The 229,876-nt window shown below is 64.6% G+C and carries 209 protein-coding genes, 4 tRNA genes and 1 riboswitch (1 of these 214 cut by a window edge); of the genes, 90 read left to right on the top strand and 123 right to left on the bottom strand.

Annotated features, from left to right (window positions below):
• From DFR52_RS11245 to DFR52_RS11315, 15 genes are all read right to left on the bottom strand, one after another.
• A partial coding sequence (locus tag DFR52_RS11245) for a flagellin N-terminal helical domain-containing protein (protein WP_483423389.1) occupies positions 1-428 on the bottom strand: 428 nt, incomplete at its 3' end.
• A 687-nt stretch (positions 429-1,115) separates the two neighbouring features.
• The gene (gene fliP, locus DFR52_RS11250; RefSeq protein WP_110032092.1) at positions 1,116-1,853 is read right to left on the bottom strand and encodes a flagellar type III secretion system pore protein FliP; all 738 of its coding nucleotides are present in this window, start codon (positions 1,851-1,853) and stop codon (positions 1,116-1,118) included.
• Positions 1,850-2,368, bottom strand: coding sequence for a flagellar basal body-associated FliL family protein (locus DFR52_RS11255; RefSeq protein WP_110032093.1), 519 nt, complete (start codon positions 2,366-2,368; stop codon positions 1,850-1,852). The genes fliP and DFR52_RS11255 overlap by 4 nt, the downstream gene beginning before the upstream one ends.
• Positions 2,369-2,381: 13 nt before the next feature.
• On the bottom strand, positions 2,382-3,089 hold the full coding sequence (gene flgH, locus DFR52_RS11260) for a flagellar basal body L-ring protein FlgH (protein WP_110032094.1): 708 nt from the start codon (positions 3,087-3,089) through the stop codon (positions 2,382-2,384).
• On the bottom strand, positions 3,086-3,625 hold the full coding sequence (locus DFR52_RS11265) for a MotE family protein (RefSeq protein ID WP_110032095.1): 540 nt from the start codon (positions 3,623-3,625) through the stop codon (positions 3,086-3,088). Before DFR52_RS11265 ends, flgH begins: the two co-directional genes overlap by 4 nt.
• Entirely contained in the window at positions 3,622-4,743 is a 1,122-nt protein-coding gene (locus tag DFR52_RS11270; RefSeq protein WP_110032096.1) for a flagellar basal body P-ring protein FlgI, read from the bottom strand. The genes DFR52_RS11265 and DFR52_RS11270 overlap by 4 nt, the downstream gene beginning before the upstream one ends.
• On the bottom strand, positions 4,740-5,213 hold the full coding sequence (flgA, locus tag DFR52_RS11275; RefSeq protein ID WP_110032097.1) for a flagellar basal body P-ring formation chaperone FlgA: 474 nt from the start codon (positions 5,211-5,213) through the stop codon (positions 4,740-4,742). Before flgA ends, DFR52_RS11270 begins: the two co-directional genes overlap by 4 nt.
• Positions 5,214-5,230: 17 nt before the next feature.
• Positions 5,231-6,019, bottom strand: coding sequence for a flagellar basal-body rod protein FlgG (flgG, locus tag DFR52_RS11280; protein ID WP_110032098.1), 789 nt, complete (start codon positions 6,017-6,019; stop codon positions 5,231-5,233).
• A gap of 10 nt (positions 6,020-6,029) precedes the next feature.
• On the bottom strand, positions 6,030-6,347 hold the full coding sequence (gene fliE, locus DFR52_RS11285) for a flagellar hook-basal body complex protein FliE (RefSeq protein ID WP_110032099.1): 318 nt from the start codon (positions 6,345-6,347) through the stop codon (positions 6,030-6,032).
• On the bottom strand, positions 6,344-6,763 hold the full coding sequence (gene flgC, locus DFR52_RS11290; RefSeq protein ID WP_110032100.1) for a flagellar basal body rod protein FlgC: 420 nt from the start codon (positions 6,761-6,763) through the stop codon (positions 6,344-6,346). Before flgC ends, fliE begins: the two co-directional genes overlap by 4 nt.
• Entirely contained in the window at positions 6,763-7,143 is a 381-nt protein-coding gene (gene flgB, locus DFR52_RS11295; protein WP_110032101.1) for a flagellar basal body rod protein FlgB, read from the bottom strand. Before flgB ends, flgC begins: the two co-directional genes overlap by 1 nt.
• A 150-nt stretch (positions 7,144-7,293) precedes the next feature.
• Positions 7,294-7,845 (bottom strand): flagellar protein, encoded by a 552-nt coding sequence (locus DFR52_RS11300; RefSeq protein ID WP_110032817.1) that lies wholly within the window; start codon positions 7,843-7,845, stop codon positions 7,294-7,296.
• A 2-nt stretch (positions 7,846-7,847) separates the two neighbouring features.
• Entirely contained in the window at positions 7,848-9,218 is a 1,371-nt protein-coding gene (gene fliI, locus DFR52_RS11305; RefSeq protein ID WP_245415309.1) for a flagellar protein export ATPase FliI, read from the bottom strand.
• Between the two features lie 109 nt (positions 9,219-9,327).
• A complete protein-coding gene (gene flgF / locus DFR52_RS11310) occupies positions 9,328-10,053 on the bottom strand; it encodes a flagellar basal-body rod protein FlgF (RefSeq protein WP_110032103.1) in 726 nt (241 codons plus the stop codon).
• On the bottom strand, positions 10,053-10,835 hold the full coding sequence (locus DFR52_RS11315) for a DUF1217 domain-containing protein (RefSeq protein WP_110032104.1): 783 nt from the start codon (positions 10,833-10,835) through the stop codon (positions 10,053-10,055). Before DFR52_RS11315 ends, flgF begins: the two co-directional genes overlap by 1 nt.
• 213 nt (positions 10,836-11,048) lie before the next feature.
• Between DFR52_RS11315 and motA the strand changes: the two genes are divergently transcribed.
• Genes motA through DFR52_RS11345 form a run of 6 tightly spaced genes read left to right on the top strand, consistent with a single transcriptional unit; the run spans position 11,049 to position 16,186 of the window.
• Positions 11,049-11,927: a flagellar motor stator protein MotA gene (gene motA / locus DFR52_RS11320; protein ID WP_110032105.1), complete on the top strand. Its 879-nt coding sequence runs from the start codon at positions 11,049-11,051 to the stop codon at positions 11,925-11,927.
• Between the two features lie 4 nt (positions 11,928-11,931).
• On the top strand, positions 11,932-12,888 hold the full coding sequence (locus DFR52_RS11325) for a FliM/FliN family flagellar motor switch protein (RefSeq protein ID WP_158284935.1): 957 nt from the start codon (positions 11,932-11,934) through the stop codon (positions 12,886-12,888).
• 59 nt (positions 12,889-12,947) lie between these two features.
• A complete protein-coding gene (gene fliN / locus DFR52_RS11330; RefSeq protein ID WP_110032107.1) occupies positions 12,948-13,580 on the top strand; it encodes a flagellar motor switch protein FliN in 633 nt (210 codons plus the stop codon).
• A gap of 1 nt (position 13,581) precedes the next feature.
• On the top strand, positions 13,582-14,628 hold the full coding sequence (locus tag DFR52_RS11335) for a flagellar motor switch protein FliG (protein WP_110032108.1): 1,047 nt from the start codon (positions 13,582-13,584) through the stop codon (positions 14,626-14,628).
• A gap of 14 nt (positions 14,629-14,642) precedes the next feature.
• Positions 14,643-15,734, top strand: a complete 1,092-nt coding sequence (flhB, locus tag DFR52_RS11340) for a flagellar biosynthesis protein FlhB (RefSeq protein ID WP_110032109.1) — start codon at positions 14,643-14,645, stop codon at positions 15,732-15,734.
• Entirely contained in the window at positions 15,731-16,186 is a 456-nt protein-coding gene (locus DFR52_RS11345; RefSeq protein WP_110032110.1) for a hypothetical protein, read from the top strand. The genes flhB and DFR52_RS11345 overlap by 4 nt, the downstream gene beginning before the upstream one ends.
• A gap of 170 nt (positions 16,187-16,356) precedes the next feature.
• Here the strand turns inward: DFR52_RS11345 and DFR52_RS24995 are convergent, their stop codons facing one another.
• Both DFR52_RS24995 and visN read right to left on the bottom strand, forming a co-directional pair.
• Entirely contained in the window at positions 16,357-17,025 is a 669-nt protein-coding gene (locus DFR52_RS24995) for a helix-turn-helix domain-containing protein (protein ID WP_158284936.1), read from the bottom strand.
• 88 nt (positions 17,026-17,113) lie between these two features.
• Positions 17,114-17,866: a transcriptional regulator VisN gene (gene visN, locus DFR52_RS11355; protein ID WP_146215599.1), complete on the bottom strand. Its 753-nt coding sequence runs from the start codon at positions 17,864-17,866 to the stop codon at positions 17,114-17,116.
• 311 nt (positions 17,867-18,177) lie between these two features.
• Here visN and DFR52_RS11360 point away from each other — a divergent pair, with 311 nt between their 5' ends.
• A complete protein-coding gene (locus tag DFR52_RS11360) occupies positions 18,178-18,780 on the top strand; it encodes an acyl-homoserine-lactone synthase (protein ID WP_110032113.1) in 603 nt (200 codons plus the stop codon).
• Here DFR52_RS11360 and DFR52_RS11365 read toward each other — a convergent pair.
• The 14 genes from DFR52_RS11365 to DFR52_RS11435 all read right to left on the bottom strand — a co-directional run bounded on the left by DFR52_RS11365 (position 18,722) and on the right by DFR52_RS11435 (position 34,872).
• Positions 18,722-19,537 carry an autoinducer binding domain-containing protein gene (locus DFR52_RS11365; RefSeq protein ID WP_158284937.1) on the bottom strand — a complete coding sequence of 272 codons (816 nt, stop codon included), beginning with the start codon at positions 19,535-19,537 and terminating at the stop codon, positions 18,722-18,724. The genes DFR52_RS11360 and DFR52_RS11365 overlap by 59 nt on opposite strands.
• 158 nt (positions 19,538-19,695) lie before the next feature.
• Positions 19,696-21,384: a flagellar basal-body MS-ring/collar protein FliF gene (gene fliF / locus DFR52_RS11370; protein ID WP_110032115.1), complete on the bottom strand. Its 1,689-nt coding sequence runs from the start codon at positions 21,382-21,384 to the stop codon at positions 19,696-19,698.
• 166 nt (positions 21,385-21,550) lie between these two features.
• Positions 21,551-21,943: a hypothetical protein gene (locus DFR52_RS11375; RefSeq protein WP_110032116.1), complete on the bottom strand. Its 393-nt coding sequence runs from the start codon at positions 21,941-21,943 to the stop codon at positions 21,551-21,553.
• Positions 21,944-21,957: 14 nt separating this feature from the next.
• Complete coding sequence (cheD, locus tag DFR52_RS11380; RefSeq protein ID WP_110032117.1) at positions 21,958-22,512, bottom strand: chemoreceptor glutamine deamidase CheD; 555 nt, start codon at positions 22,510-22,512, stop codon at positions 21,958-21,960.
• On the bottom strand, positions 22,509-22,898 hold the full coding sequence (locus DFR52_RS11385; RefSeq protein ID WP_110032118.1) for a response regulator: 390 nt from the start codon (positions 22,896-22,898) through the stop codon (positions 22,509-22,511). Before DFR52_RS11385 ends, cheD begins: the two co-directional genes overlap by 4 nt.
• Complete coding sequence (locus DFR52_RS11390) at positions 22,898-23,953, bottom strand: protein-glutamate methylesterase/protein-glutamine glutaminase (RefSeq protein WP_110032119.1); 1,056 nt, start codon at positions 23,951-23,953, stop codon at positions 22,898-22,900. The genes DFR52_RS11385 and DFR52_RS11390 overlap by 1 nt, the downstream gene beginning before the upstream one ends.
• Positions 23,950-24,840 (bottom strand): protein-glutamate O-methyltransferase, encoded by an 891-nt coding sequence (locus tag DFR52_RS11395; protein ID WP_110032120.1) that lies wholly within the window; start codon positions 24,838-24,840, stop codon positions 23,950-23,952. The genes DFR52_RS11390 and DFR52_RS11395 overlap by 4 nt, the downstream gene beginning before the upstream one ends.
• Positions 24,841-25,018: 178 nt before the next feature.
• Complete coding sequence (locus DFR52_RS11405; RefSeq protein ID WP_110032122.1) at positions 25,019-27,295, bottom strand: chemotaxis protein CheA; 2,277 nt, start codon at positions 27,293-27,295, stop codon at positions 25,019-25,021.
• Positions 27,296-27,308: 13 nt separating this feature from the next.
• Positions 27,309-27,677, bottom strand: coding sequence for a response regulator (locus tag DFR52_RS11410; RefSeq protein WP_110032123.1), 369 nt, complete (start codon positions 27,675-27,677; stop codon positions 27,309-27,311).
• Positions 27,674-27,973, bottom strand: coding sequence for an STAS domain-containing protein (locus DFR52_RS11415; protein WP_110032124.1), 300 nt, complete (start codon positions 27,971-27,973; stop codon positions 27,674-27,676). The genes DFR52_RS11410 and DFR52_RS11415 overlap by 4 nt, the downstream gene beginning before the upstream one ends.
• A gap of 60 nt (positions 27,974-28,033) precedes the next feature.
• The gene (locus tag DFR52_RS11420; protein WP_158284938.1) at positions 28,034-29,638 is read right to left on the bottom strand and encodes a methyl-accepting chemotaxis protein; all 1,605 of its coding nucleotides are present in this window, start codon (positions 29,636-29,638) and stop codon (positions 28,034-28,036) included.
• Positions 29,639-30,478: 840 nt separating this feature from the next.
• The gene (locus tag DFR52_RS11425; protein WP_158284939.1) at positions 30,479-31,186 is read right to left on the bottom strand and encodes a DUF421 domain-containing protein; all 708 of its coding nucleotides are present in this window, start codon (positions 31,184-31,186) and stop codon (positions 30,479-30,481) included.
• 192 nt (positions 31,187-31,378) lie between these two features.
• Positions 31,379-31,759: a response regulator gene (locus DFR52_RS11430; protein ID WP_245415310.1), complete on the bottom strand. Its 381-nt coding sequence runs from the start codon at positions 31,757-31,759 to the stop codon at positions 31,379-31,381.
• Positions 31,756-34,872, bottom strand: coding sequence for a CheR family methyltransferase (locus DFR52_RS11435; protein ID WP_110032127.1), 3,117 nt, complete (start codon positions 34,870-34,872; stop codon positions 31,756-31,758). Before DFR52_RS11435 ends, DFR52_RS11430 begins: the two co-directional genes overlap by 4 nt.
• A 239-nt stretch (positions 34,873-35,111) precedes the next feature.
• Here DFR52_RS11435 and DFR52_RS11440 point away from each other — a divergent pair, with 239 nt between their 5' ends.
• Positions 35,112-35,744 carry a response regulator gene (locus tag DFR52_RS11440; protein ID WP_146215601.1) on the top strand — a complete coding sequence of 211 codons (633 nt, stop codon included), beginning with the start codon at positions 35,112-35,114 and terminating at the stop codon, positions 35,742-35,744.
• Positions 35,745-35,968: 224 nt separating this feature from the next.
• On the opposite strand, the gene DFR52_RS11445 is transcribed toward DFR52_RS11440, so the two are convergent.
• The 3 genes from DFR52_RS11445 to DFR52_RS11455 form a co-directional block, all read right to left on the bottom strand.
• Positions 35,969-39,169: an efflux RND transporter permease subunit gene (locus tag DFR52_RS11445; protein WP_110032129.1), complete on the bottom strand. Its 3,201-nt coding sequence runs from the start codon at positions 39,167-39,169 to the stop codon at positions 35,969-35,971.
• 198 nt (positions 39,170-39,367) lie between these two features.
• Positions 39,368-40,561 (bottom strand): efflux RND transporter periplasmic adaptor subunit, encoded by a 1,194-nt coding sequence (locus DFR52_RS11450; RefSeq protein ID WP_110032130.1) that lies wholly within the window; start codon positions 40,559-40,561, stop codon positions 39,368-39,370.
• 37 nt (positions 40,562-40,598) lie between these two features.
• Positions 40,599-41,414: an alpha/beta hydrolase fold domain-containing protein gene (locus DFR52_RS11455; RefSeq protein ID WP_110032131.1), complete on the bottom strand. Its 816-nt coding sequence runs from the start codon at positions 41,412-41,414 to the stop codon at positions 40,599-40,601.
• Between the two features lie 209 nt (positions 41,415-41,623).
• Here DFR52_RS11455 and DFR52_RS11460 point away from each other — a divergent pair, with 209 nt between their 5' ends.
• Positions 41,624-42,544 carry a LysR family transcriptional regulator gene (locus DFR52_RS11460; protein ID WP_110032132.1) on the top strand — a complete coding sequence of 307 codons (921 nt, stop codon included), beginning with the start codon at positions 41,624-41,626 and terminating at the stop codon, positions 42,542-42,544.
• A gap of 377 nt (positions 42,545-42,921) precedes the next feature.
• Positions 42,922-43,329, top strand: coding sequence for a host attachment family protein (locus tag DFR52_RS11465; RefSeq protein ID WP_110032133.1), 408 nt, complete (start codon positions 42,922-42,924; stop codon positions 43,327-43,329).
• Positions 43,330-43,614: 285 nt separating this feature from the next.
• Here the strand turns inward: DFR52_RS11465 and DFR52_RS24270 are convergent, their stop codons facing one another.
• From DFR52_RS24270 to DFR52_RS24280, 6 genes are all read right to left on the bottom strand, one after another.
• Positions 43,615-43,944: a hypothetical protein gene (locus DFR52_RS24270; RefSeq protein ID WP_146215602.1), complete on the bottom strand. Its 330-nt coding sequence runs from the start codon at positions 43,942-43,944 to the stop codon at positions 43,615-43,617.
• A 37-nt stretch (positions 43,945-43,981) separates the two neighbouring features.
• A complete protein-coding gene (locus DFR52_RS11470) occupies positions 43,982-44,977 on the bottom strand; it encodes a hypothetical protein (protein WP_110032134.1) in 996 nt (331 codons plus the stop codon).
• 684 nt (positions 44,978-45,661) lie between these two features.
• Entirely contained in the window at positions 45,662-46,378 is a 717-nt protein-coding gene (locus DFR52_RS24275; RefSeq protein ID WP_146215603.1) for a hypothetical protein, read from the bottom strand.
• Between the two features lie 175 nt (positions 46,379-46,553).
• Complete coding sequence (locus tag DFR52_RS11475) at positions 46,554-47,834, bottom strand: hypothetical protein (protein ID WP_110032135.1); 1,281 nt, start codon at positions 47,832-47,834, stop codon at positions 46,554-46,556.
• Positions 47,835-48,055: 221 nt separating this feature from the next.
• Positions 48,056-48,550, bottom strand: a complete 495-nt coding sequence (locus DFR52_RS11480) for a hypothetical protein (protein WP_245415311.1) — start codon at positions 48,548-48,550, stop codon at positions 48,056-48,058.
• Between the two features lie 218 nt (positions 48,551-48,768).
• Positions 48,769-49,347, bottom strand: coding sequence for a hypothetical protein (locus tag DFR52_RS24280; RefSeq protein ID WP_146215604.1), 579 nt, complete (start codon positions 49,345-49,347; stop codon positions 48,769-48,771).
• Between the two features lie 503 nt (positions 49,348-49,850).
• Between DFR52_RS24280 and DFR52_RS11485 the strand changes: the two genes are divergently transcribed.
• Complete coding sequence (locus DFR52_RS11485; protein WP_110032137.1) at positions 49,851-50,720, top strand: FRG domain-containing protein; 870 nt, start codon at positions 49,851-49,853, stop codon at positions 50,718-50,720.
• Between the two features lie 179 nt (positions 50,721-50,899).
• Here the strand turns inward: DFR52_RS11485 and DFR52_RS11490 are convergent, their stop codons facing one another.
• Entirely contained in the window at positions 50,900-51,463 is a 564-nt protein-coding gene (locus DFR52_RS11490) for a recombinase family protein (protein WP_110032138.1), read from the bottom strand.
• Between the two features lie 185 nt (positions 51,464-51,648).
• On the opposite strand from DFR52_RS11490, the gene DFR52_RS24285 reads away from it, so the two are divergent.
• Complete coding sequence (locus tag DFR52_RS24285; protein ID WP_146215605.1) at positions 51,649-52,194, top strand: hypothetical protein; 546 nt, start codon at positions 51,649-51,651, stop codon at positions 52,192-52,194.
• A gap of 449 nt (positions 52,195-52,643) precedes the next feature.
• The gene (locus DFR52_RS11500; RefSeq protein WP_110032140.1) at positions 52,644-53,723 is read left to right on the top strand and encodes a DUF4062 domain-containing protein; all 1,080 of its coding nucleotides are present in this window, start codon (positions 52,644-52,646) and stop codon (positions 53,721-53,723) included.
• Positions 53,724-53,741: 18 nt separating this feature from the next.
• On the opposite strand, the gene DFR52_RS11505 is transcribed toward DFR52_RS11500, so the two are convergent.
• Together DFR52_RS11505 and DFR52_RS11510 are read right to left on the bottom strand one after the other, a co-directional pair.
• Positions 53,742-55,517, bottom strand: coding sequence for a site-specific integrase (locus DFR52_RS11505; RefSeq protein ID WP_110032141.1), 1,776 nt, complete (start codon positions 55,515-55,517; stop codon positions 53,742-53,744).
• A gap of 76 nt (positions 55,518-55,593) precedes the next feature.
• Positions 55,594-55,668: transfer RNA gene (locus tag DFR52_RS11510), tRNA-Thr, on the bottom strand.
• Between the two features lie 266 nt (positions 55,669-55,934).
• Between DFR52_RS11510 and DFR52_RS11515 the strand changes: the two genes are divergently transcribed.
• From DFR52_RS11515 to DFR52_RS11560, 10 genes are all read left to right on the top strand, one after another.
• Positions 55,935-56,153 carry a hypothetical protein gene (locus DFR52_RS11515; protein ID WP_110032819.1) on the top strand — a complete coding sequence of 73 codons (219 nt, stop codon included), beginning with the start codon at positions 55,935-55,937 and terminating at the stop codon, positions 56,151-56,153.
• Positions 56,154-56,260: 107 nt separating this feature from the next.
• Complete coding sequence (gene murA / locus DFR52_RS11520) at positions 56,261-57,550, top strand: UDP-N-acetylglucosamine 1-carboxyvinyltransferase (RefSeq protein ID WP_110032142.1); 1,290 nt, start codon at positions 56,261-56,263, stop codon at positions 57,548-57,550.
• Between the two features lie 127 nt (positions 57,551-57,677).
• Positions 57,678-58,121 (top strand): DUF2948 family protein, encoded by a 444-nt coding sequence (locus DFR52_RS11525; RefSeq protein WP_110032143.1) that lies wholly within the window; start codon positions 57,678-57,680, stop codon positions 58,119-58,121.
• A gap of 44 nt (positions 58,122-58,165) precedes the next feature.
• Positions 58,166-59,467 (top strand): histidinol dehydrogenase, encoded by a 1,302-nt coding sequence (hisD, locus tag DFR52_RS11530; RefSeq protein ID WP_110032144.1) that lies wholly within the window; start codon positions 58,166-58,168, stop codon positions 59,465-59,467.
• Positions 59,467-59,943 (top strand): UPF0262 family protein, encoded by a 477-nt coding sequence (locus DFR52_RS11535; protein WP_110032145.1) that lies wholly within the window; start codon positions 59,467-59,469, stop codon positions 59,941-59,943. Before hisD (DFR52_RS11530) ends, DFR52_RS11535 begins: the two co-directional genes overlap by 1 nt.
• A gap of 11 nt (positions 59,944-59,954) precedes the next feature.
• Positions 59,955-60,401: an arsenate-mycothiol transferase ArsC gene (locus tag DFR52_RS11540; RefSeq protein ID WP_110032146.1), complete on the top strand. Its 447-nt coding sequence runs from the start codon at positions 59,955-59,957 to the stop codon at positions 60,399-60,401.
• Between the two features lie 218 nt (positions 60,402-60,619).
• Positions 60,620-60,838 (top strand): translation initiation factor IF-1, encoded by a 219-nt coding sequence (gene infA, locus DFR52_RS11545; RefSeq protein ID WP_110032147.1) that lies wholly within the window; start codon positions 60,620-60,622, stop codon positions 60,836-60,838.
• 22 nt (positions 60,839-60,860) lie between these two features.
• Positions 60,861-61,487, top strand: coding sequence for a Maf-like protein (locus DFR52_RS11550; RefSeq protein ID WP_110032148.1), 627 nt, complete (start codon positions 60,861-60,863; stop codon positions 61,485-61,487).
• Position 61,488: 1 nt separating this feature from the next.
• Positions 61,489-61,698 carry a DNA gyrase inhibitor YacG gene (gene yacG / locus DFR52_RS11555; RefSeq protein ID WP_110032149.1) on the top strand — a complete coding sequence of 70 codons (210 nt, stop codon included), beginning with the start codon at positions 61,489-61,491 and terminating at the stop codon, positions 61,696-61,698.
• A 178-nt stretch (positions 61,699-61,876) separates the two neighbouring features.
• A tRNA-Phe gene (locus tag DFR52_RS11560) sits at positions 61,877-61,952 on the top strand.
• A 181-nt stretch (positions 61,953-62,133) separates the two neighbouring features.
• Here the strand turns inward: DFR52_RS11560 and galE are convergent.
• The 3 genes from galE to mscL form a co-directional block, all read right to left on the bottom strand.
• Positions 62,134-63,126 carry a UDP-glucose 4-epimerase GalE gene (gene galE, locus DFR52_RS11565; RefSeq protein WP_110032150.1) on the bottom strand — a complete coding sequence of 331 codons (993 nt, stop codon included), beginning with the start codon at positions 63,124-63,126 and terminating at the stop codon, positions 62,134-62,136.
• A 66-nt stretch (positions 63,127-63,192) separates the two neighbouring features.
• Entirely contained in the window at positions 63,193-64,359 is a 1,167-nt protein-coding gene (locus tag DFR52_RS11570; RefSeq protein ID WP_110032820.1) for a pyridoxal phosphate-dependent aminotransferase, read from the bottom strand.
• Positions 64,360-64,525: 166 nt separating this feature from the next.
• Complete coding sequence (gene mscL, locus DFR52_RS11575) at positions 64,526-64,939, bottom strand: large conductance mechanosensitive channel protein MscL (protein WP_110032151.1); 414 nt, start codon at positions 64,937-64,939, stop codon at positions 64,526-64,528.
• Between the two features lie 297 nt (positions 64,940-65,236).
• On the opposite strand from mscL, the gene DFR52_RS11580 reads away from it, so the two are divergent.
• Positions 65,237-68,737: a hybrid sensor histidine kinase/response regulator gene (locus DFR52_RS11580; RefSeq protein WP_110032152.1), complete on the top strand. Its 3,501-nt coding sequence runs from the start codon at positions 65,237-65,239 to the stop codon at positions 68,735-68,737.
• A gap of 14 nt (positions 68,738-68,751) precedes the next feature.
• On the opposite strand, the gene DFR52_RS11585 is transcribed toward DFR52_RS11580, so the two are convergent.
• Together DFR52_RS11585 and DFR52_RS11590 are read right to left on the bottom strand one after the other, a co-directional pair.
• Entirely contained in the window at positions 68,752-69,408 is a 657-nt protein-coding gene (locus DFR52_RS11585; RefSeq protein WP_110032153.1) for a response regulator transcription factor, read from the bottom strand.
• Positions 69,409-69,559: 151 nt separating this feature from the next.
• Entirely contained in the window at positions 69,560-70,063 is a 504-nt protein-coding gene (locus tag DFR52_RS11590) for a hypothetical protein (protein WP_245415312.1), read from the bottom strand.
• Positions 70,064-70,132: 69 nt separating this feature from the next.
• Here DFR52_RS11590 and DFR52_RS11595 point away from each other — a divergent pair, with 69 nt between their 5' ends.
• Together DFR52_RS11595 and DFR52_RS11600 are read left to right on the top strand one after the other, a co-directional pair.
• Entirely contained in the window at positions 70,133-70,480 is a 348-nt protein-coding gene (locus DFR52_RS11595; protein WP_110032155.1) for a DUF952 domain-containing protein, read from the top strand.
• The gene (locus DFR52_RS11600) at positions 70,477-71,559 is read left to right on the top strand and encodes a quinone-dependent dihydroorotate dehydrogenase (RefSeq protein ID WP_110032156.1); all 1,083 of its coding nucleotides are present in this window, start codon (positions 70,477-70,479) and stop codon (positions 71,557-71,559) included. Before DFR52_RS11595 ends, DFR52_RS11600 begins: the two co-directional genes overlap by 4 nt.
• Here DFR52_RS11600 and DFR52_RS11605 read toward each other — a convergent pair.
• A complete protein-coding gene (locus DFR52_RS11605; RefSeq protein WP_110032821.1) occupies positions 71,532-72,848 on the bottom strand; it encodes an MATE family efflux transporter in 1,317 nt (438 codons plus the stop codon). The two genes, DFR52_RS11600 and DFR52_RS11605, sit on opposite strands and share 28 nt — an antisense overlap.
• A gap of 333 nt (positions 72,849-73,181) precedes the next feature.
• Here DFR52_RS11605 and DFR52_RS11610 point away from each other — a divergent pair, with 333 nt between their 5' ends.
• Positions 73,182-74,387 (top strand): GGDEF domain-containing protein, encoded by a 1,206-nt coding sequence (locus DFR52_RS11610; protein ID WP_110032157.1) that lies wholly within the window; start codon positions 73,182-73,184, stop codon positions 74,385-74,387.
• Between the two features lie 66 nt (positions 74,388-74,453).
• Positions 74,454-75,359, top strand: coding sequence for a histone deacetylase family protein (locus DFR52_RS11615; protein ID WP_110032822.1), 906 nt, complete (start codon positions 74,454-74,456; stop codon positions 75,357-75,359).
• Between the two features lie 129 nt (positions 75,360-75,488).
• On the opposite strand, the gene DFR52_RS11620 is transcribed toward DFR52_RS11615, so the two are convergent.
• Genes DFR52_RS11620 through DFR52_RS11630 form a run of 3 tightly spaced genes read right to left on the bottom strand, consistent with a single transcriptional unit; the run spans position 75,489 to position 78,448 of the window.
• Positions 75,489-75,755, bottom strand: a complete 267-nt coding sequence (locus tag DFR52_RS11620; protein WP_110032158.1) for a DUF6460 domain-containing protein — start codon at positions 75,753-75,755, stop codon at positions 75,489-75,491.
• Positions 75,756-75,814: 59 nt separating this feature from the next.
• Positions 75,815-77,437: a cisplatin damage response ATP-dependent DNA ligase gene (locus DFR52_RS11625; RefSeq protein WP_110032159.1), complete on the bottom strand. Its 1,623-nt coding sequence runs from the start codon at positions 77,435-77,437 to the stop codon at positions 75,815-75,817.
• A complete protein-coding gene (locus tag DFR52_RS11630) occupies positions 77,438-78,448 on the bottom strand; it encodes a ligase-associated DNA damage response exonuclease (protein ID WP_110032160.1) in 1,011 nt (336 codons plus the stop codon). It abuts the gene before it with no gap.
• 110 nt (positions 78,449-78,558) lie between these two features.
• Between DFR52_RS11630 and DFR52_RS11635 the strand changes: the two genes are divergently transcribed.
• Genes DFR52_RS11635 through pdeM form a run of 3 tightly spaced genes read left to right on the top strand, consistent with a single transcriptional unit; the run spans position 78,559 to position 82,879 of the window.
• The gene (locus DFR52_RS11635) at positions 78,559-79,566 is read left to right on the top strand and encodes a class I SAM-dependent methyltransferase (RefSeq protein WP_245415313.1); all 1,008 of its coding nucleotides are present in this window, start codon (positions 78,559-78,561) and stop codon (positions 79,564-79,566) included.
• A 59-nt stretch (positions 79,567-79,625) separates the two neighbouring features.
• Complete coding sequence (locus tag DFR52_RS11640) at positions 79,626-82,151, top strand: ligase-associated DNA damage response DEXH box helicase (RefSeq protein WP_425351170.1); 2,526 nt, start codon at positions 79,626-79,628, stop codon at positions 82,149-82,151.
• Positions 82,152-82,165: 14 nt separating this feature from the next.
• Positions 82,166-82,879, top strand: coding sequence for a ligase-associated DNA damage response endonuclease PdeM (pdeM, locus tag DFR52_RS11645; protein ID WP_110032162.1), 714 nt, complete (start codon positions 82,166-82,168; stop codon positions 82,877-82,879).
• 239 nt (positions 82,880-83,118) lie between these two features.
• Here the strand turns inward: pdeM and DFR52_RS11650 are convergent, their stop codons facing one another.
• The 3 genes from DFR52_RS11650 to DFR52_RS11660 form a co-directional block, all read right to left on the bottom strand.
• Positions 83,119-83,922 (bottom strand): TIGR02186 family protein, encoded by an 804-nt coding sequence (locus tag DFR52_RS11650; protein ID WP_110032163.1) that lies wholly within the window; start codon positions 83,920-83,922, stop codon positions 83,119-83,121.
• Positions 83,922-84,848 (bottom strand): sulfite exporter TauE/SafE family protein, encoded by a 927-nt coding sequence (locus DFR52_RS11655; protein WP_110032164.1) that lies wholly within the window; start codon positions 84,846-84,848, stop codon positions 83,922-83,924. The genes DFR52_RS11650 and DFR52_RS11655 overlap by 1 nt, the downstream gene beginning before the upstream one ends.
• Before the next feature lie 165 nt (positions 84,849-85,013).
• Entirely contained in the window at positions 85,014-88,826 is a 3,813-nt protein-coding gene (locus DFR52_RS11660; protein ID WP_110032165.1) for a peptidoglycan-binding protein, read from the bottom strand.
• A 335-nt stretch (positions 88,827-89,161) separates the two neighbouring features.
• Here DFR52_RS11660 and DFR52_RS11665 point away from each other — a divergent pair, with 335 nt between their 5' ends.
• The 9 genes from DFR52_RS11665 (at position 89,162) to DFR52_RS11705 (ending at position 99,586) form a co-directional block, all read left to right on the top strand.
• Positions 89,162-89,557 carry a MerR family transcriptional regulator gene (locus tag DFR52_RS11665; protein ID WP_110032166.1) on the top strand — a complete coding sequence of 132 codons (396 nt, stop codon included), beginning with the start codon at positions 89,162-89,164 and terminating at the stop codon, positions 89,555-89,557.
• 332 nt (positions 89,558-89,889) lie between these two features.
• Complete coding sequence (locus tag DFR52_RS11670) at positions 89,890-91,686, top strand: acyl-CoA dehydrogenase C-terminal domain-containing protein (RefSeq protein ID WP_110032167.1); 1,797 nt, start codon at positions 89,890-89,892, stop codon at positions 91,684-91,686.
• 49 nt (positions 91,687-91,735) lie between these two features.
• The gene (locus DFR52_RS11675) at positions 91,736-92,908 is read left to right on the top strand and encodes an acyl-CoA dehydrogenase family protein (RefSeq protein WP_110032168.1); all 1,173 of its coding nucleotides are present in this window, start codon (positions 91,736-91,738) and stop codon (positions 92,906-92,908) included.
• Positions 92,909-92,935: 27 nt separating this feature from the next.
• On the top strand, positions 92,936-94,144 hold the full coding sequence (locus tag DFR52_RS11680; RefSeq protein WP_110032169.1) for an acetyl-CoA C-acetyltransferase: 1,209 nt from the start codon (positions 92,936-92,938) through the stop codon (positions 94,142-94,144).
• 17 nt (positions 94,145-94,161) lie between these two features.
• Positions 94,162-96,375: an FAD-dependent oxidoreductase gene (locus DFR52_RS11685; protein ID WP_110032823.1), complete on the top strand. Its 2,214-nt coding sequence runs from the start codon at positions 94,162-94,164 to the stop codon at positions 96,373-96,375.
• Between the two features lie 176 nt (positions 96,376-96,551).
• The gene (locus tag DFR52_RS11690) at positions 96,552-97,169 is read left to right on the top strand and encodes a 2-hydroxychromene-2-carboxylate isomerase (RefSeq protein ID WP_110032170.1); all 618 of its coding nucleotides are present in this window, start codon (positions 96,552-96,554) and stop codon (positions 97,167-97,169) included.
• Between the two features lie 149 nt (positions 97,170-97,318).
• Positions 97,319-97,990, top strand: a complete 672-nt coding sequence (locus tag DFR52_RS11695; protein ID WP_110032171.1) for a S24 family peptidase — start codon at positions 97,319-97,321, stop codon at positions 97,988-97,990.
• Between the two features lie 194 nt (positions 97,991-98,184).
• Positions 98,185-98,598 carry a tellurite resistance TerB family protein gene (locus DFR52_RS11700; protein ID WP_110032172.1) on the top strand — a complete coding sequence of 138 codons (414 nt, stop codon included), beginning with the start codon at positions 98,185-98,187 and terminating at the stop codon, positions 98,596-98,598.
• Between the two features lie 154 nt (positions 98,599-98,752).
• Positions 98,753-99,586, top strand: a complete 834-nt coding sequence (locus tag DFR52_RS11705; protein WP_110032173.1) for a sterol desaturase family protein — start codon at positions 98,753-98,755, stop codon at positions 99,584-99,586.
• Between the two features lie 4 nt (positions 99,587-99,590).
• Here the strand turns inward: DFR52_RS11705 and DFR52_RS11710 are convergent, their stop codons facing one another.
• Positions 99,591-100,472: a transporter substrate-binding domain-containing protein gene (locus tag DFR52_RS11710; RefSeq protein WP_425351195.1), complete on the bottom strand. Its 882-nt coding sequence runs from the start codon at positions 100,470-100,472 to the stop codon at positions 99,591-99,593.
• 148 nt (positions 100,473-100,620) lie between these two features.
• On the opposite strand from DFR52_RS11710, the gene DFR52_RS11715 reads away from it, so the two are divergent.
• From DFR52_RS11715 to DFR52_RS11740, 6 genes are all read left to right on the top strand, one after another.
• Positions 100,621-101,346, top strand: coding sequence for a hypothetical protein (locus DFR52_RS11715; RefSeq protein ID WP_110032174.1), 726 nt, complete (start codon positions 100,621-100,623; stop codon positions 101,344-101,346).
• A gap of 7 nt (positions 101,347-101,353) precedes the next feature.
• The gene (locus DFR52_RS11720; protein ID WP_110032175.1) at positions 101,354-102,457 is read left to right on the top strand and encodes a glycosyltransferase family 2 protein; all 1,104 of its coding nucleotides are present in this window, start codon (positions 101,354-101,356) and stop codon (positions 102,455-102,457) included.
• Positions 102,458-102,592: 135 nt separating this feature from the next.
• Positions 102,593-102,898 carry a PqqD family protein gene (locus DFR52_RS11725; protein ID WP_110032176.1) on the top strand — a complete coding sequence of 102 codons (306 nt, stop codon included), beginning with the start codon at positions 102,593-102,595 and terminating at the stop codon, positions 102,896-102,898.
• On the top strand, positions 102,898-103,365 hold the full coding sequence (locus DFR52_RS11730; protein WP_110032177.1) for a lasso peptide biosynthesis B2 protein: 468 nt from the start codon (positions 102,898-102,900) through the stop codon (positions 103,363-103,365). Before DFR52_RS11725 ends, DFR52_RS11730 begins: the two co-directional genes overlap by 1 nt.
• A complete protein-coding gene (locus tag DFR52_RS11735; RefSeq protein ID WP_110032178.1) occupies positions 103,358-104,365 on the top strand; it encodes a hypothetical protein in 1,008 nt (335 codons plus the stop codon). Before DFR52_RS11730 ends, DFR52_RS11735 begins: the two co-directional genes overlap by 8 nt.
• Entirely contained in the window at positions 104,362-105,405 is a 1,044-nt protein-coding gene (locus DFR52_RS11740; RefSeq protein ID WP_110032179.1) for a nucleotidyltransferase family protein, read from the top strand. The genes DFR52_RS11735 and DFR52_RS11740 overlap by 4 nt, the downstream gene beginning before the upstream one ends.
• Before the next feature lie 484 nt (positions 105,406-105,889).
• On the opposite strand, the gene DFR52_RS11745 is transcribed toward DFR52_RS11740, so the two are convergent.
• From DFR52_RS11745 to DFR52_RS11770, 6 genes are all read right to left on the bottom strand, one after another.
• A complete protein-coding gene (locus DFR52_RS11745) occupies positions 105,890-107,779 on the bottom strand; it encodes a bifunctional sugar phosphate isomerase/epimerase/4-hydroxyphenylpyruvate dioxygenase family protein (protein WP_110032180.1) in 1,890 nt (629 codons plus the stop codon).
• The gene (locus tag DFR52_RS11750) at positions 107,776-108,825 is read right to left on the bottom strand and encodes a Gfo/Idh/MocA family protein (protein ID WP_110032181.1); all 1,050 of its coding nucleotides are present in this window, start codon (positions 108,823-108,825) and stop codon (positions 107,776-107,778) included. The genes DFR52_RS11745 and DFR52_RS11750 overlap by 4 nt, the downstream gene beginning before the upstream one ends.
• A 69-nt stretch (positions 108,826-108,894) precedes the next feature.
• Positions 108,895-110,418 (bottom strand): tripartite tricarboxylate transporter permease, encoded by a 1,524-nt coding sequence (locus DFR52_RS11755; protein ID WP_110032182.1) that lies wholly within the window; start codon positions 110,416-110,418, stop codon positions 108,895-108,897.
• A 1-nt stretch (position 110,419) separates the two neighbouring features.
• Positions 110,420-110,911 carry a tripartite tricarboxylate transporter TctB family protein gene (locus tag DFR52_RS11760; protein ID WP_110032183.1) on the bottom strand — a complete coding sequence of 164 codons (492 nt, stop codon included), beginning with the start codon at positions 110,909-110,911 and terminating at the stop codon, positions 110,420-110,422.
• Between the two features lie 72 nt (positions 110,912-110,983).
• Positions 110,984-111,979 (bottom strand): tripartite tricarboxylate transporter substrate binding protein, encoded by a 996-nt coding sequence (locus DFR52_RS11765; RefSeq protein WP_110032184.1) that lies wholly within the window; start codon positions 111,977-111,979, stop codon positions 110,984-110,986.
• Positions 111,980-112,172: 193 nt separating this feature from the next.
• Positions 112,173-113,087 (bottom strand): LysR substrate-binding domain-containing protein, encoded by a 915-nt coding sequence (locus tag DFR52_RS11770; RefSeq protein ID WP_110032185.1) that lies wholly within the window; start codon positions 113,085-113,087, stop codon positions 112,173-112,175.
• Between the two features lie 358 nt (positions 113,088-113,445).
• Between DFR52_RS11770 and DFR52_RS11775 the strand changes: the two genes are divergently transcribed.
• Entirely contained in the window at positions 113,446-114,384 is a 939-nt protein-coding gene (locus DFR52_RS11775; protein ID WP_110032186.1) for a LysR family transcriptional regulator, read from the top strand.
• Positions 114,385-114,537: 153 nt separating this feature from the next.
• Here DFR52_RS11775 and DFR52_RS11780 read toward each other — a convergent pair whose 3' ends face one another.
• The 7 genes from DFR52_RS11780 to DFR52_RS11810 all read right to left on the bottom strand — a co-directional run bounded on the left by DFR52_RS11780 (position 114,538) and on the right by DFR52_RS11810 (position 123,162).
• Positions 114,538-115,818 carry a Zn-dependent hydrolase gene (locus DFR52_RS11780; RefSeq protein ID WP_245415315.1) on the bottom strand — a complete coding sequence of 427 codons (1,281 nt, stop codon included), beginning with the start codon at positions 115,816-115,818 and terminating at the stop codon, positions 114,538-114,540.
• On the bottom strand, positions 115,818-117,098 hold the full coding sequence (locus DFR52_RS11785; RefSeq protein WP_110032187.1) for a TRAP transporter large permease: 1,281 nt from the start codon (positions 117,096-117,098) through the stop codon (positions 115,818-115,820). Before DFR52_RS11785 ends, DFR52_RS11780 begins: the two co-directional genes overlap by 1 nt.
• A complete protein-coding gene (locus DFR52_RS11790) occupies positions 117,095-117,571 on the bottom strand; it encodes a TRAP transporter small permease (protein WP_110032188.1) in 477 nt (158 codons plus the stop codon). The genes DFR52_RS11785 and DFR52_RS11790 overlap by 4 nt, the downstream gene beginning before the upstream one ends.
• A gap of 140 nt (positions 117,572-117,711) precedes the next feature.
• The gene (locus DFR52_RS11795; RefSeq protein ID WP_110032189.1) at positions 117,712-118,707 is read right to left on the bottom strand and encodes a TRAP transporter substrate-binding protein; all 996 of its coding nucleotides are present in this window, start codon (positions 118,705-118,707) and stop codon (positions 117,712-117,714) included.
• A gap of 160 nt (positions 118,708-118,867) precedes the next feature.
• The gene (locus DFR52_RS11800) at positions 118,868-119,266 is read right to left on the bottom strand and encodes a RidA family protein (protein ID WP_110032190.1); all 399 of its coding nucleotides are present in this window, start codon (positions 119,264-119,266) and stop codon (positions 118,868-118,870) included.
• Positions 119,267-119,525: 259 nt separating this feature from the next.
• Positions 119,526-122,192, bottom strand: coding sequence for a bifunctional diguanylate cyclase/phosphodiesterase (locus DFR52_RS11805; protein WP_245415316.1), 2,667 nt, complete (start codon positions 122,190-122,192; stop codon positions 119,526-119,528).
• A gap of 178 nt (positions 122,193-122,370) precedes the next feature.
• The gene (locus tag DFR52_RS11810; RefSeq protein ID WP_110032191.1) at positions 122,371-123,162 is read right to left on the bottom strand and encodes a helix-turn-helix transcriptional regulator; all 792 of its coding nucleotides are present in this window, start codon (positions 123,160-123,162) and stop codon (positions 122,371-122,373) included.
• A 129-nt stretch (positions 123,163-123,291) separates the two neighbouring features.
• Between DFR52_RS11810 and DFR52_RS11815 the strand changes: the two genes are divergently transcribed.
• From DFR52_RS11815 to DFR52_RS11840, 6 genes are all read left to right on the top strand, one after another.
• Positions 123,292-124,461, top strand: coding sequence for an ABC transporter ATP-binding protein (locus tag DFR52_RS11815; protein WP_110032827.1), 1,170 nt, complete (start codon positions 123,292-123,294; stop codon positions 124,459-124,461).
• Positions 124,445-125,605 carry an ABC transporter substrate-binding protein gene (locus tag DFR52_RS11820; RefSeq protein WP_110032192.1) on the top strand — a complete coding sequence of 387 codons (1,161 nt, stop codon included), beginning with the start codon at positions 124,445-124,447 and terminating at the stop codon, positions 125,603-125,605. The genes DFR52_RS11815 and DFR52_RS11820 overlap by 17 nt, the downstream gene beginning before the upstream one ends.
• Positions 125,606-125,621: 16 nt before the next feature.
• Positions 125,622-126,473 carry an ABC transporter permease gene (locus DFR52_RS11825; protein ID WP_110032828.1) on the top strand — a complete coding sequence of 284 codons (852 nt, stop codon included), beginning with the start codon at positions 125,622-125,624 and terminating at the stop codon, positions 126,471-126,473.
• 8 nt (positions 126,474-126,481) lie between these two features.
• A complete protein-coding gene (locus DFR52_RS11830; protein ID WP_110032193.1) occupies positions 126,482-127,300 on the top strand; it encodes an ABC transporter permease in 819 nt (272 codons plus the stop codon).
• Between the two features lie 30 nt (positions 127,301-127,330).
• A complete protein-coding gene (locus DFR52_RS11835) occupies positions 127,331-128,089 on the top strand; it encodes an SDR family NAD(P)-dependent oxidoreductase (protein ID WP_110032194.1) in 759 nt (252 codons plus the stop codon).
• 232 nt (positions 128,090-128,321) lie between these two features.
• Positions 128,322-129,392, top strand: coding sequence for an amidohydrolase (locus DFR52_RS11840; protein ID WP_158284942.1), 1,071 nt, complete (start codon positions 128,322-128,324; stop codon positions 129,390-129,392).
• 87 nt (positions 129,393-129,479) lie between these two features.
• Here the strand turns inward: DFR52_RS11840 and DFR52_RS11845 are convergent, their stop codons facing one another.
• The 5 genes from DFR52_RS11845 to DFR52_RS11865 all read right to left on the bottom strand — a co-directional run bounded on the left by DFR52_RS11845 (position 129,480) and on the right by DFR52_RS11865 (position 134,503).
• Positions 129,480-130,760, bottom strand: coding sequence for a TRAP transporter large permease (locus DFR52_RS11845; protein ID WP_110032196.1), 1,281 nt, complete (start codon positions 130,758-130,760; stop codon positions 129,480-129,482).
• A 12-nt stretch (positions 130,761-130,772) separates the two neighbouring features.
• Entirely contained in the window at positions 130,773-131,294 is a 522-nt protein-coding gene (locus tag DFR52_RS11850; protein ID WP_110032197.1) for a TRAP transporter small permease, read from the bottom strand.
• Entirely contained in the window at positions 131,291-132,265 is a 975-nt protein-coding gene (locus DFR52_RS11855; RefSeq protein ID WP_158284943.1) for a TRAP transporter substrate-binding protein, read from the bottom strand. The genes DFR52_RS11850 and DFR52_RS11855 overlap by 4 nt, the downstream gene beginning before the upstream one ends.
• 40 nt (positions 132,266-132,305) lie before the next feature.
• Positions 132,306-133,457 (bottom strand): mandelate racemase/muconate lactonizing enzyme family protein, encoded by a 1,152-nt coding sequence (locus DFR52_RS11860; RefSeq protein WP_146215607.1) that lies wholly within the window; start codon positions 133,455-133,457, stop codon positions 132,306-132,308.
• Between the two features lie 143 nt (positions 133,458-133,600).
• Positions 133,601-134,503 (bottom strand): LysR family transcriptional regulator, encoded by a 903-nt coding sequence (locus DFR52_RS11865; RefSeq protein WP_110032200.1) that lies wholly within the window; start codon positions 134,501-134,503, stop codon positions 133,601-133,603.
• A 225-nt stretch (positions 134,504-134,728) separates the two neighbouring features.
• On the opposite strand from DFR52_RS11865, the gene DFR52_RS24875 reads away from it, so the two are divergent.
• Entirely contained in the window at positions 134,729-135,274 is a 546-nt protein-coding gene (locus DFR52_RS24875) for a thermonuclease family protein (protein WP_245415318.1), read from the top strand.
• Positions 135,275-135,470: 196 nt separating this feature from the next.
• Here the strand turns inward: DFR52_RS24875 and DFR52_RS11875 are convergent.
• Positions 135,471-135,545, bottom strand: a tRNA-Gly gene (locus tag DFR52_RS11875).
• 216 nt (positions 135,546-135,761) lie between these two features.
• On the opposite strand from DFR52_RS11875, the gene DFR52_RS11880 reads away from it, so the two are divergent.
• Positions 135,762-136,769: a formyltransferase family protein gene (locus DFR52_RS11880; protein ID WP_158284944.1), complete on the top strand. Its 1,008-nt coding sequence runs from the start codon at positions 135,762-135,764 to the stop codon at positions 136,767-136,769.
• 151 nt (positions 136,770-136,920) lie between these two features.
• On the opposite strand, the gene DFR52_RS11885 is transcribed toward DFR52_RS11880, so the two are convergent.
• Positions 136,921-138,036, bottom strand: a complete 1,116-nt coding sequence (locus DFR52_RS11885) for a 2'-deoxycytidine 5'-triphosphate deaminase (RefSeq protein ID WP_110032202.1) — start codon at positions 138,034-138,036, stop codon at positions 136,921-136,923.
• A gap of 73 nt (positions 138,037-138,109) precedes the next feature.
• Positions 138,110-138,188, top strand: a riboswitch (SAM riboswitch).
• A gap of 41 nt (positions 138,189-138,229) precedes the next feature.
• On the opposite strand from DFR52_RS11885, the gene DFR52_RS11890 reads away from it, so the two are divergent.
• Entirely contained in the window at positions 138,230-139,414 is a 1,185-nt protein-coding gene (locus DFR52_RS11890; RefSeq protein ID WP_110032203.1) for an O-succinylhomoserine sulfhydrylase, read from the top strand.
• A 9-nt stretch (positions 139,415-139,423) separates the two neighbouring features.
• Here DFR52_RS11890 and DFR52_RS11895 read toward each other — a convergent pair whose 3' ends face one another.
• Positions 139,424-140,035 (bottom strand): CDP-alcohol phosphatidyltransferase family protein, encoded by a 612-nt coding sequence (locus DFR52_RS11895; RefSeq protein WP_110032204.1) that lies wholly within the window; start codon positions 140,033-140,035, stop codon positions 139,424-139,426.
• Between the two features lie 177 nt (positions 140,036-140,212).
• Here DFR52_RS11895 and apaG point away from each other — a divergent pair, with 177 nt between their 5' ends.
• Positions 140,213-140,605, top strand: coding sequence for a Co2+/Mg2+ efflux protein ApaG (apaG, locus tag DFR52_RS11900; RefSeq protein ID WP_110032205.1), 393 nt, complete (start codon positions 140,213-140,215; stop codon positions 140,603-140,605).
• A gap of 37 nt (positions 140,606-140,642) precedes the next feature.
• On the opposite strand, the gene DFR52_RS11905 is transcribed toward apaG, so the two are convergent.
• From DFR52_RS11905 to DFR52_RS11925, 5 genes are all read right to left on the bottom strand, one after another.
• A complete protein-coding gene (locus DFR52_RS11905; protein ID WP_245415319.1) occupies positions 140,643-144,083 on the bottom strand; it encodes an efflux RND transporter permease subunit in 3,441 nt (1,146 codons plus the stop codon).
• Complete coding sequence (locus tag DFR52_RS11910; RefSeq protein ID WP_110032207.1) at positions 144,080-145,507, bottom strand: efflux RND transporter periplasmic adaptor subunit; 1,428 nt, start codon at positions 145,505-145,507, stop codon at positions 144,080-144,082. The genes DFR52_RS11905 and DFR52_RS11910 overlap by 4 nt, the downstream gene beginning before the upstream one ends.
• A gap of 104 nt (positions 145,508-145,611) precedes the next feature.
• The gene (locus tag DFR52_RS11915) at positions 145,612-146,604 is read right to left on the bottom strand and encodes an Hsp33 family molecular chaperone (protein ID WP_245415320.1); all 993 of its coding nucleotides are present in this window, start codon (positions 146,602-146,604) and stop codon (positions 145,612-145,614) included.
• Positions 146,605-146,713: 109 nt separating this feature from the next.
• Complete coding sequence (gene argF, locus DFR52_RS11920) at positions 146,714-147,637, bottom strand: ornithine carbamoyltransferase (RefSeq protein ID WP_110032209.1); 924 nt, start codon at positions 147,635-147,637, stop codon at positions 146,714-146,716.
• Positions 147,638-147,653: 16 nt separating this feature from the next.
• Positions 147,654-148,847: an aspartate aminotransferase family protein gene (locus DFR52_RS11925; protein ID WP_110032830.1), complete on the bottom strand. Its 1,194-nt coding sequence runs from the start codon at positions 148,845-148,847 to the stop codon at positions 147,654-147,656.
• A gap of 429 nt (positions 148,848-149,276) precedes the next feature.
• Between DFR52_RS11925 and DFR52_RS11930 the strand changes: the two genes are divergently transcribed.
• Positions 149,277-149,822 (top strand): GcrA family cell cycle regulator, encoded by a 546-nt coding sequence (locus DFR52_RS11930; protein ID WP_110032210.1) that lies wholly within the window; start codon positions 149,277-149,279, stop codon positions 149,820-149,822.
• Between the two features lie 73 nt (positions 149,823-149,895).
• Here the strand turns inward: DFR52_RS11930 and phoB are convergent, their stop codons facing one another.
• From phoB to phoR, 7 genes are all read right to left on the bottom strand, one after another.
• The gene (phoB, locus tag DFR52_RS11935; RefSeq protein ID WP_110032831.1) at positions 149,896-150,579 is read right to left on the bottom strand and encodes a phosphate regulon transcriptional regulator PhoB; all 684 of its coding nucleotides are present in this window, start codon (positions 150,577-150,579) and stop codon (positions 149,896-149,898) included.
• 29 nt (positions 150,580-150,608) lie between these two features.
• Positions 150,609-151,328: a phosphate signaling complex protein PhoU gene (phoU, locus tag DFR52_RS11940; RefSeq protein WP_110032211.1), complete on the bottom strand. Its 720-nt coding sequence runs from the start codon at positions 151,326-151,328 to the stop codon at positions 150,609-150,611.
• Between the two features lie 48 nt (positions 151,329-151,376).
• The gene (gene pstB / locus DFR52_RS11945; RefSeq protein ID WP_245415356.1) at positions 151,377-152,165 is read right to left on the bottom strand and encodes a phosphate ABC transporter ATP-binding protein PstB; all 789 of its coding nucleotides are present in this window, start codon (positions 152,163-152,165) and stop codon (positions 151,377-151,379) included.
• A 29-nt stretch (positions 152,166-152,194) separates the two neighbouring features.
• Positions 152,195-153,529, bottom strand: coding sequence for a phosphate ABC transporter permease PstA (pstA, locus tag DFR52_RS11950; RefSeq protein WP_110032213.1), 1,335 nt, complete (start codon positions 153,527-153,529; stop codon positions 152,195-152,197).
• Positions 153,526-154,986 carry a phosphate ABC transporter permease subunit PstC gene (gene pstC / locus DFR52_RS11955; protein WP_110032214.1) on the bottom strand — a complete coding sequence of 487 codons (1,461 nt, stop codon included), beginning with the start codon at positions 154,984-154,986 and terminating at the stop codon, positions 153,526-153,528. The genes pstA and pstC overlap by 4 nt, the downstream gene beginning before the upstream one ends.
• Before the next feature lie 66 nt (positions 154,987-155,052).
• Positions 155,053-156,096, bottom strand: coding sequence for a substrate-binding domain-containing protein (locus DFR52_RS11960; protein WP_110032215.1), 1,044 nt, complete (start codon positions 156,094-156,096; stop codon positions 155,053-155,055).
• A gap of 166 nt (positions 156,097-156,262) precedes the next feature.
• On the bottom strand, positions 156,263-157,348 hold the full coding sequence (gene phoR, locus DFR52_RS11965; protein WP_245415321.1) for a phosphate regulon sensor histidine kinase PhoR: 1,086 nt from the start codon (positions 157,346-157,348) through the stop codon (positions 156,263-156,265).
• Between the two features lie 125 nt (positions 157,349-157,473).
• On the opposite strand from phoR, the gene ppk2 reads away from it, so the two are divergent.
• The 8 genes from ppk2 to pgi all read left to right on the top strand — a co-directional run bounded on the left by ppk2 (position 157,474) and on the right by pgi (position 167,413).
• Complete coding sequence (ppk2, locus tag DFR52_RS11970; RefSeq protein WP_110032217.1) at positions 157,474-158,358, top strand: polyphosphate kinase 2; 885 nt, start codon at positions 157,474-157,476, stop codon at positions 158,356-158,358.
• 199 nt (positions 158,359-158,557) lie between these two features.
• On the top strand, positions 158,558-159,868 hold the full coding sequence (locus tag DFR52_RS11975) for a tetratricopeptide repeat protein (RefSeq protein WP_146215608.1): 1,311 nt from the start codon (positions 158,558-158,560) through the stop codon (positions 159,866-159,868).
• A 10-nt stretch (positions 159,869-159,878) separates the two neighbouring features.
• Positions 159,879-160,619 carry a FecR family protein gene (locus DFR52_RS11980; protein WP_158284945.1) on the top strand — a complete coding sequence of 247 codons (741 nt, stop codon included), beginning with the start codon at positions 159,879-159,881 and terminating at the stop codon, positions 160,617-160,619.
• Positions 160,620-160,657: 38 nt separating this feature from the next.
• Positions 160,658-162,484 carry a CHASE2 domain-containing protein gene (locus DFR52_RS11985; protein ID WP_110032220.1) on the top strand — a complete coding sequence of 609 codons (1,827 nt, stop codon included), beginning with the start codon at positions 160,658-160,660 and terminating at the stop codon, positions 162,482-162,484.
• 133 nt (positions 162,485-162,617) lie between these two features.
• Positions 162,618-163,298 carry a Crp/Fnr family transcriptional regulator gene (locus tag DFR52_RS11990; protein ID WP_110032221.1) on the top strand — a complete coding sequence of 227 codons (681 nt, stop codon included), beginning with the start codon at positions 162,618-162,620 and terminating at the stop codon, positions 163,296-163,298.
• A gap of 106 nt (positions 163,299-163,404) precedes the next feature.
• Positions 163,405-163,809: a BA14K family protein gene (locus DFR52_RS11995; protein ID WP_110032222.1), complete on the top strand. Its 405-nt coding sequence runs from the start codon at positions 163,405-163,407 to the stop codon at positions 163,807-163,809.
• A 204-nt stretch (positions 163,810-164,013) separates the two neighbouring features.
• Positions 164,014-165,699, top strand: a complete 1,686-nt coding sequence (locus DFR52_RS12000) for a long-chain fatty acid--CoA ligase (protein WP_110032223.1) — start codon at positions 164,014-164,016, stop codon at positions 165,697-165,699.
• Positions 165,700-165,772: 73 nt separating this feature from the next.
• Positions 165,773-167,413: a glucose-6-phosphate isomerase gene (gene pgi, locus DFR52_RS12005; RefSeq protein ID WP_110032224.1), complete on the top strand. Its 1,641-nt coding sequence runs from the start codon at positions 165,773-165,775 to the stop codon at positions 167,411-167,413.
• A gap of 148 nt (positions 167,414-167,561) precedes the next feature.
• Here pgi and DFR52_RS12010 read toward each other — a convergent pair whose 3' ends face one another.
• The 3 genes from DFR52_RS12010 to pyrC form a co-directional block, all read right to left on the bottom strand.
• Positions 167,562-168,485, bottom strand: a complete 924-nt coding sequence (locus tag DFR52_RS12010; RefSeq protein WP_110032225.1) for a carbohydrate kinase family protein — start codon at positions 168,483-168,485, stop codon at positions 167,562-167,564.
• Positions 168,486-168,519: 34 nt separating this feature from the next.
• Entirely contained in the window at positions 168,520-169,218 is a 699-nt protein-coding gene (locus DFR52_RS12015; RefSeq protein ID WP_110032832.1) for an orotate phosphoribosyltransferase, read from the bottom strand.
• A gap of 99 nt (positions 169,219-169,317) precedes the next feature.
• Positions 169,318-170,355, bottom strand: a complete 1,038-nt coding sequence (gene pyrC, locus DFR52_RS12020) for a dihydroorotase (protein ID WP_110032226.1) — start codon at positions 170,353-170,355, stop codon at positions 169,318-169,320.
• Positions 170,356-170,466: 111 nt separating this feature from the next.
• Between pyrC and DFR52_RS12025 the strand changes: the two genes are divergently transcribed.
• Positions 170,467-171,255, top strand: a complete 789-nt coding sequence (locus tag DFR52_RS12025) for an SDR family oxidoreductase (RefSeq protein ID WP_110032227.1) — start codon at positions 170,467-170,469, stop codon at positions 171,253-171,255.
• Positions 171,256-171,328: 73 nt separating this feature from the next.
• Here the strand turns inward: DFR52_RS12025 and DFR52_RS12030 are convergent, their stop codons facing one another.
• The 5 genes from DFR52_RS12030 to rfbF form a co-directional block, all read right to left on the bottom strand.
• Entirely contained in the window at positions 171,329-172,183 is an 855-nt protein-coding gene (locus tag DFR52_RS12030; RefSeq protein ID WP_110032833.1) for a D-amino-acid transaminase, read from the bottom strand.
• A gap of 379 nt (positions 172,184-172,562) precedes the next feature.
• Complete coding sequence (locus tag DFR52_RS12035; protein WP_110032228.1) at positions 172,563-173,810, bottom strand: class I SAM-dependent methyltransferase; 1,248 nt, start codon at positions 173,808-173,810, stop codon at positions 172,563-172,565.
• Positions 173,807-174,358 carry a dTDP-4-dehydrorhamnose 3,5-epimerase family protein gene (locus tag DFR52_RS12040; protein WP_110032834.1) on the bottom strand — a complete coding sequence of 184 codons (552 nt, stop codon included), beginning with the start codon at positions 174,356-174,358 and terminating at the stop codon, positions 173,807-173,809. The genes DFR52_RS12035 and DFR52_RS12040 overlap by 4 nt, the downstream gene beginning before the upstream one ends.
• A gap of 17 nt (positions 174,359-174,375) precedes the next feature.
• Positions 174,376-175,488 carry a CDP-glucose 4,6-dehydratase gene (gene rfbG, locus DFR52_RS12045; RefSeq protein ID WP_110032229.1) on the bottom strand — a complete coding sequence of 371 codons (1,113 nt, stop codon included), beginning with the start codon at positions 175,486-175,488 and terminating at the stop codon, positions 174,376-174,378.
• Entirely contained in the window at positions 175,479-176,249 is a 771-nt protein-coding gene (gene rfbF / locus DFR52_RS12050) for a glucose-1-phosphate cytidylyltransferase (protein ID WP_110032230.1), read from the bottom strand. The genes rfbG and rfbF overlap by 10 nt, the downstream gene beginning before the upstream one ends.
• A gap of 390 nt (positions 176,250-176,639) precedes the next feature.
• Here rfbF and DFR52_RS12055 point away from each other — a divergent pair, with 390 nt between their 5' ends.
• Positions 176,640-177,011: a hypothetical protein gene (locus tag DFR52_RS12055; protein ID WP_110032231.1), complete on the top strand. Its 372-nt coding sequence runs from the start codon at positions 176,640-176,642 to the stop codon at positions 177,009-177,011.
• Between the two features lie 235 nt (positions 177,012-177,246).
• Here DFR52_RS12055 and DFR52_RS12060 read toward each other — a convergent pair whose 3' ends face one another.
• Complete coding sequence (locus DFR52_RS12060) at positions 177,247-177,744, bottom strand: BON domain-containing protein (RefSeq protein WP_110032232.1); 498 nt, start codon at positions 177,742-177,744, stop codon at positions 177,247-177,249.
• 155 nt (positions 177,745-177,899) lie between these two features.
• On the opposite strand from DFR52_RS12060, the gene DFR52_RS12065 reads away from it, so the two are divergent.
• On the top strand, positions 177,900-178,196 hold the full coding sequence (locus tag DFR52_RS12065; RefSeq protein ID WP_110032233.1) for a Dabb family protein: 297 nt from the start codon (positions 177,900-177,902) through the stop codon (positions 178,194-178,196).
• 591 nt (positions 178,197-178,787) lie between these two features.
• Here the strand turns inward: DFR52_RS12065 and DFR52_RS12070 are convergent.
• From DFR52_RS12070 to DFR52_RS12080, 3 genes are all read right to left on the bottom strand, one after another.
• Positions 178,788-179,372: a hypothetical protein gene (locus tag DFR52_RS12070; protein WP_158284946.1), complete on the bottom strand. Its 585-nt coding sequence runs from the start codon at positions 179,370-179,372 to the stop codon at positions 178,788-178,790.
• A gap of 444 nt (positions 179,373-179,816) precedes the next feature.
• Positions 179,817-180,023, bottom strand: coding sequence for a hypothetical protein (locus DFR52_RS24500; RefSeq protein WP_158284947.1), 207 nt, complete (start codon positions 180,021-180,023; stop codon positions 179,817-179,819).
• 249 nt (positions 180,024-180,272) lie between these two features.
• Complete coding sequence (locus DFR52_RS12080) at positions 180,273-180,545, bottom strand: DUF4172 domain-containing protein (RefSeq protein ID WP_158284948.1); 273 nt, start codon at positions 180,543-180,545, stop codon at positions 180,273-180,275.
• A 157-nt stretch (positions 180,546-180,702) separates the two neighbouring features.
• Between DFR52_RS12080 and DFR52_RS12085 the strand changes: the two genes are divergently transcribed.
• The gene (locus tag DFR52_RS12085; protein WP_110032236.1) at positions 180,703-180,975 is read left to right on the top strand and encodes a hypothetical protein; all 273 of its coding nucleotides are present in this window, start codon (positions 180,703-180,705) and stop codon (positions 180,973-180,975) included.
• Entirely contained in the window at positions 180,965-181,240 is a 276-nt protein-coding gene (locus DFR52_RS12090) for a type II toxin-antitoxin system RelE/ParE family toxin (protein ID WP_110032237.1), read from the top strand. Before DFR52_RS12085 ends, DFR52_RS12090 begins: the two co-directional genes overlap by 11 nt.
• A gap of 171 nt (positions 181,241-181,411) precedes the next feature.
• Here DFR52_RS12090 and DFR52_RS12095 read toward each other — a convergent pair.
• Positions 181,412-181,487 (bottom strand) — tRNA-Thr (locus DFR52_RS12095).
• A gap of 206 nt (positions 181,488-181,693) precedes the next feature.
• Positions 181,694-182,653, bottom strand: a complete 960-nt coding sequence (locus tag DFR52_RS12100; protein ID WP_110032238.1) for an NAD(P)H-dependent flavin oxidoreductase — start codon at positions 182,651-182,653, stop codon at positions 181,694-181,696.
• Positions 182,654-182,904: 251 nt separating this feature from the next.
• Here DFR52_RS12100 and DFR52_RS24505 point away from each other — a divergent pair, with 251 nt between their 5' ends.
• Both DFR52_RS24505 and DFR52_RS12115 read left to right on the top strand, forming a co-directional pair.
• Positions 182,905-184,173, top strand: coding sequence for a hypothetical protein (locus DFR52_RS24505; protein ID WP_158284949.1), 1,269 nt, complete (start codon positions 182,905-182,907; stop codon positions 184,171-184,173).
• A gap of 37 nt (positions 184,174-184,210) precedes the next feature.
• The gene (locus DFR52_RS12115; protein WP_158284950.1) at positions 184,211-185,128 is read left to right on the top strand and encodes an exonuclease domain-containing protein; all 918 of its coding nucleotides are present in this window, start codon (positions 184,211-184,213) and stop codon (positions 185,126-185,128) included.
• A gap of 132 nt (positions 185,129-185,260) precedes the next feature.
• Here DFR52_RS12115 and DFR52_RS12120 read toward each other — a convergent pair whose 3' ends face one another.
• From DFR52_RS12120 to pdxR, 10 genes are all read right to left on the bottom strand, one after another.
• The gene (locus DFR52_RS12120) at positions 185,261-185,914 is read right to left on the bottom strand and encodes a peroxiredoxin (protein WP_110032242.1); all 654 of its coding nucleotides are present in this window, start codon (positions 185,912-185,914) and stop codon (positions 185,261-185,263) included.
• A 244-nt stretch (positions 185,915-186,158) separates the two neighbouring features.
• Positions 186,159-187,043 carry an MBL fold metallo-hydrolase gene (locus DFR52_RS12125; protein WP_110032243.1) on the bottom strand — a complete coding sequence of 295 codons (885 nt, stop codon included), beginning with the start codon at positions 187,041-187,043 and terminating at the stop codon, positions 186,159-186,161.
• Between the two features lie 178 nt (positions 187,044-187,221).
• On the bottom strand, positions 187,222-188,373 hold the full coding sequence (locus tag DFR52_RS12130; RefSeq protein ID WP_110032244.1) for a benzoate/H(+) symporter BenE family transporter: 1,152 nt from the start codon (positions 188,371-188,373) through the stop codon (positions 187,222-187,224).
• A 59-nt stretch (positions 188,374-188,432) separates the two neighbouring features.
• A complete protein-coding gene (aroQ, locus tag DFR52_RS12135; protein WP_110032835.1) occupies positions 188,433-188,879 on the bottom strand; it encodes a type II 3-dehydroquinate dehydratase in 447 nt (148 codons plus the stop codon).
• 240 nt (positions 188,880-189,119) lie between these two features.
• The gene (locus DFR52_RS12140; protein WP_110032245.1) at positions 189,120-190,391 is read right to left on the bottom strand and encodes an ABC transporter permease; all 1,272 of its coding nucleotides are present in this window, start codon (positions 190,389-190,391) and stop codon (positions 189,120-189,122) included.
• Positions 190,388-191,194, bottom strand: coding sequence for a taurine ABC transporter ATP-binding protein (locus DFR52_RS12145; RefSeq protein ID WP_110032246.1), 807 nt, complete (start codon positions 191,192-191,194; stop codon positions 190,388-190,390). The genes DFR52_RS12140 and DFR52_RS12145 overlap by 4 nt, the downstream gene beginning before the upstream one ends.
• 88 nt (positions 191,195-191,282) lie before the next feature.
• The gene (locus tag DFR52_RS12150) at positions 191,283-192,287 is read right to left on the bottom strand and encodes a taurine ABC transporter substrate-binding protein (RefSeq protein ID WP_110032247.1); all 1,005 of its coding nucleotides are present in this window, start codon (positions 192,285-192,287) and stop codon (positions 191,283-191,285) included.
• 263 nt (positions 192,288-192,550) lie between these two features.
• A complete protein-coding gene (locus tag DFR52_RS12155) occupies positions 192,551-193,321 on the bottom strand; it encodes a sulfite exporter TauE/SafE family protein (RefSeq protein ID WP_110032248.1) in 771 nt (256 codons plus the stop codon).
• Positions 193,314-195,092 (bottom strand): sulfoacetaldehyde acetyltransferase, encoded by a 1,779-nt coding sequence (xsc, locus tag DFR52_RS12160; RefSeq protein ID WP_110032249.1) that lies wholly within the window; start codon positions 195,090-195,092, stop codon positions 193,314-193,316. The genes DFR52_RS12155 and xsc overlap by 8 nt, the downstream gene beginning before the upstream one ends.
• A 131-nt stretch (positions 195,093-195,223) precedes the next feature.
• Positions 195,224-196,705, bottom strand: a complete 1,482-nt coding sequence (gene pdxR, locus DFR52_RS12165) for a MocR-like pyridoxine biosynthesis transcription factor PdxR (RefSeq protein WP_110032250.1) — start codon at positions 196,703-196,705, stop codon at positions 195,224-195,226.
• A gap of 149 nt (positions 196,706-196,854) precedes the next feature.
• Between pdxR and aptA the strand changes: the two genes are divergently transcribed.
• On the top strand, positions 196,855-198,198 hold the full coding sequence (gene aptA / locus DFR52_RS12170; protein ID WP_110032251.1) for an omega-aminotransferase AptA: 1,344 nt from the start codon (positions 196,855-196,857) through the stop codon (positions 198,196-198,198).
• A 28-nt stretch (positions 198,199-198,226) separates the two neighbouring features.
• On the top strand, positions 198,227-199,360 hold the full coding sequence (locus DFR52_RS12175) for an acetate/propionate family kinase (RefSeq protein ID WP_245415322.1): 1,134 nt from the start codon (positions 198,227-198,229) through the stop codon (positions 199,358-199,360).
• A gap of 3 nt (positions 199,361-199,363) precedes the next feature.
• Here the strand turns inward: DFR52_RS12175 and DFR52_RS12180 are convergent, their stop codons facing one another.
• From DFR52_RS12180 to DFR52_RS12200, 5 genes are all read right to left on the bottom strand, one after another.
• Positions 199,364-200,263, bottom strand: a complete 900-nt coding sequence (locus DFR52_RS12180) for an NAD(P)-dependent oxidoreductase (protein ID WP_110032253.1) — start codon at positions 200,261-200,263, stop codon at positions 199,364-199,366.
• 39 nt (positions 200,264-200,302) lie between these two features.
• Positions 200,303-201,532 carry an aromatic ring-hydroxylating oxygenase subunit alpha gene (locus DFR52_RS12185; protein WP_110032254.1) on the bottom strand — a complete coding sequence of 410 codons (1,230 nt, stop codon included), beginning with the start codon at positions 201,530-201,532 and terminating at the stop codon, positions 200,303-200,305.
• A gap of 74 nt (positions 201,533-201,606) precedes the next feature.
• On the bottom strand, positions 201,607-204,060 hold the full coding sequence (locus tag DFR52_RS12190; RefSeq protein WP_110032255.1) for a GcvT family protein: 2,454 nt from the start codon (positions 204,058-204,060) through the stop codon (positions 201,607-201,609).
• Positions 204,057-205,124: an alcohol dehydrogenase family protein gene (locus tag DFR52_RS12195; RefSeq protein ID WP_110032256.1), complete on the bottom strand. Its 1,068-nt coding sequence runs from the start codon at positions 205,122-205,124 to the stop codon at positions 204,057-204,059. Before DFR52_RS12195 ends, DFR52_RS12190 begins: the two co-directional genes overlap by 4 nt.
• Positions 205,121-207,568: a GcvT family protein gene (locus DFR52_RS12200; protein WP_110032257.1), complete on the bottom strand. Its 2,448-nt coding sequence runs from the start codon at positions 207,566-207,568 to the stop codon at positions 205,121-205,123. Before DFR52_RS12200 ends, DFR52_RS12195 begins: the two co-directional genes overlap by 4 nt.
• Positions 207,569-207,698: 130 nt before the next feature.
• Between DFR52_RS12200 and DFR52_RS12205 the strand changes: the two genes are divergently transcribed.
• Positions 207,699-208,580: a LysR family transcriptional regulator gene (locus DFR52_RS12205; RefSeq protein ID WP_110032258.1), complete on the top strand. Its 882-nt coding sequence runs from the start codon at positions 207,699-207,701 to the stop codon at positions 208,578-208,580.
• On the opposite strand, the gene DFR52_RS12210 is transcribed toward DFR52_RS12205, so the two are convergent.
• Positions 208,565-209,983: a helix-turn-helix domain-containing protein gene (locus tag DFR52_RS12210; RefSeq protein ID WP_110032259.1), complete on the bottom strand. Its 1,419-nt coding sequence runs from the start codon at positions 209,981-209,983 to the stop codon at positions 208,565-208,567. The two genes, DFR52_RS12205 and DFR52_RS12210, sit on opposite strands and share 16 nt — an antisense overlap.
• A 171-nt stretch (positions 209,984-210,154) precedes the next feature.
• Between DFR52_RS12210 and DFR52_RS12215 the strand changes: the two genes are divergently transcribed.
• From DFR52_RS12215 to scpA, 6 genes are all read left to right on the top strand, one after another.
• Positions 210,155-211,687 carry an acyl-CoA carboxylase subunit beta gene (locus DFR52_RS12215; protein WP_110032260.1) on the top strand — a complete coding sequence of 511 codons (1,533 nt, stop codon included), beginning with the start codon at positions 210,155-210,157 and terminating at the stop codon, positions 211,685-211,687.
• An 18-nt stretch (positions 211,688-211,705) separates the two neighbouring features.
• Complete coding sequence (locus DFR52_RS12220; RefSeq protein WP_245415357.1) at positions 211,706-211,933, top strand: DUF4160 domain-containing protein; 228 nt, start codon at positions 211,706-211,708, stop codon at positions 211,931-211,933.
• Positions 211,914-212,192 (top strand): DUF2442 domain-containing protein, encoded by a 279-nt coding sequence (locus tag DFR52_RS12225; RefSeq protein WP_110032262.1) that lies wholly within the window; start codon positions 211,914-211,916, stop codon positions 212,190-212,192. The genes DFR52_RS12220 and DFR52_RS12225 overlap by 20 nt, the downstream gene beginning before the upstream one ends.
• Positions 212,193-212,259: 67 nt before the next feature.
• Entirely contained in the window at positions 212,260-212,637 is a 378-nt protein-coding gene (locus DFR52_RS12230; protein WP_110032263.1) for a hypothetical protein, read from the top strand.
• 63 nt (positions 212,638-212,700) lie between these two features.
• Positions 212,701-214,707: an acetyl-CoA carboxylase biotin carboxylase subunit gene (locus DFR52_RS12235; RefSeq protein ID WP_110032264.1), complete on the top strand. Its 2,007-nt coding sequence runs from the start codon at positions 212,701-212,703 to the stop codon at positions 214,705-214,707.
• 217 nt (positions 214,708-214,924) lie between these two features.
• Positions 214,925-217,063 carry a methylmalonyl-CoA mutase gene (gene scpA / locus DFR52_RS12240; protein WP_110032265.1) on the top strand — a complete coding sequence of 713 codons (2,139 nt, stop codon included), beginning with the start codon at positions 214,925-214,927 and terminating at the stop codon, positions 217,061-217,063.
• A gap of 115 nt (positions 217,064-217,178) precedes the next feature.
• On the opposite strand, the gene DFR52_RS12245 is transcribed toward scpA, so the two are convergent.
• Positions 217,179-217,952 (bottom strand): IclR family transcriptional regulator, encoded by a 774-nt coding sequence (locus DFR52_RS12245; RefSeq protein WP_110032266.1) that lies wholly within the window; start codon positions 217,950-217,952, stop codon positions 217,179-217,181.
• 136 nt (positions 217,953-218,088) lie between these two features.
• Between DFR52_RS12245 and DFR52_RS12250 the strand changes: the two genes are divergently transcribed.
• The 8 genes from DFR52_RS12250 (at position 218,089) to DFR52_RS12285 (ending at position 226,725) form a co-directional block, all read left to right on the top strand.
• On the top strand, positions 218,089-219,684 hold the full coding sequence (locus tag DFR52_RS12250; protein WP_110032267.1) for a GMC family oxidoreductase: 1,596 nt from the start codon (positions 218,089-218,091) through the stop codon (positions 219,682-219,684).
• A 30-nt stretch (positions 219,685-219,714) separates the two neighbouring features.
• Positions 219,715-220,365, top strand: a complete 651-nt coding sequence (locus DFR52_RS12255; RefSeq protein ID WP_110032268.1) for a YjbE family putative metal transport protein — start codon at positions 219,715-219,717, stop codon at positions 220,363-220,365.
• Positions 220,366-220,465: 100 nt separating this feature from the next.
• On the top strand, positions 220,466-221,584 hold the full coding sequence (locus tag DFR52_RS12260) for a TRAP transporter substrate-binding protein (protein ID WP_110032269.1): 1,119 nt from the start codon (positions 220,466-220,468) through the stop codon (positions 221,582-221,584).
• A gap of 78 nt (positions 221,585-221,662) precedes the next feature.
• On the top strand, positions 221,663-222,274 hold the full coding sequence (locus tag DFR52_RS12265; protein ID WP_210205826.1) for a TRAP transporter small permease subunit: 612 nt from the start codon (positions 221,663-221,665) through the stop codon (positions 222,272-222,274).
• Positions 222,274-223,605, top strand: a complete 1,332-nt coding sequence (locus tag DFR52_RS12270) for a TRAP transporter large permease (RefSeq protein WP_110032836.1) — start codon at positions 222,274-222,276, stop codon at positions 223,603-223,605. The genes DFR52_RS12265 and DFR52_RS12270 overlap by 1 nt, the downstream gene beginning before the upstream one ends.
• A 68-nt stretch (positions 223,606-223,673) precedes the next feature.
• Positions 223,674-224,987 carry a histidinol dehydrogenase gene (hisD, locus tag DFR52_RS12275; RefSeq protein WP_110032270.1) on the top strand — a complete coding sequence of 438 codons (1,314 nt, stop codon included), beginning with the start codon at positions 223,674-223,676 and terminating at the stop codon, positions 224,985-224,987.
• Between the two features lie 2 nt (positions 224,988-224,989).
• The gene (locus DFR52_RS12280) at positions 224,990-225,742 is read left to right on the top strand and encodes an SDR family NAD(P)-dependent oxidoreductase (protein WP_110032271.1); all 753 of its coding nucleotides are present in this window, start codon (positions 224,990-224,992) and stop codon (positions 225,740-225,742) included.
• Positions 225,739-226,725 (top strand): zinc-dependent alcohol dehydrogenase, encoded by a 987-nt coding sequence (locus DFR52_RS12285; RefSeq protein ID WP_110032272.1) that lies wholly within the window; start codon positions 225,739-225,741, stop codon positions 226,723-226,725. Before DFR52_RS12280 ends, DFR52_RS12285 begins: the two co-directional genes overlap by 4 nt.
• A gap of 159 nt (positions 226,726-226,884) precedes the next feature.
• On the opposite strand, the gene DFR52_RS12290 is transcribed toward DFR52_RS12285, so the two are convergent.
• The 3 genes from DFR52_RS12290 to DFR52_RS12305 all read right to left on the bottom strand — a co-directional run.
• Positions 226,885-227,493 carry a gluconokinase gene (locus DFR52_RS12290; RefSeq protein ID WP_110032273.1) on the bottom strand — a complete coding sequence of 203 codons (609 nt, stop codon included), beginning with the start codon at positions 227,491-227,493 and terminating at the stop codon, positions 226,885-226,887.
• A 178-nt stretch (positions 227,494-227,671) separates the two neighbouring features.
• Positions 227,672-228,676 carry an inositol 2-dehydrogenase gene (gene iolG, locus DFR52_RS12295; protein ID WP_110032274.1) on the bottom strand — a complete coding sequence of 335 codons (1,005 nt, stop codon included), beginning with the start codon at positions 228,674-228,676 and terminating at the stop codon, positions 227,672-227,674.
• 516 nt (positions 228,677-229,192) lie between these two features.
• Positions 229,193-229,876, bottom strand: partial view of a UxaA family hydrolase gene (locus tag DFR52_RS12305; RefSeq protein ID WP_110032276.1) — the end only. Its footprint extends 843 nt past the window's final position; the window shows 684 of its 1,527 coding nt (coding positions 844-1,527); its start codon lies off the right edge, out of view; its stop codon occupies positions 229,193-229,195.

Here is a 229,876-nt window from a genome sequence, read left to right on the forward strand (position 1 = left end):
CCGGCCGCGGCGGTCGAGGTGTTGTTGAGCCAGTTCTCGCCGGAGAACGACGCCGAGGTGGCGATGCTCTTGAGCTGGTTCTTGAGCTCGGTGAGCTCCTTGTCGATCTTCGTCTTGTCGACGCCAGGCTCGCGGGCGGCCACCAGCTTCGACTTGATCTCGGAGACCACTTCAAGCGAGGCGTTCATGCCGGTATAGGCGACGTCGACCTTGGCGGCGCCGAGTCCGAGGGCGTCCTGAACCGTGGAGAGTGCCTTGTTGTCGGAGCGCATGGTGGTGGCGATCGACCAGTAACCGGCGTTGTCGGCAGCGCTTCCGACCTTCAGGCCGGTAGAGATGCGGCCCTGGGTGGTCTCCATATCATTGTTGATGGAGCGCAGAGTCTGCAGGGCGGACATCGCCGAGCTGTTTGTCATGATGCTTGTCATTAAGGTAGTCCCTTGTGATTACGCAATACATTGGAGGGACATACCGGATTGTTGTTTCCGGTGATGACGGCCCGGCTTCATGCCTGTTGGAACCCGATTGCTTCACGAAGGGGTTCCGTGCCCGTCATGTCGCAAGCAAAGTCCCATGCCGCGCTTTCAATATCGTTAAATTTTTAGGATAATCCTCAGCAATGCCGACATGGTTAACGATGAATGAGTCATCGCGGCAAGCAACGAACAGCAAGACGCTGCAGCCGGCGCGGCACCCTGCAAGGGATGGCGCCATGCGGCCGCCAAGACAGGCGGCAGTCCGAGCCACCGTCAGCACGGGCGCGGCGAGACGCGCCGACGCGCCGGGCACTGCGTCGGAGACCTGGTTCCAGAAGACGAGGGATGGAATGCAGGGAGCGCCGCCAGGGTCTGCGGCAGCCGCCGCCCGCGCGCCAAGCAAAGCGGAGACCCGGCAACCGGGCACGTTGCCCGGACGCGGGAGCAGACGCACCGGGCGCTGTTGCCCGAGGACCTGCGGGCGCTGGGCCGGTCAAGTCATGTGGACACGCATGGCATCTCCCTGCCTCAAGGCGCAACCGGGGTCTTTGGCTTTCGCACACCCGCAGCGCCGGGCGAGGTTGCTGGCTTGTCGCATTGTCCCGCGACGAAGTGAACCTCACGGCCCCCGGAGATGCTCTAGTTGAAGGAGCGCACCAGGCTTCCGACCAGCAGATTCCAGCCATCGATGAGAACGAAGAAGAGAATCTTGAACGGCAGAGAGATCGCCGTCGGCGGGAGCATCATCATGCCCATCGACATGGTGATGGTGGCGACCACAAGATCGATCACCAGAAACGGCAGAACGACGAGGAAGCCGATCTCGAAACCGCGCCGGATTTCCGAGATCATGAACGCGGGCACCAGAACCCGCATGTCGATCTTGCCGTCGGTCTCGGTCGTCTGGCCGCGTTCACCGGCAATGTCGACGAACAGCGACAGGTCCTTGGGACGGGTGTTGACGAGCATGAAATTGCGGAATGGATCCGCCACCAGCACGATGGCCTGCTGTTCGGTGATCTGGTTTTCCAGAAGCGGGTTGATGCCGTCCTGCCAGGCCCGGTCGAACGTGGGCGCCATCACGTAGAAGGTCATGAACAGGGCCAGGCTGACAAGGATCATGTTGGCGGGCGTCGACTGCATGCCCATGCCGGAGCGCAGGATTGCGAACGCGATGATGAAACGGGGGAAACTGGTGACCATCACCATGATGCCGGGCGCCACGGACAGCACCGTGATCAGACCGAACGTGCGGATGATCCAGCTGGCAACGGAACCGTCGACGGGCAACTGGAGCGCGCCGGGATCAAAGCCCTGTCCATAGGCAACAGTCGAAACCGCCAGCAGCGAGCCCAGAGCTATGAGAAAACGGGTCATTCGATCACAAAGGTCCTGAAGAGCAGATCGGTCACGCGGCCTTCCGAGCGCAACACGACGCGCTCGCGCAGATCATCCCGCAAATACTGGAAGCCGCGCGGCCCCTCGATCTGCTGCAGCGAGACGGTGCGCAGATAAGACAGGATGTCCTGGTGGATCTTGTCGGCGATGGCCTCGTCAGGCGAATCCCTGAACAGCAGGGCCACTTCGATTCGGATCCAGTTCTCCGATGGGTATGACAGGTTTGTGGTGATGGGTTCAAGCTGAATGACGTTGGGCCGGCCGGCCTCCTCTTCGCCATGGGCGCCTTTCGCCGGCTCGGCGGCGGCGTGGCCGGCTGCGGCGGGCGCCGCCGCGGTGTCTTCGGGAACGACCGTCTGGGGAGCCAGGATTCCGCCCATCATCCATCCGCCCCCGCCCGCGATCAGAGTCAGCACAAGAACCACGGCAATGGTCGGGATCAGAGCCGACTTCTTCTTGCCGCCGCCTTCCTCATCCTGGCTGGTCTCCGCCATCCGCCGCCCCCGATCAGAGCGGAGAATAGATGTCGACCAATTGCTGGCCGACGGGAGGTTGCTGGACTTCGCTCAGGCGACCGCGGCCGCCATAGGACACGCGGGCTTCGGCGATCTTGTCGTAGGAAACGGTATTCTGGGCGTCGACATCGTAGGGGCGCACGATCCCGGCGATGTTGAGAATTCGCAGCTCGTAGTTGACGCGCACCTCCTGGGAACCGGAAATGACCAGGTTCCCGTTCTCCAGGATGCCGGTGACCACCGCGGCGATCCGGAGGTTGAGCTGTTCGGAACGCTTGGTCTTGCCCTGGCCCGCGGTGGAGGTGTTGGAGCCGAACGTCAGATCGCCGGCGCCGACGGCGCCGATGGCCGGAATGTTGACATCCGCATTGATGCCGCTGGTGTTGGTGCGGCTGCGGTCGGAAGCATTGTCGAAATTGGCCTTGTCGTTGATCCGGAGATCGACGGTGAGGATGTCACCGATGGCCGAGGCGCGGGAATCCTGGAACAGCTTGCTCTTGCGATCGTCCCAGAGCGAGAAGCTGCTGGCGTGCTGCGGCGCGCGCTTGGGATAGGTGGCCATCTGCGGAGTCTCGCCGTAGGACAGGCCGGAGCCGACCGGACTCATCGACGGCGCACGGCCGACTTCGCGCAGGGTCTGCGATCCGCATCCGGAGAGCAGCGCTGACAGCAGCAGCGGAATGAGGGCGGCCTTTTTCATGAGGGTTCCTTTGGCGGCTGGTGGGCCGCGGCACTGGCGATGATTCCGGTCAGGCTCGCCGCTGTCTTGGCGTCCATCTCGCTCAGTATCTGGCTCGAAAGCCGGGGGCTCAGATTCATGATGATCGCCGCAGCGATCTCCGGGCTGACGATTTCAAGCTGCTTGGCCGCCGCATCCGGCTTCATGTTCTTGTAGATGTCGGTCAACTTGCCTTCGGCGACGCGAAGGAAGTCATCGCGCTTGGCAAGCCAGGTCTGGTACTCGTCGCGGCGCTGCTCGAGCACTGCGATGCGCTCGTCGACGCCTGCCTGCAGGTCCTTGAGTTCCTTGGCCTGGATGAGATAGCGCTGGTCGCGGGCCGCATCGATGATGTTGCCGCAGAAGGCCCGCACCTCATCCGAGACGACGTCGCCCTGGGCCGGCTGGGCCTGCTCCTGCGCCATTGCCGCCGGCGCCAGCAGGGCGACGCCCAGGACAAGCGCCAACCCGCAACGGGACGGGAACCGGGAGAAAGGGGAAGCGTCGGGCGTGATCATTGCAATACCAGTTCTGCGTGAAGTGCGCCGGCGGACTTGATGCCCTGCAGGATGGCGATGATCCCGTCGGGCTTGACGCCGATGGAGTTGAGCCCCGCCACCAGCGTGCGCAGGTTCGGGCCATCGATGATGGCGATCTGACCGCCGTCGACGCCGGCGGTGATGTCGGTCAGCGGATCGACATTGGTGACGCCGAGCGAAAACGGTTCGGGCTGCGACGTGGTCGGCGTCTCGGTGACCTGCACTGTCAGCGTGCCGTGGCTGATGGCGACCTTGGAGACCCGGACATCGTTGCCGATGACGATCGTTCCGGTGCGCTCATTGACGACCACCCGCGCGGGACTGTCGGTCTCCACGACCAGGCCTTCCAGTTCCGCCATCAGCCGCGCCAGATCGGCACTGGCCGGCTTGCGCACGGCGACGGTGGTGGAATCGCGGGCCTCGGCGATGGAGGCCCCGTAGCGATTGCCCGCATAGGCGTTGATCACATCGGCTATGCCGACTGCGGTGGTGAAGTCCGGGTTGCGCAGCTGATAGACCAGCCCGTCGACATCCTTGAACTTGGCGGGAATCTCACGTTCGATAATGGCGCCTCCAGGCAACCGCCCAGAGGTGGTGATGCCTTGCTGCAGCGTCGCCGCATCACCGGCGGCGAGAATTCCCGAGACCACGACAGCGCCCTGGGCGACCGCATAGACCTGGCCGTCGGCGCCCGACATCGAGGTCATGACAAGCGTGCCGCCGCGCAGCGACGTGGCGTCGCCGAGGGAGGCCACGGATACGTCGATGCGCGAGCCCAGGCTGGCAAACGGCGGAAGATTGGCTGTCACGATCACCGCGGCGATGTTGTTGGCCCGCGTGGCGCCGCCCTCGGTGGAAATGCCCAGGTTCTGCAGCATGGCGCGCAGCGACTGTTCGGTGAAGGGGGAGTTGCGAAGGCTGTCGCCGGAACCCTGCAGGCCGACGACGAGACCGTAGCCGATGAGCTGGTTGTCCCTGGCCGACTGCAGCGATGTGATGTCCTTGATGCGCGAGGCAGCCGACACCGGGCCGGCGGACGCGACGACCAGCAGCAGTGCGGTGAGGCAGGTCAGGATACGGGTCGTGTAGCAGGTCATTTGGTCAGCACTTGAATGCTGCCGTCGGCCCTGACCACACCGGAGACGATGATGCCGGAATCCATGTTGCGAACCTTGACCAACGCCCCTGCAGTGGCGTTCTCCAGCGACATTCCAGGCGCGGTGATGACCAGGCCGTTGCCCGCGAAGACCATGTCGACGGGCTTGCCGCGCTCCACCGTCCAGGCTTCGCGCAGCGCCGCCACGGGAATGGTCCGGCCGGGCAGCAAGGTCCGCGTGCTGACGAAGCCGGCGACCTCGCCAACGTCCGAGGCATATCCGCCGGCAAGGTTCGGATTGGTCACCTCCACCACGTTCACCATGCTGCCTTCGATGGTCTCGCCGGGATAGATGGTGCGGGCGGGGACGACTGCGGTCTGGGCGAATGCCGCGGCAAACGGCAAGAGGCCCGCCACGACAACGAGCCCCGCGGAGGTGAACATCTGGTTGAGGGTGCGGCGAAACATCATGTCTGCCCGGCTCCGAATTATCTAAGGTTCTTCGACACGACCGAGGCCATCTCGTCGGCTGCCTGGATGATCTTGGAGTTCATCTCATAGGCCCGCTGGGCCGAGATCAGATCGGTGATTTCCTTGACGGGATCAACGTTGGAGGCCTCGAGATATCCCTGCTGGATATTGGCATAGCCGGGATCGTCGGGCACGCCGATGATGGCGGGACCCGAGGCGGGGGTTTCCCGGAAGAGATTGTCGCCCTGGGCTTCGAGGCCTGCCTCGTTGACAAAATTCGCCAGCGTCAGCTGGCCCAGATTTTGCAGAGCTGTGTCGTTGCCGATGCGGGCAAAGACCTGGCCGCTGCGGCCGATGACGATTTCCGAGGTATCCTGCGGAAAGGTGATGGCCGGCACCACCTTGTAGCCGTCAATCGTCACCAGTTCGCCATTGGCATTGGTGTTGAAGGCTCCCGCCCGGGTGTACATCGCCTCCCCGCCCGCGCCCTCGATCTGGAACCAGCCGCGACCGACGAGGGCCAGATCCAGCTTGTTCGAGGTGCTCACCAGGCTGCCCTGGATGTGCAGGTTGCGAACCGCCGCGGTCTTCACGCCGAGGCCGATATGGGCGCCTTCCGGAATGATCGCGTCGTTGGCCGAGTTGGGCACGCCCTGGGTGCGTTCAACCTGGTAGAGCAGGTCGGCGAACTCCGCGCGGGCGCGCTTGAAACCGGTGGTGTTGATGTTCGCCACGTTGTTGGCGATGACTTCAAGATTGAGCTGCTGGGCGTTCATGCCCGTCGCGGCGATGGCCAAGGCCTTCATGGCATGATCCTTAGATTTGCATTTTGGTGATCTCGAGGTAGGCGGATACGACCTTGTCGCGGATGGCAATTGCAGTCTGCAGCGACTGCTCGGCCGACATCAGCGCGTCGACAACCTCGCGGGTGTCGGCCTCGCCGTGCACCGATCTCAGCGACTGGGTCTCGGCATTGCGCAGATTCCCGACCACGTCGGTACTCAGCGACTGCAGAACATCCGTGAAGGAAGGCCCGCTCACCGCACCCGGAGAGATCCCGACTCCGGGCATCGTGACCGATTCGGTCTGGGTGCCGGGAAACAGCTTGCCGACGCCGCCAATCATGTCGATCATTGCGACCTCAACAGGTCTATGGTCATGGAGACCAGTTCGCGGGTCTGCTTGATCGTCTGCAGATTTGCCTCGTAGGAGCGATTGGCTTCCCGCATGTCGGCAAGCTCGATGAGCATGTTGACATTCGGCATTTTCACCATGCCCTTGGCGTCGGCCGCAGGATTGCTCGGATCATACTCGACATCGAACTCCGACGGATCCGTGGAAATGCGGGTGATGCCCACCTTGGATGCGCCGCTTGCGCGGTCGATCTCGGCTGAGAAGCCGATGGTCTTGCGGCGATAGGCATCCGCTCCCGGAGTGCTTCCCGTCGATTGCGCGTTGGCAAGGTTTTCCGAGACGATGCGAAGACGTGTCTCCTGGGCCTTCAGGCCGGAGGCGGCGATCTTGGAGGCGAGGGAAAGCGGATCGGCCATCAGCGCCTCACCGTCAGCAGCATCATCTTGTGAAAGGACTTCACCAGTGACGTGTTGAGCTCATATTGGCGCTTGATCTCGCCGGTCTTGGCCATCTCGTCGGGCAGGCCGACCGAATTGCCGGACGGCGAGATCTCGATGCCCTCCATGGAGCGCTCCGGTCCGGCGGTGCTGCCGACCGAATCCTCGCTGAAATGACCGGGCTGGGTGGCAGCCATGCGGATATTGGTCTGCTTGAGAACCGCCTCGAACGGAGTGACATCGCGGGCGATGTAGCCCGGCGTGTTGGCGTTGGCGATGTTGCCGGCGACAACGGTCTGACGCACGGTCAGCCAGTGTGCCTGCTTGGATGTGAGTTCAAAAAGCTGGATCGGCTGCATCAGGGTCTCCGTCCTTTGCTGCCGTGAAACTAGGCTTGTAAACTTGTGCGTAACTTGCGGTCGCCGATCCGCGGCGGGCCGGCGTCCGGTGGCCCGGCGCACGGCGCAGCGGCCGGCCGACCGGCAGCCGGGACCGGGCCGGTGCCCCGGCTATTGATCGACCACTTCCCCGTTCGAGTTGATGATCACCCAGCGTCCGTCCCGCATCTCAAGCGCCGACAGGCGGCTGTTGTCGGGAAGCACGGAGCCGACACGGACGATGTAGATGCCGGACTGGTCCTCGATCATCGCCCTGCCATTGGCAACATGCAGCAGGCGGTAGCGCGGCCTGCCGGGAAAGGTCTGGCTGACGGTGTCAGGTTCTTCTGCACTGTCGCCGGACCGGTCGGGGGGCGGAGCAGTGGCGGTGGCCGTGGTTATGGGGTCAAACGGCGAAGGGCCGAGCGAGCCGTCCGCCTGGTCCGGAATGGCCAGGGGCGACACATTGACAACGCTGCGGCCTGCGGTCTCCGGCATGTCACGGGTGTCGCCCCAGTCCGCCGGCCGGATGCCGAAACTGTCCTGATTGAGGAACACATACCAGGGGAAGAAGGCAGCGGTGGCCGCCAGCGCGAATCCGGCGATGGTGAGCAGTCGGTCTCCCCTGTTGCCGCGCCGGGCGGGATGCAGATCCTCTTCGAGATCATCGGGCTCGGTCGTCATGGTCATCCCCTCTTCTGCGCTTGCGGGCTGGTGATTCCCGCCGCCGCCTTCATGGCCGTCGCCAGTTCGGCAAAGGCATCCTCGCTTGCCGCGCTGTCGGGCGACTGCCGCAAGACATCGTAGATCACCGGCGACTGCTTGATGGCCATGTCCAGTTCGGCGTCGGTGCCGGGCCGGTAGCCGCCGATCAGCCGCAGGTCGCGCGTCTCCTCATAGCGGTGCACGAGAGCCTTCAGGCGCATGACCAGCTTTTCCTCGTCGCCCTTCCAGGCCTTGCGCGCCAGGCGCGAGATCGAGGTCAGCGGATTGACCGGCGGATAGCGCCCCTCGTCCGCCAGCGAGCGATCCAGCACCAGGTGGCCATCGAGAATGCCGCGCGCGGCGTCGGCCACCGGGTCATTGTGGTTGTCGCCATCGACCAGGATCGAGACGATGGCGGTGATGGCACCCGCACCCACCGGACCGGGGCCGGCGCGCTCGAGCAGGCCTGGCAGCGCGGTGAACACCGAAGCCGGATAGCCCCGCGCCACGGGGGGCTCCCCCGACGCCATGCCGATCTCGCGCAGGGCGTGGGCAAAGCGGGTCAGGCTGTCGACGATCAGCAGGACGTTTTCACCCTTGTCGCGAAAGTGCTCGGCGATCGTCATGGCCGTCAGCGGCGCCATCTTGCGCAGCATCGGGCTTTCGTCGCTGGTGGCGACCACAGCCACGGTCTTGGCCATGTTCGGACCCAGGGTGTCCTCGATGAACTCGCGCACCTCACGGCCGCGCTCGCCGACGAGCGCCACCACGGCGCGATCGAAATCGGCGGCCTTGGCAAACATCGACAAAAGGGTCGACTTGCCTACGCCGGAGCCGGCGAACACCCCCAGCCTCTGCCCTTGGCAGAGCGGCGTGAAGATGTCGACGACACGAATGCCGGTGCGGATCGGCCGCTGGACCCGGTCGCGCACCATGGAGCCGGGCGGCGGCGAATTGACGGGCCGGACGACGGGCCCGGACGCAAGCGGCCCAAGGCCATCGACCGGCAGGCCGAGCGAGCTGATCGTGCGTCCGCACCAGCTGTCGTCGGGCGAAAGGCCAAATGTGCCGCGTCGCCACACCCGTTCGCCGATGGCCGCGGCTGCTCCTCCGTCGATGGGGCAAACGATGATTTCGTCCGGACCGAGGCGTACCACCTCGGCAAGGCGGGGCGTGCGCCCCTCCCTGAGCTCGACGAAATCGCCCAGGCGCACATGCCGCGACAGGCCGACGACCGTGTAGCGCCCGGCTGCAACCTCGGTCACCGTACCAGAGACATCCAGTGCATGGTCGGGGCGGGTGAAGTGCCGGACCTGCCCGGCAAGCGCCGCGAATGCGGGGCGGCCGCTCACGGGGCCATCCTCCCTGCCGGCCGCGGCGCGACGGGCTTGCATGTCGTCATCTCAAAACCGGCGCGCGCCTGGGCGCGACCGGCACGAGGGCGATGCCAGGGATGAGGCATCAGCGACCGCTGCCAAGGGTCTTGATCGCCTCCCGCAGGGTATCCTCGGTCGAGCGCATCGACGCCGAGGCATTCTCGAACGCCCGGGACACCATGATGAGGCGGCTCATTTCGGCGACTGGATTGACGTTGGATTCCTCCAGGTATCCCTGCACCACGCCGACGCCGGCCCTGTCGACTGCGGGCTCGGCGGGAACCGTCGGAATGACACCGAGCGAGCCCTGGCGCGCGTATCCCTGGGTCAGATCCGCCGTGAAGAGACCGATGGCGCCGATGGGCGTTCCGTTCTGCGTCAGATTGCCGTCCTGGCCGGCGAAAGGAGCCCCGGCGGCCGGATCGAGCTGGATGGGAGCCCCGCCGGGATCGAGCACCGGATAGCCGTCGATGTTCACCAGTTCGCCGGTCTGGGTCATGGTGAAACGACCGTCTCGGGTCAGAACCGGACCGGTCGGGGATTCAATCTGGAACCAGGCATCACCGCGCACCGCGAAATCGAACTCGCTGCCGGTGTTGCGGAGGCCGCCGTTCTCGTTGGAGAGGAAGTCGGTGCCTTCATCGACAAACGAAACCCGGGTGTCGCCCGCATTGGCCAGCACTTCGTCGAACTTGATCTCGGTGGCGCGGAAGCCCGTGGTGTTGGCGTTGGCGACGTTGTCGGCGATCGTCGTCAGCCGGCGTTCCAGCGCCAGCTGCGAAGACAGGACGACATTGATGGCGCCCTGCATCAGCGGCCCCCGAGCTTGAGGCTGTTGATGGACATCAGCAGATCGGCCGAGATTCCCTGATCGTAAGAGGAGGTGAACAGCTGGGTGACGTCGATCGTGCCCGCGGACGGATTTTCCAGTTCCCACAGCGCGGTGAAGCGCTCGATGAACTTGCTCAACTTCTCGGGATCGGTGAAATCGGCGAGATCGAGCTTCGAATTGATGAAGTCGGCCTGGCGGTCGATGTTGGAATTGGCGAATTCCGCGGGAAGGCCAAGAGCGGTGCGGACAACATCATACAGGGCGGTGTCGGCCAGAATGCCGTAGGCCGACGTGACGGAAGGGGCATTGCGTTCGAAGTAGAGGGCGAGGCGCACGCCGGTGTTGTCCTGACCGGCTTCCTCCTCCAGCGTCTGGCGCATGTACTTGTCGACCGTTCCCTGCTGCGCCTTGGTGAACACAGTGGCGGTGCCGCCATGGCGGGCGAAGTTGAAGGTCTCGACGAAAGCGGAGTAGCGGGTGTCGGTGAGTTGCTTGGCGAAGGCGCCGTCGTCGTCGATGCCCTCGGTCAGCGCCTTCCTGATGAAGGCCTTCGCGTAGGTCATGTCCTCGAGGCCGTGCGCCTTCATCGCATAGTTGAATATGCGCGTGTCGGCCATGAAGGCGTCGATGCTCTTGATGTTGCCGATATTGGCCAGATAATATTCCGTGTCGCGCTCGACCAGCGGCTCCTTGGCGACCAGTTCGATGGAACGCGTCATGTCCTTGGCGATCTGGCGATAGCTCGTGTAGGTTGTGGTCAACGGTTCTTCCTCGCTGGCGCAGACAGCGCGGGTTTCCGCTTCGCTGCAAAGCCCATACGCCCATTCCCGGACATGCCTGTTCCGTTTAGGCGCATTCGCTTGCGCGAAGCTGGCGGGCGGGCGGGTTCCGTTAACTGACGGGAGTGATTCAGCTTCACACAAGGCTGAAGCCGTAGGCAAGAGAACGGGTCTTAAACAGGGCGAACTGTAATAATGAACATTGTGCTTGGTTTCGTCGTGGTGATCGGCTGCATGCTTGGCGGCTTCATGGCCATGGGCGGTCACGTGGAAGCGCTGGTCCAGCCCTTCGAACTGCTGATCATCGGCGGCGCCGCGCTCGGCGTCTTCGTCATGTCCAACCCGGTCAAGACCATCAAGGACACCGGCAAGGCGGTGATGGAGGCGCTGAAATATTCGGTGCCGCACGAGCGCCAGTATCTCGATACGCTCGGCATCCTCTACACGCTGATGCGCGACCTGCGCACGAAGTCGCGCAACGAAATCGAAAGCCACATCGACAATCCCGAGGAGTCCGAACTCTTCCTGGCCGCGCCGACGGTGCTCAAGAACAAGGACCTGACATCGTTCATCTGCGACTATGTCCGCCTGATCATCATCGGCAATGCCCGGCCGCACGAGATCGAGGCACTGATGGACGAGGAAATCCAGACCATCTCGCACGACAAGCTCAAGGCCTATCATGCGATGACGACGGTGTCCGACGCCTGCCCGGCCATCGGCATCATCGCCGCCGTTCTCGGCGTGGTGAAGGCCATGGGCGCCATCAACGAATCACCCGAGGTTCTGGGCGGCCTGATCGGCGCCGCCCTGGTCGGCACCATGCTCGGCATTTTCCTGTCCTATTGCCTGCTGGCGCCGATCGCCGGCAACATCAAGCTGGTGCGCACGAAGCAGAACCGCCTCTATGTCATCGTCAAGCAGACGCTGCTTGCCTACATGAACGGCTCGGTCCCGCAGGTCGCGCTCGAGCACGGCCGCAAGACCATCTCCTCCTACGAACGGCCGTCCATCGACGCCGTCGAGCAGGAAATGATGAATCCGGGCGGTGGCGCCGATGCCAAGGCGGCCTGACGCAATGGGCACCCTCGCAGACACCGCATCTCCCGCCGGGCTCTCGGCCTTCGACCCGGACCTGCTGAGCCGGATGACCGGCGAGCTCGGCGATCGCATCGCCATCGAGAGCCGGGGACTGCAACTGCAGTCGGTGATCGCGCAGCAGTTCCAGGCCGGGTTTCTCAAATCGACGGGCCTTGTCATCGACGTGCGGCCCGGCGATATCCTGCGCGGGCGGCGGCGCGCACTGATCGAGGATCTCAACCACGATATCGCCTGCTGCGACGCCACAATCCGCGGATGGTCGACAGAAGTGAGCCATTTCTGCGGCACCAAGCTGGTGATCGCACTCGTGGAATGCCTGCTTGGCGGCAGCGACCCCGACGATCTCGATGTCACCGCGCGCCCGCTTTCCAACATCGAGCTGGACATGTCGATGGTGGTGTTCGAGCAGCTCAACGACAGTCTCAAGGCTGCCGTCTCGTCGGACTCCAGCATTCGCGCGAGCATCGCCAGGCCAGGCTCGAGCATCATCGACGCAGACGACGATCCGGTGCCGGACTTCCACGCCGTCGCCCTCTGCCTGAACGTCGAGTTCGGTTCGGTGACGACGGCCCTGACCATCGTGGTGTCGCAGGCCGTGCTGCTGAAGACGAAGGTCATCGCCGCACCCAAGGCGGCGAAGGGCGACAAGGACGCCAAGAGCGACTGGGCAAGCAGGCTGAGCAAAAACGTGATCCGCTCGCAAGTCGACCTCGAGGCGCGGATCAATCTCGAGCCGATGCGGATCGGCGACATCAGCCGGCTGCAGCCGGGCGACCTGCTCGCTTTCGCCGATACCGGCGATATCGACGTGACGCTCGGGGCAAACGGCAAGGACCTGTTTTCATGCGCCATGGGGCGTTCCGGCCAGCGCTACATGCTGCGGGTGCAGAAGCCGGCGGGCCCCGACGAGGACTGGAAGAATGACTTTGCCTGATACCGGAGCGAGACCGACTGGCGCAGGCCCCGGGCAAGCTTGGCGCGGGATAAAGATCCATGGCAACTGACAATGCACTCGAAAACAGCATCGATGTGACTGAAAGCGACGAGCTTGATCAGGCAATCGACGGTCTTCGCGGCGTCCTGAAAAAAGACGCCGGCGCCTTTGAGGCTTCCGGCGATGAAAGTGTGGATACGATGGGTGGCGCACAAGCGTTCGGCTCCGACTTCGGCGCGGATTTTGCCGACGACACGGCGGGTGGCGGGCTCAATGATCCGTTCAACATCGGCGACAGCGGCACCGACGCGCTCGGCGGCGATTTCGGCATGGGAACCGACTTCGGCGCCAGCCCGTATGCCAGCCCGCAACCGGACCTCAGCGCGATGGCCAGCATGGAACCGGGAGCGCCGGTTGGCGCCACCGGCAATGTCCGCGTCGACATGGTCCTCGACATCCCGATCGATGTGCAGATCATTCTCGGCACCAGCCGCATGGCGGTGTCGTCGCTGATGGAGCTTTCGGAAGGCTCGACCATCGCCCTGGACCGCAAGATCGGCGAGCCGGTCGAGATCGTGGTCAACGGCAAGCTTATCGGCCGGGGCGAGATCACGGTGCTGGAAAGCGATGAGACCCGCTTCGGCGTGCGCATGATCGAAGTCGTCGGCGCCGCCGTCAAGAAGGCCAAGTGACATGAGCCTATACGAAGAGCACGGAGGAAGTCTCCCCGGCGGCCTGGAGCCGCTGAGCCCTTCGGACAAGGCCGCCGCGGTGCTGCTTGCCATGGGCAAGCCGGTGGCCGGCAAGCTCCTCAAGTTCTTCGAATACGAGGAACTCCAGGCCATCATCAAGAAGGCGCAGACCTTGCGGTCGATCCCCCCGCAGGAACTCGTCGCCCTCGTCAACGAGTTCGAGGACCTCTTCAGCGAAGGCGCCGGACTGATGGACAACGCCAAGGCGATGGAGGGCATTCTCGAGGAAGGCCTGACGCCGGACGAAGTCGACGGCCTGCTCGGGCGCCGGACCCAGTTCAAGGATTACGAGACGTCGATCTGGGAGCGATTGCAGGATGCCGATCCGGTGCGGATCAGCCGCTTCATCGAGAAGGAGCATCCTCAGACCTCCGCCTACATCCTGTCGATGCTGCCGTCGGCCTTCGCCGGCAAGCTTCTCATGCAGCTTCCGGACGCCAACCGCGTCGACATCGTCCACCGCGCGGTCAATCTGAAGAAGGTCAATCCGCGTGCCGCCGAGATCATCGAATCGCGTGTGCGCGACCTGGTCGCCGAAATGGACGCGGAGAAGACTAACACCGGCACCGTGCGCGTGGCCGACATGATGAACGAGCTGAGCAAAACGGATGTCGAGACCCTGCTGGAGCAGCTGCAGGCTGTCAGCGTCGCCGATGTCGAGAAGGTCAGGCCGCGCATCTTCCTGTTCGACGACATCGTGCTGATGCCGCAGCGCAGCCGCGTCACCCTGTTCAATGACATCTCGGGCGACGTCATCACCCTCGCCCTGCGCGGCGCGGACAATGCACTGTGCGAGTCAGTGCTGTCGGCCATCGGAGCGCGCCAGCGCCGCATGATCGAGTCCGATCTTTCCTCCGGGGCCGCCGGGGTCAGCATCCGCGAGATCGCCGTGGCAAGGCGGACCATCTCGCAGGAGGCCATCCGTCTTGCCGGGCTTGAGCAAATCACCCTGCGCGAGGCCGGAGCACCGGCCGCGCAGGCCGCCTGACGCTCTGACAGCTCATGGCGGACGATGCTGACAAGGACAGCAAGACCGAGGAGCCGACCGAGAAGAAGATCCGGGACGCGCTCGACAAGGGCAACATCCCGTTCTCCCGCGAAGTTCCTTCCTTCGCATCCGCGCTCGCAATCCTCGTCTATCTGGTCTTCTTTCTCCCCAATTCGGCGGGACACTTCGCCGAGTCGCTGCGCGATGTCTTCGAGAAGGCGGACGGGTGGAAGCTGGAAAACGGCGGCGACGCCATGTTCCTGTTCCAGAACCTGTTCTGGGCGGCTTCGGGGGTGCTGCTGCCGGCACTGGCGCTGCTGATGACATTCGGCCTGGCGGCATCCGTGCTGCAGAACATGCCAAGTCCTGTTCTCGACCGGATCCAACCTAAACTCGAGCGCATCTCGATCGGCAAGGGATTCGGGCGGATCTACAGTGCCAAGGGCATGGTGGAATTCGGCAAGTCGATGTTCAAGATCATCGTGGTCTCCATCGCCATCGTCGCCGTCATGAAGAACGAGTATCTGGCGTCGCTCGCTTCCATGTTCGCCGATCCGCAGACCATCGGCGTCGAACTGTCGCGGATGGCCGGCAAGATCGTCGTGGTCATCATCATCGCCACGGCGACACTGGCCATCGCCGACCTGTTGTGGACCCGCTACAGCTGGCACAACGACCTGAAGATGAGCCGCCAGGACATCAAGGACGAACACAAACAGTCCGACGGCGACCCGATCATGAAGGCGCGGCAACGGTCGCTCGCCCGAGACCGGGCGCGGCGGCGGATGATCTCGGCGGTGCCGCGGGCGACGCTGGTGATCGCCAATCCGACGCATTTCGCCGTCGCGCTGCGCTACGTTCCGTCCGAGGGCGGCGCGCCGGTGGTGGTGGCCAAGGGCACGGATCTCATTGCCCTCAAGATCCGCGAGATCGCGGAGGCCAACGGCATTCCGGTTTTCGAGGACCCGCCGCTCGCGCGATCCATGTTTGCGCAAGTCTCGGTCGATAGCTTCATTCCGCAGGTGTTTTACAAGGCTGTCGCCGAACTGGTTCACCGAATCTATGCCAAGAAGGCCAAACCTAAGCGTGAGGGCAGTCCCCAATGAAGCCATGTCCTTTTTCCGGTGACCGGGAGAAGATTGTCGCGGACGCAATGTGCCCGGTGGCAAGCGAACTGCGGCTGATCGAAGTCGCCGACCTGATCGCAATGCTGCGCTTCGAGCGGCACGCCGACCTTGATGATCTTGTGACCTCCGCTGCCGAGCTGTATTTCCTGCCCGGCACGGTCAAGCTCGGCATCGGAGGCGACTACAAGCTCGACTGGCGCGGCAATGCGCGGGTCGTGCTGGACCTCGAGATCAAGCCGATGGGCGTCACCGTCTATGCAAGGCTGACTCTCGAACATGACTGCGCAGGCGTGGAAATCGATCACATCGCCTTCGAGAGGCCGAGTGACGATCCGGTGCTGAACACGGCATTCCTGGAGGAAACCCTGCATGCGGCGGCCTACAAGCCCATCCGCGCGGCGGTGGCGGCAAGGAGCGGGGCCGCCGCCTGAGGCGCGGTTCGCCTTCGGGATTGCCCTGCGTTGTGGCCGCAGCAAAGGCGCCGAAGCGTCGACCGCAACGGACCTGCCGGGCGGCGGTCGAAGTGCGGTTCGCCCCTCCGGATCTCCAGCTTGCCGCATCGTCCCGCGACGGAGCGAGTTTCGACCGGTGTGGAAATCCTCTATCCGATCAGGCCGATGCGGATCGCCTTGGCGATGGCCTGGATCCGGTTGACGGCGTCGAGCTTGGTGGTTGCCGAGCCGAGATAGGCATTCACGGTGTGCACGGAGAGATTCAGCGCATCACCGATGGCCTCGCTCTTCATGCCGTTGCCGACGAGCTGCAGACATTCGATCTCGCGGGCGTTGAGGCTTTCGGGCGCCGCGATCGAGCCGAATTCGAGCTTCAGTGCCTCGCGCATGATGGAAAACGACTTGCGATGCAGGTCGATGAGGATGTCGGCGCTGAGTTCGAGCCGCTCGGCAAAGAAGACCGTGTAGCCGTTGCCCATGGCTCCCAGCTGCACGGGGAACGCAATGCCTGTCCGGCTGTCTGCCGGGTCGCTGGCCGACGTGTACCTGGTCGCGAACAAAGGCCTCGCTTCGCCGCCGGCCAGAATGACAGGATGGGGCGAGACCCGCAGATGCGACAGCAGCTTCGGTCCCTCGCTGGCAATCAGGTCCGACACGAGCGACCCCTCGGTTCCCGGCGGACCCTCCATGACGACCGACAACTGGCCCGGACTGATCAAGGTGGCCGCGCGGGCAGACAGGACGGCGAACGTGGTCGCCGCCATGGCCCTTTGCATCGCCACCAGGCGGGGATAGAGATCGGCCGTGGAGCCGCTCATCCTGGGGGTTGGACCGCCGAACCGGTCGGTCTCTTTTTCATTCGCCGTGCCGGCTTGCCCACCCAGTTCCATATCTATCCCCTCCGACTCAGATGATCCGGTTGCGAACAGCGAACGCAACCGCTTCAGACCGGGTCTTGGCGCCCGTCTTGTTCATGATGCTGGTGATGTAATTGTTAACCGTGTTGCGGGAGATGCCGATGATGACGGCGATCTCGTCGCTGGTCTTGCCCTCGCCGATCCAGGACAGGCATTCGATTTCGCGGTCGGTCAGATCGGCAACCAGACCGGATCGCGCCGTGATGTCGGGAAAATAGGCCGTGTGGTAGGCGCAGGCGAGGGCCGCGTCCCGCAACCGATCGTGCGAGAGAAAGACACCCTCTTCGAAAAGCAACAGCAGCACCATCCGTGCCTCCCCCGAATTGTAGGGAAGCAGGCAGATCCGACGCGACAGGCCGGCAGGAAACGGATGGGAGGGATCACCCTCTATGAAGGAAGGCTCGAAGGCCGCCAGACAGCGGCGGAACTCGCTGTTCCGGGCATGGGCGTTGACCAGGGAAGCGCCGAGGGTCTTGACCAGGTCGAACGGCCAATCCGAAGTCACGACAAAATCGAAATTCCGGTCGGAATGGAGGTCGTAGCGGGCAATCATGTAATGGCGGGCCGAAACATAGGCGCAGATCAAATCCATGCCCGAAGCGATATGGCCACATTGTCGTCGCTGTTCGAGATCTTCCAGCAATACACCGCGTGTTGTCACAAACGCCCCCGTTCCATCAGACCCGGCAGGAATTCCGTCAGTCACCCCCGCAAAATCGGGCGCACCGAAATTCCCATCCACGAAGGCGCACGATCTCTCGCATGTACAGGCATCGTCCCCGCATCACCTGCCGCGCGAACCTCCGTAAGGGCAATATGCCCGAATCAGTTATTCATGCTAGCATTATGAGTGCCGGACAGTGAGAAATCATTGCCCCAATCTTGGACTTTACATTCCGATTTTTTTATGAAGGTGTTTTTGACGACGCCCTGTGACCATCCGGCGCCAGCATCGGCATGCGAGCCCATCCCCAAAATCGGACCAGGGGCAATAACGTTTCACCGGTTATTAAGAGATTGAACAATATCTAGGATCTGAATAGAGGGTCCGCAATGATACTGATCATCACACCGGAAAACAAACACTCGCATTTGAATAAAATAGAGCAGTATTTTCGCATTCGGAAGCAGATATTCTCGGACAGGCTTAAATGGGATGTCGAGGTCGACGGCGACCTTGAATACGACAAGTACGATTTCATGCCGAACCAGTACATTCTCTCGCTGGACGACACCGGCACCGTCCTCGGCGGGCTGCGGCAGATGCGCACCACATACCCGACACTGACTTTCGAGAAGTTCTCGGACATGATCGCCGACCCAGCATCGGTGTTCGGGCCGGACACCTGGGAGACGACTCGCTTTGCCATCCGGCCCGAGGACAAGGACATCCGCTTTGCCAGCGGCGTCAACCGCGTGGCCATCGAACTGTGTGCGGCATCGCTCAAGGCCGGCCTGGAGAGCGGAGTGCGGCGCCATATTGCCGTCTGCGAGGAGCGGGTTATCAGATTGACGAAGGCATTCGCCATTCCCTGCGAGACGCTTGGACGCAAGACCTCGCCAGAGGGTGGCGACATTCTCTGCGTGGGCTGGCAGGTCAGTGAGGAGTCGTTGAGCCGGCTGGACTGGGCACACCGGCAGTACGCGGCCGGGTAGCGCCGACATCGACCTCGATCAAGCCGTAGGCGATCGATTTCGCCACTGCATGGATGACATTGTGGCAGCCGAGCTTGGCACAGGCTGACTTGGTGATGGCCGAGAAGACGACACCGGATACACCCAGCCTTTCGGCCGCGTCCGCAAAGCCCGTGCCTTCGGCCAGCAGGTTGAGACTTGCCTGCTCGAGACTGCTCAAGGCCTCCTTGCCCGGCTCGGAGACCGAAAACCCGCGAACCCGCAGGACGGAGAGATGAATGTCCCTGGCCGCCGCGCGCAGATTTTCGCGTTCGCTTTCGAAATAGGCGATGAACTGCTCGTACTCCATGTCGAAGGAGAACATCACGGAGCCTGGATGGCTTGAAAACGGCATCACCGGGAATGAGACAAAGCTGCGCCCCAACCCATACCGCCTGGCGTCGTCGACCAATCCCCTGACGGCGGAATCGCAGATCGAAATCTCGTTGAGGATGATGGGCTTTGCATCACGCATGGGTTGAGCCATCACCGGATCTATGGCGAAATAGCTCCGCAGGGCATAATTGATCAGCCATTTCCCGGGATAGGTGACGGAGACGAAGGTCTCTTCCCGGCTGCTCCCGCGCGCGTTGAACACGTGTCCGATGTGCTTGCATCCGACGGCCTTGCGCGCGTCGGTCAGTATCGTGATCACGGCGCTTTTCTGTCGGTTGGCAAAAAGCGACAAAGGGCGCACGCCGGCAAGTACCAAGTCCAAATCTGCCTCCACTGCTGCCATGGGCCGCATGATGGTCGCGGCGCCCCATGGCACCCGCAATGGACCCACTATTGCAGTTCGGTTCTGCTAATGAAAGTCCGTTTCCGCAATTGCCGGACGCGCTTCCACCGAAGGCGGGTTGGGCGATCTGCAGTTGTCCCGCGTGGATTGCTGCAGTCTCAGGCGGCGTCCTGGGTGGCCCACTTGCGCAGGATCTTGGCGGCGCGTTCCTCGTTGATCTCGACCATGCGGGCGAGCCGGCGCTCTGGACCTTCCTTGACGCGGCGATTGAACGTTCCCGATTCCTCGAGCGAAAGATCGTCGCCGCCGTCATCGTCGCCGAAGCCGAAGTCAGCGCCGAATCCTTCCATCGGCATCGCACCTGCCGCGTTCATGGCCGAGGGGCTGAAGTCCGGCAATTCCAGGCCGATATCGTCGGCCTCCGCGGTGAGCGCCTTGGTACCTGCGGTGCCGGCCGGACGGAGCAGCGGGCGGAAGCCGAACATGATCAGCAGCACGGCCACGACAATGAAGGCGAGCGCATTGATGATGGTTCCGACCTGCGCCTGCAACGCATCCATGAAGCCGGGCGGCGACGTGTCGGCGGCCAGGATCTCGCTGTCGAGGAAGTCCATTGTGGTAATCGACGCCAGGTCGCCGCGATCGGCGTTGACGCCGGCGGCCGTGTTGACGACCTGCTGCAGCTCGGCCAGGAAGGCACTGGTCTGCTCGGCCGTCGGTGCATCGCCCAGCATGGCGGCCATGCGGGCCTTGTTGACGACCACCGCGATGGACAGCTTCTCGACCTCGTAGCTGTTGCGCACGGTCGACGTGGTCTTGGAGTTGATTTCGAAATTGGTCTGCTCTTCCTTGCGCTCGACCAGTTCGCTCGACTTCGGGCCGGCCCCGCCGCCCGCAGGCGCCTGATCGGGAATGTTCTGCTCCACGGTGGCGGGCTTGTCGGTGCTCGACTGGCTCGAGGTCTGGTTGTCGCGCGTCACCCGGATCGAGCGCTCGACCTTGGATTCGGGATCAAAGACCGTTTCCTGAATCTGCTGGCTGTCGGTGTTGACCGTGGCGGCGACGCTGGCGCGGAAGTTCTCGACGCCCAGGAACGGCGCCAGGGCCTTGTAGATGTTGGATTCGATTTCGCCCTGCACCATCTGGACGATGTTCATGGACCGGTTGAGCGTGGAATTGGCGGGATCGTCACCGGACGCAAGCAGCTTGCCGGTGGCATCGAGCACCGTGACGTCGTCCATACTCAGACCCGGTACGGACGCCGCCACCAGGTGTCGAATCGAATCAGCGCCGCGGTCTATCAGGCTGTTGGTGGTGCGGACCATCACCGATGCGGAAGGCTTCTGCTCGCCCTGGCGAAAGTTGCCCCGGTCAGCCATGACGATGTGAACCCTTGCCGCGGTGATGCCGTTGATCGACTGGATCGTGCGCGCGATCTCGCCCTCGAGAGCCCGCACGCGGGTGATTTCCTGCATGAAGCTGGTCAATCCCAGCGAACCGACCTGGTCGAACAATTCATAGCCGGCCGTGTTGGACGAGGGCAGACCACGCTCGGCAAGCAGCATGCGGGCCCGGCTGGTCATGCCGGCGGGCACCATGACGCTGGTTCCGTCGGAGCCGGGGGAGAAATCGATGTTCGCCTCGGCCAGCACCTGCGATATCTGGCTGACGTCTTCGCCGCTCAGGCCGATATAGAGGGTTTCCTGGGTGGGCTTGTTGAGGAAGATGGCGGCCGCGATGATCAGGACGACAGAAAGCGCGCCGACGCCGGCCAGCGCCATCAGGCGGGTCTGTCCCAGACCGGCAAGGTTCTTCCCGATCAGGGACAGCTGGTTCAACAGATTCATTCTGTGTCCGCGCTCTTGGTTGCATTCCAGCCAGGGTGACCGGTTGGCCGAACCTAGGTGGCGAAACTTGCGCGAAGGTGGCCAGGGCAGCACGAATCGCCGGGGCGCCACGGCACTGCGGAGTCGACCCGATGCCAGCCTGATCCGGATGCCGCCGAGCGGAGGCTCAGAAGAAGTCGAAGTCTCCCGATGCCTTCTGGTAGATTTCGGCTGATGGCTCGGCATGGACGTCGCTGCGCAGGCGGCGCTTCATGTCCTCGAGCGTGATCAGGTTGAGCGCCGTCGAGATGTCGACAAGATGGGCCACGTCCAGATGGCCGCCGATGCCGTCGATGAACTCGGCCAGGCCGCGGGCCTTCTGCACGGCAAGGTCAATGCCCTGCATGACGCGCATGTGCTCGGGCGATTCGAGGAACTCCGTGGACCGGCCGTTGCTCAGCAGCGGCTCGAGGCGCTCGATGAGGATGGCAACGTCCATCAGTTCGGTGCTGACCCGTCCCAGAACTTCGTGCAGGGGTTCATCGTTGATACCGCCGGGCGGGACTGTCTTCAAACTCATCGCGACGGTACTCCTCAGAAAAATTCGATGGACGTGTCAACCGGCTTCGGCGCGACAAATCTCGGCGGCGCCTGTTCGATGGCGACGGTCTTCTTGGTTTCGGCACCGGTCAGCGGATACTGCCGCGCACGGCCGCTCACCGGCCAGTATTCAAGTTTGCGGCCCACATCCCCGCCGGTGTTCGTGCCCACCACGCGAATCCGCTCGTCGTTGAGAAACTTCTCGGCAAACAGCGCGTTCTGCTGGCCGACATTGGAAAACGACGCCATCGTGCGGGCGCCGCCGATGATCTTGGCTTCCAGGCGTTCGCGGCGGGCCCCCATCTTGAGCAGGCCGTTGATCAGCAGCTCCATCAGGTGGACGCCGTAGCGGGTCGCCTCCCCGCCGGAACCGGAGCCGTCCCCGGGCAGGAGAAAGTGGTTCATGCCGCCCACGCCGGCCACCGGGTCGCGCATGCATGCGGACACACACGACCCCAGGATGGTGCTGAGTACGACTTCGGGCTCGTTGGAGACCTTGTACTCGCCCTGGATGACGTGGATTCGCTTGGGTTGGAGTTCAACCGTCACTTCAGCGCTCCGAACACAGCCTCGATCGCCGCTTTCATCTTTTCGATCGTGAACGGCTTGGCCAGCACGTTGTTCGCGCCGAGCGCCGCGGCCTTCTGCACCAGCGCGCGATCACCCTGGGCGGTGAGCATGATGAAGGCAGCCCGCTTCGTGGCAGGGTTGCTGCGGACCGCCTGCAGCAGGCCGAGACCATCCATCTTCGGCATGTTGAAATCCGAAATGACCAGATGGTGCGGGCTCTGGTTCATGATCTGCATTCCCTGCTCGCCATCCGCCGCGACGGTGATCTGCGAGAAGCCCAGTTGCTGCAGCGCATCTCCCAGAAGCAACCGGCTGGTGACCTGATCGTCAACGATCAGGACCTTGATTTTTTGTGCGATGGACATCAGGCGACCCTATCTCTACGGGAGGTTGTTGATTTGAGAATTTCTTCCCCGATGGAATTGAGCGGCAATTGCAGGCCGACGGCTCCCACTTCGTGGGCAACGCGCGGCATGCCATAGACCACGCAGGTTTTTTCGTTCTGGCCGATGGTGGTGGCGCCCGCCTGCCGCATCCGCAGCAGACCCGCGGCACCATCGCGGCCCATGCCGGTCAGGATCACGCCGACAGCCTTGTTTCCAGCCAGTTCGGCGATCGAATTGAAGAGTACGTCGACCGACGGGCGGTGGCCGTTGACCGGCTCGCTTTCGACCAGCCGGCAGCGCGGCGCCATCGGATTGACCACCTCCAAGTGCCGGTCGCCGCCCGGCGCCAGATAGACGCGACCGATTTCCAGGCGATCGCCGTCGGCGGCTTCCGTCACCTTCGGCGCACACAGGCGGTTGAGGCGCTCGGCGAAGCTCCCGGTGAAGGCCGCGGGCATGTGCTGGGTGATCACCGTCGGCGGGCAGTTGGCGGGAAACTTCGTCAACACCGCAATCAGAGCCTCGACACCTCCGGTTGAGGCCCCGATGCCGATTACCTTGCGCGACGGCGCATAATCGCTCGGAACGGTGTAATTCTGGACGGGCGGCGCGGACGGATTGACGGCCGCGGCGGGGAGATGCCGCTGCGAACGTGCGGCCGCCTTGACGATCTCGATAAGTTCCCCGAAAGGCCGGGCGTCACCGGGCAGCGGCTTGCCGACGCAGTCGAAGGCACCGATCTCCAGAGCGGCCAGGGTGGCGTCGGCGCCACGATGGGTGAGCGTCGACACCATGATGACCGGCATGGGCCTAAGCCGCATGATCTTGTCGAGGAACTCGATCCCGTTCATGTTCGGCATTTCGACATCGAGCGTGACCACATCCGGGTTCAGCGCCTTGATGGCCGCGCGGGCTTCCATGGCATCGCCGGCTTCGCCCACAACGACAATGGCGGGATCGCTGTTCAGGACAGCCTTGATCAGTCCGCGCATGGTGGCGGAATCGTCAACAACGAGTACACGTGCCTGTGTCATGGCTTTGTTCTGCCTCCCTTGTGGCGAAACGTCGTGATGCCGATGTTGTCGAAGTGATCCTTGGCTTCCCCCGAGAGACGCTCGGAGTGGCCGATATAGAGATGCCCCCCCACCGGCAGCAGTTCTGAATAGCGCTTCCAGATCTTGGTCTGGGTCGGCTCGTCAAAGTAGATGACCACGTTGCGGCAGAATATCACGTCGAAGCCGCCGCTGAACGGCCAGGCGGCCATCAGGTTGAGCTCGCGGTAGGTGATCAGGGCCTTGACCCGGTTGTCGATCTGCCACCGATTGTTGTCGGTCGCCGTAAACCACTGCTTGCGCAGGTGGTCGTCAACGGTTTCCAGTGCCCGATCATCATAGCTTCCGGCCTTTGCCTGGGCAATGATCTTGGGGTCGATATCGGTGGCCAGGATGCGAAAGTCATAGTCGACCGCGTTCGGAAGGGCCTTGAGCACCGTCAGCGCGATCGAATAGGGCTCCTGCCCGTCCGAGCATCCCGCCGACCAGATGCGCGCCCGGCCGCCCGCCTTGACGCGGGCGATCAAGCCCGGAAGCACCTCGTCGCGCAAGTGATCGAAATGGTGGTTCTCGCGAAAGAACCGCGTGAAGTTGGTGGTCAGGTGCGAGAGCATCTCGCGCCGCTCGGCAGCACCCTGGGGCGTCTCGAGCAATGCACAGTAGTCGCCGAAACTGCGCAGGCCGATCTGCCGCAACCGCTTGGACAGCCGCGAATAGACCTGCGAAGCCTTGGTCTCGTTGAGCGAGATGCCCGCGTCGGAATAGATCATGGCCGCGATGTTGGCCAGATCCTTGCGGGTCAGCGGATATTCGCCCGACACAAGGCATTCGTCGGGACGGCCCGAACTCATAATGGTCGCGGCGTTCATGCGCCCTCGCTTTCGGTCGGATTGTGGCGGACATCGGGTCCCTCCGGGCCGCCGGAGCCGGGCTGGAGGCGGGAGGCGACAACGAAAGACGTCGTTTCACGACCGCCGCGTCCACCCGCACGGGTGGCGATGCGCTGTGGCATGGCCGAGCCAGTCATCTGAAGCGCCATAGCCACCATCATCCGACCGCCGCCATTGCGATTTCAGGCGCCAGCGAATGGCCCCGCGAGGCCGTCACGACCGCGTCGACATCGAGGATCAGCGCAACCCTGCCATCGCCGAGGATGGTCGCCGCGGCAATGCCCGGGACGTGGGTGTAGTTGGCCTCGAGGCTCTTGATGACCACCTGGCGCTGTCCCTGGATGGCATCGACCATCAGGGCGCGCTGACCGCCGCCTTCGCTTTCGACCAGCAGCGCAACGCCTGCCACCGGATCTGCCGGGCTGCCGCGGAAGTTGAGGATCTGGCCGACATCAACAAGCGGGCAGAAGGTGTCGCGGATGGCGATGAGACGCTGGGTCGGGCCGAAGGAGTGAATGTGGCTCTTCTCCGGCTGCAGGGTTTCCACGATGGCGGTGAGCGGCACCACCAGGGTCTGGTTGGCGACCGTGACCACCATGCCGTCGAGAACGGCGAGCGTCAGCGGCAGGCTCATGGTGAAGACAGAGCCCTGCCCCGGCTTGGAGACGATGGAGATCCGGCCGCCAAGCGACTGGATCGAACGCTTGACCACATCCATGCCGACGCCGCGACCGGAGATGTCGGAGACCTTGTCAGCGGTAGAGAAGCCGGGATGGAAGATCAGGTTGTCGATCTCCTCGTCGCTCGGATTGGCGTCGGCCGCGATCAGACCGTTCTCGATGGCCTTCTGGCGCACGCGGTCCCGGTTGATGCCGGCACCGTCGTCGGCGATCTCGATGACGATGCGGCCGGACCGATGCTTGGCCGTCAGACGGAGAACGCCTTCCGGGTTCTTGCCGGCGGCGATCCGCTTCTCCGGCGTTTCCAGCCCGTGATCGACCGCATTGCGGATCATGTGGGTGAGAGGTTCGGCGATCTTGTCGATGACGGTCTTGTCGACTTCCGTGTTCTCACCCTCGGTCACGAGGCGCACTTCCTTGTGCGTCATGTCGGCGATTTCACGGACAATTCGGGACATGCGCTGGAAGACCGGCTTGACCGGCTGGGCGCGAATGGCCATCACGCTGTCCTGGATCTCCCGGGTCAGTTGCTGCAGTTCGTCAAGGCCGAGATTGATCGCGGCGCCGCGGCCGGTCTCGTTCTCGACAACGCTCTGGGCCAGCATAGCCTGGTTGATCACCAGTTCGCCGACCAGGTTGATCAGACGATCGACGCGATCGAGATCGACGCGGATCGTCTGCGGGGCTGCGGGAACGGCGGCGACCGTGGCTGCCTGCTTCTCGGCCTCAACCGCGATGGCCTTGGCCGCACGCGGCAGTTCGGGAGATGTCGGGACGGCTTCCTGAGCCGGGGCGGCAATGGGAATGACATTGCTGACTTCAGCCACTGCCGCCTGGGCCGGTATGGTCTCCGCTTCGTCGTCCGCGTCGAGAAGGCTCAGATCGAAGGGAATCGGCGCCATCGGCAGATCGGAGGCTTCGCCGGTCTTGGCAAAGACCTTGTCCGTCACCCCGGCGGTGACCGAGATCTGGCAGTCCCACTCGGCAAACTCGAAGACGGACTTGATGGCCGCTTCGTCCTGATCGGTCTCTATGGCGATGAGCCAGGCGAAGAAGGCGCCTTCGGGATCGATGGCGTCGATGGATGGCAGGTCATCGCTCTCGCAATGAACGCGCATGTCGCCGAGCTTGGAAAGGTCGCGCAACAGCAGCACCGCCTCGTTGCCCTTGGCATAGAGATCGGAGCGCGGCTTGAAGCGGACGGTGAATTCGGAGCGCCCTGACTGCTCGGTCGCTGTATCGCCGGTCTCATCATCGCCGAAGTCGTCAAAGGAGAAGGGAACCGGCTCGAACGCTGACGGATCGGACACTTCCGGCTCGGCCGTCTTTGTCACCGGGGCAGCTTCCGGAGCCGCCGCAGCGGGGATCGGCTTGCCCTGAGCATAGGCATGCAGCTCAGCCACCAGGCCCGAAGAGCGGGAGGCGTCAACCTTGCCGCCATCACGGGCGGCAGCGGTGAGATCGGCCAGCACGTCGGCCGATTTCAGCATCACCTTGAGCAGATCCTGAGACGCTTCGAGCTTGTTGGAGCGAACACCATCAAGGGTGGTCTCGAACACATGTGCGAAAGAGACCAGATCATCAAGACCGAAGGCGCCCGCGCCACCCTTTATGGAGTGCACGGCGCGAAACACGGCGTTGACCGTCTCGGGATCGGTGTCTCCATCATTGAGTGCGAGCAGCCCTGTTTCCAGCTCGGCGAGTTGTTCCTCGCACTCCTGGAAAAAGATCTCCTTGATTTCGTTCATATCCATTGGGCAGATCCTATCAGGCGGTTACGCGCTCGATCGCGGCAATAAGCTTAGTCGGGTCGAAGGGCTTGACGATCCAGCCGGTCGCACCGGCCTCGCGCGCGCGGTTCTTCTTTTCCGGATCGCTTTCGGTCGTCAGCACCAGAATGGGGATTGCGCGATACTTGTCGTTGAGACGGACGCCTTCGATGAAGCCGTAGCCGTCAAGACGCGGCATGTTGATGTCGGTGACGATCACGTCGGGATTCGTTTCCTCAAGCACTTCGAGGCCTTCCATCCCATCTTCAGCCTGGACCGTCTCGTAGCCGGCATTGTTGAGCGTCACCAACAGCATGTTGCGGATGGTCCGCGAGTCGTCGACGGTCAGAACCTTTGTCTTTTTCACTTCACGATCTCCTTAGGAAGCAGCGATTCGTCAGAAATTCCCAGCAATTGCAGTGTGTTTTCGAATGCATCTGATGTCTGGCCGACCGCGAAAGCCAGGCTGTCGGCCTGCCAGCTGCGGGCAGCCGACAGGAGGATCTGGATACATTGCGCCCCGACCCGAACGACATCGGATGCGTCGACTGCAATGTCCTTGCCCCGAAGTGCCAGAACCTGCTCGTGCAGCCGGCTGGCGGCATTGAGGTCGAGCACCGGAGGCAATTTCAGGATTTGAGGTGCGGCGCTTCGCGTCGACATGTCAGTTTCCTTTTCCGTGTTTCATGCCACGGTGGTTCCGCGGGAGGTTGGTGGCGCAGGTCATCGGGCAATTCCCGCCCGGCGATGGTCGGTGCTGCTCCGCTCAAGCGGCGCTCCGGTCGGCACGGTCGCGGATGCGCGGCGCGACGACGAGATTTGGACGGTTTCGAATCCGGCGTGCCGGCCTTCCCGGTAGCGGCGGATGCGCTCGCCGAGTTCAACGATGAGGCCCTGCAGGTCGCCGCCGGTCTCCGAGACCGTCGACACCCGGAGGCCATCGCGCGAGAGCGCTTCCGACGCCTGGCCGAGATCGGCGTTTAGACGATCCATCTCCAATGCCTGGGCGCCCGCATCCGCGCTGACGCCACCGACGGCTTCACTGATGCGTGCAACCTGTTCGGTCAGTTCGCTGATGGCACTGCGGGTATCGCTGACGAGGCTGACGCCGCGCCCGACCTCAGCCCTGGTCCCCGAGACGAGATCCTTGATTTCATTGGCGGCTCCGGCCGAACGCTGGGCGAGGGCGCGGACTTCCGCCGCCACCACGGCAAAGCCACGGCCGGCGTCGCCGGCGCGCGCCGCCTCGATGCCGGCATTGAGGGCCAACAGGTTGGTCTGGAACGCGATTTCGTCAATGGCGCCGATGATCTTGCCGATCTGTCCGGCGGAGCGCTCCGCTCCTGCCATGGCGTCAATGGCGCTGGCCACGATCCGGTCGCTCTTCTCGGCGCTCTGGCGCGCGACGGCGATCACGCCCTCCGCCTTGCGGGTTTCCTCGGCGGTGACCCGGATGCGCCCGGAAATCCCGGCCAGTGCGCTGCGGCTTTCGGAAACCCTGGCTCCGGCCTCGCTCACCTGCCGGGCCAGCACCCCCGTTTCACCGGTCAGGCGGCCATTGACGGTCTCGACGCGATCAAGGTCCGTGGCCGTATCCGCCAGCATGTCCGAGAGCATGGCGATGGCGTCGTTCAACCGGCCGGCCATGGCTGCGTGAACGCCGGCTGCGTCGGGATCGACGCGTGCATCCAGATCACCCGATGCAAGTGATTCGATGGCGCGACCGAGGCTCGCATCGATACGGTCATGGTCGGCCTGCATGGCCAGCTGATGATTCACGGTCAGCGTCCGGGCCTCGTCGCGAAGCCGCTGTGACACCTGGGTGTCGATGTCAAGCAGCGTTGCCTTGACCACATCAACGATCCTGTCGGCCAGCCCGGCCCGTCCGGCCTTCCGGCCGAGGATCGAGAACAGACCGCTGCGCTCCTCGGACACAAGCCGGCGGATGACGCGCTCGAGCACCAGGGCGTGGCCGCTGATCGACCAGCCGGCCTCCAGTCCGATGCGCTGGCGGACCTCGGCCAGGATCACGGAGCGCTCGGCATAGAGTGTGTCGAAGCGGCCATCCGACAGAATGGACCAGTGAGCGGATTCCAGCTCCTGGAGCCGATCAATCTGTCGGCCGGAGGAAAAAAGGCCTGCAATTTCAGGCGTGTTCTGCAGACGCTCAAAGAAGCCTGTCAGCGCGGCGCGCGCTTCCTCTTCGATCATCGGCCGCATCTGACGCAGCCTGTCACCATTGGCCGGTCCAAGTCCAAGCACACCCAGGCGCGCCTGCAGCCCTTCGGCTGCCGCCTGATCCCTCGTCCGTGTGTGGACCTGCGTCACGCAATTATCCCTGTTTGCCGACCGGATGTCGGACTCCGCCTCCATCGCCGGAAGCGTGGTGATTCTCGAGCCTGATGCGGAGCCGTCACGGGCGTTGACCCAGGCCATCCGCCTGGAATCCGTTGCCGTGCGCGTCGGCCTGCACCGGCCAACAGACTGCTGAATATCGGGATACACCCTGCGCTGTGGAGCGGCGTCATGCCTTTGTCGAGCGGTGGCCGAACACCGTTGCTCACAATCCTAGCTGCAGCTGATTTTTATGGTTAATACCTTGCATGAAAGTTAACGCCGACCCTCAATGTTTGCCTTTGAGGTTTACCTGTCGCTAAAACTGCAACTCCAGTTTCAGGCAAGCTGCATATGCCAGATGTGTCATCATCGATGGCAATGAAGCCACCAGGAAATGTGCAATGATTGTACTTGGTATCGGCGCGACAGTTATAGCGTCACTGACTCTCGCAGCGTTCTCCGTAATTCTGCATTCCGACAACTGCCGCCACCCCAAAGACTGCGTCTTCTGACGGCTGGACAACGGCCTTGCCTGTCGCTGAAGCCGGCAAGGCGCTCACAAATCGCAACCGCCGGAAGGCGGGAGATCCAAACACAGTCCGGTCGGTGGTCCTCGTCTATCCAAGCCGAGCGCCGGGATGCCCGCTGGCCGGCGCGGGCCGGACAGTGGCTTCACGTCGTCACAGGACCATCATCAGACCCGTGATCCGAAGCGCTCCCGCGCCGGCATCTCAGCCGTGAGGCGGATCCGGCCGCAGGCCGGCCCTTAAGGGCGGTGCGGCAGGCGCAGATCCGGCGGCCGCCATCCGCGTTGCACGCATCGCGGGCCGGTTATCCATGGTCTTCGGGCAGCACTGCCTGCGTCCAGTCATCGGCGCCGCAATACCGGCAGCTCATCTCGGCGCCCGTGCGCAAGCCGCCGCAGGACATGCAGCACAGCCGTCCGCCGAGCGCGCCCTCCGCATCGGGCCTGGCGAGCACCGGCGCGCTGAGTCCATGGGGCGGCACGATCGGCAGGCCCGGCATCGGCTTGGGCGCGGGAAAAAGACTCAGCTGCCCGTTTGGCTCCAGATAGGCTTCCCTGACCTCGCCCAGATTGGCAATGCCCTTGAGCCGCAGCAGCGAGAACAGTTCGGACTTGCCGATACCGCGCTCGGTGAAGGTGCCGATCCGCAGGCGGCCATCATGGACGACCCATATCGGCACCCCGTCGATGACTCTCTGAGCCGTGTCGGACTTCAGCATGAGCAGGTCGAGAGCCTTGTTGATGAAGACAATGATGGTGATGACCAGCATGGCGTGCAGCAACGGCACATCGGGGTAGAACAGCGAATCGCCCACGGCCGAGCCGAGCGCGACCACGAGCAGAAACTCGACCAGCGACAGCTGGGCGATGCTGCGTCCGCCGATCCAGCGGATCAGAGCATAGGTGTAGATATAGATGAAGATGGTGCGGAAGACGATTTCGGCCATGAACCACAGGTCCTGATCGCCCACCAGCATCCTGACCCAGTCAAAAGGTATGACCGCTTCATCCATTCCCAGCACCCCCATCCGTTGATCGTCACGGACAACGCGATGGAGCGGCGGCGGTTCCTCCGCGCTGCGGCGGGAGCGCCCGCAGGACGTGCAAGCATCGGCGGCGCGCGCGCGCCGACACGGATGTGAAGATGTCCTTGCAATCATGGATGTCGTGAAGCGAATCCGCTGCACACCTTCGGGCGACATGCGTCAGCCGGCGGACGGATCCGCGGCGGCGATAAGTTTTCGGACTGCGGCGAGCATTTCTTCGGGCACCGCAGGTTTCGACAACAGGGGCCGATCGCGGAATCCCTCCGGAAGATCCTCGGCAAGATAGCCGCTGAGGAACACATAGGGCACGCCCAGTTCCTCCAGCCGGTCGACGACAGGATAGCTGTCCTCGCGCGACAGGCTGATGTCGAGGATCGCGGCATTGATCGGCTCGCTGTTGATCAGGTCCAGTGATGTCTCCACGGTCGACGCCGGCCCGACCACCTCATAGCCGGCATCGCGCAGGACACTGGCGTGGTCCTCGGCGACGATCCACTCATCCTCCACAATCAGCACCCGCATTCCCGACTCGACAGTCATTGTTTGTCCTCGCGACCCACCGGCATCATGATTCGAACCTCCAGGCCTTCAGCAGCGAAATTCGTCTCCACCTTGCCGCCATGGCGATACCCGATCTCGCCCTTGAGCAATGTCAGGCCGAATCCGATATCCGACGGTTCCAAGGTCAGGGGACCGCCCCGCTCCACCCAATCAAACACCAGCATTCCGTCCTGCCTCGACCAGTTGATTTCCACCTTCCCTGCGGGCACCGACAGAGCACCATATTTGACCGCGTTGGTGGAAAGTTCGTGAACCACCATGGCCAGCGAAAGGCCGCGATCAGGACGCAGCCTGAACTGAGGACCGGACAAGATCACCCTGTCAAGACCGAAGGGTTCCATTTCCTGGCTGACCAGTTCATCGATCAACGCCTCTTTCCAGTTTTCCCGGGACAAAAGCCCGTAGGCGCGGGCCATGGCGTGCAAGCGTCCAAGAAATGCGCTGTTGAAAGCCTCGGGCGTCGGCGCGGACTTCAGCGTGTGATTGGCGATGCTGATCACCACCGCCAGCATGTTCTTGACGCGGTGATTGAGTTCGGCGATCAGCGTGCGCTGATGCGACTCCGCCTCGGCCAGGCTGGTGACATCCACCAGGGTGACCACGACGCCATAGATCCGGTCTCCGGTGTCCCGGTAGGGAATGAGCCGGACCAGATAATGCACGCGGTCGATGTCGCGCGCCAGCTGATGCTCAATCATCTCCCCGGTCTTGAACACCCTGGCAATGTGCTGCTTGAGTTCGGGATAGTCCAGGCGGCTGGCAAGCTCTGTCAGCGGACGGCCGATGTCGGCGGGTCTCAGATTGAAGAACGACGAGGCCGCGGGGGTAAAATTGCGGATCACCAGATTGCGGTCAAGGAAGATGGTGGCGATCTGGGTGCTCTCAAACAGGTTCTTCAGGTCGCTGTTGGCGCGATCGAGTTCCTCGACCTTTTCCGTCAGCTCGGCATTTATGGTGTTGAGCTCCTCATTGAGAGACTGCATTTCCTCCTTGGACGCCTCAAGCTCCTCGTTGGTGGACTGGGACTCCTCGTTGACGGACACCAGTTCCTCGTTGGAGGATTTCAACTCCTCCATGGCCGTCTCGTATTCCTCGATCGTCGACTGCAGCTTCTCATGGGTCTCGCGCAGCTCGCGCTCCAGGTCGGCTGTGCCGTCGAGGTTCCGGCTGCGGCCGTCGATCTCATTGCGGTCGAGGGACGGGCCCACCGGTTCGAACAGGACGATGAAGAACTGCTCCTCTCCGCCCCTGTGGACCAGGGGTTCGAGGATCAGATGAATGACCTGTACCCGGTCGCCATCTTCCGCCACCGCGACGTTTTCGCGCCTGATCGGCTTGCGCGTCTGGATCACCTCGCGCAACGCCGAGCGGAGCTCGATGCGCAGCCCGCTGCGGGCCATGGTGAGCAATTGCCGGTTGGGCGCGCCCTGCGGCGGCTCCAGATATTTTCCCGTGCCGGCCGAATAATAGACGACATCGCCGTCGCGATTGACGACCACATGAGCCGGGGCAAATCGCTCCAGAACCTGCGATTCCACCGATTGGCGCAGCGGAAAGGCCATGGTCTCGACGGACCGGATTCCTGCCGTGACATGGCTGGAGGGATTGGGAACGCCGGCTCCCGGAAAACTCGGCAGGCGCGGAAACATGCGGTTGTGCTCGCGGGCCTGGTAGATCCGGTGCTTCTTGTCGATTGTCGCAAACAGCTCGGTGTGGCGTCCCACGCTTTCAGAGGTGCCCAGGAAGAGGAACCCGCCGGGCTTGAGCGCGTAGTGAAACGTGGGAATGACGCGGTTCTGCACCTCGGGCCCGAAATAGATCAGCAGATTGCGACAGGACACGAGATCCATGCGCGAGAACGGCGGCTCGCGGATGACGCTGTGGGGCGAGAATATGCACAGTTCGCGCACGTCCTTTCGCAGCAGATAGCTGGCGCCTTCATGGATGAAAAACCGCTTGCGCCGCTCGTCCGAAAGTCCCTCCATGGCGCCTTCGGGAAAGCGCGCCGCGCGGGCAACCCCCAGGGCCGCCTCGTCGATGTCGGTGGCGAAGATATGCACCTGCGGAATGTCCGACAGAGTGTCCATGTGTTCAAGCACAAGCATTCCGATGGAGAACACTTCCTCGCCCGTGGCGCATCCCGGCACCCAGATTCTGACCGAATCGCCCACACCGCGGTTCTCGAAGATCTTCGGGATCACCTGCTCCTCGAGCGCCTTGAACGCCTCGGCGTCGCGGAAGAAATTCGTGACATTGATGAGCAGGTCACGAAACAGGTTGGCGATCTCGCCGGGATCCTTCTTGAGCAACTGGATATAATCGTCGATGGATTCGATCTGCGTGACCTGCATCCTGCGCCGGATCCGCCGGACAAAGGTCCTGGTCTTGTAGCCGGAAAAATCGTGCCCGGAATGGCTTCGCAGCAGGACATAGATCACGTCCCGCGCTTCCTGAAGCATGTTCTCACCTTCCTCGGCGCCCGCCTCGTCGAGGATCCTCAGCGTCTCCAAGCTTCGCAAAAAGCCTAGCAGCTTGGCCCCCATTTCCTCGGCCGTGGCGGCAATGTCGATCAGCCCGCTCGAAATCGCGCTCTGCGGCATGTCAGGATTGCGCGGCCCGGAACCGTCGGTGATCTGGGCCATGGTCAGGCCGCCACGCTCCTTGATCACCTTGACGCCGAGCGTTCCGTCGCTGTCACCGCCGGAGAGAATGACCCCCGCCGCATACTCGCCGAACGACTCGCCAAGCGAGGCCAGAAAAATGTCGATCGGCTTGCGTTCCCTTGCTCCCGCCACCGGGTGGCGAAGCTTGAGCCTGTCTCCGGCAATGGTGAGGATGGCGTTTTCCGGCATGACATAGACATGCCGGCTCTCGATCTGCATGCCGTCCTCGGCCACGAGGACCGGCATCTCGGTGTAGCGCGCGATCACCTCGTGCAGCAGGCTTTCGCGCTCGGGACTGAGGTGTGTGACAATAACGAAAGCCATTCCGCAATCGGAGGGCAGGTGTTCAAAAAGCCCCGCCATGGCGGGAATGCCGCCCGCGGATGCGCCGATGCCGACGACAGGGAATTTCGAATCTTTCCAAGCCATTGAAAATCCAGTCGTGTGATGTGGACGAAGCATAGGCCATGCTTGGGCCCATTGAAATCAGATTGTTTGGATGGCATCAGATGGAAACGGTGATGGACGCTAACTCTCCGGTGAGCGAAGCATCAGGCCGAGGGTGACAGGGACCGGCACAAGAGGCATAATGAACCAACTGCCAATACCGCGCTCTTTTCTGTCATCCAAATATCGTACAGCTTGAGCATGAACAAAGGGGCATGTCGGTGACGGACTTTGAAGAGTCAAACAGTTCGGTCGAAGCAGTGCGCGGACGCCGCATTCTCATCGTCGAGGACGAGTTCCTGCTGGCCAGCGATCTGGCACGGTACTTTTCCTCGCTCGGCGCCGAGATTCTCGGGCCGGTTCCTTCGCGCGACCAGGCCTGGCAATACCTGCCGATGGCCGAGGTGGCGCTGCTCGACCTCAACCTCAACGGCCAGATGGTCTTTCCCGTCGCCGATCAACTGGCCAGCCTGCGCATTCCCTTCGTGTTCTACAGCGGCTACGACATCGCCATTCCGGAACGATTCAACTCCGCCTGGATGCTGAAGAAGCCGGTGACCTCGCAGCAACTGGCCACCATCATCGGTTCCGAGCTTTCCGGGCGGCGAGGCGCCGCCGGCAAAGCGCCGCGAGAAGCGGAGGCCGACAACATCTTCGACATCCTGGCTAAGCTGCGGGAAAATGCCCATTTCATGCTCAGCGACGGCGCGGCAGGAGACCAGCTGGTCGAAAACGCTCTCAGAATGGCAATTCTGGAAGCGCCATCGCGACCCCAGGACATGCCGCTGCTGCTGTGGCTGACCGAGATTCTCGAACGAGCCCACAATCAGAACGGGCATCATCGCATCCACTGACAGGCCGTCGTCGTCCGACGGGCCGGCGGAGCAGACCGCCGGACCGCAAGTCGATGAGACGGGCCGCCGCCGGATGCTGTTTCGCCAGGCCGTTTCGCGCCGCCCGCGCCCCGCTTACACTGCGCTCCCGATGGCACCTGCGCGCATCAGCCGGGGCGACGCCGGGCAATCTGAGCCGGCATACTACTGACCCCATCCCGCCCGACTTCCACTCGCGACTGCCGCTATTCGGCGGCAATCCTGAGCGGTGCCTCGCCGCGATCCGCCGGAGCGTCAACGCCGTGGTTGACCAGCGGACGGTTGCCGGCGACGCGCCTGAGCAGCACATAGAAGACGGGAGTCATGAATATGCCGAAGAAGGTGACGCCGATCATCCCCGAGAAGACGGCCAGCCCCATGGCCGCCCGCATCTCCGCGCCGGCGCCTGTGGACAGGACCAGCGGCACCACGCCCATGATGAACGCCATCGAGGTCATGAGGATGGGGCGGAGCCGGAGCCGGCTTGCCTCAAGCGCCGCCTGTACCGGGGTCCGGCCCTCGAACTCCAGTTCGCGGGCGAATTCCACGATCAGGATCGCATTCTTGGCCGAAAGCCCGACAAGCACCATCAGCCCGATCTGGGTGAAGATGTTGTTGTCGCCGCCGGTGTACCAGACGCCCGCCAGCGCCGCGAGCACGCCCATCGGCACGATCATGATGATGGCGATCGGCAGGGTCAGGCTCTCGTACTGGGCGGCGAGCACCAGATAGACAAGAAGCAGGGCCAGCGGAAAGACGATCAGGCTGGAATTGCCGGCCAGGATCTGCTGATAGGTGAGGTCGGTCCATTCGAAGGTGATGCCGGTCGGCAGCGTTTCGGCGGCAATGCGCTCGACGGCGGCCTGCGCCTGGCCCGAGGAAAAGCCCGGCGCCGGGCCGCCATTGATGTCGGCGGCCAGGAAGCCGTTGTAGCGGGTGGTGCGCTCCGGTCCGGTGGTGTTCTCGACCCTGAGCAGAGCCTGCAGCGGGATCATCTGCCCCGACTGCGACCTTACATGGAGCCGACCAATGTCCTCCGGCAGGGCGCGATAGGCGGCATCCGCCTGGACGCGGACACTGTAGGTTCGACCGAAGGCATTGAAGTCGTTGACATAGAGCGACCCCAGATAGATCTGCAGGGTCTCGAAGACGTCCGTCACCGACACGCCGAGCTGCTGGGCCTTGGATCGGTCGAGATCGGCATAGAGCTGCGGCACATTGATCTGGAAGCTCGAGAAAATGCCTGCCAGTTCCGGGGTCTGGTAGGCCTTGCCGAGAAAGGCCTTGGTCGCCTCGTCCAGCGCCTGATAGCCCAGGCCGGCGCGGTCCTCGATCTGCAGCTTGAAGCCGCCGGTGGAGCCCAGGCCGTTGACCGGCGGTGGCGGGAACATGGCGATGAAGGCATCCTGAATGCCGGCGAACTTCTGATTGAGCTGCATGGCGATGGCGCCACCGGACAGCTCCGGCGACCGGCGCTCGGCGAAATCGTCGAGGACCGCAAAGACGATGCCCGAGTTGGAGCCGATGGTGAAGCCGTTGATCGACAGTCCGGGAAAGGCGATGGCGTGGGCCACGCCCGGCTGCTCCAGCGCGATGTCGCTCATCCGCTTGATCACCGCCTCCGTGCGATCGAGCGTCGCACCATCCGGCAACTGGGCAAAACCGATGAGGTACTGCTTGTCCTGCGCGGGCACGAAGCCTCCGGGAACGGCGTTGAACACCTGATAGGTGGCGCCGATCAGGGCGATGTAGACGAGCATCACCAGCGACTTGCGCGACAGAAGCCCGCCGATGCCGCGGCCATAGCCGTTGGACGCTGCTCCAAAGGCGCGGTTGAAGCCGCGGAAGAACCATCCGAACATCCGGTCCATGACCCGCGTGAGCCAATCCTTGGGCGCATGATGGTCCCTGAGCAGGAGGGCCGCGAGGGCCGGCGACAGGGTCAGCGAATTGACGGCCGAAATCACCGTGGAGATCGCGATCGTCAGCGCGAACTGCCGGTAGAACTGGCCTGAAAGCCCGCTGATGAACGCCAGCGGCACGAAAACCGCCACCAGCACCAGCGCGATGGCGATGATCGGGCCGGACACTTCGCGCATGGCGAGATAAGTGGCCTCGCGCGGCGTGAGACCGTTGCCGATGTTGCGTTCGACATTCTCGACGACGACGATCGCGTCATCGACGACGATGCCGATGGCAAGCACCAGTCCGAACAGCGTGAGCGCATTGATGGAGAAGCCGAAGGCGTACATCACGCCGAACGTGCCGATGATCGAAACGGGGACGGCGATCAACGGAATGATCGAGGCGCGCCAGGTCTGCAGGAAGAGGACGACGACGAGGACCACCAGCGCCACTGCCTCCAGCAGCGTCTCGACGACCTTCTCGATGGAGGCGCGCACGAATTCGGTGGTGTCGTAGACGATCTCGTATTTCACCCCGTCAGGCATCCGCAACTGCAGCTCGTCCATGGTGGCGCGGACATTGTCGGCGATCTCGATGGCATTGGAGCCGGGCGCCTGCAGAACGGCGATGGCGACGGCCGGCTGGCCGTCAAGCAGCGAGCGCAACGTGTAGTCGGCGGCACCCAGCTCGATGCGGGCGACGTTCTTGAGCCGGGTTATGCCGCCGTCGACGCCGGACTTGACGATGATCTCGCCGAACTCCTCCGGCGTGCGAAGCCGGCCCTGGGCGTTGACGTTGAGCTGCAGCTCCACGCCGCCGGGGCTCGGCGAGGCGCCGATGATGCCGGCCGCGGCCTGGACGTTCTGCTGGCGGATGGCATCGGTGATGTCGCTGGCGGCAAGCGAATGCTCGGCCGCCTTCTGCGGGTCGATCCAGACCCGCATGGCGTAGTCGCCGGCACCGAAGACCTGAACCTGGCCGGCGCCCTCGATCCGTGCAAGGCGGTCCTTGACGTTGAGGGTCGCATAGTTGCGAAGATAGGTAACGTCGTAACGGTCGGTGGTCGAGACCAGATTCACCACCATGATGAAGTCCGGCGAACTCTTGACCGTGGTCACGCCGATGGCGCGCACTTCGGCCGGCAGCCGCGGCTCGGCCTGGGCGACGCGGTTCTGGACCAGTTGCTGGGCCTTGTCGGGATCGGTGCCGAGCTTGAAGGTGACCGTCAGAGTCAGCACCCCGTCGGAGGTCGCCTGGCTGCTCATGTAGAGCATGTCCTCGACGCCATTGATCTGCTCCTCGAGCGGTGTCGCCACCGTCTCTGAGATGACCATCGGATTGGCCCCGGGATAGACCGCGCGCACCACGATGGACGGGGGCACGACCTCGGGATATTCGGAGATCGGCAGCGAGCGCATGCCGATCAGGCCGGCGACGACGATGAGGACGGACAGCACCGCCGCGAACACCGGGCGATCGATAAAGAAGCGGGAAATGCTCATTTCCAGGACCCTTTCCAGGGTAAGAACACGACAGGTCGAGCGGCGCCGGCGAACGGTGCGCCGGCGGATCGGATGGCATCGAGGGACCGGCGGGGTCGCCGGCGCTGCCAAAGCACATCTCGATGTGCCCTGGCTCTTTTGTATTCATGCACGGCGCGATCCCGAAACCGCTGCGCACTTTCGGGCGCCATGCATCCGCTATTTCACGGCGGCGGCGGCGATCTCCGCGGTCTGCGGATCGACCAGCACGCCCGGCCGGATGCGCTGCAGGCCGTTGACGACGATGCGGTCGCCGTCGGCGAGGCCACTCTCGACGATCCGCTGTCCCTCGGCAGTGCCGCCGAGCTCGACCGGGCGATAGCCGACCTTGTTGTCGGCATCGACGACGAAGACGAACTTCTTGTCCTGGTCCGTTCCGATCGCCTTTTCGCTGATCAGGATCTGGCTTTCGGGATGCGGCTGGCCCATGCGGATACGCACGAACTGGCCAGGGATCAGGCGCCCGTCGGGGTTGTCGAGGATGGCGCGCACCGCGACGGTGCCGCTGGTGGAATCGACCTCGTTGCCGATGAGCTGCAGCCGGCCCCGGATCGGCGTGCCGTCGTCGGCCAGGGTTCCGATCTCGACCGGGATCCGGTCGATGGGCGGCATGACGCCGTCGGTCGCCGGCAGGGCGGCCAGGGAGCGGGCCACGATCTCCTCGCTGACATTGAAGCTGGCGTAGATCGGGTCGGTGGAAATAAGGATCGTCAGCGCGGGCGAGGCCGCGCCGGCGGCGACGAGGTTGCCCGGGGTGATCTCGACCTTCCCGGCCCGTCCGGCGACCGGCGCGCGCACCCTGGTGTAGTCGAGCTCGAGCTGGGCGGAGCGAAGCGCCGCCTGCGCCGTCTTCACGGCGGCTGCGGCTTCGGCGACGGCATTCTGGCGCTGATCGAGATCGCTCTCGGAAATCGTCCGGTTTTTAGCCAGCTGCCTGCCGCGATCGAATTCCGACCTCGCCAGTGCCGCCTTGGCCTCGGCGGAAGCCACCTGGCCTTCGGCCTGGGCGACCGTCGCCTCATAGATCGCGGGATCGAGCGTGAACAGCAGGTCGCCCGCCTTGACCAGCGCGCCCTCGCGGAAGCCGACCGACTGGATGACGCCGCCGACCCGGGGGCGGATCTCCACCCGGCCGACGGCCTCGAGCCGTCCTGAAAACTCCTGCCAGATGGTGACGTCGCGGCTTTCCACCGCGGCGACGGTGACCGGCGTGGCCGGCGGGGCAGCGGCCGTTTCCGTGCCGCTGGCCGCCAGCGTCTGCGGCAGTTCCACAAGCAGGGTCGCCGCCGCAATGGACGCGGCAACGCCCAGGCCGGCGCCCGCGAGGGCCCAGCTCTTCAATGTCTGTGTCATGGTTCAACTCCTTGCGGCCTTGGGATGCCGCGCAAGATCAATCTGATTTCAATTTCGTTCCGGCCATTCCAATGTGGTCAATGAAACTCGCAAACTGCCGGCCCGCACCCTCGTGCCAGCTCGGCGCTTCCCCGGTCTTTCCCCCGTAGATGGAGGGCCAGCCTGTCCCCGCGGGAAAGACATGCCGGCATACGTCCACGCCGGCGGCCTTCAACCGCTCGGCATAGGCAATGGTCTCGTCGAGCAGCGGATCGTCCTGCGACGACAGGAGCAAGGCCGGCGCTATTCCCGACAGCCGGGAACACAGCGACGGCGCCGCATAGGGGTGGCAAACGCCGCCGCTGAGATAATGGCTCCAGCCATCCGCCCAGCAATCGCGCATTCCGACGGCTTCGGCCTTCCGGAACGACGGCGTTCCCATGAAAGGGTCGAGCAGCGGCGAGACCAGCACCTGCCCGTCCAGTTCGTCAGCGAACTGGTCGCGCGCCTTGAGACTGACCGCCGCGGCGATGTTGCCGCCGGCCTCCCCGCCACCGACCAGCAGCAGGGACTTTCGGTCACCGAAGCCCGCCCGCTTCCTGGCCATCCAGGAGAAGACCGAGAACCCCACCTCCAGCGGTCGGGGGAACGCCGAGCCGAGCGCGGCACAGTCCGGCACGACCACGATCGCCCCTGTCCCGGCCAGGCATTCGGCCATTGCACACTCGCCGGGAGCCGCATCACCAAAGCCGCTCTCGCGGAAATAGATCAGCACCGGCGGCCCCCTGCCGCAATCGGCGCCCTGGTAGACGCGCAGGGCGACACGCCCGACCGCCGCGTCGTCCAGCACCATATCCTTGATATCGACCGACATCGACCGATCCACTCCTGGGTCAGGGCCACCCGCTCATGCCGGCAGGCCGCGATGCAATTCATTCCGCCGGGAAACCGGCGGAGACGCGTCCGGAGGATCCGTTCGCTCTGGAAACAATCTAGTTTATTCGCTGCGATGGACAAGCGGGATATTTTGAGCGCACTATTCGAAAATCCGAACAATATTGCAGTGCATGCAGGAGACAGGCCATGGATCAGTTGTCAGCGATGCGCGCCTTCGTCCGCGTGGTCGAGATGAGCAATTTCACCCGCGCGGCCGAGGCGCTCAGCATGCCCAAGGCCACGGTGACCAATCTCATCCAGGGGCTTGAGGCGCATCTTAAGACCAAGCTGCTCAACCGCACCACCCGCCGCGTGATGGTCACCACCGATGGAGCGCTCTACTACGAGCGCGCCACGCGGATCATCTCCGAACTCGACGAGCTCGATGGCAGTCTGTCGAGTTCGCACGCCCTGCCGAGCGGCAGGCTCCGGGTGGAAATGGCCGGCGCGTTCGCAGACTGGCTGGTGATCCCGGCGCTGGGCGACTTCCATGCGCGCTATCCGGAGATCCGGATCGATCTGGGCGTCGGCGACCGCACGGTCGACTATCTGGCGGAAAATGTCGACTGCGCCCTGCGCGGCGGCGTTCCCGCCGACCAGACGCTGATTGCGCGCCGGATCACCGAGGTCGCCGTCGTCACCTGCGCGGCACCCGGCTATCTCGAACGATACGGGATGCCGCTCCACCCCTCCGACCTCGAGCGCGACCATCACTGCGTGAGCTATTTCGCCGCCCAGAAGAACCGCACGATGACGCTCGATTTTACCCGCGAGGGCGAAGAGATCGAAATCGACGCGCGCTATGTGGTGTCCGTCAACGACGCGCGCAGCTATCTGACGGCCGCGCTCAGCGGGCTCGGGGTGGCGCCGCTGCCCTGGTTCATGGCCGCCGACCTGGTCGCGAGCGGGGACCTGGTGCGCGTTCTGAGCGACTGGACCACCGCGCCGATCCCGCTCTATGTCGTCTATCCGCCGAACCGGCACCTGAGCAACAAGGTCAGGGTGTTCGTCGACTGGATGGTCAAGCTGCTCGACACCGGCAGACTCAACGCAGAACCCGCCGGCTGAGGCGCAGATCCGGCCCGCCCCGCGGCGCCAGGCCTCGCGCAGCCGCACCGCGGGTGGCGACTGAGGAGGCATCTCGGTGACGAAGGGCGAGCCCTCTTCGCGCCCGGGACGGTTTGCCCGCATGGCAGGACGGCAGCGCTCTGGTCGGCTTGGCCGCCGTGACCTTGCTTGCGCGGCCGGTCTGGCCGCGTCCGGGCAGACAATGACCGGCGGGATCCGGCCACAGCCCGAACTGCCGATGCAACGATTCCGTCCGCCGGCCGTTGATGGACTATCGCGCATCGACGAGCCCAGAGGGGCGAAAGACCGTTGATTCCGACAGCCGAGGTAGCCGCGAGCCCGCGGTGGTCCGGCAAGATCATCCAAAGGAACATTTCATGTCCGACAGCACCTGTCCCGCAAACGCCCTTGTCGTCGTCACCTCCGGCGCCGAAGCGAAATTCTTCCGCAATGACGGCACGGCAACGGAAATCAAACTGTCGGATGCGGGTGGACTGACGCCGAAGGATCTGGCCGACGACGGCCCGTCCGGCAGCCAGCCCTCCGAAGCCTCGGCACGCGACACCGATGAAGCGACCTTCGCCAAGCAGTTGGCGCACCATCTCTATGCGCAGGCGCACAAGGGCAAGTTCGAGCATCTGGTGCTGGTCGCCGATCCGGCGACGCTGGGCGAAATCCGCCCGCTGCTTCACCTGGAGGTGACGAACAGGATCACGATGGAGCTCAACAAGACGCTGACCAACTCGCCGACGCACGACATCGAACGCAGCCTCTCGGCGGCCTGAGACTGCTGCCGGGGGTCTAATGGGCCTCCGGCAGGCCAGCCGTGCGCGAACGGCGGCCGCCGAGACCGTGAGGCTCGGGGGGAGCTATTGAGGGATCCAATTCTGTTGAAAAGTGGTGCTGCTGAACTCTGTCAGACCCACCCACGAAAGCCCCGAAAACAAGGAGAGAGCCGGCTCGAATCACAGCCCGGCATGCAAGGCCAAGGTGACACTTGCCGCCATCAGAGGTGAGCAGACTTTGATGAACCCGTCCCAGCAGTTCGACGTGCTGTCAAGATCTTGAAGTCAGGGCTCGCAGATCACTCTTGATTGATACATCGTGTCGCCGATCAACTCAAAACAGTCTCCGGTGCCTGGGTAATCCTGACACACCACATACTCACCGGTGGCCGAAAATTTCGCCCCGGGCTCACACAAACCCGTCATATTGCGATTGGTCACGATGATATCGAAATTGCAGCCATCTGGCCGAATTCCGACGCCGTCTTGTGCGGCAATTGTCGAGCCAACTATTCCAGACACTGAAGCATTCGGATTGTCTTGTCTCGGCGGGCACTCGGCATTTGCAGCCGAGATCCCTGCGACTGCGGCCAAGGCAAATGCAAGCTTCAGCATCCACTAAATCCCTTAGTTAGGCCCGCCGGCCGGGTGCTCAGCTCAATCCACATTGCGCCATCACCTTCTTGATTGCGGCCTGAGATCCGCGACCCGAAAACCGCCTTCTCAATTGGAGGGCGTTCTCCGGATTGTCCGTGACCCCCACGTCGATCCTGGATGCTGTTGACCACAAGCGGGCAAACTCCAGCGCGGTTGTCTTTCCCACACCCACGGAAAAGGCGTCGGAAAGCTTCCCGGCGGAGATCAGCGAGAACACGGCTTTCTTCCCGTTGTCGATGTAGAGGTGCAGCGACTTGTAATTCTCCATGGAGGCTGGATAGCTGCCATCCCGGATTTCAAAGCTCGCGACCTGGCTTGTGCCGTTACACATGAACTGAAGCGTTGCACCATCAATCTCGCTGCTCTTGGCCTCCGAGAACTCTCCTGTCGCCCCCAGCGTGTAAGTCCAGTCACCAACGTGATGAACGCCGTTCTCCTCCGACTGCGCTGGGGCTACTGCGGGTTCATCGGAGACCTTGACCAGAGATGTACAAACCTGAAGCACGGGTGGCTCGTCCGTACCCGGCTTCGTTCCGCTGAAAACCTGAAGATATTTGAGTGTCACGCCGGTGGCGGACCCGAAATTGAAGATGTACAAAAGCCGGTGCTGAAAATCACTTCGCGCGGTACCGTTGCGCTTCAAAGTCACACCTTTGGCCCCAACATCTGCTTCGACGGTATAGCCAGGCTTGGCACTGAGAACAAAATCAGAAAACCCGAAACCACGGTCAGTCGGCTTGCCATTGTAGGTGAATATTCGTGCGGATCGTGCACCGATGTCGCCGGACCAGTCGATTGAAACATGGCAATCAAGCAAATCGCCTTTCCACAGTCCCTCAGGCATCATATTTGCTTCGTAAATGGCCTCGATGAGTGCTTGCCCTTCGAGGATGGAGACATCCGGCAATTTGGAGGTGGCGCTTTGTGCTTCGGCTGACGGAACAATGGAGAGAGCAAGCGCGATCGCGCAAACCAATCGCTTCAAACTCATTTTGATCTCCTGCCATGCCATGTCATGCCAAGCAGTATGATGCCTCCGCCGATCAGTCATTTCAATGAGATATTTGCGACGAACACTCGTCGCTCATGGGCAAGATGACCGACTCGATTAATCCGGGAGGACGTTGAAGGCTGAGTCAATGCGTACCACCTTCGTGCACGACAAAGGCAACCCAATCCGTGATTTCTCAGAGAATTTTGAATTCCCATAAGGGAAAATGGTGCTGTGAGAGAGGATTGAATTTTGTCTCTCGTGCCCTAAGCCATTGGATTTTCTAGCTTCTCTGGAGGGCACTTGTAGCTGCTTTTTGTAGCGATCGCAACAGGGCCACCCAACGGAGACCTCTTTTTGATTGCCTTCTCCTTTTTGGACGACGAGTTCGACGTCGAGCCTTCGCACGTTCCGTTAGGCGAAGCGCAGAGCAAGTCGCACAAATAAGCTATGGCTGGTACAGCCGAAATCAATGAGTGGACCATAGAGGAACTTGTTGGGCATTCGACCGAAGGTGCATTTGCACCATTGATCCTTTCGCAAGCTCACTATCCGGGGCCGGTGCCCTTTGTGGCGAAGCAGTCTCTCATCGAGGCAGTGCGACTTCTAGGCGTGCTAACTGCATGACCGACTGATCAATACCTCTCTACGCATCAGATGGGCCTGTGCTGACCACACTCAAAACTAAAGGGCGCAGATGAGCGGAGCAATAAACTCATAACCCGTCTTAAGAATTTCAAGCCTGCATTCGTAACGCGATGTTAGATATGCATTTTCATATATATTTACTGGAACTAATTTAATTCCGAGGAATCCTTCAGCCATGAATGCTCTCTGAACACGAACTGGTCCACGCAGCTGATGGCAATACCCTTCGCACGAATCTGCAGAAATAAAATCGCTAGAGCCGTTTGGAACTAGCAGTATCACTTCCGCGTCTTCAAATCCATCTTCTTCATCACTCAGCGGCTCCACAACATCTACTTCAAGAAACGAAGAATAATCAATGGTTCCCCACAAAGATGCACCAGATTCGTCATGAATGGCGTTTTTTACACCAATAGTACATTTCCCTGATTTTAAATGGTCATCGCTTTCATCAATAAAATCTCCATCAAGGCTTAAAGATAGATATATCACACTGCCCAAGTTGTCATACAGGTTCTGCACTCCCTTTGGTGTGGGGATAATTTCATTTACATCCGAGGGGTTAGCGTATCGATCTGAGGGGATAGCCATCTGAAATTTACAACGGTCGTCATCAATGACCGCTGCCATTCGAATCTCAACATGCGCTAGCGGCTTCACCGCAAAAAACGAAAACAACGCGACCAGCGCCCCTAAAATTGTGAAAATTGGCACGGCATTCGCTGCCACGCGGGTAATCACTTTTCCAAACATCTAAATCTGCTTTCAATAATAGCTGGAACGGTCGATTACTTTATACATACATGGCGATTTTTTGGACTTCAATTGCATCCAAGCGAAACGAAACCAACCCAAATTGGATCGTATTCCAGCGGCGAGCTGGAGTGAGGTACGTTAATTCTTCGGACTCTTATTGACACAACTCGGTCTAAAGTTCCGGGGGGGTAGCCGTAGGAGGGTATCCCCACCCTTTTCTCACGACCTCAAGCTGCCTCCCCGTCACCTGTATTGAAGACGCCCGCATTGCAGCCCTCGCGATTGCCTCATCTGGCTCCGCCACCATGATTCCGTCATGCATCGGCAACGCTGGAACCCCCTTTTGCATCAGGCCACGCAGCACCGACAACAGGATTCGGCTCTCAGTGAACATCAAGTCAGATCCGGTGTCTTTGCCGAACAAGGGAACTAACGCCGGATGCTTCTCCCCGATTGCCGCCTTGAAGCGACTGGCAGGCCATCCTTCGGGCAGCGCTTCCTTCACCTCGCTCGGCAGCTTCTTCATGTCGGAGCTGACGGAAAGCAGGGCAGAGAAGCCCGCCTTAACGCCAGCCCTATGGTTCTCCAGCCCGGGGACTGCATAGAGATCGCCGTCTGGCGGCTCAACGCCAACCTTCGCGTAGGCTAGCCGGGGGAACATTGAGGCAAAGTCCAGGTCGGCTATCGGCTCCCCGTTGATGCGAAGACCGTCCCGCCTTTCCCTTTTCAGGTTCTGCCAACAGCCCCCGTAGAGGCGACCATGAAGCTTGAACTCATGGGGAGCGCTAGGGGAGCGCAATAGGAACCGGCGGGTTAGCCGAATGGTGCCTTGGGGCTCGCCATCAAGGGTAATGTCTTGGGTGTTGAGGAAGTCGTTGATCTCCTCCACCTCTTTCCTCAGCTTTAGGGTTTCCTGCGTGTCGGCATAGTTGATGTGCTCTTGCGGCAGCTTTTGGCCAAACTCATTGCGGCCCATCCTAGCGCTCAGCCACAAGACTTCTTCCCCTGTGGCCCTTCCCAAGTCCTTCGGCTTGATGGGAGCCTCATGCAACGCCTTGAGGAGCCAGCCATCAGCCTCCAATCCCATGCGGCGATCCTTGAATGCGGGGCTTACGAAAGCCAAACCGTTCTCGGCCATGATGGTGACAATAGGCCGGAGCTGATTGAAGCCTTTGAGCTCATACCGCGAGGCGGCTTTCGGGTGGCCCGCCGGGATGGCTAACCGCTCGCCTTTGTGGCTGCCAATATGGTAGCGCACAAGATTGGCGATGATGGCCGACACAACAGCCCGCACTCTGTCCACTTGATCGGCCTTCGGTTGCCGTTGGCGCTTTGCGGTGCCTTTGAGCGGGGCTTGAAGGACCATCCCAGTGATTTGCTCAACGATGGCACTGAGGTCGGCGCTTTCTGCCTTCAGCCAAGGGTCGAACATTAAGTCGAGGGGCTGCTTCATCGCATCATCGCCCCCTGCTTAATGGCGTGGCTTTAAGACTTGCGAAGGCGATGAGGATCAGTCGAGCAAAGAGGCAGAGAGGCAGCCACAAAGGCAAACCCAGAGAAGGCCACCTCAAGGCAGACCCACAAGGGTAATGTAGGAACCTAAGCACGTCCGTTCCGCAACATGTGCGTCCCTTCCCCCTCGTTCTAAATCACTCGTCAAAGAGCCTGCGATTTCTATTGGAAGGCCCGTGTGCCTCGCGCTGTCCACGCTTGCTGCCATCCCGGCAGATGGGAGCAATGGGGTCCAAAACGAGCAGTCTTCGCTTCGATGATCCTTGGGACCGCCTCACTGGTCACCGCCTCGCAGGCCTTCTTGAGCGCCTGGCCGACCTTTCTCAGCACAAGACCGGTTGACTTCGGGTAGACGTGAAGGCTCGTCTGGTACGGCGTTCCGTTGGCCCTAAACGTATCCCAGCGCCTATGGGTGCCGCTCGCCAACCGATGCGCTGCCTTTGCGGCTTGTACCATGCGGAACTCTTCGTCCCGATGCGATCCCCAGTCATCCTCGATAAGCGCTGACACCCCCAGATAGATTGCAAGCAGGCGTTCGCCATTGACTTCCGCTTCACGCAAGCGAGCGAAGGCGACCCTTGAGCGATAGGCTGCGGATTGCCTCCCAAGATTCATTGCGGGGTCGACCTGCCCTGCAAAGGCCAGCATATAGTTCAAGTCCCTGATGGCCGACCGGATCGCCGGTGAACCTCGCTGTAACCGCAGGAAATCCGAGGCTGCCGTCACGTAGGGCTTGAGGTCTGCCGCTCTATACGTAGGGTGCCAGTGGGAACCGTGACGGGATTTGAACTGGACATGGTACTTGCAGTGGAAATCAGCGAGGCCTTTACCGGTCGAGCGCATCGTAGGGCGACCGCAGCCGGGAATTGAACACCTCACCTCCATGCTTGCTTCTTCGCGAGCCCTTGCGTTTGGGAATCAGGCCATATTCCGTCCTGTGTATACGCTTTGAGCTCACATGCCTTTTGCCCAATTTGTTCGCCGCATCTGTCAATATCGCGGAACCAGCCTGAAAAATCGCGGCCTTTTCCTAATTCAAGGACAACCTGCTTTGACTTCAGCATTTCTCGAATATCAAGCCAGTGGGAGAATTCCGTAACCCTTTCACCGTGCTGGTTACAACCTCCTCGTAATTCCCACGCGGGAAGATATTTCTCAATGTGGTGTTGGGCTGATCTATTGCGAAGAAATATTCGAAGCTGAGTATTTGCCAATCCGGTAATTTCGTTGCCTGCCCGCACAGCATGAATTATAGCGTATGCGAGAATAGCGCTCGGGTCTTTCAGGCCAGCAAATCCGGAAAACTCAAATAGACCCTCCCGCAGATTAAGGTATCCAAAATAGCCGCACGCAGCCCTCCCGCCGTTCCGTTCGGAATGTTCCCCGAAATGGCGGTAATTAAGGAAAGCAAAGCGGTGTTCGTCGGTTTCGAATTTGGTGAAATCCACTGTCACGGTTATCTCCTTTGAAGTTATAGTTTAAAGTCGGTCGTGGCCGTTGCCATTTAAAGGGGATCGGGATGTATTTTGCCCACCCCCCATGTTTTCGGGGTGGCTTCGTAGGACGTTAAGGACCAGACCGACTACAAATCTGTGATCTGTGGAAGTCACCAAGATGGCCTACTAGCCAAGCTGGGCTGTAGCGCACATTGGTGGGTGGAGACCTTAGCAGCTTGGCACCACCCTACCCAACATGAATTGTCCGACCGTGGTGCTGCAGGCGGTTGCCGCAAGGGAGTTGTTAGTATGTTTGACCATGATGCGCAGGAGCGTCCTTCTCCAGCCCGAAATGATGAGGAGAAGCAGCGCCTTTTGGCCGTGCTCTACAAGATTATTGGGACGGACCAGCCGATCCACGACCTATTCGAGCTCACCGATGGGGGGGGCCGCTGTAGCCGTCGTTTCTGACCTTCCTGCTTGCTTGCAGATCGCCCAAGTTTACGACGTGGAGAGCAACGATGCCTAGAAGCGCACGTAAACGGAAATTAGAAATAGATAACGTTACATCCTTCTTGAATGCAGTGTTCAGTGGGGAACGGGCCTCCTACGTAAGATGTTACCGTGGACAGTCTAATTTTGGATGGGAGCTAAAGCCGTCGGTAATGCGACTGAATGGGCACGAGGCGGAAAACCGAATATTCAGCGAACTGATGGTCGAAGCCCCATCCGAATTTCGCAACGACCATCTCATGTTTGATAAGCTGGTCCGGGCGCAACATTATGGTCTGCCGACGCGCCTGCTTGATGTGACCCTCAACCCTCTGGTCGGCCTCTATTTTGCCTGCAATGAGGAAGAACATCATGATGAAGATGGCGTTGTCCAAACCTTCGATTTCGATGAAAATAGGGTAAAATTCCCCGACAGTGATACCGTCAGCTTGATATGCAATTTAGCGCGACTATCTGACGAAGAAAAATCTATAATAGCACAAGAGTTTAAGAGTGTCGAAAGCTGGGATTATGATCAAAAAAATCGTTTCCGCCATCTCCGACCTGTAAAGCGACTTTCACAGTTTGTTCGCGTAGAGAAACCTTACTTTCTGGACGCTGTGAATCCACGAGATCTGTTCAGATACTTTTTCGTTCATCCGGCAAAAAACAATCGTCGCGTTATTGCCCAGTCAGGTGCATTTATCGCAGCGGGCCTTCTACAATATCTGTCTCTTGCAAGGGGCAGCATTGGCTTTACTAAAACTGAAAGCGTTATTCCGGGCACCGCCAAAGCGCAAATTCTCGCGGAACTTGATGTCCTAAATATCAACTCCAGGACGATGTTTCCGGAGATTGAATTCGCAGCCAAGTACATAAAAAAGAAATGGACTGGGTGATTTTCCATCGGTTGCAGTAAATGTGTCGCGACCCATCACTTTCTTGGTAATGCAGGCTGCAACCGGAAAGTTGCGACCCTTCCAATCCCGTTATCGGCTTGTCCACAAAGCGGTCATCCGTACTTCATCAATCAGTTCGGTCCCGACCCTAGGTTCATCAATTTTTCGTCTGCTTACTATTAGTTTTCCGCCAAGATGCGGAACACGCTCGCCCGGCTGATCCCCAGCGCTTCCTTGATGTCATTCGCCGACTTGCCTTCAGCGCGAAGACGCAGCACATCGGCAGCCTTGCGGCGGGCGGTGGGCTGCCGTCCCTGATATTTCCCTTCGGCCTTCGCCTTGGTGATACCTTCACGCTGCCGCTCAAGCATCAATCCCCGTTCGAACTCAGCTATGGACCCCAAGAGGTTGAGCATCAGCTTCCCTGTCGGGGTGGCGGTGTCGAGGTTCATGGCAAGGATGCGAAGCTCAACGCCCTTCTTCCGCAGCGTCTCTGTGATTGCCACAAGGTCCGCAACCGATCGCGCCAAACGGTCCAGCTTGGTGACAACCAATATGTCGCCTTGCCGTACCCACTGAAGGGCGGCCTCTAGTTGCGGGCGGTTGGTTGAAACAGAAGAAAGCTCCTCTTGGAAAACCTTGGCGCATCCCGCCCCTTTGAGGTCGCGGAGCTGGGCTTCAAGCCCTGCCTTTTGGTCAGCCGTTGAGGTTCGGGCGTAGCCGATAAGGATGGGATTAGACATTTTCGGGGTCTCCATTGGTAAGCATGTGAGACTATTATGTGAGACACTTGGCGGAAATGTCAAGAGACTACTCTAATGAGACTTTTTTGGATCGGCTTTGAGAGACTCACTAGGGCTTGCCCATGTGAGACCTTGAAACCAGTTGCCACATAGGCAAGAAGAGTCTTTTTTGAGGAACACTCAGTATGGATTGGCTTACAAAAATTGATTGGCTTCTCCTCCTACAGGTTGTCCTCGGCGCGGGCGTGGGTTCCGGAATCTTCTCATGGTGGAAGGATAAACAAACGCGTGGCAGAGAGGCAACCTATTTGGCTTTGCGAATAGCGGTGGCCCTAGAGAGCTTTGAGGCAGCCTGTTTCGAACGTTTTTCAGATATCGGCTTGTTTGACTCATCAGGCGGCAACCTTGGGGGAACATGGACAAAAGTGCCAGAGCTTGAACGTTACCCTGAAGATCCAGATGGGTGGCGGTCACTCGATTTCAAACTCGCCGACCGGGCGCTTAGCTTTCCCGGAATGATCTCAAACTCACAAGGCATGATAAACTTCACGTTGGACGTTGCTTCGCCCATAGAGGCTAGCGAAAATTGTGAGACGGAATGCGCCGAACTCGGAATGAATGCCAAAGGCCTAGCGACGGAGATCCGCAAACGCTATCGACTAGATATTCCCGACTCTGCTGCTGCTGTCCATTTTCAAAGCCATCTGGCCAAGATCAAAAAGCGCGACTGATCTCTGGAGGGCCATGGGGGGAAGGCAGGAAGTTGGCATGTAGAGGTGCCCTCTCGCATGAGGGACCCCATTTTTATTCGGGAATACGCGAACAAACGACCAAAAACAGGATGAGCCAAATGGAAAAAATCCTATATTGTTATCAATTCAACACACGACTCGGCATAGATCAGTCTATTGCCCGAAGCACATGGCCGCTACAAAATCATGTTTGGCGAGGATAACTTGGGTTCCTACCCTTCGCCAGAAGCTGCCGCTAGCGACGTTAGCGGTGGGCACACCGATTTGCCTTCAAATGGGGCCGACCTCAGCGAACTAGATATACCTGACGACCTGGGAGAATGGAAAAAGCAGCTCTACGCGAACTTAGACTGGGAAGGCTAAGCCGCTTTAATCGCGCTGACGGGGAAATATTCGAATAATTCCAACGCTCAAGCATCGGAATCAACGTGCAACAAAAGCGCTATCAAGTATTTATTAGCTCAACATTCTCCGACCTTGGTGAGGAACGCCGCGCCGTACAGGATGTGGTAATAAGCAATGGCGACTTCCCAGTTCAGATGGAATCATTTCCGGCAGCGGACGAAGATCAATTCGATTTCATAAAGTCGCTCATTGATCAGTGCGATTATTACGTGCTCATCATTGCGGGCCGCTACGGCACCGTCGCAAAGGACGGCCTTAGCTATACCCATAAAGAGTTTCGATATGCAGCATCAAAAGGTGTGCCGGTTCTCGTGATCCTTCATGGAGACAGTGGAACCATTGCGGTGGAGAAATCTGAAAAAACAGATGCCGGAAAGAAGCTGCTCGCCGATTTCATAGATGAAGTTCAAATCGGAAGGCTGCGCAAGACCTGGACAACACTTGACGGACTCAAATTGGCTGTCCGCGAGGCGCTGGACCACGCTAAAGCAACGAAGCCCAGAGTTGGCTGGATACGTGGCGACTCAGTCACAAGCTTAGAGACGTTAGAGGAATTGAACGTGGTCCGGAAGGAAAACGAAAAGTTTCGCGACATCCTAGGGAGTTTGGAAATCGAAGTGCCGCTGCCAAGCATCCCTAAGCACGACGATCCTTTGGAAATAGACCTCCTTCCGCTGTCGGTTGGGCGGGGGAATAGCAAAACGACGGGCAGTGCGGCAAGAATCCGGTCAACTTGGATTTCCGTATTTCCTCTATTCTATAGCGGTTTGGACTGGAATTCAGACACATATGAAGGAGGGTATATGATTGACTCTGATGCAACATGCATAGCCATTGGGTCGGCGTTAGCTGGAGAAGTCGCTTCATTTGACACATCTCGGCTTTTTGAGATCAGCAGGGGAAGTTTGGAGCGACTGAAGAGTTATTATACCGAAGTCGGCTTAATGGCGGACGATGCCGATAGCCCCTTTACAGAGCATGCTCAAAAAGTGGCCAGAAGGTTTCTCATAAGTGGGGATTACTCAACGGATTTTGTTGTGATTGATGGCGCAGTTCAATTGCTATCATCCTCCCGCGAGTTGGACGACGACATTCCATTCTGAACGCCGCAGCCAGAGCCCCTAAGGCCGCCAACCCGTATCCTCCACCTCAAAGCACTGCTGTTTGTTGATCTCCGCATCAAGCACTACCGGAGGCCAATCCCCGTATCCCTCCCGTGCGTCCGTCCCCGAGCGGCTGCCAAGCATGAAGTCCCGCGCTTCCTTGTCCATTCCGCAGAGCCTGCTCCTTGTCGTGAACAGATGCCGCCACGCATGGTTAGGTCTTCCAAGGGGAGCCATGATGCCCAACTCTTTGGTGATCCAGTTGACCACCCTGTCTCCGGTTGCCGAGGCGCGAGACCTTCCGGGAATTGTCGCTAAGTCCGTCCCTTCAGGATACGGCTCGTAGAACAACGGCCCCTCACCAACCCCTTGCACCATCCGCAAAAAGCCAAGGTCTATAAGGTGCCGGTGGATGCCGACCACCCACGCCTTACCGCTCTTGGTGCCGCCGTCTTCAGGCGTGATGAAAAGGTGCGGGATACCATCCTCCTGCCGCAGACGCTTACCCTGAAGCTGCGTTATCTCGGTGACCCTGAGGCCCGTATAGGCGAGCAGCCACGGCACCCAGAACGATGCCCGCTTGTGGGGCACAGATAGCGCCTTTGAGGAGCCGTTGAATGTGGCGCTGAGTATCTGAACCGCTTGCTCCTCAGAGTAGCCTTTGGAGCCAGTCGGGACGGCAGGGGCGCGATTGTCCACTATGCCGGAAGCCGCATTGAACGGGAGGTCGAACTCCTTCACGCCATGAGACAGGACCGCACGAACCGATGATAGATACCTGTCCGTGATGGTTTTGGGTGAGAGTTTGGTCTGCATGAGGCGATCGCGCCACCGCCGCACATCCGCCTTGGTGACCCGCCTAGCGTCGTCATGCCCAAGGAACGTAGCAAACTTGCGGAGATAGGACCGGTTGTCCGTTACGGTCTTTGGGCGAATGCTCGTGGTCTTGGCCTTGTGGTGCAGCAGGAATTCAAAGGTGAGACGCTCTCCGGCGAAACCGGAGGAGTCGCGAGGGATTGCAGCCTCAAAGTTCGGCGCAGATTCAAGCGCCTGCACCGGGCTATAATCGCCGGACCGCCGGGCCTCCAAGCCGCGATGCGCCTCTCCCATTAGGAGCGCCATCTGAAGATCTAGGAGTCGCTTGCTCTCCGTATCAACATGAAGACCGTGGGACTTGAGCGCCGCGTCCGTATCTGCACCGTTCATTGTCGCGAGGGCAGCAGCAAAATCAGGCCCTACGGCTATCTTCAAGGCCGGGTAATTGGAGAGCAGGGAGAAAGCGAGTGTGGACCTCCGCTCCCCATCTGCCGACAAATACTCCTTCATATCCACTGCCAGTTGCTCCAGTCGAGCGGGCTTCATGCGCTGTGCCATTGCCGTCCAAGCAGCGCCTCCACCTTCGGAAAGCTCCGGTATGGGAGGCTCAGGCGGTGCTTCAAATGGATCTTGCTGGTGCCGCTGAAGAAATAGTCTGGCTGCCTCAGCAGCGAGGGCGACTTGTTGCTTGTGCGTTAGAGCCTGCGGCCCATCCCTGAGCAGTATCCGCCAACGGTCCCATTCCGCCTCCACGGTCATTGAAACCTCGCTGTAGCGGCGCTCCGCAGGCTTCCTGTCTCGCGTCCCTAACGACCGCTGGACTTCCCGCGTCACCTTTACGCCAAGCTCAGAGAGTCGCTGTCGATCCGCATAAATATCGGGCGGGGTTGCCTTCCGATAATAGAGGATGCCGGTTGCCGGATGTGGCCATGGACCCGTCATTACCCACCTTCGTCGTGCTCTGAGTCGTGACGTCATTTGTAGCTGCTCCGTTGAGGGAAGCCACAGAAATCACTAAGCTATTGGGGTTACAGGTGCTTTTCCTTGCGGAAAATGGTGCTGTGAGAGAGGATTGAACTCTCGACCTCCTCATTACCAATGAGGTGCTCTACCACTGAGCTACCACAGCAAACGTGCTTTCGGAGCAACGGGCCGGTGCGCCGGTTGCGCCTCCGTCGGGTTCAGGTCGTCCGCGCTTCGGCGGCGTCGTGAACATCTGAAAGCGGGTCGCTATTGCCACAGCTTTCCCAGCAGCGCAAGCACAAACGGGACGATCGGCGCAGAAGGCCTGAATAAGGCGCGATGGCGGCCGCGGGATCGGCGGTCGGGCCCGTTCCCGCACCTGCCCGCGCCGCGCCGGCTTTGCGGCGGCGCGGTTTTGCGCTATGGCAGGCCATGACCAGCGAGACCAGAAACCAGTCGCTCAAGCGCCAGGCCGAGGCACGGGCCGAGCGGCTTGCCGAGCAGCTGCGCACCAACCTGCAGCGCCGCAAGCAGCAGAGCCGCGCCCGCCGCGCCGGCGAAGCCAGCGAGGCAACCGGCCTCCCGGCCTCCGGGGAGCCCGCATCCGCCGAGCCGGCGGGCGCGGCAAGCGCCGGGGACGGGGCCGATTGAGCGCCTGGCACGCTCAATGTTGCCGCCGGCCAGGTGATGGTCTAAACAGCGCCACATATTGACCCACCATGGCGCGGCAAGACCGGCGCAACCCCCACGAGGACAGCATGGACCGAATCAGGATCATCGGCGGAAACCGCCTCAATGGCGTCATTCCGATTTCCGGAGCCAAGAACGCCGCGCTGCCGCTGATGATCGCATCGCTGCTGACCGACCAGACGCTGACGCTCGAGAACCTGCCGCATCTGGCCGATGTCGAGCAGCTGCAGCGGATTCTCGGCAATCACGGCGTCGACATCGCCGTGGCCGGCCGCCGCGAACGCCCCGGCGAAGCCTATGCCCGCACGGTGCATTTCAGCGCCCGCAGCATCGTCGACACCACCGCGCCCTACGAGCTGGTCTCGAAGATGCGGGCAAGCTTCTGGGTCATCGGCCCGTTGCTGGCGCGCATGGGCGAGGCCAAGGTGTCGCTGCCGGGCGGCTGCGCCATCGGCACCCGGCCGGTGGATCTTTTCATCGAGGGGCTGGAAAAGCTCGGCGCCGAGATCACCATCGAGGCCGGCTATGCCCATGCGCGGGCGCCCAAGGGCCTGATCGGCGCGCACTACACCTTCCCCAAGGTCTCCGTCGGCGCCACCCATGTGCTGATGATGGCGGCGACGCTGGCCAAGGGCGAGACGATCATCTCCAACGCGGCGCGCGAACCCGAGGTGGTCGACCTCGCCAAGTGCCTCAACGCCATGGGCGCCAAGGTCTCCGGCGCCGGCACATCGACGATCACAATCGAGGGCGTGGCGAAGCTCAGCGGCGCCCACCACCGGGTGCTGCCCGACCGGATCGAAACCGGCACCTACGCCATCGCGGTCGCCATGGCCGGCGGCGACGTGGTGCTGGAGGACACCTCGGCGGAGCTGCTCGAAAGCGCTCTGTCGGCGCTCAGGGCCACCGGAACCGAGGTGACCTCGGTCGGCAACGGCATCCGCGTGCGCCGCAACGGCGGCGACATCCTGCCCGTCGACGCGGTCACCGATCCGTTTCCGGGTTTTCCGACCGACCTGCAGGCGCAGTTCATGGCGCTGATGACCCGCGCCAACGGCGTCTCGCACATCACCGAGACGATCTTCGAGAACCGCTTCATGCATGTGCAGGAACTGGCCCGCCTCGGCGCCCGGATCTCGCTGTCGGGCCAGACGGCGACGGTCACCGGGGTCAACGCGCTCAAGGGCGCGCCGGTGATGGCGACCGACCTGCGCGCCTCCGTGTCGCTGGTGATCGCCGGCCTGGTGGCCGAGGGCGAGACCGTCGTCAACCGGGTCTACCATCTCGACCGCGGCTTTGAACGGCTGGAGGAAAAGCTCACCCGCTGCGGCGCCAATGTCGAGCGGATCAGCGACTGAAGGCGCGCGCGGACCGGAAACAAACACGGCCGGATCATTGCGCTTTGGCCGGGGCGTCACTACCTTGCACTGCAGCAACGGCACCCGGACGACAGGTCCGGCGCAGCAACTCTGACGTGGAGTCTTCATGGAACGCTTGAAACTGGTCGCACTGGACGAAGCCGATCTGGAGGTCATTGCCGCCTGCCTGCAGGATGCCGTGTTCAAGACCGGCGACATGGCCTTTTCCAAGTCGGCGCACGGATTCGCGATCGAGGCCAACCGGTTCGTCTGGGAAGGCGGCAAGGAGGCCGACGGCAAGACATGGGAGCGCCGGCGGGCGCTCTTGTCGCTGCGCCGGGTCCAGGCCGTGCGCTCGCGCGGCATCGATCTCGCCAACAAGGACACCGTGCATTCGCTGCTGACGATCCAGTTCGTCGCCGACGACGAGGCGCCGCGCGGCGCCATCGAACTGGTGCTGGCCGGCGGCGCATCGGTGGTGCTGGAGGTCGAGTGCATCGAGGTGCAACTGGCCGATGTGGGCGGCGCCTGGGGCACGGAATTCCGGCCACGGCATCCGCTGAGCGACTGACAGCAGGGGCTTCGGCCCGAAACCAGCAACGGGGGGGCGCGGACTTGGTTCTGAGGCTTGATCATCGACAGCCGGACTTCGAAGCCCGCTTCGCAGAATTCCTGAGCACGAAGCGGGAGGTCTCCGCCGATGTCGAGGCGGATGTCCGCGGCATCATCGGAGAGGTGCGGGCCGGCGGCGACGACGCGCTGCACGCGCTCACCCTGCGCTTCGACGGCGTCGACACCCGGTCGCTCGGCCTTGCCATCAGCGCCGCCGAGATCGAGGCCGCCTGGTCGGCCACCGACCCGAAGGTGCGCGAGGCGCTGCAGTTCGCCCATGACCGCATCGCCAGCCATCACGCGCGGCAGATGCCGAAGGACGACCACTATGTCGATGCGCTCGGCGTCGGGCTCGGCTCGCGCTGGACGGCGATCGAGGCGGTCGGGCTCTACGTGCCAGGGGGAACGGCGAGCTATCCGAGTTCGGTGCTGATGAACGCGGTGCCCGCCAGGGTGGCGGGCGTGGAGCGCATCGTCATGGTGGTGCCCTCGCGCAACGGCGAGCTCAACCCCGTGGTGCTGGCGGCCGCCCGCATCGCCGGCGTCGACGAAATCTACCGCATCGGCGGGGCGCAGGCCATTGCCGCCCTCGCCTACGGAACCCGGAGCATCAGGCCGGTGGCCAAGATCGTCGGCCCCGGCAACGCCTGGGTGGCGGCGGCCAAGCGTCATGTCTTCGGAACGGTCGGCATCGACATGATCGCCGGGCCGTCGGAGGTGCTGGTGATGGCCGACGCCGACAACGATCCCGACTGGATCGCCGCCGACCTCATGGCCCAGGCCGAACACGACGCCGGGGCGCAGTCGATCCTGATGGCAACGGATGCAGGCTTCGCCGACGCGGTGGTTGCCGCCGTCGAACGCCAGCTCGCCACCCTGAGCCGCTCGGAGACGGCGCGGATGAGCTGGCGCGACTTCGGCGCCGTCATCCTGCTGCCCGACTGGGACGCCGCGGTGCCGCTCGCCGACCGCATCGCCGCCGAGCATCTGGAAATCGCCACCGCCGACGCCGAGGCGCTGGCGGGCCGGATCCGCAATGCCGGCGCCATCTTTCTCGGCCGCCACACGCCGGAGGTCATCGGCGACTATGTCGGCGGGTCCAACCACGTGCTGCCCACGGCCCGCTCGGCGCGGTTCTCCTCGGGCCTGTCGGTGCTCGACTTCGTCAAGCGCACCTCGATCCTCAGGCTCGGGCCCGAACAGTTGCAGGCGCTCGGTCCGGCTGCCATAACACTGGCGCGCGCCGAGGGGCTGGACGCTCACGCCCGATCGGTGGGAATTCGCCTGAACCGTCAGGAGGACTGATGACGGCCGCAGCCACGCAACGACTCTGCGACGTGGTCCTCGATGACACCATCGGGCGGGCCACGCCCGATGTCGAGCATGAGCGCGCGGTGGCCATCTTCGACCTGATCGAGGAAAACAGCTTCGAGCCCGTCGGCCACGACAGCGGCCCCTACCGGCTCAACCTGTCGCTGATCGACGCCAAGCTGGTGTTTGCGATCTCCGCCCGGGACGGCGAGACCATCGCCACCCACATCCTCTCGCTGACGCCGTTCCGGCGGCTGGTGAAGGACTACTACATGATCTGCGAGAGCTACTACGCCGCCATCCGCTCCTCGACGCCGAGCCAGATCGAGGCCATCGACATGGGCCGGCGCGGCATCCACAACGAAGGCTCGCAGACCCTGATGGACCGGCTCGACGGCAAGATCCGGATGGACTTCGACACCGCCCGCCGGCTGTTCACGCTCGTCTGCGTGCTGCACTGGCGCGGCTAGGCGCGGGCCGCATGGAAACGGATCCGGATCCGGCCGCCAAATCCCCGCCCAAGGCGGTGCTCTTCGTCTGCGGCATGAACGCCATCCGCTCGCCGATGGCCGAGGCGATCGCGCGATCGCTGCTGCCGCACGGCACCTACATCGCTTCCGCCGGCGTCCGCCCGGGCGAGCGCGACCCGTTTGTCGACACGGTGCTCGACGAGGTCGGGCTCAGTCTGGGCAAGCGCCAGCCGCAGACGCTCGATGAACTGGAGGACGATTTCTTCGACTGCGTGATCACGCTCGCCCCGGAAGCGCATCACCGAGCGCTGGAGATGACCCGCAGCACCGCCGTGGAGGTGATCTACTGGCCCACCCCGGACCCGACGGTCGCCACCGGCACACGGGAGCGGATCCTCGACGCCTACCGCGAGGTGCGCGACCTGTTGACCATGCGCATCCGCAAGGGGATCCGGTGAGACCGCATCGCCGCCCCCTTGCCATATACAGGCCGATCGCTACATCGTAGAGAGAACGCCGACCAGCGAGCCTCCGGCAGCGCAGGAGACGGGCGAGGAAAGCCCTATCCGCACTGCCGAATCTATTTGGTTCACAAATGCCGCTACATTGTGTAGTTTCCGGCAAAATTCGGCGCGAGCTCCATGCCGCCGACCATCAAGAGGAAGACCTAACTTATATGGCGAAAGAAGAAGTACTCGAATTTCCGGGTGTCGTGACCGAACTGCTGCCCAACGCAACGTTCCGGGTCAAGCTCGAAAACGAACACGAAATCATTGCCCACACGGCCGGCCGGATGCGCAAGAACCGCATCCGCGTGCTTGCCGGCGACAAGGTCCAGGTGGAAATGACCCCCTACGACCTGACCAAGGGTCGCATCACCTACCGCTTCAAGTAGGCGGCAAGGCCAGACCCGACCCATGGCACAACCGCAACACCTGATCCTGGCCTCCGGTTCGCCGCGCAGGCTCGAACTGCTCCGTCAGGCGGGCATCGAGCCTGAACGGCTGATGCCGATGGATCTCGACGAGACGCCCAGACGCAGCGAGCATCCACGCTCGCTGGCGCGGCGGCTCTCGGGCGAGAAGGCAGAAGCGGCCAGGGCGGCCATCCGCGGCGACCCGGTCTGGGGCGGCCACAGCCACATCCTGGCCGCCGACACCGTGGTGGCGGTCGGCCGCCGCATCGTGCCCAAGGCGGAGCTGGTCGACGAGGCCTCCAACGCGCTCTACCTGCTCTCGGGCCGCAGCCACCGGGTCTTCACCGGCCTGTGCCTGATCACCCCGAACGGCACCGTGCGCCAGAAGGTGGTCGAGACCCGGGTCCGCTTCAAGCGGCTCTCCAAGGACGAGATCGAAAGCTACCTCGCGTCGGGACAGTGGCGCGGCAAGGCCGGCGGCTACGCCATCCAGGGCCTCGCCGGCAGCTTCGTGGTCAAGCTGGTCGGCTCCTACACCAATGTGGTCGGGCTGCCGCTCTACGAGACCGTGGGGCTGCTCACCGGAGAGGGCTACGACGTCCATTTCAAATGGCTGGAAGGCAACTGAGATGGCGGGCGACGACAAGAGCACGGTGACGCCGCTGCGCAAGACCCAGCCCTGCCCGGAATGCGGCCGCCCGTCGACGCGCGACAGCTACCCGTTCTGCTCGGAGCGCTGCCGCAATGTCGACCTCAACCGCTGGCTTTCGGGCACCTATGCCATTCCGGTCACCGAGACCGGCGACAACCAGGATTCCGACGACGACGACCGCGGCTGACGCCAGCCGGCGGCAGGACCGGGGGCTTCGCGCCGCCCCTGATCCGTCCCGACTTTTTTGCCCCGAAAACCGTCAATGGGTGCTGGACAGCGCGGCGCAAGATGGTATAACGCGCTCGCTTTCGTCGTTGGGGCCAGCCCGAGCGACAAGCCTGCAGGATCGGATCCGGCAGTTGGATGCCCAGATAGCTCAGTTGGTAGAGCAGCGGATTGAAAATCCGCGTGTCCGTGGTTCAAATCCGCGTCTGGGCACCATTTTTTTCTCAATCACCATCGATTTTTCATCGCATGCAGGCCCGGGCGCGCAGCTGACTTCGGGCTTTTCGGCATCGGCGTCTCCCCCGCCCTTCGAGGGCCGCTGCCGCGGCCGTCCCCGGGATAGGGGTGAAAGGGCTGGTCGCGTGGCCGCTTCAGGATGCAGAGCCGGCGGGCCCCGTCAGATCCGGTTGCGGCGCGTGAGACCGGCCTCCCAGGCGAGCGCGCTTTCGACGATTCCGTCGAGGTCGTCGTGCTCGGGCACCCAGCCGAGAATCTCCCGGGCGCGGGTCGCGTCGGCCACCACGCTGACGGCATCGCCCGGTCGGCGGCCGGCCATGCGGATGTCGAAATCCGCGCCGTGGGCGCGGCGGACGGCGTCGAGCACGTCGAGCACCGAATAGCCGCGGCCATAGCCGCAATTGGCCACCAGGCTATCGCCGCCGCCGCGCAGATGGGCGAGCGCCCTGAGATGGGCGGCCACCAGGTCGGTGACGTGGATATAGTCGCGGACACAGGTGCCGTCGCGCGTCGGGTAATCGGTGCCGAAGACATCGATGTGGCCGCGCTTGCCGAGCGCCGCCTCGGTGGCGGCCTTGATCAGATGAGTGGCGCCCCTGGTCGACTGGCCGGTGCGGCCGCGCGGATCGGCGCCGGCGACGTTGAAGTAACGCAGCGCGGCATAGCGGAGGTCGTGGGCGGCGGCGGCGTCGCGCAGCATCAGCTCGGTCATCAGCTTGGAGACGCCATAGGGCGATTCCGGCGCGAGCGCAGCGGTCTCGCTTACCGGCGCGTCGGTGGCAGGCGTGCCGTAGACGGCGGCGGTCGAGGAGAACACCAGATGCGGGACGCCGGTCTCCACCGCGGTGCGGATCAGCCCGAGCGAGTTGACGGTGTTGTTGTGATAGTAGCCGAGCGGATCGGAGACGGATTCGGGCACCACCACGGAGCCGGCGAAATGGATGATGGCGTCGACGCCGTGATCGCGGATCACCGCGCCCAGCGCCGCCGTGTCGGCGATGTCGGCGCGGATGAACCTCGCCTCCGGCGCCACCGCCCATTCGAAGCCTGTCGACAGCCTGTCGACCACCACCACGTCCTCGCCGGCATCGACGAGCGCCCAGACCATGTGGGAGCCGATATAGCCGGCGCCGCCGGTCACCAATACGCTCATTGCCCGATCCTCCGTCCGATCACGACCGGATCATGGCCGAAAAAGCTTCCCAATCCCTCAACGGCGCTACAGCGCGGAAATATGCCGGGCGAGCCGTGCTGCGGCCTCCTCCACCTGGTCGAGCCGCCTGAGGAAGCAGGCGCGCAGGAACAGTTCGCCGCCCTTGCCGAAGGCGGTGCCGGGCGCCAGGCCGACATCGGCGCCGTCAACGATGGCCTTGGCCGCCGCCATCGAATCGGTGATGCCGTCAACGCGGAAGAAGGCATAGAAGGCGCCGTCGGGCTTGGACATCACCACCCGGTTGGTGGCCGCCAGCGCGTCGCAGAACAGGTCGCGCGCCGCCGTCGCCTGGCGCACCTGCGCCTCGACGAACGCCTCGCCCTGCTCGAGGGCCGCAACCGCGCCCTTCTGCATGAACTGGGCCACGCCGGAGGTCTGGTACTGCACCGAGTTCTCGAGCACCTGGGCGAGTTGCGGCGGGGCGACGATCCAGCCGACGCGCCAGCCGGTCATGGCCCAGTTCTTGGAGAACGAATTGACGTAGAGGATGAGGTCGTCATCTTCGGACACGTCCAGGAAGGACGGCGCCCGGCCCCCCTTGTAGTAGAACCGCGAATAGATCTCGTCGGCGATGATCCACAGCCCGTGGCGGCGGGCGAGATCGAGAATGGCGGCAAGATCCTCGCGCGTCGCCGTCCAGCCGGTCGGGTTGGAGGGCGAATTGAGGAAGATGGCGCGGGTGCGCGGCGTGATGGCGGCCGCGATGCGATCGGGATCGATGGTCCAGCGGCCGGCGCCATGGTCCAGCGGCACCGAAACCGGCACCCCGCCCGACATCGCCAGGGCGGCGGCCAGGTTGGGCCAGGCGGGCGTGATCTCGATGATCTCGTCGCCGGGATCGGTCACCGCCTCGATGGCGATCTTGATCGCCTGCATGCCCGAAGCGGTGACGCAGAAGGCGTCGATCGGCAGCCGGCGATCGAAATGCCGGGCATAATAGTCGCTGAGCGCCTGGCGCAGTTCGGGAATGCCGCGCTGCCAGGTGTAGAAGGTCTCGCCCGCCAGCAGCGCCTCGGAAGCGGCGCGGGTGATGAAATCGGGCGTGGCCAGGTCGCCCTCCCCGGCCCAGAGCGGGATGAGTCCCGGCTTCAGCCTGCCATGATTGATGACGGCGACGATGCCGCTCTCGGGGGCCTCGATGGCGCGGCGGCTGAGATGGGTGACAGGCGACATGGCGATCTCCGTTTCGATCCCCGTCCGTAGCCCAAAATCCGGCCGCATGCACGTCAGCAGAGGTGATGATTCGATCGATTTCCGTCATGAAGATCCGGGCCGATGCCCGGATCATCCGTGCGGCATCCGGGCGCCGGGCCGGGAGGCGCGGCGCCGGGCCGGCAGCCTACTTCTTGAGCAGATCGCGGATCTCGGTCAGCAGCGCGATGTCGGCGGGCGGCGCCACCGGCGCGGAGGGCTTCTCGACTTCCTTGGTGCGAAGCGAATTGACGCCCTTGACCATGAGGAAGATGATCCAGGCAAGGATGAGGAAATTGATCAGCACCGTGAAGAAATTGCCGTAGGCGAGAACCGCGCCCTGTTCGCGGGCCGCGTCGAGCGTCGTCGCCGTCACACCGCCGGCAAGCGGAATGAAGAAATTGGAAAAGTCGATGCCGCCGAAGATGGCGCCGACGACCGGCATGATGATGTCGTTGACCAGCGATGTGACGATGAGGCCGAACGCCCCGCCGATGATCACGCCGACGGCGAGGTCCATCACATTGCCTTTGGAAATGAAAGCCTTGAACTCGTTGAGCATGCGTTGCCTCCGTCGTGCGCGCGTCGTCATCGGACAATCCCCCCGCGCCGTGCGCCCCGCGGACCGATTGTGAGGGTGGTATAGCATGGCCCCGCGGGCCGCCGGAAGCAACGGCCCTCCTTTATGCCCAGATTGATGTGCTTGCGCCCCTTGTCTTTGCATGCGTGGTCCCGAAGCCGCAGGACACTTCCGGCCGACATGCATTAGGCGGAAAGTTCAATCGCGCCCGGCTTGTGCAGGCCACCGATACGGCTATTGTCTCAGCGCGTATCCGGGGATGGTTGGATGGAGGGAACTATGCTGCCGGGCTGGCTGGTTTTCACATCGGCGCTGTTCTACCTGCTCATGCTGTTTGCGATCGCCACCTATGGCGACCGCTCGGCGCACCAGCGCCGGCGGCAGACCGCCGGACGGCCGATCATCTATGCGCTGAGCCTGGCGATCTACTGCACCTCGTGGACCTATTTCGGCGGCGTGGGCCTGGCCGCCTCGCGCGGGATGGAATTCATCGCCATCTATATCGGTCCCGTGCTGATGTTCACCTTCGGCATGCCGGTGATCCGGCGCATCGTCAATCTCGCCAAGGCCGAGAAGATCACCTCGATCGCCGACTTCATGGCCGCCCGCTACGGCAAGAATCCGCTGGTGGCCGCCCTGGTGGCGCTGATCGCCGTCATCGGCACGATCCCCTACATCGCCCTGCAGCTCAAGGCGGTGTCGATTTCGGTGGCCGCCATGATCGATGTCGAACAACTGGCGCGAATGACCCACTCGCTGTTCCTGTCCGACATCTCGTTCTTCGTCACGCTGGTGCTCGCCGCCTTCGCGATGATCTTCGGCACCCGCCACACCGACGCCACCGAGCACCAGGACGGGCTCATTCTCGCCATCGCGATGGAATCCGTGGTCAAGCTGGTGGCCATCACCATGGTCGGCATTTCGGTGGTGTTCGTCTTCTTCGACGGCCCCGGCGACCTCATGCGCGCCTCCTACGACAGCGTGCAGGTGATGCAGGCGCTGACCTACCAGACGCCGCCGGCGCGCTGGTTCCTGCTCATCGGCCTGTCGGCCATCGCCATCATCCTCCTGCCGCGGCAATTCCACGTCACCGTGGTGGAGAACCGCACGCCCAGCGAACTGCAGATGGCGCGCTGGCTGCTGCCGCTCTACCTGGTGGCCATCAATCTGTTCGTGATGCCGGTGGCCATCGCCGGCATCCTGCAGTTCGGCCCCGGCGCGGTCAGCGATCTGTTCGTGCTGTCGCTGCCGATGGTCAACGGCATGCCGCTCCTGACCCTTATCGCCTTCATCGGCGGGTTCTCGGCCGCCACCGCCATGGTCATCGTCGCCTCGGTGGCCATCTCCATCATGGTGTCCAACGACATCATCGTGCCGGTGGTGCTGAGGCGGCGCGACCGGCGCAGCACCGGCGGCGACTTCTCCCGCACGATCCTCAGGATCCGGCGCACGGCCATCGTCGGCATCCTGTTGCTGGGCTTCGCCTACTACCGGGCGGCCGACATCAATGCCGGCCTGGCCTCGATCGGACTGCTGTCATTCGCGGCCATCGCGCAGCTGGCCCCGGCCTTCTTCGGCGGCCTGTTCTGGCGCCAGGCCAATGCGCGCGGCGCCATCGCCGGCCTCTCGGGCGGCATCATCGTCTGGGGCTACATGCTTCTCGTGCCGAGCCTCGGCGGCCCCGACAATTCCGCGGTGGCGGCGACCGTGCTCGAATTCGCCGTCCCGGGCTTCCGGACGCTGACCGGACCCGAGCCGGACGCGCTGTTCAACTCGGTGCTGCTCAGCCTCATCATCAACTGCCTGCTCTATGTCGTGGGCTCGATGTCGCGGCGGCCGAAGTCGATCGAGCGGATCCAGGCCGCGGCCTTCATCCCGCAGGGCCGTCGCGCCATCGAATCGGGCCGCAGCTGGAAGACCAAGGTGACCGTCAGCGACCTCAAGCAGACCATCAGCCGCTATCTCGGACATGAACGCACCGACCGGTCGTTCCATTCCTACGAGCGCTCCGTCGGCCGCTGGATCAACGACCAGGACCAGGCCGACATGGGGCTGCTGCGGTTTGCCGAACAGCTGCTCGGCAGCGCCATCGGCTCGTCCTCGGCACGCCTGGTGCTGTCGCTGCTGTTCGAGCGCGCCGATGAAATGCCCGGCGACACCGCCCGGCTTCTCGACGAGGCGTCCGAGGCGCTGCAGTACAACCGCGACCTGCTGCAGACGGCGCTCGGCCAGATGGACCAGGGCATCACGGTGTTCGACAACACCAACCGGCTGACCGTCTGGAACAAGCGCTTCCGCGCGCTGCTCGACCTGCCCGAACAGGTGGGCCAGGTCGGCTTCTCGCTGGAAAGCATCCTGGCAATCCTGACCAGCCGCGGTGACCTGACCAAGGAGGAGGAGCGCGACGTCCTCGACCGGTTCCTGACGATGGACCGTCCCTTCTCCCTAACCGTCGGGCGCGAGCGCCGGATCATCGAAATCCGGTCCAATCCGATGCCCGACAGCGGCTTCGTCACCACCTATGCCGACATCACCGAACGGGTGACCGCCGACATGGCGCTCAAGCAGGCCAACGAGACGCTCGAACAGCGCGTGGACCAGCGCACCGCGGAGCTGACGCGGGTCAACCGCGAGCTGGAAAAGGCCCAGCTCGCGGCGGAGGACGCCAATATCGGCAAGACCCGCTTTCTTGCCGCCGCCGGGCACGACATCCTGCAGCCGCTGAATGCGGCGCGGCTGTATTCCTCGACGCTCGTCGAACGGCTTGGCGATTCGGCGGACATGGAACTGGTGCGCAACATCGATTCCTCGCTGGAATCGGTGGAGGCAATCCTTGGCGCCGTTCTCGACATCTCGCGGCTCGACACCGGCGCGATGAAGCCGCAGATGACGAGCTTCCCGCTCAACGACCTGCTCCGGCGCATCGCCACCGACTTTGCACCGATCGCGCTCGAACGGAACCTGCGGTTCACGGTGATGCCGACGAGCGTCTTCGTGCGCACCGACCCCAACCTGCTGCGGCGGCTGGTGCAGAACCTGGTGTCCAACGCGATCAAGTACACCCGCGAGGGGCGGGTGCTCATCGGCGTGCGGCGGCGCGGCAGCAAGGTTCTCATCCAGGTCCTCGACACCGGCATCGGCATACCGCCGTCGAAGTTCCGCACCGTGTTCAAGGAATTTACCCGGCTCGACGAGGGCGCGCGCACCGCGGCAGGCCTCGGCCTCGGCCTGTCGATCGTCGACCGCATCGCCCGCGTGCTCAAGCACAGCGTCGACATCTACTCGAAGGCCGGCAAAGGCACCGAATTCCGGGTCGAGGTGCCGATCGAGACCAATATCCAGCGGCTGCAGTCAGGACCCAAGAAGTCCGGGCGGGACATGGCCAGCGCCAACCTGCAGGGGCTGCGCGTGCTGTGCATCGACAACGAGCCCAAGATCCTTGAAGGCATGACGCTGCTGCTCGGCGGCTGGGGATGCACCGTGATCGTCGCGGGGTCGGTCGCCGCAAGCCTGGAGATCGTCGCCGTCCAGGATGCTCCGGACGTGATCCTGGCAGACTATCACCTGGACGACGGCTTCGGCATCGACGCCATCCTCGAACTGAGGAAGCTCTGGCACAGCGACATCGCGGCCCTGCTGGTGACCGCCGACCGGACGCCGGAGGTGCGCACGCTGGCCGAATCGGAGCGGATCGCGGTGCAGAACAAGCCGATCAAGCCGGCGGCGCTGCGCGCCTTCCTCAACCAGATCGCGGTGATCAAGCGCGCGGCGGCCGAATAGGGCGCACTGCCCCGTCAGCCGGGCTGATGCAGCACCTCGGCGCCGATCTTGGACAGCTGGATGACCGCCTGGGTGCGGCTGTCGACGCCAAGCTTCTGCAACACCGCCGAGACGTGGGCCTTGATGGTGGCTTCCGAAACGCTGAGCTCATAGGCGATCTGCTTGTTGAGCAGGCCTTCGGCCAGCATGCCGAGCACGCGGCCCTGCTGCGGCGTCAGCGTCTGGATCCGGGCGATCAGCGCCCCGATCTCGGGATCATGTTCTGAGCCGAGGTCGATGTCGCCGGGCGTCCATATGCCGCCGTCGAGCACCGCGCGGATGCCCTCGCGGATCTGTTCGATGCTCGCGGACTTGGAAATGAAGCCCGACGCGCCGAGCTCGAGAGCGCGGCGGATCGTGGTCGGGTCGTCGGTTGCCGAGACAACGACGACCGGCAGGCTGGGGAACTCCGCCCGGAAGGCGATCAGCCCCGACAGACCGGACACGCCCGGCATGGTGAGATCGAGCAGGATCAGGTCGGCGTCGGAGTTCAGCCCGGCCTGCCTGCGGGCCGTATCAAGGTCGCCCGCCTCGACGATGACCGTGTCGGTGGCAATTCCGGACAAGGCCTGCCGCATGGCACCGCGAAACAGCGGATGATCGTCTGCGATGATGAATGTGAGTTGCCCCATGCAGTATTTCCCCCTCCAGAGGCCCGGCAGCAAGACCGGCAATCTGTCGCGCCTCACTGTAGCGGGACGCGGAGCGGTGATGCAAGAGAGCTGCGCAAGCATGGGGCTGCCGGGCAACGACCCGCGCGACCGCCGCGGAGGAAGAAGCCGATCAGGTGCGGTCGGGCGCCGGCTCCGCGCCGCCGTCCCGCCTCTCGCGGTCCGTGCGCAGCTCGTCGATCATCCCGAAGAAGCCGCGCATCATCTTCTCCATCACGCCGAGGGTGCGCTCGATCTCCGCATCATCGGGAAGCGCGCGGTCGGGCGGCGCGATCATCGGCGACTGCCGGCCGTCAATATCGGCCAGCGCCTCCAGTGCGGCAACCCTGCCCGACAGGCTGGCGAACTGCTCCTCGAAGGCACGGCGCTCGTCGGCCGCCATGCGGCAGACGATCCCGCCCTCCGCCTCTGTGCAGAGCGACATCTCACCCGTCTGTGTATCCAGGCGGACAAAGCCGTTTTCGGTCTTTTGCATCGTGAAGCGGTTTGCTAATCCATCCTGCGCCAGCGTGGGCCCCGCGGCGAGGAGCAGGGCGAGCAACAGGGCAAGGGATACGGGCAATCGGACGGACGTCATGGCTGATCTCCTTTTGCATTCCCGATAGCAGACAATCATGCCAAAACTGCGAAACCCCATCCTGTCACAGGAGCGGCAGCAGTCAAACCGGAAGGCGGGCAGACTACATTGAACACGACCATCTACAAAATTGCGCCGGAACCGCTGTGGCGGGAAGCCGAATCTCGGGGGCGCTTCGAGGGCGCCCCGATCGATCTGGCAGACGGATTCATTCATTTCTCCACCCGCGACCAGGCAGAGACGACGGCGCGGCTGCATTTCGCAGGTCAGGACAAGCTGGTGCTGGTGGCCGTGGATGCCGGGCTTCTCGGCGACAAGCTGGTCTACGAGCCCTCGCGCGGCGGCGACCTGTTTCCGCACCTGTTCGCCATGCTGGAGCTGTCGGCGGTCAAGTGGGTCAGGCCGCTGCCTCTGGGCGAAGACGGGTTGCACCGGTTTCCGGACATGGAGGCATGAGCGGCCTGCTGGAGACGCTCGGCCGGCGGGCGCTGTTCACCCTCGATCCCGAAACCGCCCACGGGTTGTCGATCACGGCGCTCAGGAGCGGACTCGTGCCTGCCTGCCCCCCGCCGCATGATCGCCGACTTGCCATCAGGATCGCAGGCCTGGATTTCCCCAACCCGCTCGGCATGGCCGCGGGCTTCGACAAGAACGCCGAGGTGGCGCCGGAACTGGCGCGGCTGGGCTTCGGCTTCGTCGAGATCGGGACCGTGACGCCGAAGCCGCAGGACGGCAATCCGCGTCCGCGGATCTTCAGGCTGGTCGAGGACCGGGCGGTGATCAACCGGCTCGGCTTCAACAATCGCGGCCACCAGGCGGCCCTGGAGCGGATCGGTTCGCGCGCCCGGGCCGGAATCCTCGGCGTCAATATCGGCGCCAACAAGGACAGCAGCGACCGCGTCGGCGACTATGTGGCGGGCATAGCCACATTCGCCGGAGTGGCGGACTATTTCACCGTCAATGTCTCCTCCCCCAACACGCCGGGCCTGCGCAGCCTGCAGACCCGCGAGAGCCTGGCCGAACTTCTGGCCCGGGTGCTGGCCGAGCGCGACGGGCACGCGAAGAGAGTCCCGGTGTTCCTCAAGATCGCTCCCGATCTCGCCGAGGAGGAACTCGATGCCATCGCCGAGGAATGCCTCGGCCACCAGCTCGACGGCATCATCGTCTCCAACACGACGCTGTCACGCGCCGGCCTCGCGGACCGGCGCCAGGCGGGGGAGACGGGAGGCCTGTCCGGAGCGCCGATCTTCGAGCGCTCCACCATCGTGCTGGCCAAGATGCGCGCACGCCTGGGCAACGCCATGCCGCTGATCGGCGTCGGTGGAATCGGGGACGCGGCAACGGCCGCCGAGAAGGTCCGCGCCGGCGCCGACCTGGTGCAGCTCTACACCGGCTTCATCTTTGGCGGGCCGCAACTGCCGGGACGCATCGTCTCGGGCTTGTCCCAGATCTGCGAGCGCGAGGGGCTGTCGAAGCTGTCGGACCTGCGCGACACCCGCACTACCGACTACGCCGCCCGTTCGATTCCCGCCTGAGCGTCGGGAAATGCGCGGCGGATGCGCGAGGGCAGCAATCCCGCAAGCGCCACGCCGCGAACGATCAGGAACAGGTTGAAGGCCGCCCACAGGCCGTGATTGCCGAACGCGGCGGCGAGGCCCGCCGACAGCGGCAGGAACAGCGCGATCGACACCAGCATCATGTTGCGCATGTCGCGCGACCAGGTGGCGCCGATAAAGACCCCGTCCATCTGGAAGGCGAGCACGCCCGCCACCGCCGTGACGGCGGCCCATGGCAGGAAATCGCCGGCGAGGTCGAGCACGTCCGGCGCCGTCGTCATCCAGCCGATGACGGCGCCGCCGAAAAGCAGGAAGAAGAGCGTCGTCAGCGACGCGAGCGAAAAACCCCAGATCAGCGTCAGCCGCACCGCCTGCAGGAAGGCCGGCCTGTGGCGGGCGCCGATGGCGCGGCCGGCGATCTGTTCGGCGGCGGTGGCAAAGCCGTCAAGATAATAGCCCGCGACCATGAAGATGTTCATCAGGATGGCGTTGGCGGCAAGCGTGGTCTCGCCGAAGCCGGCCCCGGTGCGGGTGAACCAGGCAAAGGCCAGGATCAGCGCCAGCGAGCGGATCATGATGTCGCCGTTGAGCGCCATGAGCCGCACCAGCGAAGCGCGGTCGAGAATGCGCGACAGCCGGGGCGCGCGCGACCTCTCGAAGCGGGCCAGCACGATCAGCAGGCCCACGGCGCATCCGGCGATTTCGGCCATCACCGTCGCCCAGGCGACACCCGCCAGTCCATAGCCCAGGCCGATGCCGAGCCAGATCGAGAGCACGATGTTGACGCCGTTGATGATGCTCTGCAGCATCAGGCCGGTTCCGCCCATGCCGCGGCCGAGCACGTAGCCGAGCAGGGCATAGTTGGCCAGCGCCGCCGGCGCGGAGAGCACGCGGATGGCGAGGTAGGTGGTGGTGGCCGCGGCAACGGGCGCATCGGGGCGCATGAAGACGAGCCCCGCCCCGAGCAACAGCGGCGCCACCGCAATGACCGCAACACCGGCCACCACGGCAATGACCAGCGAGCGCCAGAACACCGCCTGCTCCTCGGCTTCGTCGCCGCGGCCCATCGCCTGGGCGACGAGCCCGGTCGTGGCCGAGCGCAGGAAATTGAACGTGGTGAAGACGAGGTCGAACAGGATCGCGCCGATGGCAAGGCCGCCGATGAGCGCCGCATCCCCCAGCCGACCGACCACCGCGGTGTCGACCAGGCCAAGCAGCGGCGTGGTCAGAAACGCCAGCGTCATCGGCACGGCAATGGCAAAGACCATGCGGTTGGTCACCGTGAAGGCGCGGCCCTCGGGCGGCAGGACGTCGGAAATCAATGGCAGGGGCGACAAGGATGACGTCCGGTGAATTGCGGGTAGCCCTTCCTGCGTGAGTCCCGTCTCCGAGTAAAGCCGGATCCGCGGTCCGCGGCCGGATGCTTGCGCGGCAGGCAGGGCGGTCCGGTCGAGTCTTGCCGCGGCCCAATGGGTGTTTTGCGGCTGTTGCGTGGCGGCCGATGCCGAACAGATCGCCGATCGATACAATTTTCGCTTTTCCGGACCGGAAATTTAACTTCCCCGCGCTAGAGTTGTTCGTCACGAGCGAAGGATGAGGTGGTGGATTCAACATATATTCTTTCGGCCTTCAATCCGGTTCTCGCCCTGGTCTTCGCGGTGATTTTCCTGCTGATCTGGCGGCGGCAGCGGGACGCGACGCATGTGCTGAACTGGGCGATCGGCTATGGCGCCGCCAGTGTCGGATTCGGCTTCGAGTATTTCCATTTCTTCTTCCCGGCGCTTGAACTGTGGATGGGCATCAACATCTTCATCCCGGTAAGCGCGCTGTTTGCCGCCCGGGGGCTTTGCCTGCGCCATTCCGGTCGATCGCCGGACGGGCTGCTGGTCGCCATCCTCGCGCTGACCAATGTCGTGGGTTGGTGGTTCGTCTTTGGCGCCCCCAATGTGCTGGCGCGCGGCCTCACGGTCAGCACCGGCATCTCTGCGCTCATGCTGGTGGCGACCTACGCGATCGCGAAGAACCGGCAGCGCGACCGGATCGACATCGCCGTTTCGATCGCTGCCGTTTCGATCGCGGTCATGCTGATGGCCAGGCTCGTCGGCTCGCTCATGATGGACGGCCCTCCGGTCGCCGACACACGCGAAGCCGACTCCTTCTGGATCATCTCGCTGAAGGTGGTCGGGCTCTACTCCTGGATGGCGTTCGCGATCCTGTTCGTGCTGCGCATCGCCGCCGACCTGGTGTCGGAACTCAGCCTGCAATCGATCACCGACCCGCTCAGCGGCGTGCTCAACCGGCGCGGATTCTTCGCCGCCGCGGAAACGATGATTGCCGGCGCCACGCAATCGCTCCCGGTTTCGATGCTGATCCTCGACATCGACCACTTCAAGAAGGTCAATGACGACTACGGCCACCAGACCGGCGACGAGGTGATCAGGCGGGTCGCCCATGTGATGGACACCTCGGCCCCGGACACCGCAGTGGTCGGCAGGCTGGGCGGCGAAGAGTTCGCCATCTTCCTCCCCAACACCCGGGCCGAGGCGGCGTGCGGATTTGCGGAATCGCTGCGCGCCCTGCTCCGGATGCAGGCCCATCCGGGCATTCCGGCCAGCCACCCGGTCACGGTCAGCATCGGCGTGACCGAGGGCCATGGCGAGAGTCTCGACCAGATGTTCCAGCTTGCCGACACCGCGCTCTATCGCGCCAAGCATGGCGGGCGCGACCAGGTGCAACTGGACCGCGGCACCGAAGCGGAACCGGACGCGACCGCGCGGCTCGACCTGATCCCGGGTCTTCCCGGCTGAGGGGAATCGCTGCCGGTTGTGTTCCCGCCCATGGACTGCGGATGCGCTCCGGGCCATATGTCAGCCATGCCAGCGCTGCCGATCGTCCATGCTCCCGCCTATGACGCCGCCTTCGCCCCCGGCCACCGCTTCCCCATGGGCAAATACACCCGCCTGGCGCAGTTGCTGATCGATGAGGGCTACGCCGACCTCGACGGCTTTCACCGCCCCGGTCCGGCGGCGGCAGAGTGGCTGGCTCTGGCCCATGACCGGAGCTATGTCGACCAGGTCATCGCCTCCCGCGTGCCGAAGCCGATCGAGCGCGAAATCGGCTTCGATGTCGATGACCGGGTGTCATTGCGGGCGCGGCTGGCGACGGCGGGCACCGTGATGGCGGCCCGGCTGGCGCTCGACACCGGCATTGCCTGCAACACCGCCGGCGGCAGCCATCACGCCCGCCGCGCCCAGGGCGCCGGCTTCTGCACCTTCAACGACGTCGCGGTGGCGGCCCATCTGCTGCTTGCCGGGCAGGAGGCGGAGCGAGTCCTGGTGATCGACCTCGACGTGCACCAGGGCGACGGAACCGCGGAGATCTGTGCCGGCAATCCCCGCATCAGGACGGTGTCGATGCATGCGGAGAGGAATTACCCGGCGCGCAAGACGGCGTCGAGCATCGATGTCGGCCTGCCCGACGGCACCGGCGACGAGGCCTATCTGGAGACCCTCGACCGGCTGCTGCCGCTGACCGTCGAGGGGTTTGCGCCGGATCTCGTGTTCTACAATGCCGGCGTCGATCCGCACCGCGGCGACCGGCTGGGCCGTCTCGATCTCAGCGATGACGGCCTGCTGGCGCGCGACAGGCGGGTCTTCTCCTGGTTCCGGCAGAAGGACATTCCGGTGGCATCGGTGCTGGGCGGCGGCTATTCGCACGACATCGACGCGCTGTCGCGTCGGCATCTTCTGACATTCCGGGCAGCGCTGGAGAGCCTCTGACGCACAGCACGTGAATTCGGATCGACGCGACGTGATTGAGCTCATTGCAATCATGCAGGTCGTGATCCAAAAACCGCTGCACATGTTCGGTGCGACACGCATTGGACCGCTCCGGACAAGTCCCGGAGCCTATCTGCGGAAATTGAGCAACCGGAGGATGAGGAAGACCGGAACCACGACGCAGGCACCGAGCGCCAGATAGACGCCGAAGCGGCCAAGCGCCGCAAAGCCGGTTTCCCAGATGTTCACCAGCGTGTCGCGGATCATGTAGAGGACATCGAGCGGATACCAGTGGAAGGCGCTCATGATGACGCCGACGACAAAGGAGATGACCAGGAGCTTGAGGATGGTGCGCCCGAGAGTGTCGCCCAGAAACCGTGTCAATCCGCCGCTCATGTCCGTCTCCCGAAGTTGCAGCCTCCACATAGGCATGGACAGGGCTTCGGGCAAGCCCGTCACTGCGCGCCGGCGATCATCTGCTCCAGCGTTTCCAGCCGGTCGGCTTCGGCAGGCGGCTTGTCCCAGCGCAGACGGTTGATGCGCGGGAAGCGCATGGCGACGCCGGACTTGTGCCGCGTCGAGCGCGCGATGCCTTCGAAGGCGACCTCGAAGACCAGGCCGGTCACCGCATTGGCGCGCACCGAGCGGACCGGGCCGAAGCGCTCGATGGTGTGGTCGCGGACATATTTGTCGATGAGCTTGAGCTCCTCGTCGGTGAAGCCGAAATAGGCCTTGCCGACGGGAACCAGTTCTCCCTCTTCCGGTTCGCCGCGCCAGACGCCGAAGGTGTAGTCCGAATAATAGCCCGAACGCTTGCCGTGGCCACGCTGGGCATACATCAGCACCGCGTCGACGAGATGAGGGTCGCGCTTCCACTTGAACCATTCGCCGCGCGGGCGGCCCGCGACATAGGGCGCGGTGCGGCGCTTGATCATCACGCCCTCGATCACCGGCTCGGGCAGTGCCAAGCGCAATTGCGCCAGTTCGTCCCAGCTGTCGAAGGCAAGCATCGGCGAGCAGTCGAAACGGTGCGGGTCGAGCGGCGCGATGAACGCTTCCAGGCGGGCGCGGCGCTCGGCGAAGGGCAGCCCCCTGAGATCCTCTGAGCCGTCCTGCAGCAGGTCGTAGGCGCGCAGGAAGGCGGGATGGTCGCGCACCATCCTGCCGGTCACCGTCTTGCGGTTGAGACGCTGCTGCAGATCGGAGAAGGTGCCGATGGAGACCTCCCCCTCCGCCAGCCGCGCCACAAGCAGTTCGCCGTCGACAGTGCCGTCGAAGGCGAGATGATCGACCAGATCGGGAAAGGCTGCGGATATGTCGTCGCCGGTGCGGGTGTAGAGCCTTCGCACGCCGCGTTCGGCGGTGGCCTGGACGCGGATGCCGTCCCACTTCCACTCGGCGACGAAGTCCGCCGGATCCAGCCTGGTGAAATCCGCATCCTCGATGGCGTGCGACAGCATCACCGGCCGGAACGGCGCGGCAGCCGCGTTGACCGGCTTGTCGGCCACGCCCTCGAGCCAGTCGAACAGGGTCCGGTAGGGCGGCTCCAGCCCATGCCAGAGCTCCTCGATCTCGGTCACGGCCACACCGCCGAAATCGGCCAGCGCCTGCTTGGCGAGCCGGGCCGAGAGCCCGATGCGGAAGCCGCCGGTGACGAGCTTGAGCAAGGCATAGCGGGACGAGGCGTCGAGCTGGTCGAGCCAGCCTGCGATCAGCTGCGGACCCTCGCGACGGGAGGCGCCGGCGAGCGCCTCGACGATCCCGGTCAGCGAGGGCGCATCGTTTCGACCCGCGTGCGGACCGGCGGGCACCGGCCATGCGAGCGCGATGGTCTCGGCGAGATCGCCGACATAATCGTAGGACAGTTTGAACAGCTCCGCATCCATGCGGCCGGCGATGAGTTCACGCAGCATGGCCGGTTTGACCGAGGCAATGTCGAGGCCGTTGGTCAGCGCCGCGAGTGCATAGCCGCGCTCGGGATCGGGCACGGCGCGGAAATAGCCGCTCAGCAGCTTGAGCTTGCCGTTGCGGCCCGGCGTGAGCACCAGCGTATCGATGAGGTCGGCAAAGCGGCGCATCTATTCCGCCTCGTCTTCGTAGCCGACCATGTGCAGCGGCCGGGCCCGTGTGCCGTTCATCTCGCACCAGCGCACCAATGCCTCCTCGCGGCCATGGGTGACCCAGACCTCTTCGGGCGCGATGGCGGTGATCGTGGCGGTCAGTTCGTCCCAGTCCGCATGGTCGGAAATCACCAGCGGCAGTTCCACGCCACGCTGGCGTGCGCGCTGGCGCACCATCATCCAGCCCGAGGCAAACGAGATCAGCGGATCGGGGAAGCGCCGCGCCCATTTGTCGCCGAAGGCCGAGGGCGGGCCGAGCACGACGGCGCCGGCGAAATCGCCCTTGCCGCCGGTCTCGACGGTGGCCGGACGCAGCTCGCCCAGCGCAATGCCCTGGCTTTCGTAATAGTCGCACAGGCGCTTGAGCGCGCCGTGGATGTAGATCGGCTGGTCGTAGCCGGCGTCGCGCAGCAGCCGGATGACGCGCTGCGCCTTGCCCAGCGAATAGGCGCCGACCAGGTGGGCGCGGTCGGGATTGGCGCCCACCGAACCCAGCAGCCGGGAAATCTCGTCCCCGGCATCGGGATGGCGGAAGACCGGCAGGCCGAAAGTCGCCTCGGTGATGAAGACATCGCAGTCGACCGGCTCGAAGCTGGCGCAGGTGGGATCGGGACGCGGCTTGTAGTCGCCGGAGGCGACGATGCGCAATCCGCCACGACCGACGGCGATCTGCGCGGAACCGAGCACGTGGCCGGCGGGGTGAAACCGCACCGCGACGCCGTCGATTATCAGGGTCTCGCCCAGGGCCGCCACCTGGGTCGAGCCGGCATGGTCCTCGCCGTAGCGGATGGCCATGATGTCGAGTGTTTCGGCGGTGGCCAGCACGTGACCGTGGCCGGCTCGGGCGTGATCGGCATGGCCGTGGGTGATCAGCGCGCGCTCCACCGGCCGCACGGGGTCGATGTGGAATCCGCCCGGAGGGCAATAGAGTCCCTCGGGACGCGGGCAAAGGAGCTCATCGGGGCGCATGGCGTGAAGGTAGGGCCGGCGATGGCTTTGGAAAAGGGCCTTCACAACAGGCTTGTGTTTATTTGTGGCAAGCGCCATAGCCAGCGGACAGTCCTCCCATCTGGTCATCCATGTCCCCTCCGCAACTCACATCCGGCGACGTGCTCGCCGACCGGCGCGCCGGTTATGCCCGCATGCTGCTGGATTCGGGCGACGCGGCGGCGGCAGCGGACCTGCAACGCCAGGCGCTGGATCTGGCGCCCGGCTGGGCCGCGGGCTGGCACGAGCTCGGCCTCTACCGGGAAGCCGCCAAGGATCTCGCCGGCGCCGCCGAAGCCTGGCGGCAGGTGCTGGTGATCGAACCGGCAGACATGTTCGGCGCCGGGATGAAGCTCGCCCTGGTGGGACATGCCGCGATCCCCGCGGTGCCGCCGAGCGAATATGTGGCGCAGTTGTTTGACGACTACTCAGACCGTTTCGACACCGCGCTGGTCGAAGCGCTGCACTACGTCGTGCCCGAACGGCTGACGGCGATGATCGCGGACGCGGCCGGCCCCGGCGCCCGCTTTGCCAAGGTGATCGATCTTGGTTGCGGCACCGGGCTGTTCGGCGAGCGGATCCGCGGCGTCACCTCCTGGCTCGAAGGCTACGACCTGTCCCAGGGCATGCTGGCGAAAGCCGCCGAAAAGGGCGTCTACGACGAACTCGGCCAGGCTGACATCCTCTACGGCATTGAAGCCGCGCGGCAGCCGGGCGCCAGCCAGGCCAACCTGGTGGCGGCAGCCGACGTGTTCGCCTATTTCGGCGATCTCGACCCGGTGATGGCGGTGGCAGCTGGCCTGACCGTGGACCAGGGCCTCATGGCCCTTTCGCTGGAGGCCGGACCAGACGACTGCGACTGGGTGCTGCAGACCTCGCTGCGCTACTGCCACGGCGAGACCTATCTCCGCCGCCTGCTTGACAGCCACGGATTCACCCTGGTGTCGCTGTCGCGCGAGCCTATCCGCCGCGACGGCTCCAACCAGATTACCGGGCTGCTGGTCGTGGCGCGCAAGCGCAGCCCCGCCGCGGTCAAGCCGCCGGAGACCGCTGTCGCGCTCAGCGGCGATGCCATCCCGGTTCCCTCCGCTCCCAACTGAGCGGCACGGCGACTGCAATTGGCATTGGACAGCGCAATCGCCGGCGCTAGATTTACGACGTGAAAGCCGAATCCCCTCCCACTCCGGATGCCCGGGACCCTGCCCTGCCCGAGCCCTTCGCCGGCTGGTTCGCCGCGCGAGGCTGGCAACCGCGGGCCCATCAACTCGACCTGCTGGCCAGCACCCGGGCGGGCCGGTCCATGCTGCTGATCGCGCCAACCGGCGCCGGCAAGACGCTGGCCGGCTTCCTGCCGTCGCTGACCGAGCTTGCCGCCCGCGGCAGGCCAAAGCCGGGGTCCGCAGGACAGGGCCTGCACACGCTTTACATCTCGCCGCTCAAGGCGCTGGCCGTCGACATCGAGCGCAACCTCGCCCGGCCGGTGGACGAGATGGCCCTGCCGGTGCGGATCGAGACGCGCACGGGCGACACGCCGCAATCCAAGCGGGCGCGCCAGCGGCTCGATCCCCCGGACATTCTGCTGACCACACCCGAGCAGGTCTCGCTGCTGATCGCCAATGGCCAGGCGGAAGGTTTCTTCAAAAATCTGCGCTTCGTCATCCTCGACGAACTGCACTCGCTGACCGCGTCCAAGCGCGGCCACCTGCTGGCGCTGGCGCTGGCTCGATTGAGGGCGCTGGCACCCGATCTGGTCACCATCGGCCTGTCGGCAACCGTCGCCGACCCCGAGGAACTGCAGCGCTGGCTGGTGGCGCAAAGACCGGGAACGACGGCTGAGGCGGGACGGATCACGGTGGAGGGCGGCGCCAGGCCCGAGATCAGCATTCTCGAGACCAGCGAGCGCATCCCGTGGTCCGGGCACTCGGCGCGCTACGCGGTGCCGGACATCTATGAGGTGATCAAGCGACACCGGACGACGCTGCTCTTCGTCAACACCCGCAGCCAGGCCGAGATGCTGTTCCAGGAGCTTTGGCGGATCAACGACGACAGCCTGCCGATCGCATTGCATCACGGCTCGCTCGACGCCACCCAGCGCCGCCGTGTCGAGGCGGCCATGGGGCGCAACGAACTGCGCGCGGTCGTGGCGACCTCGACGCTCGATCTGGGCATCGACTGGGGCGACATCGACCTGGTCATCCATGTCGGCGCGCCCAAGGGCGCCAGCCGCCTGGCGCAGCGGATCGGGCGCGCCAACCACCGCATGGACGAGCCCAGCCGGGCAATCCTGGTGCCCGCCAACCGCTTCGAGGTCATGGAATGCCAGGCTGCCATCGACGCCAACTATGTCGGCGCCCAGGACACGCCGTCGGGCGGCACCGGCGCGCTCGACGTGCTGGCACAGCATGTGCTCGGCATGGCGGCGGCGGGCCCCTTCTCCTCCGACGGGCTGTTCGCCGAGGTCACCAGCGCAGAGCCCTACGCGACCTTGTCGCGCGAGCGTTTCGACAAGGTGGTCGATTTCGTCGCCACGGGCGGCTATGCGCTGAAAAGCTATGACCGCTATGCCCGCATCCGCAAGCGCGACGACGGGCTGTGGCGGATCTCCAATCCGCAGGTGGCGCAGCAGTACCGGCTCAACATCGGCACCATCGTCGAGGCGCCGATGCTCAATGTCCGCATGGCCAGCCGCAGGAACGGCACCGTCGGCCGCGGCGGCCCAGTGCTGGGCAAGGTCGAGGAGTACTTTCTCGAAACCCTGGCGCAGGGCGACACCTTCCTGTTCTCCGGCAAGATCCTGCGCTTCGAGGGCATCCGCGAGAACGAATGCCTGGTCAGCCGCGCCTGGGACCAGGATCCGAAGGTGCCGGCCTATGCCGGCGGCAAATTCCCGCTGTCGACCTACCTCGCCGAAGGCGTGCGCGGCATGCTCGCCGATCCGGCACGCTGGGGCGCCCTGCCCGACCAGGTCTCCGACTGGCTCAGGCTGCAGCGCGACGCCTCGCTGCTGCCCGGCCACGGCGAGCTGCTGATCGAGACATTTCCGCGCGGCAGCCGGCACTATCTCGTCGCCTATCCCTTCGAAGGCCGGCTGGCGCACCAGACGCTCGGCATGCTGCTCACGCGTCGGCTCGAACGCGCCGGCGCCCGGCCGCTCGGCTTCGTTGCCACCGACTATTCGCTGGCTGTGTGGGGGCTCGAGGATCTCGGCGCGATGATCGGCTCCGGACGCCTCGCTCTCGCCGACCTGTTCGACGAGGACATGCTGGGCGACGACCTCGATGCGTGGCTCGCCGAATCATGGCTCCTGAAGCGCACATTCCGCAATTGCGCGGTGATCTCCGGCCTGATCGAGCGCCGGCACCCGGGCAAGGAAAAGTCCGGACGCCAGGTGACGGTGTCGGCAGACCTGATCTACGACGTGCTCAGGAGCCACGAACCCGACCACATCCTGCTGCAGGCCACCGCCGCGGATGCCGCATCCGGACTTTTGGACATTCAGCGGCTCGGCGCTATGCTCGCCCGAATCAAGGGCCATCTCGTGCACCGCCGGCTCGACCGGATCTCGCCCCTGGCGGTGCCGATCATGCTGGAGATCGGGCGAGAACCGGTCAGCGGCCAGGCCCATGACGACATTCTGGCGGAAGCCGCAGACGATCTGGTTGCCGAGGCGATGGGACAAGCGTGAACACTGGAACGAAAATGGCGGCGCTGGCCGCCCATGCGGATGCCGGCCCGGCCATGGCGGAATTCTCCGTGCACGGCACGGCAGTGACATGTGATCCGAACGGCATCCTGATGCTGCCCGATTCCGGCGTGATGGTGGTCTCCGACCTGCACCTGGAAAAAGGCGCGGCCTTCGCACGACGCGGCCTGATGCTGCCGCCCTACGACACGGCGGCAACGCTGGCGCGGCTGGCCGTGGCGATCGCCCGGCATGATCCGAAGACCGTGATCAGCCTCGGCGACAGCTTTCACGACCGCAACGGCTCGATTCACATGCCGGACATCTATCGGGCCGGCCTGCGCGAGCTGCAGCGCGGCCGCGACTGGATCTGGGTCGAGGGCAACCATGATCCGGACGCGCCGGCCGGGCTGGATGGCAGCTGGTGCAGCGAGGTCCATATCGAGACGCTCTGCCTGCGGCATGAGCCCTCCGCCCGCGCCGCAGCCGGCGAGATCGCCGGGCACCTGCATCCGGTCGCCCGTGTTGTCCGCCGCGGCAAGGCGGTGCGCCGGGCCTGCTTCGCCAGCGACGGCACCCGCCTGCTGATGCCCGCCTTCGGCTCCACCACAGGCGGCCTGGAACTGCGCCATCCGGCCATGCGTCACCTCTTCGACCGCTCCAAGCTGATTGCCCATCTGCTCGGGCGCGAGCGCATCTATTCGGTGGCTTTCGGGCGGATGATCGGCTGAGGCGGAACACTCCGCCGGGATGCCCGGGCGCCACTCAGAGCGCTTCTCCTTTTCGCAAAATCCGAGAGGCGCTTGGAGTATTGGCTTACAGCGTTGTCCGGCGACGAAGTGAACTTCACCTCCTCTGGAAACACTCTAAAGCACATCGCGGGAACCCAGCTTCACGCGATGTGCTTTAGCTCTTTGTAATTATGCATGTCGTGATCCCGAAACCGCTGCACACTTTCGGGCGACATGCATTAGTCCTTGCGGAAGACGACGCTGGCAAGCCAGCCGGTGACCAGCGCCAGCAACACGGAAACGATGCCGTAGGCGAACGAGTACTGGTGCGCGAAATTGTAGGTGAACTGCTCCAGGCCGGTCTTGACCACTCTGAGCGGCAGACTGGTCTCCATGACGTATTCACCGTTCTTGTAGAGCACGGCGCGGACCTTGTGCAGTCCGACGGGAATGTTGGCAGGCAGGAACACCGAGGCTCGGAACAGGCTTTTCGAGATGAACTCGACGCCATCGGGCACGCGCTGATAGAGACCGCTGGAGCGCTTGATGCGGCGCAATGCGTCGCGGAAATCGCCCAGCAGGCTGCCGTCTCCCAACCCGCCCGAGGGCGCGAGGCGGATATTGTTGATTCCGATGTCACGCGATGACAGGTCCATCGGGGACGCGATGTTCTCGAGCGGTCGGGTGCTCGACATCGAATAGGATGCGGGGATCGGCTCGAAGCTGATCGAATGGCGGTTGACCCAGATCCCCGCCACACGCTCCTTGCGGCGGACAGTCGTCGTGCGCATCGGCCCCTCAAGCGCCACCACGACATCGTAGGCACCGATCTGCAGCAGCAATTCGTCGACATCGTCGATGGCCCCGAACACCGTGATCCCGGCGCCGGCGAAATCCGAGCTGATCGCGATCTCGTTGGTCGAAATGCCGATGTCGAGACGCTCGCGGAACTTGTCGTTGCGGCTGCCCGCCGGCTCGATGATCTGACCGGCGGCAGCCGATTGCAGCGCGAGCAATCCTATGAGGGCGAGCAGCAGCCGCATCAGTATCCAAAGCTCCCGGTGATGACGGAGTAGATTTCCGCGGGCGGAGCAATCAGCCCGTAGGCAAGGCGGATGCCGACGGCCAGCACCAGCAATGCCAGCCCGGCGCGGAGTTGTTCGCCGCGCATCTTCTGCCCCACACGCAGTCCGTACTGGGCGCCGATGACACCGGCGATCATCAGCAGGCCGCCCAGCACGATGTCGACCGAATAGTTGGTCGTCGCCTGAACGATGGTGGTGAAGGCGGTGACGAAGATGATCTGGAACAGCGACGTGCCGATGACGACATTGGTGGGAATGCGCAGCAGATAGATCATGGCGGGAACCATGATGAAGCCGCCGCCGACGCCCATCACGGAGGTCAGCACTCCGATGCAGAAGCCGAGCACGATGACCGGGATCACGCTGAGATAGAGCTTGGAGCGCTTGAACCGCATCTTCAGCGGCAGGCGGTGAACCCAGTTGTGCTGACCGGGCTTGCGAAGTGACACCTGCTTGTTGGCAGCCGTCCGGCGCATCGAGCGGACGCTTTCCCAAAGCATCAGTCCGCCGATGGATCCGAGGAAGACCACATACAGCAGGGAGATGATCAGATCGAGTTGGCCGAGCTTGCGCAGATAGACGAAGATCTGAATGCCGGCCGAGGCACCGAGCAGACCGCCGATCAGCAGCATCGTGCCGAGCTTGAGGTCGAGCGTGCCGCGGCGGAAATGGGTGAGCGCTCCCGAAATCGAAGAGGCCACCACCTGGTTGGCGCCGGTGGCGACTGCCACGGCGGGCGGAATATTGTAGAAGATCAGCAGCGGCGTGATCAGAAATCCGCCGCCCACGCCAAACATGCCCGAAAGGAATCCGACGGCCCCGCCCATTCCCAGAATCACCAGGATATTGACCGACAGTTCAGCGATCGGAAGGTAGATGGTCACCTCGTGCTCCCGGAGACTGCGAACAAGGGAAGCGGGCCTGGCCCGATAGTGGATAGGTCGTTTCTGCGCGCTTCATCAGGCTGAGTCAATTCAAACCCGAGCTCCAGACCGGATTGGCCGGATCGGTTTCAATCAACTGGCCTCACGGACGCCGATCGGGAGGCCTCAGCCGTTGCGGGCCAGCAGCTCCCTGACCAGGACATCGGTGATTTCGCCGGTCGGTTCCATGCCCGCCGATTGCTGGAAGGCCTTGATCGCGCTCACCGTCTTGGCGCCCATCACGCCATCGGCGGTTCCGGCATCAAAGCCCAGCTTGTTCAGGATCGCCTGGATGTTGCGGATTGCCTTGGTCATGTCGACCGACGCGGTGCGGGTCTCGACACCGCCCCACTCCGCCGGGATCTCGACGGAGTTGGCAGCATCATTGAGGGGTTCGGGCTTCCAGCCGGCGACGAGGGCCTTGGCATTCTCGGCCTGTTCGGGACGGAGTGCGTTGTAGACTTCATCGCGCTTGGCGGCGGCATCCTTGTCGCCTTCACTGGCCGCCACGGCGAACCATTTGTAGGATTGTTCAAGATCGCGGGGGACGCCGTCGCCGCGGGCATAGAGGATGGCAAGGTTGACCTGGCTGTCGCGAACACCGACCTCGGCAGCCTTGATGAACCAGGTGGCAGCCGACTCGTAGTCCGGCGCCGCACCTGTGGTGGCGTAGAGAACCGCGAGGTTGTGCATGGCGCTGGCATTGCCCTGTTCGGCGGCCAGTTGATACCATTTCTTGGCCTCGTTGATATCACGATCGATACCGCTGCCCTTTTCGTAGAAATTGGCAATGCGGTATTCCGCAGGTGCGTGGCCAAGATTGGCGGCACGCAGATACCAGGCGGCGGCGCGCTCAAGATCAACCGGGGCGCCACGGCCATCGGTGAAGCGGGAACCGATTTCATAGAAGGCCAGCGGATTGCCGTCCACCGCAGCCCGGCTCAGGGCCGCGGGGATGAAGCCGTCCGGCAAGGCATCGAGATCCGCCTGGAGCACGGCACCGGCATCGGCGGCAGGGACAGGCTGGCCGGTGGACTGCGCGCTCACCGGCTCGACAACCGGTGCAGGGCTATCGGCGGCCTGCTCTGCAGACGCGCTTGTTCCCGGCGTATCGGCCGCCTCAGGCTCGACAAGCCGGATCTCAGGGGCAGGCGCAGCCCCGGCATCGGCGCCGGCCGGGGCCGCAGGCTCGACCACTGCCTCGGGGCTCGCCGCGCTGTTTTCATCGGGCGCTGCGGGAACCGCGGGCTCGACAATCACCGGATCGTTGACTGCCTGCTCCACCAGCGGATCGTCAGCCAAGAACCCCTGAATGAGGGGCAACGTCATGACGACGAGCAGCACGGCGCCGACAGCCATGAGGATGGGCTTGCGGCGCGCCTTGACGATGTCGAGAAGGCCGGAGCGGCTGCCCGTCTTGCCGTTTCGACTGAACGTCTCGACCTCGGCTGCCGCGGCCATGGCCGCACGGCGGGCGGAGGCGAGGAATTCCGCCTTGTCCATGCCCGAGCCTTGGGTCTCGCCGCGGCCACGCTCCGCGGCCTGGGCTTCACGAACCTTCTGAAGGATGCGATTGATGTCGGGAGCTCCCGAGCCGGGTTCAAGCGGCATGTTGGCCGTCGCCGGATCGAGCTCGAGGGCCGGCTCCAGCGGCGGTACATGGGCCTCGGTGAAACGGGGCTCCGCGGGGCCTTCCTGCCTAGACCCTTCCTTCGACGAACGGATGCGGGACGCGATCCCGGCCAGGAACGAGCGCTCGCCGGCGGCCTTCGCCGAGGCGGCGGCGTCGGGCTGCCCCGAGGCCGCTTCGGCGGCAGCAGCGTGTTCAGCCGCAAGCGCGGCCGCCACTGCCGGTGCACGCGCAGGTCTGGCCGGCCGGCCAATCGACTCCGCCGCATCGGCGTGCTGCGGCAGTCTTTCGTCGCCCGAGCCATCATGATCATCATCGAAGGAGGCGGCCATGGCCCGGTCGAGCGCTTCCAGTGATGCCTGAGGCATGGTGCTCACCGGCTGCGGTGCCGAAGGGCGGGCGGCCGGCGTCATGTCGAGGTTTTCCAGCCGGCCGGCGATCTTGAGCAGGGTGTCCTGAACCGCCTCGAATGCGCGGGCCGTGCGGTCGTCGCTCTTGCGGCTCAGCTGTTCGAGCGACTTGAGGTCGTCGGCCAGCGCGCTGATGATCTCGATATTGGCGATCGATTGCGGCGTCGATTGCCCCGCCGTCTGGCCGGAATAGGCCGAAAGCGCCGCTTCGGCTGCCTGGCGGGCGGCTTCGATCACATATTCGTCGCTGGTGGCGAGGTGCTCCTCGATGGAGGCGAGCCGCAGGTCGATGGCGTCTGATCCGGCGCCTGCGGCACCCGACGAGATCAGCTCCGACAGATTGGCGATCTGGGTTTCGAGACTGCGCATGGCATCGTCGCTGCCACCGGACCCGGCATAGGCGTGGTCGAGACGCTCCGCAATATCGGTCAGGCGGGCTTCGATGGTCTCAAGACCGTGCAGCGACACGCTGTCGATCATCCCCTGCGGAGCCGACGGCCGATCGAGCCGCACGACGATATCGGCCAGCCTGGCCTCCAGATTTTCAAGGCCCGGCAACGGCTCGGCCGGCCGCGACGCGGTTTCCTCGGCGCGTCCGAGCAGCGATTCGAGCCGGCCGATGACGGCGTCCGGGATGGCGGCGGCAGCCTGCGGGGCGGGCGCCGGAATGCTGTCTATCCGGCTTGCCAGGTCGTCGAGCCGCGCGGCCAGCGAGTCGCTGACGCTGCGCGCGTCCATGCGGTCGATCTTGCCTGCGAGTTCGGCGAAATGGTCGGTGAAATCCGGCAGACTGGCCTCGCCGGAACCGGACTCGAGCATCAGCTGCATGTTGGCGAGCCGGGCATCAAGCCGGCCGATGGCCTCGTCATCTGCAAGTTCAGCCACACGGGCGGCCAGCCGTTCAATGCGGTCGCCGAAATCGTCGAGCGAGCCGGTCGGCTCGAGCGTGTCGATCTTCTTGGCCATGGAGTTGAGCCGGGCCTCGAGCCGCTCGAGCGAGGCGGCATCAAACCTGTCGGCCGGCGTCGACTGGATGATGGCGACGGCGCGACTGATCTCGTCAAGACGCTCGGCGAGCGTGTCGAACTGCTGCATCATCTCCGCGGCCGAGATCGACGGCGCTGTGGCCAGGGCCTCGATGCCGCTCGCCAGTTGACTGACCCTGGCCTCAAGGGCCTGCACCGGACCGGAGCCCGGCATGGCGGCAAGCGCCTCGCGGATGTCGTCGATGCGGTAGGCGAGATTGACCAGCTCCTCGCGCAGGCCGCCGACATCGATCCCTGCCACCTGCTCTTCCACCGTCTGCCAGCGCGACTTGAGATCACGCACGCTGTCCTCGCGGGCAAGTCCGTCGATGGTCGCGCGCAGGGTTTCGAGCTCATGGCGCAGGGCATCGGCCGTGCCGCCGTGGTCGCCAAGGCGGTCGACGCTGGCGGAGATCCTGGCGAGGTCATGCCGCAGATCCTCGGGTATCGCGGTTTCACGGGCATCGACCGTGAGCCCGTGCATTTCCTCACGCAGCGCGCCGATCTCTGTGGCCAGGCTGTCCTTGATATCGGCCTTGAGTTCGCGGCGCATCTCGGCAAGCATCGCCGAAAGGCCGCGCAGGTCCCGGTCGTCGGAGCGCATGGCGGAGTCCGGCTGGCTGCCGGGACGTTGCGGCTGATGAGCGCCGCCGCGCAGGCTGCGGTTCTCGAGCTGACGCTGGCGGGCGCGGATCTCCTCCAGCGGGTCGCCGGCCGCGGGCGTCGGCTGGTGCGCCGGCCGGGGCTGCGCCTGCCGGCCGGAGCCGATCAGTCCTTCGATACGGGCTTCGAGCCCTTCGATTGTCCGGTTCAGCGCGTCCAGCGAGGAATCCTGTGGTCCAGGCCGGTTGGGGTATGATCGCGATCCGTTCATGTGCATGTCCGCTCTGACTGATGACCCGGAGCTTTCGCTCGCCTTCAAACCGTTTCCACCGTTGGCCCGCCGCCGCCCGGACCCAGGCCCTGGCGGCGACGATCCGATCGGCTTTCCGGGACAACGCGTGACAGAAAGAATCCGGGAGTAACTGCTCGTTGTCCGCACATTCCGCGAAACGTGGTAAACAACCCGTTAACCAAGGTTACTTTTCTGCTTTAATTGCGCCATTTTTTACGCGACTTGACGCTAGGTAAGAAATATTGTCTGAGATCGGAGGCTGGCCGGAGTGGCCGGACCGTGATTATCCCCGACCGGGCGGCACAGCACAGATCATGAACGACAGCGACAGCGACGAAGCGATCTACAAGATTGGCGACCTGGCGGCCGAATTCGGGGTGACGCTGCGGACTCTTCGCTTCTATGAGGATCGCGGCCTACTCACTCCGAAGCGCTCCGGCGTCACCCGGCTCTTTACCAAGCGCGACCGTGCACGGCTCAAACTCATTCTTCTCGGCAAGCGCGTCGGTTTCTCGCTGACAGAAGTCAAGCGGATGATCGATCTCTACGATCCGCGTGGCAAGAACGTCACCCAGCTGAAGGTGGCACTGGAAAAGGGCGAGATGCAGATGCGGGTGCTCGAGGAGCAGCGCGACAGTCTAAACGTCGCCATCAGCGAACTCGAGCGCACGGTGAAGACTGTCCGCGACATGCTCGCCAACGGCGCCTGACCAGCGCCCGCGCCACGCGACGCCCTCGCCGCCATACCGTTCCCGATCCCGCGCCTGTCCACCCGCACAGACCGATGCGCGCGCCGGCATATTGCTCTCCCAGGCATCTGCCGGCGCCTTTCGCAAGTGCAGCCACCTTTTCATTTTCACGGCATTTTCCGGTCAAGATGGCGCAAAACATGCATTTTCCGTTGTTTTTGGCAGGGCCGGAAGGCCTGAACGCCAGAATCTCCTTTTTTTAACGTTTACGCGCACGTCAAAATTGACTATGCATTGGATTGAGGATCGCGGCGCGGTGACGCCACGTGGAAACGAACATTGGTGAGGATCACATGCCAATCTACAAGGCGCCGGTCGAAGACACGCTTTTCATTCTCAACGACGTGCTCGGCTATGAGCGCTATTCGAACCTTCCCGGTTTCGCCGATGCCAGCCCCGACATTGTCGAGGCGATCCTGCAGGAGGGCGCGCGGATCGCGGAAGAAGTTTTCCTGCCGCTCAACAAGTCCGGCGACAGCGAAGGCTGCGTGCGCCATGATGATGCCACGGTGACCACGCCGAAGGGCTTCAAGGACGCCTACAAGCAATATTGCGAGGGCGGCTGGCTCGGTCTTGCAGCCGATCCGGAATATGGCGGCCAGGGCCTGCCCTATGCGCTGCACACGGCGGTCAGCGAATACATGATCTCCGCCAACATGTCGCTGATGATGTATCCGGGCCTGACCCAGGGTGCGGTTGCCGCCATCCACGTGCACGGCAGCGCCGAGCAGAAGGCCAAATACCTGCCGAAGATGATCGAGGGGGTCTGGACCGGCACCATGAACCTGACCGAGCCGCATTGTGGCACGGATCTCGGCCTGCTGCGCACCAAGGCCGCGCCGCAGGACGACGGCAGCTACAGGATTTCCGGCCAGAAGATCTTCATCTCGGCCGGCGAACACGACATGTCCGACAACATCGTGCATCTGGTGCTGGCACGCATCGAGGGCGCGCCGGAGGGCGTGAAGGGCATCTCGCTGTTCATTGTGCCCAAGTTCATGGTCGGTGACGACGGCTCGCTCGGTGACCGCAATCCGGTGACATGCGGTTCCATCGAAGAGAAGATGGGGATCCACGGCAACGCGACCTGCGTGATGAACTATGACGAGGCCACCGGCTATCTCCTCGGCAAGGAGAACGAAGGTCTCAAGGCCATGTTCGTGATGATGAACGAAGCCCGCCTCGGCGTCGGACTGCAAGGTCAGGCAATGGGCGAGATCGCCTACCAGAATGCAGCCGCCTACGCCCGCGAACGGCTGCAGGGCCGCTCGCTGTCCGGCGCCAAGGAGCCGGAGAAGAAGGCCGATCCGATCATCGTCCATCCCGACATCCGGCGCACGCTGATGACCATCAGGGCCTTCAACGAAGCCGGCCGCGCATTCGCCCTCTGGACAGCGCTGAAATCCGACGTCGCCCACAAGTCCGAGGTCGACAGCGACATCCAGGAGGCCGACGACCTGCTCACCCTGGTGACGCCGATCGTCAAGGGCGTGCTCACCGACAAGGGCTTCGACCATGCGGTGATGGCGCAGCAGGTGTTCGGCGGCCATGGCTACATCGAGGAATGGGGCATGAGCCAGTATGTGCGCGACGCACGCATCGCGATGATCTACGAAGGCGCCAACGGCATCCAGGCACTCGATCTCGTGGGCCGCAAGCTCGGCGCCAATGGCGGTCGCGCGGTGATGGCGTTCTTCAAGGAAGTCGGCGATTTCTGCGAGGAAAACCGCAGCAATGAGGCGTTGGCGCCCCACACCAAGGCCCTGAAGAAGGGCCTCAACGACCTGCAGGCCTCGACCATGTGGCTGATGCAGAACGCCATGGCCAAGCCCGACAACGCAGGGGCGGCCTCGACCGACTACCTGCACCTCTTCGGACTGGTGGCGCTGGGCTACATGTGGGCGATGATGGCGCGCGCGGCGCTCGCCAAGCAGGCGGAAGGCGACAGCGCAGGGGCGGAATTCTACGCCAACAAGCTGACCACCGCACGCTTCTACATGGAGCGCATCATGCCGGAGACAGCATTGCGCAAGATACGTGTCGAAGCCGGTTCGGATTCGATGATGGAGCTGGCCGCCGACGCATTCTGATTTTGGTGAGGGCGGAGGCGGAGCCTCGCGCCCGGTTGAGGAGAAAGACATGGCTACCATGCCGTCGGAAGTGCTTGGCGTACCGCGCCCGGACTGGATGGAAGACGACGTCGCGATGCTCGAGGACATGGCCTATCGCTGGCTCGAGTCGGAAGTGGCGCCGCATTACGACCGCTACGAGAAGCAGGAGATGGTCGACCGCAGCGCCTGGGAGGCGGCCGGTGCCGCAGGCCTGCTCTGCGCCTCGATGCCGGAGGAATACGGGGGCTCGGGCGGCACCTATGCGCATGAGGCGGTGATCGCCGAGGCGCTCGGCCGCGTCGGCACGGACGGCTTCGGCATCGCACTCCACAACGCCATCGTCGCCCCCTACATCCTGCATTTCGGCTCCGAGGAGCAGAAGAAGAACTGGCTGCCGCGGATGGCCAGCGGTGAACTGATCGGCGCCATCGCCATGACCGAGCCCGGCGCCGGCTCCGACCTGCAGGGCATCAAGACGACGGCGAAAAAGGATGGCAACCACTACGTCATCAACGGCTCGAAGACCTTCATCACCAATGGCCAGCACGCCAACCTGGTGATCGTGGCCACCAAGACCGACCCGACCAAGGGCGCCAAGGGCGTCTCGCTGATGGTGATCGAGACCGAAGAGGTCGAGGGCTACCGCCGAGGCCGCAATCTCGACAAGGTCGGGCTCAAGGCCAACGACACGTCCGAGCTGTTCTTCGACGATGTGCGCATCCCGACCGCCAACATGCTCGGCACCGACGAAGGCCAGGGGTTCGCCCAGTTGATGACCGAGCTGCCGCAGGAGCGGCTGCTGATCGCCAACCAGGCGATCTCGATGATCGAGCGGGCGCTCGCCATCACCATCGACTACGTCAAGGAGCGCAAGGCCTTCGGCAAGGCGGTGATCGAGTTCCAGAACACCCAGTTCAAGCTCGCCGAACTCAAGTCGGAAGCGGTGATGGCGCGGGTCTTCGTCAATCACTGCATCGGCGAACACCTCAAGGGCCGGCTCACCGCCACCACCGCATCGATGGTCAAGTACCTGACCACCGACCTGCAGTGCAAGGTGGTGGACGAATGCGTCCAGTTGCACGGCGGCTACGGCTACATGAACGAGTATCCGGTGGCCCGCATGTTCCGCGACGCCCGCGTGCAGCGGATCTACGGCGGCACCAACGAAATCATGAAACTCTTGATCGCGCGGAGCCTCTGAGCCCCGCCAAACCGAGGAGACCACCCGATGGTTGACGTATTTGTTTATGATCATGCCCGCACCCCGCGCGGACGCGGCAAGAAGGACGGCAGCCTGCACGAGGTGCCGTCGGTGCGGCTCGCCGCCAGGATGCTCGAAGCCATCCGCGACCGCAACGGGCTTGACACGGCAACCGTCGATGACGTGATCCTCGGCTGTGTCGACGCGGTCGGCGAGGCCGGGGGCGACATCGCGCGCGCCGCCACCTTCGAGGCCGGCTACGCCACCGAGGCTCCGGGCATCCAGATCAACCGCTTCTGCGCCTCCGGGCTCGACGCGGTCAATCTTGCCGCGGGCAAGATCGCCTACGGCGCCGACGACATCGTCATTGCCGGCGGCGTGGAATCGATGTCGCGCGTCGGCATCGGCGCCCAGGGCGGCTCCTGGTTCATGGATCCGTCCGTCAACATCCCGTCCTACTTCATGCCGCAGGGCGTGTCGGCCGACCTGATCGCGACGAAATACGGATTCAGCCGTGACGACGTCGACGCCTACGCGGTGGAAAGCCAGAAGCGCGCCGCCCATTCCTGGGCCAAGGGCTATTTCGACAGATCGGTGGTGCCGGTCAAGGACATCAATGGCCTGACGATCCTCGACAAGGACGAGCACATGCGTCCGGGCACCGACATGCAGGCGCTGGCAAGCCTCAACGCCTCCTTCGTCATGCCGGCCGAAATGGGCGGGTTTGCCGCCGTCGCCATCCAGGCGCATCCGGAAATCGAGGCGCTCAATCATGTCCACCATGCCGGGAATTCGTCGGGCATCGTCGACGGCGCCAGCGTCGTGCTCATGGGCTCGAAGAAGGGCGGCAAGTCGATGGGGCTCACGCCGCGCGCCCGCATCCGGGCCTTCGCCAATATCGGCTCCGAGCCGGCGCTGATGCTGACCGGACCGGTCGATGTGACCGAGAAGCTCCTGAAGCGCGCCAAGATGAAGATCTCGGACATCGACCTGTTCGAGCTCAACGAGGCCTTTGCCGCCGTGGTGCTGCGCTATTGCCAGGCCTTCGACATTCCGTCCGACAGGATCAACGTCAATGGCGGCGCCATCGCCATGGGGCATCCGCTTGGCGCCACCGGCGCGATGATCCTCGGCACAGTGCTCGACGAACTCGAACGCCGCAATCTCAACACCGCGCTCGTCACTCTGTGCATCGGCGCCGGGATGGGCACGGCAACGATCATCGAACGCGTCTGATCACGGAGAAAATGACCATGACCACCACCAATTTCACCGTAGACACCGATTCCGACGGCATCGCGCTCGTCACCTGGGACATGCCCGGCAAGTCGATGAATGTCTTCACCCAGGCCGTGCTCGAGGAGCTCGACGGGATCGTCGACCGGGTCGTCGCCGACGCCGACATCAAGGGGGTGGTCTTCACCTCCGGCAAGGCGTCGTTCTCGGGCGGCGCTGACCTGACCATGATCAAGTCGATGTTCGACCTCATGGAAGAGGAGAAGCGCACCAATCCCGACAATGCACAGAAGCTTCTGTTCGACATGGTCGGCCGGATGAGCGGACTGTTCCGCAAGATCGAGACCTGCGGCAAACCGTGGGTCTCGGCGATCAACGGCGTGTGCATGGGCGGCGCGTTCGAACTCTCGCTCGCCTGCCACGGCCGTGTGGCGGCGGACTCGCCCGCCGTCAAGATGGGCCTGCCGGAAGTCAAGGTCGGCATCTTCCCCGGCGCCGGCGGCACCCAGCGCGTGCCGCGCCTTGCCAATGCGCAGGACGCGCTGCAGATGATGACGACCGGCTCGACGCTGACGCCGCAGCGTGCCAAGGCCATGGGCCTCATCCACGAGATTGCCGAGCCGAAGAAGCTCGTCTCGGCCGCCAAGGCCATGATCAAGGGCGGGCTCAAGGCGGTGGCGCCCTGGGACGAAAAGGGTTTCAAGCTGCCCGGCGGCCTGATCTGGTCAGCCCAGGGCGCCCAGCTCTGGCCGGCGGCCTCGGCGATCTACCGACGCGAGACACAGAACAACTATCCCGCCGCGGCCGCCATCCTGAAGAGCGTGTTCGAAGGCCTGCAGGTTCCCATCGACACGGGACTGAGGATAGAGCAGCGCTATTTCAGCCACATCCTGCAGACCTCCGAAGCCCGTTCGATGATCCGCTCGCTGTTCGTCTCGATGCAGGAGATCAACAAGGGCGCCCGCCGCCCCGAGGGCATCAAGCCGACCAAGTTCCGCAAGGTGGGCGTCGTCGGCGCCGGCTTCATGGGCGCCAGCATCGCCTATGTGACGGCGAAGGCCGGCATCCCCGTGGTGCTGATCGACCGTGACCTGGACGCCGCCGGCAAGGGCAAGGCCCATTCGGAGGACCTGGTGAAGAAGGACATCCAGAAGGGCAAGACCACGCGCGAGGACGGCGACAAGCTGCTCTCGCTGATCACGCCTTCGGCCGACTATGCCGACATCGCGGAAGCCGACCTGGTCATCGAGGCGGTGTTCGAGGACCGCGACGTCAAGAAGGCGGTGACCGAGGCCGTGGAGGCCGAGATCCGTCAGACGGCGGTGTTCGCGTCCAACACCTCGACCCTGCCGATCACCGGCCTGGCAAAGAACTCGAAGCGCCCGAAGAACTTCATCGGGATCCACTTCTTCTCGCCTGTCGACAAGATGATGCTCACCGAGATCATCCTCGGCCGCAAGACCTCGGACAAGGCGCTGGCCACGGCGATGGATTTTGTCGCGGCGATCAAGAAAACGCCCATCGTGGTCAACGACACCCGCGGCTTCTTCGTCAATCGCTGCGTGCTGCGCTACATGAACGAATCCTACAACATGCTGGTGGAAGGCGTGCCGCCGGCCATGATCGAGAATGCCGCCAAGATGGCCGGCATGCCGGTCGGGCCGCTGGCGCTCAACGACGAGGTGGCCATCGACCTGTCGCTGAAGATCATCCGCGCCTCCATCGCCGATCTCGGGGAAGGCGCTGTCGATCCGCGCCATCTCGAACTGATCGAACGCATGGTGGAAAAGGAAGGCCGGCTGGGCCGCAAGAACGGCAAGGGCTTCTACGACTATCCGGCCAAGCCGGCCAAGAAGCATCTGTGGCCGGAGCTCAAGACGCTCTATCCGCAGCAGGATGCCGACAAGGTCGACGTCAAGGAGCTGCAGAACCGCTTCCTGGCCTGCATCGCCCTTGAAGCGGCGCGGACCATGGAAGAGGGCATCGTCACCGATCCCCGCGAGGCCGATCTCGGCACCATTCTCGGCTTCGGCTTCGCGCCCTACACCGGCGGCGCGCTGTCCTATATCGACTCCATGGGAGCCGACGTCTTCCTGGCCATGTGCAAGGGCCTGGCGCGCAAATACGGCCGACAGTTCCGGGCGCCGAAGCTGCTCATCGACATGGCCGCGAAGGGCGAGACGTTCTATGGCCGCTTCAATCCGCATGCGGAGACGAAGACGGCGGCCTGAGACCGGCGCGCGCCAAGGAAAATCGAGCGGGCCTTCGGGCCCGTTTCGCTGCGCGCAGCCGCTTTCCCCATCCCCCGGACTGATTGTCGCCGCGTCGATCACGCTTGTCATCTTAGGGGCTTGCGGAGACCTGCCGGATTTAGCACTGTGCCGGAAATTCAGGGAGGCGCTCGGCCATGACCACGATCGACTATTATTTCTATTCCGCCTCGCCCTTCACCTATCTCGGCCATCAGCTCATCTGCGAGGTCGCCGAGCGGCACAAGGCGAAACTCAACTTCAAGCCGGTCAACCTGTTTTCGGTCTGGGAGACCTCGGGCGCCGTGCCGCCGGCCAAGCGTCCGCCGGTGCGGCAACGGCTCAGGCTGATCGAACTGCAGCGTCTGGCGGAGTATCGCGGCCTGCCGATCAATCCGCATCCGAAGCATTTTCCGATCGATGCCTCGCTGGCCGACAGGACCGTCATCGCCCTGGTCGAGAACGGCCACGACCCGAGCATCTTCCTGTTCAAGGTGCTGGCCGGTGTGTGGGCGCGCGAGGAGGATGTATCCGACGAGCGCGTGCTGGCGTCCTACCTGTCGCAGTCCGGGCTGGACCCGAAGCCGGCGCTGGATGATGCCAAGAGCGACGAGGTGGCGGCCATCCGCGAGCGAAATTCCGCCGAGGCGATCGCCGCGGACGCCGTCGGCGTTCCCACCTACGTGCTCAATGGCGAGCCGTTCTGGGGACAGGACCGGATCGAGCATCTGGAGAAGGCGCTGATCAGCGGCCGCCCGCCCTATCGCGCCCGCTGAGGATTGCACCGCATCGCAGGCTCGGAAGCTTGCTGCCGTGAGGATATTTTTCCTAGGCATCTTTACTTTTTGGCCTGCATTCGTGTAAAACAGGATGGCGGCCCGAGAGGGCTCGGCTGCCGCAATTCGCCCCTGGTTCGGGATCTGCCATGCTCTCGCATGAACGCATCTGGTCGGCACTCGACTCCCTGGCCGAACGCTACGGCCTGACCGCATCGGGCCTTGCCCGACGGGCCGGCCTGGACGCAACTGCCTTCAACAAGTCCAAACGCCGCGGCAGCGACGGGCGCGATCGCTGGCCGTCGACCGAATCCGTGTCCAAGGTGCTGCAGGCCACGGGCTCCTCGCTGGACGAATTCCTGACCCTGGTCCAGGGCGAGCAGCCGGCCCGGGAGTCTGCCTTCGCCGGAAGTGCGATTCCGCCGCAACCCGCGCCGATCCCGCTTCTGGGCTTCGCCCAGGCGGGTGCCGGCGGGTTTTTCGACGATGGCGGCTTTCCTGCCGGCCAAGGCTGGGATGTGGTCGACTTTCCGGCTGCCGCCTCGACGCGGCCGGGAGTCTATGCGCTCGAAATCCAGGGCGACAGCATGATGCCGCTCTATCGCGACGGCGACATTCTCATCGTCGAACCGGGCGCCCAGGTGAGGCGCGGCGACCGGGTGGTGGTACGGACCCGCGAGGGCGAAGTCATGGCCAAGGTGCTGCACCGCCAGACGCAGCGCGGCATCGATCTCGTCTCGCTCAACCCCGAGCATCCCAACCGCAGCTTCGACACCGACGAAATCGACTGGATGGCGCGGATCATCTGGGCCAGCCAGTAGGCCGGATCCGGCCGCATCGGCCGGCTTGCCGTCTCTCGTCCTTGCAGGTCGGCGCCGGAGTTCCTATTCTCCAACCAGATCGTTTTCGATTTCAACGAAATCACGTCACCGATCCAGTCTTTTGTTGTCCCTTGTCCCGTTGCGAAGCCTGGCGCTTTGCCGGGACAGGATCCAGTCCAAACCGGAAGCAGGCCATGACCGATCGCATTTCCACGCAAGACGCCCTCATCTACCTCATGGTCACCATGTCCGCCGTCGACACGGCGATGAATGACGCGGAATTCGCCCGCATCGGCCGCCTGGTGCGGTTCCTGCCGGTGTTCCAGGGTTATGACGACACGCAACTGGTGGAGGTGAGCCGAGCCTGCGCCGAGATCCTCAAGGGCCCCGAGGGCCTCGATATCGTGCTGGAAGTGGTCAAGGACGCGGTGGCGCCGAAGCTCTACGACACGGCCTATGCCCTGGCCGTCGAAGTCGCTTCGGCCGACTACAACATCCAGCAGGAGGAGATCCGGCTGCTGCAGATGCTGCGCGACCGTCTCGGCCTCGACAAGCTGACATGCGCGGCCATCGAGCGCGGTGCCATCGCCCGCTTCAGGCACGCCTGAGCGAGGCGGCGGGCGGCCGCCCGGCTTCGGTCCGCCGCGCCCCGAGGCGGCTCTCACCAAGATTTGTTTCGCAACCGCCTGACCGGCGTGTCAGGCTTCGCGACGGGCAGCGCCACAGGCGCGGCTCACCCGATCGATCGAGCCAGGAGACCCGATGACCCTGTTCGGACTGACTGAGCCGGTGCTGCGCCTGACAGCCTTCGGGCTGATCTTCGCCTGCCTTTCGCTCACGGAACTGCTGGCCCCGCGGCTCGAGCGCGCCGAACTGCATGGCGCATGGAAATCGCGCCGCTGGGCCACCAACATCGCCATGGTCGTGCTGTCATCGCTGGCGCTCCGTATCATCTTTCCGCTGGCAGCGGTCGGAACCGCGCTGTGGGCAGCATCGAACGGCTACGGCCTGTTTGCACATGTCGGACTGCCGGCCTGGCTGGCAGGCATCATCGCCTTCGTCGTTCTCGACTTCGCCGTCTGGCTCGAGCATCTCGTCAGCCACAAATGGACATGGCTGTGGCGGATCCACCGCATGCACCACGCCGACACCGGGATCGACCTCACGACCGCGCTCAGATTTCATCCGCTGGAGATCGTCCTGTCGATGCTGTGGAAGGCCACCGTCATCGTGGCGCTGGGACCGCCGGCCATCGCCGTTCTGGTCTTCGAGATCGTGCTCAACGGTTCTGCGATGTTCAATCACGCCAACATCAAGCTGCCGATCGGTGTCGACCGGTGGCTGCGCACGCTGATCGTGACACCCGACATGCACCGCATCCATCACTCGACGGACCCGCGCGAGACCGACTCGAACTACGGCTTCAATCTCGCCGTCTGGGACCGACTGTTTGCCACCTACACGCATCGGCCGAGACTGGGCGACGAGAAGATCGAAATCGGCCTGTCCGAGTATCGCGGCCTGTTGCCGGCCTCCCTGCCCTGGGCGCTGGCGCTGCCGTTCCGCTCGCGCCCTGCCGGGCGCCGGGAAGACTGAGGGATCAGTAGAGCCCGTTCGGGAACCAGCGCAGATAGAGCTCCGCGAACCGGCCGCTGCGATTGAGCGCAGCCAGCGCGTGATCGAAGGCGTCGGCGAGCGGCTGATTGTCCGGCGCCACCGCGATGGCCAGACCTTCGCCGAGATAGTCCACTGACAGAAAGGGGCCGTCGAAAAACCGGCAGCAACCTTCTGCGCCGGCGCTCGAGAGCCAGAACGACAGCTGCACGCCATCGCCATAGACGGCGTCCACGCCGCCCTTGCGCAGCGCATCGAACATCCAATCGGCGCGGTCAAACGTGACGGGCCGTATATCCGGAAACCAGTTCCGCAACATGGCCTCGTGCGCCGAATGGGCGAGCACGCCGACCCGACGGGCCGCAAGGGCGTCGGCGTCGGTGCCGCCGATGGCGGCGTCGCCGCGGATGACGAAGCGGGCAGGAAGCGCCAGGTAAGGCCGGGTGAAGCGATACCTGTCGCGGTTCTCCGCGGTGACCGCAATGCCGGCAATGAGCGCCTCGCCCTGAGCGTTGCCGAGCGCATTGCCGAGTTCGGACCAGGGCAGCGCCTGAATCTGGCATTTGTCCAGCGCCGACAGTTCATCGCAGATGGCACGGGCGAGATCGACATGAAAGCCCGAGAGCCGCCCGGTGCGGTCGAGAAAGCTGAAAGGCGGAAAATCCACACTGGTCAGAAATCGGATGCGGGATCGCGACGACAGGTCCGGGACGGCGATGCGCTCGCGCGGGTCCATATAATTGGGAACGGCGACCTCGGCGGCAGATCCGAGCATTGGAAGCAGCGCGAAAATCACACCAAAAATGCACGCTAGACGCGAAAATCCCTTAGTTTCGAGGGGTGTCAAACGATGCGCTTTAGCTACCATTGAAACGACGTCCGGTTGTCCACACGGTGTGTGTAGCAGAGTCATGGAACCAAACAACACTCTTCCACCACCGGAGGATCCGCCGGTTCGGCTGCCGGCCACGAGTGCGCATGGTCAGGGACATTTCACGCCGCATCCAGCGGGGACCGTGGACCTCCGCGCCGAAGCCGAATTCTTCGCCCGCTGCGGAATCGGCAAGCCCGACGTCAAGGCCGCGTGGGCGGACGCGGTCAGGAACGCCACCAGCATCGAGCGCGAGCTGATCGCGGCGCGGCGACTGGACCCCGACATCTATTACCGCTTCCTCGCCCAGCACCTGGGCCTGACATTCGCCGACCGCATCGACCCGACACAGATGATTCGTCCGGAGCGCGACGAGATCCCGCTGCGGCGGCCCGGACCGGTGAAGATCCGGTTGCATGACCGGGTCCTGACCGTTCTGGCGCCGGAGGCCCGCGATCTGCCGCGATGGCGACACCGCCTCGCCCGCGACCCCGGACTCCGCGAGGCGCTGGTTGTGGCCGCGCCGCAGACAATTCGAGACGCTGCCTGGGCCGCCGGCGCATCCGAGCGGGTGCGGGCCACGACGCGGTCGCTGGCCGAAACCGCGGCCGCATCGAGCGCTCGCCAGGTGCTGACCGGCCGGCAGGGATTTGCCTTCGGCTGCCTGCTGGGGGTCATGGTCTGGCTCGCGGTCACCTGGCCGGCCCTGACGCTGGACGGAGTTCATCTCACCTTTTCGAGCCTGTTTTTCGGCAACATCCTGTTGCGACTTGCCGCCGCGTCCGGCCGTCGATCCCCCTGTCGGTGCCGTCGGCGAACGTCCCGGAACCGGACTGCCGGTCTATACAATCCTGGTCGCCCTGCGCGATGAGGCGGCGATGGCGAGCCAGCTGGTTGCGGCCATGGCGCGGCTTCACTGGCCCAGGAGCCTGCTCGACATCAAGTTCATCTGCGAGGCCGGGGACAGCGCCACGATCGCCGCGCTTGCAGCCTGCAGACCGGGCGCGGAATGCGAGGTGGTCATCGTGCCGCCGCTCCACCCGATGACGAAACCGAAGGCGCTGCAATATGCACTGCAGGGCGCGCGTGGCTCCCTCGTGGCCGTCTACGACGCCGAAGACGTACCCCATCCGGCACAGTTGCTGGAAGCGCATGCGGCCTTCGCGCTCGGCGGTGGACGCCTGGCATGCGTCCAGGCGCCGCTGGCGATCGCCAACAGCGGCCGGAACTGGATCACGACGCTCTTCGCGCTCGAATATGCCGGCCTGTTCCGGATGCTGATCCCGTTTCTTGACCGCCACAATCTGCCGATCCTGCTTGGCGGCACCTCGAACCATTTCCGGCGCGAGGCCCTGATCGAGGTGGGCGGCTGGGATCCCTACAATGTCACGGAGGACGCGGACCTCGGCATGCGGCTTTATCGTCGCGGCTTCCGGACCAAGGCGATCTGGCGCGCGACGGTGGAAAGTGCGCCGCAGACGCTGGCGGTGTGGATCCGCCAGCGCAGCCGATGGTACAAAGGCTGGACGCAGACATGGCTGGTGCTGATGCGCCAGCCGATCAGACTTGCCCGGGAACTGGGGCCGGTCGGCTTCATCACGTTCCAGTTGCTGCTCGCCGGCATGCTGGTCTCGGCGGCCATACATCCGATGCTGGCGCTGTTCCTGCTGGCCAGCCTCTATCTGTCATGGCAGGGTGCAGTGCCTCCGGGCTGGGACCTGCATGCCGGCTTGTTCGCGATCGACCTGTTCAATGTCACGGCAAGCTATCTGGTCTTCCTCTGCCTCGGATGGCGGGGCATGGCGCCGGCCGAGAAGGCGCGCATCCCGATACGCGGGATCTTCCTGCTGCCTGCCTACTGGATCGCCATGTCGGTGGCGGCATGGCGCGCGGTCATCCAGTTGCCCTTCAAACCGCACCTCTGGGAGAAGACGCCGCACCCGGCCCAGGGACGCAGACGGCCACCCCATCCGGCGCCCTGAAGATCAGGTCCAGGCCGAATGAGCCGCACGCCATCGTCGGAGGCCGGCTGAAACAGGCAGCCTGAACTGATATTCCTGTTGACCCGGGCCATTCAGTTGGCATTGTGCGCAGATTGAACTCTGTTGGAGTATCCCATGACGGTCCCCCCATCCCGAAACGGCGTGACGCACTCGACACGCCTTGCCCTGTCGCCACAGTCGACGCTCCAGCCGCTCGGCGACACCGAAGGCGGCGTGGTGCTCAAGCTGGATTCGGGAGAGCTGTTCACCGTCAATGACACGTCCCTGGCATTCCTGCAGGAGCTTGATGGCACGGCCAAGATCGACGATGTCGCCGGGCGGCTTGCCGAGATCTTCGACGTCGATGCGGCGACCCTGACCAGCGACCTTATCGAGATTGCGGACGATCTGATTGATGAATCTCTAATATACATTGTCTGATGTCTCCGTTTGCACCCATCGGCCTGCCCTTCCCCTGGGAGCTATGGATTGCCGCCAGGCTGTTGCCGCTCTTTGTCCGGAACAGGCCACTGCACGACATCCTGAAGCTCGCCAATCCGACCGGGTCATCGCCGGGCCGTGACCCCATGCCCGCGGATGCCATCGTTCGGGCTGTCAAGAGGGCTGCGGCGCGGCCGTGGCTGATGCGCCACCGCCGCTGCCTCAGGGAGGGTCTGCTGGGGTTCCATTACCTCTCGCGGGAAGGCTATCGGCCACTGCTGCATTTCGGCATCATCCCGGAAAGCCTGGCCAGCGCGCGACCGAAGGCCCATTGCTGGATCAGCCTCGACGGAACCATCATCCTCAACCCGCCGGAAGTCCCGATGCTCGATCTTTTCACCTACGACGGCAGCCGTTCGGCGCCCGCCACCCGGGCGCATGGAAGACTGGAACCGATGAATGGCTGACCCGGTGCTGTGTCTCAATTTCTTCGGCGCCCGATTGAGCGTGGCGGCCGATTCGCCAAGATGGCTCGACCGGATGCGGCAGGCCTTTGCGGCCTTCGTCGGCGACGAACCGCGACCGGGCGATTTTTTCCTCACCATCTCGGACTCTGCCGGCCAGGGCGAACCGCCGGATCTGGCCCTGACATGGGAGGGAATCCTGCCCGACGGGCGTCCGGGCAGGGTCTGGGAATCAGCCTTCACGGCCGTTCTGGCCGTGGAGGAGTCTGTCGTGGTCAAGATCGAGCACACCGAAGGGTCGGCGACCGCCCATGTCATGGCCGGAGGCGACGCCGCGCTGTTCAGTTCGGCCCTGATGTTCATCCTGGACGCGGCGCTTCTGGCGGCCGGACAGCAGCTCGTGCACGGCGCCTGCCTGGTGGACCAGCGTTCGCAGCGCGCGGCGCTGATCTGCGTTCCCTCCGGCGGCGGCAAGACGACCACCTCGATGGCGATGGCGCGCGACGGGTTCTCGCTGATGACCGACGACGCCAGCGTGCTGATCCCGAACGCCGGGAGGCCGCTGGTCTGGGGACTGCCGCGACCGCTGAAGGTGCACCGCTATACGGCGGACCTGCTGTCCTGGATCGGGCCGCTGCCCGACACGTGGGATGAGAACGGCGAGCAGGGGATCCCGCTGGCCAGGATCGCCGACCGGATCAGCGTTATGGCGCCGCAACCGGTCGAACTCGGTGCCGTCTTTCTGCTCGGGCCGCGCTCTTCCGGCGATCATGCGGTGACGCGATTGCCGAAGCCCGAGATGCTGATTGCCATTGCGCATGACAATGTCGCCTTTCGAGCTGCCGGCATGACGCCGCGAGCCCTGCGGCGGTTCGGGGAGCTTGGCGGCATGGTCGCCGACGTACCAACCTTCCAGATTTCCGCCGGGCGCGAGCTGGCCTCGCTGCCGGCGATGGTCGCGGCGGCGATGAACGAGGACGTCCTGGCGTCGCGGATCCCGTGAGCGAAAGCCGCATCAGCGGATGGCTGGCACGCCTCTCCGATCCCGGCGGCCTCAACCGCCGCTCCTCGCCGCCCGCCTTCGATGCCGGCGACGAGGCGCAGTGGCTGCGCTTGCTGGACGAGGCGGGAAGCCACAATGTCCGCCCCGCCGTGGTCCGGAATCTCGGCGTCGAATTGCGCGAGTCCCCCGGCTCCTTCATCCGGGGGACGGACGCGGAGACGGCAGGGCCCATCAGGGCCCTCATGGCCAGCGCCAACGACCTGCGGCTGCAGGATGTCTCGCGCGCGGTGCTGCTGGCCTCGGTGGCGCGGCAGATCCTGCAGGCAATCGACCGCGCCGGGCTGCCCGCGACCCTGGTCAAAGGCGTGGATTTCGCCGAGAAGGCCTATGGCGGCCTGCACATGCGCAGCTTCTCGGACATCGACCTGCTGGTCCGGCCGGAGGCCGAGGCGGATCTTGGCGAGGTTCTTCGGGCACTCGGGCTCGAGGCGCATGAGCCGCCGGGCAAACGCATCGACTACACCGAGCGGCAGTGGACCCGGTCACACCAGCATGGCGGCTTGCTGCTGGTCGAGGTCCACACCGACGTCGTCCACGCGCCCGAACTCCGTGCCCGCCAGACGCTGACCTATGATCTTTACGCCGATCCCGCGGCGGGCGGCATCACGCCTGCCGGCCGGATGGTGCTGGCGGGCCTGCATGGCGCAACGTCGCATCTCTTCGGCCGGCTGCAGTATGTGGTGGACGGCTTGATGATCGCGCGCATGGGCGTGGATGCGGACGAGCTTCGCGTCCGCGCGGAGCGGTCCGGCGCCTTGCTGCCCGTGGCCACGATGCTGCGCCTCGCCGCGGAACTCTATGGCTGCGGGTCGAGCCGCGGCCTGCTCGACGCGCTCGGACCGGTCGCCTGGGCAAGGCTGGAGCGCCGGCTGATCAGCGCACCCATGGTGATGTCTGCCAAGAGCGTGCATCGCTGGCGGCTGTTGCCGCAGCGCTATCTCTATCGCCGGCTGCTGAGGATGACAGGCCTGCCCTCCTGAAGCACCCTGCGAGATTCACGCATTCGGAGGTGGCCGCGCGTGCTGACAGCGCGGAGAGTGCGGCCGCAGCCTGCACCGGCGTCGGCCCGGCGCCTTCGGTCGACCCGGTCCCCTCTCCACGGGTGCCCGACCAACGTTCCCGTCATTCCGCGGCGGCCGCCCGAGCCGCCGTCGAAGGACAAGGGGCCGAGCGACACACCCCTCACCTTCAATTCCTGCCGCGTGGTTGCATCAGGACGCTGAACTGGCATCCTCTCATTTCTGCTGGTGGTCTACTTCACCGATGCGTGAATGCGCTCGCGAAGAATCCGCATACGGCATCGGCGGACCCCGGTCACGCAGGGACACATCATCACAGAGACGCGGCTTTGCGCGGCATGTTCCAAAGCACATCGCGTGAACTCAGATTCACGTGATGTGCTTTCGCTCTTTGATTTTGCATGTCGTGGTCCCGAAACCGCTGCACAGTTTCGGGCGAGATGCATTAGCGCCTGGGCATCCCCGCCGGCCTGAGATGGCGGCGAAGGGCTGCAATGCGAAAGATCGCATTGGGGGCGCCATAGCCGCGATAGCCGCGACGCTCGACAATCTCGAAGAACAGTCCCTCGCCGAATGTCGGGCTGTAGAGCTGGAAATACTCTCCATGCTCGTCCCGGTCATAGAGGATGTTGCGCGACTTGAGCCGCTCGGTGAGTTCGGGGTCGAGACCGAAGCGGGCTTCGACATCGTCGTAATAGTTCGGCGTTATCGCCAGCGTCACGAAGCCGTTGCGGCGCAACGCGTCGGCGGTGGCGAAGATGTCGCCGGTGGAAAACGCCAGATGCTGGATGCCCGATCCGGAGGTTTCGGTGATGAAATGGCCCGCCAGCGTGTTGCGGTTCTCGGCCCCGTTCATGGTCACCCGCAGGGTGCCTTCGGCGTTCTCGACGACCTGGCTGCGCACGAGTCCGGCCGGATCGACGATGTCGACCATTGGCGTCTTGTGGGCCGCGAGCGTCGAGGTGTAGAACAGCAGCCAAGTGAGCATCTCGTCATATTTGACCGTCTGAGCGACATGATCGATGGCGATCAGGCCCGCCGGGGCGGTGTCGGCAACGGCTGCATGCGGAATGAATTCCACGTCCCAGATGCGGGCGAGCCCGGCGGTGTCGTCGAGAAAATAGATCACGCCGCCGCCGACGCCGCGGATGGCCGGCATGGTGATCTCGTCCGGACCCACCGCCTGCTCGAAGCACTCGGCGCCCAGCGCCAGTGCGCGCTCGAACGCCGCCCTGGCATCGTCCACCTTCAAGCCCAGCGCATAGGCGGTGGCGCCGTGGACCAGATATGAGGAAGCGGCAAATCCCTTGTCCTCTGTGTTGAGCACCAGCCTGATGCCGCCCTGGCGATAGAGCGTCACGCGCTTGGACCTGTGCTCGGCAGCCCGCTCGAAACCCATGGCGGAAAACAGCGCCGCCAGTTGCCCGCCTTCTTCCTCGTCGGCGGAAAACTCGATGAAGGCGACGCTCTCCACCCGGGCGCGGTCCGGCATGGCCGGAACCTGGATGGCGATGTCGGGCTCCAGCCGGGAGACCCGATCCATCAGATAGACGAGCGAGCGGTGACCATCGACCGATATGGCCGAAGGCGAACCGCCGCGGAACTGGTCATTGAAGATCTCCAGCGACAGGTAGCCGTCATAGCCCGTGGCCGCCACTGCGCGCATGAAATCGATCACAGCCAGATCACCCTCGCCGGGCATGTTGCGGAAATGCCGGCTCCAGTAGAGCAGGTCCATCTCGATCTGCGGCGCGTCCGCCAGCTGGACGATGAAGATCTTGTCGCCGGGTATCGAGCGGATCGAATTGACGTCGATCCTGCGGGCGAGCGTGTGGAAGCTGTCCAGGATCAAACCGATATTGGCGTGGTCGGCGCGGCGGACGACCTCCCAGGCGTCGCGATGATCATGAATGTGGCGGCCCCAGGCTAGCGCCTCGTAGCCGACCCTGAGGTTCCGCCTTGCCGCGCGCTCGCCCAGTTCCAGGAAGTCCGCCGCGATTCTGTCGATGCCGCCGAGCGCCACCGGCGAGACATTCGAGCAGATCAGCATCAGGTCGGTGCCCAGCTCCTGCATGAGGTCGAACTTGCGCTCGGCGCGGTCGAAATTGCGGCCGCGCAGCGGCTCCGGCATGCCCTCGAAATCGCGGAACGGCTGGAACAACGTGACCTCAAGCCCGTGATCGCGCACCATCCGGCCGACCTCGGCCGGCGAGCCATCGAAGGCGAGAAAGTCGTTCTCGAAGATCTCCACGCCGGCAAAGCCCGCCGCGGCGATGGCCGCCAGCTTCTGCTCGAGATCGCCGCTGATCGATACCGTGGCTATGGACGTCTTCATGGCTGATGCCTTTCGTGGACGAGATCGACGGCCAGACCGGTCTGACTGCTCTCCTGGATGGCGGCCATCACCCGGAGCGCCTCCCAGCCTTCGCGCACGGGGACCAGAGGCTCGGCCCGGCCAAGCGCCACCTCGCAGAAATGACGCATCTGCAAGGCCAGCGGATCACCGGCGTCGCAGAGCAGCTGCCGCCTCGAGATCGACGTCCACCAGTCGTTGCGGCCCTCGTCATGCCAGAGGCCGAGGTCGGGGATCGACAGCGAGGCCGCGGTGCCGCCGATCATCATGCTGCAGGCGTCCGTCCGCGGATAGGCGGGGTTCTCGCCTGCCGTCAGTTCCCAGCTCCAGGGCGCGACGATGGCGTCGGAGAGCGTCAGGGTGCCGATCGCGCCGCTCTGAAACCGCAGCAGGACGGCAGCGCTGTCCTCGACCGCCAATCCCCGCGCCGCATTCGAGGCGATCGCCTGCACGGAGGCGATGTCGCCGCAAAGCGCACGCAGCAGGTCGATCTCATGGATCGCATTGATCATGATCGGCCCGGCCCCCGGCTCGCGCCGCCAGGCGGTGGCGAAATAGCCCTCCGGCTTGCAGAACCAGACGGTGACATGGGCGGCAATGATCCGGCCGAGCGCGCCTCCGGCAATCTCCCGGCAGGCGGCGATGATGCGCGGATTGTGGCGGCGGTGATGGCCAACCAGAACCGGCACGGCGCTGCGTTCCGAGGCCAGCACCAGCCGTTCGGCCGCAGCGGGCGTGTGGCCCACCGGCTTTTCCACCAGCGCCGCCACGCCGGCGGCCATGCAGTCGAGAGCGTTGTCGACATGATCGGGCGTCGGCGTCGCAATCACCACGCCATCCGGCCGGTCGGCGGCGAGCAGGTCTGCGAGCGAGGCAAACCATGGCGTGCCGAGGCTCTCGGCCAGGTCACGCGCCTCTGCCGCCGGATCCACGATGGCTGCGAGCCGCGCCTCGCGCATGACATGCTCCACATGCCGGCGGCCTATCAGGCCGGCCCCGAGAACGGCCAGTCGTGCTGTCGATTGCATCAGGTCTCCGTCATCTGCAACAGGTCAGGATTGCCGGCCATCGCGGGAAGCCCGCGCCTGCCCGGCGGCTCAGGCTGATTCGCCCTCCGGTCCGCGCTTGCGCCGCCAGCCTGTGAGCCGCGGCCAGAGCGGCGTCTGCGAGAGCAGCATCAGCAGGAAACTGAGGGTCAGCACAAAGGTGATCGGATGGGAAACAAAGTCCCAGGCGAATGTTCCGATGTCGTTTCGTGCGCCGATCATGGCGCGGCGGTAGTTGGCGTCCATCATCGGGCCAAGAATGACCCCGAGGATGACCGGCCCGACCTGGAAGCCGTAGGTCTTGAGGAAATAGCCGAGCACGCCGAAGCCGAGCATCCAGTAGATATGGGCCGGATTGTTCTGGATCGCGTAGGTTCCCACCGCCGAGAGCACGATGATGAGGGGGATCAAGATCGCCTTCGGACATTCGACAATGCGGGTAAATATCTTGATACCGGTCAAGCCGAAGATCAGCAGGAAGACGTTGGCGAGCGTCAGATTGCCGACGGTGAACCAGAACAGGTGCGGCGTTTCCACCAGCATCAGCGGTCCCGGCTTGAGGCCGTGGATGAAGAGAGCGCCGATGATCACCGCCGTGACAGCGTCCCCCGGGATGCCCAGGGTCAGCATCGGAATGAAGGCGCCGCCCACAGCTGCGTTGTTGGCCGCCTCCGGCGCAATCAGGCCTTCCTTGCAGCCCTGCCCGAACGGAACCTCCGGCTTCTTGGTGGTGCGTTTGGCAAAGTCATAGGCAAGCAGGGCGGCGATATCGCCGCCCGTTCCGGGAAGAGCGCCGATGATGGTTCCGATCCCCGAAGAGCGCATCGCCAGGCCGAAGTATCGCTTCACATCGGAGAATTTCGGGATGATCCGGTCGATCTTCTGCTTGATCGCCGGCAGGTCGAGATTGTGCAACTGGGCGAACGCCTCGCCAACGCCGAAGAATCCGATCATCGCCGCAACATAGGGAATGCCGCCCATCAGCGTGACGGAATCGTAGGTGAAGCGGCCTTCCGCTGTCATCGGATCGAGGCCGACCATGCCGATCAGCACCCCGAGGGCGCCGGCGAAAGCTCCCTTCGCAAAGCTCTCGCCCGACAGCGTACCGACGAGCAGAATGCCGATCAGACCGAGCAGCAGATAGTCGCGCGAGTTGAACATCAACGCGAAGCCGGAGATCATCGGCGCAAACAATGCCAGCGCCAGAATGCCCACGAAACCGCCAAACACGGACATCACCGTGGTCAGGCCGATGGCCTCGCCGGCCTCGCCGCGCTGGGCCATCGGGTAGCCTTCGATGGCAGTGGCAATGGCGCTCGGCGCGCCGGGAATGTTGAGAAGAATCGCGGTGCGGGAGCCGCCATAGACGCCGCCCGTGAACACGCCGGCAATCAGCGCCAAGGCATCATTGACATCCCACTTAAAGGTGAACGAGATCAGGATCGAGGTCGCCATGGTCACCGAGAGGCCGGGAATGGCGCCAACATAAATGCCCGCAAGCGTTCCGATGCCGGTCAGAAAGAGCAGCCACGGATCAATCCAGGACAGACCGAAATTGCCGATGATCTCCACCATCTCAGGACCATCCCCGCATCAGCGTACCCGCAGGAAGAACCACCTGGAAGACGACCCTGAACACAAGGTAGACCGCGAGCAGCGACACTGCGGTCAGCGCGGTGGTCATCAGCAGGCTACGGCGCCATAGAAACAGAATGGACAAAAAGAGGAAGATCGCCGAGCTGATCAGAAAGCCCACCCAAGGCATCGCCGCGAGATACAGTGCCACCAAGCCGATCATGCCGCTGAGCCGGAGCGGCACGATATCTGCGACAAAGCCATGCAGTGGCGAACGTCCGCCCGCAACCGGACGGCTGCGCACCACGTCGCGCAGGATGGCCAATCCAGAGACCAGCATCGTGCCGGTCGCAAGCATCGGGAAGATCCCCGGCGTGGAGAGGCCGGAGAATCCGGAGATCGCGAAGGCCTGCCAAAGCAAAATGGCGCTGAACACCACGAGCGCAATGGCAAAAACAAGTTCTCCTGGCCGGCGTGACTGTCTGGTCTGCATGCACTTTCTCCCGAAAGCAACGGATGCGCAGCGAGATGCCCCGGCGCTTGCGCCCGGGGCATCCTGTCGCAATCAGGGGCGCGCGATGCCCAGCGAGTCCGGGCTGACCTTCGCCGCACCGCTGTCCTGCAGCGCCCAGGCGGTGACCTGCTGCCACTTCTTGAGGAAGGCGGCCGCCTCGTCGCCGGAAATGTTCATGATCACATTCCCCTTGTTGGCCATCAGCGTCACGAATTCGGAGCTCTTTGCGCCTACACCAAAGGCTGCAACCAGCTTGGCCTTGACGTCGTCGGGCACGTCGGACTTGACGAAGACACCATAGAACGGCCCCCAGGGCAGGAATTTGGCCATCTCCGGGATGGCGTCGGTGATCGGCACCACATCCGGCATCGATTCGACCGCTTCGCCATTGACCACGGCGAGCGCCCGCATGGTGCCGGCCTTGATCTGCTCGGCCGCCGCGGAAATTCCTGCCGGCATGAAGTCAACCTCGTTGCCGAGCATCGCCGTCAGGCCGGGGCCTTCCCCATCAAAGGGAATGGCGGTGACGTCGAAATCGACCGAGTTCTTGATCAGCGCCGCCACCGTGCTTGGCAGTCCACCCGGACCGGTGGAGCCCATCTTGACCATCGCGGGATTGGCCTTGATGTCGGCAAGCAGCTCCTGCATGGTCTGGTACTTCGAGCCGGACGGAACGACGATGACTGCCACACCACGGCCCAAGATGTTGACGGGGTAGAAGCCCGAATAATCCAACTTTGACACGCCCATGATGGGGTGCAGCTGCGGGTTTTCGGCTCCGTAAAGGAAAGTGTAGCCATCGGACGGCGCCGCAGCGACGAAGGCGGTGGAAATGGCGCCGGCGCCACCGGATTTATTGAGCACCACGATCGGCTTGCCGAGCGCCTGCTCGACGGCAGGGTTGACGGCGCGGGCGACCGTGTCCGTGGCGCCGCCGGCGCCCCACATGACAACGCCCAGGACCTCGCGTTCCGGATAGTCGGCGGCTTGCGCAACGGCAGCCATCATCGACAGAGCGGCAGCCGCTCCCAGCAGTTTGCGTAGCATTGAATTCCTCCCAAAAACGCCGCAGGGCGAGCTGTCGCCGGCGGCTCTCTCCTCAAACAAGTCCCATTGGCCGGCACCTCCCGCGCCTGCCGACGGTGGTCATGGTGGACGGTTTCAACCGTCTGCGCAATTACCAATATGCTCATGGATCATACCATTCCGATATGGCACGGAAGGGGACTTCACTGCGCTTTCAGGCGTTCGATGCCTGCATGGCATCGCGCAGCGCCACGATGAAGTGATCCTCGAAGCCCGAGAGCTCAACATCCCTGCGGATCGCGACGTAGGTCTCGAAATCGGTCTTTTCCTCGATGGGAATGACAGCGATATGACCATCGTCCGCGCCGAGATCTGCGACCGTGAAGCTGTCGAGCACCGCGATGCCGAGATCCTGCCGCACCAGGCCGATGACCGTGGACCCGAAGCGGGCCCGGATGTTGATGTCATACTGGATCTGCGTGGCGTCGAAGATCGAGGCCATGATGGCGCCATAGGGATCCTTCGGATCGATTCCGATCAGCGGATAGTCCGCCATCTCGCGCGCCGAGACCGAAACCCGGCCCGCCAGGGGATGGCCGCGCGCGGCGATGCAGACAAGCCTGCCGCTGGCCAGCGGCCGGAATTCGATCGCCGGGTGGTCGAAGCGGTGGCTCATGCAGACCAGTTCGCCCTTGCGCAGCATCAGGTAATCGGGGGCCTCCTCGATCTTGAGCAGCTCGATGTTGAGGCGTATGTCGGGAAACCGCTGCTTGAACCGGATGATCGCGCGCGGGATCATCGCATGGGCGATGCTGGGGACCGAACCGATGGAGAGCTCGACGTCGCGGCCGCGGCGCAACTGGTTGACGGCATAGTCGAGGTCGCCGAGCTTCTTGTGCACGGCATGCAGTTGCACGAAGACATCGGCCGCTTCCGGCGCGGGCACGAAGCGGCCGTTCTCGCGGTTGAACAGGCTGATGCCGAGCTGGCTCTCGACATGCTTGATGGTGCGGCTGACACCCGGCTGGGCGACATGGAGAATGCGCGCCGCGCCGCCGATGGATCCCGCGACCATGACGGCCCGGATCGCCTCGATCTGGTGAAGCGTGAGTGACTTGTCCGAAGCCATGCGTCCCCTCTCCGCCGCCTGATCGCTGTCGCGGCGCCCGGTATCGCGGCCACTTCTAGCGCGAGTCCCGCGCATGGCGAAATGATTCATTGCCGGCGCTTCCGGCGCGTCGTGCATCCCGAGATGCGGCGACAATCGACGGCGCCGACCTTGATGCGGGCTCTGCCGGCTCGGCAAACGGGGGTTCGGGCCCGGCCATCTCCCGGAGGCCGGTGATGCACCCCGGCCCAGTTGTGCGCATAACCCGACCACGCCGCGGCGCCGGGGACTGCTCCGGGCCGGACCGCGTTTCGACTTCCAAATCGAACGACGCTGGCTTACGGTCAAACCGGGAGATCCTCCAAGGGCGACATTGCGAATGATTTCGGCCAAGCCGGTCCTAGGCGAACTCAACTGGAACCTGTTCCGCACCTTCTGCGCCATCGCCGAGGAAGGCGGAATCACCCGCGCGGCAAGGCGGCTCAACATGAGCCAGCCCTCGATCAGCCAGGCACTCCAGCGGCTGGAGGACCAATTGGGCTGCCAGCTCGTGTTCCGCGACAGCCGCCGCTTTTCGCTGACCGCCCGGGGCGAACGCATCTACCAGGAGTGCAGCGAGATCTTCCGCTGCGTCGACCGGATTTCGATCCTCACCGAAGACCGCAACGATGAGGAGTTCGGCGAGGTCAGCCTGCAGATCGTCAGCAATCTGGTTTCGCCGCTCATCAACGAGGCGCTGCGGCTCTATCACCTCAGACATCCATCGATCACCTGGAACATCGAGGTTCAAAACAGCCTGGAGACGGTCCGGCGCATCGCCCAGGAGAAATCCGGCATCGGCATCTGCCTGTTGGCCAAACCGGTGTTCAATCTCGACTGCAGGCTGCTGTTTCGCGAGGAGTTCAGCGTCTTCTGCGGGGCCGAGCACCCGTTCTTCGGCCGCACCCAGATCACCACCCGGGAACTGCGCCAGGAGCCGTTCGTCGCTTTCACCTGCGCCACGGAGGGTATGGGCCTGGAACCGATGGCCGTGCTGAGCGAGAGCGTCGGGCTCGGCAACCGCGTCAGCGGCCGCAGCCCAAATCTCGAGGAGGTCCGGCGCATGATCGTCGCAGGGTTGGGCATCGGCATATTGCCGCTGATGGCAGTGACCGACGAGCTGGAACGGGGCCTGCTGTGGCGGCTGGAAGTCAGCGACCATCCCATCGGTTCGGATGTGTTTCTGGTCAGCAACCCGCAAGGCAGCCTGACTGTCCCGGAGCAGAACTTCATCACCGTGATGAGCGAGCTGCAGGCGCTCTACCCCGACATGCACTGACAACGGACAGGCCTGCTGTCGAGACGGAGACAGCACGGCCTGAGGCCGCGGGGGGCCTCTCGTGGAGAGAAACCCCAGTCGGGCCGCATCCGGGCAGTTTCCCCGCATGGTGGATCTCGGGTCGGCAAGCCAATGCGACAAACCAGTGGAGCGCTAGCGGTCCGCGCGCGCCACAACCGCATGCAACAGCACGTTGACGCCGGCCAGAAAGTCGTCCGGCTCGCAGCTTTCCTCATTGTTGTGGGTGATGCCGCCCTTGCACGGCGTGAAGATCATCGCCGTCGGGCAATGGGTGGCCAGGAAATAGGCGTCGTGGCCAGCCTGGGACTGGATGTCGCGCCACTTGAACCCCATGCGCCTGGCTTCCTCGCGGGTGCCGGCTACCATCTCTTCATCGAAGATATCGCCGCCCCAGAACCATTCGTCCTCTATGACGGCCTCACAACCGGCCTTGGCAGCACTCTCGAACAGAGCTCGCCGCATCTTTTCGGCCATGACCCGGGCTGTAGCGGGATCCGGATGGCGAACATCGCAGATCGCCTGCGCGCTGTCGGAAAGGATGCCCGGCTTGTTCGGCCAGGCCGCTAGCCGTGCCCCCGTCGCCTTGCCGTCGCCGACGGCGAAATCCCAGCCGATATCGTCCACCGCGGTCAGCCAGCGGGCACCGGCGACCAGCGCATTGTGACGAAGGTCCATCGGCGTCGGGCCGGTATGGGCGGTCTTGCCGTTGAACTGGACCCGCATGCCGTGGCTAGGATAGCCGGCGGTCACGATGCCCACCTGCTGCCTTTCCGAGTCGAGAATGGGGCCCTGCTCGATGTGCAATTCGTAATAGGCGTCGATCTCGCCCGCCTGGCAATTGGTGCGGCCATTGTAGCCGATGCGCTCGAGCTCATCGCCGAAGCGGGCGCCGTCGTCGCCGACCAGGTCCTTGACCCAGGCAGGGGCATACTTGCCGACATAGCACCCAGACGCCACCATCGGCGGCGAAAAGCGGGCGCCCTCCTCGTTCGTCCAGTCGACGATGACAATGGGGCGCCGCGTGGCGTGGCCGGCGTCATTGAGGACACGGACCACTTCCAGCCCGGCCAGAACGCCGGCGATTCCATCAAACCGACCGCCGTTGATCTGTGTGTCGAGATGGCTGCCGATCATGACGGGAGGCAGGTCATTCTGCGTGCCGTTGCGCCGGCCAAATATGTTGCCCAGTTCGTCGATGTCGACCTGGAGGCCTGCGTCGCGGCACCAGCCGACAAAGATGTCACGCATCGTCCGGTCGTCATCGCTCAGGGTGAGCCGCGACAGCCCGCCCGGCCGACCCTTGCCGACTTCGGCGGAGCGCTCGATCGTGGACCAGAAACGATCGATGTCGGCGCGGAGGTCAGGCGAAAATGTCATGGCGTCCTCAAGACGGTTGGCAAGGGTTCCGGTCATCAGATGGCCGGCAGAAAAGCGGTGATGATCTGCGGGAAGACCACCAGCAGCAGCAGGATTGCAATCATCACGCCCAGGAACGGGATCAGATAGCGGAACGTCGCGGCAAGCGGGATCTTGCCGGTCCTGCACGCGGCCATCAGATCGATGCCGAGCGGCGGGGTGTTGGCACCGATTGCCAGGTTGATGGTCAGCAACACGCCGAAATAGACCGGGTCGATTTCATAGCTTCGCAGAACCGGCATGAACACCGGCGCCAGGATCAGGATGATGGCGATCGATTCCATGAACGTCCCGAGCACCAGCACTGCCAGCATGATCAGCAGCAGCGCCATCATGGCGCTGTCGGTAGCGCCGGTGATGCCGTTGACGACGAGCTGCGGCACCTGTTCGACCGTCAGCACCCAGCCGAAGACCGACGCGGCGGCGATCACCAGCAGGATCGAGCCGGTCATCTCGGTGGTTTCCCGGAGCAGCGAAGCGATGCCCGACAGCGTCAGCTGGCGATAGACGAACAGACCGATGAACAGGGCATAGGCGACGCCGATGCCGGCCGCCTCCGTCGGCGTGAAGATTCCGAAACGAATGCCGCCGACAATGATCAGGGGCGCGACCAGGGCGAGGATCGAGTCTCCGAAGGCCGGCCTGAGCCGCGACCAGCTGAACGCTTCGCCACCCTTCCAGCCGTTCTTCCGGGAGATCCACCAGGCAACGACGATCAGGCCGATTCCCAGCAGAATGCCTGGGCCGATGGAGCCGATGAACAACTGCCCGATCGAGGTTCCGGTGGCCGTGCCGTAGACGATCAGCACGATGGACGGCGGTATCACCGTTCCGAGAGAGCCGGCACAGCCAAGGGCCGCGGCCGAGAACCCCGGCTCATAGCCGCGATCCTTCATGGCGGGCAGCATCATCGAGCCGATGGCGACCACGTCGGCGACGCCGGACCCGGACAGCGAGCCGAACATCATGCAGGCGATGATCATGACAATGGCGAGGCCGCCGGTGCGCTGGCCGACGACGGCGGCGCACAGCGCAATGATCCGCGGCGCCAGCCCGCCATGCACCATCAGCAGCCCGGCAAACAGGAACAGCGGAATGGCGAGCAAGGTGAAGCTGTCGATGCCGGCGACCATGCGTTGCGCCACGACGATGAGCGGGGCGGTATCGGCGATCAGCAGGTAGAATACAGAGGACAGCGCCAGCGCGATGGTGATCGGCGCGTCGATGAGGACGAGGGCGACAAAGCTCAACAGCAGGATGATGAGGCCGAGACTCATTTGCGCCATCCCCCGACAAACACCGCCACCAGCGAGAAGCAGGCCGTGACCGGCAGCGCCAGATAGACCAGTCCGACCGGCAGGCTCAGCACCGTGGTTTCGTGGGACCAGGTGGCCATGGTCAGGTTCCAGCCGGTGACCAGAAGCACGAGCAGGAAGGCGGCTGTGGCGATCATGGCGAGGAAGGCGATGGCATTGCGGAAGCGACCGGGTGCGACCAGCAGATCGGTTATGCCGGCGGACAGATGGCTGCGCCGGACGAAGCCGGAGATGGCGCCGATGAAGGTCACCCAGACCAGCAGCAGCCGCGGAAGTTCCTCCGACCAGCGGGGCGTGTAGGACAGCACGTAGCGGGCAAACACGACATAGACGATGATGGCGGAAAAAGCGGCAATGGCGGCGCCGCCGCAGGTGGCTGCCCAATAGTCCAGAGCATTGCCCAGACGGACGGATCGATCGGGCCTGTCTTCCATGGGAGCGTCCTTGTCGTTGAACGGGAGCGGTCGGGATCAGCTAACGTCAAGCCACCCAAGCGCAAATCCGATGCTGCCGGCGCTTTCGCCGGGCATCGCTCACCGCGGCGCCGAAGCGACGCGGTGAGCGTGTTTCGGCATCAGTTGCGGTAACTGTTGAGGGTCTCGAGCAGTTCGGGACCGAAGACATCCTTCTGGGCTTCCCAGATCGGCTCAAGCGCCTTGACGAAAGCCGGCTTGTTGACCTCGTTGAACGCCATCCCCTTGGATTCCAGCTTTGCCACCAGTTCCTGTTCGGCTGCAGCGACCATCTCGCGCTGCTTGTTGCCCCAGCTGACGGCGGCAGCCTTCACAAGGACCTGATCCTCCGGGGAGATCTTGTCCCAGACGGTCTTCGACACCGTCAGGCAGGCAGCGCCCCAGATGTGCCCGGACATCGAGACATATTTCTGCACTTCAAAGAACGACGCGGAATCGATGATCGAGAGCGGGTTCTCCTGGGCATCGAAGACGCCCTGCTGCAGAGCCGAATAGAGTTCGCCGAACGCCAGCGGAGCCGGCTGCGCACCAAGCGCCTCGAAAGTCGCCAGCCGCACCTTGTCGGGCGTGACGCGGATCTTGAGCCCGGCAAGGTCGGCGGGTTCGACGATCGGACGGACATTGTTGGTGATGTTGCGGAAGCCGTTCTCCCACCAGCCGAGGACCTCGATGCCCTGGGCGTCGAGCAGATCGGCCAGCGCCGTCCCGAGCTTGCCGTCGAGCGCCGCAAAGGCCTGCTCGCGGCTTGTCCAGGCATAGGGCATCTCGATGATGCCGAGCTTGGGCTCGACGAACTGGAAGGAGCCGCTGCCGATCACGCCACCCTGGATGGTGCCGATCTGCATGCCCTCGATGACTTCCTTTTCAGAGCCCAGCTGGCCGGACGGAAAGACCTCGACATCGACGCGGCCTTCGGTCTTCTCCGCCACCTCGGCTGCAAACCCCTTTGCAGCAACATTCCAGCTGTGGGTTTCCGGCAGCACATGGGCCAGACGGATGGTGGTTTCGGCAACTGCCAGGGATGGCGAGAAAATGCCGATCATGGCGGCGGCGATCCCGCAGGCAGCGGTGTGGAAGAGCTTGTCTGCAATCTGCATGTTGTTACCCCTTTTTTGCTCGTTACTGTCGTGGATATGAGAGCACCCTGTCCGACAGGCGGCAAATAGGCTGAACCAATGCTTCCAATAGTGGCTGATTATGGAGCGTGACGCGCAGAGCCTGCTGCCAGGTCGCCCTCGGGCGGGAACGGGGCGGCGGTCACGCGGAGTCGATGGTGGCGATGCACTCTATTTCGATATCGAAATGGGTCCATGGCTTGATCGCCACGCAGGTCCGGGCTGGAAAACCCTCGGTGAAATACTCGCGGTAGACGGCGTTGAGATCGGCGGCCATGTCATTGTCGGAGATGAACACCAGCGCTTTGGCGACGCAATTCATCGATGATCCCGCATGCCCGAGCGTAAAGGCAAGCGCGTCCAGACAGGCGCGCGCCTGGGCGGCGATGTCGCCACGGACGATCTCGCCTGTCCTGACATCGAGCGGCGGCATGCCGCAGGTGTAGAGCGTCTCGCCGACACGCACCAGTGCAGAGGTGGGTGCTCCCAACCGGCGGATGGCCTCGGAGATGACCGGCACTTCGATGATCGTCCGCTTCATGGGTTTTCCTTTTCTCGCTGTCACCCTCCGGTACGGGGTGAAGTCGGCGTCCGTCGCCGACACCCCAGAAGGAGAAGCAGGGCTGATTTGTCAACCTGCCGCAGGCCTCGCGCGCGGCCGCGACTGCCTCGCCGCCGGAGACTCCGGCTTGACGCTTGAAACGAGCACGGTCGACCGGATGTCGAATGACCGAAGAGGCACGGTCGTGCCGGAGCAACGGCACTTTGCAGCCGGCGCTTGCCGTGGCTGCAGGCCGGAGTCACGCCACCGCGCGCCAGTGCTGGCGCCGGACAAACTCGATCAGCCGGTCCGACGACATCGGCGCCGCGAACGCGTAGCCCTGCAGCGTGTCGCAGCCGAGTTCGCGCAGAATGGCGGCGTGCTCCATCGTCTCGACGCCCTCCGCCACCACCTTGATGCCGAGGGACTGGCCGATGTCGATGATCGAGGCCACCAGCCGCCGCTGACTCTCGCATCCGACGATGGGCTGAATCAGGCAGCGGTCGATCTTGAGGGTTGTCGGCCGGACCTGGATCAGACTGACGATCGAGGCGAAGCCGGTGCCGAAATCGTCGATCTCGATCTCGATGCCGAGCTGCTTGAGCCGCGCGATGTTGTCGACGATGGTCTCGTTGTTGTCATCGAGGAAGATCGATTCAAGCAGCTCGAAGGACAACGTGCCCGGCTCGAAGGCGAGCCCATCGAGGCCGTCGATCAGATTGGGATCGTAGAGCCTGCCCGCCGAGACATTGACCGACATCTTGGGAATGTGCAGGTTCAAGGCCTTCCAGCGTGTTGATTGCCACAGGGTCTGCTTGAGAATGATCTGGTCGATCATCGGCACGACATCGAGTTCCTCCGCGGTCGGCAGGAACGCATCCGGCGTCAGCAGTCCTTCGGTCGGATGCTCCCAACGCGCCAGCGCCTCGACGCCAACGATGTCGAGCGTCCGGGCGTCGAACTGCGGCTGGAAATGAGGCAGGAATTCCTGTCTTTCCAATCCGCTGAGAATGTCGTCGGCCAGGCGCTTGCTGCGGATGATCCCGGTCTTGAGCGATTCATTGAAGAACTCGAAGCGATTGCGTCCGTTCTTCTTGGCCCGGTAGAGCGCAATGTCGGCATCGACGAGAAGCGGCTTGCACGGCTCCGCCTCATTGCAGTCTGCCATGGCAATGCCGATGCTGACGCCGAAACGGCACTGGTGGTTCTGATAGGGAACCGGCTGGCGCATCTCATCGACGATGCGGCCGGCGAGCGCTGCCAGTTGCGCCTCGTCGGTCGGCTGGGTAATGGCGATGACGAACTCGTCGCCACCGACGCGGGCGATGATGTCTCCCTGCCTGACGCTGCCGCGGAGCACCGATGCGGCATGGACCAGCATGGCGTCGCCGGCGGCATGGCCGAGCGTATCGTTGATCTGCTTGAACCGGTCGAGGTCTATGTGCAGCAAGGCAGTCACCTGATGGCCGGCGGCGCCACTCAGAAGCCGGTCGTCCAGGAACCGCCGGTTGGGCAATCCGGTCAGGCTGTCATGGAGCGAGTTGTGCTCCATTTCGGTGCGGGCGCACTCCAGATCCAGGTTTCGAAGCTCCGCATTCTGCTTGGCCAGGACCAGGCTGGCCTTGAGCTCGAAATCCGCGGACACATCCCAGTTCGCCCCGATCATGTAGCGCTGCCCAAAATCACCGTCGTGAATGGCGGCAATGGCCCTGATCCATCGCGTCGCGCCCTGTCCGTCCCGAACCCGGAACTCGGATTCATAGGTGGTTCCATTGCCGATCGCTTCCGTGAATTCGCGCTCCGCGCGGTCCCGATCATCCGGGTGCAGCGCCCTGCGCCAGTGCTCGACATCGATTCGGGTGACATCGTCGGGAAGGCTGTAGAGTTCCCTCATCCGGCTGTCCCATGTCAGGATGCCGGAATCCAGGGTGAGCTCCCAGACACCGATCCGGGAGGTGTTGAGCGCCAGCGTCAGCCTTTGCGACAGCTTCTGCGCGAGACGCTGGCTGCGCCTGAGGTTGCGGATGTCCTTCCGCCGCTGATCGAAGAGGTAGCCGGCGATCGAGATCGGCGCGATCAACAGGAGCGCGGCGACAACGATATAGAAGCGGAACACCCAAACATCGGCCGAGGAGTCCGACCAGCCTCCGCGAGGGATCGCGGCCAGGCGCCAGCTGCCGCTTGGCAAGGTCACTTCCGACACCACCGGATCGCTGTCGAGCAGCCGCGACCGGCCGAAGAAGACGGCGCCGGCAGCACCTGTTGCGTCTCTCCCGGATATGGCGATCTCGATCGGCAGGTCGTCGGCGAGAAGCCCACTGTCGGCATACAGCCGCTCCACGTCCACGACCGCGGAGACAATGCCCCACAGATGCCTGCCATGAAATTCATCATCGATGAAGACCGGAAACCGCCCGATGAACCCCTGCCCGCCCTGCAGCAGGTCGACCGGCCCGGCAAGCACCATTTCCTTGGACGCGACCGCCCGCAACGCGGCCTCGCGCTGGACGGCGTTGTTGCGGTAGTCGAGTCCGATCGCCTTTTCATTGCCCTCGATCGGATACATGAGGCTCACGACAAGGTTCGGCGCGCCGGCAATATTGCGCAGCTGCGAATGGTGGCCGACCAGGTTGGAGGCGATGCGGCTGAAGCGGTCCTGATCGATGTCGGGCTGGGATGCGATGACGGCGGTCAGCCCGCGCACCAGCTGGATGTTGCTGGTGATGTTGCCTTCCAGGCTTGCACGGATGGCGCCAAGCTGTTCGCTGACCTCGGTGCGGGCACTTTGATGGTGAATTGCCCGGTTCTGGTGGTCGGCGAAGACACCGATCGCCAGCGCGCCGATCAACGCGATGCCGGCGGCGGCGGCGCCGGGCGGAAAGAAGGCCAGTCTGGCAATCATCCGCATGAGAAAGCGTGCACTCATTGTCGCTCCGGTGAAACCACGGCGCCCGGCTTGGGCCAGGCACTGCGCCACTCCATTTCAAGCGACGATAGACGGAAACCCGTAACAATTGACTAAGACATGACGGCGCATTCCAGAGATCCGGTTGCGCAGTGAGGCGCGGTGATGGATCGTCGCCGCAAACCCCTGGTACCGGACCCTAGCCATTGTCCATCAGCGTGTGGATGAACCGCGAAAACAGCTCACCCTGCGAACGGATCCGCAATTTCGCATAGATGTTCCGCCGATGGATCCGCACAGTGCCCGAGGATATGGACATGATACGTCCGGCGGCTTCGGCCGAGTGCCCTTTCAGAGTGTATTCCACCACCTCGCGCTCCCGGGGGGTGAGGATGGCGTCACCGAAGGTCTGGAAGGCATGCTCGATATGGCTCTGGATCCTCGACTGCCCGCTCTCCTCGGGAACCTGCGAGAACGTCGCGGACAGTTCCGCCCAGTTGCCGCGGATTCCCGCCTCCACGATCGGCCGCACGGAGTCCAGCGCAGCGATCTCCCTGGCCGTAAACGGCCTCTCGGCGCGCATCAGCGACACCACGGCCATGGCGCTGCCGGGCAGGTCGATGAAATAGCCGATCTCCTCGGCCAGTCCAGTCCTGACATAGTAGGTCCGGAAATACTCTCCCTGATAGAAGCGATCGGGCGCCAGATCCTTCATGCGGTAGAGCCCGGGCTTCACCGGCAGGGCGCTGGCGAGGAAGAACGGATCGAGCAGGTAGGGTCCCTCCTGGTAGTCGGTGACGAAGATCCGCCGCTTGCCGGTTGGAAAATCGTCATAGAGATCGATCGGACGGGCGGAGCCGCGATAACCGAAGATGACGGTGAAATCGAAGGCGGCCACCTGCCGCAGCATTCCCGAGAGGGCGGGAGGAAACTGATCGGATCCGATGGCGGCGATCATGCCGCCCGCCGCGGCGATCCAGGACCTATCCATGGCGGGAGACATCCCGCCGGGCCGTGTATGCTAAACGTGATATATACATCAACTCTCTGGTTTCCTACTGTTTGCCAGGAGTTAGACAATATGCGCCAAACCAAGCAGAATCCAGGGCAGCTCAATTCCATGGGGTATGCCCCGATCCCCGGCAGCATCGCCGAATTCCGCGGCGCGACCAAGCTGTTCGGCGAGGTCGTGGCGGCCGACCATATCGATCTCGCCATCTTCAAGGGCGAGTTCCTCTCCTTCCTGGGCCCGTCCGGCTGCGGCAAGACCACCGCCCTGAGAATGCTGGCCGGATTCGAAACTCCCAGCCGGGGCGACGTGCTGATCGACGGCGACCGGGTCAACGACATGCCGCCGCACCGCCGGCCGGTGAACATGGTGTTCCAGCACTATGCCCTGTTTCCGCATCTCAACGTGTTCGACAACATCGCCTACGGGCTCAGGCAGCGCAGACCCAGGCCCGGGGCGTCCGAAATCGCGACAAAGGTGGAACGCACGCTCGAGACCGTCCGGCTGCCGGGCTACGGCAAGCGCCGGATCTGGGAAATGTCGGGCGGCCAGCAGCAGCGGGTGGCGCTGGCCAGGGCGCTGGTCAACGAACCCAAGCTGCTGCTGCTCGACGAGCCGATGGCGGCGCTCGACCGCAAGCTGCGCCGGGAAATGCAGATCGAGCTGCAGACCCTGCAGCGCCAGCTCGGCATCACCTTCGTGCTGGTGACGCACGATCAGGAAGAAGCCCTGTCGATGAGCGACCGCATCTGCCTGATGCGCGGCGGCAGGATTGTGCAGATCGGCTCGCCGCGATCGCTTTATGATGAGCCGGCGAGCCGATATGTCGCCGATTTCGTCGGCAAGTCGAATTTCTTCGAGGGCCGCCTGAGCGGCCGCTCGGCGGGGATCGGCAGCGTGGAGACCAGATCAGGCATGCTGCTGTCGGGGCGAACCGTCGGCGATTTCGCCGAAGGCCAGACGGTCGCCGTGAGCATCAGGCCGGAGCAGTGCCTGCTTTCGCAATCCGAACCGGGCGAAGCCGCGGCCGGGGCCACGCGGATCAAGGTGCGGATCCGTAACCGCATCTTCCTGGGCGAGCACACCGAATACCTGGTCGAGAGCGGAGGCATGGGCGAGTTTCTCGTCCATGTGTCGCGCCAGGCGGACGCAATGTCGGGCGCATTCGAAGCCGGCGAAGAGGCCTGGGCGAGCTGGCCGCGGGAGGCGGCCATCGTCCTTGAGAACGATGCAACCAGTGAACCACCAAAAAAGGGGAATGAGCATGTCGAGGAAAAGTGACTTCATATCTCGCGAAAAGTTCATGCAGGAGCTTCGGCGCCTCGAGAAGGGCTCGGTCACGCGCCGCCACTTTCTCGGCGTGACGGGCCTCGGCGCGGCGGCTGCCGTGCTGGGTGCGACCATGCCGGGCCTGATGCCGCGGCGCGCCTTCGCCGCAGGCGACATAGGCGATCGCGTCGTTCTCGCCACCTGGCCGAACTATCACGATCCGGCGAATTTCGAGGCCTTCACCGCGGCCACGGGCGCGGCCGTGCAGGTCAATGTCTTCGGCTCTAACGAGGAAATGCTGGCCAAGCTCCAGGCCGGCGGCAGCGGCTGGGACGTGTTCGTGCCCACCAACTACACCATCACCACCTATGTCGACGCGGACCTGATCGTGCCGATCGACACCGCCCGCGTGCCCAACTACGACCCGGCGGCCTTCGAGGCGCGGTTTGCCGCCCCCGGCACGGTGGACGGCAAGCTCTACGCCCTTTCCAAGAACTGGGGCACGACCGGCTTCTGCGTGAACTCAAAGCACACCGGCGGTGTCAAGGTCGAGACCTGGAAGCAGTTCTGGAACATGACGATGGACGGATTCTCGGGCCGCACCATGGTTCACGACTACCAGCTGACCACCATCGGCAATGCGCTCAAGTATTTCGGCTATTCCTTCAACTCGATCGACCCGAAGGAACTTGCTGACGCCGAGAAACTGCTCATCGACGCCAAGCCGCATCTCTTCGCGATCAATTCGGACTATCAGCCATCGATGCGCAACGAGGACGCCTGGATGTCGATGTGCTGGACCGGAGACGGCAAGCAGCTGCACACCGACCTCCCCGAAATCGAGTTCGTCATCGGCCGCGAAGGCGGCGAGATCTGGAGCGATTTCTATGCCATTCCGAAAGGCGCTCCGCACCTTGATGCAGCCTATGCGCTGATCGACTTCCTGATGACGCCGGACATCAACAAGAAGGAAGCGCTGGCACACGGCTATCCGGTCGCCGATTCGCGCGTCAACGCGATGCTGCCGCCCGAGCTGCTCAACGACCCGATCCTCTATCCGGCAGCCGACCTGCTGAGTTCGCTGGAGTTCGGCGCCGCCGCGACGCTCACCGACCCCAACCGCGCCGAACTGATGGCCCGGTTCAAGTCGGCCTGACGGAGGCGTGAAGACCATGCGACCACAGGCGCGAAACTGGCTGTTGCTGGCACCGGCGGGAGCCTGGTTCCTGTTCATGCTGGTGCTGCCGCTTGTGGTCGTGCTGGTCTTCAGCTTCGGAGAGCGGGGGCCGGCCGGCGGCTATGTCCCTGCCTTCACGCTCGAGCAGTATCTCAACCTTCCCGCCCGCTGGACCGCGTTCAAGAACACGCTGACGCTGGCGCCCGTCGGCACAATGCTGGCGCTGCTGATTGCCTATCCGCTGGCTTATTTCCTTGCCGTCCGCGCCAATCCGAAGTGGCGGATGATGCTGCTGATCCTGGTCATCGTGCCGTTCTGGACCAGCATCCTGATCCGCAGCTACGCCTGGATCTTCATTCTCGGCGGCCGCGGGATCCCGTCGCTGCTGGCCATGGTCGGGCTGGAGAATGTCCGACTTATCAACACACCCTTCGCCGTGCTGACCGGGATCATCTACGGATATCTGCCGCTGATGGTGTTCCCGATCTATGTCAGCCTCGAGCGCCTCGACAAGCGCCTGCTCGAGGCGTCCGCCGATCTCGGCTCGCCGCCATGGCGCAGCTTCATGCAGGTCACTCTGCCGCTGTCCATTCCCGGGGTGGCCACAGGCTGCATGCTGGTGTTCATCCTGCTGATGGGCGAATTCCTGATCCCGGCGATGCTGGGAGGAGGAAAGGTGTTCTTTGTCGGCAATGCGCTGGTGGACCTGTTCCTTCAGTCCCGCAACTGGGCCTACGGTTCCGCGGTCGCGGTGGCGCTGGTGGCGATCATGCTGCTCACCGTCAGCCTGTACATGCGGTTCGTGCGTCGCTTCAGCGACGCCCGTGACGACGTCTCGTTGATGTAGGGGGAAACATGCGACTCTATGCCATGGCCGTCTACCTGTTCCTCTACATCCCGATCGGCATCATCCTGCTGTTCAGTTTCAGCGCCGGGCGCAGCGCCAGCCAGTTCGAGGGCTTCTCGCTGCAGTGGTATGGAAAGGCGCTGTCAAACCCCTTCGTCATGGACGCGCTTAGCACCAGCTTCACCGTAGCTGTGATCTCGGCCGGCATTGCCGGCATCTTCGGCACGATGGCGGCGCTGGCGCTGCAATCGATGCGTGGGCGGATGCGGCTGTTCTTCGACGCGCTCATCTACATCGCGGTCATGGTGCCGGGCATCGTCATCGGCATCGCCACGCTGATCGCGCTGGTGACCGTGTTCGGCTGGCTCAACCCGCTGCTGGCAGCGATCTGGCCAGAGGGCCAGGTCCCGCCGCAGATGTCGATGGGATACGGCTCGCTGATCGCCGCGCACACGCTGTTTTCGATGGCGCTGGTCATCATCATCGTCCGGGCGCGCATCGCCGGGATGGACCGGAGCCTGACGGAGGCGTCATCGGACCTCTATGCCACGCCGTTCGGCACCTTCCGGCAGATCACGCTGCCGATGATCTTCCCCGGCATCCTGGCCGGCGTGCTTCTGAGCTTCACGTTCAGCTTCGACGATTTCATCATCGCCTTCTTCGTCGCCGGCTCCGAAACGACGCTGCCGATCTACGTCTTCTCGTCGATCCGCCGCGGCGTCACTCCGGAAATCAACGCCATCGGCTCGATGGTGCTGATCGTCTCGCTGTCGCTGCTGATCGTGGCGCAACTGATCCTGCAACGCGGCCGCACCCCAAGGTCATGAGCCCTTATTCCCCGCACTGGAACCACCGACATGATGCTTGAAGGACGTATCGCCTTCCTGACCGGAGCCGGCTCCGGGATCGGCCGGGCCGGCGCGCTCGCGCTTGGCCGCGAAGGCGCTCTTGTCGTCGTCACCGATCTCGACGGCGAGGCGGCAGCCCGCGTCGCGGCCGAGATCCGCGCCGCCGGCGGGCGCGCCGAGGCGTCGGCGCTCGACGTGCTTTCCGACAGCGGCGTGACGTCGGCGATCGATCACTGCGTCGAGCGGCACGGTCGCCTCGATATCCTGCATTCCCATGCCGGCATCCAGATTCCGGGATCGCTCGAGGAAGTCGACGCCGCGGACATGGATGCATCCTGGGCGCTCAATGTCCGCTCGCACTTCGTCGCCGCCCGCGCGGCGGTGCCGCACATGCGGCTCAAGGCGAGTGGATCGATCATCATCACGTCGTCCAATTCCGGCGTGCAATACGACCGCGGCATGATCGCCTACGCGACCACCAAGCACGCGGTCATCGCCATGACGCGGCAGATGGCAGCCGACCATGCGCGGTTCAACATCCGCTTCAATGCGCTGTGCCCGGGCTTCGTCGATACCCGCTTCAATGCGGGCTTCGAGGCGCAGATGGGCGGACGGACCGGGCTCGAGAGTTATGTCCGCGACGGTATCCCGCTTGGCCGGTGGGGCAGCGTGGAGGAAATCGCCGACGGGATCGTCTATCTCGCGTCCGACCGCTCGTCCTTCATGACCGGCCACGCGCTGGTCATCGATGGCGGCGAGTGCCTCTAGACCGGAACACCGCGCGCGGCCGCCGGCGACGGGACAAAGGCCAGCCGGATGAATGCGCGGGCTTTGCAGGGAAGCGGCAATTGCGCTATCCCCGGGCAGCACCGCCCTTCTGACAGACCCGGAGATTCCAACAGTGGTCCGGCCCAGGCCAGGCGGCGGCTGGAGGAGCGTCCGGCCGTACCGGATGTCTCCGATCGCAACCCGCGCCGGACGGCGCGAGAAAGGGGATGTTGTGAGGATCGATCTTGCAAGGCTGGTGGGATTGCGGCACTGGCTGCACGCCCATCCCGAAATCTCCCGGCACGAAACCGCGACCGCGGACCACCTGCGCCGGTTCCTGCAGGAGCACGCCAGGCCCGACCGCATTCTCGGTCTGGCCGGCGCCGGCTTTGCCGCCGTCTATGACGGCGTCGCGCCGGGCCGGACGGTGATGATCCGGTGCGAACTCGACGCCCTTCCCATTCAGGAGGCCAATGACGACCTTCCCCACCGGTCCCTGTCCGACGGCATCAGTCACAAATGCGGCCATGACGGGCACATGACGATCCTGGCGGGCCTTGCGCAGACCCTTGCCGAGCGTCCCGCCACCGGTCGCGTCGTGCTCATGTTTCAGCCCGACGAGGAAACCGGCAGCGGAGCGCGGGAATGCTGCAGCCATGAGAGCTTCGCCCGGATCCGGCCCGACCATGTCTTTGCCCTGCACAACCTTCCGGGTTTTCCGGAGGGGCAGGTGATCTGCCGTGCGGGCGCTTTTTCCTCCCAGGTGAAATATGCGGCCATCCGCCTGACCGGACGGGAAGCCCACAGCGCACAACCCGAGACCGGCGCCAGCCCTTCCTTCGCCCTGGCGGAGCTGATGCTGAAGGCGCGCGACATCCAGGCCTACCACAACCGTCCGGACAGCTATGCGCTTTGTGTTCCCGTGTTCTCGCAGATGGGGGTTCAGGCATCGGGCATCTGCCCGGCACGGGGCGAGGTGCATGTCACGCTGCGCGCGCCCGACGGTCCGACCGTCGAGGCGATGTGGGCGGACCTCACCGCCTTTGCCAGGACGACGGCAGGGCAATACGGGCTGGACGCCGTCTTCGAGACCCGGGAGGAATTCGCGGCAACCGCCAACGGCCGGGATTCCTTCGAGATGATCCGGCAGGCCGCCGCGGGCCTGGGGCTTGAGTTCAACCACATGGAGCGCCCATTCCGCTGGGGCGAGGATTTCGGCGAGTTCACCAGCCGCCACGAAGGCGCAATGTTCGGACTGGGTGCCGGCCTTGGCCAGGCCCGACCTGCACAATCCGGACTATGATTTCCCCGACGAGATCCTGGAGAGCGGCATCGCCATGTTCGCCGAACTGATCAGGATCGCGCTGTCGCGGTAGCCGCTGCGCCGCGTCTACTGGCCGCCGATCAGCTGCAGCGGAAACGCCGTGATCCAGGGCACGTAGGTGACCAGCCCGAGACAGAGGAGAATGACGGCGACCAGCGGCAGCAGGTGGCGGATCATCCGTTCCAGGCCGATATTGGCCACCGCGCAGGCGGCAAACAGATTGACCCCGAAGGGCGGCGTGATCATGCCGAGCGCCAGGTTGGTGATCATGATCAGCCCGAAATGCACCGGGGAGATGCCGAACTGCACCGCGACGGGGGCGAGAATCGGCGCCAGCACGACGATGGATGCCGAGGTCTCGACGAACATGCCGACAATGAACAGGAAGACATTGACGGCGAGCAGGAAGCTCACCGGACCGTGGAAGGTCTCCACGATCCAGGCGCCGATCTGGGCGGGAATGCCGGCTCGGGTCAGCACGAAGGAGAACAGGCCCGCCATCGAGATGATGAACATGATGACCGCCGAGGACAGCGTCGAACGCCAGATCACCCGGCCTAGCCCGGCGAAGGACAGTTCACGATAGACGAAGAGACTGACGACCAGGGCATAGATGACCGCGACGACGGACGCCTCCGTCGGCGTGAAGATGCCGCCATAGATGCCACCCAGGATGATGACCGGCATCATCAGCGCCAGAGCCGCGCGCGAAAAGCTTCGCAGCACCGGCTTGCGCGGCAGCGTGTCCGAGACCGTATGTCCGGTCACGCGGGTCCAGACGGCGATGTAGATCAGCAAGGCGAGAGCTATCAACAGACCAGGGCCCAGGCCGGCGATGAACAGGTCGCCCACCGGCGCTGCGGCCGCGACCCCGAACAGGATCATCGGGATCGACGGCGGAATCAGCACGCCGAGTTCCGCCGCGGTGGCCTGCAGGGCGGCGGCGAAGCCGACCGGATAGCCCTGCCGGACCATCGCCGGAATCAGGATGGCACCGATGGCGAAGGTGGTGGCGACGCTCGATCCCGAGACGGCCGCGAAGATCATGCAGACGATGACGCAGGACATCGGCAAGCCGCCGCGGACATCGCGCATCAGGCTGTCGACCAGATCGACAAGGCGCGACGAGATCCCGCCCGCCGCCATGATGTTGCCGGCCAGGATGAAGAACGGGATCGCCGCCAGCGGAAACTTGTCGAGCGCGATGAAGGCCTGCTGCGGCACGACGATCAGCGGCAGATTGGTGAAGCTGACGGCGCCGATGAGTCCGGCGAGCCCGATGGCCACGGCCACCGGCACCGCCAGCAGCATCAGCGCCATCATCAGGACGATCATAGTGGGAAGCATCTCGGCCCGCCTTCAGACGTTCGTCGCCAGCGGATCGGAAGCGTCCGGCGGTGGGTCCGCCGCATGCGCAGCCAGCGCCAGCATTGACAGGATCGAGCCCACCGGCAGCGCCGCATAGACCCAGGCCGCCGAGATGTTGAGCCCGGCGATATTCTGGAATCTGATGCGCCAGCAGAGGATGGTACCGAACCACAGCAGCACCGCCAGCAGCGCGAAGATGGCGACCAGCCCGGCGAGGCGCAGGACGATCCTGGCCCGTCCCCGGCTGGCCTTGAGAAGCACGTCGACCGAGATCAGCGTGCCGCTGCGCATGGCGCCTGAGAGCGCCAGATAGGTCATCCAGATCAGCGAAGCCTGGATCAGCGGTTCGGACCAGGACGCCGAGCGGAACAATACGAAGCGTGCGATCACCTGCCAGGCGCCGACGGAAATCGCCAGCACCAGCGCCAGGCAGCCTAGCGCGACCGCGGCGCGGGTGACGGCACGCTCGACCGCCAGGGCGGTCGAGCGCAGGGTCCTGGGAGCTCCGCTCATTTGGTGTCGCGGATCGCAGCCAGCTGGTCGGCGCCGAATTCGGCGGCGAAATCGGCGAACAGCGGATCCAGCCCGGCCCGGAAGCTGGCCGTGTCGACGTCCTTGATGACCGTCACACCCTGGCCTTCCAGCGTCTTCAGACCGCTGTCGATGGAGGCTTCCGCCTCCTGCCGGTTGCGCGTCATCGCGTTCTTCGCCGCCTCGGTGAAGACCGCCTTGTCGGCCTCGGAGAGCTGGCCCCAGGTGGCAGGCGCGATCAGCACCACCAGCGGCGTGAACGCGTGGTTGGTCATGCTGAGATATTTCTGCACCTCGCCGAAGCGGTTGTTGACGATGGCGCCGACCGGATTTTCCTGTCCATCGACCACACCCTGCTGCAGGGCGGTGTAGACCTCGGGAATGGCCATCGGAGTCGGCAGCACGCCGAGCGCGCTCCAGACCTTGATGTGCATGTCGTTCTGCTGCGTGCGGATCTTGAGGCCCTTGACGTCTTCCACGCTCTTGACCGGGCGCACGCTGTTGGTCAGCTGCCGAAAGCCCATGCCGCCGAAGGCCAGGCCGACAAGGCCGTGGCTGGGCAGATCGGCCAGCATCTTGTCACCGATCGGTCCGTTGAGCACGGCGTCGGCATGGTCGAAATCGCGAAACAGGAACGGAATGTCGAGGACCTTGAGGCCGGGATCGAAATTCGCCACCACCGAGCTTGACGATGTCGTCATGTCGATCGTGCCCAGGAGCAGACCCTCGATCACCTCGCGGTCGCCGCCGAGCGCGCCGCCGGGCTGCACCCGGACCTCGATGCGTCCGGACGTCTTCTCCTTCACCTCGTCGGCGAACTGCCCCATCGCGATGACTTCCGGGGCATTGGTGCCGCCGACCAGTCCGAGATTGAGCGTCATCTCCTGGGCGCTGGCCGTCAGCGGCAGCATCGCCAGGATCATTCCTGCAGTCATCAAGATCCGTCTGTTCATGGGTCGTCCTCCCTTTGGAATCAGTCTTTCGTCAGTCCAGTCATTCCAGCACCCAGTGCCCGGACACATATCCGGCAAGGCGCTCGGCGTCGATCTCGATGCCCAGGCCCGGGCCGTCGGGAATCGCCACCATCCCTGCCGCGTCGGGCAGGGGATCGTACAGGGCCGCCCTGAGGGGGTTGTGGCTCATGTCGTATTCGAGCATCGGCAGGGCCGGCGCGCCGGCCGGCTCCGTCAGGGTGGCCGCCAGCTGGATGGACGCCAGGAAATTCACCCCGCCGCCCCAGACATGGGGGATGACGGGAATGCCGAAGGCGTCGGCCAGGCCGCAGACGCGCTGCACCTCGGTGAAACCGCCGCACAGCGCTATGTCGGGCTGCACGATGTCGAGGGTGCGCTCGCCGATCGCATCACGAAACGCCTGGGCGCCGCAGAACGATTCGCCGCCCGCCAGCGGCACTGACACCCTTGCGGCCAGGTCGCGCCAGGCCGGCAGGTCGTCATGGCGGACCGGCTCCTCGATCCAGCCGAGACCGACGTCGCGGACATTGTCGAGCAGCGCCAGGGTGGACCGCACCGTGGAAGCCTCGTTGAGATCGGCCATCAGCATCCTGTCCGCGCCCAGGATCTCGCGGGCGGCGCGGATGGCCGCCTCGTCCCGGGCCAGCCCCACGCCGATCCGGATCTTGACCGCCCTGAAGCCGCTGTCGACATAGCTTTCGACCGCGGAACGGAAGTCGCGATAACGGTCCCCTCCCACCGGCAGCAGCGGGCCGCTGGCATAGGCGGGCAGCGCGTCGCGCAGCGCGCCGCCCAGAAGCGCGTGGATCGGACGGTTGCCGGCGCGCCCGAGGGCATCCCACACGGCCATGTCGATGGCGCTCACGGCCATCAGCGCCAGTCCGCGCCGCTCCGGCACGACGAGCCTGAGCATGTCCGCGTGGAGCCGACGCGGATTGTCGATGGAGGCGCCGAGCACGACCCGGGCGAGAACCGTGCGGATGAAGGCCGCGGCCGGAGCCGGAAAGGCCCAGGTCTCGCCCCATCCGCTGATGCCGCCGGCCGTGGTCACGCGCACGAAAAGGGTTTCACGGCGGGAAAAGGAGCGCAGCGCGTTTCCCGCGGTCTCGGGCATGTCGCAGCCGAGTTCAAATCCTTCGATGCGCACAATTCGATCGGCGGCGTCTGGCAAGACAGGTCCTCTCCCTCAACTGGGCGGGACGTTAATTCATTGCATATCCGTGGACAAATTGGATTACACATTGGCCATCGATAGGAAATTCAAATGATACGCCGGATCGATTCCGTGCGGTCCGATCACCGTCGTGCAACCGGTCAGACCGGCTCGAGCATGTCGAATTCGCGCAGGATCTGGCGCGTCGCCTCCAGCATGGCATCCACGGTGGCTTCGCGGTCGACCGCATGGCAGACGGCGCAGAGATGCGCCTTCTCGATGGCAGGACGGGCGTTCAGCGCCACCAGCCGGCCGCTCGCCAGCTGCGGCTCGATCAGCTTGGTCGGCAGGATGCCGATGCCGATTCCGGCCTCGACCAGATGGGCGATGACGCTCGGCACGGTGTTGCAGACCGACACCTGCATCGGCTCCAGCCCCGACGATCCGAACCAGGCCATGGTCTGGCGGTAATTGGGAGAGGGGCTGGGATTGATCAGCACGGTCTGGTGCAGCAGATCCGCCGGCCGGACGGTCTGCGGCAGGCCGAGCGCCGGCGCCGCCGCCCAGGTGGACGGCTGGATCCCGAGCGGCATGATCCGGAGCCGCGGATCCTCGACGGGATTGATGACGATGGCGAGGTCCAGCCGGTGCTGGTGGATGTCCTCGATCAGCTGCGGACTGGGTCCGATCCCGAGCTCGACCCGGAGGTCGGGATAGGTCACCGCGACAAGCCGCAGCAGGGCGGCGAGGCCGATGAAGGCGAAGGTTTCCGATACGCCCAGCCGCACCAGTCCGCTGACCTTGCCGCTGCCCGCCCAGCCCTTGAGCTTGCCCATTTCGGCGATGATGCGGCTGGCATGCTCGAGCATCGCCGAGCCGTCCTGCGACAGCTGCAGTCCGCGGCCGTTGCGGTCGAACAACGCCGTGCCCACGGCCCTTTCCAGGTCGCGCAGCCGCAGCGAGATGGTGGGCTGGGCGAGATTCAGGTGCCGCGAGGCCTCATGCACCGTGCCAAGGCGGGCAACGCAGACGAAGGCTTCGAGCTGGGCGAATGTGACACGCATCTGATCGGTTATCCAATGGTGCCACCAGTGCTAACCAGATTCCCGCAGGAAGTCCAAACGGTGCTGATGTGCCGGACAGTCGCTTCCGGACGCCGCGCCGAGGCGGTTCCGCGCCTGCCGGGGGCCGGCACCTCTCGAGCACCGCGGGTCAATCGACCAGACCGCCGCACCCCATTGACGCGAACCGCTTAACTGTTTGGCAACCCCCGCGCGGTACTACGCCCCATGCGCGGCCGCAAAAACAGACGACTTTGGTCCACCCCCAAATCCCGGCGCGGATTTGCCGTTCCGCTGCTGACAGCCTTCCTGATGGCGGCGGCCTTCGCCGCGCCGTTCGTCGCCGACGCGGCGGGGCTGTTCAATTCACGGGCTGCGACAGCAGTCGACCCCTCTGACACACTCGAACCGACGATCGCCGGACTCATCCACGGGCCGCTGCCGATCTGCGGAAGCGGACAGCGGATCACCTGCATCGTCGATGGCGACACGGGATGGCTGAATGGCGAGAAGTGGCGGCTCGCCGGAACCGACACCCCGGAGATCTCCTCCCCGGAATGCCAATCCGAATTGACGATCGGCATCCAGGCAAGGGACAGGCTCAGGGTCTTGATGACGGCCGGCTACCTGTTCGAACGCAACGGCACCGACCGCTATGGGCGGACGCTGGTCGAGATCAGGCTTGCCGACGGCCGCGATGTCGGCGACGTGCTCGAATCGGAAGGACTGTCCCAGGCCTGGCCCAACACGGGCAACCGCTGGTGTGGCCGATGATCGGGTGGGGCCATAACAGTGCTTGGGTCGTCGCGGGATGGGCAATCAAACGGTAACGCCAGAAAGGCGGCGGAGCCGGGTCTGGCTGACCCGGAGGGCCCGGCACAGCTGTCGCCGTATGGCAAACGCGTTTCCCTGGTGCACTTTGAGCCAGCGTGTCAGCGTCCGAGGCGAAAACGGCTGCGATCGAAAAGACTGGAGCGGGTGATCGGGTTCGAACCGACGACATCAAGCATGGGAAGCTTGCGTTCTACCACTGAACTACACCCGCGCGCGGCGACAGCCGGCACGCCATGAATCACCTTTTTCCCGGCCGCATGTCAAGGCCGTTCCGCCGGCGGCGATCGGGCAGTGCGAAAGAGTCGGCGATGCCGGTGCCGGTCAGGTCCCGCGCCGGCTCCGGTCAGGGCGCCGCGCCGGTGGCGTGCCGGGCATGGCGGCTGCCGTTCCTGCTTGCTGCCGCCGCAGGGACTATCTAGAAAAGGTGATGACAAATAGTCCGCCGCCCCGCTCCCTCCTCATGGTTGCCGAACGAAGCCTGCTCGGCGCGGCGATCGCGGAGGAATGGCTGGCCCAGGGCAACCGGATCGCCGCGATCTGGACCTCCGACCACCGGCGGCTCAGGCCAAATCTTCTCGAGCGCATCGGGGCGGCCGTGACCGGACTTCCCACCCTCTCGTCAATCGCCCGCCGGCACGGAATTCCGATCCGGCAGATCGGACGGCTGTCGCGGATGCCCGACCTCGAGCGCGAGGTGCGCGCCACCGGCGCCGACGTGCTGATGACCGTCATGACCCACTCCATCGTGCCGGAGGCGATGCTGGCGCTCTTCGACGGCCGGGCGATCAACTGCCATCCGGCGCTGCTGCCGCACTTCAAGGGACCGCAGCCGCTGCAGTCCATGCTGCACGACGGCTGCGGCGAGGTTCATGGCGGGCTCACCCTGCATGTGCTCAGCCCCGGGATCGACGAGGGCGCCATCGTCGCGCAGCAGCCGCTGCCGCTGCGCGTCGGCGAAATCCCGGAATGGAATGCCCTGTCGGTGCTGGCGGTGCGCCGGATGATGCGCGGCGAGACGGCGGCCTATCTGCGGGGCGATCGCCAGGCGGTGCCGCAGCAGCCGGGCTCGGGCCATTACCGCAGGGTCGCCGCCGGGGAGTTCTCGATCACCGCCGACAAGAGCCTGGCCCTCTGCCAGCATCTGAGCCGGACGATTCCGCCGGGCACGCTGCTCTGGCTGCCGGCGCCGGCGGATGCAGCCCGCCGCGGCTCCTACCGGATCGCCGAAGCCTTGCGCCGCATCGGCCCGGCGACGGGACGGACGCCGCGCATCGGCTGGCTGACGATCGAAGCCGACGTGACCGACGCCAGGATCGCGATGCGGCGTCGCCACAAGATCGCGGAGATCGTCGCCCGGATCGGCGAGAGCCTGAGAATGCGCCGGGTGCTGGCGCGTGCGGCGCGCGCCGCCGGCGACGGGCCGGCTTCCGGCTGAGCGCTTCTGCTTTTCATTGAATCGCAGACGCGCTCTAAGTTTTTGATTTGTCGCATTGTCCTACGACGAAGTTAAATTCACTTCGTCTGGAAATGCTCCAAGCATCGTCACGGCGCGTTTGCGCATGGCGCTTCGCGCCCTTCGCACTCGTTCAGAGCCGCAGGATCTCGGAGGGCGCGCGAAAATGCTTGGACAGCTTCAGCCCCTGGGCCTGGTAGTTGGAGCCCAGGCCCGAGCCGTAGAGTGTTTCGGGACGCTCGAGCATGTGCTCGTAGACGAGACGACCGACGATCTGGCCGTGTTCGAGAATGAACGGCACTTCGTGGCTGCGCACTTCCAGCACCGCGCGGCTTCCGGCGCCGCCCGATGCGGAATGGCCGAAGCCGGGGTCGAAGAAGCCGGCATAGTGGACGCGGAATTCGCCCACCAGCGGATCGAAAGGGGTCATCTCGGCTGCGAAATCCGGCGGCACATGCACAGATTCCCGTGACACCAGAATGTAGAACTCGTCGGGATCGAGGATCAGGTCGGCCGAGCCGCGGTTGTAGAGCGGCTCCCAGAAATCGTGGACCTCGTGCATGGCGCGCTTGTCGACATCGACGACGGCCGTGTGGTGCTTGCCGCGATAGCCGACCAGCGCGTTGTCGCCCGCGCCCTTGAGGTCGATCGACAGCGCGATGCCGCCGCCGCTGACATTGGGCGTGTCGGAGGCCACCAGCGTCTGGGTGCGGTGCAGCTCCGACAGTTCGCTCTCGTCGAGCAGCGCGTGACCCTGGCGGAAGCGGATCTGCGACAGGCGCGAACCGGTGCGCGCAATGATTGGAAAGGTGCGCGGGCTGACTTCGAGATAGAGCGGCCCGGTGTAGCCGGGGGCAATCTTGTCGAACTCCTGGCCGTAATCGGTCATCACCCGGGTGAAGATGTCGAGCCTGCCGGTGGAACTCTTCGGATTGGCCGAGGCCGCAATGCCGGCCGGCAGCGCCAGGCTTTCGAGGAGCGGCACGATGTAGACGCAGCCGGTCTCGAGAACGGCGCCGTCGCTGAGATCGATCTCATGCAGCGCCAGGCGGCCGAGCTTGCTTTCCACCGTGTTGCCGGGGCCGGGCAGGAAGCTGGCGCGGACCCGCCAGGCCTTGACGCCGAGGCGCAGATCGAGGCTCGCCGGCTGGATCTGGTCGGGGTCGAGCGGACGCGGCGTCATGAGCCTGCCGCCGTCAAGCAGCGCCCGAATTGCGCGGTCCGCCAATATTCCAGCCGTCTGTGCCATGCCATCTCCGCAATCGCTGCCCTTCCATGGCAATGCAAGGCGATTGACGCAAGCTTCGCCAGCGCCTAAAGTTGATTTATCCCGTGGTGATTTGGCCGACCGGCTTGCAGCCACGTTAAATAAGTCGCTAAAAAGGTCGGGTGTGGAAACCGGCTTGCGACATTGCGGCCGGTTTTTTTGTGGAATGAGCGACATGAGCACACCCAGACGTTTTCGAACCGCCACGGAGCTGGTGCATGGCGGGATCAACCGCTCCCAGTACGGCGAGACCTCCGAAGCCATTTTCCTGACCCAGGGCTTTGTCTACCAGAGCGCCGAGGCGGCCGAAGCCCGCTTCAAGGGCGAGGAACCCGGATTCATCTATTCGCGCTATGCGAACCCGACCAACGACATGTTCGAGAAACGCATGTGCCTGATGGAAGGCGCCGACGACGCGCGCGCCACCGCCTCGGGCATGGCCGCGATCTCGGCGGCACTGCTGTGCCAGCTGCGCGCCGGCGACCATGTGGTGGCGGCCCGCGCGCTGTTCGGCTCCTGCCGCTGGGTGGTGGAAACGCTGATGCCGCAATACGGCATCGAGACCACGCTGATCGACGGCCGCGAGCTTGCCAACTGGGAACGGGCCATCCGCCCCAACACCAAGGTGATGTTCCTCGAGAGCCCGACCAACCCAACGCTGGAGGTCATCGACATCGCCGGCGTGGCCAGGCTCGCCAACCAGATCGGCGCCAGGCTGGTGGTCGACAACGTGTTCGCCACGCCGCTCCTGCAGAAGCCGCTGGAGCTGGGAGCGCATGTGGTGGCCTATTCGGCGACCAAGCACATCGACGGCCAGGGCCGGTGCCTGGGCGGCGTCATCCTCTCGGACCAGGACTGGATCGACGAGCACCTGCACAACTATTTCCGCCACACCGGACCGTCGATGTCGCCGTTCAACGCCTGGACCCTGCTCAAGGGACTGGAAACCCTGCCCATCAGGGTGCGCCAGCAGACCGAAAGCGCCGGCCGGCTCGCCGATTTCCTGGCCGAGCACAAGGCGGTGGCCCGCACGATCTATCCGGGCCGGGCCGACCATCCGCAGGCCGACATCTGTGCCAAGCAGATGACCGGCGGCTCGACCATGGTGGCGCTGGAGCTCAAGGGCGGCAAGGCGGCGGCGTTCGCCATGCAGAACGCGCTCGAAGTGGTGCGCATCTCCAACAATCTCGGCGATGCCAAGAGCCTGATCACCCATCCGGCGACGACGACGCACAAGAACCTCAGCGACGAGGCGCGCGACGAGCTCGGCATCGGCCCCGGCCTCTTGCGGCTGTCGGTCGGGCTCGAGGACATCGACGATCTGCTCGAGGATTTCGACCGGGCGCTCGCCGGCCTCTGACCCGTCGGATCAGCCGGCGGCAAAGGTCGCCCGCGCCAGCATGATGCGCGACACCGCGGTGTAGAGACACACCGCGGCGAACACCCACGCGACGATCGGAAAGCCCGCCGGCCAGAGGCAGGCCAGGATGAAGACCGCGAGCGTCTCGGTCGCCTCGGCCAGGCCGGTGGTGAAGTAGATCGACTTGACGCCGCGGGCCCGGGTCGACAGCCGGCGTTTCTCCGCCACCACCGCATAGGCGAGGAAGCTCGCGCCGTTGATGTAGAAGGCGAAGATCAGCGCCGCGCCGGCGATCGCATTGGCCCCAGGATCATGGAGGATGAAAGCAAAGGGGATGGCGCCGTAGAAGACGAAGTCGAGCACGATGTCGAGAAAGCCGCCGAAGTCGGTGCCGCGGCTGGCGCGCGCCACGGCGCCATCGAGCCCATCGCCGATGCGGCTCAGCACCATCACCAAGAGCCCCACCATCAGCCAGCCGTTGGCAATCAGCGCAGCCGCTCCAAGCCCGACAAAGCAGCTCACGACGGTCACGGCATTGGCCGTCACCCCCAGTTTCGCCAGCCTGCGGCCGGTCCGGTCGAGGATCGGCTCCAGTCGTTGGCGCACGGCCCCATCCAGCATGGCTGCGTCTCCCGTTGAACCCGCATTGTTACCGGCAATCCCCGCCGGGGTCACCCCGCATCGTCGCAGCCTGGTTCACATTCCCGTTCCCGAAGAGCCCCGGAACCAGCGGCAATTGCGGCGTGTTGCTTGACGCGGGCTCGCACCTATAGAATGAGTGCGGACAAGGAGTGCCGAATGTACCGAGCGTTGACCCGCAACATCGAAGTCACGGTGGAACCGTTCTATCTCGAGGATCAGTCCGATCCCGACGACAGCCGCTATGTCTGGGGCTACCGCGTGGTGATCGCCAATCATTCCGACATCGTCGTGCAGCTGCGCTCTCGGCACTGGCGCATCACCGACGAGAACGGCTTCATCGACGAGGTCCGCGGCCCCGGCGTCGTCGGCGAGCAGCCGGTGCTCGGACCGGGCGACACCTATGAATATTCCTCGGGCTGCCCGCTGGATACGCCCTCGGGGGTGATGGTCGGCAGCTACCAGATGCAGTCCGAGGAAGGCGAGATGTTCGACGTCGACATACCGGCCTTCTCGCTCGACCGTCCGGGCGTGCCGCGAACGCTCAACTGAGCAGCGGCACAGCCGCCCTGCCCCGAAGCAATGACGATCAGACCGGTTCCCGCGCGGGCCTTGCGCGGCCGCGGCCGTAGAGCAGCGCGAAGCCCCTGACAATGTCGTCGCCGACACCGATCAGCGCCGGGATCAGGAACAGCACGAAGACGGTGGTGAAGGCGAGCCCGAAGACGATGGTGATCGCCATCGGCAGCAGGAACTGCGCCTGCAGGTCGGTTTCGTAGACGAGCGGCAGCAGGCCGCCGATGGTGGTCAGCGAGGTCAGGAGCACGGCGCGGAATCGGTCCCGGCTGGCGCCGATGGCGGCGGTGGCCAGATCGTCGCCCTCGGCGCGGCGCTCCTCGAGCCGGTCGACCAGAATGATGGAATCGTTGACCACGATGCCCGCCAGCCCCAGCAGGCCGATGAAGGAGAGGATGGTGAGCTGGTAGCCGAGCAGCCAGTGGCCGAAGATGGCGCCGACGACGCCGAGCGGGATGATCAGCATCACCGCAACCGGGCGCCAGTAGCTCGCAAACACCCAGGCCAGCACGATGTAGATGACGCTCAGCGCGATCACCGTGCCGAGTTGCAGGTCGGAGAAGGCCTTCTCCTGCTCCTCGGCGCGGCCGCCGAAGCTGTAGCTCACACCGTGTCTGGCGGCGATGAGATCGAGCGCACCGCTGGCCTCAAGCCGGGAGATCACCTGATCGGTGGTGATCACCGCCGAATCGAGGTCGCCCGTCACCGAGGCCGTCGACTTGCCGTCGCGGCGCTGGATGGTGGCAAAGCCCTGCCGCTCGGTGAGATCGACCACCTCGGTCAGGGGAACGAACTGGCCGCCGGGACTCCGCAGGTCGAGGCTTCTCAGCGCCGCGGTACCGGCAGCCGACTGGGTCTGGGACAGCCGCACCGTCACCTCGTCATCGTTGCGCGGAAAGCGGAATGGAATGACGCCGTCGAAGGCATTGCGGATCTGGCGGCCCACCTCGTCGACGGTGAAGCCGAAGGCCGCGCCCTGCGGCGTGAGCTGCATGACGAGCTCCGGCTTGCCCCAGGGCAGGTCGTCGTCAAGTCCGGAAACGCCGTCGATGCCGGAGAGCGCGGCGATGACGTCGGCGGAGGCGGCCTTCAGCGCGGCGGACCGATCCCCCTGCAGCCTCACCTCGATGTCGCGGCCGGGAGGACCGCCGCGGACCTGGGAGATCGCGAAACGCGAGACGCCGGCCAGGCTGGGCACCGCGTCACTCCAGGCGGTGACCAGATCGGGGGTGCGCACGTCGCGCTGCTCGGAGGTGGTGAGCTGCACCTTGATCCGCGCCTGGGCGCCGCCGCTGCGGCTCGACCCCCTGTAGGTGGTGAACACCGACCTGATGGCGCTGCTGCCCGTGCCGCTGAGCTCGCGATCGATCCGGAGCAGCACCGCCTCGTGGCTGGCGATGGCAACGAAGGCCTCCGCCTCGGGCAGGCCGGCATTGAAACTGATGGTGCCGGTGATGCTTTCGGCCTCGGGGGACGGAAAGAAGACGAACTCCACCTTGCCCGATCGCACCAGACCGACGGCCACGACCATCACCAGCCCGATGGTGATGGCGATGGTGACGTAGCGCCAGTGCCAGGCGAGCGTGACGAGCGCGTTGAAGGGACCATCGCGGAAACGGTTGAAGCGGCGGTCGAAGCCCTGGCGGAAGCGGCTTTCGGGCACGCCGCCCCGGCGACCGGCTCCGCGATCGGCCCGGCCCTGGCCATGGATCGCCAGCTTCAGCAGTCCGAACTCGATCAGGCTGGCGACGGTCAGCGCCGCCACCGCCACCAGCGCCACCCGCTGCGCGAGCGGCAGGGCGAGCAGCCACGCCGAAACGGAGGACAGCGCCGCTGCGCTGCCGGTCAAATCGACGGCCAGCCTGGAGCCCAGACCCGCAACCGCCACGGCGATCAGCAGGGCGATCAGAAACTGCCGCCACCAGGACCAGGCGGGCGCCGCGCGGGCCGACAACGAATGGGCCAAATGGCCCGGCAGGACAAAGAAACACTCGACCAGGCTCGAGACCAGCACCGCGATCACCACCAGCGGCAGCACGCCGATCAACTGGCCGACCGTGTCGCCGATGAGCATGATCGGCGCGAAGGCGGCAAGCGTCGTGGTCATCGCCGCCAGCACCGGCGTCAGCATCATCCTGACGCCGTTCTCGGCAGCGGCCACCGGATCGTCGCCCATCTCGAGACGGGTGTTGGTGTGCTCGCCCACGACGATGGCGTCATCGACGATGATGCCGAGCATCATGATCAGGGCAAAGAGCGAAATCATGTTGATGGTCTGGCCGGTGACGAACATCACGCCGATGGTGGCGAGCATGGCGACCGGAATGCCCATCGCCACCCACAGGGCGATGCGGGCATCGAGAAACAGGAACAGGATCGCCACCACCAGCAGCAGGCCGCCGAGACCGTTCTTGATCAGCAGCCAGATCCGGCTCTGCAGCGCTTCGGAGCTGTCGTCGTAGACCGCCAGCTCAAGGCCGGGCGGCAGCTGCGGGCGGATCTCGTCGAGATAGGCCGACAGCACGGCGGCTGTCTCGAGCGTGTCGGCGCTCGGGGCGCGGCGCACATCCAGCTCGATTGCCGGCGAAGCGCCGGAAAAACCGCGCGTGGCGTCATCGGCGAAACCATCGGTGATCGAGGCGATGTCGCCCAGCAGCACCTTCTCGCCGGTGGGCCGCGCCAGCACCTCGATGCGCGAGAGCTGTCGGGCGCCCTGGGCGTCGGCGACGGCGCGCAATTGCCGCTCCACCGCACCGTCGACATTGCCCGACGGCAGGTCGCGGCTGTTGGCGGCGATGGTCTGCGCCACGGCGGCGATGGTGGTGCCGAGGCGACGCAGTTCGATTTCCGGCACCTCCACGCGGATTTCGGCGGCGCGCAGGCCGGTGAAATTGATCTGGTCAACGCCGCGGTCGATGAGATCGTCGCGGATGCGCTTGGCCCAGATGCGCTTGAGGGTCTCCGACGTGGTGCCCGACAGCGACAGGCTGGCGACGGGATCGAAGAACTCGGCGCGGCTGATGCCGGGCTCCTCGGCATCCTCGGGCAGGTTGCCGACGCCCTTGACCGCGGTCTCGACGTCGGTCATCGCCTGGCCGATATCGGTGCCCTCCGTGAACTCCAGACGGATCGTGCCGGACCCTTCGGAGGCGGTGGAGGACATCCGGTCGACGCCGGAAATGTAGCGCACGGCCGGCTCCAGCACGGCGATGATGTTGGTCTCCACGTCCTCTGCGCTGGCGCCCGACCAGGCGACGCTGACCGACACCGCCGGCCGGTCGACGGGCGGGAAGAACTGGGTGTTGATGCGGGCGATCGAAAAGGCGCCGAAGAGCAGCATCAGCACCATCAGCAGATTGGCCGCATTGGGGTGGCGGACAAAGGTTGAGAGTATGCCGCCGCCGGACATCCGGCGCCCGGGGGGCGGGCCGGCGGGATCGAGCGGGACGTTCAACCGCCGAGCCCCCTGCGGGCGGCGCGCGAGCCCCCCGAACCGCGGCGCGGCGGACCGTCTCCGGCGGCCGCAGGCGGCGGGCTCGCGGCAGGCTTGGCCTCGCCCGGCGCGCGAACGGACAGTCCTTCCGTCGCTTCGGTCAGGCGCGTGACCAGCACCCGGGCTCCGTCTGCAAGGCCGGTCCTGACGATGACGTCCTCGCCGTCAAAGGCTACGACCTCGACGGGGGAGCGCACCAGCTTGCCGTCCACCACGGTGAAGACATGGTCGGAATCGTGAAGCGCGGTTTCGGGCAGCCGCACGGTGTCGGGCCAGGCGCGGTCGGGCACACTGAGGGCCACGAAGGCGCCTGGGCGCAGTTGCACCGCATAGTCGGCGGTCTCTATCCTCGCATAGACATCGACGCCGCCGCGCTCCGCCGTCACCTTGGCGCCGATGCGGTCGATCGTGCCCTGATAGCGATAATCGGCGCCGCCGACGGTCCAGACGATCTCGATCGAGCGACCGACCAGCGGATCAGCGTCGGTGGCCATGCGGCCGTACTGGGCGTTGGTCAGACCGAAATGGGCCTCGAGGGCAGTGTCGTCATAGAGCGATGCGACGACGTCGTTGGTGCTGAGGCTGCGGCCCAGGCCCGCGATCTCCTCGGAGATGATGCCATCGAAGGGAGCGGTCAGCGCCGTGTCGGCAAGATTGCGCCGGGCCTCGCGCAGCTTCCATTCGAGCCGGTCGGCATTCGCCTGCTGCTGGGCCCGCTGCGCCTCGGCAACCAGGATGGCGTTGCGGCTCTGGCTTGCCGCCTGCTCGCGCTGCGACAGGATCAGCTTGCGGTCCTCGAGCTGCTTGCTGGTCAGCGTCCCGCTATCGGCCAGGGCGGCGGCGCGATCGAGGTCGGTGCGGGCGAGCGCCAGCTGATCGACAGCGCCGTCGAGCTGTTCGCGCTCGGCGACAAGGCGCGCGTCGATTTCGGCGATCGCCGCCTTCACGGCGGCCAGATTGGCTTCCGCCTCCACGAGCGCGCCTTCGTAGGCAAACGGATCGACCCTTACCAGCACGTCGCCGCGGGAGACCCGCCGACCCGCCGCCAGACCGGGAAGCATGTCGATGACTTCGCCGTTGACGAGGGCACGCAGGTCGACGCTGCGGGCCGCATCGATCTGGCCGAAGACATGGATCGTCGGCTGATTATCGCCATGGGCGACGGGGACCGTCTCGACCGTGTACACGGTGGGCTCGAAGATCCGGGGGGCGCGCGCCGGCCGCGAGGAGACCATGGCCTCCATGGCGGCATAGGAGCCGGCCAGCACCAGCAGCATCAGCAGGGTCTGCAGGACGCCACGGCCGAGCCGCCGGCCGACGCGCCGTCGGGCGGTCCCCGCAGTCTCGCCGGTTTGCGGCCGGGAAGTTTCAGTCCGGTCGAGCATCCATCATCTCCGTATGCCAAGAAGACCTAGCGGATGGATGCGATGGGGCAAAATTAAAGTTTTGTCATCTTGCCGCGGTGGCCGGACGGATAGGGCGCCTCGTGTCAGGCCTTGAGCTCGTCGGGCTCGAAGAGATAGGTGGTCGAGCAGAACTCGCAGACGACCGAGATGTGGCCGTCCTGGACGCTGTCGGTGATCTCCTCGGCGGAGAACCCGCTCAGCACGTCGGCGAGCTTCTCGCGCGAGCAGCTGCAATTGTCCGCCACGTCATGGGCCGGATAGACGCGCACGCCATGCTCGTGGAACAGCCGGTACAGCAGCCGCTCGGCGCCCACCTCCGGGTCGGACAGCTCATCGGCCTTGACCGTGCCGACCAATGCCTTGGCCTCGGACCAGAAGTCGTCATCGTCTGGATTGTGATCCTCCGCGCCTTCGGGCGCGTCGCCCCCGGGCAGGTCGGCGCCGCGCATGCGTTCGGGCGCGTCGGGCAGGAACTGCACCACCAGGCCACCGGAGCGCCAGTGGTGGCGGCTCTGCCCGTCCTCGTCGCGGGTCAGCAATTCGGCCACGGCGAGCTTGAGGATGGTGGGGATCTGCTCGGACTGGCGGAAATAGGTCTCGGCCATCTCGTGCAGCGACTCCCCCTTCATCTCGACGATGCCCTGGTAGCGCTGCATGTATTCGCCCTGGTCGATAGTGAAGGCGAGAATGCCGGTGCCGAGCAGTTCGGTCGGGCTGGTGCGGCCGGCGGCTTCCGCCTCGGCAAGTCGCTCTTCGTCAAACCGGGCATAGGCGCGCACATCGCCGGGCGCCGTGAAATCGGCGACCACGAGTTCAACAGGGCCATCGCCCTTGGTCTGGACGATCAGCTTGCCTTCGAATTTGAGCGAGGTTCCGAGCAGCACGGTCAGCGTGATCATCTCCGCCAGCAGGCGGGCCACCGCAACGGGATAGTCATGCCGGCCGAGAATGCCGTCGAGCAGCGGTCCCAGTTGCACGGCGCGGCCGCGGATGTCGAGGGCGCCGACCTGGAACGGGACGACCCGGTCATCACCGGCAAAATCGATGTCACCCAGGCTGCGAAGTTCTGTGTCCATTGTCATAGGATCCATCTAGTGGCGCACCCGGACGGGTGCAAGGCACCGAACTCGGCAAACCGGATGATGCGGCGCCCGAGCGGGGCGTCCCGCAGGCTCGTGCCGGGCCTCAAAGAACTCCGAAGCACCAGCGCATGATCGCCTTCTGGGCGTGCAGGCGGTTCTCGGCCTCGTCGAAGACCACCGACTGGGCGCCGTCCATCACCTCGTCGGTGACCTCCTCGCCGCGATGGGCGGGGAGGCAATGCATGAACAGCGCATCCGGATTGGCCTTGCCCATCAGTCCGGCATTGACCTGAAAGGGAACAAAAACATTGTGGCCGCGGGCCCTGTGTTCCTGGTTCATCGACACCCAGGTGTCGGTGATGACACAGTCGGCGCCTTCGACCGCCTTGACCGGATCGTTGCCGAGTTCGATCTCCGCGCCCTGTCCGCGGGCCCAGTCGACAAAGCGGGCGGTCGGCTCGGAGCCTTCCGGCACCGCGATCTTCAGCCGGTAGCCGAACTGCCCGGCGCCCTCGATCAGCGAATGCAGCACATTGTTGCCGTCACCGGTCCAGGCGATGGTCTTGCCCTTCACCGGGCCGCGATGCTCCTCGAATGTCAGGATGTCGGCCATGATCTGGCAGGGATGGGTGTCGTCGGTGAGCGCGTTGATCACCGGGACCGTGGCGTGTTCGGCCATTTCCAGCATGCGGTCATGATCGAGCGTGCGGATCATGATGGCATCGACATAGCGCGACAGCACCTTGGCGGTGTCGGCGATCGTTTCGGCGCGGCCGAGCTGCATTTCGGTGCCGGACAGGAACAGGGTTTCGCCGCCGAGCTGGCGCATGCCGACGTCAAAGGAGACCCGGGTCCTGGTCGAGGGCTTCTCGAAGATCATGGCCAGCATTTTCCCTGCCAGCGGTCGATCACGGTCGGTCGCCGACTTGGCGGCGCGCGCGGCGTCGAGCATCACGCGCAGGTCGCCGCCCGAAACGGCGGACAAATCGAGAAAATGGCGGGGCGTCCCGGCTTCTGTCTGGGTCATTGTCCGGCGGTATCCGTCAGTTGGCGGGGGAATTGGTCGACAGCTGGTCGAGGGCGGCTTCCATGCGGCTCAGGCCTTCGCGCGCTTCCTCTGCGCTCAGTATCAGCGGCGGCAACAGCCGCACGACGTTGTCGCCGGCCGGCACGCTGAGCAGGCGCTCGTTGCGGAAGGCCTGCACCATTTCGGTGTTGGACCTGACGCATTTGATGCCGATCATCAGGCCTGCTCCCCGGATTTCGGCGACGAGGCCGGGATAGCGGTCCTTGATGGCGGCCAGGCCCTGGCGCATGACCCGGGCTATGTCGCCGATATGTTCCAGAAAGCCATCGGCGAGGACAACGTCAAGCACGGCATTGCCGACGGCCATCGCCAGCGGGTTGCCGCCGAAGGTGGTGCCGTGGCTGCCGGCGGTCATGCCGTCGGCCGCCTCGGCCGTGGCAAGGCAGGCCCCCATCGGGAAACCGCCGCCGATGCCCTTGGCAATCGCCATGATGTCGGGGGTGATGCCTGCCCATTCGTGGGCAAACAGCTTTCCGGTGCGGCCGACGCCGGACTGGACCTCATCAAGCACCAGCAGGATCCCGCTCTCGTCGCAGAGATCGCGCAGCGCGCGCAGCCATTCGGGGGTCAGCGTGCGCACGCCGCCCTCACCCTGCAGCGGCTCGATCAGGATTGCCGCAGTCTCATGGGTAATGGCGGCCTTGAAGGCGTCGAGATCACCGAACGGCACCTGCTCGAATCCCTCGACCTTCGGGCCGAACCCCTCGAGATACTTGGCCTGGCTGCCGGCGGCGATCGTCGCCAGGGTGCGGCCGTGGAAGGCGCCCTCCATGGTGATGATGCGGAAGCGCTCCGGCTGGCCATTGACGAAGAAGTGGCGGCGCGCGGTCTTGATGGCGCATTCCAGCGCCTCTGCGCCGGAATTGGTGAAGAACACCTTGTCGGCAAATGTCGCCTGCACCAGGCGCTCGCCAAGTCGGGTCTGGCCCGGAATTTCATAGAGATTGGACAGATGCCAGAGGCGCCCGGCCTGATCGGTCAGGGCATTGACGAGATGCGGATGCGAATAGCCCAGCGAGTTTACGGCAATGCCTGCGCCGAAATCGAGATATCGGTCGCCGTTGTCGGCAATCAGCCAGACGCCCTCGCCCCGCTCGAACCTGACGGGAATCCGGTTGTATGTGTCATAAAGCGGCGTGGCCTGTGCCATGGCGCTTGTCTCCCATATCCGGCCGGTCATGCCGATCATTGCAAATCGGTCGAACAAACCGGTTGGTGGTTGCCAGAAAATCAAAACGCCGCCCCTGCGGGCGGCGCGGGCACTATTTACGTTTCAAAGTGGGATGTCAATCTGAGCCGCGTTTCAGGGCTTTGGCGGGTCTGCGGACGGTTTGGCCGGGCCGGTACGCCGGCGTCTCTGAGAATTCCGGTAAGTTGGGGAAAACCACAAAAAGGATTCCCCATGATTCGCCTGACTCTTGTCACGGAGTCAGGCGACCACTAAGTTACGGGTGACAGACTGGAAGGTCGCGGCGGACACTGGTCACCTCACAGCAACCGTATGTATCGGCTCCGGCGCCGCCGGACGTTGATGAGGGATTCTGCCATCCCGACGTACGGGGCACAGGGAGAAAGATGCATGAACTGGACTGATGAACGGGTCGAAAGACTCAAGAAGCTCTGGGCCGACGGTCTGAGCGCAAGCCAGATTGCGGCACAGCTCGGCGGCGTCAGCCGCAATGCGGTCATCGGCAAGGTGCATCGCCTGAACCTGCCCGGTCGTGCGAAAAGCGGCGGACAGGCCGCTGTTCGCACCAAACGGACCACGACCGCACCGCGCGCTCCCAACTATGCAAGCCGCGGCCAGACATCGACCAACGCCGTCAGCAGATCCTCCATCGGCGGCATTTCGGCCGGTGGCGGGGCCACTGCGCTGAAACAGGACGTGGAGGTCTCGACCGCACTGGCACTGGACACGCGCCCGATCCAGGACGTGGTGGTGCCGATTTCCCGCCGCCTGAGCCTGATCGAACTCAGCGAACGCACCTGCAAATGGCCCATCGGCGACCCGCTTCAGGAAGGTTTCCATTTCTGCGGCAACGATGCGGCCGAGGCAGCCCCCTACTGCACCTATCATTCCCGCCTGGCCTTCCAGCCATCGAGCGAGCGCAAGCGCGCACGCTGAACACAGACTGCAGCAGACCAAAAAAGCCCGGATTGTCCGGGCTTTTCTGTGTCTGGACCGCGGCTGACAAGGCTCAGCTCTCGATTGCGTATCCCGCGCCGCGCACCGTTCGGACGATGTCGCGCATGTTGGACAGATTGAGCGCCTTGCGCAGGCGGCCGACATGCACATCCACCGTGCGCTCGTCGACATAGACATCATGGCCCCAGACGCCGTCGAGCAGCTGCGAGCGGGAGTAGACCCGCCCCGGCGAGCTCATCAGATATTCCAGCAGCCGGAACTCTGTGGGGCCCAGCTTGACGTCGCGGCCCCGGCGGCGGACCCGATGGGTCTCGCGATCAAGCTCGACATCCCCGACCTTGAGCTGGCTGGAGATCGACTCCGGCCTCGCACGCCTGAGCATGGCGCGAATGCGGGCGAGCAGTTCCGGCGTCGAAAACGGCTTGACGACATAATCGTCGGCGCCGGTTGTCAGGCCGCGAATGCGCTCGCTCTCCTCGCCGCGCGCCGTCAGCATGATGATCGGCAGCCGTTCGGTTTCCGGCCGCAGCCGAAGCCGGCGGCAGAGTTCGATGCCCGAAATCCCGGGCAGCATCCAGTCGAGCACCAGCAGGTCGGGCACCCGCTCGCGCAGGCGGATCTCCGCCTCGTCGCCGCGGCCGACCGTATCGACCTCGTAGCCTTCAGCTTCAAGATTGTAGCGCAGCAGCACGCTGAGCGCCTCTTCGTCCTCAACCACCGTTATGCGCGGAGTCATGGCCATGGGTCAGTCCCCGTTGTGTGTGCTCAATCGCCCGGCGAAGTGGCGATGACATTGGCAGTGTCATCATCCTTCGGCCGGTCGCTGGACATCTGGTCGCCGGTCGCCACGTAGTAGACGGTCTCGGCAATGTTGGTGGCGTGATCGCCGATCCGCTCGATGTTCTTGGCGCAGAACAGCAGATGGGTGCAGGCGGTGATGTTGCGCGGGTCTTCCATCATGTAGGTGAGCAGTTCGCGGAACAGCGACGTGTAGATGGCGTCGATCTCCTCGTCGCGTTCCCGGATGGAGGTGGCAAGTTCCGGCGAACGGGTGGCGAAAGCATCGAGCACTTCCTTGAGCTGGGTCAGCGCCAGCTCGGCCAGATGCTCGAGTCCGCGCACAAGCTTCTTGGGCTGCGCCATGGTGTGGACCGCGATCACCCGCTTGGCGATGTTCTTGCCCAGGTCACCGACCCGCTCGAGGTCGGAGGCGATGCGGATCGAGCCGATGATCTCGCGCAGATCCTGGGCCATGGGCTGTCGCTTGGCGATGATCAGGACCGCCCGGTCATAGATCTCGCGCTCGGCGACATCGAGCAGAAGATCCTCGGAGATCACCCGCTGGGCGAGCGCCATGTCGGCATTGACCAGCGCCTGCACGGAGTCGGCGACCATGCCCTCGCCGATGCCGCCCATTTCGGAAAGGCGGCGGACCAGCCAGCGGAGTTCATCATCATAGGCACTAACTGTGTGTGCTACAGGCATGGGTGCGTCCTCGCAAAGTAAAGTCGATCATGGGCGCCGGGAGATCTGTCAACCGAAGCGGCCGGTGATGTAGTCCTGGGTGCGGCGGTCATCCGGATTGGTGAACATCTTGTCGGTGGGACCTTCCTCGACGACGATGCCCATGTGAAACATCGCCGTTCGCTGCGAAACCCTGGCGGCCTGCTGCATCGAGTGGGTGACGATGATGACCGTGTACTGGTTGCGCAACTCCGAAATCAGCTCCTCGACCTGGGCGGTCGCGATCGGATCGAGCGCCGAGCAGGGCTCGTCCATCAACAGCACTTCCGGAGACGTGGCGATGGCGCGGGCGATGCAGAGACGCTGCTGCTGGCCGCCGGAGAGGCCGGTCCCGGGTGCAGCGAGGCGATCCTTGACCTCGTTCCAGAGAGCGGCCTTGTGCAGAGACTGTTCGACCACCTCGTCGAGCTCGGCCTTGGTGCGGGTCAGGCCGTGGATCTTGGGCCCATAGGCGACATTGTCATAGATGGATTTCGGGAAGGGGTTGGGCTTCTGAAACACCATCCCCACCTTCGCCCTGAGCTGGACCGGGTCGACACGGCGGTCATAGATGTCCTCGCCGTCAATCTCGATCCGGCCCTCGACGCGACAGCCGACGATGGTGTCGTTCATCCGGTTGAGGCAGCGCAGGAATGTCGATTTCCCGCAGCCCGACGGCCCGATGAAAGCGGTCACCGACTCGCTGGGGATGTCGATGTTGACATCCTTGATGGCGTGGTTCTGCCCATAATAGACCTGGACATTGCGAGCGTTCACTTTGGCGGCCTTGACCGGCAGGGGGAGTTCAGTCATTCGCATGTTGCTCATTCTCTTACCTTTTCCAAACTCTACCAGCGACGCTCGAAACGTCGGCGCAGGATGATGGCCACCGCATTCATGACCAGAAGAAAGACCAGCAGCACGATGATCGCACCGGATGCCCGTTCAACAAAAGCGGGATCGGCTCGCTGGGTGAAATTGTAGACCTGCACCGGAAGCGCCGATGCCGGGTCGAAGAAGCCTTCCGGGGGGCTGGCCGGGAAGTCGCGCACGAAGGCAACCATGCCGATGAGCAGCAGCGGAGCTGTTTCACCCAGAGCCTGGGCAAGCCCGATGATGGTGCCGGTCAGAATGCCGGGCATGGCGAGCGGCAGCACATGGTGGAATATGGTCTGCATCTTCGAGGCTCCGACACCCAGGGCGGCATCGCGGATGGACGGCGGCACCGACTTGAGGCTGGCGCGGGTCGATATGATGATCGTCGGCAGCGTCATCAGGGTCAGCACCAGTCCGCCGACAATCGGAGCCGACTGCGGCAAGCCGGCGAAATTGATGAAGATTGCAAGGCCGAGAATGCCGAACACGATGGACGGCACGGCCGCGAGATTGGCGATGTTGACCTCGATGAGGTCAGTCCAGCGGTTGGTGGGTGCGAATTCCTCCAGATAGATCGAGGCGGCCACCCCAAGCGGCAACGACAGCACCAGCACGATCAGCATCATGTAGGCCGAGCCGATGATGGCCACGCCGAGGCCAGCCGCCTCCGGCCTGAGTTCCGAAGCGTCCGGGCCAAGAATGAAGTCCCAGTTGAAGTGAAGGCCCATGAGTCCCTTCGCCTTCATCTCGTCGGCAATCGCCAGCTGGGCGGGAGAGATGTTGCTGTCGAGCTCGGCCGACGCCATCGACACACGACCCTTGAAATAACCGTCGACGCGGCCGGAGGCAAAGGCACGGAAATCAATGGTCGTTCCGATGAGATCCGGATTGGCCAGGACCCGATTGCGCAGCTGTGCCGGGGCTTCCTTGGAAATCAGGTTGAAGACGTCGCGCACCGAGGAGTCATCGGTGGCAATTCCGGCCTCGGCCAGGGTGGCAACCAGCCCGGCCTGGATCACCTTGCCGTAGCCGATCGTCGTGACCTTCTTCATCGCTTCGACGTCGCGCGTCCCCGAAGGATCGAGCCGGGCCGGATCAAGCGGAACCTTGATTTCGATGAAGGTCTGGCGGAATGCTCCCAGACCATTGTCGAGCACGGTAAACAGCAGCAATGCCAACGCAAGCATCGAAATGGTGATGGCGATCACGCCATAGAGACGAAAGCGGCGCTCGGCGGCGTTGCGGTTCCTGGTGCGGACATCGGCTTCGAAAAGCGAGAAAACCTGACGGGGGGTCGCAAAGGTCATTCGTATTGTTCCCGATATTTGCGCACCACATACAGTGCCACGACATTGAGCGCGAGCGTGAAGACAAAGAGCGTCAGGCCCAGCGCGAACGCCACGAGGGTCTCCGGCGATCCGAATTCCGTGTCGCCGGTCAGCTGGCTGACGATCTTGACGGTGATGGTCGTCATCGCCTCGAACGGGTTGAGGCTGAGCTTGGCGGCCGCGCCGGCGCCCAGCACCACGATCATGGTTTCGCCGATGGCCCGGCTGGCAGCCAGCAGGATGGCGCCGACGATCCCCGGCAACGCCGCGGGAAGGATCACCTGCTTGACCGTCTCCGACTGGGTCGCCCCGAGGCCGAAGGATCCGTCGCGCATGCTCTGCGGCACGGCGTTGATGATATCGTCGGAGAGCGAGGAGACAAAGGGAATGAGCATGATGCCCATGACCAAACCGGCCGTCATCACCGAGGACGAGCTCGACCCGATGCCGAGCGGCGCGGCGAAATAGTCGCGCAGGAAGGGGCCGACGGTGATCAAGGCAAACAGACCGTAGACGATGGTGGGGATGCCGGCGAGGATCTCGATGGCGGGCTTGACCACGGCACGGACCGTCTTGGACGCATATTCAGCGAGATAGATCGCAGCCAGCAGTCCGATCGGGACCGACACGAGCAGCGCGATGAACGAGACATACAGCGTGCCCCAGACCAGCGGCCAGATGCCCAGATCGGACCCGCCGCGAAACTGCGGATTCCAGACCGTGCTGAAGAAGAAGCCTTCAGGGGAATAGAGGCGAAAGAAATGCCATGTCTCGAAGACCAGCGAACAAACGATGCCGACAGTGGTCATGACCGCCACGAAGGACGACGCGATCAGCAGCGCGATCACGGCGCGCTCGCTGACATTGCGGGCGCGGTAGTCCGGACGGATCCGCGACAGTGAAAAGAACAGTCCGGCCAGCGTGACGGCGACCACGACCGTGGTCATGATCAGCAGCGCGGTGCGCAGGATCAGGCGGTACGCTTTGGCGGTTTCGAACACCGCCGGGTCAACGTCGGAAGCGAGCGCAACTCCGACCTCGGCAAGACGGCCGCGCACATCGGTGCTGTTGGCGTCGAGCGCCGCAATGTCGCCTTCGCTCAGAGACGACCGGGCCACAAGCGCGTCGAGACCGCCGGCCATGCGGCGCACATCGCTCAGCACCAGGCTCGTGGACGAGCCATCGGCGATGGATCCGGGCGCAATCGTCGAGATCACGTGATTTTCGATCACCAGCGGCTGGATCAGCAGCCACGCAAGCATGACAAGCAGGGCCGGCGCAGCGGTGAGAATGAAGACCGACTGGCCGTAATAGCCGGGCAGTGAATGCAGCCTGCGCAGATCACCCTGCACTGAAGCGAGCGCACGCCGGCGGCCAAGCCCGTATCCGAGTGCGGCGACCGCAATGACAATCAGAAGAAGAAGACCGACGCTCATGGGAAATCCCGACAGGCAAGAGGAACGGGTGGCGCGGCAGGCGCGCCACCCGAGAGGAACCAGGGATCAGTTCAGCGGACCCATCGGGGTGCCTGCGGCAACGGCAGCCTGCGTGGCGGCCAGCTCGGGGTCGGAGACGAGGCCGTAGGCAGCGAGCGGGCCGTTGGGGCCGGCCATGTCATCGGACACGAAGAAGTCGATGTATTCCTGCAGGCCGGGGATCACGCCCAGATGCGCCTTCTTGACGTAGAAGTACAGCGGACGGGAGACCGGATATTCGCCGGAAGCAATCGTTTCGGTCGAAGGCACGATATCCTTCATGGTGGCGACGCGGAGCTTGTCGGTGTTGTTCTGGTAGAACGACAGGCCGAAGACGCCAATGGCGTTCTTGTTGGCGTCGAGGCGCGAGAGCGTCTCGGTGTAGTCGCCATCGATGTCGACCGACACACCATCGGTGCGCAGTTCGAGGCAGGACTTGGCAGCGGCCTTCTTGTCGTCGCCGGCGGCCTTCAGGAACGCGTCGTACGCGCCGGTGTCCTTGCAGCCTTCTTCGAGAACCTTGACATCGAAGACTTCGCGGGTGCCGTGCTTGGTGCCGGGGATGAAGGCCAGGATGTCCTGGGCCGGCAGCTCGGGGTTCACGTCGGCCCAGGTCTTGTTGGTGTTGGCAGTGATCGCGCCGTCCTTGATGACGTTGGCGGCCAGTGCGCCGTACCAGTCGGCCGGGGTGAAGGCGAATTCGGGGCCATTGATTTCCGAGGCGAACACGATGCCGTCGTAACCGATGCGGACTTCCATGATCTCGTTGACGCCGTTGGTCTTGCAGAGATCGATGTCGCCCTGGGAGATGCGCGAGGACGAATTGGCGATGTCGATGGTGTTCTCGTCGACGCCTTCACAGAGCTTCTTGCGGCCGGCGCCCGAACCACCACCTTCAACGACCGGGGTCGGGAAATCAAAATTCTCGCCGAAAGCTTCGGCAACGATGGTCGCGTAGGGCAGGACGGTCGAGGAACCGGCGATCTGGATCTGGTCGCGTGCAACTGCGACGCCGGCAAGGCCGGTTGTCGCCATGAGGACAGCGGCTGCAGTGATTTTGAACGTGTTCATGAAATTCTCCCGTGATGGGCTGGGGTTTCGGCCCCGTAAGGAACCGCTTGGTCGCCGTTTTCGGCTGGCCTGTTTCTAGGCCCCTGCGGATTCCTTTTTATGACACTCTGATCACTGTTTTATGACATTTCATCCCCTTGATATTGCTTGTCTTAATTGGGATGACTCACCCGCGTGCGTCAGATTCGCGATTGAATCTGACACTGAAGGTCGATCCCTCGCCTGGCTCAGAGCGGACCAGCAGCCGCGCCCGGTGGCGAGTCAGGATGTGCTTGACGATGGCAAGCCCCAATCCGGTACCCTTCTTGGTCCGGCTGGATTCGACATCGACGCGGTAGAAGCGCTCAGTCAGGCGCGGCACATGCTGCCTGGCGATGCCCGGTCCGTAGTCTCGCACCGACACCAGCGTCCCCATTCCCGTGTCGGGCTCGATGCCGACATCGACACGGCCACCGCTCTGGCCATATTTGCAGGCATTCTCGATCAGGTTCTCGAGCACCTGGATCAGCTCGTCGCGGTCCCCGGAGACGATCACCGGCCGATCGCCATGCGACAGGTTGATCTCGACGCCGATCTCGGCGGCCATCGGACGCAGGGCATCGCAGACATGGCCGGCGATCTCGACCAGATCGACGCGTCCCTGGGGAGCCACATGCGAGCGCAGTTCAAGCCGCGAGAGCGACAGCAGGTCGTCGATCAACCGCGACATTCGCGACGCCTGGTCGAGCATGATGCCGAGAAATCTTTCGCGCGCCTTGGCGTCGTCCCGTGCCGGGCCCTGCATGGTTTCCACGAACCCCATCAGCGAGGCCAGCGGTGTCCTGAGCTCGTGGCTGGCATTGGCAACGAAGTCGGACCGCATGCGGTCGAGACGGCGCGCTTCGGTCAGGTCGCGAAAACTCAGCACAAACAGGCTGGCGCCGGTCCGGCCGGTGGCATCGCCCTCCGCGGCGTCACCGGACACGGCGGCGGCACGAACCTCGAACCAGCGCTCGGACGGCACTTTCTCGACCAGCTCGACTGTCCGGGTGTCGCCGTCGGCAATGACCCTGGCCACCATGTCGAGAATGGCCGGCGAGCGGATGCGGGCGGCAAGGGCCGCGCGTTCGGGGAAGGTGCCGAGATGGATGCGGGCAGCCGCGTTCTGGTGCACCACCGTCGTTTCCCGGTCGATCAGCACGACCGGCAGATCGAGCGCCGCCAGCACCGCGAAATCCGTCAGGCCGATTGCGTCGCTGTTTTTGTCCGCCATGCATGTCTCCATCCCTGCCTGATGCAGACTTGTTTAGCCGCATTGCTTGAAATCACAATGACGATGTGGCCCTGTGAGGGGAATGAGGCCAGCAGTGTGGCCAGGGCGAACAACGGAGACTGCGAATGTCAAAACCGGCGGAATCAAATGCAGTCGAGATCGACGTGGATGGAAAGAAGCGCAAATTCGACATCGATGACCCGCAATTGCCCGACTGGGTCAAGGACGAGGCCTTCGAGTCGGGCAACTACCCCTACAAGAAGAAGCTCGACAAGGACGAATACGAGGAGACGCTGACGGCGCTGCAGATCGAACTGGTGAAGGTGCAGGCGTGGATGGCGGATACGGGCAGCCGGGTGATCTCGGTGTTCGAGGGCCGAGACGCCGCCGGCAAGGGCGGCTCGATCGGGGCAACGCGCGCTTACATGAACCCGCGTTCGGCCCGCATCGTGGCCCTGCCGAAGCCGACGGAAACCGAGCGCGGGCAATGGTACTACCAGCGCTATGTCGATCACTTCCCGACCGCCGGCGAGTTCGTGCTGTTTGACCGTTCCTGGTACAATCGCGCCGGCGTCGAGCCCGTCATGGGCTTCTGCACGCCGGAGGAACACATCCACTTTCTCGAGGAGACCCCGCATTTCGAGCGCATGCCGGTCAAGGCCGGCATCCACCTGTTCAAGTTCTGGCTCAATATCGGCAGGGAAATGCAGCTCAAACGGTTTCATGACCGGCGGCACGACCCGCTCAAGACCTGGAAGCTATCGCCCATGGACATCGCCAGCCTGACCAAATGGGACGACTACACCGAGAAGCGCGACCTGATGCTGAAGGAAACCCATATCCCCGGCGCGCCCTGGACCGTGGTTCGCGCCAACGACAAGCGCCGCGCCCGCATCAATGTCATCCGCACCATCCTCACCGAATTGCCCTATGCGGGCAAGGACAAGGGCGCCATTGGCGAGATCGACGACAAGATCGTTGGCGAGGGTCCGGAGGCGATCAAGTCCTGAACCGGCGCGGACCTGCCTTCCGGCGCCCCCCGCAGGAACGCCGGCACTGTGCAATCGGACACAGCGCCGCGATGGAGATGCTTTACTGAGCAGCGAGATCAACTGCGGCACCGGCTGGCAAAGGTTCCATTTGCGCGCCGAGGTGCTATGAAAGGCAGACCGTATCCATGACTGCACACGCCATTCCGAGAATGCTGCCATGAAACATCTTTTGGTCCCGCTGGTCTGGTCTGCGTCGTTGCTGACGGCTGTCTCTCCCTTGCCGGCGGCCGGGAGCGACATCGATACCGCATTCTCCGGCCGCTACCAGAACCCGGAGGATGTTTTCGCGCTCGGCGAATTCGTCCGCGCCGCCTCGGACACGGGCCAGTTCGACCAGGCGATCTCGACATTGGAAGAACACCTCATCCGCCACGCCGACGACGGGCGGGCACGGCTGGCGCTGGCGCGGCTCTATGCCAATGTCGGATCATGGGATCTGGCGGTCGAGCAAGTGACCGATGCCTTGGCAACCGGTCAGTTGAGCGGTGGCGAACAGATCGAGGCGAGCCGGCTGCAGCGCCGTGCATCCCGGGCCGCCAGCGGAGTCGAATGGTTTCTGGACGTCAGCGCAGGTGTGCGAGTCACTGATCTGGACGTGGATGTGCCTTACTCGTCCTGGCATGACCGCACCGACACCGGCGGGTATGCCAAGGCCGACGGAGCGGTGCGGTTCGATCTTGGAACCGGGCTTGGCGATGCGCTGATCATTGCAGGCAGCGCAGAAGTGGACCGCCACTACGAAGACAACTTCCTAGGCGACGGCCCATCATTCGGCCTTTCCGATGGCGATCTCTTCAACGCCCGCCATGGACGTGTTTCACTGACCTACGACATGGGCTTGCCGGTGACCTCCATCGATGCTGCGAGACTGCAATTTGGCGGCTTCGCGGAGGTTCAGACCTATCATCAGCAAATCCGTGAACAGGCATTGGGCGGATTGGCTCGACTCGTTCTTCTGCCAACGGTTGACACGCAAATTTATGGTGAGGTCAGTTATTCCGACTTGTCCCAATCGGAAGGTCTGTTGTCGCAATCGCGGCTCACCTGGGAGGCTGGCAGCAGTTGGCGCGTCGCCCAAAGCCATACGCTGGGTCTTCTTGGCCGCGGCCTGCGCGAAGAAGATGACAGCGGCGACGCTACGGCGGAGATGTCTGAAGTTGGCGTGTCTTACCTCGGCATATTGCCGTTTCGGCCTTTCAACACGATCTGGACACACCAACTCACCGGAACGATCGGCACTTTTTCGAGCAAGAACTCCATAGAGTATGATGACATTAAGGTCTTCACGGGCAAGCACTGGCGGATTGAGTGGGCCAACCAGTTCCACATCGATGGCCAAAATCGGATCGACCTTTCCTATTCGGCTACCCGGCGCAATTTCGACCCGGCCGGAAACGTACCTGAGATAATAGAGGGGCAGAGCTCGCTGACCCAGTCGGTGAGCCTTGGCTTCACCCACAGGTTCTAGGGAGACCATGATGCAGTGCTCGATCAAGACTTTCCTTCTTCCGTTGGCCCTGATGGCATGGACCACCGGCACCGCAATGGCGGATTCGGTGGGCGAATTGACGGCGGTGCAGACCAATGTCGATCGCAACGGAACCGTGGCCCAGATCGGCAGCGGAATTTCGCTTGGCGACACACTGGTCAGTAACACCACCGGCTTGGGCATGATCGTGTTCATCGACCAGTCAAGCGCCAAGATCGGTCCGAATTCGCGTCTGGTGATCGACGACTTCGTCTATTCCGGCGGAACCGGCAAGAGTGCGGTGCGCATGGACCGCGGCGTAACCCGGTTTTACGGCGGACGAATTTCCAAGAAGGGCGCAATGTCGATCACCACACCCAATGTGGTGCTCGCCGTACGTGGAGGCATCGTTGACGTATCGGTGGCCGGCGGCGTCAGCATCGCGACATTGCGCGCGGGCAAGCTCACCTGCACCGCCGGTGGCGTCACCAAGGTGATCACCAAACCGGGTATGGCCTGCACTTCCGATTCAAACGGGCTGCGGATCGGCAAAACCGGAGTCTTCAAGGTATTGAACCCGGCCATCGGCACCGGTGACAGCGACGGCATTGACAGCGCCGGGCTCTGCTCGGGAAAGGCTTCCTCGCGGCTGCCCTTCTGCCAGAGCCGCAATGGCCAGTTGCCCGGCTTTGGTAGCCAAGGGTCACGGACCATTCTGAGGATTCCACCGATCCGAAAGGGCGATTATTGAAATGGAAAAGGCCGCGGGCGCGCCTGCCCAGCGCGGGCATGGCCGTCGCTGCGCTGCTGATAACCTTTCATATCGGCTTAGATCCGGTTCTCGACGGGCTGCGCGGTAAAACCTTCGATCTCTACCAGAATCTGGCACCTGAGCCTTCGACCACCGACGACATCGTACTCATCACCATTGATGACGCGGCCCTGGCCCGCGAGGGCCGCTGGCCCTGGCCGCGCACAAGGATCGCCGAACTGATCGCATGCATCGGCGCCGCACACCCGTCCGCCTTCGGCATCGATATCCTGTTTCCCGACGCCGGCGACGCGCTCGGCGACGCGGCGTTGGCATCGGCCATCGAAACGGTCAGACCGGTACTGGCAATGAGCACCAGCGAGGTATCCGGCGCACCCCTTCCCGAGCAGAAGGCCGGCTGGTCGGTCGTCGGCAATGGCAATGCCGGCACAATCCCGCATCTGCCCGGTCTGCTCGCCTCACGCCCGGATTTCGCCAGCCAAGCCGGCGGCCTCGGACTGGTCCGTTCGGTCCCCGATCCGGACGGCGTGACCAGATCGATTCCGATGATCTGGGCCACCGGTACCGAAAGCGAACTGGAATTCTGGCCATCCATGGCGCTGGAACTGGCACGCATCCACATGGGCGAGCCCGACTATACGCTACGGCTGGGGCCGCAAGGCTATGATGCGCTCCGGCTTGGCAACCGCACCATCTCGTTGAGCAGTGGCGGCGCCGTCTGGCTCGCAGATTCCGCCAGCCCCATCGCGCGCGTGGGCGCGCTGGACCTGCTCGCAGGCACTGCCGCGCAAGCGTTGGCCGGCAAGATTGCCATCCTCTCGGTGACGGCGACCGGCTTCGACAGCTTCCACACCACGCCGCTGGTGGCGACGCGGCCGGGCGCGGAGATACACGCGCTGCTGACGGGCCAGATTCTGAGCGGCCGGTTTCCTGTCGAGCCCGCGAATGCCAAGCTCTATGAACGGCTGGCGTTCGCATTGCTGGCCCTGACGATGATCGCGGCGGTATCGCTGATGGCCGAAAGACGGCTGGCGCTGCTCGCAGCCTTTGTCCTGCTTGCCGGCACCCCGTTCGCCGTTGGCCTTGCCGCCTATGCGTGGCGCGGCGAACTTTATGACGGTTTGCAGCCATCGATCGGACTGGCGGCGCTGGCAGCGGCGCTGACTTATCTGCTCTACCGCCTGGCCGAGCGGCGACGGCAGCGCATCTCGGGTCAGTTCGCGCTCTATCTTTCACCCAAGGTGGTCGAGGCGCTGGTCCGGTCGGACACCGACGTTACCCGAACTGCCGAGCGCCGTTTGGTGACCGTGATGTTCATGGATCTGCGCGGCTTCACTGCGTCGAGCGAGACACTGCCGCCTGATCAGGTGGTCGGCACCGTCAACCGTTTCCTGACCATTGCCAGCGAAGAGATATTCCGAACCGACGGCACCATCGACAAATTCATGGGAGATGCGGTGATGGCATTCTGGAATGCGCCGCTCGATCAACCGGATCATGCATCAAGAGCGATGCGGTCGGTGACGGCGATCGTAGATCGGCTGCGCGAGGAGAACATTGCCCGCAAATCGGCAGGCCTCGCGCAGATCCTGGTCGGAGCGGGGCTTGAAAGCGGCCCCTGCTCGGTGGGAAATTTCGGGTCCGACATCCGCTACAATTTCACTGTCATCGGCCAGGCCGCCAATCTGGCGGCGAGGCTGGAAAGCGCCACCAAGGGCACCGGCCATACCGTGCTGGCGGGGCCGGGTTTCGCCCGACAGGTTCCCGAACTGGTGGCGCCCGCGGGGCAGTTCACTCTGGCCGGATTCGCGCAATCCGTGGAAGCCTTCACGCTCAGGCACTGAGAGCCCGCACGCCACAACGCACCGATGTACTGGCAGCGCACTTCCGGCTGTGCCAAGATGGCTGCCTCATCGGCGGGCCATGGGGGACAGCCGTTGAGGAAAGATAGCGAGATTCGGGGAGACGACCGTGGACATGCTGAGCGACATTGCACTGTTTGAAGGAATGCCGCCCGACAAGTTGGCCGGTCTTGCCCGCCAGTGCAGCTGGGCAAATTACTCCGAACACGAACTGGTGGTGGACTTCGCCGATGACAGCACCGATGTAAGGTTCATCATCAGCGGCGGCGTGAGGGTGATCTTCCGGGCGCCGAGCGGCAAGGAGATGATCCTGGGCGAGATCGGGGAAGGCCAGTTCTTCGGCGAACTGGCGGCCATCGACGGCCAGACCCGCTCGGCCAATGTGACCACGCTGAGCCGCAGCCGCATCTGCACCATGCCGGCAGGCGTGTTCCGAGCGCTGCTGGCGGCCCATCCCGACATTGCCCTGAAGGTCATGACGGTGCTGACCGGCCGGATCCGCAGCCTGAACATGCGGCTTGCCGAGCATTCCTTTCTCGACGCCCGTTTCCGGCTCTACAACGAACTCATCCGCCTCTCGCGGCCGCGCAGCGGCAAGCCCGACCAGCGCATCATCAGTCCGCCTCCCAACCAGAGCGAACTTGCCGAGCGCATCGGCTGCCGCCGCGAGGTGGTGTCGCGGGAAATCGCGCGCCTCAAGGGCGACCAGGTCGTCGAGATCACCAAGGGAGGCCTGGTTCTGTCCCGGCCGGAAACCCTGTCGCACCTGCTGTCTGAGGCCTGGGCCGGCGGCTGAAGCGCCCCCGCGCCGCGGTGTGCGAATGCGCACAGCCGACGCTGCGCCGATCTCCTAGGGTCATTTCAACGCCAGACGACTGGCGCAGATCAAAGGAGAGACGATCATGACCAAGCTTCGCACCACCATCCTCTTGAGCCTCGCCGCCTTCACCCTGGCGGGCACCATGCAGCCGTCCCAGGCCGGCAACGGCTGGGGCCCCGGCGACTTCAAGCCCGGCATCCACAAGCCCTTCAAGCCGGGCTTCAAGGCACCCGGTCCGAAAGGGCCCGGCCCGAAGAAGCCCCATCATCACCATGACAACAACTTCGAGGGTGCAGCCCTCGGCCTTCTCGGCGGCATGATCATCGGCAGCGCGATCGCCAATGCGCAGCAGCAGCCGGTCTATGTCGACAGCGGCAACGCCCATGTCGCCTGGTGCATCGACCGCTACCGGTCCTACGACATTCCCAGCGACACCTACATGTCGAACTCGGGGTACCGCAAATACTGCAATTCGCCCTACCGCTGAGGGCCGGCAGTCCTTTCCGAAGAGCCGCCGATATCCCCGGTTCACGCAGATCCGGGGATATCGGCATTTTGATTGACGTTTACGTCAAGGGAAGGATTGCACCAACTGCAATCCCACACTAGGTTTTGACCATGGACCGCCTGGGAGAGTGGGCCTGCCGTGCAGGACGCCGGCACGGCAAACCGGTCAAATGGGAGAGAGCGCATGAACACCACCACCGCCAATGACCGGATATGGCTCAAGTCCTATCCGCCGAACACCCCCGCGGATCTCAGCGAACTCGCGCACCGATCGGTGGGAGCGCTGCTCGAAAGCTCCTTCCGGCGCTTCGCCTCCCGGCCGGCCTTTTCCTGCATGGGCAAGACCATCACCTACTCGGAGATGGAGAAGCTGTCGACATCGCTGGGCGCATGGCTGCAGTCCCTGGGTCTCGAGAAAGGCGACCGGGTGGCGCTGATGATGCCGAACATCCTGCAGATGCCGGTGGCCATGGCCGCAGTGCTGCGCGCAGGCTATGCGGTCGTCAACGTCAATCCGCTCTACACGCCGCGCGAACTCGAGCACCAGCTCAAGGATTCGGGCGCCAAGGCGATCATCATCCTGGAGAACTTCGCCATCACGCTGCAGCAGGTGCTTGCCCGCACCGAGGTCAAGCATGTCTGCGTGGCCAGCATGGGCGATCTGCTCGGCCTCAAGGGCCATCTCGTCAATCTCGTCGTCCGCAAGGTCAAGAAGATGGTGCCGGACTGGTCGCTGCCCGGCCATGTCAGCTTCAAGCATGCGCTGGCCGCCGGATCCGGCAAGCAGATCAGGCCGATGGACGTGGGTCCCGACGAGGTCGCCTTCCTGCAATACACCGGCGGCACGACCGGCGTCTCCAAGGGCGCCACGCTGCTCAACTCCAATGTGCTTGCCAATACGGCGCAGAACGAATTGTGGCTGCAGGCGGCCTATATCCGGAAACCCAGGCCCGAGACGCTGACCTATGTCTGCGCGCTGCCGCTCTATCACATCTTTGCACTGACCGTGAACGCGCTGATGGGCATGGAACAGGGCGGGCACAATGTCCTCATTCCCAATCCCCGCGACATTCCCGCCTTCGTCAAGGAGCTCAAGGGGCTCAAGTTCAACGTGTTTCCGGGCCTCAACACGCTGTTCAACGCGCTGCTCAACAACGACGACTTCCGCAAGCTGGATTTCAGCCACCTGCTGCTGACGCTCGGCGGCGGCATGGCGGTGCAGCGGCCGGTCGCCGAACGCTGGCAGGAACTGACCGGCTGCGTGATCTCGGAGGGCTACGGCCTGTCGGAGACCTCGCCCGTGGCGACGGCCAACCGGTTCGATTCAGAGAGTTTCACCGGCACGATCGGACTGCCGCTGCCCTCCACCTTTATCGACATCCGCGACGAGGAGGGCAACACCCTGCCGCTCGGCGGCGTGGGGGAGATCTGCATCAAGGGCCCCCAGGTGATGGCAGGCTACTGGAACCGGTCGGACGAAACCGAAAAGGTGATGAGTGCGGACGGCTTCTTCCGCTCGGGCGACATGGGATTCATGGACGAGCGCGGCTACACCAAGATCGTCGATCGCAAGAAGGACATGATCCTGGTCTCGGGCTTCAACGTCTATCCCAACGAGATCGAGGAGGTCGCCGTCGCCCATCCGGGCATCGCCGAGGCCGCCGCCATCGCGGTGCCGGACGAGCATTCGGGCGAGGCCGTGAAGCTCTTCGTCGTGCGCAAGGACCCGGCGCTGACGGAGGCGGACGTCAAGGCGCATTGCGCCATCAGCCTGACCAACTACAAGCGGCCGAAATATGTGGTCTTCCGCGACGATCTGCCGAAGACCAATGTCGGCAAGATCCTCCGCAGGGAACTGCGCGACAAGTAGACGGGTGACGCTCGACGCTTGATTTCGATGCCGCGAGGCAGCATAGGTAGGCATCCCCAGAGGAGGCCTGCCCGTGACCCCCGACGCCCGTTCCGTCCTTGCCCGCCTGAAAGATCATCACGCCAATACCGGCGTCAGGAATCTGCGCGCAGCCTTCGCCGCCGATCCGCAGCGCTTCAGCCGCTTCACGCTGAAGCAGGACGATCTGTTGATGGATTTTTCCAAATGCGCGGTGGATGCGGACACGCTGGCGCTGCTTGCGGAGCTGGCCAGGGCGAGCCAGGTGGGCGACCGGCGCGACGCCATGTTCGCCGGCGCGGAGATCAACGGCAGCGAGCACCGCGCCGTCCTGCACACGGCCCTGCGCGCTCCCGCCGACGCCGACATCCGCGTTGACGGCAGGAATGTGGTGCCCGATGTCCATGCGGTACTCACGGCGATGGGCACTTTCTCCGACGCAATTCGTAAGGGAGAACTTACCGGCGCATCCGGCAAGGCTTTCACGGATGTGATCAACATCGGCATCGGCGGGTCCGACCTCGGGCCGGCGATGGCGACGCTGGCGCTGGCGCCCTACCATGACGGCCCGCGGCTGCATTTCGTCTCCAATGTCGACGGCGCCCATATCGCCGACACCATCCGGCGCCTCGATCCGGCGACGACACTGGTAATCGTCGCCTCCAAGACCTTCACCACGATCGAGACCATGACCAATGCCGGGGCAGCGCGCGACTGGATCGTCGACGCCCTCGGCGAGGCGGCGGTGGCGCAGCATTTCGCCGCGGTGTCCACTGCGCTCGAGAAGGTGGCCGCCTTCGGGCTGGCGCCGGAGCGGGTGTTCGGCTTCTGGGACTGGGTCGGCGGGCGCTATTCGATCTGGGGCGCCATCGGCCTGCCGCTGATGCTAGCCATCGGCGCGGACGCGTTTGGCCGGTTCCTTGCAGGAGCCCGCTCCATGGACGAACATTTCGCCCGGGCGCCGCTCGAGCACAACATGCCGGTCATGCTCGGGCTCCTCGGCATCTGGCACCGGCTGGTCTGTGGCTTCCCCATCCGCGCCATCATTCCCTATGACCAGCGCATGGCCCGTTTTCCGGCCTATCTGCAGCAGCTCGACATGGAATCGAACGGCAAGCGCGTCGGCATCGACGGCTCGGTGCTCGAGACAGCCTCAGGCCCGGTGGTCTGGGGCGAGCCCGGCACCAACGGCCAGCACGCCTTCTTCCAGTTGCTGCACCAGGGCACCGACGTGGTGCCGGTGGAGTTCATGATCGCAGCCATGGGGCATGAGCCGAAGCTGCGCGGCCAGCACGAGCTGCTGATTGCCAATTGCCTGGCGCAGTCGGAAGCCCTGATGAAGGGCCGGACGCTTGAAGAGGCGCGCGCGCAGCTCGCCGCGCGCGGCCTGCCGCAGACCGATGTCAACCGTCTGGCGCCGCACCGGGTGTTCCCCGGCAACCGCCCGACAATCACCTTCATCTACGATCTGCTGACGCCTTATGCGCTCGGCCGGCTGATCGCGCTCTACGAGCACCGGGTCTTCGTCGAGGCACAGATCTTCGGCATCAATGCCTTCGACCAATGGGGCGTGGAACTGGGCAAGGAACTGGCGACCGACCTGCTGCCGGTGGTGCAGGGCAGCGACAGCGGCGACGGCCATGACAGCTCGACGCTGGGGCTCGCCGCCCGGCTGCGGTCAATGCGGGACGCCTGATCCGACATAGCACATCGCGTGAATCCAGATTCACGCAATGTGCTTGAGCTCCTGCAATTGTGCACGGGGCGATCCCGAAACCGCCGTACACTTTCAGACGGCAGGCGTTAAATGTAAGTCATAACGAACAGATTGCAGTTCCACCGGCTCACAGACCGATTTCGGCCGCCCAGGGAGGATTGGCGCCCGGGCGCGACACGGTGACCGCCGCGGCCCGCGATCCGAGCGTGAGAGCATTGCGGATCTGCTGCTCGCCCAGATCGGCAATGCCCGCCAGGCTCAGGCAGCCATCGCGCTGAAGCGATGTCAGCACGCCGGCATTGAAGGTGTCACCGGCGCCGACGGTGTCGGCAACCACGACCTTTTCCCCTGTGACTTCAACACGATGGCGAGAAGTGATGCCGATGGCTCCCTTGGCGCCCTGGGTCATCATCACCAGCTTGGGCCCGTGACCCAGCCAGGCGGCGGCGGCCTCGTCGATGCCGCCCATGCCGAACCATTCCAGGTCCTCGTCGGAGAGCTTGAGGATGTCGGACATCGCGATCATGCGGTCGATGCGGGCGCGGTGCGCCGCCGCGTCGTCGATGAAGCCGCGGCGGATGTTCGGATCGAGCCAGATCACCCGCTTGCCGCTTTCACGCCGCATCAGCAGTTCGTAAGTGTTGCCGCACGGATTGGGGATCAGGCAGATGCCGCCGAAATGCAGCGCCTCGACCTCGTCGCCGAATTGCGGCAGATGCGCCTCGGTGATCATCCGCCCGGCGCTGTTCTCGTCGAAGAAGGCATAGGTCGCATGGCCGTCAACGAGCCGCACGAAGGCCAGCGTGGTGTGAAGATCCAGCGTCGCGCAGGGGCTGTGGTCGACGCCGCTGTCGGTGAGCGTCTCACGCAGGATGTCGCCGAACATGTCGGACGACAGGCCGGTGAAGAAACCGGTGGTCACGCCGAGCCGCCCGAGCGCGATGGCGGTGTTGAACACCGAGCCGCCGGCATAGGGCGCAAAGGCCGCCTCGCCCTCGGTGCTCCGGCGCGGCAGCATGTCGATGAGGGCTTCCCCGCAGCAGATGATCATGGCTCTCTCCCCTGCCGAACGATCGGACTTGTGTTCATTGTGCCTCAAGCGCGGCAACGCCGCCGTGGCTGGCTGACCACTCCAGCGGAGCGTCGAGAAAAGCTTCGACCGACGCCAGAGTCGCCGGATCGAAGGCCTGACGCCGGGTGGCGGCCGCCAGCACGTCGCGCCAGGTCGCCAGATAATGCAGCTTGACCCCGCCATCGGCAAAGCGGCTCTCCGCCTCGCCGAAAATGCCGTAGTAGAACAGCGCGATGCCATGGTCGACGGTGGAGCCCGCGGCACGGATGGCGTCGATGAAGGTGAACATCGACCCGCCGGCGGTGGTCAGGTCCTCGATCACCAGCACCCGCGAGCCCTCGCGCAACTCTCCTTCGATCTGGGCGTTGCGGCCGTGGCCCTTGGGCTTCTTGCGGACATAGATCATCGGCAGGCCGAGGCGTTCGGCGAGGAAGGCGGCAAAGGGAATGCCCGCCGTCTCGCCGCCGGCAATGCAGTCGAACTGCTCGAAGCCGGCCTCGGAGAGGATGGTGGCGGCGGCAAAATCCATCACCGCCGAGCGAATGCGCGGATAGGAAATCAGCTTGCGGCAATCGATGTAGACCGGGCTCATCATGCCGGAGGCGAGCTTGTAGGGCTCGGTGGCATTGAAATGCACGGCGCCGATCTCGAGCAACTGGCCGGCAAACAGATCGGCGATCTTCGCCTTGTCGGGAAATGTGTTGGCAAACATCGGCATCACCCCATCTCGCATTGCCGGGACAGGCTCAATCCAATGCCCCCGGACGTCGGCGCTTCGAATATCAGCTTGGCAAGAGCGATGAAAGCCCGGTCAGGCCACTTCCCAGTGGATTGGCGTCATCGGGTCAAACACCGTCACCGGACCATCTCCGGTCTCGATCTTGGCAGGATAGCGCACCGGTCCGTCGCGGCGGACCAGGGTCATGGTTTCGGTGTTGACCGGCAGGCCGTACCAGGCCGGGCCGTTGCGGCTGGCGAAGGCCGCGAGATGGTCGAGCGCGCCCTCCTCGTCGAAGACATGCGCCAGGCAGGACATGGTGTTGGTCGCGGTGAAAATGCCGGCGCAGCCGCAGCCGCATTCCTTGAGCGGATCCACATGCGGGGCCGAATCGGTGCCGAGGAAGAACCGCGCGTCGCCCGATGTGGCAGCCCGCCGCAGCGCCAGGCGGTGGCTTTCGCGCTTGGCGACGGGCAGGCAGTAGTAATGCGGCCTGATGCCACCGGCGAGGATGGCGTTGCGGTTGATCATCAGATGGTGCGTGGTGATGGAGCCGGCGAGATTGGACGCGGCGCCCATCACGTAGTCGACGCCCTGGCTGGTGGTGACGTGCTCGAGCGTGATCTTCAGCTCCGGCAGCCGCCGGCGCAGCGGATCGAGCACGGTTTCGAGAAACACCGCCTCGCGGTCGAAGATATCGACCGAGGGGCTGGTGACCTCGCCGTGGATGCACAGCGGCAGGCCGATCCGGGCCATGGTTTCCAGCACCGGCATCACCTTGTCGAGATCGCGCACGCCGCTGGCCGAATTGGTGGTGGCGCCGGCGGGATAGAGCTTGACCGCGGTGATCAGCCCGGATCGGCGGCCGGCCTCGACATCGGCCGGATCGGTGCCCTCGGTGAGATACAGGGTCATCAGCGGCGTGAAATCCATGCCCGTGGGCAGGGCAGAGACGATCCGCCCGCGATAGGCCGCAGCGTCCGCCGTGGTCACTACCGGGGGCATCAGATTGGGCATGATGATGGCGCGGGCGAAATGGCGCGCGGTCTCCGGCAGGATGCCCTCGAGCATGGCGCCGTCGCGCAGATGCAGGTGCCAGTCGTCGGGCCGCGGGATGGTGATTTCGCGCATGTCTCTCTCCGGGGGCGGCTAAACGGGTTGACCTTTTGACGCCGCGCAGCTTGTGTGTCGCCGAAGCGTTTAGCAGGCCAGTCGGCTCGACGCAAAGCAGGAGGATATCAATTGGATCTTGGTTTGAACGGAAAACGGGCGCTCGTGCTCGCCTCGTCGCGCGGGCTCGGGCTCGGCGTGGCTGAAGCCATCGCCGCCGAAGGCGCGATGGTGATGATCACCGGCCGCGACGAAGGTCGGCTGCAGGCGGCGGTCGATGCCATCAACGCCAGGGGCGCCGGAAGAGCGCATTTCGTGGTGTCAGACCTCGGCGACCAGGCCACCCCTGCCCTGCTGGAGGACGCGGTCGGCAAGGCGCTTGGCGGGCTCGACATCCTGGTCAACAACACCGGCGGCCCGCCGCCCGGGCCGATGGCCGGCGCCGACATTGCCGTGGTGCAGCGGCAGTTCGAGATGATGGTGCTGCGGGTGATGGACGTGACCGCCCGGTTGCTGCCGGCCATGCGAGAGCAGCGCTGGGGCCGGGTGCTGACCATCGCCTCCTCGGGCGTGATCCAGCCGATCCCCAATCTCGGCCTGTCCAACGCCATCCGCGCGGCCCTGGTGGGCTGGTCGAAGTCGATGGCCAACGAAGTGGCCGGCGATGGCGTGACGTTCAACATGCTGCTGCCGGGGCGCATCGAGACCGACCGGCTCAAGGAACTTGACGCCGCCAACGCCAAGCGCTCGGGGCGCAGCCTCGAGGAGGTGGCGGACATGGCCAGGTCGCAGATTCCGGTGGGCCGCTATGGCATGGTCGAGGAATTCGCCTCGGTGGCGGCCTTTCTCGTGAGCGACCGGGCAAGCTACCTCAACGGCGGCATGATCCGCTGCGACGGCGGCGCGATCAAATCGGTCTGAGCGGCTCCCGCCGCAGTCGGGCATGTCCCGAGGACCGCCTTCCCGGCATCCGGGAAGGCGGTTCGTCCGGCGGTCAGTTGGCCCGCTTCAGGCTTTCGGTGATGTAGGTCTTGCGCAGGCCCATGGTGACTGGTCCGGGCTTGCCGCCGGACAGCTCGACGCCGTCGATGGAGATGACGGGCCCGACAAAGACCGACGCCGAGGTCACGAAGGCCTCCGCGGCATCCTTGGCTTCCTCGATGCTGAATGTGCGCTCGGCAATCCGGGTGCCGGTGGCCGCCGCATAGCTCATCAGCGCCGAGCGGGTGATGCCGGGCAGGATGGCGTTCGACAACGGCCGGGTGACGATGATGCCGTTGCCGGTGACGATGAAGGCATTGCTGGAGGAACCCTCGGTGACCATGCCGTCGCGGACCAGCCAGGCGTCGTCGGCGCCGCGCGACCTCGCCTCCATCTTCGCCATCGACGGATACAGCAGCTGTACCGTCTTGATGTCGCACCGGCCCCAGCGGATGTCTTCGACCGAGACAATGCTCATGCCGTTCTTCGACGTGCTGGTTTCCAGGAGCGGCCGGCTCTGGGTGAACAGCACCAGGGTGGGCTCCATGCTGTCGGTGTCATAGGCGAAATCGCGGTCGGCGACACCGCGGGTCATCTGCATGTAGACGACGCCCTCGCTGATGCCGTTGCGGCTGATCAGCTCACGGTGGATGGCCAGCAGTTCCTCGTTGCTGGCGTCGACCCGCAGGCCCAGTTCGTCAGCGGAGCGGTGAAGCCGGTTGAGATGGGCGGGGAAGTCGATCAGCTTGCCGCCGATGACCGCCGCCACTTCGTAGATTCCGTCGGCGAACAGGAAGCCGCGGTCGAACACGGAGACGCGAGCTTCATTCTCGGGCACATAGGCCCCGTTGACATAGACCGTACGCATGACGGACTCCTTTTGACTGAAGCAGCGCACCGCCGGCGACATCACCAGGAACGGACAATCTGCTCCACAGTGAATGTGTGGGAGCGGTACGACACCATGTTCAACGGGTTCGCGCGCCAGACTGATGTCTTGCCAGATATTGACGCACCGCGCCAAGCGGTTTCTCCGCAAACGGCTGCGTTATGGGCGCGCAGGGCATCAAAGACGTAAAAAATCGCTCGCCACGGTGAACCCTGCCGCCCGCCGCGGCGGCAGGGACCTCGGCTCGCGCGGGCGGCTCAGCCGCGCGGCCCTCCGGCGGGGCGGCCGGATCGGGAGCGGAATCGCGTCAGTTCGACCCGCAACCGCTCCGGCGCGCCGTCCGCCGGACTGTCGACGATCACCTGGTCGACGCCTGCGGGTGGAGCGTCAGGCACGGGATCGCCGTCACGAATCTCCCACCCCAGTCGCTGATATAGGAAAGCTGGCTCTTGATTTCGGTTTCGAGATTCCATGGCAGGATCACCACCCAGTCTGGTTTCTGGTCTGCAAGCGCCGCCTCGGCATGGATCGGTATGTGCGAGCCCGGCAGGAAGCGTCCCTGCTTGGCCGGATTGCGATCGACGACGAAGGCAATGCTTTCGGTTGAGACATCGGCGAAATTGAGCAGCGTGTTGCCCTTGGCGGCGGCGCCGTAGGCGGCGACTGTCTGCCGCCGGGCGCGGGCACGGGCAAGAAAGGCACGAAATTCGTCGCGCAGCCTTTCCGCCTGGCCCTGAAAGCCGGTGTAAAAGGCGGGCGTGTCCATGCCCGCCAGGCGCTCGGCGCTGAGCTGCGCGGCCACCGCCGGCGTCTCGGGATGCGACCCGCAGTCGGCGCGGCAGGCAAGGACGCGCAGGCTGCCGCCATGATGCGGCGTCGTCTCGACGTCGAAGACCACGAGACCGTTGGCGCGAAAGACGCGCTCGACCGCGATCAGCGAGAGATAGGAATAATGCTCGTGATAGGCCGTGTCGAACTGGTTGCCGCGCACCATCTCCAGGAGATGGGGAAACTCGAAGGTGGCGACCCCGTCGGGCTTGAGCAGCGCGGCGAAGCCCGCAACGAAATCGTTGATGTCGGGCACATGGGCGAGCACGTTGTTGGCGGCGATCAGGTCGGCGCCGCGGCCCGCCTCCGCCAGCCGGCGGCCGAGGGACAGGCCGAAGAAGTCCTCGACGATGTCGATGCCGAGCGCACGCGCGGCGGCCGCTGTGCCGGCCGTGGGCTCGACGCCGTAGCACGGAATTCCCGCGGACCTCACATATTGCAGCAGGTAGCCGTCATTGGCGGCAATCTCGACCACGCGGCTTTGGGGGCCCAGGGCGAAGCGCGCCGTCATCGCCTCGACATAGGCCCTGGCGTGGGCGAGCCAGGTGCTCGAGAACGAGCTGAAATAGGCATAGTCGCCGGAGAAGAACTCCTCCCGGTCGGCGAAATCCTCGGTCTGGGTCAGCCAGCATCCGGTGCAGGTGCGGATGACCAGTGGATAGCGCTTTTCCGGACGATCGAGGTCCCCGCTGGCCAGATAGGCGTTGGAGGGCGGCGCCTCGCCGAGATCGAGGAAGGGAACGAACTCCGCGCCCGCGCAGTGCCGACAGGTCCTCATGTCGCCTCCGCCAGCAGCGCGGCAACCGACGGCAGGCCGGCATCGCGCTCGGAGACCAGCGCAACCGGCAGCGGCCAGGCGATGGCAAGCGCCGGATCGTCGTGGCGCAGGCCGGCTTCCGAGCCGGGGCTGTGGCCGGCGGAGTGAAGGTAGATCAGCTCGCACCCGTCGCAGAGCGCCTGGAAGCCGTGGGCGAAGCCTTCGGGCACCAGCATGGCCAGCCCGTTCTCGGCCGAGAGCTCGGCTGCCACCGCCGTAAAGCGCGTCGGGCTGCCCGGCCGCAGATCGACGGCGACGTCGAAGACGGCGCCGCGGATGCAGCTCACCAGCTTCATCTCCGCATGCGGCGGCCGCTGGAGGTGCAGACCGCGCACGGTGCCGGCGCGGCCGGTGACGGAGTGGTTGACCTGGGCGACGGGACCGGTCCAGCCGGCCTCGGCAAGCTCCTCGGCGCAGAACAGCCGCGAGAAATGGCCGCGGTCGTCGGCGAGCCGCTTGCGGCCGATGAGCTGCGGGCCCGACCTTCCCTCGGCCGGAAGCAGCGGCATGATCGTCAGCCGCGTGCTCACCGGCGGCCGCCGGCTGCTGCACGGCGCTCGCCCGAGGCGGCGCGGAGGGCGGAATCAAGATAGGTCGCATGGTCCTCGGCGCAGAGGCTTCGGCTGTCGACGCCAGCCAGCGACTGGCGGTACCAGCGCGCGGTCATGGCGACCGTCTGGTCGAGCGCCCAGAGCGAGGTGATCCCGAGGTCGCGACGCGCAAGCCCGGGATCCAGCGCCAGCGCGTGGGCTTCATGCGGTCCCTCGGGCTGCGGCGCGAGATCCATCCGGGCATCGTCGAAATGGCTGGCGGCCAGCGCCAGCACGTGGCGAACGCTTGCGCTCTCGCAATCCGGGCCGAAATTGTAGGCGCCGGCAAGCGGACCGCCGGCATGAAGCCGTTCGGCAAGCACCAGATAGCCCCGCAGCGGCTCGAGCACATGCTGCCAGGGACGGGTGGCGCCGGGACGGCGCACCTCCAGCGAAGCCTTGCGTGACCAGGCGCGCACCGCATCGGGGAGCAGCCTGTTCTCGGCCCAGTCGCCGCCGCCGATGACGTTTCCCGCCCGCGCGGTGGCGATGCCGCAGCCGGCCGCCTCGAAATGCGAGACGCGATAGCCGGCGACCACCAGTTCGCAGGCGGCCTTGCTTTCGGAATAGGGATCGGATCCGCCCAGCGGGTCGGACTCGACGAAGGCGCGGCCGCCATCCCCGTTCCTGTAGACCTTGTCGGTGGTGGTGACGACGATGGCGCGCGCGGTGCCGACCCGGCTCACGGCCTCGAGCACATTGCGGGTGCCGGCGACATTGACGGCGAAGGTGCCCACCGGGTCGGCATAGCCGCGCAGCACCAGCGATTGCGCCGCCAGATGGAAGACGATTTCCGGCCGCGCCGTCTCGACGAGGCTCAGCACGGCATGGGCGTCGCGGATGTCGGCGACCTCGCCGGCCAGGCGGCCCATCGAATGCAGGCCGTCAAACAGCGACACCGGCCCTTCCGGCGGCAGCGCCAGGCCGGACACCTGCGCCCCCATCGCCTCGAGCCAGTAGAGCAGCCAGCTGCCCTTGAAGCCGGTGTGACCGGTGAGCAGAACGCGCTTGCCTTTCCAGAAGGCGGGATCGGGCAGACCTACCAGCATTTCCAGGGCGCCTTTCCGGATGACCAGAGCGATTCGAGCTGGTTCTTGTCGCGCAGCGTGTCCATCGGCAACCAGAAGCCGCGGTGGAAGAAAGCGCGCAACTGTGCTTCGGTCGCCAGTTGCGCGAGCGGTTCGCCCTCGAAACTGGTCTGGTCGCCTTCGATGCGGGAGAGCACGTCATGGGACAGGACGAAGAAGCCGCCATTGATGAAGCCGCCCTCGCCGTCCGGCTTTTCCATGAAGCCGTCGACCCTGTCGCCTTCGAGCTTGAGCGCGCCGAAGCGGGCCGGCGGACGCACGGCGGTGACCGTGGCCAGGGACGAATGGCCACGGTGAAAGGCGATGGTGGCGGAAATATCGACGTCGGAGAGACCGTCGCCATAGGTGAAGCAGAAATCCTCCTCGCCCTCGAGATAGGGCGCGACGCGTTTCAGCCGGCCTCCGGTCATGGTGGTCTCGCCGGTGTCGACCAGCGTGACCCGCCAGTCCTCGGCGCTCTGCTTGTGGAAGCGCACCTGGTTGGTCGACATGTCGAAGGTCATGTCGGACATGTGCAGGGCGTAATTGGCGAAATACTCCTTGATCACATAGCCGCGGAAGCCGCAGCAGATGATGAAGTCGCGGATTCCATGGCCATGATAGAGCTTCATGATGTGCCAGAGGATCGGCCGGCCGCCGATCTCGACCATGGGCTTGGGCTTGGTGTGGGTCTCCTCCGCCAGCCGCGACCCCAGGCCGCCGGCGAGAATGACCGCCTTCACGGCCGCACCGCCGGCATGTCGGAGAGCGGGCCTGCAACGCGCACCGGGGGGACGGCACCGGCCCACGGGGTGCGGATAACCTGCTGCCGCTGGTGCGAGCGCGGATGCATTGCGTGAGGGATTCCCCGATGTGACACTTCCGGCACCATAGGATGTCAAACTTTCCCCAGGCTGGCGGCTTTTCAGGCCGGGCTCCGGCATGAATGGCGGTGCGGGAACCAAACAGCGCGCCGGGTGTTGTGCACTCGCCGACGTGCCGTGAACCGGGGATGAACAATCACTTCGGATTGGGTTCAGCCGGGACCGTCCAGTATCAGATCAATCGAACGGAATTGTCCGCCCGAGGCAAGCGAATTCACCGGCGCGCGTGCGCCATCCACGGAGAATGTCATGAACAGCATCATCAAGTCCGCCTTCCTCGCCCTGTCGCTGGCAACGGCCGGCCTCGCCGTCTCGGCGCCCGCCGCATCGGCTGCCGGCATCGAGCTCCAGCTCGGCACCAACGGCGTCATCATCCGCGACAACAACGGCCGCCACGACGACCGCAATCGCCACAATGGCTGGAACAACGGTCGCCAGCAGACGCGCGACGCCTGCTCGCCGCAGCGCGCGCTGAACAAGGCCGAACGCATGGGTGTCCATCGGGCCCGCCTGACCGACGCCAACCGCCGCACCGTCACGGTGCGCGGCGTCAAGCGCGGCCACCGCGTCAACGTGGTGTTCGCCAACACCTCGTCCTGCCCTGTGCTCGGCTCGCGCTGACCCCCGTTCCTCATGCATGTGGCCCGAAAGTGTGCAGCGGTTTCGGGATCACGACATGCATGATGACGAAGAGCCAAGGCCCATCGCGTGCATCTGAATTCACGCGATGGGCTGTCGCACCATCAGGCCCCGACGCCGAAATGCGTCGGGGCCCGATGCGTTTTGGGGGAGAAGCGGCGCCCGTGCCCTGAACCGGCGGGCCTGCCGCCGCCACCGGCGGCGGCTCCTAATAGCGCTACTCGTCGTAGTCGGGCGGTATGTGGCTGCCGACGCCGATGGTCGAGAGGTCGTTGGACGTCTCGCTGACGCCGCCCAAGGAGCGGACGATCCGTTCCGCCAGCGCGCGCTGTTCACGGGTTTCGACCGAGCCTGAAAGCGTCGCCCGACCACCGTGGACCGTGACCGTCATGGTCGAAACGTCGAGATCGTCCCGGCCGCTCAGGATGTCGTAGATCCGTTCCTCGAGGTCATCGTCGTCGATCGCGTCAAGTTCGGACCCGGGATCGGGATCAGGACCGCCGGAGCTGTCGATGGCGGTTTCGCCGCTCACCTGCATGTCCGCCGGCTCGTCTTCGCCCAGGCTCCGGCTGTCCCTGCCCGTTTCCCGCTTGCGGGCCGCCGCCGAATCGCCGTCGGCATAGGGCCAGCCGTCGCGGATGTCGCGACCCTCGTAGTCCGCATAATCGGCCTCGCGCGAGGTGTCGCCTTCGCCGGTCTTCCGAGAGGTTGCCATTGTCTTGTCCTTTCCAACAGTGTCCCTCACAGAACTTCCCAGAGCGCAAAAGGTTCGGCGCGCGCGGCCCGGCGGAGCGACCGCGGCCTGCCGGAATCAATTGCCGCTGGACAGCGGCGCAAGGGCAGGCTCAACTCCGCCAGGGAGGACTTGCGATGATCAGACACACGGTGGCATTCCGGCTCGGCCACGCGGCCGGCTCGGAGGCGGAGCGGACATTTCTCAGCGACGGAGAGCGGATCCTCTCGGCGATCCCGGGCGTCGAGCGCTTCGAGGCCCTGCGGCAGACCTCGCCGAAGAACGCGTTCACGCACGGCTTTTCCATGGAATTTTCCGGCGAGGACGCCTACCGCGCCTACAACGACCATCCCGACCACGTCGCCTTCGTCCGCGACCGCTGGATCCCCGAGGTCGCGGAATTTCTCGAGATCGACTACGCGCCGCTCGGCTGAACCGGGGGCGGTTTCGCGCACATCCGTTCGTCCCGTGCGGCGCTGAGACTGCGCCTTGACGGGGCGGAACGGCCGGTCATCGCAAGATTCCCGCCACTCCCGATGGTGCCGGTCCGTTGCGTAAGGGGACCGTGAGAGATCACCGAACGGGGAGTGGAGTCCGCTGTCTCGCCGATGCCGGGGAAGTGGCGATTCCCGACATAACGGCCGATCCGCCTCTTGGTTTCCGGCCTTTAATCAGTGACCGTCACCAATAAACAAAACTGCAGTTTCTTTAATTAGGAGCGCCGCTGTCTGAATCCAGCACATGGGTCTTTCCGTCAGCGGCAGTTGTTGCAAAATCTGCAACAACTGGATCCTCGGCCAATTCCCCCGTCGTCGAAAATATGGGCAATGCGTCGGGAAATGACGGATTTTCACGCGAACAGATCGGCGATGCGATTCCGCGAAAGCCACCGACGACAAGGAGAAGCGTGAAGCACTGCAGGCGTAGTCCGAACATATCGGGTTTTTGGTTAAGCAGGGCGCGTAAAGGAATACCGGGCTTCCGTTATGTGGCTACTCTGGAATTCACGGCTCCAGTAGCTGCACCTAGCTGCACTGCAGCCTAAAGCGAAAAACCGTGCTATCCTGATTGACGCCAGTGTAAACAACCCGACAGCTCTTGTCTGGGAACCAGACATGCTCCGAAAGCTCAAGTTGCCTTTGCGCGGTTCGTCCGCCTCCTGTCAGGGTCGTTCGGACTTTCCAAACAGTCTTTTTGTCCCGGTTGAAACGAACTCCTCCAACTGCAAAATGATACTCACCGCTTAAAAGGCTCACGCTGCTTCCGTAGCTTAGCCCAAAGCTCTCACCGGGCATGATGGTTCGCGCTCCTTCCACTGGGTGGGCTTCAACAAAACGATCTACCTGCGGTTTGACGCAGTCCAGATACATTTTGTAGATTTCCTTGGAATCGGCAGGGCTCAATTCGATCATCCGTCCTAGTATTTCACCATCTCGGAACAGTTCGCCGTCGCCATCGGCCTGAGCGCCCATCAGTCGCTTCGCGATGAAACCGCCGACTTCACCGGAAAGACGGAGGCGGAGATTCTCGCTCGGCGCACATATTCGGATGATGTTCGTAGTCTGATCTGTAAGATCATCGGCCTTCGCAGCGCCCTGCAATACGATCAAAAGCGAACCCAGGACTAGTAGACGTTGTCGTAAGATCATAACCGCCTCCCTCTGCCAGCATATCTATAGGAAATAGATAATCACACAAACGGTCGGCACAAGTAAATGCGAGTGCCGTCGGAATTCAGGGCATACTATGCGCACCACTGTTCTCCTAAGACTGCCAGTTTCCACTCAAAATTGGCCCTGAACACATTATCTGCAAGCGCCGCGAATGCGGGCATCGACAGGGCGCACGGCTTCATCCGACGATGGACGGTGACGAGTGCCAGCGCCGATGACGGCGCCCAACTCAGGGATGTCGTTGCCAAAGACAACACGGGCTCGACAGTCTGGGTCGCTTCTCGACGGCGCTTCGCTTGTCTGCCAGCCAGTGGACAGCGCCTACCGGTCGAAGAAGAACGAGGAATGGCTGGAAAGGAACGGCCTGACGTCTGACATTCATCAGAAGAAGCCGAATGGCAAGCCGATGCCGGAGACGATGTCGAAAGCCAATGGGCGGCGATCGAAGGTCAGGTCCGCTGTCGAGCATGTCTTTGCCCGGCAGAAGGACAGAAGAAGCTCTTTGTCAGGACCATCGGGATCGGCAGGGCGACGCTGAAGATCGGAATGGCCAATATCGCCTACAACATGCTGCGTTATGTCTGGCATCAGGGGCGCACTGCGTCCGCATGAGCGAAATCCGGACGAAATCGCAAGCATCCCAAACAACCGGCGAAAATGCCCGAAACTCAACCTCTGAACGCAACGCTCGGCGCGCAGGGGTGCTTAAACGCCGCCACTCAAGCTGGAAACGACCGGCAAATCGAGGTGTCAGTTTCTTTAATTAAGAGCGCCGCTTTTAATCTCAAATGCCCAATATACGTCTTGCCCGCCACACCATTGACGACAATCAGTTCGCTACCGGCGAGAGGTCATCATCTTGGCGATGCCCTGCTCAGCGGGCTTCCCTTTGCGATCGGGCGTTTCCAGCCCCGGATTGTATTTGATGGATGCCTGAACCGAGTCGCGATTGAGGAGTTCGCCCTCGATCTCCGATGTCTTGATCGCTTCGGTGCTGAGGTGACGTGTTTCAATGCCCGACAACAACGTCTGACTGGCGCTGAAACCGCGTCTCCAAGGGGCGATCACCGCGCCGTCACAGGCGAAGTCCGGCCAGTCCAGATGGTCCAAGTTCCAAGCCATGAATTATAGACGTCCTTCCATAACTCACATGGACGCGTTTCCATGAGCGATAGAACTGGTTCCATGACCCATTGCGGATGTGACTGCCACCGGGGAACGTCGCCCGAACCGGTCATCAACCGCTCATTGCGCAGTTGATGGCCGTGTGCGCGGCGCCGGCGGCGCCAATATTCTGGCAATTCCGGGCGTCTTTGCCTATACTCATCTCATGAACATGCTTGAGACCATCAGCATCGACGTCTATCCGTGGGCTGCTCCGACGAAGGCGCAGCGCGCGTGGTTCGACGCGCTTTCGCCTGACGACAAGCGCAAGGCCATCCGGGCCGCCATTGACGAGGGCTTTGACAGCCCGGTCAGCGAAAAGTCGCTAGAGGACATCATTCGGGAAGCTGGCGCCGAATCCACACATGCGTCATAGGATTACGCAGCGCGCCGAACGAGACCTCAAGGATATCCACCGCTATACCGTCGATACGTTCGGCCTCGCACAGGCCGAGAAATACCTGCGCGAACTCGACGCTGTATTCCAGATCCTGGGTCACTATCCCAACATGGGAAGGATTTACGAGGGCCGCACGCACCAGTTCGTGCATGGCAAGCACATCATCCTGTACCGAGTTGGCTCGGATGAGATCGTCATCGGCCGCATCTTCCACGGAGCGCAAAGGCCCGCATCCGATTGAGCGCAGACCGTACAGGGCATTGTCGAGGATCGCCACCTCACACCTCGCCTCGATGCCTTCCGGTGTTCTGGCGAATCCGATGGTGCTCTGGCGCTGGAATTTGACTGGAGGCAAGGCGGGAGACTCAGATATTCAGTATGTTGAACGGGTCGCCCTGCCCGCAAGATAAAATGGTGCCGCTTAGGTGACTCGAACACCTGACCCCGTCATTACGAATGACGTGCTCTACCAACTGAGCTAAAGCGGCCCGCCGGACGGGGCGATGGTTGCGCCCCCGGATGGAGACGGCAGATACCTTGATTGCCGGCAAAGTTCAAGCCGGATGAGGACGCGGACCCGGATTTTTCATTTCGGCCCCGCCGCCGGGGCCGACCGCGCCCGCAGAGACGGATCCGGACAACCGACCGGAACGCTCGGCGCCTGGCCGCGCCGACGCGAAGCGGCGGAGGACGGTCAGAGCGCCAGCCGCGCCCGCGCCGCCCTGTATTCGCCCTCGAGCCGGTCGACGAGGCCGGCCACGGGCAGCACCTGCTTGACCGCGCCGATGCCCTGGCCGCAACCCCAGATGTCCTTCCAAGCCTTGGCGCCGGAGGTGGCGCCGTCGAAGTTCATCTTGGAGGGATCGGCCTCGGGCAGATGGTCGGGATCCATGCCCGCCAGCGCGATCGACGGCTTGAGATAGTTGCCGGGGATGCCGGTGAAATAGTTCGAATAGACGATGTCCTTGGCGCTCGAATCGACGATCATCTGCTTGTAGGCGTCCTGGGCGCGGGCCTCCTCGGTGGCGATGAAGGCCGAGCCGATATAGGCCATGTCGGCGCCCATCGCCTCGGCTGCGAGCACCGCGCCGCCGGTGGAGATCGACCCCGACAGCAGCAGCGGACCGTCGAACCATTCGCGGATCTCCTGGATCAGCGCGAAGGGCGAGATCGGCCCGGCATGGCCGCCGGCGCCGGCGGCGACCGCGATCAGCCCGTCGGCGCCCTTGTTGATGGCCGAGTGGGCGTGGCGGTTGTTGATGATGTCGTGCAGCACGATGCCGCCATAGGAGTGGATGGCGGCGTTGACCTCGGGCACGGCGCCGAGCGAGGAGATGACGATCGGCACCTTGTATTTGACGCACATGGTCAGGTCGTGCTCAAGCCGCGTGTTGGAGCGGTGGACGATCTGGTTGACCGCGAAGGGAGCCGCCGGCCGGTCCGGATTCTTCGCATTGTGATCGGCCAGGCCCTCGGTGATCTCGGCCAGCCATTCGTCGAGCTGCGCCTCGGGGCGGGCGTTGAGTGCCGGAAACGAGCCGACCACACCGGCCTTGCACTGGGCCATGACCAGCGGCGGATGCGAAATGATGAACAGCGGCGCGGCGACCACGGGAAGGCGAAGATGGGTTTTCAGGATGGCTGGAAGGGTCATGGCGCCTCGCGGAATGAAATATGACGTTTACGCAAACGTCAATTTGCATAGCAGACCTCTCGGGGAGTGAAAAGCCCGCCCGACCCGCATCGCCGCGCGCCTGCCTTGCGGGCTTATCCACCGCCCCCCGCGCTACGGCCTTGAGTTTTGGCAGCCGAAGGCCTACCAAACCAGCAGGTTGGAAGCGGTTTCCACCGGATGGTCCGGACATGCGAAGGCATGGACCGCGGCCCTCAACAAAGGACCCGGCATTGACAGGGATGGAAGCGGCCATACGAAGTGCGCTCGACCGCGCCGGAATCCCCGGCGCCGAGGCGCGCGGGCGCATTTACCAGTCCGCGCGGACGGCGCTGGAGCGCAGCCTGGAACGCCAGGGCATCACCGAGGCGGGGATCGCGGCGGACCAGAAAGCCAGGCTCGAGGCCCTGATTGCCGGCATCGAGGCGGAGTGGGCGCCGCCGGGAACGCCGGGCTCGATGGCCGACCACCGGCCATCGCCCGAGCGTCAGCCCCAGCCGCCGGTGGAGGCGCCGCCGGCCTCCGCGCGGGCCTTCGACTTTCCCGAAGCGCCGACCCGGTCGACACAAACTTCCTCCCCGGACGTCTCCCGGTTCGACCCGCCGCCGGCGCCGCCGGTGGAGACCCGCCGGGCCGAGCCCGCCGCCGACCACTGGGACCAGGCGCCATCGCCAACCAATCCGCGGGGCGGGGCCGGCGAGAGCCGCGAGGGGCGGCTCGACGTCGCCCCGGCCGCAGGAGAACGCGGCCCGGCAAGGGCGGCCAGCCCCGTCACTCCGGAAGCGCGCGGCCGTCCGCAGCAGCCCAGGAAAGTGCACGTCCCCAAGGAGCGCGGAAAGCGGCGCAAGCGGCCAGTGTATTCGGCCATCTTCTCCGGCGCCGTGATGGCCTCCTTCATCGGCATCGGCATCTGGTTCGCGTCCGAAAGCGGCGCCTTCAAATCCGCCGCCGAGCGCGACACCGGCGTGCCGAACCCGCCGCCGACCGTCTCGGAGGAGGATTTCGCCGGCAACGGCAGCGCGTTGCGGCAGCTGGAGCCGGGCAGCGGCTTTTCCGGCGAATGGACCGATGTCTACAATCCAGCGGGCGATGCGACGGTCTCGACGCGCGGCAGCGCCACGGCCGAGGTCGTCACCGACGGCGACGCGCCGGCGCTCAGGATCACCTCGCGCGCCGCCGACCAGAACGGCGAGGTGCTGATCCCGCTCGGCGCCGATGTGCTGCAGACGCTGGCCGGCCGCAAGTCGGTGCTGGCCCTGACCGTCCGCTCGGCCACCAACGACGCCACGCAGATCTATGTCAAATGCGAGTTCTCGACGCTGGGTGACTGCGGCCGGCGGCGGTTCGACGTCACCTACGAGACCACCGACATCCTGTTCAATCTCGACTATGACCGGGCTCTGGCGCCGAGTTCGCCGGGGCACATCGTCATCAACAGCGACATCAGCGGCGGCGGCAGGGGCATCGACCTGCTGGCCATCCGGATGCGTCCGGGCGGATGAGGCGTCCGCCCCGGGCCAGAGCCGCGGGATCGCCGGCATGATCCCGGACCGCCGCATCGGCGCCGATGTCCCCGGCCTCGACTTCATCGCCATCGACGTGGAAACCGCCAATTCCGATCCGGGGACGATCTGCCAGGTGGGACTCGCCACCTTCCGGGACGGCCGGCTCACCGCCGGGTGGAAATCGCTCGCCAATCCCGGCTGCGATTTCCACCATGGCAACATCGCCATCCACGGCATCCGCAAGGCGGACGTGGCCGGCGCCATGCTGCTCAGCGACATCATGCGCAACCTGCACCCGGCGCTCGGCGCCAATGTGCTGGTCAGCCATTCGAGCTTCGACCGCAGGGCGCTTGCCAACGCCTCGGCCCGTTTCGACCTGCCGATGCCGGACTACCGCTGGATCGACACCCTGTCGGTGGCGCGCAGGGCATGGCCGGAGCTGAAGGAGCGGGGCGGCTATTCGCTGGGCAAGGTCTGCAGGTTCCTCGGACACGACTTCGCCCATCATGACGCGTTGGCCGACGCGATCGCCTGCGGCCACCTGCTGGCCATCGCCGCCGCCCGGACGGGCTGGTCCATCGGGTCGCTGATAACGCCGCCAAAGCCGCCTGCAAAACGGCTGGAGGCGGCCTCCCCGCGCTTTCCGGCAGCGGTGCGGGCCCGGTCGGGCGATCCGCTCGGGCACCTCGCCGGGGAAGCCATCGTCTTCAGCGGCGACCTCAGCCTGCCGCGCGAGGACGCCGCCGGCATGGCCGCCCGCGCCGGCTGCCGGGTGATGACGACGGTCGGATACCGGACCACCATCGTCGTCGTTGGCGGCGATCATCCGTCGATGCGCGCCGATGCGGAGAAGAGCAGCAAGCACCGCAAGGCCGAAGACCTTGCCGCCGAGGGATATCCGATCCGGATCATCGGCGAAGGCGAGTTCCGCAGCCTGGTGGGCGGGACCTGAGCGGATGACGCGGCGGCTGCCGGACTTGCGCCGCCCTCAGGACGCCGCTGCAGACCGACCTATAGCTCATCGCGTGAATTCATGAATGCCGTGGTCCCGAAGCCGCTGCACACTTTCGGGCGACATGCATTCTCATTCCGCTTCATCCGCTTCGGCATCGCTGACGCTGGTGGTGCGGAGCCAGGGGCGGATCTCGTTCCAGCCCTGCGGAAACAGATCTCTCGCCTGCTCGTCGCTGATGGACGGCGGAATGATGACCCGCTGGCCCGGGCGCCAGTCCGCCGGCGTGGCGATCCTGCGCGCATCGGCAAGCTGCAGGGCGTCGATGACCCGGAGGATCTCGTCGAAATTGCGCCCGACATTCATCGGATAGGTCATGGTCAGCCGGATCCTGGCCGAGGGATCGATGATGAAGACCGCGCGCACGGCTGCCGTCAGGCTTTCGGTCGGGTGGATCATCCCGTACAGCTTGGCCACCTTGAGGTCCGGGTCGGCGATGACAGGGAAGTCCACCGTCGTGTGCTGGGTGTCGTCGACGTCGGCGATCCAGGCCCGGTGCTCGGCGACAGTGTCGGTGGAGAGCCCGATGGACTTGACGTTGCGGGCGGCGAACGCAGCTGCGAGTTGCGCCGTGCGCCCCAGTTCGGTGGTGCAGACCGGCGTGAAGTCCGCCGGGTGGCTGAAGAAGAAGACCCAAGACCTGCCGATCCAGGCATGGAAGTCGATCGGGCCTTGAGTGGTTTCGACCTGGAAATTCGGGGCGATTTCGCCGATGTGCAGGGTCACGACGGTCTCCTTTGCGGAAAGATGTCTGTTCGGGCCGCAATCCGGCCAGGGCGGGCTCCACCGACGCCCTCGCCGCGACGCGCGGCTTTTTCGGGGTCGATGCGACCGCCTGGGCTGTTGTGGCAGAATCGCACGGCCGCGGCATTGATTTCGGACAAGTCGCGGCGGAACTGCTCACGGATCCAGACATGAAACCGCGGCTGCCCCCTGCGCGGCGAAGCAGACTGCGCGTTGCGCCATGCGGTCAGAGGCCGTTGACCGGAACCTTCAGCATCGGCCGGCCATCCTTGTCCCGGGGGATCTCGCCCGCGCGCATGTTGACCTGCAAAGAGGGGATGATCAGCTTCGGAACGGCCAGTTGCCGGTCGCGCTCGGTGCGGAAGCGGATGAAGTCCTCGCGAGTCTTGCCGCCGCCGACATGGATGTTGTGCTCGCGTTCCGCCGCCACGGTCGTCTCCCAGGCGATGTCGCGGCCGTTGGGGCCATAGTCGTGGCACATGAACAGCCGCATCGCGTCGGGCAGCGCCAGCACCTTCTGGATCGAATCATAGAGCTGGCCGGCATCGCCGCCTGGGAAATCGGCCCGCGCCGAGCCGCCGTCGGGCATGAACAGCGTGTCGCCGACAAAGGCGGCGTCGCCCATCACATGCACCATGCAGGCCGGCGTGTGGCCGGGCGTGTAGATGGCGAAGGCCTGCATGCCACCCACCCTGTAGGTGTCGCCGTCGGCAAACAGCGCGTCGAACTGCGAGCCGTCGCGCTGGAATTCGGTGCCCTCGTTGAAGATCTTGCCGAAGGTGTCCTGGACCACCATGATCCTGTCGCCGATGCCGATCCGGCCGCCCAGCTCACCCTGGATGTAGGGCGCGGCGGAGAGATGGTCGGCATGCACATGCGTCTCGATGATCCATTCGAGCTCAAGGCCGTGCTCGCGGATATAAGCGATCATAGCGTCGGCGTGCCCGTAGGTGATGCGGCCGGCGGCATAGTCGATGTCCATCACCGTATCGATCACCGCGCAGGCCGCCGATCCGGGATCCTTGACGACATAGGAGATCGTGTTGGTGGCCGGGTCGAAGAACGCCTTGACCTCCGGCCTGACATCCATGCGGATGGGATGGGGCGACATCGGCAATTCCTCCGGGTTCCTGAACAGGCTTCACCTTGCCGGCGATCACGGCATGCCGGCGCCGACGGCTTCCAGCCCGGCCAGCATATATAAATGTACGTCTATATTCAAGACAACCTATGTCTTCAGGCTGGAATCGGCCATTGCCGCGGGCGGAAGACCGAGCTCGATCACGTTGTCACGCGATCCGTCGCCTGATCTCTTCGAGCCCATGCACCAGCAAGCCGGCGGCCAGGCCCCAGAATGCCGCGCCGACCCCGAAGGCGGCGATGCCGGAGGCGGTGACGATGAAGGTGGCGGCGGCGGCGAAGCGGGTCGTCGGCACCTCGAAGGCAGAGGTGAGCGCGCCGATCAGCGGCGAGACCAGCGCCAGGCCGGCGATGACCGCGATGATGGCTGCAGGCATGGCGATGATCGTGGCGATGATCACCGGGCCGAGCATGCCGAGCACGGCCCAGATCGCGGCATAGACCAGCCCGACCTTCCAGCGCTGGTCGCGGTCGGGATGCACCCCCTCGTCGAGGCAGATCGCCGCGGTGATGGCGGCCATCGAAATGGTGTGGGCGCCGAACAGCGCCGAGACGGCGGAGGCAATGCCGGTGACGCCCAGCGCGGCGGTGACGGGCGGGGTGAAGCCGTTGGCGCGCAGCACGGCGAAGCCCGGCAGATTCTGCGAGGCCATGGTGACGAGATAGAGCGGAACGCCGAGCCCGATGAGCACGCCGGGCGCGAATTCGGGCCCGATGAAGGTAAGCGGCGTCAGGTCGGGCGAGACCTGCGGCCAGGGGGTGCCGCCCCACGAAAAGGCGATCGCCAGGCCGGCCAGCAGGGTGGCGAGCACAGCATGCAGCGGATTGGCGAGACGGACGAGCAGGAACACCGCCACCAGCGGCAGGACCAGCAGCGGAAAGGCCACCGCCTGGGTGGCGACCGCCAGCGAGAACGGCAGCAGCACGCCGGCAAGCATGCCGGAGGCGATGCCCGACGGTATGGCGTTGACCGCGCGGTTGACGGGCGGAATGACGCCGGTGAGCGCGATCAGGACGGCGGCGAAGATGAAGGCGCCCACGGCCTGGTGGATATCGACGCCGGTGGAGGCAGCGACCAGCGCGGCGCCCGGCGTCGACCAGGCCAGCACGATCGGCACCCGCTTCCAGGTGCTCAGCAGCGCCGAGCCGGCCGCCTTGGCAAAGCAGATCGCCGCGATCCAGGACGTGGTCTGCTCCGGCGAGGCACCCACGGCCAGCGCCGCGGCGAGCACCAGCGCGATGGTCGAGCCGAAGCCCACAATGGCCGCCACCAGCGCGGCCGAGATCATCGAAAGAGGCATGGGCGGTCCTTGCTGAGCCGGCCCGGCAGTCCGGTGACGGCCGGGTCGTGCCTTCGGCGCTATGACTGCTTCTGCAGCAGGCGGCCGGCGCGCTGCACCGCGAGCGTATACCCCTGGGTGCCGAAGCCGCAGATGACGCCGTCGGCGCGCCCCGAGACAAAGGAGTGATGGCGGAAGCTCTCGCGCTTGTGGATGTTGGAAATGTGGACTTCCAGCACCACGCCGTCAAAGGCGTTGAGCGCATCGAGAACGGCCACCGACGTGTGGCTCAGGGCGGCGGGATTGATGATGATCGCCGCCGCCGTCTCGCGCGCCTCGTGGATCCAGTCGACCAGCTGGTATTCGGCGTTGGACTGGGCGAACCTGATCTCCAGGCCGAGCCGGCCGGCTTCGGCGCGGCATTCCGCCTCCACGTCGGCGAGCGTTTCATGACCGTAGATCTCCGGCTGACGCTTGCCCAGCAGGTTGAGATTGGGGCCGTTGAGGATGTAAATGGTGCGGCTCACGGAGACCTGCCTTCCTGCTGACGCATGCCGCCCGAATGCGTGCAGCGGCTTCGGGATCACGACATGCTCGATTATAAAGAGCCAAGGCACATCGCGTGAATCAGAATTCACGCTGTATGTTTTGGCGACTGCGATGTCGATCACCGCGCCCGCGCGCGGGGCGGCAGGCGCCGGCGACCGTGACCGGCGCGGATATGTCCGACATTCCGGTCGCAGCGTCAAGCGCGCCGCGACCTTCGCTCAGGCCTTGCCTTTCCAGGGGATGAGCCATTTCTCAGCCATCCGCATGAGGATGTCGATCGAATAGCCGATGATGCCGATCAGGATGATGCCCATGATGACGATGTCGGTGTTCTGGAACTTCGAGGCGGCGATGATCATCTTGCCGGCGCCCTTCTCGGCCGCCACCAGTTCGGCCGCCACCACCGTTCCCCAGCACACGCCCATGGCAACGCGGGCGCCGGTGAAGATCTCGGGCAGCGAATTGGGCACGATGACACGGGTGAGCAGCTGCCATTTCGAGGCGCCAAGCGAATAGGCGGCGTGGACCTTGGTGATGCGCACGCCCGATACGCCCGAGCGCGCGGCGATGACCATGATCCAGAGTGCTGCCAGGAACAGCAGCGAGATCTTGCCGGTTTCCCAGATGCCGAACCAGATGATGATCAGCGGGATCAGCGCCAGCGGCGGCACCGGCCGCATGAACTCGACGATCGGGTCGAACCAGCCGCGGAACCAGCTGTTGAGCCCCATGGCGTAGCCCAGCGGGACGCCGACGATGGAGCCGAGAAAGAAGCCCACCAGCACACGGTAGAGCGACCAGGAGAGGTTTTCCCACAGCGTCACGTTCTGGTAGCCGTTTTTCGAGATCTCGATGAAGCGGGCGACCACGGTTTCGGGCGCCGGCAGCCAGATCGGCTCCATCTGCCAGCCCTTGGCCGGTTCGAAGGCCAGGCTGCCCTTGTCGGTCATCCGCACCAGACCGCTCGGGATTTCGATCTCGCCGTTGGGGGTGACCGGCCTGCCGTCGACGGAGGTGATCACAGCCTCCGGCGCATCGGGCAGGAGGTCGTTGCGCGAGATCAGCGTCGAGCGCCAGGCAACCATGTCGAGCGACCGGTCCCGGGCAAAGCCGACATCGGCGGCCGCGTCGAGGGGAGCCAGGTCGGCCGCCTCGGAGGCCTGGTGCACGTCGACCAGGATGATGCCGTCGTCGGTGCTGCCGTCCGGCGCGGTGGCCTGGTAGGCGATGCTGGCCTTGCCGACAAAGGGGCCGGGCACGTGCAGGAAGCCGGGAACCAGCGTGGAACCGGTGAACGAACACCAGATCAGAAAGATCGACAGCACCGAGATGATGGACGCCACCCGGTTGGAGCTGACCGCGCTCTCGTCGCCGAAGGTCACGGTCTTGAGGCTGGTGAAGTCATGCTTGCGCGTGAACAGGCCGCGCACCAGGCTGTAACCCGTCATGGCGGCGGCGAAGATGGCGACATAGATGAGAAGGATGGTCATGCCACGCTCTCCGTGCGACCCATGATTTCCTCTTCCATGTCCCAGATCATGCTGAGGATTTCCTCGCGCTTGCTGGCGAAATCCGGATGTTTCTTGACCTGGCGCAGGTCGGCGTTGACGCCCATTTCGGCAAAGGGCAGCCGGTATTCGCGGTGCAGCCGGCCGGGGCGCGGCGCCATCACCACCAGTCGTTCACCCAGAAGCAACGCCTCCTCGACCGAGTGGGTGATCAGGATGATGGTCTTGCCGGTTTCCTTCCACAGCTTGAGCACCAGGCCCTGCATCTTCTCGCGGGTCAGCGCGTCGAGCGCGCCCAGCGGCTCGTCCATCAGGATGACATCGGGATCGTTGGCGAGGCAGCGGGCCAGCGCCACGCGCTGCTGCATGCCGCCGGAGAGCTCGTAGACTGCCTTGTCCTTGAAATCGCGCAGGCCGACGGTGTCGAGCAGATGATCGACGATCTCGCGGCTCTGAGCCTTCGGCATGCCCTTCATGTCGGGGCCGAAGGACACGTTCTTGCGCACGCTCATCCATTCGAACAGCGCGCCCTGCTGGAACACCATGCCGCGCTCGGCCGCCGGTCCTGTGACCACGTGGCCATTGAGCTCCACCCTGCCCGAGGTGGGCGCCAGGAACCCGGCGACGATGTTGAGCAGGGTTGTCTTGCCGCAGCCCGAAGGTCCGAGCACCGACATCAGTTCGCCCTTGGCAATGTCGAGCGAGACATTCTGCAAGGCCTGCACGGATCCGCCGTTGGGCAGTTCGAAACGCATGGAGATATTGTCGATTTTCAGTCCGGACACTGCGTTCCCCTGTGATGATCGTGGCCCTGTCCGCAACGGACCGCCCTGCGCGGAAATGGCCGCCCGCTCAAGCGGACGGCCGCTCGCATCACATCTTCGAGGCTGCCTCGAGGTAGCTGGCGTCGACGGCGCTGTCATAGGAATCGCGCGCCTTGTCGATGGTGCCTTGGGCGACGAAGAAGTCGGCCACTTCCTTGAGGAAGGTCTGGGTGCCGCCGCCGAGCCATTCCGGGCTCAGCATCTCATCGACGGTCGGGAAGGCAAAGCCGGCAAGGGTGTCCTTGGTGGCTGCTTCATCCATGCCGGCTGCCTTGGCGAGAACCGGCAGCATTTCCTCTGCGCCGCCACCGGCATATTTGGCGTTCATGTCGGCCGTGACCTTGAGGAACTTGGCCAGCACCTCGGGATGTTCCTTCGCCCAGGCGGTCGAGACCGTGGTGGCATCGAAGACCTTGATGCCGAGCGCTTCCTTTTCGGCGCCGTTCAAGAGCACATTGCCGTGCTCCTTCATGCGGCGCAGCGCCCCGCCCCAGCCGCAGACCATGTCGAGATTGCCATTGGCAAAGGCGGCCGCGCCGTCGGGCGGCGACATGTCGACGACCTTCATGGTCGAGACGTCGACACCGAAATGCGCCATCTGCTTGAGGAATCCGTAATGGGCGGCAGTGCCGAGCGGCACGCCGACTTCCTTGCCTTCAAGTTCCTTGGCGTTGTCCTTGGTGATCTCGAGATTGGAACGGACGACGCAGTTGTCGTTGTCGGAATAGGAGACGGCGACGTCGACGACCTGCAGGTCCTGGCCGGCGGACGTGGCAACCACGAAGGGCGGAATTCCCTGCGAGAACGAAATCTGCACGTCGCCCGACGCCATGGCCGCCGACATCGCGGTGCCGGCATCGAAGGACACCCAGTTCACCTTCATGCCGAGAGCCTCCTCGTACAGGCCGTTGGCCTGGGCGAACTGGTTGGGTGTCGGCCATTCGAGGAAGTAGGCGACCGTCAGCTCTTCGGCCGCCGCATGGGTCGAAAAGCCGGCACCGGCCATGACCGCTGCGGCTGCGACGCCCATCATGAATTTCACAGACTGTTTCATAGTGCACTCCCGTTCCTTGACCGGACGATCCGGTCAATCCAATGACCAATCCCGATTCTGGCGCCGGACGGCTCGACCGTCCCGATGCGCGACCGGACTGCTGCTGTTCCACCATTCTCCGGTCCGTTATCCACGCCATCCGCGATGGGAATGGCGAAACCGGACTCTCCGATCTGATTAGAGTACAAGCGCGTTTCCGTCCTTAGCGCCAGTTTGCAACACACCATGTAGCCAAGGACCGGCGCCTCGCTTCCGCGCCCGCATCAGGACGTCAGGATCAGGCGGATTATTCCGGAAACCGCGATGCAGAGCAACAATATCAGTGTCGCACGGCGGAATCCCGCGTCCGAGGCGGCCAGAAACCGTCTGGACCCAAGCACGATGCCGACAGCGACCAACGGCAGCGCGCACAGCACCAGGAGCAGTGTCTGGCGGCCAATCAGCCCGCCGCCGGCCAGCAGCACCCCGGCATAGATGTCGCTGAGAAAGAAATAAGCCACCAGCGTCGCCCGGATCCGGAACGGCGGCGTGGCGCTGAGCGTCATGACGGTGACGATGAACAGACCCGAGAGAGCCATCGCGCCATTGATGGCGCCGGCGATCAGACCGACGCCCAGCCAGGCGGCGAGCGACAGGTTTCGGGGCACCGGCGGAACGAGGAACAGAACCAGACAGACGGCGGCGACGAATCCGTAGACAGCCAGTCGCAGCGTGGAGGGATCGGCAATCGCCAAGAGCAGCACGCCCGCCGGATTCCCGGCCAGGCCGCCGGCCAGCAGCGCGCCGGCCAACTTCCAGTCGATGTCGCGCCAGATGCTGCGGCCCTGCAGGATGCTGGCCGCCACCTCGAGCAGCACGGCCACCGGGACCGCCAGCGCCGGCTCGACCACGAAGGACAGGCCGGCGACGGTGACGGCGGAGAAGCCGAAGCCGGAATAGCCGCGGGCGAAGCCCGCCGCCAGCAGCACGAGCGCTGCGACGGCGGCCTGCGGCGCGGTCAGCCCGAGGAGGCCGAGCAGGTCCGTCTCAGGCACCGGCCTGCGGGCGCATGTCGTCCGGGCTGATGCCGGCGACCGAGACCGGCTTCTTCATGGCGTCGCGGCGGAAGGGTTCCCCGAGTTCCTGGTTGAGAACGACTTCGAGGAACGTCGTCTCGTTGCGCTGCATCTGGCCCTCGATGGCATCGGCAAGCGCCGCCGTCAATTCCGCCATCGAGCGGACCTGGACGCCCTTGACGCCACAGGCCTCGGCCACCTTGGCGTATTCGACGCCGAGATTGAGCTCGGTGCCGACGAAGTTGTCGTCGAACCACAGCGTGGTGTTGCGCTTTTCCGCGCCCCACTGGTAGTTGCGGAAGATGACCATCGTCACCGGCGGCCAGTTGTTGCGGCCGCAGGCAGTCATCTCGTTCATCGAGATGCCGAAGGCGCCGTCGCCGGCGAAGCCCACCACCGGCACGTCCGGCTTGCCGATCTTGGCGCCGAGAATGGCGGGAAATCCGTAGCCGCAGGGCCCGAACAGGCCAGGGGCCAGGTATTTGCGACCTTCCTCGAAGCTCGGATAGGCGTTGCCGATGGCGCAGTTGTTGCCGATGTCCGACGAAATGATCGCATCCTTGGGCAGCGCCTGCTGGATGGCGCGCCAGGCCATGCGCGGGCTCATGCGCTCGGGCTCGCGGTTGCGGGCGCGCTCGTTCCAGCTGGTGCCCGGATCATCGTCCTCGTGATCCATCGAGGAGAGCTGCTGCAGCCAGCCGGAGCGGACGCGGTGGACCATGGCCTCGCGGTCCTTGCGGCCGGCGTCGCCGGCCGACGGCGAGAGCTGTGCGAGGATTTCCTCGGCGACGAGCCGCGCGTCGCCCTGGATGCCGACGGACACCTTCTTGGTCAGGCCGATGCGGTCGGCATTGATGTCGACCTGGATGATGGCGGCGTTCTTGGGCCAGTAGTCGATGCCGTAGCCGGGCAAGGTCGAGAACGGATTGAGCCTGGTGCCGAGCGCCAGCACGACATCGGCGCCGGCGATGATTTCCATGGCCGCCTTGGAACCGTTGTAGCCGAGCGGCCCGACGGCGAGCGGGTGGCTGCCGGGAAAGGCGTCATTGTGCTGATAGCCGCAGCAGACCGGGGCGCTGAGCCGCTCGGCGAGCTTGCGCGAGGCATCGATGGCGCCCGACAGCACCACGCCGGCGCCGTTGAGGATGACGGGGTTCTTCGCTTCCGACAGCAGCTTCGCCGCTCTCGCGATGGCGGTCGATCCGCCACGCGGCCGCTCGATCTCGACCACCTGCGGCAGGTCGATGTCGATGACCTGGGTCCACATGTCGCGCGGCACGTTGATCTGGGCCGGACCGCAGCCGCGCCAGGCCTTCATGATGACGCGATTGAGCACCTCGGCGATGCGGGATGGGTCGCGCACCTCTTCCTGGTAGCAGACCATGTCCTCGAACAGCTTCATCTGCTCGATCTCCTGGAAGCCGCCCTGGCCGATGGTCTTGTTGGCGGCCTGCGGCGTGACCAGCAGCAGTGGCGTGTGGTTCCAGTAGGCGGTCTTGACCGGGGTGACGAAGTTTGTGATGCCGGGGCCGTTCTGAGCCACCATCATCGACATCTTGCCGGTGGCGCGGGTGAAGCCGTCGGCCATCATGCCGCCGTTGCACTCATGGGCGCAATCCCAGAACTTGATGCCGGCACGCGGGAACAGATCGGATATCGCCATCATGGCCGAGCCGATAATGCCGAAGGCATGCTCGATGCCGTGCATCTGCAGCACTTTCACAAAGGCTTCCTCGGTGGTCATCTTCATCGTCTGTTCCTCCCGCATGTCATGATGGCCGGACCTGCCGACCTTGACCGGACTCTAGGGGCGAGAGCGGCGGCTCCAGTAGTGCCAGATGGCCCCAATCCAAAGAGCCATGGGACCAGCAGTTCCGCTTTTCACCCCGGCGCCATGGACCGACCCCTGGCCAGTTCGCCCGCCGCCCGGGCCAGCACCGCAATTCCGGGGGCGATGCGTTCGGCGGGAATGGAGGCAAATCCGAGCCGGAAAGTATTCTTGCCGTGCCAGGGATCGGCAAAGAAGACCTGTCCCGGCTCGATCAGCACCCCGTATTCGGCCGCCTTGCGCGCCAGTTCCACCGCGTCGAGCCAGTCGGGCCCGCGCATCCAGAAGGCGGTGCCGCCAAAACGCGATGTCCGGGCCCAGCCGGGAAAGGCCTCGGTGACGGCGCGATCGAGGATCGCCCAGCGCTCGCGATAGGCGCGCTGCATGCGGCCGACCAGCGTGTCGTGATGACCGAGCGCCAGGAACAGCGCGGTGACGCGCTGGTTGTTGCCCGGCGGATGGCGGTACATCAGCCGCCGCAGCGCGCGCGCCTCCTCGATGAGCCGCTTCGAGCCGACCAGGTAGCCTATGCGCAGGCCCGGAACGATGGACTTGGAGAGAGTCCCGACATAGGCGACGTTGCCGCTCTCATCGAGCGACTTGAGCGCCGGCACCGCCTCCCCGGTGAAATTGGCCTCGAACTCGTAATCGTCCTCGATGATGATCGCGTTCGACGCTCGCGCCCAGGCGACCAGTTCGCGGCGGCGCTCGACGCTCATGGTCACATTGGTGGGCAGTTGATGGGACGGCGTGGTGTAGACGACGTTGCAGGCGCGCAGTTCCGGCCCCAGCACCAGTCCCTCGGCATCGATCGGCAGGGACGCGACGGACCGGGCATGCAGACGGAAGATGTTGCGGGCGTCGGGATAGCAGGGATCCTCGACGCCGATGTGGTTGCGCTCGCCGGAGAGCAGGCTCGCCAGGATGTAGAGCGCGTTCTGGGCGCCAAGCGTCACCAGGATCTCGTCGGGCGAGGCCTCGATGCCGCGCGGTGGCAAGAGCCGCTGACGGATCTGGTCGACGAACTCGGCGTCGTCCTTGTTGATGGAATCATCGGTCCAGGATTCCACCAGCTTGCGGCTGACAGCCTGGCGGGTGCAGTCGCGCCATTCGTGAATCGGGAACAGCGCCGGATCGGTCTGGCCGTAGATGAAGGGAAACGGAAAATCGTGCCAGTTCGAAGGCTTGGAGATGTTGGACTGGTGCGACGGCCGCATGGCGAAGCGCTCGGAGAGGTCGGCATCGGCGACCTTCGCCCGCTGTGCGGCTGGACGGCTGGTCCGGGGAATGTCCCGCGCGACGAAAAAGCCGGAGCGCTCGCGCGCCTCCAGATAGCCGTCGATCAGCAGCGCCTGGTAGGCGAGCGTCACCGTGTTTCGCGAGATCTTCAGCCGCGTGGCCAGGAGCCGGGTCGATGGCACGGGGGTGCCCTTGGCCAGCGTGCCCGAGAGAATGGCGGAAACGAACTTGGCCTGGATCTGGTTCTGCAGCGACAGCGGATCGCCGCGGTTGATGGTGAAGACGAGGTCGCGCATGAAGCAGGTGATTCCTCCGGTCGTGAGTGTTGGCTCGCTGGTGCAGACAATCTGGCACTACTAGTTGGCCCCATTTCGGTGTTGATTCCCAGCCAATTCTTAGCGCCGGTGCAAATTGGATTTGACCGGATCAGACCGGGAGAGCCGACATGAACGTGACCAACAAGCCAAGTGGTGGCGCACCGTTGAGCAACGACGCGCTCGAGGCCCACTGGATGCCTTTCAGCTCCAACCGGGAATTCAAGGCTTCCCCGCGGATGGTTCGGAAAAGCGAGGGCATGTATCTGTGGAACCAGAATGGCGACAAGCTGATCGACGGTTCTTCCGGCCTGTTCAATGTCGCCGCCGGTCACGGCCGCAGGGAAATCGCCGATGCGGTCCATGCGCAGATGCTGGAGAACGACTACACATCGCCCTTCCAGCTCGGGCAATCGAAATCCTTCGAGTTCGCCGACCGGCTGGCGCAACTCTTGCCCGACCCGTTCAACCATGTCTTCTTCGTCAATTCCGGCTCCGAATCCATCGACACCGCCCTGAAGATGGTGATGGCCTATCACCGCGCCCGCGGCCAGGGCCAGCGGCTGCGCTTCGTCTCGCGCGAGCGCGCCTATCACGGAGTCAACATCGGCGGCGTGTCGCTCGCCGGCATGGTGCGCAACCGCGAGACCTTCCCCGTCGTGATGCCCAACATCGTCATGATGCGCCACACCTGGGACGAGGCGCATCTGTTCGAGCGCGGCCAGCCCGAGCACGGCGCCGAGCTCGCCGACGACCTTTTGCGCATGGTCCAGACCTATGGCGGTTCGACCATCGGCGCCGTCTTCGTCGAACCGGTGGCCGGATCGACCGGCACCCTGGTCCCGCCGAAGGGCTATCTCGAACGGCTGCGCAAGATCTGCGACGACAACGGCATCCTGCTGGTGTTCGACGAGGTCATCACCGGCTTCGGCCGCCTCGGCGCGCCGTTCGCGTCGCAGAAGTTCGGCGTCCAGCCCGACATCATGACCATGGCCAAGGCGCTGACCAACGGTGCGATACCCATGGGAGCAGTGGCGGCCACCGACCATGTCTACGAGACCATCACCGGTGCCGCCCCCGAGAACGCCATCGAGTTCTTCCACGGCTACACCTATTCCGGCCACCCGGCAGCCTGCGCGGCGGGCATCGCCACGCTCGACATCTACGAGCGAGAGGGCCTGTTCGAAAAGGCGGCCGAGCTGTCGGACTATTTTCTTGATGCGATCTGGTCGCTCAAGGACCTGCCGATCGTGCGCGACATCCGCGGCATCGGCCTGATGGCCGGCGTCGAGGTGTTCCCGCTGGAAGGCAAGCCGGGCGCACGCGGCAACGAGTTGCAGAAGAGCCTGTTCTGGAACGGCTGCCATGTGAAATGGACAGGGGATTCGGCCATCGTCGCGCCGTCCTTCGTCGCCGAGCGAGGTCATGTCGACGAGATCGTCGACGCGCTCCGCCGCACGCTGAAGGATCAGTAAGCTGGCTGAAAGCCTCTCCCTGCTGGCTGTGAACTGCGGATCGTCCTCGATCAAGTTCGCGGTGTTCGGCGAGGATCTGCAGCGCCGGGTCACCGGGCTGGCGGAGGGGATCGGCACGGGCGGAGAGCCGGCACTGCGGCTCGACGGCGGCGCGGCCGTGCCGCTGTCCGGCGTGGAGCCGACCCATGCCGCGATCCTGCAGCACCTGATGGGCGAGGTGATCCTGCCGCGCGCCGGCAGACCTGCCGGCGTCGGCCACCGGGTGGTGCACGGCGGCCGCGATTTCGATCGGCCGGCGCGGATCACGCCCGAGCTGCGCGAGGGAATTGCCGCGCTGGCGCCGCTGGCCCCGGCACACCAGCCGCACAATCTCGCCGGCATCGACGCCGTCGCCGATGCCGTGCCGGGCGTGGCGCAGGTCGCCTGTTTCGACACCGCCTTCCACCGCAGCGTTCCGGCACTGCGCCAGGAAATGCCGCTGCCGCGCAGCTTCGCGCGGGAAGGCCTGCTGCGCTACGGCTTCCACGGCCTGTCCTACCAGCACATCGCCAGCCGGCTAGCCGATCTCAATCTGGCGGCCGGCCGCGTCATCGCCTGCCATCTCGGCAATGGCTGCAGCCTCGCCGGCATGGTCGACGGCCGGAGCCTCTACACCTCGATGGGCTTCACGCCGCTCGACGGGCTGATGATGGGCCAGCGGCCGGGCCGGCTCGACCCCGGCGCGGTGCTGTGGCTCGTCGAGCGCCACGGCGGCGACCTCGCCGCGGTCGGCAGATTGCTCAACCAGGGCGCCGGCCTCAAGGGCGTGTCCGGCCTTTCCGCCGACATGCGCACGCTGGCCGGAAGCGACAGCGAGGACGCGGCCTTCGCCATCGCCATGTTCGTCGACCGGCTGGTGCAGGAAATCGGCGCGGCGATGACCGCGATCGGTGGCTGCGACGGGCTTATCTTCTCGGGCGGCATCGGCGAGAACTCGGCGGCCGTTCGCCGGGCGACTTTGCAGTCGCTGGGCTGGCTCGGCTTCCAGATCGACGAGGATGCCAATCAGGCCAACGCCGGCACGATCAGCTCGAAGCACAGCCCCCGCTCTGTGCATGTGGTCAATGCCGACGAGGAGACGGTGATCGCCGCGGCGGTGCGCGACCTGCTCGCCACCGGCTGACCCCTATTCGAGCCGCGACGGAAAACCCGGCGCGCGCAGATCGGTGCCGAGCTGATCCTCAAGGAGCTTGACGATCTGGGTCGATTGAGCCGCCCCGCCATAGGCCGCCTTGCCGCGCAGGAAGGTCTGCGCCGTCAGCGCCGCCAGGTCCATCGGCACGCCGAATTCGCGGCCGAAACTCAGAGCAAAGCCCAGATCCTTGAGCGCCAGGTCCATCGAGAAGGCGATGTCGTAGCTGCCGTTGAGGATCAGCTGGCCCTCGGTTTCGTGGACGAAGCTGGAGCCGGAGCTGGCAGCGATCGCCTCCCAGGCCTTGCCGAGATCGAGGCCGCCGCGCCTGGCGAGCATCAAGGCCTCGCCGTCGGCCACCAGGTGAATGAAAGCCAGCATGTTGGTGATCACCTTGATCACCGCCGCCGAGCCGAGCGGGCCCATGTGGAAGATCTTGCCGCCCATCGCCTCGAAGGCCGGGCGGTGGAGTTCGAACAGGTCCGGATCGCCTCCGGCAAGCACGGTGATCTTGCCCTGGCCGGCGAGATGCACGCCGCCGGTCACCGGCGCCTCCATCGCCTTGACGCCGCGGGCCTCGGCCTTGGCCGCCAGCCGCACGATGTCGTCACGGCCGAGCGTCGACATCTCGATCCAGCTGGCGCCGGGCCGCATCACCGGCAGGATGTCATCGAGCACCGCCTCCGACACCACCGGCGACGGCAGGCAGGTGAGGATGGCGTCGCATTCCGCCGCCAGCTCCCGTGCGCTCGCCGCCACCCGGCCGCCGATCGCCGCATGGCGGTCCGCGAGGCTCGCGTCACGGTCGAAGACCGTGACCTCGAAGCCCTCGCGCAGCAGGCTTGCCGCCAGGTGGCCGCCGAGATTGCCCAGCCCGATATAGCCGTAGCGCATATGTGTCACCCCAGTTGTGTCGGTTGATGCGCCGGCCGGTCAGGGCCGGCTGATCTCGTCGAGATACCATTCGATGTAACGCAGCTCGTTCTGCTCCATCGGCGCGATCGGACCGGGGACGAAGTAATGCGATTTGACGCCGCGGGCCGTGTGCTCGATGATGGTCTTGTCCTCTTGCGTGGTCACGGTCCACAGCCAGGTGAGCTTGGCGAGATCGTAGTCCGTGCCCTCCTCCGCCTTGCCATCAACCAGCCAGATCAGCTCCATCTCGCAACGCTCGGGCGAGATCGGGATGAAGCGGTAGATCATGCCGTGGTCGGGATAGCAGACGAGGAATGTGGTGCCGCCGAGATGGATCGAGGTGACACCGCCATCGAAGTCGGTAAAGCGGCCCATCAGCGGCGCGACCGGGCTGCCATCCTCGCTGCCGCTCTGCACACCTTCATAGAGCGCATAGCGGAAGGCATGGATCGCCTCGGCGCCCTCGCGCGAGGTCTGCCAATGGTTGCCGGATCCCACCTCGATGCCGAGCGCGCAGGTGCGCGCCTCCATGGCGATGTTGAGCGCCTCGATGAGGTGCAGCGGCTTTTCCAGCGCGTGGGTCTGGGAATATTCCGGATGCGCGGGGCCGCAATGGTAGCATTCGACATAGTTCTCGACGGCCAGTTTCCAGTTGGCGTCGACCGGATAGGACCGGCGGTGGGCGACCTTGGCGCTGGCCCAGCCATACTGGCCGCAGGTTGCGCGCAGCAGCCGCTCGACCTCGTCGAACTGCAGCGGTTCGTCGGCAAAACAGATGAAGATCAGTCCCTCGACGACGCGGACATGCAGCTTCTTCAGACCATGGTCTTCGCGGCGGAATTCCTTCGGCATCAGCCGGGCAGCCTTGAGGCTGCCGTCGTTGCCGTAGGCCCATGCATGATACGGACAGACGAAGGCGCGGGCGTTGCCCTTGGGCTTGGTGCAGACCTCGGCGCCGCGATGCCGGCAGACATTGAGCATGGCATGCACGGTGCCGTCCGACAGGCGGGTGACGATCACCTGCTCGGTATCGATGCGGAAGACCTCGAAATCGTTGAGGTTCGGAATCACGCTCTCATGGGCGATGCAGTGCCAATGGCGGCGGAACAGCCGCTCCATGTCGCGTTGGTAGATGGCGGGATCATGGTAGAAGTCACGGACGAGGCCGTGGCCGGGGCGGTGGCCGGCGACCAGACGGTCGATTGCGTCGGCATCCGGGGGGATGTTGGTGTTGTCGGGTTGCAGCATGTCCTACTCCCGCAGGATCGGCGCCGGTGAACCCCAACCGGCAAGGTCATTTCAGCATGTCTCGGCGAATGCGCTCAGGCGCGCACCCGCTCGGCGGTCGGATCATACATCGGCTTGAGCGCGGCGATGGCCGCGTGGCGGGTGCCGGCGACCTCGATCTCGTAGACGGATTGCAGCATGTCCGCGGCGCTCTCGCCCAGGCAGGGCACGTAGCCGAGCCCGATGGCGCCTCCCAGGAAATGGCCGTAATTGCCCGAGGTCACCGTGCCGACGATGCGGCCATCGCGCACGAGGGCCTCGTTGTGAAAGAGCAGCGGCTCGGGATCGACGAGCCGGAACTGGACCAGCCGGCGCGCGAGCCCCGCTTCCTGCCTGCGCAGCACCGCTTCGCGGCCGATGAACTCGCCCTTGCCGGTCTTCACCGCAAAGCCCAGGCCCGCCTCGAGCACATGGTCCTCGTCGGTGATGTCGTGACCGAAATGGCGGAAGGCCTTTTCGATGCGGCAGGAATCGAGCGTGTGCAGCCCGCAGAGCTTGAGGCCGATATCGGCGCCGGCTTCCTCCAGCGCCTCGAAGACATGGGCGGTCTGGTCGGTCGAGACATAGAGCTCCCAGCCGAGTTCGCCGACATAGGTGACGCGGTGGGCGCGGGCGAGCCCCATGCCGATCTCGATCTCGCGCGCGCAGCCGAAGGGATGGGCCGCGTTGGACAAATCGTTCGGGCTGATCCGCGAGATCAGTTCCCGCGATTTCGGTCCCATGACGCAGAGCACGCTTTCAGCCGCGGTAATGTCGGTGACGACGACGAACTCGTCGGCAAGGTGCTTGCGCAGCCACACCAGATCGCGCTGCAACGTGGCGCCAGGCACGACCAGCAGGAAGGCGGTCTCCGACAGCCGCGTGACGGTGAGATCGGATTCGATTCCGCCGCGGCTGTTGAGCATCTGGGTGTAGACGATGCGCCCCGGCTCGACATTCATCTCATTGGCGCAGAGCCGCTGCAGGAAGGCGAGCGCGTCGCGGCCCTCGACCCGGATCTTGCCGAAGGAGGTCATGTCGAACAGGCCGGCTCCGGTCCTGACAGCCATGTGTTCGTCGCGCTGGTTCAAAAACCAGTTCTGCCGGTTCCAGCTGTATTCATACTCACGAGCCTGTCCTTCGCCGGCGAACCAGTTGGCCCGCTCCCAGCCCGCCACCTCGCCGAAGACGGCGCCACGGGCTTTCAGATGCTCGTGGATGGGCGAGCGGCGAACGCCGCGCGCGGTCGCCATCTGGCGATAGGGAAAGTGATCGGCATAGAGCAGGCCCAGCGTCTCGGTGACGCGTTCGCGCAGATAGGCGCGGTTCCTCTGGAACGGCTGGGCGCGGCGGATGTCCACTTCCCAGAGGTCGAAGGGCGGCTCGCCGTCGTTCATCCACTGAGCCAGCGCCATGCCGGCGCCGCCCGACGAGACGATGCCGATGGAGTTGTATCCGGCGGCAACCCAGTAGCCCTTCATCTCCGGCGCCTCGCCGAGATAATAGCGGTCGTCGGGGGTGAAGCTCTCCGGCCCGTTGAAGAAGGTGTGGATGCCGACCGTCTCGAGCATCGGCATGCGGTTGACCGCCATCTCCAGGATCGGCGCGAAATGGTCGAAGTCCTCGGGCAGCTGATCGAAGCAGAAATCCTCGCGGACGCTGGTCCCCAGCGGCGGCCAGGCCTTGGCCTTGAGCTCGAATGCGCCGAGCAGGATCTTGCCGGCGTCCTCCTTGTAGTAGGCCTGCTCGTCGGGCACGCGCAGCACCGGCAATTGCGACAGACCGGGCACCGGTTCGGTGACGATGTAGAAATGCTCGCAGGCATGCAGCGGCACGGTGACGCCGGATTTCGCCGCCAGATCCCTGCCCCACAAACCGGCGGCGTTGACCACGTGTTCGGTCTCGATGGTGTACTGCTCGCCGCCCTGCTCACAAACCACGCCGGTGACGCGGCCGTTGGCCGACAGCACCTCGATCACCTTGACGCCCTCGATGATGCTGGCGCCGTGCTGGCGGGCGCCCTTGGCCAGCGCCATGGCGATGTTGGCCGGATCGCACTGGCCGTCGAGCGGCAGATGCACTGCCGCCCTGACGTCGGAAACATTGAGATGCGGATACATCTGCCCCGCCTCCTCGGGCGAGATCTCGCGCACGTCGATGTCGAAGGCGCGGGCGAGCGAGGCCTGGCGGTAGATCTCCTGCTTGCGTTCCTCGGTCAGCGCCACGGTGATGGAGCCGTTCTGCTTCATGCCCGTGCCGATGCCGGTCTCTTCTTCGAGCCGGACATAGAGGTCGCGCGAATATTTGGCCAGCCGCGTCATGTTCTGCGAGCCGCGCAACTGGCCGATCAGGCCGGCGGCGTGCCAGGTGGTGCCGCAGGTCAATTGCTTGCGCTCAAGCAGCACCACATCGGTCCAGCCGAGCCTGGCCAGGTGATAGGCGACCGAGCAGCCGGAAACACCGCCGCCAATGATGACGGCGCGGGCCTTGGAGGGGATTGGCTTGCTCATGCGCGGGGCTCCGCCGGGACAAGCACAAGTTTGCCCGGATGCTGCTTGGAGAGAAAGTCGACCTGCGCCCGCGCGATGTCGCGCAGCGGATAGATCGCAGAAACCAGCGGCCTCACCAGGCCCTGATTGATCAGCCGGACGAGGCGCTGGAAGACCTCGGGCGGCTGGAAGGTGCAGCCGAACAGGGTCAGATCGTTGAGATAGAGCATCCGGAGATCCGCCTCGACAATGGGACCGGCAATGGCGCCGGAGACCGCGTAACGCCCGGCCGGTCGCAACGCGCCGATCAGCGTTCCCCATTTCGCGCCGCCAACCACGTCGATGACGACATCCGCACTGTGCGGTTCCGGCGTCGCGCCCCGGTCGAGGATGATGCCGGCGCCCGCCGCGCGCACCGCTTCCGCCTTGGGCGCGGCGCACTGGCCGGTGACAAGGGCGCCGCGCAACTTTGCAAGCTGCACGGCCGCAAGCCCGACGCCGCCGGACGCGCCGGTCACCAGCACCCGGTCTCCCTGCCTGACATCCGACCGGCTCAACAGGTTCTCGGCGGTTCCGAAAGCGCAGGGCAATGCAGCGATCTCGACATCGGACAGCGGCGACTCGGTGACGTCATAGAGGTGGCGGGCCGGCACGCGGCAATACCAGGCGAAGGCACCATCGTAGTCCGAGCCCAGCGCCACATAGGCAGTCGGGGCCGTGTCTGTCGGCTCCGGCTGGTTGGTGGGACAGATGACGCGCCGGCCGAGCGACCAACCGGTCACCCCGGAGCCGATTGCGACGATACGGCCGCAGAATTCGGCGCCCTGGATGCGCGGGAATTCGAGCGCGCCGGCGAAACCGCCCTCGTCGTGAACATCGCCTTCTTCAGTGCCGCCGGTGGCGGTTTTGGCATACCAGCCGAGCCGGGTGTTGATGTCGGTGTTGTTGACGCCCGCCGCCAGCACCTCGACCAGAACCTCGCCATCCCGCGGCAGCGGAACCGGCACGTCGTCGCGCCAATGCAGCACCTCGGGGCCGCCATGGGCCGTCAGGACAACCGCGCTCATAAGTCGTGGCAGACTCATGCCCGCAGCCTTTCATTGGCCGGATCCCAGAGAGGCTGGTCGGGCTGGACGGTGGCGGCGAAGCGCTTGCCGAAGATCTCCACTTCGACCGTCGTGCCGGGCTCGGTGAGGTCGGAGCGCAGCATGCCGAGCGCGATGGATTTTTCGATGCGGTGGCCCCAGCCGCCCGACGTGGTCTCGCCCACCACCTGGCCATCGTGCCAGATGGTCGACATATAGGGCGCGTCGTTCTCGCCGGCGTCGATCACCAGGGTGACGAAGCGCTTGGAGACGCCTGCCTGCTTTTCCGCCTGAAGCGCGGCGCGGCCGATGAAGTCCGGCTTGTCCCACTTGACGAAGCGCTCGAGCCCGCCCTGCAGCACGGTGTAGTCGGTCGACAGGTCGCCCTTCCAGGCGCGGTAGCCCTTTTCCAACCGCAGCGAGTTGAGCGCGAACATGCCGAAGGGCCTGAGCCCGTGCGGCTGGCCGGCAGCCATCACCGCATCGAAGATGGCGGCGGTGTCGTCGGTCTTGGTGTGGATCTCCCAGCCCAGTTCGCCGGCAAAGGACACGCGGACGATCTGGCACCAGCGGCCGGCGATCTGGACGCTCTGGTGCGTGAGCCAGCCCTTCTGCAGGTCGCCGTCGCAGACCTCGGCCAGAATGGCGCGCGATTTCGGCCCGGAGAGGATCTGGCAGGCGAAGGCTTCCGTGACGTCGGCGAGAGTGAAGGCGGCGGCCTCGGGCATGTGCTTCTGCAGCCACTCGAAATCATGCCATTGCGCGGTGGCGGCGGTGACGAGGAAGAAGAAGTCCTCGTCGAGCGCCATGATCGACATCTCGGTGACGATGCGGCCCTGCTCGTCGGCGAAATAGCCAAGCCCGATGCGGCCGGGCTTCGGCACCGCGCCGGTGGTCATGGTTGCGAGCCAGGCGCGGGCGCCTTCGCCCTGCAGCCGGTAGCGCGAGAAGCCGGGCAGGTCGAGAATGCCGGCGGCGTCGCGCACCGCCAGGCATTCCTCGCGCACCGCCCCGAACCAGGCGCCTTCCCGCGCCCAGGTGCGGGTCGCCTCTTCGCTCAAATCGTCGCCCGGACGGGCATACCAGTTGGCCCGCTCCCAGCCGTTGTAGGCGCCGAACTCAGCGCCGAGCGCCTTGATGCGGTCGTGCACCGGCGAGAGTTTCCTGTCGCGGCCGGCGGGCCAGGCATGGTGCGGGAAGTGCATGTCGTATTCGTGGCCGTAGACCTCCATGCCCTTGTCGACGCAATAGTCCCGGTCACAGAATGCGGTGAAGCGGCGCGGGTCGCAGGACCACATGTCCCATTCGGTCTGGCCCTTCGTCACCCACTCGGCGAGCACCTTTCCGGCGCCGCCGCCCTGGCAGATGCCGAAGGTGAACACGCAGGCCTCAAACGCATTGGGGACGCCGGGCATCGGGCCGATCAGCGGATTGCCATCGGGCGTGTAGGGAATGGGGCCGTTGATCACCTTGGTCAGGCCGGCGGTGCCCAAAATCGGCACCCGGGCGACGGCGTCGTTGATGTACCATTCGAGCCGGTCGAGATCGTCGGGAAAGAGCTGGAACGAAAAGTCCTCCGGCATCGGATCGTCAGGCGTGGCCCAATGGGCGCGGCAGTTGCGCTCGTAGGGCCCGAGATTGAAGCCGTTCTTTTCCTGGCGCAGATAATAGGAAGAGTCGACATCGCGCAGCAGCGGCAGCTTGCCCCTGGTCTCGGCGCTGTGGGCTGCCACCTCGGGGATCTCGTCAAACAGCATGTATTGATGGCTCATGACCATCATCGGCATGTCGCGGCCGAACCACTTGCCCACTTCGCGCGCATAGTAGCCGGCGGCGTTGACGACATATTCGCAGCGGATCTCGCCCTTGGGCGTCGAGATCACCCATTCGCCGTTGTCGCGACGGGCGCCGGTGGCGGGGCAGAAGCGCAGGATGCGGGCCCCAAGATCGCGCGCGCCCTTGGCCAGCGCCTGGGTCAACTGCGCCGGATCGATATCGCCGTCATAGGGATCATAGAGGGCGCCGGTCAGGTCATGGGTCTCGGCGAACGGATAGCGGCTCTTGAGATCGTCGGGCGAGAGAATGTCGAGGTCGAGACCCTGGTAGCGGCCCATGCCCACAACGCGCTTGAACTCCTGCAGCCGCTCCTTGGAGTGGCCGAGCCGCACCGAACCGGTGACATGGTAGTTCATCGGGTAGTCGACGCGGGCGGCGAGATCCCGATAGAGCTGCGCCGAATAGCGCTGCATGTTCATGATCGACCAGGAGGACGAGAAGGTCGGCACGTTGCCGGCGGCGTGCCAGGTGGAGCCGGCTGTGAGCTCGTTCTTTTCGAGCAGAACGCAATCGGTCCAGCCGGCCAGCGCCAGGTGATAGAGCGCAGAGACGCCGACGACGCCGCCACCGATGATCACCACGCGCGCCTGTGTCGGAAAATCGCTCAAACCCGGTCTCCATCCTGCCTGTCTCGGTCGGCGCGAGTATCATCCCGGATCCGGCAAATCATCAATCGACGCAGAACTGGTTTATTAATCGCCAAAACCGATTAGATTGAAATCAACCGGAGCCGGCGCCATGCAAATCGAACTTCTCGAAACCTTCCTCGACCTGATGGAGACGGCGAGCTTCAACCGCACCGCCGAGCGGCTGGGAGTGACGCAGTCGACGGTGTCGGCGCGGGTGCAGTCGCTGGAAACGGCGCTCGGACGCAAGCTGTTCACCCGCAGCCGCGCCGGCACCCAGGCGACGGCCGCCGGCCAGCGCTTCGCCGACCACGCCAGGCTGATGCGGCATGAGTGGAACGAGGCGCGGCGCGACGTGCGCAACGCCGGCGACCATGCCCGCGCGCTCAGGATCGGGCTGCAGAACGAGCTTGCCACGACCCATCTCAGCCGCTGGGTGGCGGAGTTCCGGCAGGCGATCCCCGACGCGTCCTTCTATGTCGAACTCGACTACTCGACGCAGATGAGTTCCGACATCCTGATCGGCGAACTCGACATGGCGGTGCTGTTCTCGCCGCGCCACATTCCCGACATCCACTACGAGAGCATCGGCGAGATGCGCTATGTCATGGTTTCGACCGAGGCCTTTACCGTGGCGGAGCTGCGGCCCGAGCGGACGATCATGACCAATTTCTCCCCCGCCTTCGGCAAGGCGCACCGGCAGATGCTGCCGGAGCTTGCCTCGGCCCCGGTGACGGCCGGGCACACCGTCTCGGTGTGCGAACTGCTCACCCATCTCGGCGGCTCCGCCTTCGTGCACGACCATGCAGCCCGGGACCTGATTGATCGCGGCATCTGCCGTGCGGTGAACGGCGTCGAGCCGATCCTGCAGCCGGCCTATTTCGCCGTCCATGTCCGCAACCGGCATTCGCACGTGCACCGCAAGCTGCTGTCGATCGTGCGGCGGGATTTCGCTCCGCCCCCGGCGCCAGCACAGGCTCAGTCAAGCGCGTAGGGGATGGTCCTGCGGTTGTTGGGATCGATCCTCAGCCGGCGCTTCAAGGGCGGCACGGCGCGCTGGTGGCAGGCCGGACGCTCGCAGATGCGGCAGGAGATGCCGATCGGCTCGAAGGCCTCGGCCCGGCCCATGTCGAGGTCATCGGCATAGACGATGTCGGGGGCGTGGGCTATCTCGCAGCCGAGCGCCAGCGAATAGTGCTGCACCGGATCGTGCCAGCCGCCGCCGGGCTTGGTCACCGCCATGGCAAGGCAGAGATAGCGGATGCCGTCCGGCGTCTCGGCCTGCTGGCGGATGATGCGGTTGGGGGTCTCGAAGGCGCGGTGGGCGTTCCACAACGGGCAGGCCGAGCCGAAACGGGCGAACTGCAGCTTGGTGGCCGAATGCCGCTTGGTGATGTTGCCGGCCTGGTCGACGCGGGCAAAGAAGAACGGCACCCCCTTCTGTCCGGGTCGCTGCAAGGTCGAGAGCCGATGCGCCACCTGCTCGATAGACGTGCCGAAGCGATCGGCCATGAGCGCCAGGTCGTGGCGGAGCTCGCGGGCGCCTGCGGCAAAGGCGCCATAGGGCAGGATGGCGGCGCCGGCGAAGTAATTGGCAAGCCCGATGCGGCAGATGGCGGCAGCGTCGGCGGAGCGGAAGCCGGCGGCGGCCATGATCCGGGCCATCGTTTCCTCGTGCTCGATCAGGGCCACCTGGTGGGCAATCTGGAAGGCCTGGGTCGAGGGGGACGAGCGCGGGTTGAGCCAGAGCACGCGGCTCACCGGATCGAAGCGGCGCAGCCCGCCCTCGCCGGTGGTGTCCGGGCCGATGGCGACGCGGACCCGGTGCCTGCGCTCGATGTGGTCGGCGAGTCCGCGCACCGAGCTGCCGCGCCCCTTGGCGAGTTGCACACTCAGCGCCTCGCCGGCGAGGTCGAGATCGTGAATGTAGTTGTCGACATAGTGGAAGAAGTCGCGCACCTCCTCGTAGGGCGTCGGCTCGTTGAGCGCGCCGGTGCGCTCTATGGTCTCGTCGAGTTCGGCCAATTGCTCGCCGGCCCGCCGCATCGACTGGTGCATGGCGAGGAAGGCGCGGGCAAAGGATGGCGCGTTCTGGGTCACCAGCTTGATGTCGGCGGCCGATGGCTGCGCCGCGCCCACCAGCGGATCGGCCAGCGCCTCGGTGACATCGGCGAGCAGGCGGTCGGAATCCTGGTCCGAGAGGCTGGCGATGTCGATGGCGAAGGTCTCGGCCAGCGCCATCAGCACGGAGGCTGTGACATGGCGCTGGTTGTTCTCGATCTGGTTGAGATAGCTCGTCGAAATGCCGAGCTTGCCCGCGAACCCTGCCTGGGTCAGGGCCTCGGCGGTGCGGATGGCGCGGATCTTGCCGCCGATGAAGAGTTTGCGTGAGCGCATCGTGTCAACTTCGCAAGTTTGCAATTTCAACGATGCAACATTTGCTAAATCAACATGTCCACTTTTTCAACCCTGTTGCGAAGCGGCTCGACGCGCTAGGGTGATCGGATTGGCCAGAGCCGAGCCCGCGTGACCCCGGGCCGGTGCGGCGCGGCGGAAGCGGGGACAGGCATGCGGACCATCATCGAACAGCTGGAAGACCGTCGCGCCGAGGCGCGGCTTGGCGGCGGGCAGAAGCGCATTGACGCCCAGCATGCGAAGGGCAAGCTGACGGCGCGCGAGCGGCTGGAAGTGCTGCTCGACGAAGGCTCGTTCGAAGAATACGACATGTACAAGACCCACCGCTGCACCGATTTCGGCATGCAGGAGACGGTGTTCCCCGGCGACGGGGTGATCACCGGCTGGGGCACGATCAACGGCCGTCCGGTCTATGTGTTCAGCCAGGATTTCACCGTCTTCGGCGGCTCGCTGTCGGAGACCCATGCCGAGAAGATCTGCAAGGTGATGGATCTCGCCGTGCAGAACGGCGCGCCGCTGATCGGGCTCAATGATTCCGGCGGCGCCCGCATCCAGGAGGGCGTGGCCTCGCTCGGCGGCTACGCCGAGGTGTTCTGGCGCAATGTCCAGGCCTCTGGCGTCATCCCGCAGATCTCGGTGATCATGGGACCCTGCGCCGGCGGCGCGGTCTATTCGCCAGCGATGACCGACTTCATCTACATGGTCAGGGACACGAGCTACATGTTCGTGACCGGCCCGGACGTGGTCAAGACGGTGACCAACGAGATCGTCACCGCCGAGGAACTGGGCGGGGCATCGACACACACCAAGAAGTCGTCGGTCGCCGACGGCGCCTACGACAACGACATCGAGGCGCTGATCGAGGTGCGCCGCATGGTCGATTTCCTACCGCTGTCGAGCCGCGACAAGCCGCCGGTGATCCCCACCGCCGACGCGCCCGACCGGCTGGAAATGTCGCTCGACACCATCATTCCCGACAATGCCAACAAGCCCTACGACATGCACGAGGTGATCGCCAAGGTCGCCGACGAGGGCGATTTCTTCGAGATCCAGAAGGATCACGCCAGGAACATTCTCTGCGGCTTCATCCGGCTCAACGGCGCCACGGTCGGCGTCGTCGCCAACCAGCCGATGGTGCTGGCTGGCTGCCTCGACATCGATTCGGCCAAGAAAGCTGCGCGCTTCGTCCGCTTCTGCGATGCCTTCAACATTCCGATCCTGACGCTGGTCGACGTGCCGGGCTTCCTGCCGGGCACCAGCCAGGAATATGGCGGCATCATCAAGCACGGCGCCAAGCTCCTGTTCGCCTATGCCGAGGCCACCGTGCCGAAGGTCACCGTGATCACCCGCAAGGCCTATGGCGGGGCGTACGATGTGATGGCGTCGAAACACATCCGCGCCGACGTCAACTATGCCTGGCCGACGGCGCAGATCGCCGTGATGGGCGCAAAGGGCGCCACCGAGATCCTCTACCGCTCGGAACTCGGCGATCCCGAGAAGATCGCCGCGCGGACGAAGGAATACGAGGATCGCTTCGCCAATCCGTTCGTGGCCGCCCAGCGCGGCTTCATCGACGAGGTGATCCAGCCGCACTCCACCCGCCGCCGCGTCGTCCGCGCCTTCGAGATGCTGAAGACCAAGCAGGTCGCCCAGCCGCTGCGCAAGCACGACAACATTCCGTTGTGAGGACAGCAAGTGCCCACGGTGTTGGAATGGAAGGGCTGGAAGTTTCTGTTCTACTGCCTCGACTATGCCGAACCCCCGCATGTCCATGTACGCAAGGACAGGAAGGAAGCTAAGATATGGCTTCATACTGTGGAAGTCGCCCGCAACCGCCGCTGTTCCGATCAGGAACTAGCCTCACTGGTGCGAGTGACCCAAGACAACAGGACAGCATTTCTGGAGAAATGGCATGAACACTTTGGAAATTGACCTGGAGCGGCTGGAGCCTGTGAGCGTGAAATGCGACGTTACGCACCTGCATGTCACACTCGGCGACGGAGTGGTGATCAGCACGCCGCTGTGGTGGTATCCGCGGCTGCTCGCCGCCACCCCCGACGAGTTGAGCAAGGTCGAGTTGTCCCCTTTCGGCATCCACTGGCCGTCGCTCAACGAGGACCTCAGCGTCACCGGCCTGATCGAAGGCCGCAAGGCGGCGGGCGCGGTCCCTCCGGCGGATGCCGCAGAATGACAATGACACCAAGGCCGGGATCGCTCCCGGCAGACCCACCCCATTCGCACCTCAAAGGCAGCATCTAATGGCCAATCTTCCCAACATGACCAAGCATCGCGGCATTCCTTCGGGGCTGCCCGGCACCGGGTTCCAGTTCACCATCCGGCGCGCCAATCCGCGTGGCGTCAGCCCGCTGTTCGCGCGCCAGCGCATGGGCGACCGGACGCCGACTGAAAAGTTCGCGGACCTGGCCTTCCTGCACGCGCTCTGGCATCGATTCGGGGCCGAGCCGTTCGAGCGTGGCAATCTCGATGCCGGCCGCATCAACTGGCTGTTCGGTCGCGAGCTGATCCCGGCGGAATCCCCCTTCGATCCGGCCTCCTACGATTCGCTGCTGAAGATCAACGAGCAGGCTGCGAGGCAGAATTTCCCCGACGCCTTCAAGGACGTGCTGCACGTCTGAGGCCTGCCCGAAGCTGCCGTGCCGCCTGACAGTGCCACCCATTGCGCAAGGAATGCCCTTTCGATGTTTTCCAAGATCCTCATTGCCAACCGCGGCGAAATTGCCTGCCGGGTCATCAAGTCGGCGCGCAGGATGGGCATTGCCACCGTCGCCGTCTATTCCGACGCCGACCGCAACGCGGTGCATGTGGAGATGGCCGACGAGGCGGTGCATATCGGGCCGTCGCCGGCCAGCCAGTCCTATCTGATCCCGGACAAGATCATCGCCGCCTGCAAGGCCACCGGCGCCCAGGCAGTGCATCCGGGCTACGGATTTCTGTCCGAGCGCGCAAGCTTCTGCGAGGCGCTGGAGGCCGAGGGCATCGTCTTCATCGGTCCCAAGGTGAAGGCCATCGAGGCGATGGGCGACAAGATCACCTCGAAGAAGATCGCAGCCGAAGCCGGCGTTTCCACCGTGCCCGGCCATATGGGCCTGATCGACGACGCCGCGCATGCGGTCGAAATCTCGCGCGGCGTCGGCTATCCGGTGATGATCAAGGCCTCGGCGGGCGGCGGCGGCAAGGGCATGCGGATTGCCTGGAACGACGCCGAGGCGCGCGAGGGCTTCGACCGCTCCAAATCGGAGGCCGCCAGTTCCTTCGGCGACGACCGCATCTTCATCGAGAAGTTCATCGAGGAGCCGCGCCACATCGAGATCCAGCTGCTCGGCGACAGCCACGGCACCACGCTCTATCTCGGCGAACGCGAATGCTCGATCCAGCGCCGCAACCAGAAGGTCGTGGAGGAGGCGCCCTCGCCCTTCATCGACGCCGCCACGCGCAAGGCCATGGGCGAGCAGTCGGTGGCGCTGGCCAGAGCCGTGGACTACGAATCGGCAGGTACGGTGGAGTTCATCGTCGACAAGAATCGCAATTTCTACTTCCTCGAGATGAACACCCGGCTGCAGGTCGAGCACCCGGTGACCGAGCTCGTCACCGGCATCGACCTGGTCGAGCAGATGATCCGGATCGCCGCCGGCGAGAGGCTGGCGTTCGGGCAGGATGACGTCAGGCTTGACGGCTGGGCGATCGAAAGCCGGCTCTATGCCGAGGATCCCTATCGCGGCTTTCTTCCGTCGATCGGCCGGTTGACGCGCTACCGCCCGCCCGAGGAAGGCACGGTCGACGGCGTGACGCTGCGCAACGACACCGGGGTCACCGAGGGCTCGGAGATCTCGATGTTCTACGACCCGATGATCGCCAAGCTCTGCACCCACGCGCCCGACCGGCTGACGGCAATCGACGCCATGGCCGACGCGCTCGACCGCTTCGTCGTCGAAGGCATCGGCCACAACCTGCCGTTCCTGTCGGCGCTGATGCAGCATCCGCGCTGGCGCGAGGGACGGCTGTCGACCGGCTTCATCGCCGAGGAATATCCGGACGGCTTCGGCCCGGTGGAGCCGGACGAGGCAACCCGCGAGCGGCTCTCGATCGCGGCGCTGACGTTGTCGCACATGCGCGGAAAGCGCAGCGCCGACATTTCCGGGGCGCGCTTCCACCAGGCGGCCCGGCGCGCGCATCAGGACAAGGTGGTGCGGCTCGGCCGCGCCGAGCTCAACGGCCATATCGACGATGCCGACGAGGGCTACATGGTGGGCATCAACGGCCACCAGGCAGTGGCGGTGACCAGCGACTGGTTCCCCGGCGCCGGCATCGCCATCTTCACCATCGACGGCGTCAGGCATGCGATCAAGGCGGAACCCGCTGCCGCGGGCTGGCGGCTGAGGCAGCGCGGCATCGACATCAAGGCGCAGGTGTTCTCGCCGCGCATCGCCGAACTCGCCCGGCTGATGCCGGAAAAGGCCGCAGCCGACACGTCTAGCCTGCTGTTGTGCCCGATGCCGGGACTGGTGGTGTCGATCGCCGTCGTGGAGGGCCAGGAGGTGCAGGAAGGCCAGACGCTCGCCGTCATCGAGGCGATGAAGATGGAAAACGTGCTCAAGGCCGAAAAGCGCGGCGTCATCGCCAGGATCCCGGTCAAGGCCGGCGACAGCCTGGCCGTCGACGAGGTGATCATGGAGTTCGTGAAGTGATCGGTTTGCTCACGCTGAAAGACCCCTCCCCAACCCCTCCCCACAAGGGGGAGGGGCTTGGTGCCGGCCGCACCCTCAGCGCTCGAGCCAAAACATCTCTCCCGCAGGAAGCTCAGGATTGTTCGCTGCAAAGGCGGTGGGAAAAGCCCCTCCCCCCTGTGGGGAGGGGTTGGGGAGGGGTCTATTCCCATAGCACCGGCTCGCAAGGATCAGCACAATGACCAAGACCATCCGCGACTGGCTCGATCTCGCCAGCAAGGACATGAAGGGCAAGCCGGTCGAGAGTCTCAATGTCGAGACGCCCGAGGGCATCACGCTGAAGCCGCTCTACACGGCGGACGACCTGCCGGCCGAGGCCGCGGGCGAACTGCCGGGATTCGCGCCCTATACGCGCGGCGTGCGCTCGACCATGTATGCCGGCCAGCCCTGGACGATCCGGCAATATGCCGGCTTTTCCACCGCCGAGGAATCCAACGCCTTCTACCGGAAGAATCTGCTCGGCGGCCAGAAGGGCCTGTCGGTGGCCTTCGACCTCGCCACCCATCGCGGCTATGACAGCGACCACCCGCGCGTCGCCGGAGATGTGGGGAAGGCGGGCGTCGCCATCGATTCAGTCGAGGACATGAAGATCCTGTTCGACGGCATTCCGCTCGGCGAGATGAGCGTGTCGATGACCATGAACGGCGCCATCATTCCCGTGCTGGCGATGTTCATCGTCGCCGGCGAAGAGCAGGGCGTGGCACGCAAGGACCTCACCGGCACGGTGCAGAACGACATCCTCAAGGAGTTCATGGTCCGCAACACCTACATCTACTCGCCGGAGCCCTCGATGCGGATCGTCGCCGACATCATTGAATTCACGGCTGAAGAAATGCCGAAATTCAACTCGATCTCGATTTCCGGCTACCACATGCAGGAGGCCGGGGCGACACTGGCGCAGGAGCTCGCCTACACGCTCGCCGACGGGATGGAATATGTCCGCGCCGCCCAGGCCAAGGGACTGAGCGTCGATGCCTTCGCGGGACGCCTGTCGTTCTTCTTCTGCATCGGCATGAACTTCTTCATGGAGGCGGCCAAGCTGCGCGCCGCCCGCCAGCTCTGGTCGAAGATCATGACCGATTTCGGCGCCCAGTCGGAGCGCTCGAAGATGCTCCGCACCCATTGCCAGACGTCGGGCGTGTCGCTGACCGAGCAGGATCCCTACAACAACGTGGTCCGCACTGCCTTCGAGGCCATGGCGGCCGTGCTCGGCGGCACCCAGTCGCTGCACACCAATTCCTTCGACGAGGCCATCGCGCTGCCGACGGAATTCTCGGCCCGCATCGCGCGCAACACGCAGCTCATCCTGCAGCACGAGACCGGCATCACCAAGGTGGTCGATCCGCTCGGCGGCTCCTATTATGTCGAGGCGCTGACCAGGGACCTCGCCGACCAGGCATGGGAGCTGATCCGGGAAGTGGAAGCGCTCGGCGGCATGACCAAGGCGGTCGAGCAAGGCCTGCCGAAGATGCGCATCGAGGAGGCAGCCGCCCGGCGCCAGGCCCGCATCGACCGCGGCGAGGATGTCATCGTCGGGGTCAACCGCTTCCGGCTCGAGGATGAAGCGCCAATCGACATTCTCAACATCGACACCGACAAGGTTCGCGCCGGCCAGATCGCCCGGCTGAAGAAGATGCGCGACAGCCGCGACGCCGGCGCCTGCAAGGCGGCGCTGAAGGCGCTGGAGGCGGTGGCCGCCAGCGGCAAGGGCAATCTGCTCGCCGCTGCAGTCGAGGCGGCACGGGTGCGCGCCTCGCTCGGCGAGATCTCCGACGCCATGGAGCGCGGCTTCGGCGGTCGCCACCATGCGCTGACCAAGGTGATCAGCGGCGTCTACAACGAGATCTATCGCGACGATCCCGAGTACCGGGTGATCCACGACAAGATTGCCGCCTATGCCGCCGAACACGGAAAGCAGCCGCATGTGCTGGTGGCCAAGATGGGCCAGGACGGCCACGACCGCGGCGCCAAGGTGATCGCCACGGCGTTTGCCGATCTCGGCTTCAAGGTCGATCTCACCGACATGTTCGAGACGCCGCAGGAAGTGGCCGACCGCGCCGTGGCGCTCAAGGTCGACGTGGTCGGCGTCTCCTCGCTGGCGGCGGGCCACAACCGGCTGGTGCCGCAGCTGATCGGCTGTCTCAAGGATGCGGGACGCGCCGACATCACCGTGGTGGTGGGCGGCGTCATCCCCGAGCAGGACTACAATTTCCTGCGCGAGGCGGGCGTGGCCGAGATCTTTGGTCCCGGCTCCAACGTGCTGGATGCGGCCAATGCGGTGCTGGCGCATGTGGCGGGGCTCAAGCGGAACGTGTGAGGCACAGCACGCGGCAGCAGGCTTGACCTCACCGCTGCCGCGGGATCGGTCGGCTTTCCGTCATTGGGTCAGCGACGTTGAGACCGGCGGGCTTCGCCGGCCTCTGCCCTACCCCTCAGTCTCCAGCGGCGTCCATCATCACCTCGCCGAGGCGGCTTGCTGCGTCGAGCAGCAGGCTGCGGCTTTCGGCCAGACCCTCGACATTAAGCCGCAGGGTCGGTCCGTGATACGCGAGCGCGGCGAAGAAGCGGCCCCGCGCGTCGCGGATCGGCACGGCGATGGCGATCATCCCGTCCATGAATTCCTCGTCATCGATGGCATAGCCCTGGCGGGCAACCCGGTCGAGTTCCGCGAGCAGCCTGTCCGGATCGGTGATGGTGCGGTCGGATTTGCGCTCGAGCTGAAGTGACATCACCATCTTGCGGCGCGCGGCGCGCGGCAGCCCCGCCAGAAAGGTCTTGCCGCTGGCGGTGCAATGGAACGGCACCGAGGTGCCGATCGGCAACTGCACCCGGAAGGCCCAGTCCGTCTCCACCCGGTCGACATAGCTCATGCCGCCCTCCCCCGGCACGACGAAATTGACCGTCTCGCGCACCTGGCGGGCGACGGTTTCGAGGATCTGGCGCCGGGCGATGTGGGTGCGCGACGCATAGAGCACGCCGGACCCGATCAGCCGGAGCCGCCGTGCCGGCCTGAGCCGCTTGCCGGTCGGCTCATAGACCAGGAAGCCCTCCTCCACCAGCGTGGCGCACAGCCGGTGTACCGTCTGCTTGGGCAGGCCGATATGGGCGTTGATCTCGGTCGGGCTCATCGGCACGTCGGACTGGCCGACGACCTCCAGGATGAGCAGGGTGCGCAGATTGGTGGGGATACGGTCCGTGTCGGCCATCGTCGGGTTCTCCTGCACACTCAGAATCCTGATCCGGCTCCGGGCGGAGACTTGTCATGACCTTGAAAACGTGATTACCTTAATAAACGGTAATTAAAGTCTCATTTTTTGAGATTGTCAACCCTCTGGAGGCCTGGTGGAATTTGATTTCATCATAGTGGGTGCGGGATCGGCGGGATGCGTGCTCGCCAACCGCCTGTCGGCCGATCCCAAGGTCAGCGTGGCGCTGGTCGAGGCCGGCGGCCGCGACCTCTCGCCCTGGATCCACATCCCGGTCGGCTATTTCAGGACCATCAAGAACCCGGCGCTCAACTGGATGTACCGGACCGAACCGGACCCGGGCCTCAACGGACGGTCTATCAACTGGCCGCGCGGCAAGACGCTCGGCGGCTCGAGTTCGATCAATGGGCTGCTCTATGTGCGCGGACAGCGCCAGGACTATGACGGGTGGCGGGACCTCGGCAATGCGGGCTGGGGCTGGGACGAGGTGCTGCCCTTTTTCCGCCGCTCCGAGACCTGGGAGGGCGGGGCCGATGCCTTTCGCGGCGGTGAGGGACCGCTGTCGGTGACGCGCTCGCGGCAGACCTGGCGCATCGTCGATGCCTGGCTCGATGCCGCCGTGGCCGCGGGCCATCACACCAACCCCGACTACAACGGCGCCGAGCAGGAAGGCGTCGGCCACTTCCAGCTCACCGCCCGCCACGGCCTGCGCTGCAGCGCCGCTCGTGCCTATCTGGCGCCGGTGCGCGGCCGAAAGAACCTCCGGATCTTCACCCATGCGACCACGGAGAAGCTGCTGTTTTCCGGCCGCCGCGCCGTCGGCATTGCCGCCACCCGGCAAGGCGAGAGCTTCGAGCTGAAGGCGCGCGGCGAAGTCATCCTGTCGGCAGGCGCCATCGGATCGCCGCAGCTGCTGATGCTGTCGGGCATAGGCGACCCCGCCGAACTCGGCCGTCACGGCATCGAGGTGCTGCAGGCCAGCCCCGGCGTCGGCAGGAACCTGCAGGATCATCTGCAGGCCCGTCCGGTCTACCGCTGCAGCCTGCCGACCATCAACACGCGGGCGCGCGGGCTCGTCAACCAGATGCGCATCGGACTCGAATACCTCCTCCGTCAATCGGGGCCGCTGACCATGGCCGCCAGCCTCGGCACTGCGTTTCTCAAGACCAGGCCCGACCTCGACCGCCCCGACATCCAGTTCCATATCCAGCCCTTCAGCGCCGACAACCCCACCCGCGGCACGCATGAATTCGACGCCTTCACCGCCTCGGTGCTGCAACTGCGGCCGGAGAGCTGCGGCCACCTGGCGCTGAGATCGGCCAGCATCCACGATCACCCGGCGATCCATCCGAATTACCTCGCCACCGAGCTGGACCGGCGGACGCTGGTCGACGGCATCCGCATCGCGCGCCGGATCTGCCGCCAGGATCCCGTCCAGGGCCTGATCACCGGCGAACACGCACCCGGCGCCGACATCGCCGACGGCGACGATGCCGCCCTCATCGACTGGGCGCGCAACACCGCCACCACGATCTACCATCCCACCGGCACCTGCCGAATGGGCAGCGACCCGCTGGCGGTGGTCGATGCGCGGCTTCGCGTGCATAGCATCGAGGGGCTGCGGGTGGTCGATGCATCGATCATGCCGAGGATCGTGTCCGGCAACACCAATGCGCCGGCGATCATGATCGGCGAAAAGGCAGCGGACATGATCAGGGGAGACGCCCGATGACCCATCCATGTCCATGGCGGCGCCCCCACCATGCTTGAAGAACTCCTCAACTTCGGCTCCATCGTCATCGCCGACATCGTGCTGTCGGGCGACAACGCGCTGATCATCGGGATGGTTGCCGCGTCGCTGGCACCGGAACTGCGCCGCCGCGCCATCATCTTCGGCATGGTGATCGCCGCGCTCATGCGAATCGGCTTCGCGCTGATCGCCACCAATCTGCTGGACATTCCAGGCCTGCTGCTGCTGGGCTCGCTGCTGCTGTTCTGGGTCTGCTGGCGGCTCTATGGCGAGATCCGCTCCAACATCGACGCGGAGGCGGCGCTGGCGCTCGCCACCGCCGACAGCGCCACCGCGGGCTACACCGGCGCGCCGCGGCGCAGCCTCGGCAGTGCGCTGATCGCCATCGGCGTCGCCGATGTCTCGATGTCCATCGACAATGTGCTTGCTGTGGCGGCGATCGCCCGCGGCAACGAGGAACTGCTGATCTTCGGGCTGGGCCTGGCGATCCTGCTGATGGCGTTCGCAGCCACGCTGATCATGAAGCTGCTTTCGCGCTTTCCATGGGTCTCCTGGCTGGGGCTCGCGGTGCTCGTCTATGTGGCCGGGGAAATGTTTCACCGGGGCATCTTCGATCCCGGCACCGGCATCCTCGCCTACGCCCAGGGGACCGGCGCGACGTGACACGAACAGGGAATTCCCGCGCAGCGACCGCTGATACGCCTTCGGCAGCGGTCCAGGGAAGTGGAGGAGAAGAGGGCAGGAACGGACAAGGGAGGAACAGATGTCCATTCTCAAGACAGTCAGCCGAGGCACCGCCGTCGCGGTGCTGATCTCTGCAGCGCTTGCAATTCCGCAGGCGGCCAGTGCCAAGACCGTCATACGGGTGCAATCGGTCATCCCGACGGGCGCCGACGAAATCGTCATGCTCAAGGACTTCGGCGAGGACGTCAAAGCGCTGACCGACGGCGAAGTGGTGATCGAGGTGCTGCCCGCGGGCGCCGTCGTCGGCGTGCAGGAAACGCTCGACGCCGTCGACAGCGGCCTGCTGGAAGGCGGCTTCGCCTGGACCCACTACTGGTCGGGCAAGCATCCCGCCGCCATGCTGTTCGGCTCGCCGGTGGCGGGCGCCGGCATCGGCATAGACAACATCGCCTTCATGTCCTGGTATCTCAATGCCGGCGGCAAGGAGCTCTATGACGAGCTCTGGACGGAAATGGGCATGAATGTGAAGGGCTTCATGCTGCAGCCGGCAGGACCGGAAGCGCTCGGCTGGTTCAAGGAGCCGATCGAGACCATGGCCGACTTCCGCAAGTACCGCTTCCGCACGCCTCCCGGCATTCCCGGGCAGACCTACAAGGATATCGGCGTGGCCTCGGTGGCCATGGGCGGCGGCGACATCCTGCCGGCACTGGAAAAAGGCACCATCGACGCTGCCGAATGGTGCTGCCCGAAGCCCGACTCGGTGTTCGGTTTCCAGAAGGTGCTCAAGCACTATTATCTCCAGGGCCTCCACCAGGTGGTGGTCAACGCCGACCTCTACATCAACGGCGACGTCTATCGCAGCCTGACGCCGCTGCAGCAGAAGGCGCTCGAAGTCGCCGCGAATGCCTCGCTGATGAAGTCGATGGCCTACCGCATCAACGAAAACGGCATCGCACTCGACAAGCTCGTCAACGAGGACGGCGTCATCCTGCATGACACGCCGGACGACTACTTCACCGAGTACATGGCGGCGGCCGCCAAGGCGCTGGAGCAGAACGCAGCGGAAAACCCCTTCTTCAAGAAGGTCTGGGACAGCCAGAAGGCATTCGCCAAGACGGCCGTTCCCTACTGGGCCCAGGCGCAGCGCACCAACGCCAATCTCGGCGAGGCCTACGCCGACACGCTGAAGAAGCAGTAGCACCAGAGCCTGCCCGCCGATCGGCGGGCAGGCCTTTTCCGGAGAGCGCCGGGCAGACCCGGCGCAGGGGAGGATACCGTGTCCGAGACCGACAAGAACGTGCTTCTGATTGGCGACGAACTGCTCGCCGAACGCCGCGGCGGGCCGGAAGCCAGGCTGCCCGACGACATGCATCCGCTGGCGGCGAGAACCATCCATGCCATCGACTGGCTCAACGACTGGACCGGCCGCATCGTCTGCCTGATGGTGGTGCCGATCATCTTCGCCATGGTCTATGAGGTGGTGGCGCGCAAGTTCTTCGTGGCCCCCACGCTCTGGTCCTACGACGTCTCGCGCATGCTCTACGGCATGTCGTTCATGCTCGGCGCCGGCTACGCGCTGATGCGCGGCCTGCACATCCGCGCCGACTTCATCTATCGCGGCTTTTCCGAACGCATCCAGGGCCGCATCGACCTCATTCTGTATGTGGTCCTGTTCATGCCCTCGATGCTGCTGCTGCTGTATGCGGGCTACGAGTTCGCGCTCAAGTCGATCCTGCAGGGCGAGCGCGCCGGCGACAGCACCTGGGCGCCGATCGTCTGGCCGGTGAAATCCTCGTTTGCCATCGGCGTGGCGCTGCTGGCGCTGCAGGGCATTTCCGAGATCCTCAAGTCCTGGTATGCGGCGACCCGCGGAAAGTGGCCGGTCTGATGCTTGCTCTCTCCAACGAAATTCTCGGCCTCTACATGATCGGGGCGATGCTGTTCGCCATCTTCATCGGCTTCCCGATCTCGTTCACGCTGATCTTCCTCGGCATCGTCTTCGGCGCGCTCGGCTTCGGCATGAAGCTCACCATCTTCCTGATGACGCTGCAATTCTACGGCTCGATGATGGAGCAGACGCTGGCCGCCGTGCCGCTGTTCGTGTTCATGGGCTTCATGATGGAGCAGGCCGGACTGATGGAGCGGCTGTTCAGCGCCATCCAGCTGATGCTGGCGCGGATGAAGGGCTCGCTCTACCTGGCGGTGCTGTTCGTCTCGGTGATCTTCGGCGCCGCCACCGGCATTGTCGGCGCCTCGGTGACGATCCTCGGCATCATGGCGGCGACCACCATGAGCCGCTCCGGCTACGACGTCCGGCTGGCGGCGGGCACCATCACCGCCGGCGGCACGCTGGGCATCCTGATCCCGCCCTCGATCATGCTGGTGGTGATGGGGCCGGTGCTGGAAGTTCCAGTCACCGACCTGTTTGCCGCCGCCATCATCCCCGGCATCATGATGGCGGTGCTCTACACACTCTATACGCTCGGGCGCTGCTGGTTAAATCCGAGCCTTGGCCCGCCGCTTCCCGAAGACATGATCCCGGAAAACCGTTCCGACATCTGGAAGGAATTCTTCCTCGGCCTGGTGCCGCCGACAGTCCTGATCGCCTTTGCCATGGGCTCGATCCTCTCGGGCTGGGCAACCCCGACGGAGGGCGCCGGCATGGGCGCCTTCGGGTCTCTGGTGCTGACCATCGCCTATGGCAAGTTCGGCTGGAAAAAGACCTATGACGCGCTGATCAAGACGCTGGAGATCTCGGTGCTGATCCTGTTTCTGGTGGCGGCGTCCAATTTCTTCGGCGCGGTGTTCTCGCGGCTCGGCACACCCTCGATGATCACAGACATCCTGCTCGGCCTCGACTTCGGCCCGAGCATGATCATCATCATGATCCTGACCCTGGTCTTCCTGCTCGGCTGGCCGCTGGAATGGGTGCCGATCGTGCTGATCATCCTGCCGATCCTGCAGCCGGTGCTGATCGAACTCGATGTCAACATGACCTGGTTCGCCATCCTGGTGGCGGTCTGCCTGCAGACCGCCTGGCTCAGTCCGCCCGTGGCGCTTTCGGCCTACTTCCTCAAGGGGGTGGCGCCGGACTGGGACCTGAAGGACATCTATTACGGCATGATGCAGTTCATGGTGATCCAGCTCATCGGCCTCGGCTTCGTGTTCGTCTTTCCGGAACTGGCGCTTTGGCTGCCGCGCTATCTCTACGGCAACTGAGCCGTTCCGCTCCACCGGACCCGCGCCGCGGCGCGCGGGTCTCATTCCCCAGCAGAAGCGAGACGACCATGACGATCGAATATCTGAAGAAGGCCGGCAGGACCTCCCAGACGGACACCGCGGAGACGCGCGCGACGGTGGAAAAGCTGCTCGCCGAGATCGAAGCGGGCGGCGACGAGGCTGCGCGCAGGATCGCCATCGCGCTTGACCGCTACGATGGCAGCATCGTGCTCGGCCGCGACGAGATCGAGGCGGCGGCGGCGAAGGTGCCTGCGAAGCTGAAGGACGACATCCGCTTCGCCCACGACAATGTCCGCCGCTTCGCCGAACGGCAGATGCAGAGCCTCAGCGATTTCGAGTACGAGCTCAGCCCCGGCTTCGTCGCCGGACAGAAGTCCATCCCCTGCCGCGCCGCCGGCTGCTACGTGCCCGGCGGCCGCTACAGCCATGTGGCCTCCGCCATCATGACCGTGACGACGGCCCAGGTGGCAGGCTGCGACAACATCACCGTGTGCTCGCCGCCGCGGCCGGAGATCGGCATCAATCCAGCCATCGTGTTCACCGCCGACCTCTGCGGCGCCGACCGCATCCTGGCGCTCGGCGGCGTTCAGGGCGTGGCTGCCCTGGCCTTCGGCCTGTTCGGCGCGCCGCCGGCCGACATCATCGTCGGCCCGGGGAACCAGTTCGTCGCCGAAGCCAAGCGCATTCTGTTCGGCCGCGTCGGCATCGACATGTTCGCCGGCCCCACCGACAGTCTTATCCTCGCCGATGCCAGCGCCGACGCCGAGATCGTCGCCGCCGACCTCGTCGGCCAGGCCGAGCACGGCTACAACTCGCCTGTGTGGCTGGTGACAGACAGCCGCGATCTGGCCGAGCGGGTGCTGGCAATCGTTCCCGGCCTGATCGCCGACCTGCCCGACGCCAACCGCACCAGCGCCGCCGCCGCCTGGCGCGATTATGCCGAGGTGATCCTGTGCGGCAGCCGCGAGGAAATGGCGACGGTGTCCGATGACGAAGCGCCCGAGCACCTGACCGTGCAGGCGCAGGACCTCGACTGGTGGCGCGACCGTCTCAAATGCTACGGCTCGCTGTTCCTCGGCGAGGAGACCACGGTGGCCTATGGCGACAAGGCGTCGGGCACCAACCATGTGCTGCCGACCTCGGGGGCCGCGCGCTACACCGGCGGCCTGTCTGTGCACAAATATCTCAAGATCGTCACCTGGCAGCAGGCGACCCGGGCGGCATCGAAAGACGTGGCGATCGCCACCGCGCGGATCTCGCGGCTCGAGGGCATGGAGGGGCACGCCCGCACCGCCGACATCCGCCTGCGGAAATATTTCCCAGGCGAGAACTTCGACCTCTCCGCCGCCGGGGATTCGTGAGCATGGCGCTGGTCTTCGATCTCAGCGGCAGGACCGCCTGCGTCACCGGCGCCTCGAGCGGGCTCGGACGGGTGGCGGCCAACGCCCTGGCCGCAGCCGGCGCCCGGGTCGTCGGCGTGGCGCGCAGGCAGTCGGAGCTCGACGACTGGCGCCGCGAGGCCGGCGGCGAAACCGCTTCGGTGGCCGCCGATCTCGCCGACCGCGGCCGGTTCGACGCCACCATCGAGGCCATCATCGCCCCGTTCGGCGCGCCGGACATTCTGGTCAGCGCAGCCGGGATCAACACGAGGCAGCCCGCCGACGAGGTGACGCCGGCGAACTGGGACCTGACGCTTGACCTCAATCTCAGGGTGCCGTTCTTCCTGGCGCAGGCCTTCGCCCCCGTCATGAAACAGCGGCAGTGGGGCCGGATCGTCAATTTCGCCTCGTTGCAGAGCCGCCGGGCCTTCGCCTCCGGCATTGCCTATGGAGCCTCCAAGGGGGGCGTCGAGCAGATGACGCGGGCGATGGCGGAGGCCTGGTCGAAGGACGGCATCAACGCCAACGCACTGGCGCCGGGCTTCTTTCCGACGGAACTGACCAAGGCAGTGTTCGCCGATGCCGCACGGGTGGACGCATTGGCACGGCAGACATGCATCGGCCGCAACGGCCGGCCGGAGGACCTGGTCGGACCGCTCCTGTTCCTCTGCAGCGACGCCTCGGCCTATGTCACCGGCCAGGTGCTGTTCGTCGACGGGGGGTTCACCGCCAAATGAAGGCGCTCGTCTACACCGGCCCGCAGACGCTGGAAATGCGCGACATGCCCGTGCCCGCCGCCGGTCCGGACGAAGCGCTGATCCGTGTCGACAGCTGCGGCATCTGCGGCTCGGACATGCATGCCTGGCAAGGCCATGACGAGCGCCGGCCGGCGCCGCTGGTGCTGGGTCACGAGGTGGCCGGCGTGGTGGCGGACGGCGTCGGCAAGGGACGCCGGGTGACGGTCAATCCGCTGGTCACCTGCGGCGCCTGCCCCGCCTGCCGATCCGGACGCACCAATCTCTGCCCCCGCAGGCAGATCATCTCGATGCCGCCGCGCGCGGGCGGATTTGCCTCGCATCTGGCGATGCCGGTCTCCAATCTCGTCACTGTTCCCGACGACGTAAGCCTCGAAAAGGCCTGCCTTACCGAACCGCTCGCCTGCGGCTGGCACGCGGTACGGCTCGCCGCGGCCGCGCTCGACCGTCCGCTGGCTGAGGCAGGCTGCCTGGTCATCGGCGGCGGCGCCATCGGATTGGGCGCCGCGCTCGTTCTGGCCGCGCACGGCGCCCGCGGCATCCGCGTGGCCGAGCCCAATGCGGCGCGGCGAGCGGCAGTGGCCGGGGCGGGCCCGTTCACCGTGTTCGACCCGGCCAGTGACCGGGTCGAGGACATGGATCTGGTGATCGACGGCGTGGGCTTCGCGGCAACGCGGGCGGACGCCTGCAGGGCGGTGCGGCCGGGAGGCGTCATCGTGCATGTCGGGCTGGGCCAGGCCGAGGGCGGCCTCGACATCCGCCGCATGACGCTGCAGGAGATCAGCTTCATCGGCACCTATACCTATACGGCACAGGATTTCCGCGAGACGGCGGACGCCATCTTCGACGGCAGGCTGGGGCCGCTCGACTGGACCGAGACGCGGCCGCTCAAGGACGGCGCCGCGGCCTTCGCCGACATCGCCGGCGGTCTCGTGGCTGCGCCGAAGGTCGTGCTCCGGCCATAGGCGCTTCCATGGCGCTGAAACCCATCGCGTGAATTGAAAGTCATGCGATGGGTTTCAGCTCTCCGGACTTGTGCCCATCGTGATCCCGAAACCGCTCTACACTTTCGGATGACATGCATTGCGCCTGCTCTCGTCCGGCAAGCCAATCCGTCGCCGGCGTCAGGGTCGAACCGCGGAAGGGCGGCCCTGTCCCGGCAGGCCGTCTGCAGCCGCCAGCAGTGCCGCCAAACGTTCGAGCGCCCGGTCCACAATCACATCCGAAGAGGCCGCGATGTCGAACACGTCGCCCTCCTCGTCGGGCTCGAGCGGCTCCAGAATCGCGAGCTGGCTGTCGAGCAGGGCCGGCCCGACAAAATGGTCGCGCCGGCTGACGAGCCGCTCGGCGATCAGCGCGCGGCTGCCGGCGAGGTGAAACACATGCATGCCGGCAAGCTGCCCGCGCAGGCGATCGCGATAGACACGCCGCAGCGCCGAGCAGGCAATCACAACCGGGCGGCCCGTCTCATGGCGCGCCGCGATCGCAGCGGCAGCCACGGCATCGAGCCACGGCAGGCGTTCGGCATCGGTCAGGGGCTGACCGGCCGACATGGCCGCGCGATTCCGGGCGGAATGGTAATCGTCCGCCTCGACGAACCGCAGGCCGAAACGGGCCGCGAGCCGCCTGCCGACATGGCTCTTCCCCGCGCCGCACACGCCCATCACCAGGATGAACGCGCCGGGTTGGCCAGGGCTCTCGGCCGGGCTGATGTCCAATTCATGCTGCTCCATTTGCACGATCAAGCTTGGTGATCGCGCTCGCACTTGTCAATCCGGAGTTCGAACCCGGCGCGGGCATGCCGTCGCCGGGCCCAGGCGATCCGGAGCGCGAACCGGACCGCGCCGCCGACCCATACGCGGCCGCCGATTTTCGGAGGCCCAGCCCGCCGCGCCAGTCGGCCGTCCCCGATCAGCCGAGGATTTCGCTCACAGCCACGGCCCGGCCTTCCTTGACCGATTGCAGCGCCGCCTCGGCAAGCGCCAGCGCCATCAGCCCGTCCTGGCCGTTGGGCGACGGCGCCTTGCCGTTCTTGACCACTTCCACGAAGGCGGCGATCTCGGCGGCGTAGGCGTCGGTGTAGCGGGTCATGAAGAAGTCATGCAGCGGCGGTCGCGTGTAGCCGGTCCTGGTGGCGATCTCCACCGAGATCGGGCGCTGGTTCTCGATCGCCACCGACCCGGTCGAGCCGTGCACCTCCAGCCGCTGGTCATAGCCGTAGCTGGCGCGGCGTGAATTGGAGATCGAGCAGTGGCGGCCCGATTTCGTGGTCAGCACCACCGAGACGCTGTCGTAGTCGCCGAGTCTTGCGATCTCCGGATCGGTCAGCACCGAGGCGGTGGCGAAGACCGACACCGGCTCCTCGCCGAGCACGAAGCGGGCCATGTCGAAATCGTGGATGGTCATGTCACGGAAGATGCCGCCCGACACCGCAATGTAGTCGGCGGGCGGCGCGCCGGGGTCGCGGGAGATGATCTGCACCATCTCGACATCACCGATGGCGCCCTCGTCAATCGCCTTGCGGACGGCGGCGAAATGCGGGTCGAAACGGCGGTTGAAACCCACCATCAGCTTGCCGCCGGTGCTCTCGACGGTCCTGAGGCACTCCCTGACCCGGTCGAGCGACAAGTCGATCGGCTTTTCGCAGAACACCGCCTTGCCGGCGCGGACGAAGCGTTCGATCAGGTCGGCATGAGTGTTGGTGGGAGTGCAGATCACCACGGCGTCGATGTCGGCGGCCAGTTCGATGTCTTCGATCGACCGGACCTCGCAGCCGTAGTGGCTGGCGATGTCGGACGCGGCCCCGGGCATCGCGTCGGCGACCGCGGCCAGCGTCGCGTCGGGATTTGCATAGATCGCCTTGGCATGGACCTTGCCGATCCGGCCGGCGCCCAGAAGGGCGAAATGAAGTGTCATCGGGACTGCTTTCGTAGGTTGGTTGGTCTGCCTGTCTTGGATTTGCCCGGCCGCGGGTAACGGGCCGGGGCCGCCCTGAGCCTGCCCGGCAGTCTATATGCAACTTGCGTCCTCGTGCACGCCACTTTTGAGAGCGTTGACGAAAGGTTGCCGTCGGTCCTAGCGGTCTCGACGATGCCGACGATCTCGCCGCGGCGCAACACCCGGATCCTGTCGACGAGATTGGAGACCGGCCGCAGAACGTGGCTGACCGGGATCGGCGGGATCTTCTGCTGCTGGAGGCGCCGGATGATGTTCTCAACCAGAGTGGACTCCCGCCGAGCGGTGATGGGTTCGTCGATGACGAAGCGCCAGGAGACGAAGGAGACGGCGCGACGATCGAGATGATCCGCAGCCCCGGCGTTCGGCCTTGCGTCGGGAGGCCGGATCCAGCGCGTGGCCGAGGGCGAAGTCGGCCCTTCATGTGCCTGCGGCCGGAACAGCGACCGAAATGCCGGGCGAAACCGCCCGGCCCCGTTACATCACGGCGCCCATCTGCCAGGGCACGAACTCGGCGCCGCCGAAGCCGAGATTTTCCGAACAGGTCTTCTCGCCCGAGGCGACGCGAATGAAGAGCTCGAAGAGCTCGCGGCCCTTTTCCTCAAGGCTGACGCCGTCGGTGATGATGTCGCCGCAGTTGATGTCCATGTCCTCGGACATGCGGCCGTACATTTCGGTGTTGGTGGCGAGCTTGATGCAGGGGGTGGGCTTGTAGCCCGAGACCGAGCCGCGGCCGGTCGTGAAGGCGATCAGATTGGCGCCCGAGGCGATCTGGCCGGTGACCGAGCAGGGATCGTAGCCGGGGCTGTCCATGAAGACGAAGCCGTGCTCGGTGACAGGCTCGGCAAATTTGTAGACCTGCGTCAGCGGCGCGGTGCCGCCCTTGGCGACGGCGCCAAGCGACTTTTCCAGGATGGTGGTCAGGCCGCCCTTCTTGTTGCCGGGCGACGGGTTGTTGTCCATCTCTCCGCCATTGCGCGCCGTGTAATCCTCCCACCAGCGGATGCGCTCGACGATCTTCTCGCCAACTTCCGGCGTTACCGCACGGCGGGTGAGCAGATGCTCGGCGCCGTAGATTTCCGAGGTTTCCGACAGAATCGTGGTGCCGCCATGGGCCACCAGCATATCCGACGCGGCGCCCAGAGCCGGATTGGCGGTGAT

The sequence above is a fragment of the Hoeflea marina genome (assembly GCF_003182275.1).
Classification (GTDB): Bacteria; Pseudomonadota; Alphaproteobacteria; order Rhizobiales; family Rhizobiaceae; genus Hoeflea; species Hoeflea marina.

What these genes read in the sequence shown, in the direction of transcription:
- fliP (WP_110032092.1), bottom strand. Translation starts at nt 1,853, where the DNA reads ATGACCCGTTTTCTCATAGCTCTGGGCTCGCTGCTGGCGGTTTCGACT.
- DFR52_RS11255 (WP_110032093.1), bottom strand. Translation starts at nt 2,368, where the DNA reads ATGGCGGAGACCAGCCAGGATGAGGAAGGCGGCGGCAAGAAGAAGTCG.
- flgH (WP_110032094.1), bottom strand. Translation starts at nt 3,089, where the DNA reads ATGAAAAAGGCCGCCCTCATTCCGCTGCTGCTGTCAGCGCTGCTCTCC.
- DFR52_RS11265 (WP_110032095.1), bottom strand. Translation starts at nt 3,625, where the DNA reads ATGATCACGCCCGACGCTTCCCCTTTCTCCCGGTTCCCGTCCCGTTGC.
- DFR52_RS11270 (WP_110032096.1), bottom strand. Translation starts at nt 4,743, where the DNA reads ATGACCTGCTACACGACCCGTATCCTGACCTGCCTCACCGCACTGCTG.
- flgA (WP_110032097.1), bottom strand. Translation starts at nt 5,213, where the DNA reads ATGATGTTTCGCCGCACCCTCAACCAGATGTTCACCTCCGCGGGGCTC.
- flgG (WP_110032098.1), bottom strand. Translation starts at nt 6,019, where the DNA reads ATGAAGGCCTTGGCCATCGCCGCGACGGGCATGAACGCCCAGCAGCTC.
- fliE (WP_110032099.1), bottom strand. Translation starts at nt 6,347, where the DNA reads ATGATCGACATGATTGGCGGCGTCGGCAAGCTGTTTCCCGGCACCCAG.
- flgC (WP_110032100.1), bottom strand. Translation starts at nt 6,763, where the DNA reads ATGGCCGATCCGCTTTCCCTCGCCTCCAAGATCGCCGCCTCCGGCCTG.
- flgB (WP_110032101.1), bottom strand. Translation starts at nt 7,143, where the DNA reads ATGCAGCCGATCCAGCTTTTTGAACTCACATCCAAGCAGGCACACTGG.
- DFR52_RS11300 (WP_110032817.1), bottom strand. Translation starts at nt 7,845, where the DNA reads ATGACGACCGAGCCCGATGATCTCGAAGAGGATCTGCATCCCGCCCGG.
- flgF (WP_110032103.1), bottom strand. Translation starts at nt 10,053, where the DNA reads ATGCAGGGCGCCATCAATGTCGTCCTGTCTTCGCAGCTGGCGCTGGAA.
- motA (WP_110032105.1), top strand. Translation starts at nt 11,049, where the DNA reads ATGAACATTGTGCTTGGTTTCGTCGTGGTGATCGGCTGCATGCTTGGC.
- DFR52_RS11325 (WP_158284935.1), top strand. Translation starts at nt 11,932, where the DNA reads ATGGGCACCCTCGCAGACACCGCATCTCCCGCCGGGCTCTCGGCCTTC.
- fliN (WP_110032107.1), top strand. Translation starts at nt 12,948, where the DNA reads ATGGCAACTGACAATGCACTCGAAAACAGCATCGATGTGACTGAAAGC.
- DFR52_RS11335 (WP_110032108.1), top strand. Translation starts at nt 13,582, where the DNA reads ATGAGCCTATACGAAGAGCACGGAGGAAGTCTCCCCGGCGGCCTGGAG.
- flhB (WP_110032109.1), top strand. Translation starts at nt 14,643, where the DNA reads ATGGCGGACGATGCTGACAAGGACAGCAAGACCGAGGAGCCGACCGAG.
- DFR52_RS11345 (WP_110032110.1), top strand. Translation starts at nt 15,731, where the DNA reads ATGAAGCCATGTCCTTTTTCCGGTGACCGGGAGAAGATTGTCGCGGAC.
- DFR52_RS24995 (WP_158284936.1), bottom strand. Translation starts at nt 17,025, where the DNA reads ATGAGCGGCTCCACGGCCGATCTCTATCCCCGCCTGGTGGCGATGCAA.
- DFR52_RS11360 (WP_110032113.1), top strand. Translation starts at nt 18,178, where the DNA reads ATGATACTGATCATCACACCGGAAAACAAACACTCGCATTTGAATAAA.
- DFR52_RS11365 (WP_158284937.1), bottom strand. Translation starts at nt 19,537, where the DNA reads ATGGCAGCAGTGGAGGCAGATTTGGACTTGGTACTTGCCGGCGTGCGC.
- fliF (WP_110032115.1), bottom strand. Translation starts at nt 21,384, where the DNA reads ATGAATCTGTTGAACCAGCTGTCCCTGATCGGGAAGAACCTTGCCGGT.
- DFR52_RS11375 (WP_110032116.1), bottom strand. Translation starts at nt 21,943, where the DNA reads ATGAGTTTGAAGACAGTCCCGCCCGGCGGTATCAACGATGAACCCCTG.
- DFR52_RS11385 (WP_110032118.1), bottom strand. Translation starts at nt 22,898, where the DNA reads ATGTCCATCGCACAAAAAATCAAGGTCCTGATCGTTGACGATCAGGTC.
- DFR52_RS11390 (WP_110032119.1), bottom strand. Translation starts at nt 23,953, where the DNA reads ATGACACAGGCACGTGTACTCGTTGTTGACGATTCCGCCACCATGCGC.
- DFR52_RS11395 (WP_110032120.1), bottom strand. Translation starts at nt 24,840, where the DNA reads ATGAACGCCGCGACCATTATGAGTTCGGGCCGTCCCGACGAATGCCTT.
- DFR52_RS11405 (WP_110032122.1), bottom strand. Translation starts at nt 27,295, where the DNA reads ATGGATATGAACGAAATCAAGGAGATCTTTTTCCAGGAGTGCGAGGAA.
- DFR52_RS11415 (WP_110032124.1), bottom strand. Translation starts at nt 27,973, where the DNA reads ATGTCGACGCGAAGCGCCGCACCTCAAATCCTGAAATTGCCTCCGGTG.
- DFR52_RS11425 (WP_158284939.1), bottom strand. Translation starts at nt 31,186, where the DNA reads ATGGATGAAGCGGTCATACCTTTTGACTGGGTCAGGATGCTGGTGGGC.
- DFR52_RS11430 (WP_245415310.1), bottom strand. Translation starts at nt 31,759, where the DNA reads ATGACTGTCGAGTCGGGAATGCGGGTGCTGATTGTGGAGGATGAGTGG.
- DFR52_RS11435 (WP_110032127.1), bottom strand. Translation starts at nt 34,872, where the DNA reads ATGGCTTGGAAAGATTCGAAATTCCCTGTCGTCGGCATCGGCGCATCC.
- DFR52_RS11445 (WP_110032129.1), bottom strand. Translation starts at nt 39,169, where the DNA reads ATGAGCATTTCCCGCTTCTTTATCGATCGCCCGGTGTTCGCGGCGGTG.
- DFR52_RS11450 (WP_110032130.1), bottom strand. Translation starts at nt 40,561, where the DNA reads ATGACACAGACATTGAAGAGCTGGGCCCTCGCGGGCGCCGGCCTGGGC.
- DFR52_RS11455 (WP_110032131.1), bottom strand. Translation starts at nt 41,414, where the DNA reads ATGTCGGTCGATATCAAGGATATGGTGCTGGACGACGCGGCGGTCGGG.
- DFR52_RS11460 (WP_110032132.1), top strand. Translation starts at nt 41,624, where the DNA reads ATGGATCAGTTGTCAGCGATGCGCGCCTTCGTCCGCGTGGTCGAGATG.
- DFR52_RS11465 (WP_110032133.1), top strand. Translation starts at nt 42,922, where the DNA reads ATGTCCGACAGCACCTGTCCCGCAAACGCCCTTGTCGTCGTCACCTCC.
- DFR52_RS24270 (WP_146215602.1), bottom strand. Translation starts at nt 43,944, where the DNA reads ATGCTGAAGCTTGCATTTGCCTTGGCCGCAGTCGCAGGGATCTCGGCT.
- DFR52_RS11470 (WP_110032134.1), bottom strand. Translation starts at nt 44,977, where the DNA reads ATGAGTTTGAAGCGATTGGTTTGCGCGATCGCGCTTGCTCTCTCCATT.
- DFR52_RS24275 (WP_146215603.1), bottom strand. Translation starts at nt 46,378, where the DNA reads ATGTTTGGAAAAGTGATTACCCGCGTGGCAGCGAATGCCGTGCCAATT.
- DFR52_RS11475 (WP_110032135.1), bottom strand. Translation starts at nt 47,834, where the DNA reads ATGAAGCAGCCCCTCGACTTAATGTTCGACCCTTGGCTGAAGGCAGAA.
- DFR52_RS11485 (WP_110032137.1), top strand. Translation starts at nt 49,851, where the DNA reads ATGCCTAGAAGCGCACGTAAACGGAAATTAGAAATAGATAACGTTACA.
- DFR52_RS11490 (WP_110032138.1), bottom strand. Translation starts at nt 51,463, where the DNA reads ATGTCTAATCCCATCCTTATCGGCTACGCCCGAACCTCAACGGCTGAC.
- DFR52_RS24285 (WP_146215605.1), top strand. Translation starts at nt 51,649, where the DNA reads ATGGATTGGCTTACAAAAATTGATTGGCTTCTCCTCCTACAGGTTGTC.
- DFR52_RS11505 (WP_110032141.1), bottom strand. Translation starts at nt 55,517, where the DNA reads ATGACGTCACGACTCAGAGCACGACGAAGGTGGGTAATGACGGGTCCA.
- DFR52_RS11515 (WP_110032819.1), top strand. Translation starts at nt 55,935, where the DNA reads ATGACCAGCGAGACCAGAAACCAGTCGCTCAAGCGCCAGGCCGAGGCA.
- murA (WP_110032142.1), top strand. Translation starts at nt 56,261, where the DNA reads ATGGACCGAATCAGGATCATCGGCGGAAACCGCCTCAATGGCGTCATT.
- DFR52_RS11525 (WP_110032143.1), top strand. Translation starts at nt 57,678, where the DNA reads ATGGAACGCTTGAAACTGGTCGCACTGGACGAAGCCGATCTGGAGGTC.
- DFR52_RS11535 (WP_110032145.1), top strand. Translation starts at nt 59,467, where the DNA reads ATGACGGCCGCAGCCACGCAACGACTCTGCGACGTGGTCCTCGATGAC.
- DFR52_RS11540 (WP_110032146.1), top strand. Translation starts at nt 59,955, where the DNA reads ATGGAAACGGATCCGGATCCGGCCGCCAAATCCCCGCCCAAGGCGGTG.
- infA (WP_110032147.1), top strand. Translation starts at nt 60,620, where the DNA reads ATGGCGAAAGAAGAAGTACTCGAATTTCCGGGTGTCGTGACCGAACTG.
- DFR52_RS11550 (WP_110032148.1), top strand. Translation starts at nt 60,861, where the DNA reads ATGGCACAACCGCAACACCTGATCCTGGCCTCCGGTTCGCCGCGCAGG.
- yacG (WP_110032149.1), top strand. Translation starts at nt 61,489, where the DNA reads ATGGCGGGCGACGACAAGAGCACGGTGACGCCGCTGCGCAAGACCCAG.
- galE (WP_110032150.1), bottom strand. Translation starts at nt 63,126, where the DNA reads ATGAGCGTATTGGTGACCGGCGGCGCCGGCTATATCGGCTCCCACATG.
- DFR52_RS11570 (WP_110032820.1), bottom strand. Translation starts at nt 64,359, where the DNA reads ATGTCGCCTGTCACCCATCTCAGCCGCCGCGCCATCGAGGCCCCCGAG.
- mscL (WP_110032151.1), bottom strand. Translation starts at nt 64,939, where the DNA reads ATGCTCAACGAGTTCAAGGCTTTCATTTCCAAAGGCAATGTGATGGAC.
- DFR52_RS11580 (WP_110032152.1), top strand. Translation starts at nt 65,237, where the DNA reads ATGCTGCCGGGCTGGCTGGTTTTCACATCGGCGCTGTTCTACCTGCTC.
- DFR52_RS11585 (WP_110032153.1), bottom strand. Translation starts at nt 69,408, where the DNA reads ATGGGGCAACTCACATTCATCATCGCAGACGATCATCCGCTGTTTCGC.
- DFR52_RS11590 (WP_245415312.1), bottom strand. Translation starts at nt 70,063, where the DNA reads ATGATTGTCTGCTATCGGGAATGCAAAAGGAGATCAGCCATGACGTCC.
- DFR52_RS11600 (WP_110032156.1), top strand. Translation starts at nt 70,477, where the DNA reads ATGAGCGGCCTGCTGGAGACGCTCGGCCGGCGGGCGCTGTTCACCCTC.
- DFR52_RS11605 (WP_110032821.1), bottom strand. Translation starts at nt 72,848, where the DNA reads ATGGTCTTTGCCATTGCCGTGCCGATGACGCTGGCGTTTCTGACCACG.
- DFR52_RS11615 (WP_110032822.1), top strand. Translation starts at nt 74,454, where the DNA reads ATGCCAGCGCTGCCGATCGTCCATGCTCCCGCCTATGACGCCGCCTTC.
- DFR52_RS11620 (WP_110032158.1), bottom strand. Translation starts at nt 75,755, where the DNA reads ATGAGCGGCGGATTGACACGGTTTCTGGGCGACACTCTCGGGCGCACC.
- DFR52_RS11625 (WP_110032159.1), bottom strand. Translation starts at nt 77,437, where the DNA reads ATGCGCCGCTTTGCCGACCTCATCGATACGCTGGTGCTCACGCCGGGC.
- DFR52_RS11630 (WP_110032160.1), bottom strand. Translation starts at nt 78,448, where the DNA reads ATGCGCCCCGATGAGCTCCTTTGCCCGCGTCCCGAGGGACTCTATTGC.
- DFR52_RS11635 (WP_245415313.1), top strand. Translation starts at nt 78,559, where the DNA reads ATGTCCCCTCCGCAACTCACATCCGGCGACGTGCTCGCCGACCGGCGC.
- pdeM (WP_110032162.1), top strand. Translation starts at nt 82,166, where the DNA reads ATGGCGGCGCTGGCCGCCCATGCGGATGCCGGCCCGGCCATGGCGGAA.
- DFR52_RS11650 (WP_110032163.1), bottom strand. Translation starts at nt 83,922, where the DNA reads ATGCGGCTGCTGCTCGCCCTCATAGGATTGCTCGCGCTGCAATCGGCT.
- DFR52_RS11660 (WP_110032165.1), bottom strand. Translation starts at nt 88,826, where the DNA reads ATGAACGGATCGCGATCATACCCCAACCGGCCTGGACCACAGGATTCC.
- DFR52_RS11665 (WP_110032166.1), top strand. Translation starts at nt 89,162, where the DNA reads ATGAACGACAGCGACAGCGACGAAGCGATCTACAAGATTGGCGACCTG.
- DFR52_RS11670 (WP_110032167.1), top strand. Translation starts at nt 89,890, where the DNA reads ATGCCAATCTACAAGGCGCCGGTCGAAGACACGCTTTTCATTCTCAAC.
- DFR52_RS11675 (WP_110032168.1), top strand. Translation starts at nt 91,736, where the DNA reads ATGGCTACCATGCCGTCGGAAGTGCTTGGCGTACCGCGCCCGGACTGG.
- DFR52_RS11680 (WP_110032169.1), top strand. Translation starts at nt 92,936, where the DNA reads ATGGTTGACGTATTTGTTTATGATCATGCCCGCACCCCGCGCGGACGC.
- DFR52_RS11685 (WP_110032823.1), top strand. Translation starts at nt 94,162, where the DNA reads ATGACCACCACCAATTTCACCGTAGACACCGATTCCGACGGCATCGCG.
- DFR52_RS11690 (WP_110032170.1), top strand. Translation starts at nt 96,552, where the DNA reads ATGACCACGATCGACTATTATTTCTATTCCGCCTCGCCCTTCACCTAT.
- DFR52_RS11695 (WP_110032171.1), top strand. Translation starts at nt 97,319, where the DNA reads ATGCTCTCGCATGAACGCATCTGGTCGGCACTCGACTCCCTGGCCGAA.
- DFR52_RS11700 (WP_110032172.1), top strand. Translation starts at nt 98,185, where the DNA reads ATGACCGATCGCATTTCCACGCAAGACGCCCTCATCTACCTCATGGTC.
- DFR52_RS11705 (WP_110032173.1), top strand. Translation starts at nt 98,753, where the DNA reads ATGACCCTGTTCGGACTGACTGAGCCGGTGCTGCGCCTGACAGCCTTC.
- DFR52_RS11710 (WP_425351195.1), bottom strand. Translation starts at nt 100,472, where the DNA reads ATGGTAGCTAAAGCGCATCGTTTGACACCCCTCGAAACTAAGGGATTT.
- DFR52_RS11720 (WP_110032175.1), top strand. Translation starts at nt 101,354, where the DNA reads ATGGCGAGCCAGCTGGTTGCGGCCATGGCGCGGCTTCACTGGCCCAGG.
- DFR52_RS11725 (WP_110032176.1), top strand. Translation starts at nt 102,593, where the DNA reads ATGACGGTCCCCCCATCCCGAAACGGCGTGACGCACTCGACACGCCTT.
- DFR52_RS11730 (WP_110032177.1), top strand. Translation starts at nt 102,898, where the DNA reads ATGTCTCCGTTTGCACCCATCGGCCTGCCCTTCCCCTGGGAGCTATGG.
- DFR52_RS11735 (WP_110032178.1), top strand. Translation starts at nt 103,358, where the DNA reads ATGGCTGACCCGGTGCTGTGTCTCAATTTCTTCGGCGCCCGATTGAGC.
- DFR52_RS11745 (WP_110032180.1), bottom strand. Translation starts at nt 107,779, where the DNA reads ATGAAGACGTCCATAGCCACGGTATCGATCAGCGGCGATCTCGAGCAG.
- DFR52_RS11750 (WP_110032181.1), bottom strand. Translation starts at nt 108,825, where the DNA reads ATGCAATCGACAGCACGACTGGCCGTTCTCGGGGCCGGCCTGATAGGC.
- DFR52_RS11755 (WP_110032182.1), bottom strand. Translation starts at nt 110,418, where the DNA reads ATGGTGGAGATCATCGGCAATTTCGGTCTGTCCTGGATTGATCCGTGG.
- DFR52_RS11760 (WP_110032183.1), bottom strand. Translation starts at nt 110,911, where the DNA reads ATGCAGACCAGACAGTCACGCCGGCCAGGAGAACTTGTTTTTGCCATT.
- DFR52_RS11765 (WP_110032184.1), bottom strand. Translation starts at nt 111,979, where the DNA reads ATGCTACGCAAACTGCTGGGAGCGGCTGCCGCTCTGTCGATGATGGCT.
- DFR52_RS11770 (WP_110032185.1), bottom strand. Translation starts at nt 113,087, where the DNA reads ATGGCTTCGGACAAGTCACTCACGCTTCACCAGATCGAGGCGATCCGG.
- DFR52_RS11775 (WP_110032186.1), top strand. Translation starts at nt 113,446, where the DNA reads ATGATTTCGGCCAAGCCGGTCCTAGGCGAACTCAACTGGAACCTGTTC.
- DFR52_RS11780 (WP_245415315.1), bottom strand. Translation starts at nt 115,818, where the DNA reads ATGACCGGAACCCTTGCCAACCGTCTTGAGGACGCCATGACATTTTCG.
- DFR52_RS11785 (WP_110032187.1), bottom strand. Translation starts at nt 117,098, where the DNA reads ATGAGTCTCGGCCTCATCATCCTGCTGTTGAGCTTTGTCGCCCTCGTC.
- DFR52_RS11790 (WP_110032188.1), bottom strand. Translation starts at nt 117,571, where the DNA reads ATGGAAGACAGGCCCGATCGATCCGTCCGTCTGGGCAATGCTCTGGAC.
- DFR52_RS11795 (WP_110032189.1), bottom strand. Translation starts at nt 118,707, where the DNA reads ATGCAGATTGCAGACAAGCTCTTCCACACCGCTGCCTGCGGGATCGCC.
- DFR52_RS11800 (WP_110032190.1), bottom strand. Translation starts at nt 119,266, where the DNA reads ATGAAGCGGACGATCATCGAAGTGCCGGTCATCTCCGAGGCCATCCGC.
- DFR52_RS11805 (WP_245415316.1), bottom strand. Translation starts at nt 122,192, where the DNA reads ATGAGTGCACGCTTTCTCATGCGGATGATTGCCAGACTGGCCTTCTTT.
- DFR52_RS11810 (WP_110032191.1), bottom strand. Translation starts at nt 123,162, where the DNA reads ATGGATAGGTCCTGGATCGCCGCGGCGGGCGGCATGATCGCCGCCATC.
- DFR52_RS11815 (WP_110032827.1), top strand. Translation starts at nt 123,292, where the DNA reads ATGGGGTATGCCCCGATCCCCGGCAGCATCGCCGAATTCCGCGGCGCG.
- DFR52_RS11820 (WP_110032192.1), top strand. Translation starts at nt 124,445, where the DNA reads ATGTCGAGGAAAAGTGACTTCATATCTCGCGAAAAGTTCATGCAGGAG.
- DFR52_RS11825 (WP_110032828.1), top strand. Translation starts at nt 125,622, where the DNA reads ATGCGACCACAGGCGCGAAACTGGCTGTTGCTGGCACCGGCGGGAGCC.
- DFR52_RS11830 (WP_110032193.1), top strand. Translation starts at nt 126,482, where the DNA reads ATGCGACTCTATGCCATGGCCGTCTACCTGTTCCTCTACATCCCGATC.
- DFR52_RS11835 (WP_110032194.1), top strand. Translation starts at nt 127,331, where the DNA reads ATGATGCTTGAAGGACGTATCGCCTTCCTGACCGGAGCCGGCTCCGGG.
- DFR52_RS11845 (WP_110032196.1), bottom strand. Translation starts at nt 130,760, where the DNA reads ATGCTTCCCACTATGATCGTCCTGATGATGGCGCTGATGCTGCTGGCG.
- DFR52_RS11850 (WP_110032197.1), bottom strand. Translation starts at nt 131,294, where the DNA reads ATGAGCGGAGCTCCCAGGACCCTGCGCTCGACCGCCCTGGCGGTCGAG.
- DFR52_RS11855 (WP_158284943.1), bottom strand. Translation starts at nt 132,265, where the DNA reads ATGAACAGACGGATCTTGATGACTGCAGGAATGATCCTGGCGATGCTG.
- DFR52_RS11865 (WP_110032200.1), bottom strand. Translation starts at nt 134,503, where the DNA reads ATGCGTGTCACATTCGCCCAGCTCGAAGCCTTCGTCTGCGTTGCCCGC.
- DFR52_RS24875 (WP_245415318.1), top strand. Translation starts at nt 134,729, where the DNA reads ATGCGCGGCCGCAAAAACAGACGACTTTGGTCCACCCCCAAATCCCGG.
- DFR52_RS11880 (WP_158284944.1), top strand. Translation starts at nt 135,762, where the DNA reads ATGACAAATAGTCCGCCGCCCCGCTCCCTCCTCATGGTTGCCGAACGA.
- DFR52_RS11885 (WP_110032202.1), bottom strand. Translation starts at nt 138,036, where the DNA reads ATGGCACAGACGGCTGGAATATTGGCGGACCGCGCAATTCGGGCGCTG.
- DFR52_RS11890 (WP_110032203.1), top strand. Translation starts at nt 138,230, where the DNA reads ATGAGCACACCCAGACGTTTTCGAACCGCCACGGAGCTGGTGCATGGC.
- DFR52_RS11895 (WP_110032204.1), bottom strand. Translation starts at nt 140,035, where the DNA reads ATGCTGGATGGGGCCGTGCGCCAACGACTGGAGCCGATCCTCGACCGG.
- apaG (WP_110032205.1), top strand. Translation starts at nt 140,213, where the DNA reads ATGTACCGAGCGTTGACCCGCAACATCGAAGTCACGGTGGAACCGTTC.
- DFR52_RS11910 (WP_110032207.1), bottom strand. Translation starts at nt 145,507, where the DNA reads ATGCTCGACCGGACTGAAACTTCCCGGCCGCAAACCGGCGAGACTGCG.
- DFR52_RS11915 (WP_245415320.1), bottom strand. Translation starts at nt 146,604, where the DNA reads ATGGACACAGAACTTCGCAGCCTGGGTGACATCGATTTTGCCGGTGAT.
- argF (WP_110032209.1), bottom strand. Translation starts at nt 147,637, where the DNA reads ATGACCCAGACAGAAGCCGGGACGCCCCGCCATTTTCTCGATTTGTCC.
- DFR52_RS11925 (WP_110032830.1), bottom strand. Translation starts at nt 148,847, where the DNA reads ATGGCACAGGCCACGCCGCTTTATGACACATACAACCGGATTCCCGTC.
- DFR52_RS11930 (WP_110032210.1), top strand. Translation starts at nt 149,277, where the DNA reads ATGAACTGGACTGATGAACGGGTCGAAAGACTCAAGAAGCTCTGGGCC.
- phoB (WP_110032831.1), bottom strand. Translation starts at nt 150,579, where the DNA reads ATGACTCCGCGCATAACGGTGGTTGAGGACGAAGAGGCGCTCAGCGTG.
- phoU (WP_110032211.1), bottom strand. Translation starts at nt 151,328, where the DNA reads ATGCCTGTAGCACACACAGTTAGTGCCTATGATGATGAACTCCGCTGG.
- pstB (WP_245415356.1), bottom strand. Translation starts at nt 152,165, where the DNA reads ATGCGAATGACTGAACTCCCCCTGCCGGTCAAGGCCGCCAAAGTGAAC.
- pstA (WP_110032213.1), bottom strand. Translation starts at nt 153,529, where the DNA reads ATGACCTTTGCGACCCCCCGTCAGGTTTTCTCGCTTTTCGAAGCCGAT.
- pstC (WP_110032214.1), bottom strand. Translation starts at nt 154,986, where the DNA reads ATGAGCGTCGGTCTTCTTCTTCTGATTGTCATTGCGGTCGCCGCACTC.
- DFR52_RS11960 (WP_110032215.1), bottom strand. Translation starts at nt 156,096, where the DNA reads ATGAACACGTTCAAAATCACTGCAGCCGCTGTCCTCATGGCGACAACC.
- phoR (WP_245415321.1), bottom strand. Translation starts at nt 157,348, where the DNA reads ATGGCGGACAAAAACAGCGACGCAATCGGCCTGACGGATTTCGCGGTG.
- ppk2 (WP_110032217.1), top strand. Translation starts at nt 157,474, where the DNA reads ATGTCAAAACCGGCGGAATCAAATGCAGTCGAGATCGACGTGGATGGA.
- DFR52_RS11975 (WP_146215608.1), top strand. Translation starts at nt 158,558, where the DNA reads ATGAAACATCTTTTGGTCCCGCTGGTCTGGTCTGCGTCGTTGCTGACG.
- DFR52_RS11980 (WP_158284945.1), top strand. Translation starts at nt 159,879, where the DNA reads ATGCAGTGCTCGATCAAGACTTTCCTTCTTCCGTTGGCCCTGATGGCA.
- DFR52_RS11985 (WP_110032220.1), top strand. Translation starts at nt 160,658, where the DNA reads ATGGCCGTCGCTGCGCTGCTGATAACCTTTCATATCGGCTTAGATCCG.
- DFR52_RS11990 (WP_110032221.1), top strand. Translation starts at nt 162,618, where the DNA reads ATGCTGAGCGACATTGCACTGTTTGAAGGAATGCCGCCCGACAAGTTG.
- DFR52_RS11995 (WP_110032222.1), top strand. Translation starts at nt 163,405, where the DNA reads ATGACCAAGCTTCGCACCACCATCCTCTTGAGCCTCGCCGCCTTCACC.
- DFR52_RS12000 (WP_110032223.1), top strand. Translation starts at nt 164,014, where the DNA reads ATGAACACCACCACCGCCAATGACCGGATATGGCTCAAGTCCTATCCG.
- DFR52_RS12010 (WP_110032225.1), bottom strand. Translation starts at nt 168,485, where the DNA reads ATGATCATCTGCTGCGGGGAAGCCCTCATCGACATGCTGCCGCGCCGG.
- DFR52_RS12015 (WP_110032832.1), bottom strand. Translation starts at nt 169,218, where the DNA reads ATGTTTGCCAACACATTTCCCGACAAGGCGAAGATCGCCGATCTGTTT.
- pyrC (WP_110032226.1), bottom strand. Translation starts at nt 170,355, where the DNA reads ATGCGCGAAATCACCATCCCGCGGCCCGACGACTGGCACCTGCATCTG.
- DFR52_RS12030 (WP_110032833.1), bottom strand. Translation starts at nt 172,183, where the DNA reads ATGCGTACGGTCTATGTCAACGGGGCCTATGTGCCCGAGAATGAAGCT.
- DFR52_RS12035 (WP_110032228.1), bottom strand. Translation starts at nt 173,810, where the DNA reads ATGAGGACCTGTCGGCACTGCGCGGGCGCGGAGTTCGTTCCCTTCCTC.
- DFR52_RS12040 (WP_110032834.1), bottom strand. Translation starts at nt 174,358, where the DNA reads ATGCCGCTGCTTCCGGCCGAGGGAAGGTCGGGCCCGCAGCTCATCGGC.
- rfbG (WP_110032229.1), bottom strand. Translation starts at nt 175,488, where the DNA reads ATGCTGGTAGGTCTGCCCGATCCCGCCTTCTGGAAAGGCAAGCGCGTT.
- DFR52_RS12055 (WP_110032231.1), top strand. Translation starts at nt 176,640, where the DNA reads ATGAACAGCATCATCAAGTCCGCCTTCCTCGCCCTGTCGCTGGCAACG.
- DFR52_RS12060 (WP_110032232.1), bottom strand. Translation starts at nt 177,744, where the DNA reads ATGGCAACCTCTCGGAAGACCGGCGAAGGCGACACCTCGCGCGAGGCC.
- DFR52_RS12065 (WP_110032233.1), top strand. Translation starts at nt 177,900, where the DNA reads ATGATCAGACACACGGTGGCATTCCGGCTCGGCCACGCGGCCGGCTCG.
- DFR52_RS24500 (WP_158284947.1), bottom strand. Translation starts at nt 180,023, where the DNA reads ATGCCAGACATAACGCAGCATGTTGTAGGCGATATTGGCCATTCCGAT.
- DFR52_RS12090 (WP_110032237.1), top strand. Translation starts at nt 180,965, where the DNA reads ATGCGTCATAGGATTACGCAGCGCGCCGAACGAGACCTCAAGGATATC.
- DFR52_RS12100 (WP_110032238.1), bottom strand. Translation starts at nt 182,653, where the DNA reads ATGACCCTTCCAGCCATCCTGAAAACCCATCTTCGCCTTCCCGTGGTC.
- DFR52_RS12115 (WP_158284950.1), top strand. Translation starts at nt 184,211, where the DNA reads ATGATCCCGGACCGCCGCATCGGCGCCGATGTCCCCGGCCTCGACTTC.
- DFR52_RS12125 (WP_110032243.1), bottom strand. Translation starts at nt 187,043, where the DNA reads ATGTCGCCCCATCCCATCCGCATGGATGTCAGGCCGGAGGTCAAGGCG.
- DFR52_RS12130 (WP_110032244.1), bottom strand. Translation starts at nt 188,373, where the DNA reads ATGCCTCTTTCGATGATCTCGGCCGCGCTGGTGGCGGCCATTGTGGGC.
- DFR52_RS12140 (WP_110032245.1), bottom strand. Translation starts at nt 190,391, where the DNA reads ATGACCATCCTTCTCATCTATGTCGCCATCTTCGCCGCCGCCATGACG.
- DFR52_RS12150 (WP_110032247.1), bottom strand. Translation starts at nt 192,287, where the DNA reads ATGAAACAGTCTGTGAAATTCATGATGGGCGTCGCAGCCGCAGCGGTC.
- xsc (WP_110032249.1), bottom strand. Translation starts at nt 195,092, where the DNA reads ATGAAGATGACCACCGAGGAAGCCTTTGTGAAAGTGCTGCAGATGCAC.
- pdxR (WP_110032250.1), bottom strand. Translation starts at nt 196,705, where the DNA reads ATGCGCGACCTCGTCTTCACCATCAACCGCGGCGATCCGCTGTCGCTG.
- aptA (WP_110032251.1), top strand. Translation starts at nt 196,855, where the DNA reads ATGAACGTGACCAACAAGCCAAGTGGTGGCGCACCGTTGAGCAACGAC.
- DFR52_RS12180 (WP_110032253.1), bottom strand. Translation starts at nt 200,263, where the DNA reads ATGCGCTACGGCTATATCGGGCTGGGCAATCTCGGCGGCCACCTGGCG.
- DFR52_RS12185 (WP_110032254.1), bottom strand. Translation starts at nt 201,532, where the DNA reads ATGCTGCAACCCGACAACACCAACATCCCCCCGGATGCCGACGCAATC.
- DFR52_RS12190 (WP_110032255.1), bottom strand. Translation starts at nt 204,060, where the DNA reads ATGAGCAAGCCAATCCCCTCCAAGGCCCGCGCCGTCATCATTGGCGGC.
- DFR52_RS12195 (WP_110032256.1), bottom strand. Translation starts at nt 205,124, where the DNA reads ATGAGTCTGCCACGACTTATGAGCGCGGTTGTCCTGACGGCCCATGGC.
- DFR52_RS12205 (WP_110032258.1), top strand. Translation starts at nt 207,699, where the DNA reads ATGCAAATCGAACTTCTCGAAACCTTCCTCGACCTGATGGAGACGGCG.
- DFR52_RS12210 (WP_110032259.1), bottom strand. Translation starts at nt 209,983, where the DNA reads ATGCGCTCACGCAAACTCTTCATCGGCGGCAAGATCCGCGCCATCCGC.
- DFR52_RS12215 (WP_110032260.1), top strand. Translation starts at nt 210,155, where the DNA reads ATGCGGACCATCATCGAACAGCTGGAAGACCGTCGCGCCGAGGCGCGG.
- DFR52_RS12225 (WP_110032262.1), top strand. Translation starts at nt 211,914, where the DNA reads ATGAACACTTTGGAAATTGACCTGGAGCGGCTGGAGCCTGTGAGCGTG.
- DFR52_RS12230 (WP_110032263.1), top strand. Translation starts at nt 212,260, where the DNA reads ATGGCCAATCTTCCCAACATGACCAAGCATCGCGGCATTCCTTCGGGG.
- DFR52_RS12235 (WP_110032264.1), top strand. Translation starts at nt 212,701, where the DNA reads ATGTTTTCCAAGATCCTCATTGCCAACCGCGGCGAAATTGCCTGCCGG.
- scpA (WP_110032265.1), top strand. Translation starts at nt 214,925, where the DNA reads ATGACCAAGACCATCCGCGACTGGCTCGATCTCGCCAGCAAGGACATG.
- DFR52_RS12245 (WP_110032266.1), bottom strand. Translation starts at nt 217,952, where the DNA reads ATGGCCGACACGGACCGTATCCCCACCAATCTGCGCACCCTGCTCATC.
- DFR52_RS12255 (WP_110032268.1), top strand. Translation starts at nt 219,715, where the DNA reads ATGCTTGAAGAACTCCTCAACTTCGGCTCCATCGTCATCGCCGACATC.
- DFR52_RS12260 (WP_110032269.1), top strand. Translation starts at nt 220,466, where the DNA reads ATGTCCATTCTCAAGACAGTCAGCCGAGGCACCGCCGTCGCGGTGCTG.
- DFR52_RS12270 (WP_110032836.1), top strand. Translation starts at nt 222,274, where the DNA reads ATGCTTGCTCTCTCCAACGAAATTCTCGGCCTCTACATGATCGGGGCG.
- hisD (WP_110032270.1), top strand. Translation starts at nt 223,674, where the DNA reads ATGACGATCGAATATCTGAAGAAGGCCGGCAGGACCTCCCAGACGGAC.
- DFR52_RS12280 (WP_110032271.1), top strand. Translation starts at nt 224,990, where the DNA reads ATGGCGCTGGTCTTCGATCTCAGCGGCAGGACCGCCTGCGTCACCGGC.
- DFR52_RS12285 (WP_110032272.1), top strand. Translation starts at nt 225,739, where the DNA reads ATGAAGGCGCTCGTCTACACCGGCCCGCAGACGCTGGAAATGCGCGAC.
- DFR52_RS12290 (WP_110032273.1), bottom strand. Translation starts at nt 227,493, where the DNA reads ATGGAGCAGCATGAATTGGACATCAGCCCGGCCGAGAGCCCTGGCCAA.
- iolG (WP_110032274.1), bottom strand. Translation starts at nt 228,676, where the DNA reads ATGACACTTCATTTCGCCCTTCTGGGCGCCGGCCGGATCGGCAAGGTC.